This is a genomic window from Pantoea sp. 18059, from assembly GCF_902706165.1.
Classification (GTDB): domain Bacteria; phylum Pseudomonadota; class Gammaproteobacteria; order Enterobacterales; family Enterobacteriaceae; genus Pantoea; species Pantoea agglomerans.
On the sequence record NZ_CACSJS010000003.1, the window covers coordinates 1 to 230,686 of the forward strand.

204 protein-coding genes and 1 riboswitch (1 of these 205 cut by a window edge) are annotated in these 230,686 nt (G+C 54.7%); of the genes, 110 read left to right on the top strand and 94 right to left on the bottom strand.

The features are described 5' to 3' along the window. Positions 1-866, top strand: an 866-nt coding sequence (locus GVJ63_RS09510) for a HesA/MoeB/ThiF family protein (RefSeq protein ID WP_159226753.1), incomplete at its 5' end; no start/stop codon positions are given. 9 nt (positions 867-875) lie between these two features. Here GVJ63_RS09510 and GVJ63_RS09515 read toward each other — a convergent pair. Both GVJ63_RS09515 and GVJ63_RS09520 read right to left on the bottom strand, forming a co-directional pair. Then, positions 876-1,289 (bottom strand): ASCH domain-containing protein, encoded by a 414-nt coding sequence (locus tag GVJ63_RS09515; protein ID WP_033768582.1) that lies wholly within the window; start codon positions 1,287-1,289, stop codon positions 876-878. Positions 1,290-1,541: 252 nt separating this feature from the next. After that, the gene (locus tag GVJ63_RS09520) at positions 1,542-2,084 is read right to left on the bottom strand and encodes a thioredoxin domain-containing protein (RefSeq protein ID WP_010247473.1); all 543 of its coding nucleotides are present in this window, start codon (positions 2,082-2,084) and stop codon (positions 1,542-1,544) included. A gap of 317 nt (positions 2,085-2,401) precedes the next feature. Between GVJ63_RS09520 and GVJ63_RS09525 the strand changes: the two genes are divergently transcribed. The 6 genes from GVJ63_RS09525 (at position 2,402) to GVJ63_RS09550 (ending at position 8,863) form a co-directional block, all read left to right on the top strand. Continuing rightward, complete coding sequence (locus GVJ63_RS09525; protein ID WP_031593389.1) at positions 2,402-2,671, top strand: hypothetical protein; 270 nt, start codon at positions 2,402-2,404, stop codon at positions 2,669-2,671. Positions 2,672-3,117: 446 nt separating this feature from the next. Continuing rightward, a complete protein-coding gene (locus tag GVJ63_RS09530) occupies positions 3,118-3,708 on the top strand; it encodes a fimbrial protein (protein WP_033773802.1) in 591 nt (196 codons plus the stop codon). Between the two features lie 55 nt (positions 3,709-3,763). Further along, positions 3,764-4,432, top strand: a complete 669-nt coding sequence (locus GVJ63_RS09535; RefSeq protein WP_187496115.1) for a molecular chaperone — start codon at positions 3,764-3,766, stop codon at positions 4,430-4,432. A gap of 117 nt (positions 4,433-4,549) precedes the next feature. Beyond that, on the top strand, positions 4,550-7,000 hold the full coding sequence (locus tag GVJ63_RS09540; RefSeq protein WP_235038341.1) for a fimbria/pilus outer membrane usher protein: 2,451 nt from the start codon (positions 4,550-4,552) through the stop codon (positions 6,998-7,000). A 16-nt stretch (positions 7,001-7,016) separates the two neighbouring features. After that, on the top strand, positions 7,017-8,126 hold the full coding sequence (locus tag GVJ63_RS09545) for a fimbrial protein (protein WP_159226754.1): 1,110 nt from the start codon (positions 7,017-7,019) through the stop codon (positions 8,124-8,126). Between the two features lie 209 nt (positions 8,127-8,335). Further along, positions 8,336-8,863 carry a sterol desaturase family protein gene (locus GVJ63_RS09550; RefSeq protein WP_122889320.1) on the top strand — a complete coding sequence of 176 codons (528 nt, stop codon included), beginning with the start codon at positions 8,336-8,338 and terminating at the stop codon, positions 8,861-8,863. Here the strand turns inward: GVJ63_RS09550 and crtB are convergent. The 6 genes from crtB to GVJ63_RS09580 form a co-directional block, all read right to left on the bottom strand. After that, complete coding sequence (crtB, locus tag GVJ63_RS09555; protein WP_159226755.1) at positions 8,802-9,731, bottom strand: 15-cis-phytoene synthase CrtB; 930 nt, start codon at positions 9,729-9,731, stop codon at positions 8,802-8,804. The genes GVJ63_RS09550 and crtB overlap by 62 nt on opposite strands. After that, positions 9,728-11,206, bottom strand: coding sequence for a phytoene desaturase (locus tag GVJ63_RS09560; RefSeq protein WP_010670728.1), 1,479 nt, complete (start codon positions 11,204-11,206; stop codon positions 9,728-9,730). The genes crtB and GVJ63_RS09560 overlap by 4 nt, the downstream gene beginning before the upstream one ends. Next, positions 11,203-12,363: a lycopene beta-cyclase CrtY gene (gene crtY / locus GVJ63_RS09565; protein WP_154210281.1), complete on the bottom strand. Its 1,161-nt coding sequence runs from the start codon at positions 12,361-12,363 to the stop codon at positions 11,203-11,205. Before crtY ends, GVJ63_RS09560 begins: the two co-directional genes overlap by 4 nt. Then, positions 12,350-13,645 carry a glycosyltransferase gene (locus tag GVJ63_RS09570; RefSeq protein ID WP_159226756.1) on the bottom strand — a complete coding sequence of 432 codons (1,296 nt, stop codon included), beginning with the start codon at positions 13,643-13,645 and terminating at the stop codon, positions 12,350-12,352. Before GVJ63_RS09570 ends, crtY begins: the two co-directional genes overlap by 14 nt. A gap of 9 nt (positions 13,646-13,654) precedes the next feature. Beyond that, on the bottom strand, positions 13,655-14,563 hold the full coding sequence (locus tag GVJ63_RS09575; protein ID WP_010247444.1) for a polyprenyl synthetase family protein: 909 nt from the start codon (positions 14,561-14,563) through the stop codon (positions 13,655-13,657). 218 nt (positions 14,564-14,781) lie between these two features. Then, positions 14,782-15,312 (bottom strand): YtfJ family protein, encoded by a 531-nt coding sequence (locus GVJ63_RS09580; protein ID WP_022624711.1) that lies wholly within the window; start codon positions 15,310-15,312, stop codon positions 14,782-14,784. A gap of 172 nt (positions 15,313-15,484) precedes the next feature. On the opposite strand from GVJ63_RS09580, the gene GVJ63_RS09585 reads away from it, so the two are divergent. Next, a complete protein-coding gene (locus GVJ63_RS09585) occupies positions 15,485-15,712 on the top strand; it encodes a hypothetical protein (protein ID WP_010247439.1) in 228 nt (75 codons plus the stop codon). Between the two features lie 45 nt (positions 15,713-15,757). On the opposite strand, the gene GVJ63_RS09590 is transcribed toward GVJ63_RS09585, so the two are convergent. From GVJ63_RS09590 to GVJ63_RS09600, 3 genes are all read right to left on the bottom strand, one after another. After that, a complete protein-coding gene (locus tag GVJ63_RS09590; RefSeq protein ID WP_159226757.1) occupies positions 15,758-16,435 on the bottom strand; it encodes a pirin family protein in 678 nt (225 codons plus the stop codon). A 126-nt stretch (positions 16,436-16,561) separates the two neighbouring features. Further along, positions 16,562-18,292, bottom strand: coding sequence for a DUF2534 family protein (locus GVJ63_RS09595; RefSeq protein WP_122889325.1), 1,731 nt, complete (start codon positions 18,290-18,292; stop codon positions 16,562-16,564). Positions 18,293-18,337: 45 nt separating this feature from the next. Further along, a complete protein-coding gene (locus GVJ63_RS09600; RefSeq protein ID WP_033768568.1) occupies positions 18,338-18,757 on the bottom strand; it encodes a DUF2946 domain-containing protein in 420 nt (139 codons plus the stop codon). 221 nt (positions 18,758-18,978) lie between these two features. Here GVJ63_RS09600 and GVJ63_RS09605 point away from each other — a divergent pair, with 221 nt between their 5' ends. After that, entirely contained in the window at positions 18,979-19,917 is a 939-nt protein-coding gene (locus GVJ63_RS09605; RefSeq protein ID WP_159226758.1) for a D-2-hydroxyacid dehydrogenase, read from the top strand. A 214-nt stretch (positions 19,918-20,131) separates the two neighbouring features. Further along, entirely contained in the window at positions 20,132-21,049 is a 918-nt protein-coding gene (locus GVJ63_RS09610) for an Rpn family recombination-promoting nuclease/putative transposase (RefSeq protein WP_159226759.1), read from the top strand. 138 nt (positions 21,050-21,187) lie between these two features. On the opposite strand, the gene glsB is transcribed toward GVJ63_RS09610, so the two are convergent. From glsB to fucO, 5 genes are all read right to left on the bottom strand, one after another. Further along, positions 21,188-22,114, bottom strand: coding sequence for a glutaminase B (glsB, locus tag GVJ63_RS09615; protein WP_010247422.1), 927 nt, complete (start codon positions 22,112-22,114; stop codon positions 21,188-21,190). A gap of 82 nt (positions 22,115-22,196) precedes the next feature. Further along, a complete protein-coding gene (locus GVJ63_RS09620; RefSeq protein WP_159226760.1) occupies positions 22,197-23,396 on the bottom strand; it encodes an MFS transporter in 1,200 nt (399 codons plus the stop codon). A 175-nt stretch (positions 23,397-23,571) separates the two neighbouring features. Then, positions 23,572-23,742 (bottom strand): hypothetical protein, encoded by a 171-nt coding sequence (locus tag GVJ63_RS22230; protein WP_200843113.1) that lies wholly within the window; start codon positions 23,740-23,742, stop codon positions 23,572-23,574. Between the two features lie 104 nt (positions 23,743-23,846). Then, entirely contained in the window at positions 23,847-24,020 is a 174-nt protein-coding gene (locus tag GVJ63_RS09625; protein ID WP_010247416.1) for a GhoT/OrtT family toxin, read from the bottom strand. Between the two features lie 321 nt (positions 24,021-24,341). Beyond that, positions 24,342-25,490 carry a lactaldehyde reductase gene (gene fucO, locus GVJ63_RS09630; protein WP_052271619.1) on the bottom strand — a complete coding sequence of 383 codons (1,149 nt, stop codon included), beginning with the start codon at positions 25,488-25,490 and terminating at the stop codon, positions 24,342-24,344. Between the two features lie 258 nt (positions 25,491-25,748). On the opposite strand from fucO, the gene GVJ63_RS09635 reads away from it, so the two are divergent. After that, on the top strand, positions 25,749-27,386 hold the full coding sequence (locus GVJ63_RS09635) for a dihydroxyacetone kinase subunit DhaK (protein ID WP_159226761.1): 1,638 nt from the start codon (positions 25,749-25,751) through the stop codon (positions 27,384-27,386). Here the strand turns inward: GVJ63_RS09635 and GVJ63_RS09640 are convergent. Then, positions 27,383-28,270, bottom strand: coding sequence for a LysR family transcriptional regulator (locus tag GVJ63_RS09640; protein ID WP_159226762.1), 888 nt, complete (start codon positions 28,268-28,270; stop codon positions 27,383-27,385). The two genes, GVJ63_RS09635 and GVJ63_RS09640, sit on opposite strands and share 4 nt — an antisense overlap. A 257-nt stretch (positions 28,271-28,527) precedes the next feature. Here GVJ63_RS09640 and GVJ63_RS09645 point away from each other — a divergent pair, with 257 nt between their 5' ends. After that, complete coding sequence (locus GVJ63_RS09645) at positions 28,528-29,076, top strand: YbhB/YbcL family Raf kinase inhibitor-like protein (RefSeq protein WP_010247409.1); 549 nt, start codon at positions 28,528-28,530, stop codon at positions 29,074-29,076. A 52-nt stretch (positions 29,077-29,128) separates the two neighbouring features. On the opposite strand, the gene GVJ63_RS09650 is transcribed toward GVJ63_RS09645, so the two are convergent. Then, the gene (locus tag GVJ63_RS09650; RefSeq protein WP_111534365.1) at positions 29,129-29,995 is read right to left on the bottom strand and encodes an alpha/beta fold hydrolase; all 867 of its coding nucleotides are present in this window, start codon (positions 29,993-29,995) and stop codon (positions 29,129-29,131) included. A 176-nt stretch (positions 29,996-30,171) separates the two neighbouring features. Here GVJ63_RS09650 and GVJ63_RS09655 point away from each other — a divergent pair, with 176 nt between their 5' ends. Then, on the top strand, positions 30,172-30,759 hold the full coding sequence (locus GVJ63_RS09655) for an ABATE domain-containing protein (RefSeq protein ID WP_159226763.1): 588 nt from the start codon (positions 30,172-30,174) through the stop codon (positions 30,757-30,759). A gap of 53 nt (positions 30,760-30,812) precedes the next feature. Here GVJ63_RS09655 and proP read toward each other — a convergent pair whose 3' ends face one another. Further along, positions 30,813-32,279 carry a glycine betaine/L-proline transporter ProP gene (gene proP / locus GVJ63_RS09660; RefSeq protein WP_010670739.1) on the bottom strand — a complete coding sequence of 489 codons (1,467 nt, stop codon included), beginning with the start codon at positions 32,277-32,279 and terminating at the stop codon, positions 30,813-30,815. A 309-nt stretch (positions 32,280-32,588) separates the two neighbouring features. Continuing rightward, positions 32,589-33,767, bottom strand: coding sequence for an aminotransferase class I/II-fold pyridoxal phosphate-dependent enzyme (locus tag GVJ63_RS09665; protein ID WP_159226764.1), 1,179 nt, complete (start codon positions 33,765-33,767; stop codon positions 32,589-32,591). Positions 33,768-33,986: 219 nt separating this feature from the next. On the opposite strand from GVJ63_RS09665, the gene GVJ63_RS09670 reads away from it, so the two are divergent. The 11 genes from GVJ63_RS09670 (at position 33,987) to GVJ63_RS09720 (ending at position 44,593) form a co-directional block, all read left to right on the top strand. Beyond that, on the top strand, positions 33,987-34,799 hold the full coding sequence (locus tag GVJ63_RS09670) for a MetQ/NlpA family ABC transporter substrate-binding protein (protein WP_159226765.1): 813 nt from the start codon (positions 33,987-33,989) through the stop codon (positions 34,797-34,799). Further along, on the top strand, positions 34,796-35,830 hold the full coding sequence (locus tag GVJ63_RS09675) for a methionine ABC transporter ATP-binding protein (protein WP_010670742.1): 1,035 nt from the start codon (positions 34,796-34,798) through the stop codon (positions 35,828-35,830). The genes GVJ63_RS09670 and GVJ63_RS09675 overlap by 4 nt, the downstream gene beginning before the upstream one ends. After that, positions 35,814-36,482, top strand: coding sequence for a methionine ABC transporter permease (locus GVJ63_RS09680; RefSeq protein ID WP_159226766.1), 669 nt, complete (start codon positions 35,814-35,816; stop codon positions 36,480-36,482). The genes GVJ63_RS09675 and GVJ63_RS09680 overlap by 17 nt, the downstream gene beginning before the upstream one ends. A 3-nt stretch (positions 36,483-36,485) precedes the next feature. Continuing rightward, positions 36,486-38,801, top strand: coding sequence for a molybdopterin-dependent oxidoreductase (locus GVJ63_RS09685; RefSeq protein WP_159226767.1), 2,316 nt, complete (start codon positions 36,486-36,488; stop codon positions 38,799-38,801). Positions 38,802-38,932: 131 nt separating this feature from the next. Then, complete coding sequence (locus GVJ63_RS09690) at positions 38,933-39,952, top strand: isopenicillin N synthase family oxygenase (protein ID WP_159226768.1); 1,020 nt, start codon at positions 38,933-38,935, stop codon at positions 39,950-39,952. Between the two features lie 22 nt (positions 39,953-39,974). Further along, on the top strand, positions 39,975-40,778 hold the full coding sequence (locus tag GVJ63_RS09695) for a MetQ/NlpA family ABC transporter substrate-binding protein (RefSeq protein WP_033780393.1): 804 nt from the start codon (positions 39,975-39,977) through the stop codon (positions 40,776-40,778). Next, a complete protein-coding gene (locus GVJ63_RS09700; RefSeq protein WP_010670747.1) occupies positions 40,771-41,559 on the top strand; it encodes a methionine ABC transporter ATP-binding protein in 789 nt (262 codons plus the stop codon). The genes GVJ63_RS09695 and GVJ63_RS09700 overlap by 8 nt, the downstream gene beginning before the upstream one ends. Beyond that, the gene (locus tag GVJ63_RS09705; protein ID WP_022624728.1) at positions 41,547-42,215 is read left to right on the top strand and encodes a methionine ABC transporter permease; all 669 of its coding nucleotides are present in this window, start codon (positions 41,547-41,549) and stop codon (positions 42,213-42,215) included. Before GVJ63_RS09700 ends, GVJ63_RS09705 begins: the two co-directional genes overlap by 13 nt. A 9-nt stretch (positions 42,216-42,224) precedes the next feature. Further along, positions 42,225-43,295, top strand: coding sequence for an iron-containing alcohol dehydrogenase family protein (locus tag GVJ63_RS09710; RefSeq protein ID WP_159226769.1), 1,071 nt, complete (start codon positions 42,225-42,227; stop codon positions 43,293-43,295). A gap of 97 nt (positions 43,296-43,392) precedes the next feature. Then, a complete protein-coding gene (locus GVJ63_RS09715; RefSeq protein ID WP_159226770.1) occupies positions 43,393-43,995 on the top strand; it encodes an NAD(P)H-dependent oxidoreductase in 603 nt (200 codons plus the stop codon). Next, positions 43,985-44,593 carry a TetR/AcrR family transcriptional regulator gene (locus GVJ63_RS09720; protein WP_122889333.1) on the top strand — a complete coding sequence of 203 codons (609 nt, stop codon included), beginning with the start codon at positions 43,985-43,987 and terminating at the stop codon, positions 44,591-44,593. The genes GVJ63_RS09715 and GVJ63_RS09720 overlap by 11 nt, the downstream gene beginning before the upstream one ends. Positions 44,594-44,679: 86 nt before the next feature. Here the strand turns inward: GVJ63_RS09720 and malG are convergent, their stop codons facing one another. The 3 genes from malG to malE all read right to left on the bottom strand — a co-directional run bounded on the left by malG (position 44,680) and on the right by malE (position 48,492). After that, complete coding sequence (gene malG / locus GVJ63_RS09725; RefSeq protein ID WP_010247369.1) at positions 44,680-45,570, bottom strand: maltose ABC transporter permease MalG; 891 nt, start codon at positions 45,568-45,570, stop codon at positions 44,680-44,682. 150 nt (positions 45,571-45,720) lie between these two features. Then, positions 45,721-47,244, bottom strand: a complete 1,524-nt coding sequence (gene malF / locus GVJ63_RS09730; protein WP_159226771.1) for a maltose ABC transporter permease MalF — start codon at positions 47,242-47,244, stop codon at positions 45,721-45,723. Positions 47,245-47,301: 57 nt separating this feature from the next. Continuing rightward, positions 47,302-48,492: a maltose/maltodextrin ABC transporter substrate-binding protein MalE gene (malE, locus tag GVJ63_RS09735; RefSeq protein ID WP_200843114.1), complete on the bottom strand. Its 1,191-nt coding sequence runs from the start codon at positions 48,490-48,492 to the stop codon at positions 47,302-47,304. A 362-nt stretch (positions 48,493-48,854) separates the two neighbouring features. On the opposite strand from malE, the gene malK reads away from it, so the two are divergent. From malK to GVJ63_RS09765, 6 genes are all read left to right on the top strand, one after another. Further along, positions 48,855-49,964, top strand: coding sequence for a maltose/maltodextrin ABC transporter ATP-binding protein MalK (gene malK / locus GVJ63_RS09740; RefSeq protein ID WP_010247360.1), 1,110 nt, complete (start codon positions 48,855-48,857; stop codon positions 49,962-49,964). 43 nt (positions 49,965-50,007) lie between these two features. Continuing rightward, positions 50,008-51,309 (top strand): maltoporin, encoded by a 1,302-nt coding sequence (locus GVJ63_RS09745; protein WP_158132273.1) that lies wholly within the window; start codon positions 50,008-50,010, stop codon positions 51,307-51,309. A 102-nt stretch (positions 51,310-51,411) separates the two neighbouring features. Beyond that, complete coding sequence (gene malM / locus GVJ63_RS09750; protein WP_122889335.1) at positions 51,412-52,350, top strand: maltose operon protein MalM; 939 nt, start codon at positions 51,412-51,414, stop codon at positions 52,348-52,350. Between the two features lie 188 nt (positions 52,351-52,538). Next, a complete protein-coding gene (locus GVJ63_RS09755) occupies positions 52,539-52,754 on the top strand; it encodes a type II toxin-antitoxin system Phd/YefM family antitoxin (protein ID WP_033780170.1) in 216 nt (71 codons plus the stop codon). 99 nt (positions 52,755-52,853) lie between these two features. Beyond that, on the top strand, positions 52,854-53,198 hold the full coding sequence (locus tag GVJ63_RS09760) for a type II toxin-antitoxin system PrlF family antitoxin (protein WP_158132276.1): 345 nt from the start codon (positions 52,854-52,856) through the stop codon (positions 53,196-53,198). 6 nt (positions 53,199-53,204) lie between these two features. Further along, positions 53,205-53,675: a type II toxin-antitoxin system YhaV family toxin gene (locus tag GVJ63_RS09765; RefSeq protein ID WP_122889337.1), complete on the top strand. Its 471-nt coding sequence runs from the start codon at positions 53,205-53,207 to the stop codon at positions 53,673-53,675. A gap of 189 nt (positions 53,676-53,864) precedes the next feature. Here the strand turns inward: GVJ63_RS09765 and malQ are convergent, their stop codons facing one another. After that, a complete protein-coding gene (gene malQ, locus GVJ63_RS09770) occupies positions 53,865-55,940 on the bottom strand; it encodes a 4-alpha-glucanotransferase (protein WP_159226772.1) in 2,076 nt (691 codons plus the stop codon). Between the two features lie 8 nt (positions 55,941-55,948). Beyond that, on the bottom strand, positions 55,949-58,351 hold the full coding sequence (gene malP, locus GVJ63_RS09775) for a maltodextrin phosphorylase (protein WP_159226773.1): 2,403 nt from the start codon (positions 58,349-58,351) through the stop codon (positions 55,949-55,951). Positions 58,352-58,633: 282 nt separating this feature from the next. Between malP and malT the strand changes: the two genes are divergently transcribed. The 7 genes from malT to GVJ63_RS09805 all read left to right on the top strand — a co-directional run bounded on the left by malT (position 58,634) and on the right by GVJ63_RS09805 (position 65,512). Continuing rightward, positions 58,634-61,336 (top strand): HTH-type transcriptional regulator MalT, encoded by a 2,703-nt coding sequence (malT, locus tag GVJ63_RS09780; protein ID WP_159226774.1) that lies wholly within the window; start codon positions 58,634-58,636, stop codon positions 61,334-61,336. A 919-nt stretch (positions 61,337-62,255) separates the two neighbouring features. Then, positions 62,256-62,408 (top strand): hypothetical protein, encoded by a 153-nt coding sequence (locus GVJ63_RS22340; RefSeq protein ID WP_232526453.1) that lies wholly within the window; start codon positions 62,256-62,258, stop codon positions 62,406-62,408. Between the two features lie 48 nt (positions 62,409-62,456). Continuing rightward, positions 62,457-62,879, top strand: a complete 423-nt coding sequence (locus GVJ63_RS09790) for a hypothetical protein (RefSeq protein ID WP_010247334.1) — start codon at positions 62,457-62,459, stop codon at positions 62,877-62,879. Positions 62,880-62,995: 116 nt separating this feature from the next. Next, on the top strand, positions 62,996-63,244 hold the full coding sequence (locus GVJ63_RS09795; protein WP_052673506.1) for a hypothetical protein: 249 nt from the start codon (positions 62,996-62,998) through the stop codon (positions 63,242-63,244). 79 nt (positions 63,245-63,323) lie between these two features. Next, complete coding sequence (locus GVJ63_RS22235; RefSeq protein ID WP_235038342.1) at positions 63,324-63,656, top strand: hypothetical protein; 333 nt, start codon at positions 63,324-63,326, stop codon at positions 63,654-63,656. A 629-nt stretch (positions 63,657-64,285) separates the two neighbouring features. Beyond that, on the top strand, positions 64,286-64,642 hold the full coding sequence (locus tag GVJ63_RS09800) for a hypothetical protein (protein WP_132498999.1): 357 nt from the start codon (positions 64,286-64,288) through the stop codon (positions 64,640-64,642). A 384-nt stretch (positions 64,643-65,026) separates the two neighbouring features. After that, a complete protein-coding gene (locus GVJ63_RS09805; RefSeq protein WP_159226775.1) occupies positions 65,027-65,512 on the top strand; it encodes a GNAT family N-acetyltransferase in 486 nt (161 codons plus the stop codon). 187 nt (positions 65,513-65,699) lie between these two features. Here GVJ63_RS09805 and GVJ63_RS09810 read toward each other — a convergent pair whose 3' ends face one another. Continuing rightward, the gene (locus tag GVJ63_RS09810) at positions 65,700-66,650 is read right to left on the bottom strand and encodes an AraC family transcriptional regulator (RefSeq protein WP_031592446.1); all 951 of its coding nucleotides are present in this window, start codon (positions 66,648-66,650) and stop codon (positions 65,700-65,702) included. A gap of 108 nt (positions 66,651-66,758) precedes the next feature. Here GVJ63_RS09810 and GVJ63_RS09815 point away from each other — a divergent pair, with 108 nt between their 5' ends. Next, complete coding sequence (locus GVJ63_RS09815) at positions 66,759-67,982, top strand: MFS transporter (RefSeq protein WP_159226776.1); 1,224 nt, start codon at positions 66,759-66,761, stop codon at positions 67,980-67,982. A 335-nt stretch (positions 67,983-68,317) separates the two neighbouring features. After that, complete coding sequence (locus GVJ63_RS09820; protein ID WP_157353375.1) at positions 68,318-68,764, top strand: GNAT family N-acetyltransferase; 447 nt, start codon at positions 68,318-68,320, stop codon at positions 68,762-68,764. 176 nt (positions 68,765-68,940) lie between these two features. On the opposite strand, the gene GVJ63_RS09825 is transcribed toward GVJ63_RS09820, so the two are convergent. Beyond that, on the bottom strand, positions 68,941-70,482 hold the full coding sequence (locus GVJ63_RS09825; protein WP_200843115.1) for an MFS transporter: 1,542 nt from the start codon (positions 70,480-70,482) through the stop codon (positions 68,941-68,943). A 121-nt stretch (positions 70,483-70,603) separates the two neighbouring features. Here GVJ63_RS09825 and GVJ63_RS09830 point away from each other — a divergent pair, with 121 nt between their 5' ends. Both GVJ63_RS09830 and GVJ63_RS09835 read left to right on the top strand, forming a co-directional pair. Beyond that, the gene (locus GVJ63_RS09830) at positions 70,604-71,494 is read left to right on the top strand and encodes a LysR family transcriptional regulator (protein ID WP_159226778.1); all 891 of its coding nucleotides are present in this window, start codon (positions 70,604-70,606) and stop codon (positions 71,492-71,494) included. Positions 71,495-71,839: 345 nt separating this feature from the next. Then, positions 71,840-73,777, top strand: coding sequence for a methyl-accepting chemotaxis protein (locus GVJ63_RS09835; protein WP_010247311.1), 1,938 nt, complete (start codon positions 71,840-71,842; stop codon positions 73,775-73,777). 864 nt (positions 73,778-74,641) lie between these two features. Here GVJ63_RS09835 and GVJ63_RS09840 read toward each other — a convergent pair. Continuing rightward, positions 74,642-75,661 carry a LacI family DNA-binding transcriptional regulator gene (locus tag GVJ63_RS09840; protein WP_159226779.1) on the bottom strand — a complete coding sequence of 340 codons (1,020 nt, stop codon included), beginning with the start codon at positions 75,659-75,661 and terminating at the stop codon, positions 74,642-74,644. A 709-nt stretch (positions 75,662-76,370) separates the two neighbouring features. Beyond that, positions 76,371-77,438 (bottom strand): aldo/keto reductase, encoded by a 1,068-nt coding sequence (locus GVJ63_RS09845; protein WP_033760287.1) that lies wholly within the window; start codon positions 77,436-77,438, stop codon positions 76,371-76,373. 98 nt (positions 77,439-77,536) lie between these two features. Between GVJ63_RS09845 and GVJ63_RS09850 the strand changes: the two genes are divergently transcribed. Then, on the top strand, positions 77,537-78,454 hold the full coding sequence (locus GVJ63_RS09850) for an AraC family transcriptional regulator (protein WP_010670295.1): 918 nt from the start codon (positions 77,537-77,539) through the stop codon (positions 78,452-78,454). Positions 78,455-78,642: 188 nt separating this feature from the next. Here the strand turns inward: GVJ63_RS09850 and GVJ63_RS09855 are convergent, their stop codons facing one another. Together GVJ63_RS09855 and uraH are read right to left on the bottom strand one after the other, a co-directional pair. Beyond that, positions 78,643-79,134 (bottom strand): heme-binding protein, encoded by a 492-nt coding sequence (locus GVJ63_RS09855; RefSeq protein ID WP_010247306.1) that lies wholly within the window; start codon positions 79,132-79,134, stop codon positions 78,643-78,645. A gap of 5 nt (positions 79,135-79,139) precedes the next feature. After that, the gene (gene uraH, locus GVJ63_RS09860; protein WP_033760291.1) at positions 79,140-79,550 is read right to left on the bottom strand and encodes a hydroxyisourate hydrolase; all 411 of its coding nucleotides are present in this window, start codon (positions 79,548-79,550) and stop codon (positions 79,140-79,142) included. Positions 79,551-79,686: 136 nt separating this feature from the next. Between uraH and hprR the strand changes: the two genes are divergently transcribed. After that, entirely contained in the window at positions 79,687-80,367 is a 681-nt protein-coding gene (hprR, locus tag GVJ63_RS09865; protein ID WP_033773881.1) for a response regulator transcription factor HprR, read from the top strand. Continuing rightward, complete coding sequence (locus tag GVJ63_RS09870; protein ID WP_062759211.1) at positions 80,360-81,718, top strand: heavy metal sensor histidine kinase; 1,359 nt, start codon at positions 80,360-80,362, stop codon at positions 81,716-81,718. Before hprR ends, GVJ63_RS09870 begins: the two co-directional genes overlap by 8 nt. A gap of 263 nt (positions 81,719-81,981) precedes the next feature. On the opposite strand, the gene GVJ63_RS09875 is transcribed toward GVJ63_RS09870, so the two are convergent. Continuing rightward, the gene (locus tag GVJ63_RS09875; RefSeq protein WP_010670299.1) at positions 81,982-82,275 is read right to left on the bottom strand and encodes a DUF1330 domain-containing protein; all 294 of its coding nucleotides are present in this window, start codon (positions 82,273-82,275) and stop codon (positions 81,982-81,984) included. A gap of 400 nt (positions 82,276-82,675) precedes the next feature. On the opposite strand from GVJ63_RS09875, the gene GVJ63_RS09880 reads away from it, so the two are divergent. From GVJ63_RS09880 to GVJ63_RS09895, 4 genes are all read left to right on the top strand, one after another. Beyond that, the gene (locus GVJ63_RS09880; RefSeq protein WP_159226780.1) at positions 82,676-83,584 is read left to right on the top strand and encodes a LysR family transcriptional regulator; all 909 of its coding nucleotides are present in this window, start codon (positions 82,676-82,678) and stop codon (positions 83,582-83,584) included. Between the two features lie 144 nt (positions 83,585-83,728). Continuing rightward, a complete protein-coding gene (locus tag GVJ63_RS09885) occupies positions 83,729-84,289 on the top strand; it encodes a YfiR family protein (RefSeq protein WP_033768499.1) in 561 nt (186 codons plus the stop codon). 1 nt (position 84,290) lies between these two features. Then, positions 84,291-85,499 (top strand): diguanylate cyclase domain-containing protein, encoded by a 1,209-nt coding sequence (locus tag GVJ63_RS09890; protein WP_010670302.1) that lies wholly within the window; start codon positions 84,291-84,293, stop codon positions 85,497-85,499. 2 nt (positions 85,500-85,501) lie between these two features. After that, complete coding sequence (locus tag GVJ63_RS09895; RefSeq protein WP_061902215.1) at positions 85,502-85,975, top strand: OmpA family protein; 474 nt, start codon at positions 85,502-85,504, stop codon at positions 85,973-85,975. Between the two features lie 157 nt (positions 85,976-86,132). Here GVJ63_RS09895 and GVJ63_RS09900 read toward each other — a convergent pair whose 3' ends face one another. The 4 genes from GVJ63_RS09900 to GVJ63_RS09915 all read right to left on the bottom strand — a co-directional run bounded on the left by GVJ63_RS09900 (position 86,133) and on the right by GVJ63_RS09915 (position 90,751). Continuing rightward, on the bottom strand, positions 86,133-87,143 hold the full coding sequence (locus GVJ63_RS09900; RefSeq protein ID WP_010670304.1) for a Gfo/Idh/MocA family protein: 1,011 nt from the start codon (positions 87,141-87,143) through the stop codon (positions 86,133-86,135). A gap of 9 nt (positions 87,144-87,152) precedes the next feature. Further along, positions 87,153-87,980 (bottom strand): TIM barrel protein, encoded by an 828-nt coding sequence (locus tag GVJ63_RS09905; protein WP_022624757.1) that lies wholly within the window; start codon positions 87,978-87,980, stop codon positions 87,153-87,155. A 98-nt stretch (positions 87,981-88,078) separates the two neighbouring features. Continuing rightward, positions 88,079-89,527 carry a sugar porter family MFS transporter gene (locus tag GVJ63_RS09910; RefSeq protein WP_022624758.1) on the bottom strand — a complete coding sequence of 483 codons (1,449 nt, stop codon included), beginning with the start codon at positions 89,525-89,527 and terminating at the stop codon, positions 88,079-88,081. A gap of 321 nt (positions 89,528-89,848) precedes the next feature. Continuing rightward, positions 89,849-90,751, bottom strand: a complete 903-nt coding sequence (locus GVJ63_RS09915; protein ID WP_159226781.1) for a LysR family transcriptional regulator — start codon at positions 90,749-90,751, stop codon at positions 89,849-89,851. Positions 90,752-90,851: 100 nt separating this feature from the next. On the opposite strand from GVJ63_RS09915, the gene GVJ63_RS09920 reads away from it, so the two are divergent. The 5 genes from GVJ63_RS09920 (at position 90,852) to GVJ63_RS09940 (ending at position 94,960) form a co-directional block, all read left to right on the top strand. Beyond that, positions 90,852-91,919 (top strand): SDR family oxidoreductase, encoded by a 1,068-nt coding sequence (locus GVJ63_RS09920; protein WP_052271591.1) that lies wholly within the window; start codon positions 90,852-90,854, stop codon positions 91,917-91,919. Between the two features lie 88 nt (positions 91,920-92,007). After that, the gene (locus GVJ63_RS09925) at positions 92,008-92,664 is read left to right on the top strand and encodes an SDR family oxidoreductase (RefSeq protein WP_159226782.1); all 657 of its coding nucleotides are present in this window, start codon (positions 92,008-92,010) and stop codon (positions 92,662-92,664) included. A 997-nt stretch (positions 92,665-93,661) separates the two neighbouring features. Beyond that, positions 93,662-94,153, top strand: a complete 492-nt coding sequence (tssD, locus tag GVJ63_RS09930) for a type VI secretion system tube protein TssD (protein WP_159226783.1) — start codon at positions 93,662-93,664, stop codon at positions 94,151-94,153. A 10-nt stretch (positions 94,154-94,163) separates the two neighbouring features. Continuing rightward, positions 94,164-94,532, top strand: a complete 369-nt coding sequence (locus GVJ63_RS09935; protein ID WP_062759225.1) for a DUF2778 domain-containing protein — start codon at positions 94,164-94,166, stop codon at positions 94,530-94,532. Continuing rightward, entirely contained in the window at positions 94,529-94,960 is a 432-nt protein-coding gene (locus GVJ63_RS09940) for a Shiga toxin A subunit (RefSeq protein ID WP_235038343.1), read from the top strand. Before GVJ63_RS09935 ends, GVJ63_RS09940 begins: the two co-directional genes overlap by 4 nt. Before the next feature lie 154 nt (positions 94,961-95,114). Here the strand turns inward: GVJ63_RS09940 and fumA are convergent, their stop codons facing one another. Together fumA and GVJ63_RS09950 are read right to left on the bottom strand one after the other, a co-directional pair. Beyond that, complete coding sequence (fumA, locus tag GVJ63_RS09945) at positions 95,115-96,761, bottom strand: class I fumarate hydratase FumA (protein ID WP_010670309.1); 1,647 nt, start codon at positions 96,759-96,761, stop codon at positions 95,115-95,117. Between the two features lie 156 nt (positions 96,762-96,917). Continuing rightward, positions 96,918-98,426, bottom strand: coding sequence for an anion permease (locus GVJ63_RS09950; protein ID WP_010247273.1), 1,509 nt, complete (start codon positions 98,424-98,426; stop codon positions 96,918-96,920). A 588-nt stretch (positions 98,427-99,014) separates the two neighbouring features. On the opposite strand from GVJ63_RS09950, the gene GVJ63_RS09955 reads away from it, so the two are divergent. Both GVJ63_RS09955 and GVJ63_RS09960 read left to right on the top strand, forming a co-directional pair. Then, complete coding sequence (locus GVJ63_RS09955) at positions 99,015-101,795, top strand: flavocytochrome c (protein ID WP_031592419.1); 2,781 nt, start codon at positions 99,015-99,017, stop codon at positions 101,793-101,795. Positions 101,796-101,858: 63 nt separating this feature from the next. Then, the gene (locus tag GVJ63_RS09960) at positions 101,859-102,821 is read left to right on the top strand and encodes an FAD:protein FMN transferase (protein ID WP_159226784.1); all 963 of its coding nucleotides are present in this window, start codon (positions 101,859-101,861) and stop codon (positions 102,819-102,821) included. Here GVJ63_RS09960 and dcuR read toward each other — a convergent pair. Next, the gene (gene dcuR / locus GVJ63_RS09965) at positions 102,815-103,534 is read right to left on the bottom strand and encodes a two-component system response regulator DcuR (protein WP_009093030.1); all 720 of its coding nucleotides are present in this window, start codon (positions 103,532-103,534) and stop codon (positions 102,815-102,817) included. The two genes, GVJ63_RS09960 and dcuR, sit on opposite strands and share 7 nt — an antisense overlap. After that, the gene (locus GVJ63_RS09970) at positions 103,531-105,120 is read right to left on the bottom strand and encodes a sensor histidine kinase (RefSeq protein WP_033768480.1); all 1,590 of its coding nucleotides are present in this window, start codon (positions 105,118-105,120) and stop codon (positions 103,531-103,533) included. Before GVJ63_RS09970 ends, dcuR begins: the two co-directional genes overlap by 4 nt. A 351-nt stretch (positions 105,121-105,471) precedes the next feature. On the opposite strand from GVJ63_RS09970, the gene mqo reads away from it, so the two are divergent. After that, complete coding sequence (gene mqo / locus GVJ63_RS09975; RefSeq protein ID WP_159226785.1) at positions 105,472-107,121, top strand: malate dehydrogenase (quinone); 1,650 nt, start codon at positions 105,472-105,474, stop codon at positions 107,119-107,121. A gap of 74 nt (positions 107,122-107,195) precedes the next feature. Here the strand turns inward: mqo and GVJ63_RS09980 are convergent, their stop codons facing one another. Continuing rightward, on the bottom strand, positions 107,196-107,507 hold the full coding sequence (locus GVJ63_RS09980) for a VF530 family DNA-binding protein (protein WP_010670314.1): 312 nt from the start codon (positions 107,505-107,507) through the stop codon (positions 107,196-107,198). A 207-nt stretch (positions 107,508-107,714) separates the two neighbouring features. On the opposite strand from GVJ63_RS09980, the gene GVJ63_RS09985 reads away from it, so the two are divergent. Then, positions 107,715-109,028 carry an MFS transporter gene (locus GVJ63_RS09985; RefSeq protein ID WP_159226786.1) on the top strand — a complete coding sequence of 438 codons (1,314 nt, stop codon included), beginning with the start codon at positions 107,715-107,717 and terminating at the stop codon, positions 109,026-109,028. A 279-nt stretch (positions 109,029-109,307) separates the two neighbouring features. On the opposite strand, the gene GVJ63_RS22485 is transcribed toward GVJ63_RS09985, so the two are convergent. Together GVJ63_RS22485 and GVJ63_RS09990 are read right to left on the bottom strand one after the other, a co-directional pair. Further along, the gene (locus tag GVJ63_RS22485) at positions 109,308-109,442 is read right to left on the bottom strand and encodes a hypothetical protein (RefSeq protein ID WP_254920067.1); all 135 of its coding nucleotides are present in this window, start codon (positions 109,440-109,442) and stop codon (positions 109,308-109,310) included. A 386-nt stretch (positions 109,443-109,828) separates the two neighbouring features. Next, complete coding sequence (locus tag GVJ63_RS09990) at positions 109,829-110,833, bottom strand: nitronate monooxygenase family protein (RefSeq protein WP_159226787.1); 1,005 nt, start codon at positions 110,831-110,833, stop codon at positions 109,829-109,831. A gap of 169 nt (positions 110,834-111,002) precedes the next feature. Here GVJ63_RS09990 and GVJ63_RS09995 point away from each other — a divergent pair, with 169 nt between their 5' ends. Further along, positions 111,003-111,878, top strand: coding sequence for a LysR family transcriptional regulator (locus tag GVJ63_RS09995; protein WP_159226788.1), 876 nt, complete (start codon positions 111,003-111,005; stop codon positions 111,876-111,878). A gap of 143 nt (positions 111,879-112,021) precedes the next feature. Here the strand turns inward: GVJ63_RS09995 and GVJ63_RS10000 are convergent, their stop codons facing one another. From GVJ63_RS10000 to GVJ63_RS10010, 3 genes are all read right to left on the bottom strand, one after another. Next, positions 112,022-113,488, bottom strand: a complete 1,467-nt coding sequence (locus GVJ63_RS10000) for an aspartate aminotransferase family protein (RefSeq protein WP_010247242.1) — start codon at positions 113,486-113,488, stop codon at positions 112,022-112,024. 14 nt (positions 113,489-113,502) lie between these two features. After that, the gene (locus GVJ63_RS10005; protein ID WP_022624771.1) at positions 113,503-114,888 is read right to left on the bottom strand and encodes a diaminobutyrate--2-oxoglutarate transaminase; all 1,386 of its coding nucleotides are present in this window, start codon (positions 114,886-114,888) and stop codon (positions 113,503-113,505) included. A 472-nt stretch (positions 114,889-115,360) separates the two neighbouring features. After that, positions 115,361-115,936 carry a TetR/AcrR family transcriptional regulator gene (locus tag GVJ63_RS10010; protein WP_159226789.1) on the bottom strand — a complete coding sequence of 192 codons (576 nt, stop codon included), beginning with the start codon at positions 115,934-115,936 and terminating at the stop codon, positions 115,361-115,363. 104 nt (positions 115,937-116,040) lie between these two features. On the opposite strand from GVJ63_RS10010, the gene GVJ63_RS10015 reads away from it, so the two are divergent. Next, positions 116,041-116,934 (top strand): ABC transporter six-transmembrane domain-containing protein, encoded by an 894-nt coding sequence (locus GVJ63_RS10015; RefSeq protein WP_010670321.1) that lies wholly within the window; start codon positions 116,041-116,043, stop codon positions 116,932-116,934. A 140-nt stretch (positions 116,935-117,074) separates the two neighbouring features. On the opposite strand, the gene GVJ63_RS10020 is transcribed toward GVJ63_RS10015, so the two are convergent. Next, on the bottom strand, positions 117,075-117,824 hold the full coding sequence (locus GVJ63_RS10020) for an NAD(P)-dependent oxidoreductase (RefSeq protein WP_052271581.1): 750 nt from the start codon (positions 117,822-117,824) through the stop codon (positions 117,075-117,077). 293 nt (positions 117,825-118,117) lie between these two features. Here GVJ63_RS10020 and GVJ63_RS10025 point away from each other — a divergent pair, with 293 nt between their 5' ends. Further along, positions 118,118-119,314, top strand: a complete 1,197-nt coding sequence (locus GVJ63_RS10025) for an MFS transporter (RefSeq protein ID WP_033760352.1) — start codon at positions 118,118-118,120, stop codon at positions 119,312-119,314. 424 nt (positions 119,315-119,738) lie between these two features. Then, positions 119,739-119,951 (top strand): RNA chaperone/antiterminator CspA, encoded by a 213-nt coding sequence (cspA, locus tag GVJ63_RS10030; RefSeq protein ID WP_003855207.1) that lies wholly within the window; start codon positions 119,739-119,741, stop codon positions 119,949-119,951. Between the two features lie 179 nt (positions 119,952-120,130). On the opposite strand, the gene GVJ63_RS10035 is transcribed toward cspA, so the two are convergent. Then, a complete protein-coding gene (locus GVJ63_RS10035; protein WP_159226790.1) occupies positions 120,131-121,147 on the bottom strand; it encodes a lipoate--protein ligase A in 1,017 nt (338 codons plus the stop codon). Positions 121,148-121,378: 231 nt separating this feature from the next. On the opposite strand from GVJ63_RS10035, the gene GVJ63_RS10040 reads away from it, so the two are divergent. The 5 genes from GVJ63_RS10040 to GVJ63_RS10060 all read left to right on the top strand — a co-directional run bounded on the left by GVJ63_RS10040 (position 121,379) and on the right by GVJ63_RS10060 (position 126,678). Beyond that, positions 121,379-122,290 (top strand): DMT family transporter, encoded by a 912-nt coding sequence (locus tag GVJ63_RS10040; protein ID WP_010247205.1) that lies wholly within the window; start codon positions 121,379-121,381, stop codon positions 122,288-122,290. Positions 122,291-122,434: 144 nt separating this feature from the next. After that, positions 122,435-123,664 carry an MFS transporter gene (locus tag GVJ63_RS10045; protein WP_045140125.1) on the top strand — a complete coding sequence of 410 codons (1,230 nt, stop codon included), beginning with the start codon at positions 122,435-122,437 and terminating at the stop codon, positions 123,662-123,664. Between the two features lie 26 nt (positions 123,665-123,690). Continuing rightward, a complete protein-coding gene (locus tag GVJ63_RS10050) occupies positions 123,691-124,752 on the top strand; it encodes a sugar phosphate isomerase/epimerase (protein WP_045140124.1) in 1,062 nt (353 codons plus the stop codon). A gap of 55 nt (positions 124,753-124,807) precedes the next feature. Next, positions 124,808-125,788: a LacI family DNA-binding transcriptional regulator gene (locus GVJ63_RS10055; RefSeq protein WP_159226791.1), complete on the top strand. Its 981-nt coding sequence runs from the start codon at positions 124,808-124,810 to the stop codon at positions 125,786-125,788. Positions 125,789-125,952: 164 nt separating this feature from the next. Beyond that, the gene (locus GVJ63_RS10060; protein WP_045140122.1) at positions 125,953-126,678 is read left to right on the top strand and encodes a pirin family protein; all 726 of its coding nucleotides are present in this window, start codon (positions 125,953-125,955) and stop codon (positions 126,676-126,678) included. 260 nt (positions 126,679-126,938) lie between these two features. Here GVJ63_RS10060 and GVJ63_RS10065 read toward each other — a convergent pair whose 3' ends face one another. From GVJ63_RS10065 to GVJ63_RS10080, 4 genes are read right to left on the bottom strand one after another with little or no spacing between them, the layout of a single operon-like run. Continuing rightward, on the bottom strand, positions 126,939-127,760 hold the full coding sequence (locus tag GVJ63_RS10065; protein ID WP_010247190.1) for an alpha/beta fold hydrolase: 822 nt from the start codon (positions 127,758-127,760) through the stop codon (positions 126,939-126,941). A 47-nt stretch (positions 127,761-127,807) separates the two neighbouring features. Further along, on the bottom strand, positions 127,808-129,436 hold the full coding sequence (locus GVJ63_RS10070; protein ID WP_045140121.1) for an MFS transporter: 1,629 nt from the start codon (positions 129,434-129,436) through the stop codon (positions 127,808-127,810). Beyond that, on the bottom strand, positions 129,423-129,845 hold the full coding sequence (locus GVJ63_RS10075) for a DoxX family protein (RefSeq protein ID WP_033769030.1): 423 nt from the start codon (positions 129,843-129,845) through the stop codon (positions 129,423-129,425). Before GVJ63_RS10075 ends, GVJ63_RS10070 begins: the two co-directional genes overlap by 14 nt. Before the next feature lie 2 nt (positions 129,846-129,847). Continuing rightward, positions 129,848-131,725 (bottom strand): amidohydrolase, encoded by a 1,878-nt coding sequence (locus tag GVJ63_RS10080; protein ID WP_022624300.1) that lies wholly within the window; start codon positions 131,723-131,725, stop codon positions 129,848-129,850. Between the two features lie 287 nt (positions 131,726-132,012). Between GVJ63_RS10080 and GVJ63_RS10085 the strand changes: the two genes are divergently transcribed. Genes GVJ63_RS10085 through GVJ63_RS10105 form a run of 5 tightly spaced genes read left to right on the top strand, consistent with a single transcriptional unit; the run spans position 132,013 to position 139,210 of the window. Beyond that, entirely contained in the window at positions 132,013-132,705 is a 693-nt protein-coding gene (locus GVJ63_RS10085) for a hydrolase (protein ID WP_045140120.1), read from the top strand. Between the two features lie 59 nt (positions 132,706-132,764). Beyond that, positions 132,765-132,986, top strand: a complete 222-nt coding sequence (locus GVJ63_RS10090; RefSeq protein WP_033773924.1) for a XapX domain-containing protein — start codon at positions 132,765-132,767, stop codon at positions 132,984-132,986. Between the two features lie 2 nt (positions 132,987-132,988). Next, complete coding sequence (locus tag GVJ63_RS10095) at positions 132,989-133,243, top strand: XapX domain-containing protein (RefSeq protein WP_159226792.1); 255 nt, start codon at positions 132,989-132,991, stop codon at positions 133,241-133,243. 43 nt (positions 133,244-133,286) lie between these two features. Beyond that, positions 133,287-133,670 carry a response regulator transcription factor gene (locus GVJ63_RS10100; RefSeq protein ID WP_010670332.1) on the top strand — a complete coding sequence of 128 codons (384 nt, stop codon included), beginning with the start codon at positions 133,287-133,289 and terminating at the stop codon, positions 133,668-133,670. Then, entirely contained in the window at positions 133,670-139,210 is a 5,541-nt protein-coding gene (locus GVJ63_RS10105; protein WP_159226793.1) for an AAA family ATPase, read from the top strand. Before GVJ63_RS10100 ends, GVJ63_RS10105 begins: the two co-directional genes overlap by 1 nt. A 29-nt stretch (positions 139,211-139,239) precedes the next feature. Here the strand turns inward: GVJ63_RS10105 and GVJ63_RS10110 are convergent, their stop codons facing one another. Beyond that, positions 139,240-139,860, bottom strand: coding sequence for a response regulator transcription factor (locus GVJ63_RS10110; protein WP_033760375.1), 621 nt, complete (start codon positions 139,858-139,860; stop codon positions 139,240-139,242). Positions 139,861-140,681: 821 nt separating this feature from the next. Between GVJ63_RS10110 and fdhF the strand changes: the two genes are divergently transcribed. Further along, positions 140,682-143,654: a formate dehydrogenase subunit alpha gene (gene fdhF / locus GVJ63_RS10115; protein WP_159226794.1), complete on the top strand. Its 2,973-nt coding sequence runs from the start codon at positions 140,682-140,684 to the stop codon at positions 143,652-143,654. Next, a complete protein-coding gene (locus GVJ63_RS10120) occupies positions 143,654-144,139 on the top strand; it encodes a DUF1641 domain-containing protein (protein WP_159226795.1) in 486 nt (161 codons plus the stop codon). Before fdhF ends, GVJ63_RS10120 begins: the two co-directional genes overlap by 1 nt. Before the next feature lie 16 nt (positions 144,140-144,155). Here the strand turns inward: GVJ63_RS10120 and GVJ63_RS10125 are convergent, their stop codons facing one another. Continuing rightward, positions 144,156-144,566, bottom strand: a complete 411-nt coding sequence (locus GVJ63_RS10125; RefSeq protein ID WP_010670336.1) for a GFA family protein — start codon at positions 144,564-144,566, stop codon at positions 144,156-144,158. A 156-nt stretch (positions 144,567-144,722) separates the two neighbouring features. Further along, a complete protein-coding gene (locus GVJ63_RS10130) occupies positions 144,723-145,493 on the bottom strand; it encodes a DeoR/GlpR family DNA-binding transcription regulator (protein WP_159226796.1) in 771 nt (256 codons plus the stop codon). Between the two features lie 120 nt (positions 145,494-145,613). Here GVJ63_RS10130 and GVJ63_RS10135 point away from each other — a divergent pair, with 120 nt between their 5' ends. Then, complete coding sequence (locus tag GVJ63_RS10135; protein ID WP_159226797.1) at positions 145,614-146,765, top strand: MFS transporter; 1,152 nt, start codon at positions 145,614-145,616, stop codon at positions 146,763-146,765. Between the two features lie 82 nt (positions 146,766-146,847). On the opposite strand, the gene GVJ63_RS10140 is transcribed toward GVJ63_RS10135, so the two are convergent. The 4 genes from GVJ63_RS10140 to GVJ63_RS10155 all read right to left on the bottom strand — a co-directional run bounded on the left by GVJ63_RS10140 (position 146,848) and on the right by GVJ63_RS10155 (position 149,925). Continuing rightward, the gene (locus tag GVJ63_RS10140) at positions 146,848-147,489 is read right to left on the bottom strand and encodes an NrsF family protein (protein WP_010247152.1); all 642 of its coding nucleotides are present in this window, start codon (positions 147,487-147,489) and stop codon (positions 146,848-146,850) included. Beyond that, the gene (locus GVJ63_RS10145; RefSeq protein ID WP_010247151.1) at positions 147,476-148,030 is read right to left on the bottom strand and encodes a sigma-70 family RNA polymerase sigma factor; all 555 of its coding nucleotides are present in this window, start codon (positions 148,028-148,030) and stop codon (positions 147,476-147,478) included. The genes GVJ63_RS10140 and GVJ63_RS10145 overlap by 14 nt, the downstream gene beginning before the upstream one ends. Before the next feature lie 71 nt (positions 148,031-148,101). Beyond that, the gene (locus tag GVJ63_RS10150) at positions 148,102-149,343 is read right to left on the bottom strand and encodes a protein-disulfide reductase DsbD (protein ID WP_010247150.1); all 1,242 of its coding nucleotides are present in this window, start codon (positions 149,341-149,343) and stop codon (positions 148,102-148,104) included. Between the two features lie 24 nt (positions 149,344-149,367). After that, complete coding sequence (locus GVJ63_RS10155) at positions 149,368-149,925, bottom strand: peroxiredoxin (protein WP_010247149.1); 558 nt, start codon at positions 149,923-149,925, stop codon at positions 149,368-149,370. Between the two features lie 366 nt (positions 149,926-150,291). Between GVJ63_RS10155 and GVJ63_RS10160 the strand changes: the two genes are divergently transcribed. After that, complete coding sequence (locus tag GVJ63_RS10160; protein ID WP_052271566.1) at positions 150,292-151,500, top strand: aldose 1-epimerase family protein; 1,209 nt, start codon at positions 150,292-150,294, stop codon at positions 151,498-151,500. 272 nt (positions 151,501-151,772) lie between these two features. Beyond that, the gene (locus GVJ63_RS10165) at positions 151,773-152,033 is read left to right on the top strand and encodes a type II toxin-antitoxin system ParD family antitoxin (protein ID WP_132499047.1); all 261 of its coding nucleotides are present in this window, start codon (positions 151,773-151,775) and stop codon (positions 152,031-152,033) included. Between the two features lie 319 nt (positions 152,034-152,352). Here GVJ63_RS10165 and GVJ63_RS10170 read toward each other — a convergent pair whose 3' ends face one another. Beyond that, positions 152,353-152,745, bottom strand: a complete 393-nt coding sequence (locus GVJ63_RS10170; RefSeq protein ID WP_159226798.1) for a DUF4440 domain-containing protein — start codon at positions 152,743-152,745, stop codon at positions 152,353-152,355. After that, the gene (locus GVJ63_RS10175) at positions 152,742-154,121 is read right to left on the bottom strand and encodes an MFS transporter (protein WP_159226799.1); all 1,380 of its coding nucleotides are present in this window, start codon (positions 154,119-154,121) and stop codon (positions 152,742-152,744) included. The genes GVJ63_RS10170 and GVJ63_RS10175 overlap by 4 nt, the downstream gene beginning before the upstream one ends. A 126-nt stretch (positions 154,122-154,247) precedes the next feature. Between GVJ63_RS10175 and GVJ63_RS10180 the strand changes: the two genes are divergently transcribed. From GVJ63_RS10180 to GVJ63_RS10190, 3 genes are all read left to right on the top strand, one after another. Further along, complete coding sequence (locus GVJ63_RS10180; protein WP_159226800.1) at positions 154,248-155,159, top strand: LysR family transcriptional regulator; 912 nt, start codon at positions 154,248-154,250, stop codon at positions 155,157-155,159. A gap of 452 nt (positions 155,160-155,611) precedes the next feature. Next, the gene (locus GVJ63_RS10185) at positions 155,612-156,382 is read left to right on the top strand and encodes a transporter substrate-binding domain-containing protein (RefSeq protein ID WP_033780226.1); all 771 of its coding nucleotides are present in this window, start codon (positions 155,612-155,614) and stop codon (positions 156,380-156,382) included. 37 nt (positions 156,383-156,419) lie between these two features. After that, positions 156,420-157,493: a DUF2817 domain-containing protein gene (locus GVJ63_RS10190; protein ID WP_159226801.1), complete on the top strand. Its 1,074-nt coding sequence runs from the start codon at positions 156,420-156,422 to the stop codon at positions 157,491-157,493. Between the two features lie 2 nt (positions 157,494-157,495). On the opposite strand, the gene GVJ63_RS10195 is transcribed toward GVJ63_RS10190, so the two are convergent. Continuing rightward, complete coding sequence (locus tag GVJ63_RS10195) at positions 157,496-158,269, bottom strand: 2OG-Fe(II) oxygenase family protein (protein WP_033780229.1); 774 nt, start codon at positions 158,267-158,269, stop codon at positions 157,496-157,498. A 99-nt stretch (positions 158,270-158,368) separates the two neighbouring features. Here GVJ63_RS10195 and GVJ63_RS10200 point away from each other — a divergent pair, with 99 nt between their 5' ends. Further along, a complete protein-coding gene (locus GVJ63_RS10200; protein WP_010670351.1) occupies positions 158,369-159,277 on the top strand; it encodes a LysR substrate-binding domain-containing protein in 909 nt (302 codons plus the stop codon). A 98-nt stretch (positions 159,278-159,375) separates the two neighbouring features. On the opposite strand, the gene uca is transcribed toward GVJ63_RS10200, so the two are convergent. The 8 genes from uca to GVJ63_RS10240 all read right to left on the bottom strand — a co-directional run bounded on the left by uca (position 159,376) and on the right by GVJ63_RS10240 (position 170,593). Continuing rightward, entirely contained in the window at positions 159,376-162,987 is a 3,612-nt protein-coding gene (gene uca / locus GVJ63_RS10205; RefSeq protein WP_159226802.1) for an urea carboxylase, read from the bottom strand. 164 nt (positions 162,988-163,151) lie between these two features. Beyond that, positions 163,152-163,787: an urea amidolyase associated protein UAAP2 gene (locus tag GVJ63_RS10210; RefSeq protein ID WP_010670353.1), complete on the bottom strand. Its 636-nt coding sequence runs from the start codon at positions 163,785-163,787 to the stop codon at positions 163,152-163,154. A gap of 10 nt (positions 163,788-163,797) precedes the next feature. Continuing rightward, positions 163,798-164,526 carry an urea amidolyase associated protein UAAP1 gene (locus GVJ63_RS10215; protein WP_022624323.1) on the bottom strand — a complete coding sequence of 243 codons (729 nt, stop codon included), beginning with the start codon at positions 164,524-164,526 and terminating at the stop codon, positions 163,798-163,800. Next, positions 164,523-165,308, bottom strand: coding sequence for an ABC transporter ATP-binding protein (locus tag GVJ63_RS10220; protein ID WP_129063356.1), 786 nt, complete (start codon positions 165,306-165,308; stop codon positions 164,523-164,525). Before GVJ63_RS10220 ends, GVJ63_RS10215 begins: the two co-directional genes overlap by 4 nt. Next, complete coding sequence (locus GVJ63_RS10225) at positions 165,305-166,120, bottom strand: ABC transporter permease (RefSeq protein ID WP_010247123.1); 816 nt, start codon at positions 166,118-166,120, stop codon at positions 165,305-165,307. Before GVJ63_RS10225 ends, GVJ63_RS10220 begins: the two co-directional genes overlap by 4 nt. A gap of 24 nt (positions 166,121-166,144) precedes the next feature. Next, positions 166,145-167,200 carry a putative urea ABC transporter substrate-binding protein gene (locus tag GVJ63_RS10230; protein WP_159226803.1) on the bottom strand — a complete coding sequence of 352 codons (1,056 nt, stop codon included), beginning with the start codon at positions 167,198-167,200 and terminating at the stop codon, positions 166,145-166,147. 60 nt (positions 167,201-167,260) lie between these two features. Then, a riboswitch (guanidine-I (ykkC/yxkD leader) is annotated at positions 167,261-167,359 on the bottom strand. Positions 167,360-167,681: 322 nt separating this feature from the next. Next, positions 167,682-168,350, bottom strand: a complete 669-nt coding sequence (locus GVJ63_RS10235) for a hypothetical protein (protein WP_033760429.1) — start codon at positions 168,348-168,350, stop codon at positions 167,682-167,684. Next, on the bottom strand, positions 168,350-170,593 hold the full coding sequence (locus tag GVJ63_RS10240) for a M23 family metallopeptidase (RefSeq protein WP_200843116.1): 2,244 nt from the start codon (positions 170,591-170,593) through the stop codon (positions 168,350-168,352). The genes GVJ63_RS10235 and GVJ63_RS10240 overlap by 1 nt, the downstream gene beginning before the upstream one ends. Positions 170,594-170,867: 274 nt before the next feature. On the opposite strand from GVJ63_RS10240, the gene GVJ63_RS10245 reads away from it, so the two are divergent. Together GVJ63_RS10245 and GVJ63_RS10250 are read left to right on the top strand one after the other, a co-directional pair. Further along, a complete protein-coding gene (locus GVJ63_RS10245) occupies positions 170,868-171,917 on the top strand; it encodes an ABC transporter substrate-binding protein (protein ID WP_033768993.1) in 1,050 nt (349 codons plus the stop codon). Next, the gene (locus GVJ63_RS10250; protein WP_159226804.1) at positions 171,917-172,603 is read left to right on the top strand and encodes a molybdate ABC transporter substrate-binding protein; all 687 of its coding nucleotides are present in this window, start codon (positions 171,917-171,919) and stop codon (positions 172,601-172,603) included. The genes GVJ63_RS10245 and GVJ63_RS10250 overlap by 1 nt, the downstream gene beginning before the upstream one ends. A gap of 70 nt (positions 172,604-172,673) precedes the next feature. Here GVJ63_RS10250 and GVJ63_RS10255 read toward each other — a convergent pair whose 3' ends face one another. Together GVJ63_RS10255 and GVJ63_RS10260 are read right to left on the bottom strand one after the other, a co-directional pair. After that, complete coding sequence (locus GVJ63_RS10255; protein ID WP_159226805.1) at positions 172,674-173,255, bottom strand: DJ-1/PfpI family protein; 582 nt, start codon at positions 173,253-173,255, stop codon at positions 172,674-172,676. A gap of 151 nt (positions 173,256-173,406) precedes the next feature. After that, complete coding sequence (locus GVJ63_RS10260) at positions 173,407-173,790, bottom strand: cupin domain-containing protein (RefSeq protein WP_010670360.1); 384 nt, start codon at positions 173,788-173,790, stop codon at positions 173,407-173,409. Positions 173,791-174,074: 284 nt separating this feature from the next. Between GVJ63_RS10260 and GVJ63_RS10265 the strand changes: the two genes are divergently transcribed. Next, complete coding sequence (locus GVJ63_RS10265; RefSeq protein WP_010247110.1) at positions 174,075-174,872, top strand: MetQ/NlpA family ABC transporter substrate-binding protein; 798 nt, start codon at positions 174,075-174,077, stop codon at positions 174,870-174,872. A 132-nt stretch (positions 174,873-175,004) separates the two neighbouring features. On the opposite strand, the gene GVJ63_RS10270 is transcribed toward GVJ63_RS10265, so the two are convergent. Continuing rightward, positions 175,005-175,712: a phage antirepressor KilAC domain-containing protein gene (locus tag GVJ63_RS10270; protein ID WP_010247108.1), complete on the bottom strand. Its 708-nt coding sequence runs from the start codon at positions 175,710-175,712 to the stop codon at positions 175,005-175,007. Positions 175,713-176,100: 388 nt separating this feature from the next. Here GVJ63_RS10270 and GVJ63_RS10275 point away from each other — a divergent pair, with 388 nt between their 5' ends. Continuing rightward, positions 176,101-176,535, top strand: a complete 435-nt coding sequence (locus GVJ63_RS10275; protein WP_010247107.1) for a 6,7-dimethyl-8-ribityllumazine synthase — start codon at positions 176,101-176,103, stop codon at positions 176,533-176,535. Between the two features lie 55 nt (positions 176,536-176,590). Continuing rightward, positions 176,591-177,064 (top strand): nuclear transport factor 2 family protein, encoded by a 474-nt coding sequence (locus tag GVJ63_RS10280; RefSeq protein WP_010247104.1) that lies wholly within the window; start codon positions 176,591-176,593, stop codon positions 177,062-177,064. Between the two features lie 45 nt (positions 177,065-177,109). Here the strand turns inward: GVJ63_RS10280 and GVJ63_RS10285 are convergent, their stop codons facing one another. Beyond that, entirely contained in the window at positions 177,110-177,505 is a 396-nt protein-coding gene (locus tag GVJ63_RS10285; RefSeq protein WP_010247102.1) for a hypothetical protein, read from the bottom strand. A 361-nt stretch (positions 177,506-177,866) separates the two neighbouring features. Between GVJ63_RS10285 and GVJ63_RS10290 the strand changes: the two genes are divergently transcribed. The 3 genes from GVJ63_RS10290 (at position 177,867) to GVJ63_RS10300 (ending at position 180,889) form a co-directional block, all read left to right on the top strand. Continuing rightward, complete coding sequence (locus GVJ63_RS10290) at positions 177,867-178,637, top strand: MerR family transcriptional regulator (protein ID WP_089414773.1); 771 nt, start codon at positions 177,867-177,869, stop codon at positions 178,635-178,637. A 122-nt stretch (positions 178,638-178,759) separates the two neighbouring features. Further along, on the top strand, positions 178,760-179,149 hold the full coding sequence (locus tag GVJ63_RS10295) for a DUF1090 domain-containing protein (RefSeq protein ID WP_010247098.1): 390 nt from the start codon (positions 178,760-178,762) through the stop codon (positions 179,147-179,149). 465 nt (positions 179,150-179,614) lie between these two features. Then, positions 179,615-180,889: a Glu/Leu/Phe/Val dehydrogenase gene (locus GVJ63_RS10300; RefSeq protein ID WP_010247095.1), complete on the top strand. Its 1,275-nt coding sequence runs from the start codon at positions 179,615-179,617 to the stop codon at positions 180,887-180,889. A 42-nt stretch (positions 180,890-180,931) separates the two neighbouring features. Here GVJ63_RS10300 and GVJ63_RS10305 read toward each other — a convergent pair whose 3' ends face one another. After that, positions 180,932-182,101, bottom strand: coding sequence for an ROK family transcriptional regulator (locus tag GVJ63_RS10305; protein ID WP_010247093.1), 1,170 nt, complete (start codon positions 182,099-182,101; stop codon positions 180,932-180,934). A 297-nt stretch (positions 182,102-182,398) separates the two neighbouring features. Here GVJ63_RS10305 and GVJ63_RS10310 point away from each other — a divergent pair, with 297 nt between their 5' ends. Genes GVJ63_RS10310 through GVJ63_RS10330 form a run of 5 tightly spaced genes read left to right on the top strand, consistent with a single transcriptional unit; the run spans position 182,399 to position 187,428 of the window. Continuing rightward, a complete protein-coding gene (locus tag GVJ63_RS10310) occupies positions 182,399-183,646 on the top strand; it encodes an extracellular solute-binding protein (RefSeq protein WP_010247091.1) in 1,248 nt (415 codons plus the stop codon). A gap of 9 nt (positions 183,647-183,655) precedes the next feature. Next, on the top strand, positions 183,656-184,564 hold the full coding sequence (locus GVJ63_RS10315) for a carbohydrate ABC transporter permease (protein ID WP_022624334.1): 909 nt from the start codon (positions 183,656-183,658) through the stop codon (positions 184,562-184,564). Beyond that, positions 184,554-185,393 carry a carbohydrate ABC transporter permease gene (locus GVJ63_RS10320; RefSeq protein WP_010670366.1) on the top strand — a complete coding sequence of 280 codons (840 nt, stop codon included), beginning with the start codon at positions 184,554-184,556 and terminating at the stop codon, positions 185,391-185,393. Before GVJ63_RS10315 ends, GVJ63_RS10320 begins: the two co-directional genes overlap by 11 nt. Before the next feature lie 2 nt (positions 185,394-185,395). Further along, positions 185,396-186,343: a carbohydrate kinase family protein gene (locus GVJ63_RS10325; RefSeq protein WP_010247086.1), complete on the top strand. Its 948-nt coding sequence runs from the start codon at positions 185,396-185,398 to the stop codon at positions 186,341-186,343. A gap of 2 nt (positions 186,344-186,345) precedes the next feature. Next, the gene (locus tag GVJ63_RS10330) at positions 186,346-187,428 is read left to right on the top strand and encodes an ABC transporter ATP-binding protein (protein ID WP_159226806.1); all 1,083 of its coding nucleotides are present in this window, start codon (positions 186,346-186,348) and stop codon (positions 187,426-187,428) included. Between the two features lie 468 nt (positions 187,429-187,896). On the opposite strand, the gene GVJ63_RS10335 is transcribed toward GVJ63_RS10330, so the two are convergent. After that, positions 187,897-189,837, bottom strand: coding sequence for a methyl-accepting chemotaxis protein (locus GVJ63_RS10335; RefSeq protein WP_159226807.1), 1,941 nt, complete (start codon positions 189,835-189,837; stop codon positions 187,897-187,899). Positions 189,838-190,359: 522 nt separating this feature from the next. Here GVJ63_RS10335 and GVJ63_RS10340 point away from each other — a divergent pair. Continuing rightward, on the top strand, positions 190,360-191,487 hold the full coding sequence (locus GVJ63_RS10340; RefSeq protein WP_159226808.1) for a Fic family protein: 1,128 nt from the start codon (positions 190,360-190,362) through the stop codon (positions 191,485-191,487). A 68-nt stretch (positions 191,488-191,555) separates the two neighbouring features. Here the strand turns inward: GVJ63_RS10340 and GVJ63_RS10345 are convergent, their stop codons facing one another. The 15 genes from GVJ63_RS10345 to GVJ63_RS10415 all read right to left on the bottom strand — a co-directional run bounded on the left by GVJ63_RS10345 (position 191,556) and on the right by GVJ63_RS10415 (position 207,372). Further along, the gene (locus GVJ63_RS10345; RefSeq protein WP_159226809.1) at positions 191,556-192,950 is read right to left on the bottom strand and encodes a glycoside hydrolase family 1 protein; all 1,395 of its coding nucleotides are present in this window, start codon (positions 192,948-192,950) and stop codon (positions 191,556-191,558) included. Positions 192,951-192,962: 12 nt separating this feature from the next. Next, entirely contained in the window at positions 192,963-194,825 is a 1,863-nt protein-coding gene (gene bglF / locus GVJ63_RS10350; protein ID WP_159226810.1) for a PTS beta-glucoside transporter subunit IIABC, read from the bottom strand. 137 nt (positions 194,826-194,962) lie between these two features. Then, a complete protein-coding gene (licT, locus tag GVJ63_RS10355; RefSeq protein WP_033768963.1) occupies positions 194,963-195,796 on the bottom strand; it encodes a BglG family transcription antiterminator LicT in 834 nt (277 codons plus the stop codon). A 615-nt stretch (positions 195,797-196,411) separates the two neighbouring features. Continuing rightward, positions 196,412-196,756, bottom strand: a complete 345-nt coding sequence (locus GVJ63_RS10360; RefSeq protein WP_060679191.1) for a YebG family protein — start codon at positions 196,754-196,756, stop codon at positions 196,412-196,414. Between the two features lie 158 nt (positions 196,757-196,914). Next, positions 196,915-197,709, bottom strand: a complete 795-nt coding sequence (locus GVJ63_RS10365) for an SIR2 family protein (protein WP_010247078.1) — start codon at positions 197,707-197,709, stop codon at positions 196,915-196,917. Next, positions 197,706-198,266 (bottom strand): non-canonical purine NTP pyrophosphatase, encoded by a 561-nt coding sequence (locus GVJ63_RS10370; protein ID WP_010247077.1) that lies wholly within the window; start codon positions 198,264-198,266, stop codon positions 197,706-197,708. Before GVJ63_RS10370 ends, GVJ63_RS10365 begins: the two co-directional genes overlap by 4 nt. 156 nt (positions 198,267-198,422) lie before the next feature. Beyond that, on the bottom strand, positions 198,423-199,322 hold the full coding sequence (locus GVJ63_RS10375; RefSeq protein ID WP_010670374.1) for an ABC transporter substrate-binding protein: 900 nt from the start codon (positions 199,320-199,322) through the stop codon (positions 198,423-198,425). Beyond that, entirely contained in the window at positions 199,319-200,113 is a 795-nt protein-coding gene (locus tag GVJ63_RS10380; protein ID WP_022624346.1) for an amino acid ABC transporter ATP-binding protein, read from the bottom strand. The genes GVJ63_RS10375 and GVJ63_RS10380 overlap by 4 nt, the downstream gene beginning before the upstream one ends. Then, a complete protein-coding gene (locus GVJ63_RS10385) occupies positions 200,097-201,023 on the bottom strand; it encodes an amino acid ABC transporter permease (protein ID WP_010247074.1) in 927 nt (308 codons plus the stop codon). The genes GVJ63_RS10380 and GVJ63_RS10385 overlap by 17 nt, the downstream gene beginning before the upstream one ends. 9 nt (positions 201,024-201,032) lie before the next feature. Next, positions 201,033-201,551, bottom strand: a complete 519-nt coding sequence (locus GVJ63_RS10390) for a GNAT family N-acetyltransferase (RefSeq protein ID WP_010247073.1) — start codon at positions 201,549-201,551, stop codon at positions 201,033-201,035. A 10-nt stretch (positions 201,552-201,561) separates the two neighbouring features. Beyond that, positions 201,562-202,503: an ABC transporter substrate-binding protein gene (locus GVJ63_RS10395; protein WP_159226811.1), complete on the bottom strand. Its 942-nt coding sequence runs from the start codon at positions 202,501-202,503 to the stop codon at positions 201,562-201,564. A gap of 11 nt (positions 202,504-202,514) precedes the next feature. Further along, positions 202,515-203,828, bottom strand: coding sequence for an LLM class flavin-dependent oxidoreductase (locus GVJ63_RS10400; RefSeq protein WP_159226812.1), 1,314 nt, complete (start codon positions 203,826-203,828; stop codon positions 202,515-202,517). Between the two features lie 80 nt (positions 203,829-203,908). Continuing rightward, positions 203,909-205,060 carry an amidohydrolase gene (locus GVJ63_RS10405; protein ID WP_159226813.1) on the bottom strand — a complete coding sequence of 384 codons (1,152 nt, stop codon included), beginning with the start codon at positions 205,058-205,060 and terminating at the stop codon, positions 203,909-203,911. Positions 205,061-205,083: 23 nt separating this feature from the next. Next, positions 205,084-206,082 carry an MsnO8 family LLM class oxidoreductase gene (locus tag GVJ63_RS10410; protein ID WP_033780263.1) on the bottom strand — a complete coding sequence of 333 codons (999 nt, stop codon included), beginning with the start codon at positions 206,080-206,082 and terminating at the stop codon, positions 205,084-205,086. 555 nt (positions 206,083-206,637) lie between these two features. Continuing rightward, complete coding sequence (locus GVJ63_RS10415; RefSeq protein ID WP_010247068.1) at positions 206,638-207,372, bottom strand: GntR family transcriptional regulator; 735 nt, start codon at positions 207,370-207,372, stop codon at positions 206,638-206,640. 576 nt (positions 207,373-207,948) lie between these two features. Between GVJ63_RS10415 and GVJ63_RS10420 the strand changes: the two genes are divergently transcribed. The 15 genes from GVJ63_RS10420 to GVJ63_RS10490 all read left to right on the top strand — a co-directional run bounded on the left by GVJ63_RS10420 (position 207,949) and on the right by GVJ63_RS10490 (position 226,586). Next, positions 207,949-208,398, top strand: a complete 450-nt coding sequence (locus tag GVJ63_RS10420; RefSeq protein WP_010247067.1) for a PTS sugar transporter subunit IIA — start codon at positions 207,949-207,951, stop codon at positions 208,396-208,398. A gap of 48 nt (positions 208,399-208,446) precedes the next feature. Further along, entirely contained in the window at positions 208,447-208,719 is a 273-nt protein-coding gene (locus tag GVJ63_RS10425; protein ID WP_010247066.1) for a PTS sugar transporter subunit IIB, read from the top strand. Positions 208,720-208,758: 39 nt separating this feature from the next. Beyond that, positions 208,759-210,132, top strand: a complete 1,374-nt coding sequence (locus GVJ63_RS10430; protein WP_022624351.1) for a PTS ascorbate transporter subunit IIC — start codon at positions 208,759-208,761, stop codon at positions 210,130-210,132. 552 nt (positions 210,133-210,684) lie between these two features. Beyond that, positions 210,685-212,238 (top strand): aspartate aminotransferase family protein, encoded by a 1,554-nt coding sequence (locus GVJ63_RS10435; protein ID WP_159226814.1) that lies wholly within the window; start codon positions 210,685-210,687, stop codon positions 212,236-212,238. 10 nt (positions 212,239-212,248) lie between these two features. After that, entirely contained in the window at positions 212,249-213,541 is a 1,293-nt protein-coding gene (locus tag GVJ63_RS10440) for a lysine N(6)-hydroxylase/L-ornithine N(5)-oxygenase family protein (RefSeq protein WP_124890595.1), read from the top strand. 1 nt (position 213,542) lies between these two features. Next, positions 213,543-215,897: a GNAT family N-acetyltransferase gene (locus tag GVJ63_RS10445; RefSeq protein WP_159226815.1), complete on the top strand. Its 2,355-nt coding sequence runs from the start codon at positions 213,543-213,545 to the stop codon at positions 215,895-215,897. Positions 215,898-215,974: 77 nt separating this feature from the next. Further along, the gene (locus tag GVJ63_RS10450; RefSeq protein ID WP_159226816.1) at positions 215,975-217,201 is read left to right on the top strand and encodes an MFS transporter; all 1,227 of its coding nucleotides are present in this window, start codon (positions 215,975-215,977) and stop codon (positions 217,199-217,201) included. Positions 217,202-217,424: 223 nt separating this feature from the next. After that, a complete protein-coding gene (locus tag GVJ63_RS10455) occupies positions 217,425-219,059 on the top strand; it encodes a TIGR04028 family ABC transporter substrate-binding protein (protein ID WP_159226817.1) in 1,635 nt (544 codons plus the stop codon). Between the two features lie 12 nt (positions 219,060-219,071). After that, positions 219,072-220,013, top strand: coding sequence for an ABC transporter permease (locus GVJ63_RS10460; RefSeq protein ID WP_159226818.1), 942 nt, complete (start codon positions 219,072-219,074; stop codon positions 220,011-220,013). Beyond that, positions 220,010-220,861: an ABC transporter permease gene (locus GVJ63_RS10465; RefSeq protein WP_159226819.1), complete on the top strand. Its 852-nt coding sequence runs from the start codon at positions 220,010-220,012 to the stop codon at positions 220,859-220,861. Before GVJ63_RS10460 ends, GVJ63_RS10465 begins: the two co-directional genes overlap by 4 nt. Then, a complete protein-coding gene (locus GVJ63_RS10470; protein WP_159226820.1) occupies positions 220,858-222,477 on the top strand; it encodes an ABC transporter ATP-binding protein in 1,620 nt (539 codons plus the stop codon). The genes GVJ63_RS10465 and GVJ63_RS10470 overlap by 4 nt, the downstream gene beginning before the upstream one ends. After that, positions 222,474-223,481: a putative FMN-dependent luciferase-like monooxygenase gene (locus GVJ63_RS10475; RefSeq protein WP_159226821.1), complete on the top strand. Its 1,008-nt coding sequence runs from the start codon at positions 222,474-222,476 to the stop codon at positions 223,479-223,481. The genes GVJ63_RS10470 and GVJ63_RS10475 overlap by 4 nt, the downstream gene beginning before the upstream one ends. Next, complete coding sequence (locus GVJ63_RS10480) at positions 223,478-224,578, top strand: alkylhydroperoxidase domain protein (RefSeq protein WP_159226822.1); 1,101 nt, start codon at positions 223,478-223,480, stop codon at positions 224,576-224,578. Before GVJ63_RS10475 ends, GVJ63_RS10480 begins: the two co-directional genes overlap by 4 nt. A gap of 2 nt (positions 224,579-224,580) precedes the next feature. Next, entirely contained in the window at positions 224,581-225,720 is a 1,140-nt protein-coding gene (locus GVJ63_RS10485) for an amidohydrolase (protein ID WP_022624362.1), read from the top strand. A gap of 20 nt (positions 225,721-225,740) precedes the next feature. Further along, a complete protein-coding gene (locus tag GVJ63_RS10490; RefSeq protein WP_159226823.1) occupies positions 225,741-226,586 on the top strand; it encodes a VOC family protein in 846 nt (281 codons plus the stop codon). A gap of 114 nt (positions 226,587-226,700) precedes the next feature. Here the strand turns inward: GVJ63_RS10490 and GVJ63_RS10495 are convergent, their stop codons facing one another. The 3 genes from GVJ63_RS10495 to fhuE all read right to left on the bottom strand — a co-directional run bounded on the left by GVJ63_RS10495 (position 226,701) and on the right by fhuE (position 229,999). Next, positions 226,701-227,111: a type II toxin-antitoxin system HigA family antitoxin gene (locus GVJ63_RS10495; protein WP_159226824.1), complete on the bottom strand. Its 411-nt coding sequence runs from the start codon at positions 227,109-227,111 to the stop codon at positions 226,701-226,703. After that, entirely contained in the window at positions 227,108-227,419 is a 312-nt protein-coding gene (locus GVJ63_RS10500) for a type II toxin-antitoxin system HigB family toxin (protein ID WP_157353127.1), read from the bottom strand. The genes GVJ63_RS10495 and GVJ63_RS10500 overlap by 4 nt, the downstream gene beginning before the upstream one ends. A 357-nt stretch (positions 227,420-227,776) precedes the next feature. Next, positions 227,777-229,999: a ferric-rhodotorulic acid/ferric-coprogen receptor FhuE gene (gene fhuE / locus GVJ63_RS10505; RefSeq protein WP_159226825.1), complete on the bottom strand. Its 2,223-nt coding sequence runs from the start codon at positions 229,997-229,999 to the stop codon at positions 227,777-227,779. Positions 230,000-230,443: 444 nt separating this feature from the next. On the opposite strand from fhuE, the gene pagP reads away from it, so the two are divergent. Next, on the top strand, positions 230,444-230,686 hold the 5' portion of the coding sequence (gene pagP, locus GVJ63_RS10510) for a lipid IV(A) palmitoyltransferase PagP (protein ID WP_159226826.1). 327 nt of this gene lie beyond the right edge of the window; the window shows 243 of its 570 coding nt (coding positions 1-243); its start codon is at positions 230,444-230,446; the stop codon falls past the right edge of the window.

A 230,686-nucleotide genomic window follows, 5' to 3' on the forward strand; every position in this document is an offset into this window, starting at 1 on the left:
GTGCAACGCTGCTGCCGTTACTGGCAGGCGCGGGTGTGGGATTTATCCGTCTTTACGATGGCGATCGGGTTGAACTGCACAACCTCCACCGGCAGACGCTGTTTGGCATCGACGATGTGGGTCAGCAGAAAGTATTTTGCGCTCAGCGTGCGCTGGCGCAGCGCAATCCTGACTGTCGCGTTGAGGCGCATCCACACGCGCTAAGCGCCAGTCAACTGCCGCAGGCGCTGGAGGGAATCGATCTGGTGGTGGATGCGGCGGATAACTTCGCCATTACTTATCAGCTCTCCGATGTCTGTTATCCGGCAGGCCTGCCGCTGATCTGCGCCTCGGTGCTGGGACGCAAAGGCTATGTTGGCGGATTCTGTGGCGGTGCGCCTGGCTATCGCGCGCTGTTCCCGCAGCTGCCCACGGCCTCGGGTAACTGCAATACGGCAGGCGTAATGGGACCGGCGGTAGCGACGCTGGGCGCAATGCAGGCACAGATGGCGCTGAGCGTATTGTTAAAACTGACGCCATCGCCGCTCGGCTGCATGATCCACTGTGACTTTGTTGACTGGCATATCAGGCAGTTTCGTTTTGATGACGCACCTGAACCTGACGCGCCCGGCACGCCCTTTATCGATCGGGCCATGCTGATGGAGGATGATTGCATAGTGGAGTTGCGCAGCCTGGAAGAGGCACCGGTCAGTGTGGCCGAGCGGGTGGTGCGAATTCTGCCGCAGCAGATAGCGGCCTGGCAACCGCCGGTCAATCAGCGTGTGGTACTGGTGTGTGCCAGTGGCATGCGCGCAGCCCAGGCGGCTGATAACCTTGCCGCGCGGGGGATTGCGCGGCTTGCGCTGATGGCGGCAAACACGCTTTAACGTGCCGGTTTAGACTACCTCGACCAGCTGGAACGTCTCGAAGATCAGCTCCATTTCGCTGTGAAAATAGCCCTCACGCTCGAAGTAGCGCTGATGTTCCTGACGCCAGTGGTCGAGGCTCAGATCGCCTTCACCCTCCAGCATCGCCATCTCTGGCGTGACGCGATCAAAGCGCGTCAGAAACAATCCGGTGGTGCGGATCACGCAGACGGGCTGCTGTTCGCCGTTGAGAACAATGCTGTAACCGCCCGGTTGAGGCAATACTTCCTGATCCTGCCAGCTCCGCAACGACCCGCAGGTGGCCACTTTCTTACCGGCAATAATCAGCGTTGCGAGCTCGCTGGCTAATTCCGGGGAGTCACCAAATGCATCTGTGAAGGCACCCGGATATTTGTCCTGCAGTTGTTGCAGCGTCATCGTCATCAGCAAATCCTCAATGAATTAGGCGTGCGGGCCCGGCGTAACGTCAGGTTATCGCCATGCAGGCCAGCGGTGCCGTTAAGATGAACAGCAGCAGCGGCTTTATTCCCACCGTCTGCTGCTGATAGCGGTACAGCTTACCCGGCCTCCACATGGGAAAACAGGCTTAATTATCAGGATATTGAGTTTGAGCGTGAGTGGGGTCGCAAAGGAGAGACTCAGTCTGGCGCGGCCAGGCACAGCCGCGCACTAAGATTAACGAATCAGAAAGCTTGCCCAGTGCGCTATATCGTCACCGCTGCTGATTTCGGGCTGTACCAGACCGTTAACCATAAAGGTCGGTGAAACGTGAATGCCGTTCTGACGGGCATACTTGCAGTGCCATTTAATGGCGTTCTGCAGGTCGGGCTGATCAAACGCGGCGCTGGCATCTACGCCGCTGACCTCTTTCAGGCGGGCGAGGATTTGATTCGGCGTGGCATCGCGGTTCGGACCGGTACAGTGATCGGTGAACTCAAACTCTTCACGGTGATCGGCCACCGCCTGCATCACCTTTTTCGCGGCCTCTTTACTTTCGCAGGCGGCGGCAAGGATATAGCGCACTATCAGCCCGGAATAGAGGTGCCACGGCTGTGATTGCAGACGGATCTTCAGGGTGATGTTCTCTTCACCCGCGTGCGCCAGTAGCGCGTCGAATTTATTGAAGGCGCGCACCGAAAAAGGACAGGTGGGTTCCAGAAAGACTTCAAATATCTCAGGGCCGTGGCCCCATACCAGTACATCAGCGTGCTGACTCATCGACAACTCCTTGAACATTAACGAGACGGGAAACCTGTTTACCCTGGCAAATCCCTCTGACATCAGCCAGTTAAGAATCAGCTGCAATTGTTACAAAAAACAGCAATCAGCTGATGAGTCGCGTGTAATACGCGACAGGCAGGTCCATTAGTCGTTAGAATTGCCAACTTTGGCATTTTCAACTGCTGGCACGGCGTAGCCGCCCACGAACAGCTATAGTTGTCAGCAGTGTGCAATCTTTTGCAGGATGCAGCCATTTAAGCTGCTTCACTGCTGTTTGTTTGCCCGGAGCTGATAAGCGTTAGAAGAGGTTAATTTTGCATACCGATCTCACCTGGAAAACTCTCCATCACGTCATCAATCAGACGATCTCTGACATGCTTGACGAGCAGCAGACCATTGATGTGTTATCACTGCGCGCCCGCCTGCATGAACTGGCTGAAAAAGAGGAGGATGAGGTTATGCTGCTCTGTTACTGGCAGGCGAGCAAAATTCTGATGCGCTTACCCACGACCGTCACCGCCAGTCAGTTAATGACCGCGGCACGCCACGCTTTTCGCACTCCCATAGGTCACGATTTGCTTTGAGCTGACTGGCTCGCGGCATCAGTAAAAATCACGCAAGTCGAAAACCTGGTGTGGCTAATGATGTAAAACCCGAGGTGAGCCGCTGCTAATCACCGCTGAGAATTTCCGGCACTGCATAATTTTCACGGCGGCCGACTTATATATTCGCATTCTGGAATGAATATATATTTAAGGTTTATATTAAGTGCCGTCTTAGTAAAAATAGTTTTTCAATAAATAATCTTTTTACCTTCTTAAAGTGATGTAGATCAAGGAAGGCTACCAATGTATCTCTTCTGTGTAAGAACCTGAACGTCTCGTTTAATTTTTATATAGCCGAGAGAGGCTAATATAGCAGCAACATAATAAACCTCAGGTTGTTATGTTGGCGCATTTCTGTAAATGCATATTTATCCATCAGGTGACTCATTGCAGCCACTTTGCATGTATTAAAAGAGACAGGTTTGATGAATATCAGAAAACATATTCTGCCCGTGGCACTGGCTGGCCTTATGGTGTCCGGATCAGCATTAGCAACGCCTGCTGATGGCCCATCACCGATTACTCCTAATCCGGGAGCAGCAGCCGGTACACAGGGTGCCGGTGGTGAAGTGAAATTTACCGGCGAAATTACCGATGTTTCCTGTGACGTTTCTACCGCCAGTAAAAACCAGAGCGTTGATTTAGGTAAATGGGCGAAATCGTATTTCGAAAGCCGTAACGAAACTACAGAAACGCCATTCACTATCTCTGTTAAGGATTGTCCTTCATCAGTTAAAACCGTGGCTGTGCTGTTTGATGGCGATAAAGATAGCGGTGACAACTCCCTGCTGAAAGTCACCAGCGGTGGTGCGTCCGGCGTAGGAATTAAACTTTATGAAGCTGACCGCAGCACACCGATTGCTATCGGATCCGTCTCCAAAGCGGTCAGCCTGGTAACGGCTGACGAGGGCGGTTCTGCGGACTTAAATTTCTTTGCCGATTATAAAAGTGATGGTGCGCCGATTGCTGTCGGTGCTGCCAACTCAGTCTCTAACTTTGTGATGATTTATAACTGATTAATAGCAGGGGTAACCCTGCTTCCCCTCCGAAATATCGATGGCACAAATATCTATGTTTAAGGTAACAAGACTTATTTCACTCTTTTCTGCGTGCATGCTGGGCATGGCTGCCCATGCGGGTGTGGTAATGGGAGGGACGCGTGTTATTTTTGTGGAAGGCAAAAAGGAGGCAACACTTTCGGTTACCAATCAGGATAAAAATACGCCGTATCTGGTTGAATCCTGGATAGAGAACTTTGATCAAAATAATCATTCCCGGGTACCATTTATTGTTACGCCACCGCTATTCCGGCTTGATGCGGAAAAAGAGAATCTGTTAAGGATTAATTATCTGGGGATGCCCCTGCCGAAAGATCGTGAATCGGTATTCTGGCTGAATGTGAAATCTATTTCACCGACGCCGCGCGATAAAAGTAACCAGCTTCAGGTCAATATTAAATCGAAATTTAAGCTTTTTTATCGGCCAAAAGATTTGCCGGGTAATCCGGCTGATGCCTGGCAGCAACTCTCATTCCGCCAAGAAGGCAATCAGCTGATTGCGCATAACCCAACGCCTTACTTTGTCTCATTTTATTCGCTCAGCGTTAATCATCACGAGATACAGGATCCTGGCATGATTGGCCCTGGAGAAGATCGGCACTGGCGCGTCGCTGATTCCGGCGCAGTGAGCTGGTCTGCAATCAACGACTATGGCGGCATTACCGAACAACGTACGCGCTAGTTGTTATTTGTAATTTATTTTGTTTTAAACCCGGGGCCATCATCAGTGAAAGTTAATCAGCACGCTCAGAGAGGAAAGAGAAGGTACGCAAAGCCGCTTTACGCCTCTCCCTGGTTAATGCTGATTTTGTTCTGCCCGCTGCGTGGTGCTCGTGCGGATGACTATTTTGACCCGGCGGCACTGGAGTTCTCATCCGATCAACATCACGCCACCGATCTCCACTATTTTGCTTGTGAGGGCGGACAGCAACCCGGCACTTATCATGTCACGCTGTTGCTCAACAACAGAGTTATTGATAGCCGCGATGTCAGCTTCGTACAGGGCAGAGCCGGGCTGGTTCCGCAACTGACGGTGGCAGAGCTGGCCGCGATGGGGGTGAACGTCAACGGTTTTTCCGCGCTCACTAATCTGAAGAAAGATGAGGCCATCGAAGAGTTAGGCGATTTCATTCCCGATGCATCGACCCACTTTGATTTCGCGCATCAGCAGTTAAACCTTTCAATTCCACAGATCGCGCTGATGGTGAAAGATCGCGATTATGTCAATCCAGCACGCTGGGATGAGGGGGTATCGGCTGCTTTTGTGAACTATACCTTGTCTGGCAGCAGTAGCCGCAATCACAGTGACCGCTGGAACTCGACGTTACTCAGCCTGCGCAGCGGGGCCAATCTTGGTGCATGGCGGCTGCGTAACACGTCCACATGGCGCTACGATCTGGCCAGTCAATGGCAGTCTCAGACCTCATTTCTGGAGCGGGATCTTAAGGCGCTGAAAAGCCAGTTTCGGGTAGGGGATACCTATACGTCCGGCGATATTTTTGACAGCGTGCAGTTTCGCGGTATGCAGATCATGTCTGATGACACCATGCTTCCGGAAAGCCAGCGCGGCTTCGCCCCGATGATCCAAGGCATCGCCCATAGCAATGCGCGGGTAACGGTGAGCCAGCACGGCTATATGATTTATGAAACCGTGGTCGCACCCGGTGCGTTCGAAATCAAAGATCTCTATCCCACGTCCCAGAGCGGTGACCTTGAGATTATCATTCATGAAAGTGATGGCTCGGTGCGCACCTTCACTCAGCCTTACTCTGCCGTGCCTTATATGTTGCGTCAGGGCCATCTGAAATACAGTGTCAGTGGCGGTCGTTATCACTACTCAGGCAGCAGCAACCTGCGTTCGCCTGAGTTTGTGCAATCCACGCTGTTCTACGGACTGCCGCATGACTTTACCGCCTTTGGTGGCGTGCAACTCGCGCAAAACTATCACGCTGTGGCGGCGGGCCTGGGTAAAAGCCTGGGCGATTTTGGCTCGCTGGGAACCGATATGACTCTGGCAAAAACCCGTATGCCGGAAGGACAAAGCCGGAGTGGTCAGTCGGTGCGTGTGCAATATCAGAAAAATTTCTCCTCCACCAATACGACCTTCAGCATGGCAAGCTATCGCTACTCTTCCAGCGGTTTTTACGCCTTCAGCGAGGCCAATGCGATGACCAGTCCGGCAAGCTATGTGGCTAACAAACGCAGTCGCTCGGAGATTTCAGTCTCTCAGGGTATCGGTGATTATGGCAGCCTTAGTGCCTCCGCGTATGTGCAGCGCTACTGGCGATCAGACAATGAAGATCGCACATTACATCTGGGCTTCTACAGCAATTACAACGCCATTTCGTGGGGCATTGCCTGGTTTTACAACGACTCGACCAGTGCCCGTAAAGCTGACCGTGCGGTCTCTTTCAATGTCTCCATCCCCTTCAGCGCACTGCTGCCAGAGAGCTCCGTCAGCTACAGCATGAATGCCACTAATGATGGCGATATGTCTCAGCAGGTCAGCCTGTCGGGCAGCGCGTTGCAGGACGATAACCTGCACTACAACCTGCAACAGGGCCATGACAGTCAGGGACAGAACGTGAACAGCAACGGCTCGCTGGACTATCGCGGCAGTCGTGGCAGCGTCAGTGTCGGGGTCAGTCACGATCGGCACAGCAGCCAGTTTAACTATGGCCTGTCGGGCGGGATCGTCGCGCATGAACACGGTATTACGTTGAGCCAGCCGCTGGGTGAAACTTTCGCGATTGTCCGGGTACCGGATACGGCAGATGTGGGCATCCAGAGCGGCAGCAAGGTGGTCACTGATGGCCGTGGTTATGCGATTGTGCCTTCCCTCTCGCCCTACCAGGAAAACGCTATCGAGCTGGAAACGGATACGCTGCCCGACAACGTTGACGTCGAACTTGATGGGCAAAAGGCTATACCTACGCGTGGAGCGATTGTGATGGCCGATTATGCCACTCACGTAGGTAACAGGGTGTTGTTCACCCTTACCTGGCACAACACTTTTCCGCCCTTCGGTGCAGCTGGCCAGGTCGCACTTGCCGCCGCGGGTAAAGAGAGCAGTACCAGCGGCATCGTGGCCGAAAAAGGGGAACTTTATCTGAGCGGTGTACCGGCTCAGGGCCTCATCGAAGTGAACTGGCAGGATGAGGGAGGGCAGAAAAGCTGTCGCGCACCGTTCCGCCTGCCAGCCGCCACTGGCTCTAACCCGGTCAGGCTGGTCTCTGCGGTTTGTCAGTAATCCACAGGAATTTAAGATGAAATCAGTTCAGCGATTAATGACAGGGATCATACTGATGCTCCCGTCGCTGTTTTGTTTGCAGGCGCTGGGGCAGGAGTCCTGTCAGGGTATCAGTCAGGTTGTGGTACAGGTGCAAAACGTCAACTATGTGCCGGGCGCAGCCGATGGCACACCCATCTCGGCGCAGATGCCTCTGCAAAGCAGTAATGCCTTCACCTGTAATAAAAACAGCGGTGAGCAGGGCTATAACTACAAGGATCTGGGGTTTGAGATTAACGCCGAAGAGTCCGGCTTACAGACGAATATTGCGGGCGGTCATAATACGCCAATATATCGTGTGCCGGGAGTAGACAGCATCGGATTCGCTATTGGTTTCAGGGAACCCTCCTGGTGTGCCGGTACCTTCTCTGATACCAGCGGCAAGGGCAAAATCAGCTCGATCTGTAATTCCCAGACCAGCCCACAGTTGAATTCTGCACATGACATTACACTTCAGTCCTATGTGGTCTTCTATAAAATCCCGGGCCAGCAATCGCCGCTTAATCCAGGCAATCAACCGGCCAATGTCGGTGAGGTGAATATTGGCAATGCCAGCTTAAAGGTGGGGGATAGTGCAGCCAGTAGTCAGCCGATCAATGATAAGCCGCAGATCTTCCTCTCCAGCTTTACCGTGCAATATGGCAGCTGTGCCGTTGTCACCTCCCAGTCCGTGATTAATGTGGAGATGGGAAAAGTGAGTAAGGCAGAGTTTAGCGGTATCGGTAGCCGGGCGGGAAGTGAAAAAGGTTTTCAGATTCAGGTGATGTGTGAACACAGTGCAGCGGTTAAAGTGGGCTTCTTCGGTATGACTACCGCGGGTGATAAGGATGCCCTTAGCCTGACGCCACAGAGCAACTCTGCTTCAGGTGTGGGCATTGCCCTGACCTATGGGTCGGGCCTGCAGGTTCCTGAAGGCCAGCGGGTCCCTCTGAATGTGCCGACCGATCAACTGCCGGTGCTGACGACGATCTCCTCACCCAATCAGACGAAGTCGATGGCGTTTAACGCGCAATATATTCAGACCGACGGGCAGGTTATGGCGGGCAAAGCGGACAGCACGGTGACCTTTAACCTGGTTTATAACTAGGTTGTTCAGACGGTGCATTACAGGTGGGGACGGTGTAATGCATGCTGAATGCGCCACATGTTTCTACCCTGAGCGCTGACACAATCATTATCCGGGCCATCTCCTGCAGCAATCGTTAAAACCGGCACAACCCGACCCGCTGTTTTCCCCAATCTCTGTTAAAATTGAACCTCTGCGCCACTTTGCAGGATGCATGTTCGGGAGAAACTATGTTGTGGATTTGGAATGCCCTGATTGTTCTGGTCACTGTTATCGGAATGGAGATAACGGCTGCACTGGCGCACAGATACATTATGCATGGCTGGGGTTGGGGCTGGCATCTGTCACATCATGAACCGCATAAAGGCTGGTTTGAGGTTAATGACCTCTATGCCGTAGTGTTCGCCGCTCTGTCGATCTTGTTCATTTATCTGGGCAGCACGGGTGTCTGGCCGTTGCAGTGGATCGGCGCGGGTATGACGCTCTACGGCCTGCTCTATTTTATTGTGCATGACGGCCTGGTGCACCAGCGCTGGCCATTCCGCTATGTTCCGCGCCGGGGTTATTTACGCAGACTTTATATGGCGCACCGCATGCATCATGCGGTGCGTGGTAAAGAGGGCTGTGTCTCGTTTGGCTTTCTCTACGCGCCGCCGCTGTCAAAACTGCAGGCGACGCTGCGAGAACGTCATGGCGTTAAACGGGGCGCTGCCAGAGATCAGCGGAGCGTGGAGCGTGACGCGCCACCCGGGAAGTAACCGCCTGACCCGATGCCGCCACCAGCAGTGCCAGTTTCTCTGGCGTGCTGGTGGACTGGCGTTGCTCCCACGCCTGTGAACCCGCCTGAACCACCTTCATACCTATTTTACGATAGACCTGCTGCGCGGTAGCAATCGCCCACGCTGAACGCAGCGGTAAACCCGGCAGGCCAGCCGACGCCGATCGATAATAGGGCTCCGCCGTTTCCACCAGCCGACGGGCGACGTGGCTTAATGCCTGGCGATTTTGCGGTTCGGCCAGATTCTCTCGGGTCAGCCCCTCTTCAGCCAGCCACGTAGCGGGCAGATAGCAGCGTCCCGCTTCAGCATCTTCAACGATATCGCGCGCAATATTGGTCAGCTGAAACGCCAGACCGAGATCGCAGGCGCGATCCAGCGTGGCGTTGTCGCGTACGCCCATAATCTGCGCCATCATCAGGCCAACCACGCCCGCAACGTGGTAACAGTAACGCAGCGTATCATCCAGCGTCTGATAGCGTGTCTCATGCACGTCCATCGCAAAGCCCGCCAGATGATCAAAAGCGTAAGCAGGCAGAATATCGTGTGCCATTGCCACCTCCTGAAAGGCCGCAAAGGCGGGCTCATGCATCTGGGATCCGGCATAGGCCTGACGCGTTTTCATCTCCAGCTGCGCCAGGCGCTGTTCGGCAGATTGCAGCGATGGCGTATCGTTGCTGAATCCCAGTACCTGATCGTCAATCACATCATCACAGTGACGGCACCAGGCGTAGAGCATCAGCACGCTGCGTCGGGTTTTGGCATCAAACAGTTTTGACGCGGTGGCAAAGCTTTTCGATCCCACCTCCATGGTGTCTACGGCATGATCAAGCAGTGACGGACTATTCAAGCCAGATCCTCCAGCATCAATCCTGCGGTAGCCTTGGCCGAGCCAATCACCCCTGGAATACCCGCGCCAGGATGCGTGCCTGCACCGACCAGATAGAGATTATTAATATTTTTATCGCGGTTGTGAGGCCGGAACCAGGCGCTTTGCGTCAGGATCGGCTCCACCGAGAAGGCCGAGCCCTGATACGCATTCAGCTCATCGCGGAAATCAAACGGCGTGAAGATGCGATGCGTGACCAACTGGCTACGCAGGCCCGGCATGTAATGCTGTTCCAGATAGTCGAAAATGCGATCGCGCAGGCGCGGACCTTCAACGGCCCAGTCGATATCGGCGGTGCCGAGGTGCGGTACCGGCGCCAGCACGTAGTAGCTGCCGCAGCCTTCCGGTGCCAGTGAGGGATCGGTCACGCAGGGCGCATGCAGATAGAGCGAGAAGTCCTCTGCCAGGCCATCTTTGTTAAAGATTTCATCAATCAACTCACGATAGCGCGGACCAAAGCAGACCGTGTGGTGCGCCAGCTGATCGTGATGATGATTCAGGCCAAAATAGATCACAAACAGCGAGTTGCTCATGCGTTTGTTCTGCAGTGACCGTCCCTGCGCCTGCGAAGCGGGGTGCTGGCTCAGCAGTTCGCGGTAGGTGTGAACCACATCTGCGTTGGAGGCAACCGCGCGGGTCGGGAAGACCCGGCCATCTTTCAGGTGCACCGCGGTAATCCTGTTTTCCTGGGTCTCCAGCCGGGCAACGCTGGCATTGAGCTCCACTTCGCCGCCCAGATCTTCAAACAGTTTCACCATGCCCTGCACCAGCGCGCCCGTGCCACCGCGCGGGAACCAGACGCCCCATTCACGTTCCAGCGCATGAATCAGGGTATAGATTGAGGAAGTGGCAAACGGATTTCCGCCCACCAGCAGTGAGTGGAAAGAGAAGGCCTGACGCAGATGCTCATCTTCAATGTAGCTCGCCACTTTGCTGTAAACGCTGCGCCATGCCTGAAGTTTTGCCAGCTGAGGCGCGGCCCGCAGCATGTCGCGGAATGACAGAAACGGCACGGTGCCAAGCTTCAGATAGCCTTCAGCAAACACCGCTCGGGAATAGGCCAGAAAGCGCCGATATCCTTCAACGTCACGCGGATTAAACGCGGCAATCTGCGCTTCCAGCGCGGGCTGATCGTTGTCATAACTGAACACCTTGCCGGACTCCCAGCAGAGGCGATAAAACGGCTTCACCGGCATCAGCTCGACATAGTCAGAGAGCTTTTTACCCGCGAGGGTGAACAGCTCTTCAATGGCGCTGGGATCGGTGATTACCGTGGGGCCGGCATCAAACGTGAAGCCCTGATCCTGATAGACATAAGCCCGGCCGCCCGGCTTGTCACGCTGCTCCAGCAGTCGGGTGGGAACGCCTGACGCCTGAAGGCGAATGGCCAGGGCCAGACCACCAAAGCCTGCGCCAATTACTGTAGTTCTATTCATTGCATCGCCTGTTGACGGTGAGGAGTCATAATAGCCTGTAACGCCGCCAGAACGGGGACCGGGGGCTTGCCGCTTAAGATGCGCAGCCGATCAGGCAAAGTGAGTTTTCCCGCATAAAAACGGGCGATCAGACCTTCGGGAAGGCCGTAAAAACGTTGCATAACCTGCCAGCGCTGGTCAGCCGGACCCGCCAGAAACAGCATACGGTTCAGCATGCGGAAGAAGCGCTGTTGCTGCCAGGCCTGACTGGCGAATTGCTGAATGGTGGCGTGCAGGGTCTCAGAGGTAAACGTCTGCATCTGCGCCAGCCGGTCAGCCAGCGCGACCGCCAGCGGCAGAGAATAGCCGGTAGTCGGATGGAATAACCCGGCACGCAAACCGCTGCAGGGCAAATCGCGGTTCTGCCAGAAGGCGGCCACGTCGCCAGTCAGCGTAATGGGTAACGCGCCTTGCTCTTCGCGTAGCAAGCGGTCTAATTGCCACCCCTGCTGCGCGGCATAGTCGCGGATATTCTGACGGGCGCGATCGCCTTCCAGCGTGGCGTTATCAATGTAGTGGGTATCTTCAATCAGCAGGGTGTCTGCAGAAAAGGGCAGGCTGTAGACAAAGCGATAGCCTGCCTGCTGATCTACCGTGGCATCCATGATGATTGGCGCAGTCAGGCCATGTGGCTCGCTGAGCTGCCACTCCTGTCCGACAAACGACTGGAAGCCCATGCGCAGCGCGGCATCGGGCTGGTAGCCACGGCCATCAATCACTGCATCACTCTCCAGCACCCGGCCATCGTCCAGCGTGACCGCGCGTGAAGCGATGCTCGCAACCCGGGTATTCAGCAGCAGATCCGGCGCAAACCTGTCGCGGATGACCTGCGCGAAGCGCTCCGCAGTCACGCAAAAATAGCCACTGTTCAGACTGCGACTGCGTTGGGGAAAGCGGACCTCATAACCGGACCAGTGATGTACTACCAGCGGAGCGATCCAGCGATGCTGCGTTTCGGTGAGATCTTCCGCATGAAACGACCAAGTGTGATTGGCACCCGGTTCACGTTCGGCGTCAATCAGCAGAATGCGCAGGGAGGGCCGCTGCTGTCTCAGGCGCAGGGCGATCAGCCCGTTGGCCAGCCCCGCGCCCACCAGAATCAGATCATACCGCGGCATAGTCTCTCCTGGTGAGCACCGGCTGGCGGGTCAGCATCGCCTGTTCGACAATGTCCGCCGCCAGGGTGGTTCCGCCCGCCTGACGAAGTGCGCTACGCAGCGTTTTCATCTGCTGAACGTAGCTTTCATCAGCCAGTAAGGTCTGGAGCTGACGCGCCATGGAGTGGCTGGTGGTGAAGCGTGAGGCGCGACGTCCGATACCGTGCCAGACCACTCTGGCAGCCACACCCGGCTGATCAAAGGCCAGCGGGATCGTCAGCAGCGGCGTCAGGTGGTTAATCCCATCCAGCACCGTATTCATGCCGCCGTGCGTAATGGCAAGATCGGCCTGCGCCAGTGCAGCTGCCTGGTCGGCAAAATCGACCACCTGAACATGGCTGGCCTGCGCCAGTTTCTCCGCCTGGAAAGGTGACAACCGACCGCAATGCGCCAGCAATAACTGAGCATCGATCTCTTGGCAGGCGCGGACGATGGTTTTAAACAGGCCGTAGCGATGTCCCTGCAGCGTGCCGAGTGAAGCAAAAATGCGCGGTCTGTCGCCATGCGGGAAGTAGCGAGGCTGAGATGCGGCGGGTGCCGGTTCAGTGGTACGCAGCGGGCCAACCGAATGGAAATGATCGGGCAGCGTCTGGCGGGGAAAATCCAGTTCCGGGATCAGCTGGCTGATCTGCGCCAGCGGTGAAAAACAGTGATGCAGTTTTTCCCGTGGCGCTATTCCCATCGCATGAGCGTTGCGGGCGATCACCCGATCGTGACGTCGCATCAGCCAGTCATAGATTTTTTCACTGGTGCGATAGCGTTCGCGTGCCTGATCGGTCCTGGCATAGTCAAACGGCATCACGGCCAGCGGGAAATCCGCTTCACGGTTAAGTGGCAGCGCACAGGCAACCGAAACATAAGGCAGGTTCAGCGCTTCTGCCGCCAGTGCACCGGCAGGCTCCATCTGATCGACGATCACGCCATCAATCGCCAGGGTGCTCAGCACCACGGGCAGTTCACGACAGAGCATATCGGTGCTGCGGGCCATCTCATTGATCAGTTTCAGCATTGAGGGGCCGAGAGGATGCGCCGCCAGTTGCAGGGTGTGTGCCAGACTGCCCGCCGGATGCGAGGCTAAACCCAGCGGGAAAAAGCCGATCCGGCTATCGGTGAGTAGCGCGCTAACGTCCGTCTGCTGGATGAAAGTGATCTGGTGTCCGCGTGCGATTAAGGCCTGGCTAAGGTGCTGAAGCGCCTGCACATGGCTATAGAAGGGCGGTGCAATGACCGCAAAGTGGCTCATGCAGCATCCTTAACTGACGGCAGCGAGTTTTTTCTCAAACCAGGCCTGAACAAAATGGTGTGTTGCATAACCGTCCTGGCAGGCCGATAACAGATGCTCGCTGGCGCAGCGCAGATGATCGCGCAGTCGCGTTTCAACCGCCTGTGGTCCCAGCAGATTCACCAGCGTTGATTTCCCGTCATCCTGATGGGCATCTTTACCGGTGTCGGCCATGCCGTCAGTGAGATCGTCCAGTAGCTGGAAAGCCTGACCAAGATTAAGAGAAAAACGGTGCAGCTGTTCGCGGGCTTCACCTGAGGCTTCAGCCACGATAGAGGCCATCTGCATGGAGGCGCAGAACAGGGTGCTGGTTTTATAGTGATTGGTCATCAGAATGGCGTCAGCACTGCGTGGCTTGTCACCTTCGGAGAGATCCTTAAACTGCCCCTGTACCAGCCCCTGCATGCCGACTGCGTGGGATAATTCTGCCACAGCGTCGGCTCTGGCGGTTGCCGTTAAGCCTTCTGCCGCAGCGACCACGCCGAATGCCTTACTCAGCAGGGCCACCGCGGCCAGAATCGCGACATGTTCACCATACTGGCAATGAATGGTCGGACGTCCGCGACGCAGTTGCGCATCATCCATGCAGGGCATGTCATCCAGAATCAGTGATGCGGCATGCACCATCTCTACCGCGCAGGCGAGATCAAGCAGGCCGGCAGGCGTGGCGTTGCAGCCCAGATCGCGCGCTGCCAGCAACAACAGCAGTGGACGGATACGCTTTCCTGGTGCCAGTGCACCGTCGCGCATGGCAGCGCCCACTAAGTCACGTTCGCTTTCAACCGGTAAAAGCTGATCAAGCCGTTGCTCAATGTCGTTCAACAGGCTGGCTGCATCGCTGTGTATGAAATTGACGTGTTGTTCTGCACAGACCGTCATCATGGCTGTCCTTATCTACAGAGGAAGTCACAGCAGGTCGAATGATTCGATGCCATCTTCAATAATCGTCCCCGACTGCCATAGCATAGTTGGCAGGTTTTCAAAGAACGGCGGGTTAATCCATTACAACTAAGAGTAGTTCACGATAATAAAAATGTCGGAGAATTCAGCAGCCTTCCGCGTTTTGCGGCGATAGCCGGACGGACATTATGCGTGAATTAACCCAGTAATGCGCGCAGCTGTTTCATCACGCTGGCGACATCCTCCGCAGATAATGCGCCATCTTTAGCAAAGCGCACAATGCCTGCCGGATCAATCACCACCACGGACGCGCTTTCCGGCTTAAGATGCCAGCTGTGCGCGGTTACGCCACTGCTGTCGATAATGAATTGCTGCCACGGTGCCGCTTTTTTACTGGAAGCGATGCTGCGCACCACAAAAATGGCACTGCCAGGCAGCGCATCGTCAGTATTCACGATGGTGGTGGTCTGAAAACGGTCACGCGGCAGGCTGGCCTGCTGAATGGCTTCGATTAATCGTGCACTCTGATCCTTCGCTGAGAGACGACCCGCCACATGAATCACCAGACGCACTTTTCCGGTCAGAGTCTGACTGTTCCAGCGCTGATAATTTATGTCGCCCTGATTCAGCACCATTTCGCCTTTATCGGCAATGAAGACAGGTGGTACAGGCTGACCAGAGGTCAGGGTGTGGGCGGTGGCAAAGCCGGAAAACAGCAGGGCAATCATCAATCCATAATGGCGCACGGGTTCCTCACTTCTTTCTCGGTTTGCGACAGACGCGGTGAACGCTCTCATTAGCAGGCAGAAGATTAGTACCACATCTATGTTTCAGATCAATAAAAGCATTCAGGATTTGGCCTGAAAATGCAGGGGAGATTGTGTTTACAGGAGGTGGGAAATGAGTACAGCATTGATGACATTACCTGAATTTGCCCGTTATATCGGCATTGCCACCCCAACGCTGGCGCGCGCCTTTTGCTGCCGGGGATCGCTGGCGGGTGTGCCGCTGCCGCAGGCGCTGGATGATGCTCCGCTGACGCAACGCCACTGGCTTCGCGATGATGTACGTCAGTTCGATCATGCCTATAAACGGGTTCAGGCGATGCAGCAACGTAGCACGCTTTAATCTGCGTTAAACAAGACGTGAGCGCGGGAAAGTTCCCGCGCTTTTTTATGCAAAATTATCGGGCTTTACCAGGAAGCAGACCAGATTGGCATCCCGATCGCCCACGATCTCAATGCTGGAATCCAGCCCGCTGACGGCATCACCGCGACTCAGTCGCTGATCGCCGACGCGAATAATCCCTTCAAGTACGGTAAGATAAGCGACAAAGCCCGGCATCGACGGCACGTCCAGCGTATGGTTGCGCTCCAGCAGCGTGTCGAAGATGTAGACTTCCTGGCGCAGTTCCAGCGGCGCATCAGACTCTTCCGGCCCGGCCAGTTCGGTCCAGCCATTGGTCATAATGCCCTGATCGCGCTCCAGCACCTGGGTCATCGCTTCACCGCCCTGCTGTGAAGGCCGAATAACCGCCTGTAACAGCTCCGCTTCATATAACGGCACCGACTCTTCGTATTGAACGCCATCACCCGCGTTCACCACCATCACGCGTTTTGCAGAGAGCTGGGTACGTTCGCCGTTACTGTCCTGATGCTGCATCGAACCACGCCACAGGTAGGTGAAAACTTCTTCATCCTGATGCTGCTGCATCGGAATCCGGGCATCGAGTTTTAGCGACATCAGATCAACACTGACCAGCGGGCTTAACGCCTCGCCAGGACGCTGGCGACGGACGGTAAAAGGACCGTACTCAAACAGTTGTTCAGGATTAGCTCGCACAATGTTCATGATTTGCTCTCAAATAAAGTGACTCATAACAACGATCATAGACCTCAGGCGGAGAATGAGAAGCCGGGAGTTTTGCCCGGCTTCGTCAGTTATTTTGAATAACAGAGTTTAGGGTGTCTTGCCAGCTTACTTGCCCTGTTCGTCGCTCTCACCGAGGAAGAAATACCAGAGTGGAATCGACAACAGCCCGGTGAAGACCGTGGAGTAGAGCAGGATCATCATCGCCTGGGTGATATACATGGTCAGCGACCAGTGACTGAAGGGGATCTGATACTGATCAATCACTCCGCCAATCATCGCATTCGCCATCACCGTAATGACAATCAGCGCCAGCACCGTCACGCTGCGCAGAAAATAGCGCATCTCTTTGCGCTTCCCGGCAAAACGCGACTGGACGATGGCCAGCGGCGACTGCTTGTCCGGAGCGACATCCACGCGGACGACCGCGGCGCGCTGTGCGCTGCGCCAGCGCTGAATATCCAGCAGCACCAGCACCAGCAGGCTGATACCCATAACGGGCAGGGCATATCCCAGCGCCAGCATCACTATCAGACTGGTGCCCTGCGCATAGCGCGGCAGCGCCAGCCAGGCGGATAACAGCGTCTGCGAGGGGTTGAGCTGCGGAACAGCCGGGCGACGAATCCACCACATGCGGTAGCCCAGCACAATCATTGTGCAGAGTCCAAAGCCAGATAGCGCCAGAATTAGCTGATTAGGCAGGCCAAACAGCACGCCCATATGCGCATCCACGCCCCAGCGGGTCAGTTTCGCCACCAGCGGGAAGCTGGCAAACTCAACGCGGTCGACCACGCTAAAATCAGTCGGATTAATTGAAACCGCATCGACCTGGCTTGGCCAGCTGCGGTCAATCTCCGAAACCGTCCACGCCTGTTCAGCGTTCTTAGGCTGACGTAGTTCCAGTTTCGCCGCGTGCAGTCCGGCCTGACGCGCCGCTGCCAGCGCCTGATCCCAGCTGGCATTCGGCTGATTGAGAATCACCGGCGCAGCGGTTTTGGCCGGCATGGTCATTCCGGACATCGTCATCCCTTCCATCGCACCGCGATGGTCAGCATGGGGATCGGCGGCTTCAGCGGGCGCGTTACCGTTTAGCGCGGTATTAACCTGCGGCGTTTTCCAGCCAAAGTCGCTGCGCATCTTTTCAATATTATTGCCCGCCCACTGTGACCAGGTCAGTCCGGTTACTGAAAAGAACACCAGTCCGATTGTCAGCAGCAGCCCCAGCGTGACATGCCAGTGACGGGTTGCCGCGAAGCCGCTCCGTGCTTTACTGCGGGTGCGCGGTGGCCGGGTGCCAGACCATAAGACGATCCCACCCAGCGCGGCGACCCACAGCCAGGAGGCTGCCAGTTCACTGTAGTTTCGGCCAAAATCACCCAGCAACAGGCCGCGATGCAGCTGATCCAGCCACATGCGCAGCGGCAGCACACCGCTGGTGCCATACACCGTCATATCGCCTTTCACCTGCAGGGTGTAGGGGTCAATAAACAGCGATCGTGATTCCGATGGGCCAAGCTGTGGCTCGGCAAACTGCACGCGGGTTGTATCCTGCGGGCCGGGTGCCGGACGCACAGCGTAAATGCGAGCTGATTCACCGGCACGGGCTCGCGCAGCGGCAATCTGGGCGGACAGCGGTTGTGCCATACCCTGCGCATCGGTGGTCAGGGCATCATGGTAGATAGCCTGTTCCAGTTGCGGCGTCAGAACGTAGAGCGTGCCGGTGAGTGCCGCGACAAAAATAAACGGCGCAATAAACAGGCCGATATAAAAATGCAGGCGGCGAAAGAGATTAAACACCGTGCCGCGCGGTGCAGGGGACATTTCCTGAGAAGAGGACATAGCATTCCACACTTTTCAAAAGACAAAGACGATCAGGTGACGTTGTCACGCAATCGGATTAGTAAGCAGTGAGTGTGACGCGATAAAGGGTGGCGCGCGCGGTCGATGAAGACGCAACAGCCGTCGCCATTGAGGTGGATTGATAGCCGCTGGCGGCGGGGCGCGGCTGATCAGGCACATCCACCAGATAAACGGGATAAAAACCCAGAGCATCAGCGGAACATGCACCAGCAGATCGCAGTAGCCACAGGCAAAGCCCGGGCCCATCATCATCCCGTGATCAGCCATCGACATCTCGCTGTGATGATCCATCATCGGCATCTCTGCGCTCATGATCGAAGCGCCTTGCATCCTGGCATGATGTTCAGCGAGATTCTTTGAGATCATCGGTGCAACAAACAACAGCAGCACGGCCAGTATCGCAATACCGGCGGTGAGTCGTTGTCTGAGTGAAGATCCCGGCATGATTTCAACGGTCGTATGAGGTCAGAATTCAGGGCGGCAGTGTAACGCGAAGGGAATAAAAGGGTTAAATAAAGTGGCATCTGTTCCGAAAAAATTCGCACTCTTTGAACATTTTCACTTTAATTTCAGCATCATTTAACTTAGTTGTAACTCGCGGTGCACATACAAATAACATTAATCATTCGCCTGCGGTTTAACAAAACCTGATGAAGGAATAAAAAATGAAAATTGTAATGCTGGATGGTGACACGCTGCCGGTACCCCTGCCGACCGGTCAACAGCAGGCTGACTGGGAGATGCGCGCGCAGACTCCGGCTGAAGGCATTGTGTCTTCGCTGGCGGGCGCAACGGTCGCTATAACCAATAAGGTGCCGTTGCGGGCTGACACACTGCAACAACTGCCTGAACTGCGTTTTATCTGTGTCGCAGCGACGGGCTATGACTGTATCGATCTTGATGCCTGCCGCGCACGCGGCATCGTGGTCAGTAATGTTCCAGGCTATTCAACTCAGAGCGTTTCAGAGGCGGTGATAGCCGCGATTTTTGCCCTGCGCAGTCAGCTGATGGCTTATGCCAGCAATACCCGCATCGACTGGCCCCAGGCTAAGCACTTTTGTGTGCATCATCAGCCGATAGGGGATATTGGCGGTGCCACGCTGGGCATCGCGGGCAAAGGCGACATCGGCCAGGCGGTCGGCAGGCTGGCCCAGGCGCTGGGAATGCAGGTGCAGTACGCCGAGCGCAAAGGCAGTGAAAGGGTGCGTGACGGTTATGTCAGCTTTGAGCAGATGCTGGCGACCAGCGACATCATTTCGCTGCACTGCCCGCTGAGTGACAGCACCCGCCAGATGATTGATCGCGAGGCGCTGGATAAAATGAAGCCACAGGCGCTGCTGATAAACACGGCACGTGGCGGACTGATTAACGAAGCCGATCTTGCTGCCGCGTTAAAGCAGGGGCTGATTGGTGGTGCGGCGCTGGATGTGCTGAGCAGCGAGCCGCCCGCTCCGGATAATCCGCTGCTGGCGGATCTGCCAACTCTGCTGCTGACACCGCACATCGCCTGGGCAAGTCGCAGCGGCGTGGAGAATCTGGTGGCTGGCGTGATGACCAATATCGTGGCCTTTATTCAGGGCGAGCCAATTAATGTGGTGAGCTGAGTCAGATGGAATAGTTTTTAATGCCCGACATGGGTTGATATTCAGAGCAACCTCGTAGATTTCAGGAAAAGCGTTTTACGCGGTTTAGTCATCAGGGTATTAATTTCGTTATTTCCATCAGGACTTTAAACGTTCGTGCGCTACAGGAATTAGCGCCTTTTACTGGCTGAATCAGCCAATGTAAGCGCTTCAGGAACAGAAAGGATTCTGGCCAGTGAAAAAGAAGAACAGCACGCCTGTGCCTCATGATGCCACATTCCGGCAATTTCTGACTCAGCCGGATATTGCCCGGGATTTCATGGAGCTGCATTTGCCGCCAGAGCTGCGCATATGCTGTGATCTCAGCACGCTGAAACTGGAGCCGGGGTCGTTTGTCGAGGATGACCTCCGTCAGTACTTTAGCGACGTGCTTTACAGTCTTAAAACAACCGCTGGCGATGGATATATCCATGTACTCATTGAGCATCAATCTATGCCAGACAAACATATGGCATTTCGGCTGATGCGTTATGCAGTGGCTGCCATGCAACGCCATCTTGAAGCAGGGCATAAGCGGTTGCCGCTGGTGATTCCCGTCCTGTTTTACACTGGCAGACGCACTCCCTATCCCTATTCGACCCGGTGGCTGGATGAGTTCGACGCCCCGGCGCTGGCGGACAGGCTTTACAGCCGTAGTTTTCCGCTGGTCGATGTCACGGTGATTCCTGACGATGAGATCATGCAACATCGCAGCATGGCGGCTCTGACCCTGTTGCAGAAGCATATCCGGCAGCGTGATCTGGCTGAAATGATGGACAGGCTGGTAACCATTTTGCAGGCTGGCTATCACTCTTCATCACAGGTGATAACGCTGGTACACTACATTGTACAGGCGGGCGAAACATCGGACGCCAAAGCCTTTGTACGGGAGCTGGCACAGCGTGTGCCCCAACACGAGAACGCACTTATGACTATCGCACAACAGCTTGAGCAGATAGGGCTTGAAAAAGGTATTGAACAGGGACGGACAGAAGGTAGTCGTGGAGCAAGCCTCAGAATTGCCCGAACCATGCTAGAGAGTGGAATGGATCGCAATACCGTTATGCAGATGACTGGTCTGAGTGAAGACGATCTGGCGCAGATTTCGCACTAATTAGTTTTTTGAGTTCTGATTATCGCTGACGACTCAAATCGCCAGCGGACTACACGGAAAATGCAAAATCAGCTTCCCGAAATCATGGGAATCCCGCCGCATTTCATCACGGCGAGCCTGTGACTTGCGCGCTCAGACTCAGAATATCGATCGCCCCAGCTTCTCGGTCAGCAATTCCAGCACAGCGGTACCGGCCAGAGAATTGCCCGCGCTATCCAGCCCAGGCGACCAGACGGCAATGCTCATCTCACCTGGGATGATGGCAATAATCCCGCCACCCACGCCCGATTTTGCGGGCATCCCGACTCTCCACGCGAATTCGCCAGCGCCGTCGTACATCCCGCTGGTGATCATCAGTGCGTTAATCTGCCGCGCCTGACGTGGAGTAATCATCTGGCTGCCATCCAGCGTTTTGCCCTGATTCGCCAGATAGATAAACGTGCGGGCCAGCTCAACGCAGTTCATCGACAGCGAACAGTAGTGGAAATAGGTCTGCATCACGCTGGTGACATCGTTATCGAAATTTCCAAACGACTTCATCAGCCAGGCGATCGCTGCATTGCGGGCCGAGTGTTCGAACTCAGAGCGGGCAACGTGGCGATCATAATTGATATCGGACTGCTGACTCAGCTGGCGCACAATTTCCAGCATTCGCTGACGCGGGGCGGTCAGTCGGGTTTCCAGCAGATCGCAAATCACCAGCGCACCGGCATTAATAAACGGATTACGCGGCTTGCCCTGTTCCAGCTCCAGCTGAACCAATGAATTAAATGGCTGGCCAGAAGGCTCTTTGCCGACCCGCTGCCAGATTTCGCTGTCCTCATAGCGGGTCAGTGCTACGGTCAGAGAAAGCGCCTTGGAGATCGACTGAATCGAAAAGCGCGTCTCAGCATCGCCCGCCTGAAAGAGGGTGCCATCACGCAGGCAAACCGCTATTGCCAGATGATCGGCAGCCACATCCGCCAGCGCAGGGATATAGTCAGCCACCTTTCCCTGATGGATCAGCGGACGCACCTGATCCAGGATCTCCTGCAGCAGAGCATTATTCAGTTCAGACACGCACATTCTCCCGTCGATTCCCGCCGACCCGTGATGCTAAGCATCCGCGATCGGCGAGTCATTTATTGTTAACGGCTCCGCCGCATTTTCAGCTAATGGGTTTTGACTGCGCTGCCAGCGGAGCCAGCAGCATCTGTAACAGGCTCAGCATTGCCAGCACGCTGAAGGGCAGCGTCCAGTTACCGCTCTGCTCATGGAGCACGCCAAAGAACAAAGGGCCGAGTGCCGCCAGCGCATATCCGACACACTGTGCCATGCCCGACAGCTGTGACGCCTGACGGTGATGGGTGGCTCGCAGATTAAACAGTGAGAGGCAGAGCACCAGTGATGCGCCTGCGCCCAGTCCGGCCAGTGTCAGCCAGATGACGGCCCACTGCGGATTGAACAATAGGCCCAGCATGCCGAGGAAAATGCCTGATGAAGCAATGAACGCGGTAAGCCGGGCATCTTTTACGCGCTTCAGCGCCACCATGCAGCCCAGGTTAGCGACGATCGCAATTGCCTGATACCAGAACAGCAGCCAGCCTGCGTGGGCCTGACTGAAGCCATTATCCTGGGCAAACAGCGTAAACCAGTCAATCAGGGTATAAAACGCCAGCGATTGCAGCGCCATAAACAGTGCAATTTGCCAGCCGCCTGCCGTTCGCCACGGATGGCGATATGCAACGGGCGCATCTGCGGGCGCTACGGTTGAACGCCGTTGACGTAACAGCGGCAGCCAGACGAGTAGCGCAATCAGCCCCGGTAGCGCCCAGACAACCAGCGAGAGTCGCCAGCCTGCCGCTGAAAGCTGGCTCAGCGGAACGGCAATGCCAGATGCCAGGCTGGCAGTAATCGACATGGTGGCGGCATAAAGGCCAATATATTTAGCGGTGTGGGCGGTGAAATCGCGTTTAATCAGTGGCGGCAGCAGCACGTTGGCGGCGGCAATACCTGCGCTGAGCAACAGCGTTCCGCTCCACAACGCCGCTTCAGCAGGCTGCCAGCGCAACAGCGAACCGGCAGTGATCAGGCATAGCGCGCCCCATAAACTGCGCTCAAGCCCGACGCGATTTCCCAGCCAGGCGGCCAGTGGGGCGAGCAGGGCAAACAGCATCAGTGGAATAAAGTTAAACAGGCCCGCTTCACCGACACTCAGGCCAAAGGTCTGGCGGATATCCTGTAGTACCGGGCCGATGACAGTAATGGGCGCACGAAGATTAGCCGCGGTCAGCAGCAGGACGAACAAAAAAAATGTGGCGCTGGAATACGCAGCGAGAGGTTTAGCTGGGTGTTGTACAGGCATCATGGCAGGGATCATCACATGCAGCAGTGCTGCGGGGGCGTTGGTTGACGTTAACGCTTACGCATCAGAATTGATGTCTGGGCGCTACTTTACTGACCGGTTAGCAGCGTGTAAAGCCTTGTTATGCGATGAAATAGCGTAATTGAGATCTCACAGCAGCGATCGCCTTGTGACAGGATCAATGGAATTCAGGTTCAGGGAAATGACCGCAGTCGTTCTGGCTGGGATTGGAGCCTGGCTGGCAGGTCTGCTGGCGGGTTTCGGCCGCCGGAACCGGTTTTTCAGCGTGCCATGGGGCACTACAGGCACTGAGAAGAGAAACCAGAATCATCACACTGATAACGCACATATCCGCTCCTTATTAACCGTCATGAACAAGGCCACGTCGGTGATCGGCGGTTTGCAGGTCAGGGACGTCTTACCTGAGTGTGGTATCTAAGGGGATAATGTCAATTAAAACAGAGCAAACATCAGCGCGACAGGAAAACTCATCGGCCAGGTGGCCCCCACCAGAAAGGCGCTCAGCAGTTTGATGCTCAGCTTATCTTTGGCGATGAAGAACGTGATCAGCGTAGCGATCAATGCAACAACGGCATAGAAAATTAGCATACCCTGGTACAGTGTCATTGATATCTCCGCAGCGTCATTAAGTTTTTCGCTGCGCATGATGCGGATTTTTGTGATCCAGATCAAGTGAATCAGGGTTTAGCATCTAAAGAAATCATGGGTAAGGGCAGTTGGTTCGCTCGCTGAACTTCATCGTAACAGCGGGCGATTTCAGGCTGAAACCAGGCAGGATAAACGCGGCTAAAACCTTGGCTGATGCCGTAAGTCAGACTGAACAACCTCTGGCGAAGGCTCCCGGATTAAGCGTTGCCATGACGTAAAAAAAGCCCGCCAGCGAGGACGGGCCTGTTATCGGCACTGCATCACTACAGGATATGCGCTTTAACTCTGGCGGTATAACGCCATCACGTCCTCCAGGTCCGGCGTACGTGGGTTGCCGCCGGTGCAGACATCATCCAGCGCGGCCTGTGCCAGTGCAGGGATATCCGCCTCTTTTAAACCCACTTCACGCAGCGAGCGGGGAATACCCACATCGCGACAGAGCTGACGCACCGCGGCGACCGCCGCTTCCCGCGCCTGATCCAGCGACAATGACTCAACCTGTTTCACACCCATTGCACGGGCAATGTCGCGATATTTTTCGCCAGTGCTTGAGGCATTCCACGCCATCACCTGTGGCAGCAAAATGGCATTGGCTACGCCGTGCGGGACATTGTAAAAGGCGCCCAGCGGGTGTGCCATGCCATGCACCAGACCAAGGCCGACATTAGAGAAACCCATACCGGCCACATATTGTCCCAGCGCCATCTGCTCAACCGCCTCAATATTTCCTGCCACCGATTCGCGCAGTGACTGGCTGATAATCTCAATGGCTTTGAGGTGCAGCATATCGGTCAGGGTCCAGGCACCGCGTGTGATGTAGCCTTCAATGGCATGGGTTAGGGCATCAATACCGGTCGCAGCCTTCAGCGACGCGGGCATGCTCGCCATCATCTCCGCATCAATGATCGCCACTTTCGGTATGTCATGGGGATCGACACAGACAAACTTACGGCGATTCTCTTCATCGGTAATGACGTAATTAATCGTCACTTCTGCGGCGGTGCCTGCCGTGGTCGGGATGGCGATGATCGGCACGCACGGATGACGGGTGGGGCTGACGCCTTCCAGGCTGCGCACATCTTCAAACTCAGGGTTATTAATAATAATGCCGATCGCCTTGCTGGTATCCTGTGGTGAGCCGCCGCCAATGGCGATCAGGTAGTCGGCACCTGACTCTCTGAACACCGCAACACCCTGCTGCACAACCCGAATGGTAGGATTCGGCACCACCTCATCATACACCGCCCAGTCAAGCTGATGTTGCGCCAGCAGATCGGTCACCCGCTTCAGCGCACCCGCCGCGACCAGCGCTTTGTCAGTGACGATCAGTGCTTTTCGCATCCCGCGACGTTGTACCTCTTCCGGCAAATGGCGCAAAGCACCAGCACCAAACCAGGCGGTTTCATTGAGAATCATACGTTGGGTCATTAAAACATCCTCTGTTAACAAATGAATTTTTACCATCCGTGATCCCCGGTTCATGTTCTGCGCAGAACCTCTCACTTTCAGGTAAAGACATTTGATAAAAATCAATCAATTAGTAAAAATCACTGCGCCTGTGTCAGCTGGTTTCCGTGCGGTATGTCTGAAATCAGGCTACTGACCTGTTGATGGATTTCTCACTGTCGTCAGTGGTATGTAACACTGGGTCATCAGCAAACCTTCATGCCTATGAGGAAAGAAGACATGACCCGATTCGTAATGAATAAAAAGGATGATCTCGTCGACAGCGCGTTAGATGGCATGATTTACGCCAGCCCGTGGCGCAATCTGGTCCGGTTGCAGGTCGATCCGCGCATTCGCATCGTGATGCGTAATGACTGGCAAAAACAGCAGGTCGCGCTGATTTCCGGTGGTGGTTCAGGCCATGAACCGGCCCATGTCGGCTTTATCGGCAAAGGGATGCTGACGGCTGCCGTCTGTGGCGATGTTTTTGCTTCCCCCAGCGTTGACGCGGTTTACAACGCCATCATCAATATTACCGGTGAGGCGGGATGTCTGCTGATTGTGAAAAACTACACCGGGGATCGCCTCAACTTCGGTCTGGCGGCAGAAAAAGCGCGCAAAGCGGGATTCAGCGTCAATATGGTGATTGTCGGTGATGATGTTGCGTTGCCCGATAACCCTCAGCCACGCGGCGTCGCGGGCACGTTGCTGGTGCATAAAGTGGCGGGCTTCGTCGCAGAGCGGGGTGATGACCTGACGGCGGTGACCGAGGCAGCAGAGGCAGCCAGTCGTGCTATCGCCACCATGGGCGTTGCGCTCTCAAGCTGCCATCTGCCGGATGAACAGACCGGCCAGCGGGTGCCAGACGGAAGCGTTGAAATGGGGCTGGGGATTCACGGCGAACCGGGTGTTGACTTCATGCAGACGCAAAACAGTCAGCAGATTGTGCAGCACCTGCTGGAGAAAGTGATGCCGGACAACGATCAGCCACGCGCGCTGTTAATCAATAATCTTGGCGGCATGTCCGCGCTGGAGATGAGTCTGGTCACGCGTGACCTGATTGAGTCGCCGCTCAGCCGGGGCAGTGATTATCTGATTGGCCCGGCTCCGCTGATGACCGCGCTGGACATGAAGGGCTTTTCCGTCACCTCCATGACGCTGACGCCGTTGTTCGAGGAGGCGATTTGCGCGCCGGTTGAGGTCACCGGCTGGGTTCAGGCGGTTAAAGTCGCGCCGCTGCAGCCGGTTAACGCGACAAAAGAGGCAACAGCGCATCCGGCGCAACCCTCAGATAACCCGACCGTCGCTGCGTTTGTTAACAGCATCTGTGAAACCCTGATCGCCAGCGAAAGCGAGCTGAACAAACTGGATGCGCAGGTCGGTGATGGCGATACCGGTTCGACCTTTGCTGCTGGCGCACGCCAGATCCAGCGCGAATGTGCAGATAATCAGCTGCCGTTAAATGCCTTGCCCGATCTGCTCGCGGTGACGGGTGAGCGACTGGCTACGGTGATGGGCGGCTCCAGCGGCGTACTGATGGCGATCTTTTTCACTGCTGCTGCGCAGCAGCTGGCCGAAGGCGATGCGCTGCCCGCGGCCCTGCAACAGGGTCTGGAGAAGATGAAGCAGTATGGCGGGGCACAACCAGGAGATCGCACGCTGATTGATGCGCTGCAACCGGCAATCGAGGCGTTGGTGGCGGGTAAATCGCTGGCAGAGGCGGCTGATGCGGCACAGCAGGGCAGTGATGCAACCGCCAGCATGGGGAAAGCAAAAGCGGGCCGATCATCTTATCTTAACAGTGCTAACCTCAACGGCGTGTCTGATCCGGGTGCCGTCGCTGTCGCCAGGGTCTTTGCGGCATTAAAAAAACTTTAGTGCTGTCTCGACGCTAAACGCGTTTGGAGAAAGGCCAGTAACTGGCGGTTTACTTCGCTGCGCTGACGGTGCTGCGGGTAAACCGCATTCAGGGAGAGCGGGGGCGGCAGATAGTCGTCCAGCACGGTCACCAGCTCACCGCGTTGCAGGGCTGTCTCAACGATAAAGGCGGGTAACAATACCAGTCCTAAGCCTGCCAGTGCGGCATCACGCAGGACCTCGCCATTGTTACTCACCATCGGTCCCTGAACCGCCAGCCACTTCGGTTTACCATTGACCTGCAGTTCCCAGCCATTCTGACCTTCACGTCCGTAGCGCAGACAGGCATGTTGCAGCAAGGCTTCTGGCTGCTGCGGCACGCCTGCCCGTTCCAGATAGCGGGGGCTGCAGCAGATAACCCGCTTCAGCTCGCCGAGCGGACGGGCAATCAGCGTGGAATCAGCCAGCGTACCGATGCGAATCGCCATATCAACGCCTTCGCCAATCACATCGGCATAGCGGTCAGCCAGCTCAATATGAAACTGCAATGACGGATGGTGGTTTAGAAACTCGGCAATCAGGGGGGAGAGGTGGCTCATGCCAAAGGACATCGGCAGATTGATTCGGAAGGTGCCGCGCAGCGCCTGCTGCTGCTCTGACACCGCCAGTTGCGCTTCCTGAATCTCATCCAGAATGCGCTGAGCATGTTGCGCGAACAGTAAACCTGCATCCGTTACAGACAGCTTACGGGTGTTACGGATCAGCAGTCGTACCCCTAATGATGCCTCCAGCGCAGCCATACGGCGGCTGACATACTGTTTCGATAGCATCAGATGCTCAGCTGCTGCAGTAAAGTTGCCAGCATGCATTACGGCAACGTAAATCCGGAGATCTTCAATCTGCATAGTGTCCACTTATCGGTGACAGTGACGATGATTCAGGCGTAACTTCAGCCAGACGCGTTAACTTATATCGGGTAATGCGTCACAGGGCAATGCGTCAGCTCTCTCAGCCAGCGCGACGGAGATCATAGATTTGCCGTTTCCTTACCCCTGAACAGGCGGTCAGTCGGGTCAATCGCGTTAAAGCCGTTATAGTAATCAGGCAGTGAAGCAATCCATACGGAACATAATCTCTTGAGTAATCTGATAAGGAGTGGCTGGTGAAAAAATTACTCTGCGCGACGGTGCTGGCCGTTTTGCCAATGACCACGCTGGCGGCGTCGGTATTTACTCTGCAATCACAGGACTTCAGCGATAATGCGCTACTGGATAAAAAGTTTGCCGGTGCCAATAAAAGTAATCCTTCCTGTACCGGTGAGAATATCTCTCCCGAATTGAACTGGTCTGCGATTCCGGCGGGCACCCGCAGTCTGGCTCTTCTGATGACCGACCCGGTCGGGGCCAAAGGGCTCGGCGTTACCCACATGGTGGCCTATAACATTCCCGCCAGCCGCTCGTCATTTGCGCAGGGGGCTCTGACAAAGGGCAAGGACTACACCGGCGGAAAAAATACCCCAGGGACGCTGCACTATTATGGCCCTTGTCCGCCTGCAGGCAGTGGGCTGCATCACTATAACTTTGTGCTGATCGCCACCGATTTGCCGGTGGGTCAGTTGAAAGCGGGGTTAACCCAGGCAGAGCTGGTTGCACAGCTGAAAGGCCATGCGCTGGGCGCGGCCAGCACCGTTGGCCGCTTTAGCAATGAATGACCTGCACGTTTGCAGAGGCAGCGCTGAATAGCCTGCCTCTGCGCGCAGCGGATTAGTCGCCACTGAACATCTCGCGGATGCGCGACGCAATGTGATGCGTGTGCGTCTCCAGCGCGAAGTGGCCGCTATCCAGCATCTCGACCACCGCCTGTGGATTATCCCGCTGCCAGGCCACTGCGCCCGGTGGAATAAAGAACGGATCGTGCTTGCCCCAGATCACCAGCGTTGGCACCTGCTGCTGGCGAAAGAACGCCTGAAATTCCGGATAACGTTTCAGATTACTGGCGTAATTGAGAAACAGGGCCTGCTGAATATCTTTGTTACCGGGGCGCTCCATCAGCAGAGTATCCAGGGTATAGGTTTCCGGGGCGATCTGCAGCGGATCGCTCACCCCATGCAGATACTGCCACTTCACCCCTTCCAGCGTCAGGATGGCGTCACGGATCACCTGACCATTTGCTTCGCTGGGATCGTCCCAGTAGGCGCGGACCGGCGCCCAGGCCTCTCCTAATCCCTCCAGATAGGCGTTACCGTTTTGTGATATCAGTCCACTGACGCGATCGGGGTAAGCCAGTGCCAGTCGCAGACCGGCAGGTGCGCCATAGTCGAAAACATACATCGCATAACGTTCCAGCCCCAGTGCATCGACAAAGGCGGTCAGCGTCTGGCCCAGCGCGTCGAAGGTCCAGGAGTAGTTGCGCTCAGCAGGCACTTCAGTGAAGCCAAAGCCCGGCATATCGGGTGCGATGAGATGAAATTTATCGGCCAGAAGCGGGATCAGATTGCGGAACTGATGTGAAGAGGTGGGAAAGCCATGCAACAGCAGCAGTACCGGCAGGGAAGGATCGCCTGCTTCGCGATAGAAAATATTGACGCCATCGGCCTGCTGGTAACGGTACGAAATGGATTGATCACGCATGCTGAACTCCTGTAACTGGTTAAATGATTTTTATAGGGTTACTAAGAGTCATTATGCAGCCAGAATGTAACCTGTCAAATCAATTTATAATGGTTACAAAAGATGCGGTGTAACTGTTCAGATAATCCTTTGTCGGTTACAGTGGCCTCAGCAGAGTTAACAAGGGAGGCAATATCATGGCGGAAACGCAATCACACACCGCCCAGGGACCGTGGTTTCTGGCCGATCATCCGGCGCTGGATTTCATCAATACCCTGGCCATCGTGGAAGGCCAGCCGCACGACTTCTGGCAAACCGATCAGGATGTTGAAGCCTGGCTACACCAGGCCGGACTGGCACCAGATGCCCCGGCTCCGCAGCATGAACCGGGTGCGCTGTTGGAAGCAGCGCGTCAGTTACGTCAGATCATTCGTGATAACGTGCAGCAGCACAAAGCGGGAGAGGGCGTTGATATTCAGGCGCTGAACGCCTGGCTGGGTGAAGCGACCAGCCATCTGCAAATGACCGGGGAGCCGGGCGCCTTAAAAATCAGGCGGGTCTATGCGGGCCAGAGTGTGATGCAACGGCTGGGACAGGTTGCAGAACAGGCCGCGATGTTGCTGGCGCAGGAGGATTTCAGCAGAGTCCGTGGCTGTGAACATCCCGCCTGCACACTGTGGTTTTACGATCGCACCAAAGCGCATCGCCGTCGCTGGTGCAGCATGGCGCTGTGTGGCAATCGGGCGAAAGTGGCGCGTTTCAGGGCAGTTAAATCAGCTGGGTAAACAGATTGGATGGCAGATAAAAAAACACCCTGCAGAGCAGGGTGTCAGAACAGTTATTTCGCGGTGGTCGCTGATGGCTTGTGCCGCTTGCGCAGCTTGTCGATCAGGCGATGCGCTTCCGCTTTGGTCGCTACCGCAGGGGATGAACCGGTCAGCGGTTGACGGGCTGTTTCACGTACCGTCAGAATGGTGAGCAGGCCAATCACGCCCGCGCCCATCATGTAGTAAGCCGGCATCATATTGTTTTTAGTGGTATCCACCAGCCACGCGGTAATCAGCGGTGTCGTACCCCCAAACAGCGAAACCGACAGGTTGAAGCCGATGGCCAGCGCACTGTAACGGATATCGGTAGTAAACAGCGCAGGCAGCGTCGAAGGCATAGTGCCGCTGAAGCAGGTGTGCAGTACACCCAGAATCATCAGGCCGCCAAATACCGCCCACATATTACCGGACCCGATCAGCATAAAGCTCGGGATGGCGAGCAGGATCAGACCCACCGCACCAAAGGCAATCACCGGACGACGACCGATGCGGTCAGTCCAGCGACCCCACAGCAGCGTCAGCGGCATCATCACGAACATCGCCACCATCACCAGCAGCAGGCCACTTAACTCTGGCAGACCCAGCACGCCGGTCAGATAGCTCGGCATGTACGAGGTCAGCATGTAGTTAGAGACGTTAAACAGCAGCACCAGACCGATACATTTCATCATCGGTGCGCGGTATTTGCTCAGCATCTGCATCAGCGTCAGACGCGGCTTGCTTTGCTCCAGTGCTTCCTGTTTTTCCATGTGCTGCTGGAAAGCCGGAGTCTCTTCCAGCTTCAGTCGCACATAGAGACCAAACAGGCCCAGCGGCGCGGCGATAAAGAACGGCACGCGCCAGCCCCAGGACATCATCGCCTCATTCGACATCACGGTGGTCATCACCGTGACCAGGCTGGCACCCAGCAGGTAACCACCGATGGTGCCGAATTCCAGGAAGCTGCCCATAAAGCCCCGGCGTTTATCGGTAGAGTACTCCGCGATAAAGGTCGCTGCGCCACCATATTCACCACCGGTTGAGAAGCCCTGGATCAGACGTGCCACCAGCAGCAGAATCGGTGCCATGATGCCTATTGAAGAGTAAGCCGGGATCAGACCGATACAGAACGTACCAATCGACATCATGATCATCGTCATCGCCAGCACTTTCTGCCGTCCGATGCGGTCACCCAGCGGGCCAAATACCAGGCCGCCAATCGGACGTACCAGGAAGGCCGCGGCAAACGTACCAAAGGTGGCGATTAGCTGCACCGCGTTGTTGGCATCCGGGAAGAAGACTTTGCCGATGATCACGGCGAGATAGCTGTATACGCCAAAGTCGAACCATTCCATCGCATTACCTAACGCAGCTGCGCCAACTGCACGCTTCAGCATGTCGTTGTCGATTACGGTAATGTCGTCAACAGTCAGCTCTTTTGGCTTCCTGTTCCAGAAATGTTTCTTTGGGTGTTCAGACGATGAGTTTCTGGTGTCCATATTCTCCTCAGGTGCATCAATGAAGGAGTCTTATAGCTTTCGCAGCCGCAAACAATGTTCAGAAGAAACCGTGGAAATGAAAGCTATAAGAAGCCGAATAATTTTTAAGTGAAGCGGCAGAAACCGCAGCCGGTAAACTCTAGACTACGATTGTAAGTTTTTGCAAGTTTTCAGCCGAAATAACTGCATTTACTGACAAACCCAGCATAGTGAACTTATTCACGCCTGCTTACTGGTCTGAACATTTGGTAATAACTTGCGGCTGGTGCTCTGGTTATATCTGGAACTGATTTTCCCGGTACTAATGCGCTACTTAAACAGTTTCAGTTCGTCGATGCGATCCAGCGCCTGCAGTATTTGCTCCGTCCCGGTTGTCAGGCTGATGCGAATATAATCACGACCCGCTGCGCCAAACCCGTTACCCGGTGCCACCAGCAGATGACACCGGGCCAGTAGCAGGGCGGCGAATTGCTCCCCGGTGAAACCAGCTGGCGCTGCCAGCCAGAGGAAAAAGGTGCCCTGACGGGCGCGAACCGGCCAGTGCATTGCTGCCAGCCTGGCTAAAATCACTCTGCGCCGCTGATGGTAATGCTCTGCCAGCAAGCTGAGTTGTTCAGCGGGCAGCGACAACGCGGTGATGGCGGCATCCTGCACCGCGCCATACACCGTGCTGTAGCTATGAGTATGAAGTTTTTTAAATGCTGCAATCATCGAGGCGTTTCCCACCGCAAATCCCACCCGCCAGCCTGCCATGAGTGCGCTTTTTGACAGCGTGTAGATTTCCACGCCCCAGGCTTTGCCATCGGGCTGTGCCAGCAGACTCAGCGGCTGTTCGCCCGACTCACTGCCCAGCGTGGCATAGGCGAAGTCATGAATCAGCGGAACATGATGCTGGCGGGCGAAGGCCAGCGCGTCGGCGAACAGCGCGGCTGTCGCCAGTGCGCCAGTGGGATTATGGGGATAATTGAGCAGCAGCAGACCGGCACGCGCCGCGATCTCGTCCGGCACCTGGGTGAAATCGGGCAGGAAATCATTGCACGCCTCCAGCGGAATGCCATAAAAATCGGCACCTGCCTGACGGGCCGCTGAGCGGTAGAGCGGATAGCAGGGATCGGTAGAGATCAACACCTGCCCCGGATTGAGCAGGGCGCGGGGAAAACCGTTGACGCCAATGTGCGCGCCCTGGAACAGCGCCACTTCAGTTTCAGGATCGAGCGTGACGCCGTAGTGACGCTGGTAGAAGGCTGCGATAGCACGTCGCAGCGCGGGTTTGCCCCAGAACGAGGGATACTCATGGTTCTCCGGTTTCGCTGCCGCAGCCTGTAATGAAGCGATTACCGCGGGCGGCGTTGGCTGACGCGGACTGCCGGAAGAGAGATCGATCAGCGGTAACAGCGCATCATCCAGTTGTGCTGCCTGCTTTTCCAGCATGCTGAAGAGGTTCTCTTCGAGCCCTGCGACCATCTCTGATGCTGCAAACTCCGCCATATCTCTCCCGCAATAAACAGTGTTAAGCGGGGAAGAATGACACAGCTGACATTAAAATCTTTAGCAGAAATAACGCTGTTCTTTGCAAGGATTCGAATATCCAGCATGTGACTATCGTTAGCATAAATTAGCCAAAGTCGGGGCTGGGTTTTGCCTGTTCCTCTCCGCGATGGCTGTGATTAAATCGATCGCTCTCACAATAATGAATCAGGGCAAACAATGCAGATCACATCCCGGGGAATTATTCTGGCGCTGACCACCGCCAGCCTTTTTATTTCTGCCGCTCAGGCAGCCGACCAGAAGAAAATACGGATTGGATTTAATCCAGGGCCTTATAAAGAGCAATTTGAAAAAGGCGTCGCGCCCTTATTAATCAGGCAGGGGTATACTCTGGAGTATAAAGATTTCAGTGATGGAATTCAGGTTAATGATGCTGTTCATCGCGGGACGATTGACGCCAATATCATGCAGCACCCCGTCTATCTTAAGTCGGTTAATGACCGGCTTGGCATTGATAACGTTGGGATTGTGCAGGTGCCGACCCCGCCAATGGGGCTCTACTCTGGGCGCGTGAAAACGCTGACTCAACCCGCGCCAGGCAGCACGGTCTCTGTGCCCAATCAGCCCTCAAATGAGTACCGGGCGGCGCTGTTACTCCAGAGCATCGGCTGGCTCAAAATCAGCCCCGATAGCGATGCTGCCACTTTTTCGCAGAAAAATATCACGGAAAATCCCTACAAAATCGTGCTCAAAGAGATGGATAACGCTCAGCAGGTGCGTGCACTTCCCGACGTTGACTATGGAGTCATTCAGGGCAACTTCGCGGTATCCAGTGGCATGAAACTCAATTCGGCACTGAAACTGGAAGCGGCAACCAGCCAGTTTATTAACGTGGTGACGGTTGCCGTTAAAAATAAGCAGGCTCAGTTTGCCCGTGACATTATTGCCGGCTACCACTCAGCAGAATTTAAAAGCTATATCACCGGTAATGCGCAGTATGCGGGCTATCTGCTGCCAGATTATTTCAAATGAGTCAGGTAGCCATTGCGTTTCGCCATGTCAGCAAAACGTTTGCGCGAAACGGTGCAGAAGTGCAGGCGCTGAAGGAGATTAATCTGCGCATCAACCAGGGTGACATCTTTGGCGTCATCGGCACCAGTGGAGCCGGAAAAAGTACGCTGCTGCGCCTGATTAATCACCTGGAGACTCCCACAACCGGCTCGGTTGAGGTGCAGGGTGAAGCGTTACAAGGGATCAGCAAAAAGCGCTTAATTCAGGTCAAAAAGCAGATTGGCATGATCTTCCAGCACTTCAATTTGCTCAATGCCCGAACGGTGTTTCACAACGTCGCCATCCCACTGATTTTACAGGGCCGGGATAAAGATTTTATCGCCACGCGTGTAGCGGAGCTGCTGGCGTTTGTTAACCTCAGCGACAAAGCCCACAGCTACCCGGATGAACTCTCCGGCGGACAAAAACAGCGCGTCGGAATTGCCCGCGCGCTGGCAACCAATCCCGCGATTCTGTTGTGTGATGAGGCAACCTCCGCGCTGGATCCCCAGACCACGGTACAGATTCTGCTGCTGTTACAGGAGATTAATCAGCGTTACGGCATCACCATTGTCCTGATCACCCATGAGATGTCGGTGGTCCAGAAGATCTGCAACCGGATGGCGGTGATGGAGCAGGGCCGTATCGTTGAACAGGGCGATGTCCTGTCGCTGTTTGCTGAACCGCAACAGTCGGTGAGCGCCAGCTTTGTGCAGTCCGTCATCCACGATCGTCTGCCACAGCAGACCCTTGCGCTGTTAAGCCAGCATCCGGCTGTCGACGTGTTGCGGCTGGAGTTTGTCGGCAGCACGGCACAACAGCCGATCATCAATCGCCTGATCCGTGAACATGAGGTTGAAGTGAATATCCTGTTCGCCAGCATGACGGAAGTACAGCGTACCATTCTGGGTTTCATGATTGTGCAGATCAAAGGCGAGCCCGCAAGACGCGAGGCGGCCATCCAGTTTCTCATCGCGACCGGAGTGAAAATCAGTGATGTCAGAACTCTTTGAAACCGCCGTTACCGGCGATCAGTTCCTGACGGCGATGCAGGACACGCTGATCATGGTGGCGTTGTCGCTGGGCTTTGGTTCGCTGCTGGGCCTGCCGCTTGGCATTGTGCTGGTGATCTGTCGTCCGGGTGGTATACAGCCGAATCGACTGGTACATCAGTTGCTGAACCCGATCGTGAATATCATCCGTTCACTGCCGTTTATTATTCTGCTGATCACGATTCTGCCGCTGACGCGCCTGCTGGTGAACACCACCATCGGTACGGCGGGAGCCATTGTGCCACTGGTGATATTTATCGCGCCCTATATTTCACGGCTGGTGGAGAATGCCCTGCTGGAGGTGGATGAGGGCATTCTGGAGTCAGCTAATGCGATGGGTGCCACCACGCTGCAGACCATCTGGTATTTCATGATACCGGAAGCCGCCTCGTCGCTGGTGTTAGCCCTGACCACCGCCACTATCGGCCTGCTGGGTGCGACGGCGATGGCGGGCACGGTGGGCGGCGGCGGCATTGGCGACCTCGCCATCACTTACGGCTATCAGCGCTTTGATGCCTTTGCCACGTTTTCGACTGCGCTGGTGCTGATTGTCATTGTCCAGCTACTGCAAACCCTGGGTACGCGTCTCTCGCGCCGTATCCGACGCGAGTGAGCCATGAAAAAGAATGATTTAGCCGTTATGCACTGGGGCACGTATCACGTCACCACCGATGGGGACACACTGACGTCGGTCAGGCCGGTGGCGTGGGACCGTAATCCCTCTGCGATCGGGCAGTCGTTACCGGGCGCGGTGCAAAGCGAAACCCGGGTCAAAAATCCGGCCGTCAGGCTCGGTTATCTCCAGAACAGAAGCGCATCCCGCAACGGGCGCGGCAAAGAGCCGTTTGTGGAAGTGAGCTGGGATGTTGCGTTGCAGCTGGTGGCGGAGGAGCTGGAGCGTGTCAAAACAGAGCACGGCAATCAGGCGATCTACGCCGGCTCTTACGGCTGGTCGAGTGCCGGACGTTTCCATCATGCCCAGAGCCAGCTTCATCGTTTCTTTAACCACTATGGCGGCTACACCGCCAGCATCAACACCTACAGCATTGCGGCCGGTGAACGCACGCTGCCGCACATCATCGGTAACCTCGATGACTTACAACGTCACCATACCCACTGGCCGGTTCTGGCAGAGCATTGCGAACTGTTTGTGGCTATCGGGGGTTTGCCGCTGCGCAATGCGCAGGTCAATGGCGGCGGGGCTAATGACCATGCGCTTTCTCATTGGTTAACCACGCTGCGGCAGAATGGCACCCGGTTTATCAACATCAGTCCGGTCAGAAACGATCTTGCTGGGGTGGTGGATGCAGAGTGGCTGGCGATACAGCCCGGCTCCGATACGGCGCTGTTACTGGCAATCGGGCAGGTATTAATTACTGAATCTCTTTACGATGCGTCATTCACAGAACGTTACACGGTGGGCTTTGACCACTATGCCGCCTACCTGCTGGGTGAACGCGACGGGATAGCTAAAACGCCAGAATGGGCCGCTCCGCTGACCGGGCTGGCGGCCGCGGAGATCCGTGCGTTGGCACGGCAGATGGCGGCGCATAAAACGATGGTGAATATTGCCTGGTCAGTGCAGCGGGCGCGGCAGGGCGAGCAGGCTTTCTGGGCCACCGTTGCGACTACTGCTCTGCTGGGTCAGATAGGCACACCCGGCGGCGGGCTGGGCTTTGGTTACGCCTCAACCAATCTGGCCGGTGCCGCCCGGCGACAGTTTTCCGGGCCTCGTCTGCCCGCCGGTCATAATCCGGTGCAGGAGACGATTCCGGTGGCACGCATTGCCGACATGTTGCTCAATCCCGGAGGGCACTATGAGTTTGATGGGCAACAGCGGGTCTATCCCGACATCCAGCTGGTCTACTGGGCGGGCGGCAATGTCTTTCATCATCATCAGGATATCAACAAGCTGATACGCGCCTGGCAGCGGCCGGACACTGTAATTGTGCATGAGCAGTTCTGGACGGCGCAGGCAAAATTTGCCGACATCGTGCTGCCTGCGACCACGTCGCTGGAGCGTGAAGATATTGGCAGCGCCAGCAACGACGGTTTTATCATCGCCATGCCGCAGCATCTGCCGCCGTTTGCAGTTGCAAAATCGGATTACGCAATTTTTGCCGCTCTGTCGCAGCGGCTCGGTTTTGCTGACGCCTTTACGCAGGAGCGTGATGAGCGCCAGTGGCTTCAGTCACTCTATGAAGATTCCCGGCCACGCGCGGCAGCGCAGGGCATCGAACTGCCGCCCTTTGAGGCGTTCTGGTCACAGGGAGTGGTGGAGTATCCCGCGCCAGAGACGCCGCAGATCCTGCTAAAAGCGTTTCGCGATAACCCGGAGTCAGCCCCGCTCAGCACGCCGTCGGGGAAAATCGAGCTTTTTTCTCAGCAGGTGGCCGATTTCGGGTATGACGAAGCGCCCGGATTTGCCTGCTGGTATGCGCCGGAATACCAGGCGCAACAGCAGGAAAAGCAGCAGTGGCCGTTGCATCTGCTCTCCAGCCAGCCACGGACCCGGTTGCATAGTCAGTACGATCATGGACGGGTCAGCCGGGCCACCAAAATTGCCGGGCGTGAGCCACTCTGGATGCATCCTGAAGATGCTGCTGCGCGCGGCATTGAGGAGAACAGCATCGTAAAAGTCTTTAACGGACGCGGCGCGCTGCTGGCGGGTGTGCATCTGACGCAGGATATCCTGCCGGGTGTCGTACAGATGTCGACCGGCGCCTGGTATGACCCGCTCGATCAGCAGGAGGGCCAGCCGCTGGATAAACACGGCAATCCCAATGTGCTGACCCAGGATAGCGGCAGTTCACGACTCGGCCAGGGGTGCAGTGCGCAGACCTGTTTTGTCGAGATTGCGCTTTATCAACAGCCTTTGCCTGAGATTACGGCATGGTTACCGCCGGCATTCGTGGCGTGGAGCGCAGAGTAATCTGCGGGTTTAAAGCCCGCGGCGTGGTGGGATATTCCCATCCGTCGCATATACATAGCAGGATTAGTTGGTAGTTAACGCATAAATGAAATGGCAGTGTAAAGCGATTCCATGCCAACAGAGTGTCAATCATGAGCGCGTTAACCACAGCAGAATTGCCGGTAATTGATTTCGCATTATTGTCAGGTAATCAACAGCAGCAGCAACAGGTCCTGGAAAAATTAAGCCAGGCCGCGCGTGATGTCGGTTTCTTCTATTTAATCAATCACGGCATCGACCGTGAACTATTAGATGAGGTTCAGCACGTCGCGCGGAAATTTTTTGCCCTGCCACAGGCGGATAAATCCGCAGTGGCGATGGCGAACTCGCCGCATTTTCGCGGCTATAACCTGGCGGGGGTTGAAATAACCCGCAGCCAGCCTGACTATCGCGAGCAGTTTGATATTGGTGCGGAACGGGAAGCGCTGCCCGTTACCGCCGATTCACCCACCTGGCAACGGATGCAGGGGCCGAATCAGTGGCCTGAAGCTTTACCTGAACTGCAAACGGTGGTCACCCGCTGGCAGCAGCAGATGACAGCGATGGCGCTGGAGCTGCTGCGCGCCTTTGCCGGGGCACTGAATCTGCCGCGCAACGCCTTCGATAACCTCTATGGCGACTATCCCAACGAACATATCAAACTGATCCGTTATCCGGGCCGCACGGAGGGCGAATCACGCCAGGGTGTTGGCGCGCACAAAGATTCAGGCTTCCTGACGATGTTACTGCAGGACGATCAGCCGGGCTTACAGGTGGAAGTGACGCCGGACAACTGGATCGATGCCTCACCACTGCCGGGCGCGTTTGTGGTGAACATTGGCGAGCTGCTGGAGCTGGCAACCAACGGTTATCTTCGCGCAACGGTGCACCGTGTGGTGTCGCCACCGCAGAGCAGCGAGCGCTTATCCATCGCCTTTTTCCTTGGCGCGCAACTCGACGCCGTGGTGCCGATCTATCAACTGCCTCCTCAGCTGGCTGAACTGGCACAGGGACCGAGCAGCGATCCGCTTAATCCGCTGCTGCGCGAAGTGGGCTGGAACTACCTTAAAGGCCGGCTGCGTTCGCATCCGGAAGTTGCCCAGCGTTTCTACCCCGAACACAACACCCACTGATAACGATAAGAGATAAATGATGATGATTAAAAAGCGCTTTCTGGCCCTTGCCGGTCTTTCACTGCTGATTGCCCAGAGTTTACAGGCCGCGCCGCTGCGCGTAGCGGCCGATCCGCTGCCACATGCGGAAATCCTGGAGTATGTCAAAACCCTGGATCCGAAACTGGATCTCAAAATTGTTGAGCTGAGCGGGGGCGTGAATGCCAATGAGCTGCTGGCCGCCGGGGATGTGGATGCCAACTACTTCCAGCATCTGCCTTACCTGAAAGATCAGGAGAAGGCGCTGGGGAAAACCTTTGCCGTGGCCGCCAGTGTTCACATCGAGCCGCTGGGTATCTATTCGCGGAAAGTGAAAAGTTTAGCGGCGCTACCTGAAGGGGCCAGCATTGCGGTACCGAATAATACCACTAACCTGAGCCGCGCACTCTGGCTGTTGCAGGACAAAGGGGTGATCAAACTCAACGCGCAGGGTGAAACGGGTTCGACGCTGGTGACGCCGAAAGATATCAGTGATAACCCGAAGAAAATTAAGATCGTTGAGATTGAGTCGCCGCAACTGCCACGCTCGCTGGATGATGTGGATGCCGCAATTATCAACGGCAACTACGCGCTGGAAGCAGGTCTGACCCCATCGAAAGATGCGCTGGGACTGGAGTCTGCAGCACATAATCCCTACGCCAACCTGCTGGTAACGACGCCAGAACTGGCGAAAGATCCCCGCGTGTTACAGCTGGCGAAAGATCTGCGCTCGCCGCAGGTAGCGGAGTTTATCCGTAAAAATTATCAGGGCTCAGTGATTCCGGTTGCGGACCAGCAGCATGATTAAACTCAGTCATCTCAGCAAACAGTATCCTGGCGCATCTGCGCCAGCGTTAGACGACATCTCACTCACCATCGAAGAAGGGACCATCTTTGGCATCCTCGGTCGGAGCGGAGCGGGCAAAAGTACACTATTGCGCTGCCTCAATCGACTGGAGAGTCCCACCAGCGGCCTGATTGAAATTGACGGGCAGGATCTCGCTGCGATGAGCCTGGCGCAACTGCGTCAGCAGCGACAGCAGATGGGGATGATCTTCCAGCACTTCAATCTGCTGCATTCGCGCAACGTGCAGGACAACGTCGATCTGGCGCTGGAGATTGCCGGTGTGCCTGCGGCTGAACGTCGCGAGCGGGTCGCATCGCTGCTGAAACTGGTGGGGCTGGCCTCCTTTGCTGCGGCCTGGCCGTCGCAGCTCTCCGGTGGACAGAAACAGCGCGTCGGCATCGCCCGCGCGCTGGCCGCCCGACCCCGTTATCTGCTGTGCGATGAGGCGACCAGCGCGCTGGATCCCGAAACCACCACTTCGATTCTCGATCTGCTGGCCGATATTCAGCAGCAGCTCAATATCACCATTGTATTGATCACCCATGAAATGGCGGTGGTGAAGCGGATTTGTGACGGGGCGGCGCTACTTGAGAATGGCCAGCTGGTTGAGAGCGGCAGCCTGAGCCAGATCATGGGACGTGAAGAGGGACGCCTGCGCAAAATGCTGCTGAAGGATGGCGAAGCAGACCGGGCGTTTATCGAAAAATATCAGCGTGAGGCGTTAACCCGATGCGTAGCATGAGTAGTGAGCGGTTTCAGGAACTGCTGCTGAACGCCACTGGCGAAACACTGTATATGGTGTTGCTGGCGGCCCTGTTCACGGTCGCGATAGGGCTGCCGGTAGGCGTGCTGCTGTTTCTGACCCGGCCAAAAGGCATTCTGCCCAATCGCGCGATTTCACTGCTGCTGAATACGCTGGTAAATACCGGACGCGCCTTGCCGTTTGTGGTGCTGCTGATTGCGCTGATCCCCTTTACCCGTCTGCTGGTCGGCACCACGCTGGGCAGCACTGCCGCTATTGTGCCGATTACGCTGGGGGCATTTCCCTTTTTTGCCCGCATCGTGGAGAACGCGCTGGATGAGGTCGACCGCGGCCGTATAGAAGCGGTGGTATCAATGGGCGGTACCCTGTGGCATATCGTCAGCCGTGTGCTGCTGCCGGAAGCGCTTCCCGCGCTGGTGGCGGGCGTTACCCTGACGATTGTGATGTTGATTGGCTTCTCGGCGATGGCGGGCGTGGTTGGCGGTGGCGGGCTGGGCGATCTGGCGATTCGCTACGGTTATCAGCGTTTCGATAACCAAATCATGGCGGCCACCATTGTGGTGCTGCTGGCGCTGGTGATGCTGATTCAGAAACTCGGCGACCGGCTGGTGCGCTCGCTGGCTTATCGTCGATAAGGGGGAACGATGTTTCGCGTGATGTCGCCGAAAGGCTATCTGCAACAGCCAGGGCTGCGGGCCGGGGTGGGAGAAATTATCCGGCCGCTTGCCTCGCATATTCACATCTTCACCTCCCCGCGGGCCTGGCAGGCGGTGAATCCTGACATGAGCATAAGTCTGGAACGGGCGGGGATCCGCTGGCAGCTCGACACGCTGACCGGTGAGTGTACCGATGCGGCGATTGCTGCGCTGCAACAGCAGGTGCAGACGCACGGCGCTACCCTGATTCTGGCTGTGGGTGGCGGGCGGGTGCTGGACTGTGCCAAAGCAGTCAACGACGCGCTGCCGGATATCCGGCTGGTTAACTTCGCCACGCTGGCCGCCACCTGTGCCGCCTGGTCTCCGCTGGCGATTATCTATGATGAGCGCGGCGGCCATCTGCGCAGCCAGCCGCTTAATGCCATGCCGGAGCGGATTCTGGTGGACAGCGAGGTCATCGCCCGCAGCGAGGTACGCTATCTGCGGGCCGGGATCGTGGATGCGCTGGCCAAATGGTTTGAATTTGAGCCTTATCAGCGACAGACGCCGCACCAGCTGGCGCTGGATCTTAAAGTCGCAGCCGCCTGGCAGGCGGTAACGGTGCTGAAACGCTGGGGAGACACGGCGGTGGCCGATAACATCAGGCAGCAGGTCACCCCGGCGCTGGAGAAAGTGATTGAAGCCAACATTGTGCTGGCGGGGCTGGCTAACAGTATTCAGGATGAGATGGCAACCCCCGGTTTTGCCCATATCATCCACGATCGCCTGACTCACCAGCCAGAGCTGCATAACTGGCTGCATGGTGAAAAGGTCGGCTTTAGCTTGCTGGTACAATCCTGGATTGAACAGCAGGGTAAGCAGGTGGAGCCTGAACTGCTGGCGCTGCTGCGCCGTTTCCACTCGCCCCTGACGCTGCCTGCGGCGATTAACGCGGACAGGATGAGACAGATTGCGCAGCAGATCCATTTCCCCTCCGCCAGCCTGGCGCACCTTCCCTTTACGTTCGATCACCCTCTGCTGGAGCAGGCCTTGCTGGCGACTTCTGCGTTTAAACAGTAAGTGCGGTCAGCGAATCGATCAGTGGTCGCCGCTTGCTAACCTACCAATAGTAACTTACCTTTAGTAGATTAATGACTAATCAGGTAAGGTGACGACGATGCATGCATTAATAGTGACTTCCCATCCCAATCAGGACGCTCACACCCACCGCGTGGCGGGCCAGCTGGCGCAGGGCATTATCGCGACAGGCCATCATACGGCTGAAAAGACCGATCTGGCGGCAGAAGGGTTTGATCCACGTTTTACGCTCAGCGATCACAGACATTTCAACGGTCTGGCGCCGACGCCGCCCGACGTGCTGGCAGAACAGCAGCGGCTGGATCGTGCCGATGCACTGGTGCTGGTCTATCCGGTCTACTGGTGGTCATTTCCGGCACAGCTTAAAGGCTGGATAGACCGCGTCTTCATCGCGGGCTGGGCCTTTGATGAGCAGGATGGCCATATCGTAAAACGCCTCGGCCATCTTCCCGTGCATCTGGTTGCGATTGGCGCGGCTGATACCCGAACCTTTCTGCGGCGCGGCTATTTCGCCAGCATGCGGAATCAGATTGATCACGGCATCTTTGACTATTGCGGTGCGCCGGTGGTGACCAGTGAACTGTTGCTTAGCGGCGATGAAGGTTATCCTGAGTCACACTATCAGCTGGCGCATCAACTGGGCCAGCGTCTGTTCGCCCATCAGGAAAAACATGACCGTTGAAAAAACACCCCGTAAGCGTCTGACACGCGAGGCACGACGCAGGCAGTTGTCAGACGTCGCGTGGCAGATAATGCAAACCGAAGGCAGCGAGGCACTGACGCTGGCCAGAGTCGGCGACGCGGCGGGGGTCAGTAAACCGGTGGTTTATGACCACTTCACCACCCGTCATGGATTGCTGGCGGCGTTGTATGACGATTTTGATCGTCGCCAGACCGAAAAGATGGAAGCGGCGATGAATGCCGCACCGATGGTGATGCAACAAAAAGCGGAAGTGCTTGCGGCCTGTTATGTGGATTGTGTGATGACGGAGGGGCGTGAGATTCCGGAGTTGCTGTCAGCGCTCAGCACCTCACCGGAACTGGCTGCCGTCAAACGCCACTATCAGCTCGACTTTATCGCCCGCTGTCAGCGCTGGTTTGCCCCTCTGGCAGGCAGCAGCGGTATTCCGGAAGCAGGCATGTGGGGCTTGCTGGGGGGCGCGGATGCCATCGCAGGCGCGGTGGCACGCGGCGATGTCAGCAAACCGGAAGGAGAGCAGGCGATCACTGCCATGGTCGTGGCGCTGGTGGCAGGCAGCCGTGCGTCGGAATCGGATTAGCATAAAAAAGGCGGCCCGCAGGCCGCCGAATCCTTCAACCACAACAGGCGTTGTGTAAGTAGTGGCAACGTACAATGATGATCGTTTTAGCCTTTCACCCCGCCCGCGGTTAAACCGCTCACCAGCCAGCGCTGCGCCAGCAGGAAAACCAGGGTGATCGGAATCGCGGAGAGCACCGCCGCAGCGGCGAAATCGCCCCACAGATAGTTCTGCGGATTGAGGTACTGCTGCATCCCGACCGCCAGGGTGTAGCTGTTTACATCTCGCAGCAGCAGCGAGGCGACCGGCACTTCAGTCACCGCGGCGATAAACGCCAGAATAAACACCACCGCCAGAATCGGCACCGACAGCGGCAGCAGCACCAGCCGGAACGCCTGCCACGGCGTTGCGCCATCCAGCGCGGCGGCCTCTTCCAGTGACCCGTCGATAGTTTCGAAATAGCCTTTGATAGTCCAGACATGCAGCGCGATACCGCCCAGATAGGCGAATATCACCCCACCGTGGGTATTCAGCCCGATAAAAGGCAGATACTGACCGAGACGATCAAACAGGGCATAGAGCGCCACCAGCGACAGCACCGCCGGGAACATCTGGAAAATCAGCATTCCTTTTAGCAGGCTTGCACGGCCGGTAAAGCGCATACGGGCAAAGGCATAGGCGCAGGTGGTAGAGAGCGCCACGATGCCCAGCGCACTGATTGCCGCAATCTTGATCGAGTTCCATAACCAGAGCAGCACCGGGAAGGGCGGCGGTGTCACCCGGCCATCCGCATGTTCCACGCTGAAACCCAGCGCCAGACGCCAGTGCTCCCACGAGATCTGCTCCGGGATCAGGCTGCCGGTGGCGAAGTTCCCGGCACGCAGCGAAATCGCAATCACCATCAGCAGGGGAAAGAGAATCGCCGCGATAAATAACAGCAGCAGCAGATGCGTGGTGAACAGACGCAGCCGTTGCGATTTCGGTTGTACCATAGCCATAACAACTCCTCTGAGCCTGGTCCATCAGGCTATTTTATTTGTCAGTCTGAACCCGGGCAGTGCTCACAATCCTCACCTCCCAGGTTGCGGTTGTTCCACGCTCTTCGCGTCCGGACTGCCTGCAACCATGACGCCTGTCGGGCCAGGCGCTTAGTCGAATTTCATCCGCGAGGCTTTCAGGTTAATCACCGCCAGCGCACCCACCAGCAGGAAGATCAGCGTGGCGATAGCGGCGGCCAGCCCAAAGTCCTGCCCGCCGCCGCCTTCAAAGGCGATACGCCAGGTGTAGTTCACCAGCAAATCGGTGTAACCGGCTGGCGTGGTGGTGCCGAGGCGATCCGGCCCGCCGTTGGTGAGTAACTGCACCAGCACAAAGTTATTAAAGTTAAAGGCAAAGCTGGCGATCATCAGCGGCATCAGTGGTTTCAGCAGCAGCGGCAAGGTAATCAGGAAGAAGTTCTGCAGCGGTCCTGCACCGTCCATCGCCGAGGCTTCATAGAGATCGTCCGGAATCGCCTTCAGCAGGCCCATGCAGAGGATCATCATGTAGGGGTAGCCGAGCCAGGTATTGACGATAATCAGCATGGTGCGCGCCAGCGTCGGGTCGCTGAACCAGGCCGGCTTCACGCCAAACAGCGCGCTGAGCATCACGTTGATTTCACCAAAGCTCTGGTTGAACAGTCCTTTGAAAATCAGGATCGAGATAAACGCCGGCACGGCATAGGGCAGAATCAGCATTACCCGATAGACCGCTTTGCCGCGCAACGCCTCCCACTGCACCAGACAGGCCAGCACCATGCCCACCGCGACGGTCAGTACCACGGTGATCAGCGAGAAGAGTAGCGTCCAGCCAAATATCGCCAGGAACGGCTTCTGAATCCCTTCGTCAGTAAACACCCGCACGAAGTTTTTCCAGCCGGTATTCACGGTAAAGCCGGGACTCAGGGTTTCGTTCGCCCAACTGCCGTCGGCGTTAATCGCCTGGTAGAAACCAGTCTGCGGATTAGCACGATAGCGCGCGTTGCTCTGCTGGTTGATCAGCTCATCCTGCGCATCCATCCGATAGAGTGGCTGGGTGCCGGAGAACTGGCGCAGCGAACTCATCCGTAACTGACGACCATCCGGCATTTCCGCCCGGATCTGGCTCAGTGCCTGACGATGGGTCGTGATCGCTCTGAAGTTCGCCCGTTCACCTGACGGTGGTGCGGCAGGGGCCATTTTCAGCGTCTGTTCAGCGCCAAACTGAAACGGCGGCGAAACATAGTCTTTGCCATCATTCAGCACCAACTGCCAGCGATCGCCGGCCTGGAACAGAGAAAAACTGACTGCTTCACCCGACTGGAAGGTGCGTCCCAGCAAAACCTGTTGCGCCCGTTCAAAGGTGAGCTGGTTGCTGCTGCTGTAGTTGGTAAAGGCAATGGCAATTGTGCAGGCAAGGGGAAACAGTACAAACAGCGCCATTCCCGCCACGCCGGGATAGACATAACGCCACGCATAGGCGCGACGGTTAGCAAAAATCCACAGTCCGGTCGCACTGAGGATCAGCGTCAGCAGCGCAAACAGATATTCGCCCTGCGCGTACATCAGCACCAGCAGATAGCCGACCAGCAGACAGCAGATCCCGATGAGAACGCTTTTCAACAGCACACTGCGCGTTTTCGGTTTTCCTGACATGATGCGGTTTTCCTTAACGGTCACTCAAGCCGGGTTGCCCCGGCTGCAAGGGGAGAATTACTTCTTCAGACGGGCCTGAGCATCTTTCAGTGCGGCGTCGACGCTCTGACGACCGCTAAGCGCGTTCAGGGTAGCGGTGCGCATCGCATACCAGAATGCCGCCATCTGCGGGATATTCGGCATGATGTCACCCTGACGGGCGTTGTTCATGGTGGCGGCGATACGCGAATCTTTTTCCAGCGTCTGCTGGAAAGATTTCAGCGCCACAGCACCCAGCGGCTTATCTTTGTTGACCGCATCCAGACCGGTGTCAGTCAGCAGATAATTCTCCAGGAACTCTTTCGCCAGCTCTTTGTTAGGACTGGCGGCGTTGATCCCGGCACTCAGCACGCCGACAAAGGCTTTCGACGGTTTACCGTTCAGGGTTGGCAATTCGGTGACGCCATAGTCGATGCCGCTTTTGTCGAGGTTGCCCCACGCCCACGGACCATTAATGGTCATGGCGGTTTCGCCCTTGTTAAAGGCGGCCTCAGCAATCGAATAATCGGTGTCCGCATTCAGGGTTTTGGCTTTAACCTGATCGACCAGGAACTGCATGCCCGCTTTAGCTCCGGCGTTATCGACGCCGACATCCTTCACGTCATAATGTCCGTCGGTGAGCTTAAAGGCGTAAGCCCCGCCTGCGGCCAGCAGCGGCCAGGTGAAGTAGGGTTCCTGCAGGTTAAACATGATGGCGCTTTTGCCTTTGGCGCGCAGTTGCTTGTCGAGACCGGCGATCTCTTCCCAGGTTTTTGGCGGGGTCGGCAGCAGCTTTTTGTTGTAGATCAGTGACAGCGACTCAACGGAAATCGGGTAGCCAATCAGCTTGCCGTCAAAGCGCACCGCGTCCCAGGTGAACGGGAAAATCTTCTCGCGGAAGCTGGCATCCGGCGTGATCTCAGCCAGCAGGCCGGACTGCGCGTAGCCGCCGAAACGGTCATGTGCCCAGAAGATAATATCCGGGCCATCGCCGGTCGCTGCGACCTGCGGATACTTCTCTTCCATTTTGTCAGGATGTTCGACCGTGACTTTGATGCCGGTCTCCTGCTCAAATTTCTTACCCACTTCGGCAAGGCCGTTGTAGCCCTTGTCACCGTTGATCCAGATGACCAGTTTACCTTCCTCAATTTTTGCCATCGCGCTGGCCGAAAAGAGCACGGCAGAGAGGGCAGAAAGGGCCAGAATTCTTGCTCCGGTTTTCATCGTCATAAATCCATCCTGTTAGCGGAAGTGGTGAATGCTGTACCGGCATCATTGTGCTTATCCGCCACGGCTTCTCATCCTCCTCTGCTCTACGCCCCTCGGCCTGCCGCTGTGATCGCGCTGGCAAAAAGCCCCTCAAGCGGGCGCTTACGCGGCAAAAATTCCTGCGGGTCTGCGTTAGCGATCACAAAAAAGCGCGTCAGCGTGCGGGCCGCGGCGTCAGCCCGCGTTTCTCCTCCTCCCGCCTCCTCCCCCAGCGGAATGCATTGCGGTGGAGGATGTTACCGTCAGTTTCCTCTCGCATAGTGAGCCCCGGAACCCGTCTGCCGCTGGGCAGACACGACTATGCAGCTAAGAGGGAAGGGATCATGGCGAGCGTTGTGTTACGCAATGTCACGAAAGCCTGGGGCGATACGGTGGTGTCGAAAGATATCGATCTCACTATTCGTGAAGGGGAATTTGTTGTTTTCGTCGGCCCATCAGGCTGTGGCAAATCGACGCTGCTACGCATGATTGCCGGACTGGAGACCATCACCAGCGGCGAGCTGTTAATCGGCGACCGGCGCATGAATGAAGTGCCGCCCGCCGAACGCGGCATCGGCATGGTGTTTCAGTCCTATGCGCTCTATCCCCATCTGTCGGTGGCGGAGAACATGTCTTTTGGCCTCAAACTGGCCGGGGTGAAAAAAGCGGAGATCCAGCAGCGGGTTAATCAGGTGGCGGAGATTCTGCAACTGGCGCATCTGCTCGATCGCCGTCCTAAAGCCCTCTCTGGCGGGCAGCGTCAGCGCGTGGCGATTGGCCGCACGCTGGTGGCGGAACCGCGCGTCTTCCTGCTGGATGAACCACTGTCGAACCTTGACGCCGCGCTGCGCGTTCAGATGCGCATTGAGATCTCCCGTCTGCATAAGCGCCTCAAACGCACCATGATTTACGTGACCCACGATCAGATCGAAGCGATGACGCTGGCCGACAAAATCGTGGTGCTGGACGCCGGACGCATTGCGCAGGTCGGCAAGCCGCTTGAGCTGTACCACTATCCCGCCAACCGCTTTGTCGCAGGATTTATCGGCTCACCAAAAATGAATTTCCTGCCGGTCAAAGTGACCGCCACCGCCATCGATCAGGTTCAGGTGCGGCTGCCGAATCAGCAGCTGGTCTGGCTGCCGGTTGACAGCGCCGGTGTGCAGGTCGGCAGCAACATGTCACTGGGTATTCGCCCGGAACATCTGCTCTCCAGCGATATCGCCGACGTCACCCTGGAAGGGGAAGTGCAGGTGGTGGAACAGCTGGGGCATGAAACACAGATCCACATCGAGATTCCCGCTATCCGTCAGAACCTGGTTTACCGCCAGGAGGACGTCGTGCTGGTAAAAGAGGGCGCCATCCTCGGTATTGGCCTGCCGCCCGAGCGTTGTCACCTGTTCCGCGAGGACGGGAGCGCGTGCCGCAGGCTGTATCAGGAGCCGGGTGTATAGCCCTGCCAAAAACAATAAAAGCAATGACCTCAGGAGATAGAAAATGTTAACTCTGCGCAAACTTCCCATCGCCGTTGCCGTCGCGGTGGGAACCCTCTCCGCCCCGACGATGGCGGTTGATTTTACCGGTTACGCCCGTTCCGGCATTGGCTGGACCGGCAGCGGTGGTGAACAGCAATGTTTCCAGGCCACCGGTGCCCAAAGTAAATACCGTCTGGGCAACGAATGTGAAACCTACGCCGAACTGAAATTAGGCCAGGAAGTGTGGAAAGAGGGCGACAAAAGCTTCTATTTCGACACCAACGTGGCTTACTCCGTGGCACAGCAGAATGACTGGGAAGCCACATCGCCCGCCTTCCGTGAAGCCAACGTAAAAGGTAAAAACCTGATCGACGCGCTGCCAGGCTCTACCATCTGGGCCGGTAAGCGTTTCTATCAGCGTCATGACGTCCATATGATCGACTTCTACTACTGGGATATTTCCGGTCCGGGTGCCGGTCTGGAAGATGTCGATCTCGGCTTCGGTAAACTCTCTTTCGCCGCAACCCGTTCATCTGAAGCGGGCGGCTCTTACACCTTCTCCAGCGATCGTATCCGTGACTTCGCCTCCAGCACTGCCAACGACGTGTTTGATGTGCGTCTGGCCGGTCTGGAAACCAACACCAACGGCGTGCTGGAGCTGGGTGTCGACTACGGTCGTGCCAACGCCCGTGACGACTATCGTCTGGAAGAGGGTGCCTCTAAAGATGGCTGGATGTTCACTGCTGAACATACCCAGAGCATGCTGAAGGGCTACAACAAATTCGTGTTGCAGTATGCCACCGATGCGCTGACCTCTCAGGGCAAAGGCGTGCCGCAGGGCACCAGCCTCAATAACAATGGTGACATGTACCGCATCCTCGACCACGGTGCGATCTCGCTGGCCGAACGCTGGGATCTGATGTACGTCGCTATGTACCAGAACATCGATCTGGACAACAACCGCGGCACCGAGTGGTACACCGTGGGTGTGCGTCCGATGTACAAATGGACGCCGATTATGAGCACGTTGCTGGAACTGGGCTACGACAACGTCAAATCACAGCAGGCTAACGAGCGCAACGGCCAGTACAAAGTGACGCTGGCGCAGCAGTGGCAGGCGGGCGACAGCATCTGGTCACGTCCGGCTCTGCGTCTGTTCGCGACCTACGCCAAATGGGATGAAAAGTGGGGTTACAACAAAGATAACTCAGGCGATCTCACCACCTTCGCCTCTGCGGACACCAGCGGCAACGGCATCCTGACCAACAGCCGTGGTAAAGACGATGAAGTGACCTTCGGCGCGCAGATGGAAATCTGGTGGTAAGCCAGCACCTTTTCTGACAGGCGCGCCTGCGCCTGATGGATCTCTTTGGTCGCGGTGTGCCATTGCCTGGTTCACGCCGCGACCTGCAATAAGGTAGACATAATGAAAATGAAAAAACTGGCTGCACTCTGCCTGAGTGCGGCGTTGCTGACAGGACACGCGCTTCCCGCCCTGGCGGATGTCAATCTGGTGCCGCAGGATCTCTCGTCCGCACCGGTCGTGGCACCCGAGACACTGCAACGCCTGAGCTGGCAACCGCTGTCTGCTTCTCAGACACAGACCACAAAACTTGCTAACAGCGGACAGACGCTGAATGCGCCACACATTGCCGGTCCGGTCGCGGCCTACAGTCTGCCCGCCAATATCGGCGAACTGACGCTGACGCTGAGCAGTGAAGTGGCGAACGGTCAGGTTTTCGCACCGAACGTGCTGGTGCTGGATGAAAACCTGCGTCCTGCAGCCTGGTTCCCCAGCCGCTACTTTACCTATCAGAAGCCGGGCGTGATGGCGGCAGATCGGCTGGAAGGGGTGATGAAATTAACCCCGGCGCTGGGTCAGCAAAAAATCTACCTGCTGGTGTTCACCACCGACAGCGATCTGACGCAAACCACCACGCTGCTTGACCCGGCCAAGGCCTACGCCCAGGGCACCGGTCATGCGGTACCGGATATTCCCGATCCCGTCGCCCGCCACAGCCGGGAAGGGACAATCAAGCTGAAGATGCAGACCAGCTCCGGCTCATCCATTCTGGTCGGGCCGCTGTTTGGTTCATCCGGCCCGAGCGCGGTGACCGTCGGCAATACCGCACCGGCGTCCGCGTACAGCGCAGCACCGGCGCCTGCACCCTCAGCAGCGCCCGCGCCAAAAGCCCGTGCGGAACCGATCATGAGCGATACCGAGAGTTACTTTAACCAGAAGATCAGACAGGCGGTGAACAGCGGTAATATCGATAAGGCGCTGAAACTGCTGGATGAAGCCGAGCGGCTGGGTTCCACCTCTGCCCGGCAGACCTTTATCAGTAGTGTTAAAGGCAAGGGGTGAAACTGCCCCGACAATACTGATGTTGTTCCATCTGGTGCGCTGCGGCGCACCTTTTTTTGTTACAGAGCTCCTGATTGCATGATTTTTTTGCGTGGTTTTACGCATTGCGTAAGTCATGCTGTGGGCAATAGCGTTTGATGAATATAGGCTAACTAAGCTGTTTCAGGGATGACTTTTCTGGAGGCTATATGCGAAGTTACACGACAACACAGGCCCGAAAATATCTTGCTGAAATCATGGATATCGTGATGGCGGGTGAGCCTGTGATTATCACCCGCCGGGGCGGCTCTGCTGCTGTGCTTATTAGTCGCGAAGAGTTTGATATCTGGCAGGAAATAAAACAGGGCGCCAATTTTTCAGGCGATACGGAAAAGCATAATCAGAAACTTTTAATGAAGACTTAGTAACAAAACATTCGCTCTTATCGCGATCAATGCATTTGCATTACCAATGTTACTGCATCACTGCTGACTTATCCTGGTTAATAATAGTGAGAATCCACGATGGGAACTCTGACTCAGGCAAACATCTCTCTGCGTGCTTCATCAAAACTGACAGCCCGCGGACAGACCACCATCCCTGCCGCAGTTCGTGATGCGATGAATCTGCAACCTGGTGAGAATATCGAATACGCTGTTCTGCCGGGCGGCAAAGTCCTTATTACCCGTCAGGAAACGGTGGCTGATGATGCTCCAGTGAAGGCGAGCTTTCTGAGTTTTCTTCCTGCTGACAGGCGCAACACGGCTGCAAATATTAAAATGCTGGATCGAGGATTATTAACTCGCATTACATCGTTGACCGAAGGTATGGACGTTGATTTGGATGCTCCACTCATGGACGATGAGTAATTAAGTATGGAAGACAGCACGGTTATAAATGGATGGCACGTTTATGTTCATCCCTGTTTTGAATCGCAACTGATTGCGCTGACCAATGAAGTGGAGTTACTCAGGGCTAAATATCCTGAAAGTTACCAGCGAAAAGCGACGACGAAGCTTTTAGCCGCTGTGTTTAAAGTTATCAATAGTGAGATTTGCGCCGATCCACATCAGGCAAAATTTCGCCAGGGCGATACGCTGGGAGAACAAAATAAGCATTGGTTCCGTGCAAAGTTTTTGATGCAGTATCGTTTGTTCTTTAGATTCAGCGAGCAACATAAAACCATCATCCTTGCATGGATGAATGACGCTGAGATCAAATGTGCTTATGGCAGTAAGCGTGACGCCTATAAAGTATTTTCAGGAATGTTGCATAACGGCTATCCATCTGACGACTGGGCATTGCTGTTAAAGCAATCTCAGGATTGGGCGAAGATAAATTCTTAAGTTCATTAAATCCTGAACAGAATCCGGTGTGCTTTTTTCAGACGCTCGTGCTCAGGGTGATCTTATCACTGTTGAGAGGCGCTGATTACAGTAGCAGCGTGCGAGCCGTTGCCGTCCCGCACGCTGTAATAACTGAAAATTATATAAAACAGGCAGCGTCAGAGACGAGTGTGAGTCGCGCGTTAACCTTCAATTGCGCAGTAGTCGCTTCCGGCGTGCCGTCAGATCACGTAGCAGCGTGTCAGTGGCAGGATCGCTGAACAGCGTTTCCAGCGTGGCGCTGAGCTTGCGTCGCCAGTTCGGATATTCATCGCTGGTGCCCGGAATATTGACCGGCGCCGCCATATCCAGCCAGTCCTCCGGTTGCAGTCCCAGCAGGGCGCTGTGGCTATCAGCCAGATAGCGCTGCATCGCCCGGTTTAATGCCTTGCTCATGCCGGTGCGACGTGCATCGCGCCCGGCACGTTTCGGCAGGGCACCAACGCGATGCAGACTCTGCAGCAGCGCCTGCTTTGCCCGCAGCCGATCCTGATATAGCCCGGCCAGCACCACCTTGTCGGGATAGAGGCCGAGTTGTGCGCCGGTGGTCAAATCATCGCTCTGCCACCAGCCACGCAATGTCGGAAGATCGTGAGTGGTCGCGACCGCCATTGCCTGCTGTGGCCATTCGGCGGGCGGACGAAAACTGTGGGCTGACTCCTGCTCAAAATAGAGCACCTTATAGGAGTAGACCCCGCCATCACGCAGCTTATCGACAATCGCTTCCGGCACCGTACCGAGATCTTCGCCAATGACCATGCAGCGATGACGCTGACTTTCCAGCGCCAGAATCGCCAGCAGATCGTCGATGGGATAGTGCACGTAGGCACCGTGCATCGCGCTATCACCGGCCGGAATCCACCACAGCCGCATTAGCGCCATCACATGATCAATGCGCAGTGCGCCGCAGTGGCGCATGTTGGCGCGCAGCAGGGCGATCCATGGCTCCCAGGCGCGCTGACGCATCACCTGCGGATCCATGGGCGGCAATCCCCAGTCCTGGCCGCGCGGGCCGAGAATATCGGGCGGCGCACCGATGCTGGCATCCATGCAGTAGAGATCGCGCTCGCTCCAGGTCTCTGCACCACCCTGCGCAACACCCACCGCCAGATCGCGGTAAAGTCCAATCGGCATCTGCTGCTGCTGGCAGATGTCCCAGCAGTCGGCAAACTGCTTCGCGGCCAGCCACTGCAGCCAGAGCCAGAAGCGCACCTGATCGGCGTGCTGTTGCAGGAAGGCCTGCACGGCCGGACTGCCGGGATCCTGCAACGCCTCCGGCCACACCGGCCAGCCCCAGCGATCACTATCCTGTGCTATCTGATCGGCGTGCAGCGCATCAAACAGCGCCTGATGCTGAAGACTCTCGCCTCCTTCACGTATAAATCCATTAAACGCCTGCACCTCGGGATCGCTGGCGTCACGCTGAGTAAACTGCGGCCACGCCAGTCTCAGCGCGGCAATTTTCAGCCGGGTCACCGCCGCATAATCCACCCAATCAGCTGCGCGAGCCTGTTCCAGCGCCTGCTCTGTTTCCGGACGTTGCCACCAGGCCTGAGCGGCAGCGCTCTGCCGGAAGTCAGTGACTGCGCTCACATCGATGTAGAGCACATTAAGCCAGCGCCGGGACGAGGGGCTGTAAGGGCTGGCACTCTCCGGGCTGGAGGGAAACAGCGCATGGATAGGGTTAAGACCGATAAACGCGCCGCCGCGTGCGGCTACCTCTGGCAGCATCCGGCGCAGATCGCCAAAGTCGCCGATTCCCCAGTTCTCCGCCGAGCGCAGGGTATAGAGCTGCACGCAGGCGCCCCATATTGACTCACCTGCCAGCAGGGCCGGGGGTTCATAACAGCGGGCCGGGGCAATTATTATCCGGCACGACCACTGCTGCGCACCCTGTTGCAGCGTCAGCTCATTATAGCCTTCAGGCAGCGGCGGCAGATGCAGCGGCTGAGCGGGCTGGCAGCGACCTGAGCTGATTTCACCCGCTTCACTGGTGAGATGCCAGTGGGCATCGTCAGCGAGCTGTGGTGACAGGCTCAGAAGATCGCCGCTGCGAAAAATCACCACCGGTGGCAGCGGCGTGCTCAGCGGATGGGAAGGCTGCATCACCGCCAGCAAACGCTGGCGGGTCAGGGTCGGGATCGCCTGTGGCTTGCCGTGAGCATTGATATACTCAGCGGCGATGCCCGCCCGGGAGAAATCGTCCATAACCGGATCTGTTTTCATGGCGTTCCTTAGCGTTTCGCTTGCCAGATGCGCTGCTGGTAATCGCGGATAGCGCGATCGGAGCTGAACATGCCACAGCGTGCGGTATTGAGGATGGTGGCAGGTGTCCAGGCCTCCTGATCGCTCCACAGCGCTTCTACCTGCGCCTGTGCGTCAAGGTAGGGCTGGAAGTCAGCCAGTACCAGATAGGGATCACCGCCTTCCGGGCCGAGACTCTGCAACATCGCATCAAAGGCGTGGCAGTCGCCTTGGCTGAAGGTGCCATCTTCCAGCGCCAGTAAGACCTGATTGAGCTGCGAATCTTTCTTGCGCCACTGCGCCGGGGCATAACCGTCTGCTTTTAACGCCACCACCTGTTCCACGGTATGCCCGAAGATAAAGATGTTCTCGCTGCCAACCTGCTCAGCGATCTCGACGTTCGCTCCATCCAGTGTGCCGATGGTCAGTGCGCCATTCAGCGCCAGCTTCATATTACCGGTGCCGGACGCTTCTTTACCGGCGGTGGAGATCTGTTCGGAAAGGTCGGCGGCGGGAATCAGCCGCTCGGCGACGGAGACGTTGTAATCGGGAATAAACACGACTTTCAGACGGTCACCGATGCGGGGATCCTGATTGATCACCTCGGCCACTTTGTTGATGGCATAGATGATGTTTTTCGCCAGTGCATAGCCGGGCGCGGCTTTGGCACCAAACAGCACCACGCGCGGCGTCCGGTTAGCCTGCGGATCGGTGACCAGCGTCTGCCACAGTGCAATGATGTGCAGCAGGCTCAGATGCTGGCGTTTGTACTCATGCAGTCGTTTGATCTGTACGTCAAACAGCGCGGTGGGGTCAATCTCAATGCCGGTCCGCTGTTTCACCCAGTGCGCCAGCGAGACTTTGTTCTGCTGCTTGATGGCGCGATATTCCGCGCAGAAGGCGGCGTCATCCGCAAAGGCTTCCAGCCCCTGCAAGGCATCGAGATCGTTCAGCCAGGGTTTTTGCAATGTCCGGGTGATCAGGGCACTCAGCGCCGGGTTGCACTGATTGATCCAGCGGCGCGGCGTAATGCCGTTGGTCACGTTGTGAAATTTCTCTGGCCACATCTGGTGATATTCCGGGAAGAGATCCTGCACCACCAGTTTCGAGTGCAGCGCCGCCACACCGTTGACCGCGAACCCGCTGGTCACGCAGAGGTTCGCCATCCGCAGCTGGTTATTATGCACCAGTGCCAGTCTGGCCCACTTCGCTTCATCGTCCGGCCAGCGCGCGGTGACAGCCGTTTTTAGCTGCGCGTTCAGGGTATTGATGATCATCATATGGCGCGGCAGCAGACTGCGCACCAGACGCACATCCCAGCACTCCAGCGCTTCCGGCATCAGGGTGTGATTGGTGTAGGCAAAAGTGTGCTGTGTGATCTGCCAGGCGCGATCCCAGCTTAGCTGATGCTCATCCAGCAGCAGACGCATCAGCTCCGGGATGGCCAGCGTCGGATGGGTGTCATTAAGCTGGATCACTTCATGATCGGCCAGGGTTTCGATGCTGCGTCCGGCCCGATGATGGCGACGCAGAATGTCAGCCAGCGCACAGGCGCATTGAAAATATTGCTGCATCAGACGCAGTTTTTTACCGTTCTGATGATTGTCATTTGGGTAGAGGACCTTGGTCAGTTTTTCAGCATCAATACCCTGTTGCTCCGCGCGCAGAAAGTCGCCGTCGTTGAAGCGATCAAGGTTGAATGGATGGGCATGTTTCGCCTGCCATAGACGCAGTGGCTGGCTGATACCATTCTGATAACCCACCACCGGCAGATCCCAGGCTTCGCCGAGCAGTTCAAACGCCGGTTGCCACTGTGGCTGACCCGCAACCGTCACCACTTTACCGCCCAGTCCGACCCGCACGTTAAGCGCGGCGTTGTGGTTAAACCACGGATAGCGGTCGCGCTGCCAGTCATCGGGGCTTTCAATCTGCGCGCCCTGTTCGAAGCGCTGGCGGAACAGACCGTACTGATAGTTCAGACCGTAGCCCGTAGCGGGCTGACCCACATTCGCCATGGAATCCAGGAAACAGGCTGCCAGGCGACCCAGGCCGCCATTACCCAGCGCCGGATCTGTTTCGGTTTCCAGCACATCAGTGAGTGAGATATCCCAGGCGGCCAGGGCCTCGTTGACCGCGTCATACCAGCCCAGGTTCAGCAGGTTATTGCCGGTCAGGCGACCGATCAAAAACTCCATCGACAGATAGTTAACATGGCGCAGTTCCGTTGGGTCCGGAAGAGCAGGCTGCGCGGCCAGCATATCGGCCAGCGCACCGCTGAGTGCCTGCCACCACTGTGTCGTGGTCATCTCCTGCGCATCGCGCAGGCCAAAACGCTGCCACTGACGGGTCAGGGCAGCATTGAACTGAATCGGGTTGAAATCGGGCTGTGTCATGGTTGATGTCCTGTAAAAACGGAAAATGGATCAATGTGGCGACAGTCTGCCCGCGCGGAAACCCTCGCTCATCCTCCTGCAAAGAATTAGCGGAGGAGGATGGGGAGGGTGGAGAGGATGAGGCTAATCCGAAATCGTTGAAGGAGTGTGATTGCGCACGCTTTTGTAAAGTTTAATTAATGGGTTTGCTTGCATTCATCTGACGAAAAGCTGAACCTGTGTAAGGAATAATTACGAAGCGTAAAATAATGATGCGCTCGACAAATGGAGAAACGCGCGCCCATGTTAATACCCGCTAAACTCAGCCGCCCGGTGCGTCTTCAAGGCACTGTGATTCGGGAGAGATTGCTGCAAAAGCTCACCGCTGCCGGTAACTATCGGCTGGTGCTGGTCACCAGTCCGGCGGGCTATGGTAAAACCACACTGGTGTCGCAGTGGGCGGCAGGGAAAAGCGATCTGGGGTGGGTTTCTTTAGATGAGGGCGATAATCAGCCGGAGCGCTTTGCCGATTACCTGATCGCTGCACTGCAACAGGCCACCCACGGTGGCTGTCCGCGCAGTGAGCTGCTGGCCCAGAAACGGCAGTATGTCAATCTCAATGCCCTGTTTTCTCAACTCTTTATCGAGCTGGTGGAGTGGCAGCAGCCGCTGTGGCTGATCGTTGATGACTACCATCTGATCACCAATCCGGTGATCCACGACGCGATGCGCTTTTTCCTGCGCCATCAGCCTGAAAATCTGACGCTGATTCTGATGTCACGTAACCTGCCGCAACTCGGTATCGCCAACCTGCGGGTGCGTGAGCAACTGATTGAGCTGGGCAGCCAGCAGCTGGCTTTTACCCACCAGGAGGCGCGACAGTTTTTTGACTGCCGACTGGCGGCCCCGCTGGAAAGCGAAGAGAGCAGCCGACTCTGTGATGATGTAGCGGGCTGGGCTACGGCGCTGCAACTGATCGTGCTGTCGGCGCGACAGGGTGCCAGTTCGGCTCAGCACTCCGCGCGGCGTCTCTCTGGTATTAATGCCAGCCACCTCTCCGATTATCTGGTTGAGGAAGTTCTGGATAACGTCGATCTGCCTACCCGCCATTTCTTACTGAAAACCGCGCTGCTGCGTTCAATGAACGATGAACTGATCGCCTGTGTCACCCGCGAAGAGAACGGCCAGATGCGGCTGGAAGAGATTGAGCGTCAGGGTCTGTTTCTGCAGCGCATGGACGATTCCGGCTGCTGGTTCAGCTACCATCCGCTGTTTGGTAACTTCCTGCGTCAGCGCTGCCAGTGGGAACTGGCGGCGGAACTGCCTGCGCTGCATCGGGCTGCGGCTGAGAGCTGGATGGCGCAGGGCTTTCCCGGCGAGGCGATTCATCATGCGCTCGCCTCTGGCGACGCCACTATGCTGCGGGACGTGCTGCTGAAGCACGCCTGGACGCTGTTTAATCAGAGCGAGCTGCCGCTGCTGGAGAACTCCCTGAAAGCACTGCCGTGGGAGATGATGCTGGAAAATCCAATGCTGGTACTGCTGCAGGCGTGGCTGATGCAGAGTCAGCATCGCTTCTCCGAAGTCGACAGTCTGCTGGCGCGTTTTGAACAGGCCAGCCGCTGCGAGATCGATACAGCACTGCGCGGTGAATTTAATGCGTTGCGCGCCCAGGTGGCGATTAACGATGGTAATACCGATGAAGCGGAGCGGCTGGCGAAAGTGGCGCTCGACACCCTGCCAGCGAGCCGTCACTACAGCCGCATTGTGGCAACCTCAGTGCATGGTGAAGTGATGCACTGCAAAGGCGAGCTGGATGATTCACTCAAGCTGATGCGGCAGACCGAACAGATGGCGCGGCGCGATGAAGTGTGGCACTACGCCCTCTGGAGCCTGATTCAGCAGAGCGAGATTCTGTTTGCTCAGGGCTTTTTGCAGGCAGCCTATGAGATCCAGAGCCGCGCCTTTGTGCTGGTCGACGAGCAGCACCTGGCTCAGTTCCCGCTGCATGAGTTTCTGCTGCGCATCCGCGCTCAGTTGCTGTGGGCCTGGGGACGGCTGGAAGAGGCGGAGCAGGCGGCCCGGGAGGGCATCAAAGTATTGAACGGTTTTCAGCCGCAGCAGCAGATTCAGTGTCTGGGATTGCTGGTGCAGTGCTCACTGGCACGTGGCAATCTGGATAACGCCCGCAGCTACCTGAACCGGCTGGAAAACCTGCTGAACAATGGCAACTGGCACAGCGACTGGATAGCCAATGCCGACAAAGTCCGGGTCATTTACTGGCAGTTGACCGGCGACAGCCAGAACGCCCGCGACTGGATGCGGCAGACGCCTAAACCCGCCTTCGCCAATAACCATTTTCTGCAGGGACAATGGCGGAACATCGCCCGCGCGCAAATTCTGCTGGGTGATGTCAGCCAGGCGGAAGTGGTGCTGGAGGAACTGAATGAGAATGCCCGTGCCCTGCGCCTGATGAGCGATTTAAACCGTAATCTGCTGCTGCTAAATCAGATCTACTGGCAGACCGACCGCAAAGCGGAGGCGCAGCGTGTCCTGATAGAGGCGCTGAAACTGGCGCGCAGCACCGGTTTTATCAGCCATTTTGTGATTGAAGGCGAGATGATGGCGCAGCAGCTGCGGCAATTGATTCAGCTGAATACCCTGAATGAACTGGACAGCCACCGTGCCCGGCGCATCCTGCTGGAGATCAACAAATATCACCGTCACAAATTCGCCCATTTCGATGAAGGCTTTGTCAGCCGGTTGCTTAACCATCCTGACGTGCCGGAGCTGATCCGAACCAGTCCGCTGACGCAGCGTGAATGGCAGGTGCTGGGATTGATCTATTCTGGCTACAGCAACGATCAAATCGCCGGTGAGCTGGCGGTGGCCTCCACCACCATCAAAACCCACATCCGTAATCTCTATCAGAAGCTGGGCGTCACCCATCGCAGCGAAGCGATGAATCAGGTGCAGTCGCTGCTGAAAATGATGGGATATGTCTGACGACAGGCGTTTACAGGGGCGGGCTTCAGCCCGCTCTGCCGCATGTCAGCACACCATCGAAACAGGCGGTCTTTATCAATGGGAAGCGGGGCAGTTACTTTACTGCGCAACATGCAGCTCTGATTTGCCGGATTTCGGGCCCTGATTTCTTCCAGCCGGTGCATAAATATCGCATGCATCTGCGCGTTACGGGTTTCACCTTTATTCAGCCCCGCGAGGTCCCGCCTGCAGCAGTTAGGGTAGTGCTTCCTGAAATTACGGATTTCTGAGGTTCAGGAAAATTAATTCTGAGTGGTTAAACAGTGTCCCCTTACCATACCTCTTAAAAGTCAGATGAATTATAGAAAATGATATATGCTTTTGCTTTTTTTTGAGTTCAGGATTGTCATTCCCTGCTTATGAAAAAAGTGCCTTAATAAAAATGCAATATGTATTTTTTCATGAAAAGAGTAAATTGTTAGCAGGGTAATTATTAGCCTTTAATGTCATTAGCTATTAACTAGTTAGTTAAAAAATAGCATCCCCGAAAATTTTTTAAAATTAAACGAAAACATTCTAAAACAACGAAAAACGTTTCATTACACTCCATAGTTTTTATTTTTTAGATAATTTGCTTTTAATGAAATAGCTCATTAGCTATGGGGTGGGCCAGCGATTATCTCATGTATTTATTATCTTTAAGGATGGATTATGAGACATAAAAAATTAACGCTTGCTTTGGCTGTTTTTGTTCTCTCTGCGGCGCGACTTGCAGTCGCTGCACCGTTACATAACCAACCGTTTACGAATCACTCCCCACAGACCTTCTTACTTGTCGGCGATGCTAATGGAGGTGACGGCGGCAACGGGGGTTCTGGTTCTAATTCTCCTGGTGGCCCTGGCGGCGATGGAGGAAATAACAGCGCCAGCGGTAACGGGAATGGCAGCGGTAATGATAACGGCACTGGCAACGGCTCCGCTAACGGTAATGGTTCCGGAGACGGTGACGGCGGCGGTGATGGTGGTGATAGCGGTGGCGATGGTGGTGGTGGTGATGGCGGCGGTGCGTAATCAGGCTGCAGAATCTAACTAAAAATGGTCGCCTCATGAAGGCGGCCATTAATTAAAGGATGAAACTTCTATGTCAAAGCTACACAACACGCTGATTTTTTTTCCACTATCTGCAGGGCTGCTCCTTTCCCTGCCGGTATTCAGTCAGACACTCCCGCAGGACACTATTCAGCTGTCTGCCTGTGAGAGCCTGAACGGACAAGATGGGAACGGCAGTTCGCCTGATGGAGAAAGTGGTAAAGACGGCGTGCCCGGTACAGGCTGTCTGAACGGAGGTAACGGCGGTAACGGTTCTGCTACAGGTGGTAACGGCGGAAATGGGGGAAATGGGGCAGGCGCCGCGACTGAACCCTACCATAAACACCACAAACATCATAAAAATGGACAGGGTAGCGCCAATGGTGGCAACGGGGGTGATGGTGGTTCAACTGACAATGCGCCCGGAGGTGCTGGCGGTGATGGAGGTAACAATGACCAGTCAGAACATCTGTAAACGATACCGTACCCTACTAAGGTGCTCCACTCTGATACTGGTGATTTTTACACACTGCGGTTATGCCTCTCCGGCCTCCCCGATTCCTTTTCCTGATTCCTTATCACTGATTTCTGATGGTGGAAACGGCGGGGACGGTGGTCCGGGCGAAAACGGAGGGGATGGCGGTAACGGCGGTAATGCTGGTACAGGCTCCAACTCAAATGGCGGAGATGGCGGAAATGGCGGCACTAACGGAGCCGATGGAGGGGATGGTGGCAACGGAGGAAGCGGGAACAACTCATCCGGTGGTGATGGTGGTGATGGTGGTGATGGCGGTGATGGCGGTGATAGCGGTGATAGCGGCGGCGGCATATAAGTCATAGCGCAGAGGATGATATGAAAAACCTTCTCATGAAAGCTGTATATCTCATTATTCTCACCTCAGCATTACTGAGACCTTTCATGGTCGTACTCACGGTAACCTCTTCTCTGGCGGCCGGAATATTCAGCACTGCGGCATGGGCAGACGGCGACGGTGGCGACGGTGGTGACGGTGGCGGTGACGGAAACGGGGGAGACGGAGGGAATGCTGGTTCTGGCAGCAACGGAAATGGCGGCGACGGCGGTAATGGTGGTGAAAACGGAGGAAATGGAGTGAACGGCGGTAATGGTGACGGATCAGGTAATGGCGGAAACGGAGGCGATGCGGGTCCTGGCGGCGTCGGCGGGCAGGGTGGCAGTGGCGGGAATGAGGGAGGACATGATGGTTCTCCCGGGATGAGTGGAGCTAAATAGTTATCCCTATGCCGTTAACGTGGTCTGCCGGAGGTTAATTACCCCGGCGACTTCATGCATACAGACTAAGCAGACAGCAAGGCAATGCGGAGACACCGAGTTGCCAGGCCTGAACTGCGAAAGCCGGTAAAGTCATATCAGTCGTTTTTACCGGCACCAGTAAATCCCGATCTTCCTTAAAAGATATCGCATAGTGTCAGCCTGAGTGATGGCAGCTTATCCGGCACCACCCAACGATCCAGTTCCCGCCCGGCCTCAGACGACTCCTGTGACATAACCCCAGCCTCTTCTGCAGGGGAACGGGTTGAATCGCGGCATGCTGGTCACAGATGTTATGTTGCATTAGATCTGAAAGCCGTTCTTATCAGGCCAGGATATTAAGGATCGCAACATAAAAAGAAGATACAGGCGGTGAGTGTCCGCTATGAGCAAGGAGCGGACGTTCCGTTCTTAATGACTGACTGTTACCATTGCATCCAACATAGCACCCAGCTCATCCAACCTTACCCACAACAAAAATTAATATCCATAAATCAGCTCTATACACGTATGACATCACCAATTCCTCAAGTCACAAAATATTTTGCCGATAACGATTTTTTAACGATCCAAAGTCCTGGAAGACAGATATGAATAAATTTGTTTATTGTATGATTGCTTTGTGTTTTTCCGGTTTATGTTCCGCAGCTGAAGATTTAGGCTTGGGGACATATTTATGTGATGTCCGGATAACCAGCTCTCATACAGAGACGCAGCTTTTGCCAAAAGCTGCTGTCGTTGAAGACAATGGAAGTAACTACAAAGTGAAAATGCTGGGTAATGAGGTAGCATCCCCAGCGCTTGAAAGTGTCATGGGTGGTATTAAACAGCAGGCTACTGTTAACGGAATAACCTTCGTAAGACGTCCTAATTACGATGATCGTTTTATCATCGAAAATGCGCATTCCGGCTTCTTTTATAAAATGAGAAACTGCAAAAAAAACTAATATTTTTTCAGCTGATGCTTTAAGCATTAGTATAGGATGGCTTTTAAATTAATTGTGTTTTAAAAGTCCCTGTTTACTATATTATCTTGATTGTGAGCCTCATATCTTTGCAGCCATGTTATGATTAAAATGCTTCGACAAATTGCTGTCACCTATTCGGCCGATGAGCAATTTAAACTGCTATCATGTCCGTATGCCTTCCAGTTTAACGTTCAAGCTGTATTACCTTTGTATTAATTTCTGGCAACAGCAATGAGGCGGGCCAGACTAAGTTCAGATTTATGTCCGCTATGAGTGAGGAGCAGCCATGACCCCAGGGATGGTTTGAATAAGTGATATCCCTTTACCCGTTTTGAGCTGATGCTTTTCTTAGCAGGATGCTTTATGTTGGTCACACTCATCCTGCAGGGTATAACCATGATAAAAGTAGAAAAATCAGATCTATTCTCTTCAGAATCCCATCATTTAATCGAAATGCTATCAGCAGAACTTGCCGCTATTACTGGTGATAACGGCAAAAGCAATTTCACCACCCAAGCAATGGGTGATGACAAAGCTTTATGGGCATTAGCAAAGAATTCTCAAGGCAAAGCTGTGGGATGCGGTGCTATACGACCATTTACCCAAAATATAGCCGAGCTTAAAAGAATGTTTTCAGACCGAAGTGAGTCAGGGATTGGTGGTGCTTTACTCACTTTCCTTGAAAAATCAGCAAAAGAGATGGGATATATCGAAGTTAGGCTGGAAACCCGCCACATCAACTATCGTGCTGTAAATTTCTACATGAAAAATGGTTATGTCCCTATTGAGAATTACGGCCCATATATAGGCAGGACAGAAGCTATCTGTTTCTCAAAGGCATTGCGCTGACTATATTAATTGGAACTGACGTCTGCTCCTGTCACAAAGTAAACTGTCATCGGGCTGATGACCGGTATATGCCAAAAGCGGATACTGTTTTTAATGTGATTTATTTATTTGATGCTGCCTTTGCTGGAGCACAAAGGAAGTCAAACTACGTCGCGATTACTGCTAGCCCCGCCAGGGATAAAACCCATTAGCTAAGCAAACGAACCGCGCCTGGAGACTTGCCCGTTACACGCTTAAAAGCCCGGCTGAAAGCAGCCTGAGAGGAGTATCCTAACCGTTGCGATGCGGTGTCGACGGTAATGTTTTCTGACGACAGCCAGCGGACAGCGAGATGCATCTTTACTTCTGTTGCATACCGTAGCGGTGGGACGCCGATAGTGGTCTGAAACCTTTCGGCGAATGCGGAGCGGGATATATGCGATTCGGCGGCGAGTTCTGCCACGCTCCAGTCGCGGCCCGGTTCACGATGAATCGCCAGGATGGCCTGAGCCAGACGCGGATCGCGCAGTGCTGCAGCCAGGCCAGGGCTATTGCCGCAACCGTCTTCCACCCATCCTCTGATAAACATCGCTCCAGCCACATCGGCAAGCCTGGCGAGAATACCTGCATAGCCCACGCGTCCGGAGCATATCTCACGCTTCATCGCATCAAGGATATGCATGAGTCCCGGCCACTGAATCCCCTTTGCATCGGCATGCATAATTTCAGGCAGCACATCCGCCAGCCGCTGCATGCTTCCCAGATCGATTTTCATACAACCAAAAAACAGCACAGCACCTGGCGTTTCCTGAGTACTCGGGCAGGTATCAATCCCACTCACTTTTTCATCGAGTGGTGCCGTTTCAATATTGTCGATATCCAGCACGTCGGCGGCTGTTGCCGACAAAAGCTGATGCCGTTCGCCGTGGGGAAGAAATACAGCCTCTCCGGCTGAAAGCGTAAGAACTTCGCCGTTTGCACTATGAAGCACCATCTCCCCTACAGCGACGTAGTGCAGATAAGCATGACCGGGCCTGCTTGCGAAGTTCAGGCCAAACGTATCTCCCGTCTGGATACGCTGATATCGCACGCCGTAAAGCCGTAGACCGGAAAGCAGCTCGCTGATGAGTTCTGATGACAGAGCGAAGGATGAAGTCATATGCCTTTTCGGGTTTTGGGTAAAAAAGTGAGGGTTTTAGAGCATAGATCATCCAGCTGCGCCTGAATAGACTTCTTCTCCTGAAACGACTTTCCAGGAGACTTAGAAATGACGGATGAAACTTCTATCAGGGTTCACAAAGAAAGAGTGCAAAGAGATGAGAAAATCCAGCCAGCCTGGCTTGCGGTTTTTTCGTTAACCATGGGTGTTTTTGGCCTGCTCACCGCAGAGTACCTGCCTGCCAGCTTATTAACGCCTATTGCCCGGGATTTGGGTGTGTCAGAGTCTCTTGCAGGACAGGCCGTAACAGTGACGGCGGTGATTGCGTTATTTGCCGGATTACTGATACCGCGATTAACGCGTGCGCTGGACCGGCGCATCGTGTTGTTGAGCTTTACTGCCCTTATGATCTTCTCAAATCTGCTCGTGGCGCTCTCTTCAGGTATTGTCATGCTGCTGGCAATGCGCATCCTGCTGGGTATCGCGTTGGGTGGATTCTGGAGTATGGCAGCGGCGGTTGCGATGAGGCTAGTGCCGGAGAGGCTGGTACCGCGGGCGCTGTCGATCATTTTTAGTGGAATCGCGGTAGGTACTGTTGTTGCCGTACCGCTGGGAAGTTATCTGGGCGAGATGTCTGGCTGGCGTAGCGCGTTTATTGCCGCTGCTGCGGTTGGCGCACTCTCTTTCATTTTTCAGTGGCTGACGCTGCCCGGAATGCCGCCGGTAGTCAGGACCAGGACGGCATCCGTATTTTCTCTGCTCCGGAGGCCGGGCGTGAGCGTGGGCATGCTGGGGTGCGTGCTTGCACACACCGGCCAGTATGCGCTGTTTACCTATATACGGCCTGCGCTGGAAGGACTCGCACACATAGATGCAAAAGGGCTGGCGTTAATACTTCTGGTGTTTGGCGTTGCTAACTTTATCGGGACACTGTCGGCAGGGTGGCTGATGGAACGCAGCCTGCGTTTTACGCTGATTATTATGCCTGCTCTGGTGGGAGCTGCGGCACTGGGTATGATCACTCTGCCGTTATCAATCGCCGGGCTTACGGCGCTGGTCATGCTGTGGGGGCTGGCATTTGGTGGCATACCGGTGGCATGGTCAGGTTGGGTCGCCCGGACTCTTCCCGATGAGGCCGAGAGCGCAGGGGGTATGGTGGTCGCCGCCGTTCAATCCTCCATTGCCGCGGGTGCAGCAATAGGTGGTCTGATATATGGCCTCAACGGGGTGACGGGGGTATTCATTACAGCTGCCTGTATCATGCTTACTGCCGCGCTGGTTATTGCATTCCGGGTCAGAGTCTCGTCATCAGCTGAAGGAACGCAAAACTGACCATTTCAGTGACATTTAATATGTTGGGACACCTCAATCGAACAGCGTAACATCCCCGGACCGCACAGCGTTCCGGGCCTGCTGGCTGAGTCTGTTGGCAAAGGGGCGGTTTAACTGCTGAAGCTGGTTAACATGCGTTTTGAGCGAGGAGCGGAGCTTAGCAATAATCAGTAAGTGCCGTTTACTCGCTATTCTGAAATATCACCATTCTCAGTGGTGATTCAAACGTGCAGAGAAAACATTCCTTAACAGAGACGCTTGAAAAACAGTTTCCAGGTGATATCTTCAACACATAACTACCTCATCAGGAAGACAGTGTGATTACTCTCAGGAATATGAATGAAGAAGAATTCGTAAATTATCGTTCTCTTTTCATCCATGAATATTCGCAGGATCTGCAAAACAATCGCGGATATCTTTCCGAAAAAGCACGAATCAAAGCCATAGAATCTATTGATACAGTGTTAACAAAGGGAGTTGTGACCCCGGCTAATCAGCTGTGGTGTATCCAACAGCCTGATGAACCAGAGGACGTTATTGGCATCCTCTGGCTGTCGATCACCGGGTCATCAGCCTGGATAAGTGATTTCTACATTTATCCTGACTGGCGCGGCCGTGGATTCGGTGGTCTGGCCTTATGCGAAATGAAAAGATTGCTAAAAATAATGAACATCGATGAAGTCGGACTTAGGGTAGCTCCGAATAATGCCTCAGCCAAAGCACTGTATCAGAAGAATGGCTTTCATATTACCGGCATCAATATGTCTCAAAATTTAAAATAAATAATTTAATAAAGCGTTCTTACCAGTAGCCAAAGAGAATATCTTTTTTAAAGACCCCGCCGTGCAGCGCCTCATAATACACATTTGAGGAAATATTTTTTACGACACACTGCATTATTCTCCATAACCCGCTGAGCAAAGAACGGCCCCCTTAATCACAACGGGTTTAGGATTTTTCACTCATCTCTGGCCAGCGTATTGCCTGCAGCACAGCCTTGCCTCTGCCGACCCAGCGTGATCCAGACCATCATCGCGCAAATCAGCGTGACAGCAGCCAGAACTCTAAAAAGAAACGTATACGCAGTGTCATAACTGTCCTGAAGCAATAATCGTGAAATACCGGGTAACATCGCAGCGGGCTGCTCAGTACTGCCGCCCCCCAGCCATGCGGCAGCCTGGTGAATGACCTCTGGCGCATACCCGTGAACGGTGTTTTTCAGATTCAAATCATTCATTTCTGTTAAAAATGCTGACGCCATCGCCAGAGCGATCCCTTCTCCGGCAACGCGAACGGTATTAAAGAGGCCTGCGGCCATGCCCGCTTTCTCCACAGATACAGCTGAAAGTGCCAGACCATCCATCAGTCCCCATGGAAGCGCAGCGCCGGTACCCGTCATAATCAGTGAAAGCACAAGAAAATTACTGCTGTTACGCGGTAGTGCGTATCCGAGGAAAAGCAGCCCGACTGATGCGATAATAAGTCCTGCAGCTGAAACGGTTCCTGGAGAAAACCACCTTGTCAGCAGTGCGGCAATGGACGGGAAAACCAGCATTGGAGACGTCAGCGCCATAAGATAAAAAGCGCTCCGGGACTCACTCATCCCATCACCGCCCATAAAATGCAGCGGAATAATAATCAGCAGCACAACATAGCAATAGCATGTTGCTATCGGCAGTAGCAGAACGCCAGCAAAGCGCGGGCGCAGCAGCAGAGAGATATCCAGAACAGGATTTTCAACCTCCAGGCAACGCACTACAAACCCGCTGAAAAGCAGCATGGCGGAAATGAAAAGGGCGAGTGTGGGAAACGATAAAAACCCCAAGGCAGGTATAAGCATCACCGCTGATGTAAATAACATCAGGGCTGCAGTAAAGATGATTAATCCTGTGCCGTCTGGTTTCTGATGTCCGCTCTCCTCTGATGCTGGCAGAAACGCAGCACCGGCCAAAATTACAATGCCTGAAAGCAGAGCTAACATGGCATACAACCATCTCCAGCCCAAAGCATCCGTAATGAAACCCATTAACACAGGGCCGAACGCCAGGCCCACGCCAAACATAGTGCCAAGTATGCTGAAGGCCCGGGTCCTGTCCGGACCTTCATAGAGACGGGCCAGTGCGGCGCTGCCGCTGGCCAATATCAAGGCCGCCGCAAGACCCTGCAGTGACCTGAACAACCCAGCCATAAAGATATCCTGTGTCAGGCAGATCATAACGCTGCTCAGGCAAAACAGGGCTGAGCCTGCGGTAAAAATGCGCTTTCTGCCAGTAACATCCGCAGTAACACCGGCTGACAACAAAAAACTGCCGAAAGTCAGCATAAATCCATTCGTCAGCCATGACAGCGCGGCAGGCGAGCCGCCAAGCGCCTGTTGTATTGCCGGCGTGGAGATTACACCACCGGTAAAGCTTAACGGCAGCAATATAGCTGCCAGATAGACAGAAAAGGCTGCCATATTCCTGGCATATGGACTGGGTGTTCTGGCTGAAGTTGCCATTGGGTGACCTTATGTTTCCGAAAAGCGGATGGGTTAACAAACTTCAGCAATGTTATTGCAGACATCAGAGTGAATAAATACACTAAAAATCTCTTCTTAACGGACATTAAGTTTATAATCAATGGACAGTCTGACCTCTCTTACTTCGTTTGTCCGGACAGCGGAGACGCTGAGTTTTGTACAGGCCGCAAGGCTGCTTGGGATTTCTGCCTCAGCGGTCGGGAAGAATGTCGCCAGACTTGAGCATAAACTGGGCGTACGTCTCTTAAACCGCAGCACCAGAAACGTGAGTCTGACAGCGGAAGGGGCTGCTTTATTAATCCGGTGCCAGCATATCCTTGAGCAATTACAGGAGGCGGAGTCAGAACTGACGAACAGCTTAGCGCAGCCTGCCGGGAAGCTCAGGGTTTCACTTCCTGTCATTGGCTACAGGTTGATCCTTCCTCTTCTGCCGGACTTTTCCCGCCGTTATCCTCATGTAGAACTCGATCTCGATTTCAGCGACCGGCTGGTAAACATCATTGATGAAGGATTTGATGTAGCCATACGAAGCGGTGAACTGACGGACTCCCGACTGAAATCTAAAAAGGTTGGTGATTTTCGTTTTGTGCTCTGCGCCAGCCCTTCCTATTTGAATGAATATGGCGTACCCGGCTCGCCAGCGGATTTAACGATGCACAGGTGCATTTCTTTTCGTTTTCCCTCAACGGGGCTGCTCCAGCCCTGGGAACTGCGCGGTATGTGCCCGGGTGCTGATTTGAGGACAGCCTCTGTTCTGACCGTAAATAATATAGAGGCTTCTGTTCGCCTGAGCCTGTCAGGTATGGGGATTTGCTATGTGCCCGGTTTTGTCGTTCGCGAATCTTTGAACACGGGGCAACTGAAAGAGGTATTGCCAGGTAGCTGTACCAGGCAGGGGGTTTTCTCGGCACTCTGGCCAGCCAGCCGGTATCTCTCACCGAGAATACGCTGCTTTGTCGATTTTATTGGTGAGTCCGGCCTGTCTCTGTAATCTGTACCAGGCAGTTAATGCTTTCTGAAATCGTATGCACTTTTATGCTTATCTTAAAATCATGAACGTCCGCTCCTGGCATAAAGTGGACATGAATCATGTATAAAATTCGTTAAGAGAGAAGTTGATATTAACAATCTTTCCTACCTCTTATGAGGTAATTGTTAACATCAGTATTGTCTAATTACTGGGTAACAGGTTAGACCTTGTTGCGATTCAACCTAAATATTCTCTTTCTTATGCCTGCTATAAAGTTAATGAATAGTTAACCGATAATGATGATTAAGATGCTTTTAATCTGCATTATTTGTGTTCTTATAAAAATTAATTCAGCAGGGTGTAAAAATGAGTAATATTCTTAACAATATTAATCTTACCGCTAAGTTTGCAATTCTGGGCTTGTTTTGCCTTGTTCTTTTTTCAGTTCCTACCGTGCTTTTTGTGTCAGAAGGTAATAAATATATTCAGGACAAGCGGAAAGAAGTAACAGGAGTGCCTGCTGAAAACAAAATCCTTGCCCTGTTGAATCTGATACAGCGCCATCGCGCTGAAACAGCCCTCGCTATTGCGCAAAAAAATCCTGCCACCTCATCGCGTCTAAGTGTTAGAGATGACATTGTTACTATCACCGATGCCATCAAGAAAGAGATGGCGCAGACAGAAGGCAGTGCGGGTTTAATCGAAAAAATCAATGGGGTGCGTGCACAGTGGGACGCGCTGCAGCAGGACATTGATGCTTCGAAACTGAATCAAACGACCAGTCTTGACGCACATGCGCAACTCATCCGCAAACTTCTTAACACAAACCGCGACGTGCTGGATTTTTACGGTTTGTCGCTTGATTCAGATATCAGTACGTACCGCCTGATTATCAGCAATTTCTCATCATTGCCTGAGCTTACCGAAAGTCTGGGTAAAATTCGTGCGTTCGGGACTTCACTGCTTGCCAGGAAAGAAGCCGTTAGTGAGGCTGACTCTGTCCGTATGGAATCATTAATCAGCACGGGTGCCTATAATCTGGATATGTTTGCTCAGGACTCAGAGAAGCTTTTTTCGTCTGATACAGGGCTGAAGCAGAAATTCAGTGCCGATGCAGACGCGGCCGTGCAGGAAGCCCAAAATGCCCTGAAAACTGCAGGGGCGTTATTTATTAGCCGCAGTATGACGAATCAGAATCCTCAGGACTATGCCGCAATTTTTACCAGCGCGATTAACAGATTCAGCACCTACGCGATTGCGGGCGGTAATGAACTGAATGACATGCTGAACCAGCAGATTACGGACCACCGGAATGCACAGTATGGTTTGCTGAGCGTTCTTCTCTTTATGGTCCTGCTTTCTGTCTTTTTCGCATTGATCATTATCCGTTCTGTTACACGACCTATCGGTGCCGCGTCAAAGCTTGCGCTTGAAGTAGCAGAAGGCGATCTGACAGCATCTTTTTCCGTGACAGGACGCAATGAAACAGCCGGTCTGCTTAAGGCATTACTGCAGATGAGTCAGCGCCTGACGGTGACGGTAGAAAACATTAAATCTAATGCCGTCACCATTGCCACCTCATCTGAGGAGATTGCCCGCGGTAACGGCGATCTTTCTGCGAGGACGGAAGAACAGGCTGCATCACTGGCTGAAACAGCCGCCAGTATGGAACAGCTCTCTTCGATCATCGGCAACAATGCTGAAAACACCCGCCATGCTGCAGAAATGGCCAGCTCGGCTACCAGCGCGGCATTGCGTGGCGGTCAGGCAATGGAATCAGTGCTGGGTTCCATGGAGAAAATCAGCAGCAGTGCAGGGCAGATTAAGGAAATCATTTCTGTCATTGATGGGATTGCGTTTCAGACGAATATTCTCGCGTTAAACGCGGCTGTTGAAGCTGCCCGGGCCGGTGAGCACGGTAAAGGCTTTGCCGTTGTTGCGGCGGAAGTCAGGTCGCTGGCACAGCGCTCGGCTGGCGCGGCGAAAGAAATTAAAGGACTGATCGAAAAGTCTGTGGAGAATGCTGAGCAGGGCATTTCGATGGCCCGGGATGCAGGTGAAAAAGTGAAGGAGAGTATGGATGCGATTGAACAGACAGCACAGCTGGTGAGAGAAATTTCATCTTCTTCAGAAGAGCAAAGTGCAGGGGTATCGCAGATAAATATTGCCGTTACTCAGATGGATCAGGTCACACAGCAGAATGCCGTGCTCGTTGAAGAGTCAGCATCGTCTGCTGATGAACTTGCAAGTCGAGCCGCTAATCTGAGGGACGCTGTTAGCGTGTTCCGCACAAACGCTGGTTAAAATTTCCGTTAAGTGCTTCTTTTATATGTCTGTAAACGGCGTGCTGTCGGCGCATTTCTGAGGTCTGTCATCTCAGTAACAGTATCTCATAAGCCATCCTACGGGATGGCTTAATTCCTTCCTTACGTAACTTTGGCACAAAGCGGACATACGTGCTGCAAGGTCCGCTTTGAGCGAAAAGCGGCCGTCAAATGTACGATGACAGTGTAGTTTTGCCAAAATAGACATAACATACCTATCGCACATGCAGGCGACAGGCAAAAAACCGCCATCTGAGTGGGTCAGCTGCGGAAGCAGCCGGGGAGAAAAGGTTATGCATCCCGGAAAATCCGGCGTTCAGCGAACGCTGTCACCTGTAAGCCTTGCTAAAAAAAAGCGAACGGCACAAACCATGTGCTGCCGATCACGTAACGCCGAGAGAAGAATAAAAAAACCGCCGTGCAGGCGGTTCAAAGAGGTATTCAGTGGCTTTTGCTCTTATCGTGGCCGGTCGGAGCAGCCGCCGTTTGAGCTTAATGATAAAAGGCATCGGCAAGATAGCAAGCGTATCTCGGGCCGCGTTCCGGACGGATCCCACGGTATCTGCAGGATAAATAACCCGCTTTAGGCAAAAAAAAACCGCAGGGGGCCGAAGACGTGCAGTGGCTGAAAACTCCTGAATCCCTGGCCTGGTGTTGGCTTGCCGCTTATCTTGAATCTACTATGTGTAGTATCGATAGTAGCTTAGAAAACTACAACATATTGTATCTGCGACAGCTCGTTGCGGTCCGACATTCAGAGTTATAGGGGTTTTACCAACCAGCGGAAGATTAAGAGTACTAATGAGGGGGCCATTATTCTGAATCAATCGTAACCAATTTTATATCACCTATAATTTTCAGGAGTGTACAGCATAAAATCAACCTTTCCTGACTTATATTCATCAGGCTGCTCATCCATTTCAAGATAATGTAGCGCCAGTGTTATTGCCAGCTGAGCATGCCTCAACGTATTTTGATCTATGGTCAATGTCAGCACTCGTTGTTCGAGTAATTGCCGTGTTGTATTGTAAAGTTCATGAGTGACGTAAACTACTTTACCTCTAAGATTATAATCATTCAAAATCTCACTAACCTGAGTGTTACCCATGCCTGTATTATAAATTCCGACAATATCTTTATCAGATGCAAGGGTTCGGTTTAATAAAAGACTGATAAGCTCCCGTTCATCCTGACTGTAAATAGGTTCGCGCACATTGATTTTAGGATAAAATTTCTGCATTACTGAAATAAAGCCATCGACACGCTGACGATGGACTGCGTATTGCGTACGGCCGCTAATTATCACCACGTCCCCATGTGATGGTAGCATACCACCAAGTACAAAGCCTGATGTACGGCCTGCGCTATATTGATCAATTCCTACGTGGCACAATCTATCAGATCCTGGTAAATCTGCCACAAGGGTTATTACCGGGACACCGCGAGATTTACACAGGGTCAGCATTTCATAAATAAGTGGGCTCTCATGTGCAAATATAATCAAAGCGTCCATTTTTTTACTGCTGGCTTCAATGTGTTTTGCCATTTTTTCCGGAGAAGCTTCAGAGAATAAAGTTTTATGAAGTGTTATTCTGCGATAGCCTAAGTTATCAGCCAGCATGGAAAAATCTTTAGCAAGCTGTTCGAAAAAAAAAGATTTATTACTGCTCAACAGGACCTCAAGCTGCCAGGAGGGTCTATGCTTTTCCGGCAGAATACGCTTAAGTCCCGCATCACGGGCGGCCTTGAGTATTAGATTCTCCATGGCCGGCGATACTCCACCCCGATCATTAAGCACCCGATCAACTGTTGCAACACCTACACCTATTTTCTTTGCAAACTCAGTAATAGTTAATTTTTTCATATTTTATCGTATTTACTTTAACAGGTTTCGTCACTATCAAACTATAGTAAGTAATCTATAACACTGACAGCGTTACAATCTTAACTTCAATTTATATTCTTTTCACATAAAAGACAAATAAATTTCACTTAAAATTAAGAGTAACACTCCAACAAAACTCTACTTTAAGAAATACATAAAACTTACTCGCATAAAAATTAACTTGAACTTATAGAACTTTTTCAAAAGCAACGCTGCGAGACATCGCATTCCTTACGAACAAATCAGCCGACTCTAAGTTTGACCAAAATGGCATTTAATTTTTAACAGAATCATATCATTAAACAATGAGTAGAATTATTTGCCACAATAAATAATGGCAATATTTAAAGTATTATTTACTCTGGATTTTTGACGCGATTTAAATATAGACCCTTTTTTCATGCAACAAATAGATGCATATGAAAAACATTAATATTCAGCCTTACCATGTCAATCAGCTTTTATATTAGATTATACTTAATAATAGTTTGATAGGATAAAATTTTACTCTCTACGAAAGTTTTCAGCCGGCGTAAGGAACTAACAGCATGAGTGAGTTAAATTGAAGATGTTAACAGCAATAGATGCTAACCATAATGTTCACTGCCTGAGTCAGCAGAGCCCGTCAGGAACCCGGACTCAGCAAAGTTATTAAAAGCTTAGTTATTTTTATAGCTCTGAGCCCGTGTTAAACAGGGGATTCACCTAATATCCAGTTAGGCCCGGTATCAGGAAAGCCTGCCGGATAGCGGCTCGCGGCATTATATGACTGAATCCATCCGGGATAACGTGTACCCGGATGACTGACCTTGTCCAGCATTTCTTTTTCCTCCTCGCTGAGATTAACAGACAGCGCGCTAAGGTTATCTCTGAGCTGATGCACATTGCGCACACCCGCTATGACGCTCGTCACCTGCTTAGAAGACAGCAGCCAGGCTATTGCGATGCTGGCAGGAGTAGTGCGGTGTTTTTCAGAAATTGTTTTGAGAACATCCACGATGTCCCATGCCAGGCTTTTATCAACGGGTGGAAATTCAATTTTTGCGCGTCTTGCAGAGGCCTCATGACTACCACTGCGGTCAAATTTGCCTGAAAGCAGGCCTCCTGCAAGAGGGCTCCAGCATAACAGTCCGGTTTGGCTATCCTTAATTGCCGGAAGGAGTTCATGTTCAATGTCGCGGCAGGCCAGTGAATAAAAAGACTGTACGCTGGCAAATTTCTCCAGCTTATGTTCACCTGAAATACCCAAAGCTTTGGCAATCTGCCAGCCGGCATAATTCGAACAGCCTATATAGCGAACCTTGCCCTGACGCACCATGTCGTCCAGTGTCCGCAGAACCTCTTCAATCGGTGTTACGGTATCAAAATTGTGGACCTGATAAAGGTCAATGTGATCGGTCTTAAGCCTTTTAAGGCTGGCTTCCAGCGCCTGCATAAGGTGATAGCGCGACTGCCCTGCATCGTTTGCGCCCGCATTCATTCTGCTGTGCGCTTTTGTTGCAAGAAAAACCTGACTGCGTCGCTGTGCCAGCACTTCGCCCAGCACGCTTTCAGAGCCCCCCATACCGTAGATATCCGCGGTATCAATAAAATTGATGCCGGCGTCCAGCGCCTCACCAACGATAATGTCCGCCTCTTTGCCCGTCAGGCGGCCGATGGCATTACCGGCGGCATTATCCGCCCCGCCAAATGTCATCGTCCCGAGACAAATGCGTGAAACATAAATCCCAGTTTTACCCAGTTCTGCGTATTTCATTTTGTTTTCTCCGTTAAGCTTCAAATGATAATGACGCAGACAAACGCTTTCTTTTATTATAGAAATCCCTTTTTTATTATTCATTCGTCCAGGAAGTTATGGATCCGTTGTCTGATATTCTTTCACTTCTGAAGGCAGAGGCCATCCTTACGGCCCGTATGGAAGCACGTGGCCCCTGGGCAATGCGGTTTCCCTCTTATAAACACATTAAGTTCGGCACTGTGCTTGAGGGGAAATTCTGGCTTTGGATGGACGGAATGCAGCCTCTGCTGCTTGAAAAAGGGGACTTCTATCTTCTGACTTCGGGTGACGCTTACTGCTGTGGCTCAAGTCCGGCATTGATGGTAAGTGACGGACGGCAGATTTTCTCTTCTCACCGTGAAGCGGATGGTGTGGTCCGCTACGGACAGGGAGAACTTATCAGTGAGGGGATTGGGGGGAGATTCGTATTTGAGGAGGCTTCCAGCCCGCTGCTTTTAAAACATCTGCCTCAGGTGCTGGTTTCACGACGAGAGGAAAGTTCTTCTCCTGCACTCACCGCCCTTATCACTTTGCTTTCGCATGAAACATCAGCGCTTCGTCCCGGACACGACATTGTGGCCAGTAGCATGGCAATACTTGTTCTGGTGCAGATGCTGAGGGAATACTTAGAGATTAATCAGAAAGGGACATCCTGGCTGAATGCCCTCGGTGACAGGAAAATAGGACCCGCACTGACACTGATACATTCTTCTCCATCTGCAGACTGGACGCTGGCAAGTCTGTCTGCAAAATCGGCTATGTCCCGCAGTGCGTTCGCCAGTAGGTTTCATCAGCTTACCGGTTCAACGCCCGGGAATTATCTGACGTCATGGCGAATGGAGCTGGCATGCGCTGAACTCAGAAAGCATCACTTAAGTATTACTGAGATAGCCAGATTAACCGGATATAAATCTGTTCCCTCTTTTTCTCTGGCCTTCAAACGTCATACCGGAAGAACGCCAGGAGGCTATCGTAATCTGCATAAGAACTGTTAACAGGCCACTCCGATAATTGTCTTTTTAATGCATATGCATAATTATCAAAAATTTATCGCAGTATTCAAATATACAATGTTCGCTTCTGGCACAAAGCAGCCGTTCTTTCGGCGACTTATTTAAACAACATGGGGAACAGTTTATTCCCCATGTATGGCAGGAATATACCCGCCGCGCGTTCATCATGATTACGGTTGCTTGCTGTTACCCAGCACTTTGTTAATCGCTTCGGTCCCACATTGATCGTCGGATTCCGCGCCGCCGGTGCCCGCCATGCCGATAGCGCCGATCCACTGGCCGCGATATTGCACCGGCACGCCGCCGCCAAGCAGCAATAGCTCATTAACCGTATTCAGGTTGACGCTTTCCGGTGAGGATTGCGCCTTTATGGTCAGTTGTCTGGTTGGCGTTTTGGTGGAGAGCGCAGTAAACGCTTTACGCCATGCCGCCTGAGTGTTGTGCGGCCCCACGTTGTCATCCCGCATCAGCGTGACCAGATTTCCACCCCGATCCACCACGGCGACTACGCCTTGACGATTCATATTATGGCAGGCGGACAAGGCCTCCGTTGCCAGTTGATTACTCAGCGCCTGCGTCATGTCATAGACGGAGGCTGGCTCAGCAGCGAGCGCCACGGCAGGTCCGGTAGTCAGCATCAATGCCAGCAGTAAACGTTTCATTTATTTCAGCTCCCGCGATAGGTGGAATATCCGTACTGGCTCAGCAGCAACGGAATGTGATAGGTGGTCGTGGTATTGGTGATATGGAACTCCACCGGGATTTCGGGGAAGAAACTCTGCTGTTGATGTGCCGCAAAATAGTGACCGGTTTTAAAAATCACCCGATAGTCTCCCGCCTCAAAGGGCTTTGCTGGCCAAAGGGCATCAATCCGACCCTGCTGATTAGTATTGGCGGTATTCAGTACTTCCCAGCTTTCTCCCTGTTTCTGCTCAAGCATTACCTCAACCTCTGAGGCCGGCAGCCCGGTCTGCTGGTTCAGCACGTGAACGCTCAGCGGATTTTTACTGGCCGCGAAGGTGACCGCGGGAACGGCAAGCAGCGTAGTGAGGGCCAGGGCAGTGAGACTCTTTTTCATTTTTTAATACTCCGGTGTTAATCACCCCGCTGTTATACCTGTACGGTTGTTCGTTCTGCCTGTCAGAAAGATGACCATATTGTCATCTGTTGCTGAAACACTGTGGCGGTCATAAATTTCATGGCAAACTGCGCCGATGAAACTATTACTGATTGAAGATAACCAGAAGGCGAGCGCCTGGGTGCGTAAGGGGCTGGAAGAAGCGGGCTATATCGTGGATTACGCCGCAGACGGCCGGGATGGCCTGCATCTGGGGCTGTCACATCCCTACAGCCTGGTGATACTGGATATTATGCTGCCGGGGATGGATGGGTGGCAGGTGCTGAAAACCCTGCGTACCGCCAGTCAGATTCCGGTAATTTGCCTGACTGCCAGAGACTCGGTGGATGATCGGGTGAAAGGGCTGGAACTGGGGGCCAATGATTACCTGGTTAAGCCGTTCTCTTTTGCGGAGTTGCTGGCTCGGGTAAGAAATCAGCTCCGGCAGCAGCAGCCGCACAGTAGCGTACTACGGGTGGGCGATCTGGTGCTGGACTCAGCGCGCTTTCAGGTTCTGCGTGACGGTGTCACTCTTGCACTGACGCGCAAAGAGTTCATGCTGTTATGGCTGCTCGCCAGCCGTCACGGTGAGATTCTGCCGCGGACGCTGCTGGCCAGCGAAATATGGGGCGTTAATTTCGACAGTGAAACCAATATCGTCGATGTTGCTATCCGCCGCCTGCGCCGTAAAGTCGACGATCCCTTTCCTCAAAAGCTCATCACTACGGTAAGGGGCATGGGATATTGCCTGTCAGAAAAAGGAGGCGAGGGTGACTAGCCCTTCTCTGACGCTGCGGCTGACCGCGATTTTTACGCTGATCATGGCGATGGCCTGTGGCGGCATCAGCCTGATTCTGTATAAAGCGTTACGCAGCGAACTGGTCTGGCGGGACGATCAAACATTGATTAACCGGGCGGCGCAGTTAAGACAACTGCTTGAAGATGGTGCCCATCCCAGCTCGCTGCCGCTCTACTTCAATCGGATGGTCGATATCCATCAGGACATTCTCAGCATCCGCTCGCAGCATGAGCAAAACGTCAGTATTAATCATACCGGGATAACGTTGCCCGCGATCTCGCCCACGTCGGTCAGCACGCCACCCAGTGAGAAACAGCTGCACCGCTGGATCAATGCGGATAAGACGGAAGCGTCGGCGCTAAGCCTGCAGGCAAACTCCTCGCTCGGGCCGGTAACTATTACGCTTGCCCGGGTCGCGCGGGAGCGAGCACTGATGCTGGAGCGTTATCGCCAGCAAAGCATTCTGGTTTCACTGGCGGCCATATTGCTGTGCGCCGCAGTCAGTCCGCTGTTGATTCGCAGAGGGCTAAGGGCGATCGGCCGGTTAAGTAAGATCGTGGCAGAAACGGCCAGTGACCGGTTAAATCAGCCCGTGCCGCTTCAGGCTATCCCGCAGGAGCTGCTACCGATTGGCAATGCGCTTAACGCTATGCGTCAGCGCTTATCCACGGACTTTATCCGTCTGACCCAATTTGCCGACGATCTGGCCCACGAAATCCGCACGCCCATTAATGTGTTACTGGGCCAGAATCAGGTCGCGCTGGGTCATGAACGCTCTGCCGCTGAATATCAGACGCTGCTCGAAGGCAACATTGAAGAGCTGGAGAGTCTGTCGCGTCTCACTGAAAACATTCTCTTCCTGGCTCGCGCCACGCACCACAATATCAGACTCAATAAACAGGACTTCCTGCTGCAGGACGCGCTGGAATCGCTGATCGACTTTCTTGAACCGGTTGCGGAAGAGCAGGAGAAGGCCATTGAGCTGAGCGCCGCAGGCAGCCTCACCGCGGATAAAATGCTGTTCCAGCGTGCGATGAGTAACCTGCTGATCAACGCCATTCGTTATTCGCCAGAAAAAGGCACGATTCAGGTCAGTACCTGTCATCACGCTGACTACGTTGAGATTGAGGTGTTGAACGCGGGCGAAGCGCTGGAGGAGCCTGAAAAATTATTTGAACGCTTCTGGCGGGGCGATAACGTCCGTCATACGGCCGGAAGCGGGCTGGGACTGTCGCTGGTACGCGCCATCGCCGCTTTACATGGCGGAAGTGCTTACTACCGGCATGAGAACGGGCACAATATCTTTGGCCTGCGCCTGCCCCGAAAGTGAGCGTCTGTAAGAAAAACCTCATCCGTGCTGCTTTAATGAAAGCAGAAGGGGATGGAAGCGATCTGCGGAAGTCATAAAGTCAGACACAGCCACCCCCTTGCCTGTTACACGCTACCTAACCGGCACGGTGGTCAGGTAGCGTCAATTACCAGAATATCCCTTGTCACTTTCTCGGGTAAATCCCGGCACCACTGAGCATACTGGTGACATCCTGCGGGCCCCAGGTTCGCTGGAGTCTGCAGCGGCACATGACGGTGAAGTGTTTAAAGGCTGGCCCCTTCAACCAGCACAAACGTCCCGTGCGCAGCCCCTGCACGCAACAGCCTGGCAGCCTGATACGCAGGGCTTTCATAAAAACCTTTGGCTTCGGCAAAAGATTCGAACTCAAATACCACATGCCGTTCATGCGCCTCTCCCTCCAGATTTTCATACTGCCCTGACCAGGCAACGATCTTCGGATTAAACGCCTGCATGGCTTCGCCTGCAGCTCTGGCATAGTCAGCGTATGCGACAGGGTCCGATACGGTCACGTGAGCGATTAAATAACCTTTGTTCATTTCTCTTTTCCTTCCTGACAGGGGGGTGAAATCCAGCGTAAGGCAGCGCGACTGGCGTTAACCAAATCCGGAATGGGGGCTAAGTTTTCAAATCTTCCTTCGGGTCAACGGATTGAGTGGTGAGTAACAACCTTTTCACTGAGTGCTTCCCGATACCCTGAGCCATGTTTGCCGCGAACCAACAGTGCTCTGAATGATGCGGGGATCTGAACCAGTGCTTATGTACACAAACCTGCATGGCAGTTCGCAACGGCGTTGAGCCTTCCGAGAGACGATTCACCCTCATAACGTTCAGATCGCGTTCTGTAATATCCGCGGTGTGAAAGCAGTCTATTACCCATTAATATGGTGATAAATAACGTAAGAAATAACGCACTGTTACTCTGAAGGGGAACAATGAATGAAAAACCTTGAGGCGCTGATTATTTTTGCACGCGTGGCGGAAATGAAGAGTTTTACTCAGGCAGCTGAAAGCCTGGGAATTCAGAAAGGACGCGCCTCACTAGTGGTGCGCGAACTCGAAAGGGAGACAGGCGCGACGCTTCTGCATCGCACCACGCGAACAGTGCAGTTAACGGAAGATGGACGGGCTTTTTACTCACGCGCCCGCGATCTGTTATCGGAAGCCGAAGAATTACAGTCTATGTTCTCTCACGAGGGGATGTCATTGCGGGGCCGGATACGCGTTGATATGCCTGCCGTGCTGGCACAATGCGTGGTGATCCCCGCGCTGCCTCAGTTGCTGGAGGCACACCCTGAACTGGAGATCGAGCTTTCAAGTACCGATCGGCGCGTTGATTTAGTTCATGAAGGGTTTGATTGTGTTATCCGTCTGGGGCCAATCGTTGATGACACGCTTATTGCTCGCCCGCTGGGGCAGCTGCGCATGATCAATGCCGCCAGCCCCAGCTATCTGGCGCGCTTCGGGGTACCGCACACGATTGATGATCTGCTCAATCAGGGCCATCAGATGGTTCATTACCAGCGGAGCTTTGGTTCGAAGCCAGATGGCTGGGAGTATCCGGCGGATGACGGCTATCAATTGCTGATGTTACCCGGCGCAATAAGGGTCAACAGCGTACCAGCCTATCATGAGGCGGGACTGGCCGGGCTGGGCTTGATCCAGGGCGGCTACTCCACACTCGCGCCCTATATTGAGCGCGGTGCGCTGGTTGAAGTCCTTACCGATCTGTGTCCTGAGCCGCTCAGTGCCTCTTTTGTTGTCGCACACCGACGAAATCTGTCGCGGCGTGTCAGAGCCTTTATGCACTGGACAGAAGAAATTTTAAAACCTTATTTTGACAGATAGCACAGTGATTCTTACGCCAGATAAAAGTACACCAACAGGGTATGTGGCGAACCAAACCAGAAGTACAAATTTAATCACCGCTATGCTAATATTTCCGCGCTTATTAAGGCGTCCTGCCATGCGTAGAATTTTTGGGAACGCAGTATGATCGATAAATATCAAATTCATCATGACGTCGATGTGCTGCTTTTCATACGCCACATCTGCAAACTCGTTTATACGGGACTTATTTTGCTGCTGCTTATTCCTCATATTGCCAGTGCCGAAATAAAAGATGGCAAAGCCAATGATATCGTCAGTGGTATTATCAGCTTCACCCAGTGGACGGGCTTAAAACAACCGCCTCAATTATGTATTTTTTCTTCAGCCCGGCATCTCTCCTTGCCGGACTCTGCCTCCTCGGCGGCAGCCACATTCACCGTTGTTTATCTTGCCAGCGCAGGCGACCTGCCGTCGCACAGATGCGACGCCGTCTATTTCGGCGATCAGACGTCACAACAGCAGGTGGACCTTATTCAGCAGTTTAAGGGCAGAGCCGTTCTTACCCTCGCGGAGAACAATGCGGATTGCACGCGGGGCGCCGCGTTTTGCCTGATTTTTCATCCGGGCCACACGCTTTTTTCCGTTAACCTTGATTCGCTTGCCAGAAGCGGTGTCAGGGTGAGTCCGGACGTGCTTTTGCTGTCCCGCGAGAGAAGCGAATAAAATGAAATTCGATAAATTAAGAAATGACAAATCATCGATACGCAATAAACTGCGAAAAATAAGCACCATCAACGCTGCGGTGATATTACTGTTGTGCTGGCTGTTGCTCTCTTCGACGTCGCTGCTATTCATTAAAAATTACGAGAAGCGAAACCTTGAATTAATCGGCGCAACCCTCAGCACCACGCTAACCGCTGCGACCGTTTTTTCCGACAGTTACGATGCGCACAATAAAATTGCACGGCTCGGCAATGAAGGGATGTACGCATCTGCGAAACTGGTCACTAAAGATCAAATTGTTCTGGTCAACTGGCATGCTCAGCAGGAGCAGACGGGCTGGTATTCGCGGTTATTACGTGAGTGGATTTATCTTAAACCGCTTAACGTCAGTATCATTCACTCTGACGTTGCTGTCGGTACATTAACGCTGGAAGGCACCGTGACCGGCGCGGTGAGTTTCATTCGATACTCCTTCATGATTCTGACCAGCGGTATGCTATGTGTCCTGATTATCTCCCTTTTGCTGAGTGAATTTCTGCATCGGGGTATGCTCGCTACACTGCGCAACATTACCAGCTCGATTCACTATGTGATTCATTCCGGTGATTTTTCCTTGCGTATACCGGAGAGCACGACGAGTGAGTTTCAGCTATTTTCAGATGATCTCAATTCGTTGCTGAGGGAAATGCAATCGCTGAAGGCTTCGCTTATGCGGGATAATCGCTCGCTGGCAGCCAAAGCGCTGGAGGACCCGTTAACCGGTCTTGCAAACCGCAGCGCGTTTGCTGCTCACCTTTCGCGGCTTCTCGACCAGCAATATGCTGAGGAGCGTTTTGCCTTACTCTTTCTTGATGGCGATCGCTTTAAAAGCATCAACGATAACTGGGGCCATGCCGCCGGGGATGAGGTATTAAAAGCGATAGCAGCACGGCTGTTATCACTGGCATCTGAACAGGATCTAGTCGCCCGGTTAGGTGGGGATGAATTTGCCATGCTGGTGAGCAGTCAGGTCAGTGAGGAGCAATTACAGCAACTCATGCAGGACATCCATGACCTCATCATGGAAAAAATCATCCTTGCAGAAGGTACGCCGATAAATACCTCGGTTACCATTGGCTACGCCTGGTCACAACACGGCGATACGGTTGAGTCTATTCTCGAACGCGCTGACATGAATATGTATAAAAATAAGCGAACAAATAAGGCTTAAAGATGAAAAAAAATATTTCCCTGATGCTGCTTATTTTGGCGCTGGTCGGTTGTCAGTCTAAAGAACGTTTTACTGAGGCGCAGATCGCAGCGATGAAGCGTGCGGGATTCACCCAAAATAGGGAAGGCTGGGGATTAGGCTTATCAGATAAGATCCTGTTTGGTGTAAACGAATCAGAACTTACACCCTCCAGCAAAAGTAACATTCAGGGGATGGCAAAAAACCTGGCGTCGACCGGTATTAAGCATGTGCGAATTGACGGGCACACCGATAATTACGGCAAACCAGATTATAACCAACAGCTGTCGCTAAAAAGAGCTAACGCAGTCGCGGCACAGTGGTCGGAAGGGGCTGCTATACCGCGTGAAAATATTATCACACGTGGATTAGGCATGAGTGCACCGGTTACCAGCAACAATAGCGCGCAGGGACGCGCGCAAAATCGGCGTGTGGCAATTGTGATTACTGCGCCGTGATAATGAGTTAACAGTGGGCTGTGCTGCGCGCTCAGGCCGGCATGACTCCATGTCCTGCTGGCGGCTTTATCCTGTTACCGATGATGCGTGAAGCGCCGCTGGAAAAGATGAAACGGAGGGGGAAATGCACGGCGGAACCCGCCGTGCAGCGTTGCTATCAGCGATAAAAAGCCGGTCTTGCTGGCATAGTGACCGGCACAATCTCACCGGAAGTCTGGGCCGCGACGCAGGCATCAGCGGCCACCGCGGCGGCGTAACCATCCCAGGCGGAGGGACCGGTCATCTCACCGCTGATGACGTTGTTGATAAATGCCTGCAACTCCACGTCATACGCATCGATAAAGCGCTTTTTCCAGTCAGTCAGAATGGTGGTGGAGAGCTTAGCCGCGCTGCGAAGCTGCACAGAGACCGGCTCCGGCAGACGAGCAATGCCGCTTTCACCCACCACTTCACACTGAATGTCGTAACCATATTCACAGTTCACGAAGATTTCGACATCAATGCGCGCCCCTTTGGTGGTCTCAAGCAGCACGATTTGCGGATCGCGCAGATGTGACGACGCCTTACGGGTTTTACGCGGGAAGATCACCTGCACGCTGGCATAATCATCATCCAGCAGCCAGCGCAGCACATCGAGTTCGTGGATCAGCGTGTCGGTGATCGCCATGTCGGTGGTGTAGCTGTCGCCCACTTCCGGGTTACGGTGCGCACAGTGCAGCATCAAAGGCTCGCCAATTTCGCCGCTGTCGATCACCGCTTTTAGTGCACGATAGCCGCTGTCATAAGGGCGCATAAACCCGACCTGCACCAGCTGACGTCCTGCCTTAATTTCTGCTTCCACAATGTTCATGCAGCCCTGCGCGGTGACCGCCAGCGGTTTTTCGCAGAATACTGCTTTACCCGCCTCAATGCAGGCCAGCACAAAGGCTTCATGCGTCGGGCCCCAGGAGGTGACCAGCACCGCATTGACCTGCGGATCGTTAATCAGATCAATCGCATTGTCATAAATGCGCGCTTCCGGCGTCAGCTCATTAACGATTTGCTGGCAGTTTTCACGGTTGATATCGTTAAGCGCCACCACGCGCGCATTCTGTAACACGGTGCTGCAACGGCGGATGTGTTCGCGACCGATTGCGCCGGTGCCGATGACGCCAATATTAATAGTCATGATAATTCCTTAAGCTGAGTGGTTTAACAGCTGGATGCTGTCGCGGATTTCGCGGGCAATGTCCGCTTCCTGCCAGCTGTTCATCACTGAGGAGAACGGCTCAAAGGCGTAAAGGCCGGTGTAACCCATCTTCTCCAGTCGCTCGACCTGCTGCTTACTGCGCAAGCGGTCTTCCGCGCTGAGCATGATGCGCTCTTCGTCGGTTAGCTGATTAACCGGGCGCGGGTCGGTGACGCCGGAAAGGTGAACCAGACCGATCTGCTGAATATCGATCTCCTGTTCGAAAGTCTGTTCCGCATCTTCAAACAGATGATGATGGAAGGTATCGATCAGCAATCTGAATGGCACACCCGCTTCATGGATCAGCGTCTGAGCCTGAGTAGCCGAACGCAGCGAGCTTTGCGGAAAGCCCAGCGGCTCCACCAGCCCCTGAATACCTGCCTCAGCGAACAGCGGGGCCAGGGTTTTCAGCGCAGTAACAGTGTCGGCAGCGCTGATCGGCGTGCCGTCATTAAGCGGGCAGAGCACCAGCGATTCAGCGCCGACCGCCTGCGCATCACTTAACAGCTGGCGGGTGCGTTGCAGCACCTCTTCATTCAACTGATTAAAGGGATAAAGCGCATTAATGGTGACAATCCGGATGCCTGACTCACGCGCCAGGGCTTTTACCTCGTCGCCGCTGAGATCGTCGGTGACGCGGCCGCTTGGCATATCATTACGCAGTTCGACATTATGGATACCGAGCTGGCTGACCAGTTTAAAAAACTGCGGAAGGGTGAGGCTGGGCGCAATTTTACGGTTGATGCAAAAGCGCGCGTTGGGAATATTCAGGCTCATAACAATTTCCTTGAATGTAGGGGTACAGTGTTAATAGCAATCGGGTAGTCAGCGTAATGACGCGGGCCGTGAGTTATTCAATACGGACCTTTCAGGCACTATTTTTTGCCATTGCCGTTATAAAGCGCATAGAAATAGTGCTCGACCTGCTCAAGACTTCTTCCCCGGGTCTCGGGAATAAACTTCACAACAAAAACGGAACCGCCGATGCCGATAGCCGCGAATATAAAGAAGGCTCCGGCCAGACCAAATGCGGCTAATAACAGCGGGAAGGCCATGGAGATGGCGAAGTTAGCAATCCACAGTGAGAAGACAGCGCCACCCATACAGATGCCACGCATCCGGGCGGGGAAGATTTCCGACAGCAGCAGCCAGGTAACGGGTGACAATGCGCCCTGCTGGAAGCAGAGAAACATCAGCATCCCCGCCAGCACCAGATAAGCCCGCAGCAGGTTGACCGTGCCGTTGAGGTATTCCGGCATCAGCCAGCAGACCAGCCCGATAAAGAACAGGCAGCAGGTGCAGCCCATCTGTCCGATTAACACCAGCGGACGGCGTCCCACTTTGCCGATTAGCCAGATACCCGCCAGCGTCATCACCACGGAGATCACGCCATTGGCGATGGTGGCGAACAGCGCGGCATCGTTGCTCAGTCCGGCGGCGGTCAGCATGGTGGGGGCGTAATACATAATGGTATTCACCCCGGTCAGCTGCTGGATGGCGGCAATACCCACGCCCAGCAGGAAGATTTTCATCAGCCAGGGTGTGGCGAGATCGCGCAGGCGGCCTTTGCCACGCTGACGGTTCTCTTCAATGGTTTCCTCAATCTCTTCCAGTTCCCACTCGACATCGTCGGCGGCGCGGGTTTTTTCCAGTACCTCACGCGCTGCCTGACTGCGGCCTTTCATTACGTGCCAGCGCGGGGTTTCAGGCATAAAAATCATGCCGATCCAGAGCAGAACAGCGGGGACAATCGACAGCGCCAGCATCCAGCGCCAGGTATTTTCGCCGCCCCAGATATCGTTAAAGGTGGCGTTGGAGATGTACGCCAGCAGCTGACCGCTGACGATCATCAGCTCCTGCAGGGTGACCAGCTGGCCACGTTTATTGGCGGGGGCGATTTCTGCGATGTAGACCGGCACGGTCGCGGCAGCACCCCCCACGGCAAAGCCCAGGAACAGGCGAGAAGCGATCATCCAGGTGACATCAGGCGCCAGCGCCGAGCCGACAGCGCCAAAAGCGAAGATAAGCGCCAGCGCAATGATAATGCGTCGTCTGCCGAGGCCATCAGCCAGATGACCGGCTGCCAGCGCGCCGAAGGCTGCACCAAACAGCAGGGAACTGGTGACCAGCCCGGTAGTAAAGGGGGTGAGATGCAGATCGCCGCGCATAAACAGCAACGCGCCTGAGACCACACCGGTGTCATAACCAAACAGCAATCCACCCAGGGTGGCGACCAGCGCAATAATCTTCACAAAAGGCTCGGTGCGGGTGGTGCTATTTGGACCGGATGCCGGGTTCGACGAGATATAAAGTTCTTTTTCCATGAATACTCCTGGTAATAACGGCAAAGACAAAACGTCAGAACATGAAGAAGACATCACCCTACTGATATTTTTATTTCGGGTTAAATTATATTTGAAACTTAGTTTTCATTATGTGAGCTCAACCCTTCCGCCATTTTTATTTTGATGGGATTCCATCAGGGCGAAAATAAAAACATTAAATTTAAGCGGGTTATAGGGGAGATCGATAAGTTACCGGCGGTTAAGGTAGGGCAGAACAGGGGAAAATCAGCGTCTGGAAAGAGTAAATGATCGCAGTCAGGATGAAACATCCCAACCGCGATAATCAGATAGCAGGGCGGGTTAGCGGATTTTCAGCGCGGTGAGCGCCGATAACAGTGCATCGACCTTAGGCAGGAACTGTTTACGGCGTGGCCACACCACGCTCAGCGTCAGCCCCTCGGGCTGCAACTGCGGCAAAATTATCTCCAGGTCGCCCTGTTTCACGGCATGCTGAATCAGCCACGAGGGCATTTGTGCCACACCCAGCCCGGCGATGACAGCCTGCAGCTGGGCATCGACGTCGCCCAGTGCCAGCCGGTACGGCACCTCGCGCCAGTGCGGCTGACCATCTTCGGTGGTGAACAGCCAGGGTTTGGTGCTGCCATCTACACGCTCATAAAGGATGGCGCGGTGGTTCAGCAGCGCCGCCTCATCTTCAGGTCGTCCTTCACGTGCCAGATAAGCGGGTGAGGCACAGAACTGCATCTGCTCGCGGCCCATATTACGCCAGCCAAGCGAAGCAGGCAGGTCGGGCGCGCCGCCGATCCGTACCGCCACATCCACGCCCTCTTCAAACAGGTCAACAAAGCGGTCAGAGAAACTCAGGCTCAGAGCCAGTTCCGGGTGTTGCTGACAAAAGGGCATCAGCAGCGGCATCACATTGAGGCGGCCATAGGTGGTGGGCACCGCCAGGCGCAGGCGACCTGAAGGAATCGTTCGCTGTGCCGCCAGCACCGCTTCGGCTTCGGCCAGATCCTCCAGAATGCGCAGGCAGGTCTGGTAATAGGCGCTGCCCGCGTCGGTGAGGTGCAGGCTCCGTGTGGTGCGCTCCAGCAGTCGCGAGCCTAATCGTGTCTCCAGGCGGCTGACGCTTTTACTGATCGCCGATCCGGTCACGTGCAGACGCTCCGCAGCGGCGGTAAAACTGCCACACTCTACGCTGGCAACAAACGGCAGAATATCTTTGAGGCGATGATCGTGCATCGATTAATGAACTCAGGTTGAGAATGCTGTGAATAAATGCCAGAGATAAGAACTGAATTCTCTATTAGGCTTAGCATTACGCAAAACGAGGAGAAATCAAATGAAAAAGCATGCTTTGATTGTGGGCATCAGTGGCGTTATTGGTCGCGGACTGGCAGATAAATTACAGAAAGAAGGCTGGCAGGTCAGCGGTCTGTCACGCGGACGTGGCGCGGTACCTGAAGGTGTCACCAGCCTGACGGCCGATCTGACCGATGCGGATGCCGTCCGGGACGCGCTGAAAACAGTGAAACCGGATGCGCTGTTCTTTAGCGTCTGGGCGCGTCAGGAAAATGAAAAAGAGAATATCCGCGTTAACGGCGGCATGGTGCGGAATGTGATTGAAGCACTCGGTGACCGCTTACAGGGTTCGCACGTGGCACTGGTAACCGGACTGAAGCACTACCTGGGGCCGTTTGAAGCTTACGGCAAAGGCGCTGTGCCTGTCACGCCGTTCCGTGAAGAGCAGGGCCGTCAGCCTGTTGATAACTTCTACTATGCGCAGGAAGATGAAGTGTTCGCTGGTGCAGAGAAGTATGACTACCGCTGGAGTGTGCATCGCCCACACACCATCATCGGTTATGCCGTAGGCAATGCGATGAATATGGGGCAGACACTGGCGGTCTACGCAACGCTGTGTAAAGAGAAAGGCTGGCCGTTTATCTTCCCTGGCTCACCTGAGCAGTGGAACGGTGTCGTTGATATGACCGATGCGGGCCTGCTGGCTGAGCAGCTACACTGGGCGGCGACCTCACCTAATGCCGCTAATCAGGATTTCAATGCGGTAAACGGCGATGTGTTCCGCTGGAACTGGATGTGGCCAAAACTGGCTGACTATTTCGGCATTGAAGCAGCGGAATACCCGGCGCAGATGATGCCGCTGGAAGATCGCATGCAGGAAGCCGCCAGTGCATGGCAGGCGATTGCAGAGCAGCATCAGTTGCGTGAATCGGATGTCACCAGACTGGCTTCCTGGTGGCATACCGATGCCGACCTGGGACGTCCGATGGAAGCCTTTACTGATATGAGTAAGAGCCGCAAAGCGGGCTTCACCGGTTATCGCAGCACGCTCGACTCCTTTATTCAGCTGTTTGATAAGCTGAAAGCGGAAAAAGTGATCCCGCAATAACCCAGCAGGCGCCGCATCAGGCGCCTGTTTTGTTTCTGACTGATAGCTATACTCTGGCACTCAATCAGTAAATGGAGGATTGGATCCTATGGCGACATGTTTCATTATCGGCGCAGCGGGCAAAGTGGGCCAAAAGCTGACTCGTCAACTGAGCAGTAAAGGCCATACAGTGACGGCGCTGCACCGCAAACCGGAGCAGGCAGAGACGCTGCAGGCCGCTGGTGCTAAACCGGTGGCTGGCGATATTCAGCAGCTGAGCGTGACGGCACTGGCAGATCTGATGACCGGTCACGATGTGGCTGTCTTCACGGCGGGTGCGGGCGGTGCCGGGATCGAGCTGACCAATGCCATTGACGGAGAAGGGCTGAAGCTGGCGGTTGCCGCAGCAGAACAGGCGGGGGTATCACGCTTTATGCTGGTTTCCGCTTTCCCGGATGCGGGCCGCGGTAAAACTCCCTCAGAGGGATTTGAGAATTACATGCGGGTGAAGCGTCTGGCAGATGTGGAGCTGGTAGCGAGTAAGCTGGAGTGGGTGATCCTGCGACCGGGTACGCTGACCGATGAAGCCGGTACCGGTCGGGTTCATGCCGATCTGGCGATTCCGTATGGTGAGATCCCGCGCGAAGATGTGGCGGCGACACTGGTCGGCCTGATTGAAAATCCGGAAATTAAGTATCAGATCATCGAACTCACCAAAGGTGATGTGCAGATTGATGTGGCGTTGCAGCGGCTGCAGCGAGGCTAAAAAACTGCCTCAAAAAGTTGGAAACTCAACTTATTCAGATGCAGTTCAGGGAAGAGTCCAGGCTCTTTTCCTGAATAACGTTTTACGGTAGTCAGACATTACCAGGAATAAGAGGGATGGCTACCGTGAAGCTGCTGCCCGTCATGTCGTTGGCGTAAGGTTGTTGGTCGCCGAATCTCTGCTCATTATTAGACTGTTAATCCCACGCCGTTACTCATCAATTATTTATCTGAAAAACAGCCAAATGCCAAATTGAAGGCTGAACGCCGATGATATGCCATATAGTTATCCCGTCTGAAAATATCGCTCATGGAAATGGCCGGTCGTAGGCATTTTACAGCGTGACTGCACCGGTGGCAGCGTTAATCAAAAGAAGGCAATGAGGTAGCTGAATTTTATGTTAGCGGCGAAAAGCGTTAACTCTCTCCGATAATTTACCCCTTCAGTACTGAAGTCATGTCCGAAAGTCGTTCAGAAATTCCCGCCACGGCGCGAGTTAATAAATGTCAGTCAAGGCATTTACGCGGCTATCAGCGGCTGATTCACCTGTGCTTCATATCAATCTGCGGTTGCAGATCCAGATGACAACTTATCATTAAAAGCTTCGGTCAGCATATGTGGTGCAGATTCCTTCGTGTAAGTGAAACTGCTTTAATAACGCTATAGCTGAAAGCTTTTTCGTCACGCTTTAATCCCTGGACTTCATTCTGGAGGAGTCAGATAGTATTAGTTGTGCAGAGGAAGGTCATAGACACTGGGCTCCCCACTATAACTCTGAACGCATCAGTCTGCGTCTCAATAGCTTCAGCCCGGTTAAGTTCAGATTACAATAAAAGAGGGTGTCCTGAGGGCAAAGATAGGATGCGTGAGCAGACCGAAAATGGAGGAATATATGCGTTTTTATTGATTGCCATTAATTAAATGTCATTCAGCATTTCATAATGGGAGCGCAGGCGGAGGATACTATCACTCTTCATATGACAAAGGAGTGTGTTAAATGGCTATACCAGTATATCTGTGGCTTTACGATGAAGAAGGGAAATTAATAAAAGGCTCTGTCGATGTCACTGAACGCGAAGGAAGCATTGAGGTAACTGGGATGCAGCATAATTTATTTATTTCCACGGACGACACAACAGGTGCAGTGACAGGCGCGCGGCAACATGAGGCTTATACTTTTGAAAAAACTATTGATAGCGCATCGCCGCAATTGTATAAAGCGCTAACAACAGGGGAAACGCTAGCAAAAGCGGTGTTCAGCTTCTACCGCATCAATTACAACGGTCAGGAAGAGGAGTATTTCGTAACGAAACTCGAGTGTGTGAAGGTTTGTCACGTCGTGACGGTTATGTTCGATACCAAAGACCCGGATTTTGAAAGGCACGGTCACGTAGAGCATGTCGGGCTGCGTTATGAACAAATAGCTTGGCATTATACAGATGGCAATATTAAACACACCGATAGCCTGGAAGAGCAGAAAACAGCATAAGGAAATCACAATGGCTAAATGGATTTATAAACAAAGTACGGGTGAGTTATATCGCGATGGCAAGTTAATTGAAACAGGCTACTCTGGTATTCTTACAAACAAAAATAATCCTGATCGCGAGCAGGTTCGTGGTATGGGTCCAATCCCGCGAGGAACCTGGAGAATCGGCAGTACCGGAACCAGCAAAGGCCCGCTCACAATTACCCTGGTTCCGCTCAGCGTCAACGCTTATGAGCGTGATATGGGTACATTCAGGATGCACGGAGACAAACGCCACGGCATCAGAGGTTTTGCCTCTGCTGGCTGCATAATTATGGGACCATCAACACGCTTACTGGTTAGTAAAGATTACGGCGCAATTCTGGAGGTGGTGCGGTGATTAATCATTATGTGCTGAGTCTGGCCCTGGCCCTGTTACCGTTCGCTGGTTACACAGCAGATACACCTGGCAGTGAATGCGCCGCTCGGGGTCATTATGCGGAGGAGATGCTCTTATCTGCTATAACCAAAGAAGGTGTTAATGGGATTGAGCGAGATAAAACAACAGTTGAAGTGCTAAATCTTTCCCTCGTTTCCGATGCGTTAGCGCATCAGTTTGCGCAGAAAGACGCTAAAACAGGTAAAGGTCTCTTGCTCAAAGATTACTTCGATATTTACCACAATAACGGCGCAATGAACCTGACGGTTAAATACACCTATACCAACGTGAAAGGCGCAAAAAATGTATATATTGTCTCCAGTATACTAAATAACGATGAGTGCTCTGTCCGATTCAACGGATATTTGACACTTTCCCGTGAGTTCTGAAGGGGGGTTAGCTATCCCGGGAAAAGTTGTCAGATAAAAGAGTTGCGAATTTATGTTGAGTTCCCCGGCCAACCTGAAATTGATTAGCCGGGGAAATTTTTAAAATCTCCTGCGTCCTGCCTTTCGGAGGCTGTTCGATTAAAGGTCTTTTTCGTTACTTAACGCATTTCGCGCAGTGCGCGCGCTCAATGTGCTGGAAGAAGTCGTTACCTTTGTCATCAACCAGGATAAAGGCAGGGAAGTTCTCCACCTCGATTTTCCAGATCGCTTCCATTCCCAGCTCGGGATACTCCACGCATTCCAGACTTTTAATGCTCTGCTGCGCCAGCACCGCTGCCGGACCACCAATGCTGCCGAGATAGAAGCCGCCATGTTTATGACAGGCATCCGTCACCTGCTGGCTGCGATTGCCCTTGGCCAGCATGATCTTACTTCCGCCGTGTGCCTGAAGCAGATCCACGTAGGAATCCATACGACCGGCAGTGGTCGGGCCGAGTGAACCAGAAGCATAACCGTCAGGCGTCTTCGCCGGGCCAGCGTAATAGACCGGATGATCTTTGATGTACTGCGGTAATCCTTCGCCGTTATCGATGCGCTCTTTGAGTTTTGCATGTGCAATATCGCGCGCCACAATAATAGTGCCGGTCAGTGACAGGCGGGTTGAAACCGGATAAGCGGACAGTTGCGCCAGAATCTCTTCCATTGGGCGGTTGAGATCAACCTGCAACGCTTCACCTTCGCCCTGCTGACGCAGTGCTTCGGGGATCAGGCGGCCTGGGTTGGCTTCCAGTTTCTCAATCCAGATACCTTCACGGTTAATCTTCGCTTTGATGTTACGGTCAGCCGAGCAGGAGACGCCCATACCGATCGGGCAGGAGGCGCCGTGACGTGGCAGACGCACCACGCGGATATCGTGTGCAAAATATTTGCCGCCAAACTGCGCACCCAGACCGAGCTGCTGCGCCGCTTCCAGCAGTTCCTGCTCCAGCTGAACGTCGCGGAACGCCTGACCGTGCTCGTTGCCTTCAGTGGGCAGCCCGTCGTAATAGTGAGTTGAGGCGAGCTTCACGGTTTTCAGGGTGCTTTCTGCCGAGGTGCCGCCGATGACAAACGCAATATGGTAGGGCGGACAGGCTGCGGTGCCGAGGGTACGCATCTTATCTACCAGGTAATTTTTCAGCTTGCCCGGGCTCAGCAGCGCTTTGGTTTCCTGATAGAGATAGGTTTTATTGGCGGAACCACCACCTTTAGCGATACAGAGGAACTTATACTCATCGCCATCCACGCTGTAGAGGTCGATCTGCGCTGGCAGGTTAGTGCCGGTATTCACCTCTTTATACATATCCAGAGCGGCATTCTGCGAATAGCGCAGGTTATCTTCGATATAGGTGTTGTAGATACCCTGTGACAGCGCAGCTTCATCACCGCCGCCGGTCCAGACGCGCTGGCCCTTTTTGCCCATGATGATCGCGGTGCCGGTATCCTGACAGGTTGGCAGCACGCCTTTGGCGGCAATTTCAGAGTTCCTTAAAAACTGCAGGGCGACATATTTATCATTGTCGCTGGCTTCCGGGTCATCAAGGATGGAGGCGACCTGCTGCTGGTGGGCCGGACGCAGCATAAAAGAGGCGTCGTGGAACGCCTGCTGGCTGAGTAACGTCAGCGCCTGCGGATCGACTTTAAGGATCTCCTGACCCTCAAACTCGGAGACGGAGACATGCTCACGACTCAGCAGATAGTATTCGGTATCTTCGTGGGACAGCGGGAAAGGGTTCTGATAGACAAAAGGCTTGTTCGACATTTTTTCTCACTTAATGACCGGCTGAACCTCCGCGGACAGGCTGCGGGGCGCAACATCATAGGCGAATTAATTGTTTATTATGCTTCCCCACCGCGGGTGCGGTGGGGAAGTGCAGGAATGGTATCTTATAACGCGTTGATCTGCATGTTGTATCCGTCAGAACAACCACACCATCCACGGATAGGCAATCAGCATCATGGAGCCTAAGAAGATGGCACCGAAGATGGTTCCCAGACGCCAGTAGTCTTTGGTAGGCAGATAACCGCTGCCGTAGTAAATCGGGCTTGGACCAGTACCGTATGGCGTGATGATGCCCATCACACCCAGAGAGGTACACAACATCAGGCAGAAGACCGGCATATTGATGCCCGGAATGGAGGCTGCAATGGTCAGCATGGCCGGTAACAGCGCGGTGGTGTGTGCGGTGGTACTGGCAAACAGGTAGTGCAGCAGGAAGAAGGCGATTAACAGCACCACGGCCGAAACCTGTGGGTCATAACCCTGCAGCAGCATGCCACCCTCTTTACCTAACCAGGTAATAAAGCCAACGCGGGCCAGACCATCGGCCAGTGCCACCAGGGTGGCGAACCAGGCAAAGGTGTTCCAGGCCGGTTTATTACTGGTGATGTCATTCCAGGTCAGTACGCCGGTCCACAACATCAGAACGACCACCAACAGCGCCGCCATGGCAGGTTCGATCCACGAGGTGGCGAAAATCCACATCAGCAGTGCACAGACTACAAACACCAGCAGCAGGATTTCATTGCGGGTCAGTCTGCCCAGTTTTTCCAGTTCAGCGATGGCCCATTTCGGCACTTCATCATTGATTTTAACTTCAGGTGGGTAGAACCAGTAAGCCAGCAGCGGCATGGTCAGAATCAGCAGCACACCCAGCGGCAGGAAGGCCAGGAACCACATGCCCCATGAGATATCAAAACCGACGATGCTTTTTACCAGTGCCAGTGCCAGCAGGTTGGGTGCCAGCGCAGAGAGGAACATGGAGCTGGTAATACAGGCCGCGGTAATCGCTACCCACATCAGATAGGAACCGATTTTACGGGCGCTCGGGTCGTTAGGTTTAGAGCCGTAAAGCGGCGGAAGGTTGGCAATAATCGGGTAGATGGTACCGCCACTGCGCGCGGTGTTTGACGGCGTAAAGGGCGCAAGAAGCAGGTCAGCAAAGGTAATGGCATAACCCAGCGTCAGACTGCGGCGACCCAGATACTTCACCAGAATCAGGGCCAGGCGGCGACCAAACTGCGTTTTGTCATAACCTGCGGCGAACATAAAGGCACCGAAGATCAGCCAGACCGTGGAGTTGCCGAACCCGCTGACCGCCCATTTGAACGACTCACTGGCGACTTTGAATTTCGGGTTAGCCAGTTCAGCCGGGCTGAAGAGCAGAAACTGGCTGAACAGCGCGATGACTACCACGCCGGTCAGGCCGATCACCGCGCCTGGCAGGGGTTCAAAGATCAATCCGACAATCACGCCGACGAAGATGGCGAAGAAGTGCCAGGCGTAGGGTTCGAGTCCGGCTGGTGTGGGCACCAGCAACAGCAACACGGCAACGAGCACCGGCAGAGCAAGCATGATAGCTTTCTTTTTACCCGGCGCCGCAGGTGCGACTTTTGGGGGTTCAGTTACAGCTGAGAGTGGTTTCATAGTATTTTATCTGCAAGTTAAGAAGAATGCGATTTGCGCCCCGGACCTTCACTGATGACTTTCTTTCTTATTCTTAATAGTGTGAATAAACCGCGATGCACTGATTTTTTAATCGACTGCTTAGCTATTGAGCTGCATTTTTAAATCCATGTAAATATGATGCGATTTTTGCAAATATAGATTTTGATCCAGATCAAAGAAATTAATTCATTATTCCCCATTTTTAACATTTATTTTTTATTTATATTTACGGCATCGACATTTTGACGATTCTGTGAAGCTGGTCGACAAATCATCAGCTAACGCAAACTGAATGCCCTGCTTTAACTTCTTGATGATAAACGATTTATTTTTTATGTAAACGAATGGTTGATTTTTGGTTACCCATGATTAACAATTAATATAACTTCACTTTATGCATTCGGCAAATAAAAACTCTAAATCATTTAAAAGTTAAAAAAGTAAATTTATCGCTTATGAAAGCAAAGAAAAGGGTATATTAGTCTCATGACATCGGACCACTTAATTAAGCGATAATTTGCGTCCGCTAAAAAATTTCCAGACTTTTAAATCTTGGAGTTTATCGCAATGAAATCTCTCACCCCCATCCTTAATCCATTGACTCTGCCTAACGGCGCTGTGTTGAAAAACCGACTGGTAATGGCGCCGATGACCACCTGTACCGGTTTTTATGACGGTACGGTCACCAGTGAGCTGGTCGAGTACTACCGCGCACGTGCAGGCAGCATCGGAACCGTAATCGTTGAATGCTGCTTTATTGACAACCGTGGCCCGGCATTTCCGGGTGCCATTGCTATCGACAGCGACAACAAAATTCCTGGTCTGAAACGCATCGCGGACGCGATTAAATCTGAAGGCTCTACGGCCATTTTGCAGATCTATCACGGCGGCCGTATGGTCGAACCGGAGCTGATTGGCGGCAAAACGCCGGTTGCGCCAAGCGCCATCGCGGCACCGCGTGAAGGGGCAACCAAACCCCTGGCGCTGAGCGCCGAAGAAGTCGAAACCATGATCACCAAATTTGGTGATGCGGTGAACCGCGCCATCAAGGCCGGTTTCGATGGCGTCGAAATTCATGGTGCTAACACCTACCTGATTCAGCAGTTCTATTCGCCGAACTCTAACCAGCGCGATGACAAGTGGGGCGGCAGCCGCGATAACCGCGCACGCTTCCCGCTGGAAGTGCTGGAAATCACCCACAAGATGGCTGAGCGCTTCGCCCATAACTCTTTCATCATCGGCTATCGCTTCTCGCCGGAAGAGATCGAAGTGCCCGGCATTCGTTTTGACGACACGCTCTATCTGCTGGAAAAACTGGCGGCGCGCGGACTCGATTACGTCCACTTCTCGGTAGGCCAGCTGCTGCGTCCGTCCATTGTCGATACCCAGGACCCGACGCCGCTGATTGAGAAATTCGTCGCGATGCGTTCGCCTGTGCTGGCAAAAGTGCCGGTGATTGGTGTTGGCGGCGTCGTCAATAAAGCCGATGCCGAACTGGCGCTGGAGAAAGGCTACGATCTGGTGGCGATTGGTAAAGCCTGCATCGCTTACCCGAACTGGGCTGACCGCATCATCAATAACGAACACCTCGATCTCTACATCGACAGCAACAAACGCGAAGAGCTGCAGATCCCGGAACCGCTGTGGCGCTTCTCCCTGGTCGATGCGATGATCCGCGACATGAGTGAATCGGGCCGTAAATACAAAGCGGGCGTCTATCAGGAAAAAGTCGAAGCCGAAGCGCTGAAACTGAAAATCAACGTCACGCTGGATACTGACCGTATCACCGACATCTCGCTGGTGCCGGATGACACCCTGGATGTGGACTTCACCACCACCTTTGAAAGCCTGCGTAGCCGCATCCTGGTGGCTAACAGCCCGCACGTCGATGCGATTACCGGTGCGACTACCCAGAGTGAGGCGCTGAAAAAAGCGGTTTCACGCGCGCTGACCACCTCCAGCAAAGAGCATGTGATTGAAGAGGGCGGCAACCCTAACGCACCGCAGAATTACGATGTGGTGATTGTGGGCAGCGGCGGCGCCGGTCTTGCGGCGGCGATTCAGGCGCACGATGAAGGGGCGCGCGTGGTCATCATCGAGAAGATGCCGACCATCGGCGGTAACACCATTAAAGCCTCAGTGGGCATGAACGCCGCGGAAACCCGTTTCCAGAAACTCAAAGGCATCGAAGACAGCAAAGAGCTGTTCTACGAGGAGACGCTGAAAGGCGGTCAGTTCAAAAATAATCCGGTGCTGCTGCGTGAGTTTGTAGAGCTGGCGCCGGAGGCGATTGAGTGGCTGGCGAATCACGGCATTGAGCTTAACGACATCACCATTACCGGCGGGATGAGCATCGATCGTACCCACCGTCCGGCGGATCGTTCAGCGGTGGGTGGCTTCCTGATCAGCGGTCTGGTTAAAAACATCAACAGCCGCAACATCGAAGTCCTGCTTGAAACCTCAGTCTCAGAAATCCTCTATGAGAACGGCGCGGTAGCGGGTGTGAGAGTGGTCGATGAGTACAACGACAGCCGTATCCTGAACGCGAAAAGCGTGATTGTGGCGACTGGTGGATTCAGTGCGAACCGTGAACTGGTAGTGAAATATCGCCCTGAACTCGATGGCTTTGTCACCACCAACCACAAAGGTGCCACCGGCAGCGGTATTGCCATGCTGGAAAAAATTGGTGCCGGTACCGTGGATATGGGCGAAATCCAGATTCACCCAACGGTTGAACAGACCACCTCTTATCTGGTCTCCGAATCCATTCGTGGCGGCGGTGCTATCCTGGTCAGTCAGGCGGGTGAGCGCTTCTACAACGAAATGGAAACCCGCGATAAAGTCTCGGCGCAGATTATCGCCTTGCCAGAGAAGAGTGCCTGGATTGTGTTTGACGAGCAGGTGCGGATGAATAACAAAGCGGCTGACGAATATATCGCCAAAGGCTTTGTGGTCAGCGCGCCAACCGTGGCAGAACTGGCGGTGAAACTCAACATGAGTGAGCATCATACGCTGGAAGCCACGCTGGCCCGTTACAACAACTTCGTTATCATGCAGAAAGATGAAGACTTCGGTCGTCAGACCGCGCTGCGTCATCCTCTGAGTGAAGCACCGTTCTACGCGATTCGTGTTGCACCGGGCGTACACCACACCATGGGCGGCGTCACCATCGACACCACCACCGCGGTGCTGGACAGCCAGAAACAGGTGATTAACGGCGCCTGGGCCTGTGGCGAGGTGGTTGGCGGCATCCACGGCGCGAACCGCATCGGCGGTAACGCAGTCGCCGATATCATTATCTTCGGCATTCTGGCCGGTGGTAACGCCGCCGCTTACGCCCGACGTTAAGGGTCGTCTCCGGCATCCGCGCTCTGCGGATGCCGTTCTATTCTCTTTAAAGCAGAGTCGCCTATGTTAACTGATGCGCGTGTCTATGCTTACTCCGCTGTCTTAATGGGTTCACCCATCCTGCTCAAACTCTTCGACGATAATCAGACCCTGGCCAGACAGGTCTTCCGCCTGATTAAACAGCAGGAGAATCTCTTCACGGTTAACCGCGCGGCGTCGGAAGTGATGGCGATTAATCACGCGGCAGGGCAGCATCCGGTGGTCGTCAGTCAGCCGGTGTTTGACCTGATCGCCTGCGCGCATGCGGTGAGCCTGCTGCCCGACAGCCTGTTTAATCTGGCTATCGGCCCGCTGGTGAAGTGCTGGAAAATCGGCTTTCAGGGCCACCGTGTTCCATCAGAGACAGAACTTCAGGCGCGCATGGCGCTGACGAATCCGCATGACGTTATTCTTGATGACACAAGCCGCAGTGTCATGCTGGCCCGGCCGGGGATGGAGATTGACCTGGGCGCGATCGCCAAAGGCTATATCGCCGATGTTGTGCAGGCTTTTTTGCGCCAGCAGCAGGTCAGCAGTGCGCTGATTAATCTGGGCGGAAATGTGCAGACAGTGGGTGCGCCGCCAGAAGAGGCGGGCTGGGCAATCGGCCTGAAAAAACCGTTTGGTGAGGCCGAAGAGCTGATCGGGGTGATCAGCGTGAATAATCGCTCGGTGGTGACATCCGGTATCTATGAGCGTTATTTTGAGCTGGATGGCGTCTGTTATCACCATATCCTCGACCCGCGTAGCGGTCATCCGCTGGATAACGACCTGCTGAGCGTCACCGTGATTTCTGACCGTTCACTGGATGGCGACATCTACACCACGCTGCTTTACGGCCTCGGCGTTGAACAGGGCATTGCCTGCCTGGATGAGCAACCGGGCATTGAAGCGATATTTGTGACCCGTGACAGGCAGGTGATCTGCTCGTCACAACGTCACTTTTCTTTTCAGTTACTGGACACCGATTACCGACTGGTTCACTGACAATATTGTTTGAGTAAGGTGTGATACTCCGGCTGCAGGCGATAGCGATAAACCGGACGGCCCGTAACCCCATAATGAATGCTGGTGAACAGGATATTAATCTGCGCCAGCCAGATCAGGTACTTGCGGCAGGAAACGCGGGAGATATTCACCTCGGTTGCCAGTTCGTCGGTGGAGAACTCGGTACCCGGATGGGCGTCGATCCACAGACACAGGGTGCGCAGCGTCTGCGGTGTTAATCCTTTCGGCAGTCGCTTCTGCTCGCTGGCCCCCGGCGGATTGCCATGCAACAACTGATCAACGTCTGACTGCTGATAGAACTGATGATTATCCATCAGCGATTTTTTCTGTCGCCAGCCAGTCAGCGCCTCTTCAAAGCGGGCAAACTGGAAAGGCTTGATCAGATAATCCACCACACCATAGTTGAGTGAGGTTTTGATGGTGGCGGCATCGGCTGCTGACGAGATAATGATTACGTCAACCGGACGTCCTGCGCTGCGCAGTTCCGGCAACAGGTCGAGACCGTTCTCCTGCTGCATATAGATATCCAGCAGGATCAGATCAACCTGAGGTTCGGCCTGCGCCAGCCGCTCTTTGGCCTGCTGTAAGGTTGAGGCGGTGCCGCAGCAGGTAAAGCCTGGGATCTGCCCGATATAACAGCGATTCAGCTCGGCTACCATGGCGTCATCATCGACAACTAACACATTGATCATTGGGTAATCATTCCTCTCTCCCACGGAAGTTGTACTAAGAATTGGGTGAATACACCCGGTTCCGACTCGACACTGACACTGCCGCCCAGGCTTTCGGTCTGCTGTTTAACCAGAAACAATCCGACACCGCGATCTTCGCCTTTTGACGAGACGCCACGCTCAAAAATGGCGCTGAGCTGCGTACCGTCGATCCCGGGTCCGTCATCACTCACTTCACAGGCTAACCAGCCATTCTGATAATGCAGCATGAGGTGGATTTCCCCTTCGGTTTCCGGATCCAGCGCCTCAAGCGCATTTTCGATTAAATTGCCCAGCACCGTAATCAATACCGCGCTCTGCTCCTCGCTGCCGCAGTCGGGCAGAAAACTCGCCTCATCGATAATCAGCTGATGGCCTTCATCGGTCACCCGGTTGATTTTGCTGAGCAGGAAACCCGCAATGATGGGCGATTTGATCTTTTGCAGCAGCGAACCAATCTCCGTCTGATAGGCGTTGGCGGTTTTCAGGATGTACTCTTCCATCTGCGCATAGTTTTTCATATGCAGCAGGCCCAGAATGACATGCAGCTTGTTCATGAACTCATGGGACCGTTCACGTAACGCGTCTACATAGTTTACCATGCCGTCCAGACGCTGCATCAGCTGGCTGATCTCGGTCTTGTCCCTGAAGGTGGTTACCGCTCCGATAATGCGGTCACGACTGCGAACCGGCACGGTATTGCTGATCAGGATGCGATTACCCAGCGTCAGCTCCTGATCGTGCCAGGCTTTGCCCGCATGCAGCGCATCCTGCTGATGGCGGTGCATCACGCTCTCTTCAGCAATCAGATCGCCGCTTAATGGCATCTTGCGGGTGGTCTCATGCAGCAGCTGCTGCGCCGCGTGGTTAATCAGGCTGACGCGTGACTCATCATCGACCGCAATCACACCCTCTTTAATAGAATTGAGGATCGCCTGACGCTGCTCGAACAGGCTGGAAATTTCGTGCGGCTCCAGCCCGAGCAATATGCTCTTCAGGCGCCTGACCAGAATAAGAATTCCCAGCAGACCCACCAGGCCGCCAAATAAGACAGTCCAGACAATGTTCCAGCGGCTTTTGGCAATCTGCGCCGCCACATCATTCAGCGCAATGCCGATCGCCACCACACCAATCTGCTGATGATCTGCGTTATAGACCGGGGTAAATACCCGCAGTGCCTCTACCAGCACGCCGTGATTTACCGCCACATTTTCCCGCCCGCTGAGGGCCGGATAGATATCGTTGCCGACAAAATGTTTGCCAATCACCGCCGCGTTCGGGTGTGAAAAGCGAATGCCACGCATATCCGTCACCACCACAAACAGCAGGCCGTTGCGTTTGCGCGCGGCTTCAGCCAGTGGCTGAATCTGGCTGCTGCCATCCGGTAACAGTAACCCACGCTGGACTTCAGGGCTGTCTGCCAGAGTGCGTGCCACCGCCATCGCCTTATCTTTAAGATGCGACTGAGCAAAGTTATCGATCTGCACAAAATAGAGCAGATGGACAGCGAGCAGCACGGTGACGATAACCGCGGTCATCATCAGGGTGGTCAGGGTACTGAGTTTCATGGGTCGTTTAGTCACGGCATGTCGGTTCTGTGGTTGGCTTGTCATTGGCGTTCAGCACGGGTGGGAGATCGCCCGGAAACATACGCTAACTGACCGCATCAGTACAGTTTTAGCGGTCTGCGCGCGGGCAATCGCCTGAGAACAATATTTGTGTTAGGGGATTGTATAATTCAAAGGACACCCTTAATGTGTGGTTAAAATATGTGAGTAATTCGGTAAGCCTTTTGTAATTAAATTAAGGCTAAATTGCTATTTTTAATTTTATAACTATTTTCACATTAACTCACAAATAACATTATTTTAAACTTTAAGGACTTTTTTTAACCAGTACCGTCTGAGCTGTAGATTAAAATGATGAATTCAAAGAAAGTTATTCCCACTCTTTCCCTCGCGGCCTTGTTAGTTTCTTCAGCACTGCATGCTGAAACTTCACCAGAAAAAACCGACGTCCTGTTAATTGGTGGCGGCATCATGAGCGCCTCAATGGGCACCATTCTGGAAGAGCTGCAGCCTGGCTGGAAACAGATCATGGTTGAGAAGCTGGATGGTGTGGCACTGGAATCCTCTAACGGCTGGAACAACGCCGGTACCGGTCACTCTGCCAATATGGAGCTGAACTATACGCCTGAGCGTAAAGACGGCTCGATCGACGTGACGAAAGCGCTGGAAATCAACGAAGCTTTCATGGTTTCACGCCAGTTCTGGAGTTCGCAGGTCAAAGAGGGCGTGATGCACGATCCGCGCTCTTTCATCAACTCAACGCCACACATGAGCTTCGTCTGGGGCGACAACGTCGACTTCCTGACTAAACGCTATGCGGCGTTACAGAAAACCGCGCTGTTCCAGGGCATGAAGTTCTCTACCGATCACAAGCAGATCGAGCAGTGGGCACCGCTGGTGATGGAAGGTCGTGATCCACAGCAGAAAGTGGCCGCAACCTGGACGCCAGTTGGCACCGACGTAAACTACGGTGAAATTACCCGTCAGCTAATCGGCAGCCTGAAGAAGAATGACAACTTCCGTCTGGAAACCTCGTCTGAAGTCACCGATTTCAAACGTAACGGTGATAACTCATGGCACGTCACCATTAAAGATGCCAAAAACGGCAACGAGCGTGCAGTTGACGCGAAATATGTCTTTATTGGTGCTGGCGGCGGCGCGCTGAAATTACTGCAGAAAACCGGCATTCCGGAAGCGGAAAACTATGCAGGCTTCCCGGTCGGCGGTTCATTCCTGGTAACCGAAAACAAGGCGATTGCCGATCGTCACCTGGCGAAAGTCTACGGTCAGGCGTCTACCGGTGCACCACCGATGTCCGTTCCGCATCTGGATACCCGTTATCTGGATGGCAAACGCGTCGTGCTGTTTGGACCGTTCGCGACCTTCTCAACCAAGTTCCTGAAAAATGGTTCACTGTTTGACCTGCTGAGCACCACCACTACTCATAACATCGTGCCAATGACCGACGTGGGTATGGATAACTTCGACCTGGTGAAATACCTGGTTGGCCAGGTGATGCTGACAGAAGAAGATCGCTTCGAAGCGCTGAAAGAGTACTACCCGGACGCGAAGAAAGAGGACTGGAAACTGATTCAGGCCGGTCAGCGCGTACAGATCATCAAGAAAGATGCTGACAAAGGTGGCGTGCTGAAACTGGGTACAGAAATTGTGACCGATCAGCAGAAAACCGTGGCGGCACTGCTGGGTGCTTCTCCTGGTGCATCGACCGCTGCGCCTATCGCGTTAAGCGTGATGCAGAAACTGTTCCCGGAAGAGTTTAAATCAGCGGAATGGCAGGCCAAAATCCACAAGATGATCCCAGGCTACGGTCAGAAACTGAATGACAATGTGCCGATGCTGCAGCAGGTATGGAATGACACCGCTGCGACTCTGCAGCTGACCACGCCGCCGGTTATCAACATGGATGGCAAAGCAGCCGAGGCGCCAGCAGCACAGCCTGAGCAGGCAGCGCCTTCAGCGAAGCACGACATGGCGCTGTAACAGCGACCTGACGTAAAAAAAAGCCCGCACAGGTTATCCTGCGCGGGCTTTTTTATTGCTGCGTTTTCTGCCCGTTACTCCGGCTGGTTACCGCGCCAGTTGCCCCAGGGATCTTCTGCGGGTGCTTGATCCGCCTCTTCAGACGCTTCTTCGCGGGAGGCCGGTTCCTCTTTTAACGAGGCGAGATAAAGCGCTTCGACTTCAGCCCGCGCCCAGGGCGTGCGCCGCAAAAACTTCAGGCTTGATTTAACACTCGGATCGCTTTTAAAGCAGTTAATGTTGATCCGTTTTCCCAGCTCCGCCCAGCCATACTGCGCGACTAAACTGTTTATCTGCATCTCCAGCGTTACGCCATGCAGAGGATCTTTTGAGGTTTGTGCGTTCATCATCTATCCGCCTGATTCATTCAATGCCGCACATCCTGACAATCGTAAAGCCGTTGTGCAAGGCGTGAAGGTGAAAAAGGGCGTGCCGTGGCGCGTTAAGCGCAGATTTCTGTGTCTGAGTTAACGTGACAGGCAGAAGAGTGCGCAGGCGTGCGGCGATTGTGCTAATCATAAGCGACTGATGATGCTCAAAAAGGATCTCCTGCCATGTCTGTGCCCGTCGATAATCTGCTCAGCTCCGCCAGCCGTAAACGTGCTCTGATAGCCGGTTCGGTAGGTAATTTCATTGAATGGTATGAGTTTGCCGTCTATGGCTTTCTAGCCACCGTGATAGCGCAGAACTTTTTCCGGCTGGATGGGGAGTCAGCGCTGACCGGGCTTCTGCTGACCTATGCGTCATTTGCCATCGCCTTTTTCTTTCGTCCACTCGGAGCAATCATTTTCGGCCGGATGGGTGATCGCATCGGGCGCAAACCCACGCTGATTTTTGTGTTAATCATGATGACGCTGGCGACGGCGGCTATCGGCCTGGTACCCACCTATGCCCATCTGGGCATCCTGGCGCCGCTGATCGTGACCGGTCTGCGTATTCTGCAGGGCCTGTTCGCGGGGGGTGAGTATGGCGGGGCGGTATCGTTGATGACCGAGTTTGCACCGCGCGGTAAGCGGGGCCTTTACGGGGCGTGGCAATCTTTTACTGTGGCGCTGGGATTGCTGGCAGGCGCGGGCATCGTAGCGCTGCTCTCGCTGCTGCTGTCGCCGGAGCAGATGCTGAACTGGGGCTGGCGCATCCCGTTCTTCCTTGCCCTGCCGCTGGGTATTATCGCGCTCTGGCTGCGGGTTCAGATGGAGGAGACCCCGGCATTTATTCAGCAGCAGGCAAAACCCGTTGCAAAAGTTGACGCCAGCCTTGGCGATACGCTGAAAACGATCCTGCTCGGTATCTGTCGGCTGATGGTCTGGTCCGCTGCCGGTTACACCTGGCTGGTGATTATGCCGACGTACCTGCAGGCATCGCTGCACACCGGCTTTAACCAGGCGTTGCTGATTGCGGTGATATCGAACCTGGGCTTTGCTGCCACCATCATCCCGGCCGGGATGCTGAGTGACAGGATTGGCCGCCGTGCGGTGATGGTGACGGCGGCGGTATTGCTGCTGGTGCTCTCTCTGCCGCTGCTTAACATACTTCAGGCAGAGAGCACCGGACTGCTGCTGAAAGCGCTGGTGGTGTTTATCGCGGGCGGAGTAGTCGGGTTGCTGGCCGGACCGGGGCCTGCAATGCTGTCAGAGATGTTCCCGACGCGGGTGCGTTATACCGGACTGGGTCTGGCCTATTCGCTTTCTAACGCGGTGTTTTCAGGCTGTGCCGGATTGATCATCACCGGGTTGATTAAACAGACCGGTAATCCCGATATCCCCGCCTGGTATGTGATGGCGACTGCGCTGGTCAGTATTGTTGCGTTGATGACCCTGAACAAAGATGATCATCTGCGGCTACTGGATGAGCCACCGTCGCGCTAAGTGTCGGCAAGCAAGCTGAGCGGGAAATTCAGGCTGCATAAGTGTTATGCAGCCTTTTTTACTGACAGGTCTGCCGGGAAGGGCAACAAACAAGCCTGCTTATCAGAAATGCAGCTGTAATATCACTGGCGTAACGTGCCGCTCTGTTCAGGCCGATGTAACAGGGTTTTATTCCGTAAGCGATTCAGCCGGATCAACGTCACTGACCTTCTCGCGTCATCAACACCGCCAACAGGTCTGAAGCCAAAGAGGATGCTGGAGAGAAGGATTCAGACAAGGTCATTCACTTTGCGATGATGGCAAACTGAAAACCTGATCACGGCAATTAACTTTATGAGCATGGTTGTCGGCAATAATGATGACAGCAGCCATAATCATACCGAGAAGAATGATAACTATTTTACGCAGGAGCATAAGCGTTAATTCCTGTGAAATTAAACTATTATTATCTGTAATATGTTATTCACTTTTATCAGTGACTTAACGTGAGTGTTGATTAATTATGGCTGAAGTGAAATCTTTATATATTGATCGCGATGCGGTTTTCCAGACTCTGCTGAAATAAAGGCGTCATGCAAATTATAAAATAAACGAAATCTAAATGAGGGAATAAAAGCTGTTAATTTATCTTGTGTCTGTTTGACTGAAAAGGGTTGAACCTGTATGGCTTCAGGCTGTGAAGAGGAAAAGCTGAATAACGGCCCACAGTTGAACACTGCGGGCAGCACGCTGGACCCGGTCGGGACTCATCCGACAACCGGATCCCGCTGGTGGCGGTCACATCACTAACTTTAAACAGATTACAGACTGAGAACGGTGTCGTCAGATTTCTGTTTCTCCGGCTGAGTGATGAAATCTTGTGCCAGATCGGCGACGATGGCTGCAACGGTTCGCACCGATTTGATCATCGAGATGCCGGTGCCTGTCGAAACGACGCCTTTGTCAAAATTGCCCAGTCGCATCGCCTGCCATAAAGAGTGGTAGCCATTCATTGCAGTGAACAGCGTTTCACGGTCAGCGCCGTGCGCATCAAGTTCTGCCAGCCTGGGACTGAGCGGCGTTGGCAATGTCCGGTAATAAGCGGGCAGGGTGCGGAAAAGTAGCAGATCTTCTGCGCTCGATGAAACAATCAGCTGCTTGACCTTCTCATCCGCCGGGTTCTCCTGCGCGGTTAAAAACAGGCTGCCTATCCAGACGCCTTCTGCACCTAACGCCATGGCTGCACGCACGCCCCGCACATCCCCAATGCCGCCTGCCGCCAGCACCGGAATTTTCACACTGTCAGCGATCATAGGCACGATGCTGAACGTTCCGATAATGCGTGATGGCACGGTGCCGCCTTCATCAAATCCGGTTGCGACAATGATATCGGCGCCAAGCTTTTCAGCCTGCTGAGAATTCGCTACGTCAGGCGTCAGCGCACGAAAAAGGATTTTGATGCGATGTTGTTTCAGAAAATCGAATATTTCGGCATCAAGCACTTCATTAACTAAAACGACCTCCACCTTCTCTTCAACAAACATTTCAGCGGTGGGTCGCCAGAAACTCATATCCGGCCCATTGATCAGAGTTGCTCCAAAAGGTTTATCGGTCAGCTGTTTGGTTTTTCTGATTTGCTCACGCATGCGCTCCAGCGCCATGAAACGAGAGTCCGGCAATGTATCCTGCCCGGCGTTGGGGCCAATTATGCCTAATCCGCCTGCGTTGGATACTGCGGCAACAAACGTTGCATTGGTCAGAAAGTACATGGGTGCCTGAATAATGGGATAGCGAATATTCAGAATTTCTGTCACACGGTTTTTCATCGCTTTTTCCTTATCCGGATACGGTGTAGCCAGACTTATTCGTTAGAAATAAGAATTTTTTACGGGCCGTTTTATTTTTATTCTCTTAGCCAAAACAGGGAGTTTAATAGTTGAAAATAAGAAGTAAATGGTCAGAATTGGGTACATGTTTGCCAGATATGGAAAGATAATGGATCTCAACGCGACAAAACTCTTTATTGCAGTCGTTCAGGCAGGCAGCTTTTCAGCGGCAAGCGAGAGAACAGCTATCCCCATCTCTACGCTGGTGCGGAAAGTGAACGAGCTGGAGCGGGCACTGGGTGTGCAGTTACTGGAGCGATCAAAGAAAGGGGTCAGGCCGACCTACAAAGGACAACAGTTCTTTGAGCAATCGCGACCTGGCCTGGAATTGCTGGAAGAGGCCACCAAAACGGTCAGGTCTGCGCACAAACTGGCGGGCAAGCTGCGAATATCGGTGCCGCCTGACTTCACCATCTGGTGGGAGTTGCTGCATGTATTTCAGCAACGCTATCCTGATATCAAAGTGTTTTGCCACTCAGGGGAAAGAGTGGTGGATCTGTTTGAAGATGGCATTGACGTGGCACTCAGGCTGGGCGAGTTGCATACCGAGGATGTAATTGCGAAACCGGTTATGAATGTCGAGGCATGGTTTGTTGCCACACCTGAACTGGCTGAACGCTTTGGACATCCGCAGACGCTGGCGGCGCTGGCGACGTGTCCGATAGCCAGCTGGGAAGGGCTTAACAGTGGTTCCTTTGAGTGGGTATCCGGAGACGAGAAGGTAAAGTTTGAGCCGTTTTTTTCCTCTAACAACACGCAGGGCCTGCGCCACTATGCACTGAGCGGTGCCGGGGTATCGCTGTTGTTTGATTTTTTAGTTAAACCTGATGTGGAGAGTGGGAAGCTGATGCGACTGCTGCCCGATTATCCGACTCACTCGATGCCTTTACATCTGGTCTATGTCCGGCACAAACATCCTTCAGCAATCACACTCGCGTATCTGGATTTTTGTGCTGAATGGGTAAGTCAATACAAGATCGGCTAGGGGCTACGCAAAAGGGGCAGAGGCGGAGGTGTCCGGCAAACCAGCGCACAGGCGCTGTGGCCTCACCGATGAATGAAAGGGATAAACACAGAAAAAGAAAAGGCGCCCTGAGGCGCCTCTGATAGTGACCCTGACGCCACTATTTACACCAGCTGCTGTGCCGTGGTTTCCACCAATGTCAGCAACACTTTGATATCTTCCAGCGTCACTGTCGGATTCAGCAGGGTCATCTTCAGGCAGGTCACGCCATCGAACTCGGTCACACCAACGTTGGCGCGGCCCGATTCCAGCAGGGCATCACCGATACGCTGATTCAGCAACGCAATATCCGCACTGCTGAAGTGCGCCAGATGCGCCGGACGATAGCGGAACAGTACGCTGGCCAGCTGCGGTTTCATCACCAGCTCCAGCGCAGGCTGCTCATCAACGTACTGTGCAACCTGCTGCGCCAGTGTCACACCGTGATCGATGATTTCGGCATACTGTTTCTGACCCAGCGCTTCCAGACCCATCCACAGTTTCAGTGCATCAAAACGGCGGGTGGTCTGAAGGGATTTGGATACCAGATTCGGCACACCCTGCGCTTCATCAAACTCAGAGTTCAGATAGGCCGCCTGGTAGCGCATCAGCTCATAGTGGCGCGCTTCCTTCAGCAGGAAAGCACCACAGCTGATGGTCTGGAAGAACTGCTTGTGGAAGTCCAGGGTAATGGAATCGACCAGCTCAATGCCATCCAGATAGTCACGATACTTTTCTGAGAGCAGCAGCGCGCCGCCCCAGGCCGCATCGACGTGCACCCAGATGTTCTCTTCGGCCGCCAGCGCCGCGATTTCACGCAGGGGATCGATCGCACCGGCATCGGTAGTACCCGCCGTGGCAACAATCGCCAGAATGTTTTCACCGTTGGCTTTGGAGGCTGCCAGTTTGTGACGCAGGTCATCCATATCCATGCGTGCAAAGCGATCGCATTTCACCTGCGTCACGGATTGATAGCCCAGACCCAGCAGCGCCATGTTCTTCTGAACCGAGAAGTGCGCATTCTCTGAACAGAAGACTTTAATCTTCTTCAGATCGCCGGTTAAACCATCCTGCTGAACAGAATGACCCTGGCGGGCAAACCAGGCATCACGCGCCAGCATCAGACCCATCAGGTTGCTCTGGGTGCCGCCGCTGGTGAAGACACCCGCGTCGCCGGACTGATAACCGACCTGGGAACGCAGCCACTCAATCAGCTTCATCTCAATCAGAGTGGCTGAAGGTGCCTGGTCCCACGAATCCATACTCTGGTTGGTGGCGTTAATCAGCACTTCCGCTGCCTGGCTGATAACCAGGCTCGGGCAGTGCAGATGCGCCACACACTGCGGGTGATGAACCGACAGGCTGTCTTTGAGGAAGTACTCAATGGCGCGTTCAATCGCGGCCTGGTTGCCCAGGCCCTGAGGATTGAAGTCCAGCTTAATGCGCTCGCGCAGCTCTGCGACGGTTTTTCCCTGATACATCTCAGGTTGTTCCAGCCACTTCACGACGGCCGCGCTACTCTGGGCAATCGCCTGCTGGTAGGCCTCGGTACTTTGTGCTGAGGCCGCCAGAATCGGGTTTAACCGGGACATTGCATTCACTCCACTCAAACTGGTTTCACGCCAGCTGACAGCAGGGCGTTTTCAAATTTATCCATAAACACGTCCAGTTCTGCATCTGTGATCAGCAGGGACGGCAGCAGACGTAATACGCTGCCGTGACGTCCGCCACGCTCCAGAATCAGGCCGTTCTCAAAACATTTTTTCTGTACCAGCGCGGAGAGCTCGCCGTCTGCCGGGAAGCTGCCCATGTGATCAGCGGCTTCGTCAGGTTTCACCAGCTCAATGCCGATCATCAGACCCAGACCACGCACGTTGCCGATTACCGGGTAGCGCTGCTGCAGCTCGCCCAGTTTGCCTTTCAGCCATTCGCCCTGTGCAGCAACTTTGTCAGCGATGTTGTTATCTTTCAGCAGTTTCAGCGTAGTCAGGCCGGTCGCCATTGCGAGCTGGTTGCCACGGAAGGTGCCGGTGTGGTGGCCAGGAGACCAGGCGTCGAACTCTTTCTTAATGCCCAGTACCGCCAGTGGCAGACCGCCGCCGACCGCTTTTGACATCACGATGATGTCCGGCTCAATACCGGCGTGCTCAAAGGCGAAGAATTTACCGGTACGGGCAATGCCCGCCTGCACTTCGTCGATGATCAGCAGAATGCCATGCTCTTTGGTCACTTTACGGATGCGCTGCAGCCACTCAGCCGGAGCCGGGTTAACACCGCCTTCGCCCTGAACTGCTTCCAGAATGACGGCTGCCGGTTTACGAACGCCGCTCTCAACGTCGTTGATCAGGTTTTCGAAGTAGTAGGTCAGCGCTTTCACGCCCGCTTCACCGCCAATGCCCAGCGGGCAGCGGTAGAGGTGCGGATAAGGCATGAACTGCACTTCCGGCATCAAGCCGTCGACGGCTTCTTTCGGTGACAGGTTGCCGGTGACCGACAGCGCGCCGTGGGTCATGCCGTGATACGCACCAGAGAAGCTGATGATGCCGGAACGACCGGTGTGTTTTTTCGCCAGTTTCAGCGCCGCTTCAACGGCATCCGCGCCCGACGGGCCGGTAAACTGCAGGCAGTACTCTTTGCCCTGACCCGGTAATAACGAGAGCAGATACTCAGAGAACGCATCTTTTAACGGCGTGGTTAAATCAAGAGTATGTAACGGCAAGCCGCTGGTAATGACATTTTGAATGCTCTGCAGAACGTCTGGATGGTTATGACCCAATGCCAGCGTTCCGGCACCTGCAAGACAGTCGAGATACTGATTATTCTCGACGTCTGTGATCCAGACACCCTGTGCTTTCGCAATCGCGAACGGCAATTTGCGAGGATAACTTCGAACGTTTGATTCAAATTCAGCCTGACGGGCTAAATAGGTTTCATTGGTTGCGTTTAAGTTCTGTGCATTCAAACTATCAATACGGACTTTATCCGTCATCATATCTCTCCTACAACCGGGACGGGCGTAGCGTCGCAGTTGAATAAATGTATTTAAATGGGGGTATGTGTTTTAAGCGCGGCCAATATAGGTGTTTTTAAGGTCCGACTCAACGTTTAATTTTATCGGCAGATAACAGATTCTTTGCTATAGGAATCAATCATTTGGTGAGTTTGTGAACGTATACATTATTGCCGCTTCGCTAGTCCGTTGTTAATAAGTGGCGTAAAAACACCAGCTTACCCGGCGCGGAGCGTGCTAAGTCAATGATAATAATCTGTGTAAATAGCTGTTTCCGGGGCAAAACGCTATCAAAAAGGGGCCTTTTCAGATGGAAAAAGCATAAGTCAGTTTGACTGAAGAAGCTGCATTTATAGCGGGTTAAAAGCGCAGACTAATTAAAATAATAAACCTTTTATTAACATTTAATTAAAATCTGGCGTTGTTAAAGCCTTTATAACGCGTCAGATCCACGTTACGACAGGAGATGATCAATAAACTGCGTTAAGTCAGCCATCCCTTCGCTTGCCTTTTTCTCCGACGGATTGATGGTCAGCAAATCGGCATAGCCGTTAAGCATCGCACTGATTTGCCGGGCGGTGCGCGGTATATCGGCACAACGCAGCGTTCCATCTGTGACGCCGTCACTAATTATCTCCTCCACCAGCGCCTGCCACGCTGCCGTCATTTGTTCTGCCAGCGCGGCATAGGCTTCGTGATGCGCAGCCATCTGCCAGAATGAAGCATAAAGTTGCCAGGTTGCATCCGGTGCGCTCGGCAGATGACTTTCGAACAGCGTCAGCAACCTCTGGCGGGGTGTGAGTAGAGTCAGGGAGTCAGCAAAATTTTCTAAATCCACGTGCATAAAGCGTTCAAGCGCTGCCAGGCAGAGCGTCTGCCAGTTGCTGAAATAGTGATAAATATGACTGCGTGAAATGCCCACCGACTCAGTGAGTTCCCGAGTGGTCACTTTTTCGATCCCTTTCTCGATAAATAACACTATCGCGGCATCCAGGATTTTGGTTCTCAGTGCTTCAGCTGACTCTTTCATCTCTCTCTCAATGAGTGTCACGTTGACTTTGAGCAACTGCTCAAATAGACTGCTTTTCGTTCTTGAGCAACCGCTCAAGACTCATGATATCAGAAACAGAAACTATGCATTCCTCAAAAACGATCCTGCCGGTAGCAAAACCCCGCAGCGCTATTCTGACATTAAAAATGCTCGGCCGTCGCCATAGCCGCAAGCTGTTCCTCACGCTGCTGCTGGTGGTGGCGGAAAATGTCATGTATCTCCTCTATCCGCTGCTGGCGGGCTTCGCTATTAATGCGATTCTCTCCGGCAGGACCTGGCATGCGGTGCTCTATGCGGTGATGGTGTTTACCATGTGGGCCATCGGAGCGGCACGACGCAGCGTCGATACCCGCACCTTTGCCCGTATTTACGCCGGGCTGGCCGTGCCGGTGATTGTGGCACAGCGTAGCGAAAACCAGAGCGCATCCACCATTGCCGCGCGGGTGGCCTTGTCACGCGAGTTTGTCGACTTTTTTGAGAAACATCTGCCGGTGCTGATTACCTCGCTGGCCTCTATGACCGGCGCCGCGGTGATGCTGCTGGCTATCGAGTTCTGGACCGGCGCGGGCTGTCTGGCGATCCTGTTGTTCTTCGCCTGTTTCCTGCCGGGATTTACCCGCAAAAACGATGTGCTGTTTGGTCGTCTGAATAACCGGCTGGAGAAAGAGGTGAGCTTTGTCAGCAACGCTAACGCTGCGTCACTGGACCGTCATTATGGCGTGCTGGCCAGCCTGCGGATCCGTCTCTCCGATCGGGAAGCTTGGGGTTATCTGGCCATCGGTAGCGTGGCAGCGCTGCTATTTGCTGTCACCATTGCGGTAATGTCGAACCGTGGCGGGACCAATGCGGGTCACATCTATTCGGTGATGACCTATATGTGGATGTTTGCCATGAGCCTGGATGATGGCCCACAGCTGCTGGAAAAATATTCCCAGCTGAAAGACATAGGTCGCCGGGTGAATACCGGCACACACTGATTTGGCCGATTCAGCCGCTGCCTTCTTTTCGGCGTTGTCTCAGTTGAGGGCTGAAGCAGCCGCCGGACCAGCCGGCGGCAAGGGAGGTGAAGAATAACGAGCCGACTCGGGACTGGAAGCGGTTAAGGCTCAGGGAGGGGCTAATAATCCAGCTCACCTGGCGCAAATGCTCTGAAAGCGTTATCAGACGGCGTATAGCCCAGCACTTCTCGCGTCTGTGTCAGGTCAAAGCGTTTAAAACGGTTATCGGAAATGCCGTAGCCAATAAAGAAGGTGATCTTCTCTGCCTCTACCGCGCCAGTCAGCAATCTGACGGCATCTTCCGGACTCAGCCATGCGCTGTAATCCCGTGCATTATGCAGGCTGTTATCCAGTGCAGGTTCAAACGCCCCGATTCTTAATGCCACACAGCTCAACCCGTGCTGGCTGGCATAGAAGGCGCAAAGTGCTTCACCATAACATTTGGTGACGCCATACAGATTCGCGGGAGAGACGGCCATGCCGGGATGTATCTGGACATCCGCCGGGTAGCCCTCAATGGTCTGCGCACTGCTGGCAAAGACCAGACGACGACAGCGGTGCTCAGCTGCTGCCTTGAGTATCCAGGTCGTAGAGAGAATATTGGCGGGCAGCAGATCGTCGAAACTGGCCTGCGCATCCGGGATACCGGCGAGGTGGATGACGGTATCGACAGGCTCTTCAGCCAGTAATTTCTCCGCCGCACCAGGTTGTGACAGATCCGCCACAATAAAACGATGGGGTGCGGGTATCGTGTAATCCGGCTCACGTAAATCGGTCAGGATAAAACGGTAGTTGTTCTGGCTGGCCGCAAAGAAAGTGCGCCCGATGCGCCCGCTGGCACCGGTAAGAAGGATAACTCTGGTCGTCATCTGCTGATCCTGTTATGCAAAAGAAGCGCTGAGAGGTCAGTTAAACAGAGATTCACGACTCAGGCCTGCGTAGCTTTCCGGATTGTGATCTTAAACAGGTCGCTATGCGCCAGAGTGGCACGGATAAATGCACACGTTACCGCAGCCTTCACTGTGCGCCAGATCACATAAATGGGTTGCTAAGCGCAGCCTGACTTTTTATAGTCTGCCCGCTTCACCCGGACGGGAACACGCTCTGCTTTCTCTCTCCGGCTCACTTCAGTTTTTTCAGTTCTGGCCATTGGGAATCAATTTTGTTAAGAAAAAATCATAAAACCGACGATGCCGGTTTTGTCCGCTGGGCATTACTGGCCCTCGCGCTGGGCGGCTTTGGCATCGGTACCGGTGAGTTCATCATGATGGGCCTGCTGCCAGATGTTTCACGCTCCCTTGCGATTACCGAGCCGCAGGCGGGCAACGCCATCGCCAGTTACGCACTGGGCGTGGTGGTCGGTGCGCCGTTTATTGCGGTGCTGGCGGCGCGAATGGCACGTAAATCGCTGCTGCTGATCCTGATGGCGCTGTTCAGTATCGGTAATGTTGCCAGCGCGATGGCTGACAGCTATCACGGCCTGCTCGTGGCGCGTTTTCTGACCGGGCTGCCTCACGGCGCCTACTTTGGTGTGGCGTCGCTGGTAGCCGCCTCGCTGGTGCCGATTGAACGTCGTGGCCGCGCGCTGGCGTCACTGATGCTGGGACTGACGGTGGCGACCCTGATTGGTGTGCCGCTGGGCTCCTGGATAGGTCAATTATTTAGCTGGCACGTGGTGTTCACCTTTGTGGGCGCAATTGGTCTGCTGACCTGCCTGCTGATTGGCCGCTATGTCCCTTACACGCCTGGCGATGTGGATGCGCATCCGCTGCGGGAACTGGGCGCGCTGAAAAACGCGCAGGTGTTGCTGACCCTGCTGGTGGGGGCGGTAGGATTTGGCGGGATGTTCGCTATCTTCAGTTATATCGCGCCGACGCTAATTAACATTGCTGGCATCTCCCCCTCGCTGATCCCCTGGGCGATGGTGGCGTTTGGGCTGGGAATGATCATCGGTAATCTGGTGGGGGGCCGTCTGGCTGATGGCCCGGTGCTGAATATTATTGGCTGGACGCTGTTATGGAACGTGCTGGTGATGCTGGCCTTCCCGGTGCTGGTTCAGCATGTGGCAACCGGCCTGCTGGCCACATTCCTGATCGGCACCTGCTCAGTGTTGCTGCCGTCATTGCAGATTCGCCTGATGGATGTCGCCAATGAGTCGCAAACCCTGGCGGCTGCGATGAACCACTCGGCGCTGAACATTGCCAATGCGATGGGCGCGTATCTTGGGGGCCTGACGGTGTCGCTGGGCTATGGCTGGATCTCCACCGCGTGGGTGGGTGTTGCGCTGGGCGTGGCCGGTCTGATGGTCTTTGTGCTCACGGCGCGACATGCTGCCCGTCAGCAGACTCAACTGGCCTGATATGAGTAAAGCAGGGCGCAGCGATACTGTTTATCGCTGCGCTTTATTAGTACAGGGCCGCCGTATTATTTTTCAGCAATAATTAACCGCACTATTATTGACTCTCTGACCGTTCAGCGAAAATTATCATTCTGTCAGCCCTGATATTTCAAAATGCTCGGAAAATCAACAAGGGCGCTCCGGACGTCTGGATGTTAAAAGTAAATTAAAATAATGTTTGCTAATGTCGGTGAGGCGTGGCTTAATAGCGTCATCGGTTTGGAACACAGACCTTATCAAAGCAGTTTTAGTAAAGCAGTCCTCAGTGCAAGCGATATCACAAGATACCCTTATTCATGAGTCTCCTCCTAAAAGCCTGGTAAGTTACCTTCTGAAAGACAGGCCATCTTCGCCACTTTGTGGCTCATAAATTAAGGAATTATCGATGTCTAATAAAATGACTGGTTTAGTAAAATGGTTTGACGCTGGTAAAGGTTTCGGTTTTATCTCTCCTCAGGATGGCAGCAAAGATGTATTCGTACATTTCTCTGCAATTCAGAGCAACGATTATAAAACTCTGGACGAAGGTCAGCAGGTCGAATTCACTATTGAAAACGGCGCTAAAGGTCCTTCAGCGGCAAACGTTGTCCCTATGTAAGCCTTAATTATCAATAGTGCATTATCAATGCGTGATGGCAATAGCCTCAGCAGATAAGCCTGATATTGATAATTAATTAAAACCCGCCTTGTGCGGGTTTTTTGCGTTTATGATTTGCCTGATGCTTACGCGATGTTTTTTGCCCGCGCCAGAAATCCGCGCGGGCCAGTAAAAAATGTTCAGCGCACGCTGGCGATCAGCCACTGCTGCAACTCTGTCAGCTCCGCGCGTTGCTCCGGGAAATCCGCAATAAGCTGAATCAGCACCGGTTCAAGGGCATCGGGCCGATAGGTCACACCCTGCAACCGCTGCGCCAGCGCTTCCAGCGGCGCAGGGTTGAGGCTGTCGCTGAAAATCTGACAGCGGCTGATCACGCCGCGTTCTACATCGAAATGAATCTCCACACCACCCCAGACAAAACGCTGGTCCAGCAGATGCGAGAAATCGGGTGCCTGACCGAAATTCCACTCCCAGCTACTCTGCTTTGCGAACTGCTCTCTGAAACCCGGCAGATCGGGCAGGGCGTCGGGAGAGATCCTCTCTGGCTCACAGCGCTCACCGTAATAGTTGAAAAATGCGTCCGTCACCGCGGAGCAGATCGCCTGATAGCTGATACCCGGCGTTAACTCCGCCAGATTGGTCACTCTGGCGCGCACTGAGGTAATCCCCTTCGCCTGCAATTTCTTCACATCCGGATTAAGGTAATCCGCCAGGCGGGAGAGGTCGGCATCCATCAGAATAGTGCCGTGATGGAAACCGCGATCCGGCGTTTCACGGTAGGCTGAACCGGATATTTTGCGCAGCCCGTCAGCGGTGTTCACCACTAAGTCATTACGGCCAGAAGCCTCCGCGGGTACGCCAAGCGAAGTCAGTGCGCGTAGGATGATCTCAGTCGAGACGCTTTTATTATACTCCGGCTTGCCGGCCATAAAGGTAAAACAGCAATTGCCGAGATCGTGAAACACCGCGCCACCGCCGCTGCTGCGACGTGCCAGCCGGATGCCATCTTCCGCCATTCGTCGGGTATTGCACTCTTTCCACGGATTCTGTGCCCGCCCGATCACCACCGTTTCCGCATTACGCCACAAAAACAGCACCCGCTGGGTGGCCGGCATCTGGCGGAAAATGCACTCTTCTACCGCCAGGTTAAACCAGGGATCGTTGGATTCAGATAACAGTAAACGCAGCGTGGACATCGGTGACTCCCGTTCCTTAAGAGAAGAGGCCCATAAAGCAGGGCAGAAGGCAGAGTGTACCAGCCGGGAAACGGGACTACATGCCTCTTCATGCCGTGATGCTGCGGCAAAAAAAGATAAAATGCCGTCTGCAGAGTAATCGCGGCAGATTGGTGTACGACATTATGACAATATGGATAAGGAGTGTGCTGATTCCCCTGCTTATTTTCCCTTTGAGAGAACAAAAACCGTATGAACGCTTCCGCTGGCATAGCGATGAAGATCACCGCTGCTTTAAGTAGCACGCTGATGCTGGCCTGTGTAAAAGAACTCGATGGGGCGATACCGGTCGGCGAAGTGATATTTTTCCGCTCGCTGCTGGCACTGGTACCGCTGTTAATCTGGTTGCGCTTGCAGGGTAGCGTGCTGGATGGCATTCGCACCCGCAATATCCGCGGGCATTTTGTGCGCGGGCTGGCCGGAACCGGTGGTCTCTATTTCAGTTATCTGTCGCTGCTCTACATTTCTCTGACCGACGCCACGGCTATCAACTATGCCGCGCCGCTGTTTACCGTGCTGCTGGCGGCGCTATTTCTGCGCGAAAAGGTGCGTCACCATCGCTGGGTCGCGGTCTTTACCGGTTTCAGTGGCATTCTGGTGATGTTCTCCGGGCATCTCACACTGACACGTCAGGCAACATTTTCCCTTTCTGCATCGGCGGGTATTCTGCTGGCGTTGATGGCGGCCTTCTGTACCGCCTGTGCGCTGGTGCAGATCCGCTTTCTTAACGGCAAAGAGAAGCCGGGCGCCATCGCTTTCTGGTTCGCTATCACCACGGCCTTAACGTCGCTGGTCACGCTGCCAGGCGGCTGGAAAGTGCCGCATGGCAATCAACTGGCATTACTGGTGGGATGTGGGCTGCTGGGCGGTATTACTCAGATTCTGATGACTCTGAGCCTGCGCTATGCTGAAGCGTCGTTACTGGCCCCGTTCGACTACACCACCTTAATCTGGTCAGTGGCGGTGGGTTATCTGCTGCTCGGCAATCTGCCAACCTCCACCACGGTGATGGGTGCGATTCTGGTGGTAGCAGGCGGCCTTTACTCGGTGCTGTATGAGCGTTACCGCTTCCGTAAAGCGCGGATAGTTAATGCCAGTCGCTGATCGGCCCGCCCGGCATCGCCTTGTTATTTCCAGAGTGATAACGCAGAGTTAATAATTTGTGATCGCGGCGAAGGAACCGAGGGCTGCATTCGTTTACGTTGTGAGCAATCAGAATGTAATCGATTACTTATTCGTGAGGTTCCCATGATTGCAACAGTGCAGGAGAGAGCAGGCCAGCAGATGCAGCATAAGCTGCTGGTGCCGCGCCTCTCTCTGATGATGTTTATGCAGTTCTTTATCTGGGGCAGCTGGTCGGTGACGCTGGGGCTGGTAATGACTCGTCACAACATGCCGTTGCTGATTGGGGATGCGTTTTCGGCCGGACCCATCGCCTCGATTCTCTCGCCGTTTGTGCTCGGTATGCTGGTGGATCGCTTTTTTCCCTCGCAGAAAGTAATGGCGGTGATGAACCTGGCGGGCGCAGCGATTCTCTGGTTCGTGCCCCAGGCGCTAATCGCGGAGAACGGGGCGCAGCTGATCGCACTGTTATTTGGCTATACGCTCTGCTTTATGCCGACGCTGGCGCTCTCAAATAACATCGCCTTTCACAGCCTCGCCAGCAGCGAGAAAAGCTTTCCCATCGTCAGAGTCTTCGGCACCATCGGCTGGATCGTGGCGGGGATCTTTATCGGTGTAACGGGCATTGCTGACAGCGTGGCAGTGTTCCAGCTGGCGGCGCTCTGTTCGGTACTGCTGGCGATCTACAGCCTGACGCTGCCACATACGCCGGCTCCGGCCAAAGGATTGCCGTTAAAAGTTCGCGATCTCTTCTGCGCCGATGCCTTCGCACTGCTGCGACTGCGTCATTTCCTGGTCTTCGCTATATGTGCCACCCTGATCTCTATTCCGCTCGGCACCTACTACGCCTTTACCGCCTCCTGGCTGGCGGATGCCGGAATCCGGGAAGTGAGCACCCTGATGTCACTGGGTCAGATGTCTGAAATTGTTTTCATGCTGATCATTCCACTGCTGTTCCGCCGTCTTGGCGTGAAAGTCATGCTGCTGATTGGGATGACAGCGTGGTTTGTCCGCTATGCACTGTTTGCGCTGGGCATGAGTGATGAGACGCGCACGCTGATTTACCTTGGCATTCTGCTGCATGGCGTCTGCTATGACTTCTTCTTTGTGGTGGGATTCATCTACACCGATCGGATCGCCGGTGAAAAGGTCAAGGGGCAGGCGCAGAGCATGGTGGTGATGTTCACCTACGGCATCGGCATGCTGCTGGGATCGCAAATCTCAGGTGCGCTCTACAATCAGCTGGTGGCGGGTAACGCCAGCGCAGAGAGCTGGGCGATATTCTGGTGGATCCCTGCCGTGGCGGCTGCGGTGATTGCGATTATTTTCTTCTTCTTATTCAAATACCGTGATTAAGCGGTAACTGAACTCAGGAGTCACAGATGAAAACAGTTAAGGGACCCGGCATCTTCCTGTCTCAGTTCATTGCCACCCAGCCGCCTTTTAACTCACTGGCGGGGCTGGCGGAGTGGGCCGCCGGGCTGGGATACCGGGCACTGCAGATCCCCTGCCACCAGCCCGCTATTTTCGACCTTGAGCAGGCAGCGGTCAGCCAGACTTACTGCGACGAGGTGCGGGGAACACTGGCCGGTTTCGGGCTGGAGATCAGTGAGCTTTCAACGCATCTGGAAGGGCAACTGGTTGCCGTGAACCCCGCATACGATCACTCTTTTGATAATTTTGCGCCTGCCGCGCTGCGAGGCGATCCCGCCCGGCGCACCGACTGGGCCATCGCTACGCTAAAGCATGCGGCTGCTGCTTCTGAAAAACTCGGCCTGCGCGCACATGCCACCTTTTCCGGCTCGCTCGCCTGGCCCTGGTTCTATCCCTGGCCGCCACACCATGAAGCCTTGTTTAATGAGGCGTTTGCTGAGCTGGCGCGCCGCTGGCTGCCGGTGCTGGACAGCTTTGACCATCACGGTGTGGACCTCTGCTATGAAATACATCCCGGCGAAGACCTGCATGACGGTGTCACGTTTGAGCGCTTTTTGTCAGAGGTGAATCACCACCCGCGCTGCAATATCCTGTTCGATCCCAGCCATCTTCTTCTGCAACACATCGACTATCTGCAGTTCATCGACCTCTATCATCCGCGTATCAAAGCCTTTCACGTTAAGGATGCGGAGTACCAGTTAAATGGACGCAGCGGAGTATATGGCGGTTATCAGCCGTGGCTGGCGCGCGCCGGACGCTTCCGCTCGCCGGGCGATGGCCAGATCGACTTCAGCCGCATTTTCAGCAAACTTGCCCAGTACGACTATGACGGCTGGGCGGTGCTGGAGTGGGAGTGCTGTCTGAAGGATGGCGAGAACGGGGCGCGTGAAGGGGCGGAATTTATCCGCCGGCATATCATCCCGGTGGCTGACCGCGCTTTTGATGATTTTGCTTTAGCAGAGAACGCCCCTTCGGTGCGCCATCAGCTGGGTCTGGATCGCGACGTCTGAGGCGGCATTGATTCAAAGGTTTTCTGTGGGTGAGTTTTAAAACAGAGGGATCGCTATGTCTATTCAGAAAATCGCCCGGATGGCGGGTGTGTCGGTCGCCACCGTTTCCCGTGTGTTGAATAACAGCGACAGCGTAAAACCGGCTAACCGGCAGAAAGTCCTTGAGGCAATCGAAGAGAGCAACTATCAGCCTAATCTGCTGGCGCGCCAGCTGCGTACGGCGCGCAGCTCGATGATTCTGGTACTGGTTTCCGATATCTCTAACCCGTTTTGCGCAGAGGTGGTCAAAGGCATTGAGGAGCAGGCGGAGAGAAATGGCTATCGCATCCTGTTGTGTAACTCGGGCGCGGATATTGCCCGTTCGCGATCCAGCCTGCAACTGCTCTCCGGCAAGATGGTGGATGGCATTATCACCATGGATGCATTCAGCAAGCTGCCGGAGCTGAGCCAGCTGATAGGCACGGCACCCTGGGTTCAGTGCGCCGAACATGATGATAATGGCCAGATCTCCTGCGTCGGGATTGATGATGACGTCGCTGCGCAGTCAGTGGTGCACTATCTGGCCGGACAGGGACGTCAGCGCATTGCGCTGATCAATCACGACCTCCGCTACCGATATGCCCGCCTGCGTCAGCAGGGCTACGCACATCAACTCAAAGAGCAACAACTGGCATGGCAGGCCATCGCTTACGCCAGTGAGTTAAGCTTCAGCGCCGGAAAAGCCGCGATGAATGAGCTGCTGGCGGGCGAGACACGACCTGACGCCGTGTTTGCGGTTTCCGATACGCTAGCAGCGGGTGCCATGGCGGCGATACAGCAGGCGGGTCTGCGGATACCTCAGGAGATTGCCGTGGTGGGTTTTGACGGCAGTGAACTGGCTGACATGGTATCGCCGCCGCTGACGACTCTGGCTCAGCCCTCCAGGGAGATTGGCCGTCGTGCCTGTGAGCTGGTGCTGCAAAAAATCATCCGGCCAGACTCTCCGCCACAATGTGTGATCATGCAGGGTGAGCTGGTGGTACGAGCCAGTAGCTGAAGGATTAATCCGCAAAACCTGGCCCCGCCATAACCTCGTCTTTATTGTCTACTAAAACGCGACAGTCATTGCCAGTTCACGCCATTGTGTGACTACCTGGTTTACTTATATGCTGTTTCCATCGAAGGGCATTCGCACTTCCCGAATCAACGAAGGGGCAGAATATGATTGAGCAAAGATTGTCAGAGCAACGCGGCGTGGGCGATCACGGCTGGCTGAATTCACGTCACACCTTCTCTTTTGCAAACTACTGGGATCCAAAGCAGGCGGGCTTTTCAGATCTGCTGGTGATCAATGATGATCGGGTAGCCAAAGGTCGCGGTTTTGGCGCCCATCCTCACAGCAACATGGAGATTATCTCCTATGTCCTGGAGGGCGCGCTGGAGCATAAAGACTCCATGGGCACCGGCTCTGTGATTGTTCCCGGGGATGTGCAGCTGATGAGTGCCGGTAGCGGTGTGACTCACAGTGAGTTCAACCACTCGGGCACCGAGGGTGTTCACTTTCTGCAAATCTGGGTGGTGCCGGCAGAGAAAAATAGCCCGCCAGTCTACCAGCAGGTCTCCGTCAGCGAAGCGGATAAACGCGGTAATCTGCGACTGATTATTTCGCCGGAAGGTGAAAACGGGGCATTGCGGGTGCGCCAGGATATTCGCATCTATGCGGGACTGTTCCAGGGGGATGAGCAGCAGACAATCACTCTGCCGGACGACCGCTATGCGTATATTCATGTGGCGCGCGGCAGTGTCAGGGTAAATGGCCTGCAATTTAGTGCCGGAGACGGTGCGCGGGTTCGCAATGAGAAAACGCTGTCGTTCAGTCACGGTGAAGGAGCGGAGGTGTTGTTATTCGATCTGCGTCCCAACGAAGTGAATCATCCAACCCGTTAAAATGAAAACTGCGCGGCTGTCACCGCGCAGTTTAAGATTGTTGACTAAATCTGCCAATGCCAGCTTTGAGATCGAGTCTGCGCAGAAAACACGGCCAGATCGGAAAGACGCAAAAGCTGTCATCCATGACTGCTCGACCCGCGCCGTCCCTGGCGCGGGACGCTTTCCTCTTCTGGCCGTGTTATCTGCGCGTTGAGCTTATTTGTTGCGGTCAGATGCAGTCTGAAACTGCGCGGCTTCCACCGCGCAGTTTTTTTGCATCACTGCGCGTTAAGAAACGCCAGCAGATCCTGATTCAGTTGATCCTGATGCGTCACCGCAAAACCGTGCGGCGCATTGTCATAAACCTTGAGTTCAGCACCCTCAATCATCTCCGCCGCCACTTTGCCGGTGGATTCAAACGGAACGATCTGGTCGTTGCTGCCATGAATCACCAGCGTCGGCACATTCACTTTCGCTACGTCAGCACGGAAATCGGTCTCAGCAAAAGCGGTGACGCAATCAACGGTGCTCTTCAGCGAAGCGAGCAGCGCGATGTTCAGCGTCTGCGTCATGACGCCATCAGAAACGGTCTGTCCGGCATTGGTACCATAAAACGGCGTAGCGAACTCTTTGATAAACTGCGCGCGATCCTTAAGCAGGCCATCACGAATCCCTTCAAACACCGACATATCGACACCCTGCGGGTAGTCTGCCGTTTTGCCAAAGATTGGCGTGACGGCACCGAGAAGCACCAGTGCCGCGACGCGATCGCTGCCATAGCTGCCGATATAGCGTGTGACGTCGCCGCCACCCATTGAGAAACCCACCAGCGTCACATTCTGCAGGTCAAGATGGGTGATCAAATCGTTGATGTCAGAAGCAAAGGTATCGTAGTTATTACCGGTCCAGGGCTGATCAGAACGACCAAAACCACGACGGTCAAAGGCGATAACCCGATAACCGTGTTCCGCCAGGAAGTTCATCTGGCTGTCCCACATATCGGCATCCAGCGGCCAGCCGTGGCTGAACAGAACCGGCTTACCGGTGCCCCAGTCTTTAAAGTAGATCTGTGTGCCGTCGGTCGTTTTAAAGGTGCTCATGGTATTGCCCTCTGTATGACGTGATGGATGAAAAGATGGTGTGCCAGTCACGCTGGCGCCACCAGATAGCGAACCTCGGGTGAATGTTCACCCTGATGAAAAGCGAAAACCCGCCGCTCTATCTTTTTGTCGTTGATGGTGTAGCGCTCTTTCTGACGCAGATGCTCGACCCAGGAGCCGACGACAAAGGTCTCAACGAAAATGCCGGGCTGCAGAATATCTTCATACAGTGACCAGTTGATGGCGCCACCGCGACGCCTGACCCGCCGCATATCCTGCATGCAGACGGTAAAGGCATGTGCATCATTAATAGTAATCCGGTATTCGTAATTCACCATCACCGGGCCGCGTTCGTGACGAATATCCAGTGCGGGCGCGTTAACGCCATCACCAATCATATCGAGATTGAGGTCGGGATCCTGGTCGAGCCGCCACCGCCAGACGGTGCTGCTGGCCAGCACCATGCCCAGTGCGGCGATGCAGAGCGACAGCGGAATGCTGAAGTGCGAGGCGAGCTGGCCCCAGAGTGCGCTGCCAGCGGTCATGGAGCCGAAGAACACCGTCAGATAGACCGCCAGCGCGCGAGCTTTTACCCATTTCGCGGCGCTGCGCTGTGCGCCGAGATTCAGCGTCGAGAGCACGGCAATCCAGGCAAATCCGGTAAAAAATTCAAACGCATTCAGTAGCCAGAAGTGGCGTACAAAAGCCAGCGCCAGCATGGTCAGGGCGAAAACAAGACTGGCGAGTACCATCAGGCGATCGGAGCTCAGGTGACGACGCAGGCGCGGCAGCAGCACCGCGCCGGTAATCGCGCCAACACCGATACAGGCCAGCATGATGCCGTAGCCGCCAGGGCCAAGGCCGAGTTCACGACGCGCCACCAGCGGCAGTAATGCCCAGCCCGCGCTGCCAAACAGGAAGAAGGCAAAGGTTCGCACCAGCACATTACGCAACACCGGTGCCGCGTGAACGTAGCGGAGTCCGGCACGCACCGCCGGAAAGAAGTGCTCGGGCGGGAGGCGCTGCACGCTTGGCTCCGCCTTCCAGCGCCAGAGCACCCAGGCGACGCCCAGCACTGAGAGCGCATTCAGCAGGAAGACCATCCAGGGACCAGTGAACGAGAGGATCAGGCCACCCAGCGCCGGGCCGATGGCACGACTGATATTAATACCGAGTGAGTTAAGGGCAATGGCCGCACCCAGCTCCGGTTTCGACACCAGATCCGGCACTACCGCCTGAAATGGCGGTGAACTCATGGCGGCACCGGCGCTCAGCAAGAAGGCTGCCACCAGCAGCACCTCGGGAGTGACATGGCCGGTCCAGGCGAGCACCGTCAGTCCACAGGCGGCGATAAAGGTCCATAGCTGGGAAAACAGCAGATATTTGCGGCGGTCAACGATATCCGCCATCACGCCTGATGGCAGCGCGAACAGGAACATCGGCAGGCTGCTGGCTGCCTGCACCAGCGCCACGGCCAGCGGATCGGCACTCAGCGTCAGCATGCTCCAGTTCACACCCACATCATTCATCCATGAACCGATGTTGGAGACGACGGTGGCGATCCACAGCATGCGGAACACCGGCCTGCGTAGCGGCTGTAACGGCGAAATCTCGCCAGCGGCCTGGACCTCTGGCTGCTCCTGCTCCAGCTGGTGGATATCATTAACCTGCGCCATGACGAACCCCCTGATGTTTCACCGCGCCGATTCGCCAGCCGCCAGGCCCGGTCAGCGCCAGCGTGGTAAAGATAATCAGCAGCAGCCAGCCGAACTGGCCTTCCGCCAGTGACCAGCCAGGGTGTACCACCAGCATCGCGACCAGCAGCACCGCGATGATCGGCAGGCAGGCAATCCGGGTACCCCAGCCGAGAATAATAAAGATCGGGCAGATGACTTCTGCCACTATCGCTGGCAGCAGGCTCATCATCGGTCCCAGACCAAACGGGTCTTCTATACGCGTCAGTTCTTCGCTGAAATGCAGAATTTTCGGCAGTCCATGCACCTGTAACAGCAGCAGGCTGCCGGTCAGGCGCAGGAAGAACAGCCCCGCGTTGATGCGGGGCGATTGAGTGATAGCGTTATTCATGATTAAAACGCGAAGCAGCTGCAGCCGAGCGCGCCCCAGAAGGCGTTATCTTCGGCAACCGGAACGCTGGAACCACGGGCGATCTCATGCGAGTGGCGATGAACACCGCAGGGGCCGCTGCAGTGGTGCACAGCGGGCATCATACCCGCACGGCTCTGCGCAACCGGCGGAGCGCTGCGATAGTGACCAGGCACATTCACCACCGGTGACCACTCAGGCAGAACCGGAATAGCGGGCGGCGCATCCGCGCTGAACGATCCGGCGGCATAGACAATATTGCCATCCACCACCGTCAGCACTGACTCAATGCCTTTAATTTCCTCTTCCGGCACGCTGAAGAAGTCTTTGCTCAGCACGGCCAGATCCGCCAGAAGACCTACCTGAATCCGACCTTTTTTATTTTGTTCGCTGGAGAACCAGGCGCTGCCCTGCGTCCAGAGCATCAGTGCCGTTTCACGGTCAAGGCGGGCATTGACGTCATACATCTGCATCCCACCCACGGTGCGGCCGGAAACCAGCCAGTAGAGCGCGGTCCAGGGGTTATAACTGGCGACGCGGGTTGCATCGGTGCCGAGTCCGACCGGGACGCCGGTTTCCAGCATTTTCTGAACCGGTGGAGTATGGCGGGTGGCTTCAATGCCGTAGCGCTCAGCAAAGTATTCGCCCTGGAATGCCATGCGATGCTGCACCGCAATGCCACCGCCCAGCTCTTTGATACGATCGATATTGCGCTGAGTAACGGTTTCCGCGTGGTCAAAGAACCAGTGCAGACCATTGAACGGGATATCGCGGTTGACCTTCTCAAAGACATCCAGCATCCGGCTGATCGACTCGTCATAGGTCGCATGCAGACGGAAAGGCCAGCGATGTTCCACCAGATGACGCACCACGCGCTCCAGCTCATCCTCCATGCCAGGCGCTAAGTCCGGACGTGGCTCCAGAAAATCTTCGAAGTCGGCGGCCGAGAACACCAGCATTTCGCCTGCGCCGTTGTGACGGAAATAGTCGCTGCCCTGGCCTGGCGTCAGCATATCCGTCCACTTCTCAAAATCTTCCAGTTCATGCCCCGGACGCTGAGTGAAGAGGTTGTAGGCGATACGCAGCGTCATCTGCTTTTTCTGATGCAGTTCAGCGATCACTTCGTAATCTTCGGGATAGTTCTGGAAGCCGCCGCCCGCATCAATGGCGCTGGTCAGACCCAGTCGATTCAGCTCGCGCATAAACTGACGGGTCGAGTTGATCTGCTGTTCCAGCGGCAGTTTCGGTCCTTTGGCCAGGGTGGCGTAGAGGATCATCGCATTGGGACGGGCGATCAGCAGGCCGGTGGGATTGCCGTTGCTGTCGCGCTGGATTTCGCCACCCGGCGGGTTCGGTGTCTCTTTGGTGTAGCCGACGACTTTCAGCGCTGCGCGGTTGAGCAGGGCGCGGTCATAAAGATGCAGCACGAAGACCGGCGTGTCGGGGGCAGCTTCGTTGATCTCATCCAGCGTGGGCATCCGTCGCTCGGCAAACTGGAACTCGGTCCAGCCGCCTACCACACGCACCCACTGCGGTGACGGCGTGCGCAGCGCCTGCTCTTTCAGCATTCGCAGCGCATCGGCAACCGACGGAACCCCTTCCCAGCGCAGCTCAAGGTTGTAGTTCAGACCACCACGTATCAGGTGCAGGTGGGAATCGTTCAGGCCCGGTACGGCGGTGTGACCTTTAAGATCGATCACTTTGGTGCCGTCGCAGTGATACTCCATCGCCTCTGCCAGTGTGCCTACCGCAACGAATTTGCCATCACGAATCGCAACCGCTTCTGCCACCGGATTGCTGCGGTCAACAGTATGAAATTTGCCATGGGTCAGTATCAGTTCTGCTTTACCCAGCGTAACCATAGATCCTCCTCAACGGGGTTGTCCGACGTAGTGCGGGACAGGAAGTGCCGCAGATAACAGGGCACGAATAAGCCGGATTATGGTGAGCGGGTTAATGCGTCGTCTAGTTATACAGAGGGATACCTATACCTTCGTATAGTTATACGCAGAGATAATAGTTTGCCGTCGCCCGTCGCCCTACACTGCGACCAGACAGCCAGCAGCAGGACGTTAAACCTGCACTGATCGTCCTTTTGTTCCGCGCCAATTGGCGAAAATTCCGTTACATAACCTCTATGGGTGAACGCATGTCCAACGCTAAGCTTGAAGTCCTCACGCCACATAACAGCCAGATTATTTTCATCGACCAGCAGCCGCAGATGGCCTTTGGCGTGCAGTCGATTGACCGCCAGGTGCTGAAAAACAACACCGTTGCGCTGGCGAAGGCGGCGAAAATCTTCAATATCCCCACCATCATTACCACCGTCGAAACCGAAAGCTTCTCGGGCCACACCTATCCTGAACTGCTGGATGTGTTTCCGGGTCAGGACATTCTGGAGCGCAGCTCAATGAACTCCTGGGATGACCAGAAAGTGCGTGATGCGCTGGCCGCGAACGGCAAGAAAAAAGTGGTGGTGTCCGGTCTCTGGACGGAAGTGTGTAACAACAGCTTTGCGCTGTGCGCAATGCTGGAAGGGGATTACGAGATCTATATGGTGGCGGATGCGTCAGGCGGCACCACCAAAGAAGCGCACGACTACGCGATGCAGCGCATGATTCAGGCGGGTGTGGTGCCGGTCACCTGGCAGCAGGTGATGCTGGAGTGGCAGCGTGACTGGGCCAACCGGGACACTTACGATGCGGTGATGAACATCGCCAAAGAGCATTCAGGTGCCTATGGCATTGGTGTGGATTATGCCTACACCATGGTACACAAAGCGCCGTCACGTCAGAAAAGTGAACACCGTACCCTGGCACCGGTTCACGCACCGGTCCGCTAAGGGACGTCCTGCTGATCGGCTTTCTTCTGCCGGTCAGCAGGCATAACAGGAGTCCGGTTATGAATCCTTTACTGCTTTCTCTGGCTGCAGGGGTATTGATTGGCCTGCTTTACGGCCTGCTAAAGGTGCGTTCACCGGCTCCGCCCGCGATTGCGCTGGTGGGGCTGCTGGGGATGTTGCTGGGTGGGGCGCTGGTGCACGCAGTCTTGCCCGCAGAGCATACGACCACACTGCAGCGATCGGATGCGCCGTTTGTTACACCTGTTTCGCGGGTAAGCTGAACATGTTGAAATCCTACATTATTTCTCTCACGGTGGGGCTGCTTGCCGGGGTAATCTATGCCCTGATCAACGTGAACTCTCCGGCACCTCCGGTTATTGCTTTAGTGGGGCTGTTTGGCATGCTGGTGGGTGAGCAGTTGATTCTGCTGGGTACGCGTCTGTTCCGCCGTCAGCCGGTGACGCTGAAGTGGTTTCGCCATGAGTGTGTGCCAAAAATCAGTGGGACACCGCCACCCGATGGCGATGACCACCCTTAAGTCCTCGCGTGCCGTACGATGAGGCGTTTCAGAGGATAACTGCATGGCGCTTTCACAGCGTATTGTCATTGTGGACGATGAACGCGCGGTCCGCAGTGGACTCAGCAATCTGTTGCATTCAGACGGCTATTCGACCCGACTATTTGAGTCAGGTGAGGCGCTGCTGAGCGATGACGATGCGCTTTCAGAGGTGGGCATGCTGATCATTGATGTCGGACTCAAGGGCATGTCCGGCTTTGAGCTATTCACTATTTTGAAACAGCGGGCAGGTCTGCCACCGGTGATTTTTATCTCAGCAGATCTGGAAGAGACCACCCTGTGGTATGCCATTGCCTTAGGTGCCGTGACTTTTTTGCGAAAGCCGATTGATGTTGATACGCTGCTGACACTGATCCGTTGCGAGTTATCTCAGGGAAAGGTGCGCTGATGAGCATGCTTTCGGTTAATTTTCAGGAGAGTGACGACGCAGGTAACGCGATTGAAGATTTCGACACGCTGACGCCGCTGGCGCAGGATGGCTGTCTGCTCTGGATGCTGGCGCGCCGTCACTCAGGTGAGTCACTGATAATCGCCACCGGACAGAGTGACGACGTCACGTTTCAGGCGACGCAGCGGTTGAAAAATGAACGAGCGCTGGCCGCTTATCTTTCGCCCCGCTGGGCCATCACCGCGACGGGCACCACCCGTTACCTCAACCGCTATGCGCTGATCTACCCCACATTTCCGTTTCGCAGCCTGGCGAATAACCTCGCGACCCCTCCCGATAAAATCGCTGACTTCCTGCAGGTTGCATTGCAGCTTTGCTACACGCTCGGCCAGGCGCATCATCAGGGCATCGTGCATGGGGATATCAAGCCGGGCCATTTTTTTATTAGTGACGATGGCCGGTTCCGGCTGGGCGGATTTGGCCTCTCCTCGCTGGCGGCACAGTCGGCGGAAAAAAACAGCCTGCGCGTCTCAGGCGGTACGCTGGCCTATATGTCACCTGAACATACCGGCCGCACGCCGCATCCGGTCAGCAGCCTCAGCGATCTCTACAGTCTGGGTGTCGTGCTGTATGAGTATCTCACCGGTAAGTTGCCGTTTGGCTCACCAGATGCGGGGGAGGCGGAGTGGATTCATCATCACATCGCCAGCGCACCCCGGCCAGCCGGACAGGTCAGAGAGGATGTGCCGCCGATGCTCTCTGTGATTCTGCTGCGTCTGCTGGCAAAGTCACCTGCTGACGGGTATCAGACCGTGCAGGGGCTGATGGCTGATTTACGCCGCTGTCAGGCTACGCTGACCGCAGAAAACACCATTGCGCCGTTCACGCCCGGTCTGCAGGAGCGGTTCAGCACCAGTTTCCGGCCCGAGACACTGTTCACGCAACATTCGCAGGCTCGCGTGCTGCTGACGACGCTGGATGCGGTCAACCGTACCGGCACGCAGAGCCTGGTGATGCTGAGCGGTGCGCCCGGCTCGGGTAAGTCCGCCATTATCGCTTCCGCCCTGAAAACCCTGCAGCACCGACAGATTCTGCTGGCCGCCAGCAAGGCCGATCAACATTCGCCTGCCGTACCTTATGCCGCAGTCGCCTCAGCGTTTCGCACAGTCACGCTTTATCTGCTGGGATTGTCAGCCCTGGAGCTAAGCAAATGGCGGGTTCGCCTGTTGCGCTTGCTGGGTGGCTATACCGATTTAGCCATTGAACTGGTGCCTGAACTAAAACAGCTGCTGAATATCCGGACAGTGCAGCCGGTGGTGCGCCATGCCCCGGACGCCCGCGAGCAGTTTAATCAGATGGCGTCTGCGCTTATCCAGGCCTTTGCCACGCCGGGCCGTCCGCTGGTGATGCTGATTGATGATGTTCACTGGGCAGACAATGCCACGCTGCAACTGCTGGAAAATCTGATTACCCGTAATGAGCATCTGCCTTTTATGCTGGTGCTCGCCTTCCGGGAGGGTGAGTCGATGCCCTGTCCGATGATTGCCGGGTTTCTGCTGCGCCTCAGAGCATCAGCGGCACGTGTCGTGGCGCTGACGCCGCAGCCGCTCAGTGTTAAAAGCATCACCCGCTGGCTGGCGGGAATGCTGCATACCCGTCCCGGCGGCAATCGTGAGCTGGCACAGATTATCTTTGAGAAAACCGGCGGTAATCCGCTCTCGATGCAGGAGTTCTTCCGTCAGGCGGTGGATGATGGGGTGATTGTCTATCGTCAGAACCCGCTGAAGTGGCATTACGACAGCCAGGCGCTGATTGCGCGTCAGTACACCGACAATGTGGCGACGCTGGTATTAAATCAGCTGGCGCGGATGCCGGAGGCTACACGCCAGCTGCTGGGTTCGCTGGCCTGTCTGGGGGCCAGCGGTGAACTGTCGCTGTTAAGTCATATCAACGCGACGTCCGTATCGCGGATTCAGCAGCAGCTTGAGCCTGCCGTCAGCGGCCGTTTTATAACCCTGACTGGCGGGAACTACGCCTTTACCCACGACCGCGTGCATAACGCAGCGTTTTTACTGCTCGACCTCCTGCAGCAACACTCTCTTCATCAGCAGGCGGCGGCATGGCTGTCGGCCGCGGTTGTAAATGCCGATTACAGTGAGACGCTGTTCCGCGCGGCTTATCACATCGGCATGATTGCTGAACTGCCGCTTAGTGTCGCAGATCGTGAACGCTATTATCCCCTCTGTTTACATGCTGCGCAGGGAGCAAAACGTGCCGGGGATTATCTCTCGGCGCTGCGCTATCTGCGCAGCGCCCAGCAACTCAGCCAGCGGATGGTGACCGGCAATGACTTTATGCTGGGCATTGATGAGGCTGAGTGCGAATTTCTGCACGGTAATCTGACGACCGCGCAAAAGCTCTGTACCCGACTGCTGAGTGAGCCAGGCACGCTCAGTGAAAAATCGATGGCAGCCTGTCTCTCTGCTGAAATTCATATGCGTCAGTCCGACAACCATCTGGCGCTGGAAACTGCGCTCGCCTGGCTGGCTGTCTTTGGTGTGCATCTCAGGCGTGATCCGGACGACGCGGAGATTGACGCCGCCTGGCAGGCGATCAGGGCGCGGATTGGCGATTCCCCGCAAGCGGCTTTTTCCCGACTGCCACGCAACACCGATCAGGAAACTGAGTCGGTGCTGAACCTGATGGCCAGCACCATCTTTGTCTCCGCCTACGACTGCCCGCAGCTGCATCTGTTGCTGGTCTGCCGGATGCTGGAGATGACGCTGGATCACGGCGTGACCGGTGCTTCTGCGTTTGGTCTCGCCTGGTTCAGCGTGCTGATCAGCGAACGCTATCAGGCCTGGCATTTTGGCTATGCCTGCGGCCGGGTGGCCCGTGAGCTGGTGGAGCAGCATGACTTTACCCGCTATAAAGCCCGCACGCTGCTGCCTCTGGATCAGCTGGGGATCTGGACGCAGCCGCTGGATGTGGCCGTAGAGAGTGCCCGTGATAGTTTTCGCGTCGCGGTGATGCACGGTGACCGATCCTTTGCCTGCCTCTCGTTGCGTCATCAGATCATGAACACGCTGACACGCGGCGATCACCTGGAGTCGGTCATGACCTCCATTGAGCGCGGACTCGCTTTTACCCGCAAAACCTTTTATCCCGATGTTGAGAACGTGCTGGTCATGCAGAAGCAGCTGGTGATGCAACTGCGGAACAGCAACGGGTTCAGGGCAGGCGATCGCGATGGCGCTTTGCCGATGGTGGCGGGCAGCGAGCCGGGCGTGATCTCTGGCCCAAAAGCGATGGTGCTGTTCTGGGCGGGGTTGTATCGGGGAATGGCGCATTTCTTTGCGGCAGAATACCGGGAGGCGCTGCGCTGTTTTGCAGAAATTCGTCCGCTGACCAGTGCAGTGCCCGCTTACATCTACCTGATGGATATGCATTTTTACAGTGCACTATCGCTGAGCCTTCAGCCCGGTGCGGCTGACAGCAACACGCTGCGTTGCGATCTGGACAAATTTGCGGGCTGGGCCGACCTCAATCCCGGACTCTTTGCTGATAAATATGCCCTGCTCAGGGCAGAGTGTGCCCGTCTTGCGGGCAACACGGGCGAGGCGCTGAAACAGTATGAAAATGCGATCTGTCTCTCCCGCCAGGGGGGATATCTGCACATTCATGCGCTGGCGAATCAGCTGGCTGGCCGCTACTGCAAATCATTACAGCTAGATACCGCCGCCGATGCCTACGTTAAAGCGTCGATGAGAAGCTGGGAGAGCTGGGGCGCGCTGGCGATGGTGCGCCAGCTTGAGCAGCACTATCCGCATCTGACCACGCCGATGCAAAACAGTGCAGTGGCGACCATTCCCTTTACGCAGGATGCCTCGTTCTACGACCTGGAGAGTGTGCTGACCGCCGTGCGCGCCCTGACGGAGGAGATCAACCTTGATCGGTTGATTCATACCCTGATGCGCATCCTGCTGGAGCGGGCCGGTGCCCAGCGCTGTCGGCTTATCCGGATTCTGGATGGTACGCTTCCGGAAACCCAGGCCTGGGCAGAAAGCACGGCTGATGGCGTGCGGGTGCAGATTGTCAAAGAGCGCCCCGTCGCAACTGACCTGCCGCTATCGGTACTGGCCGCGGTCATCCGTACCGGTCAGGAGATACGTACTGGCAAGCCGGAAGAGTTCAGTCCGTTCAGTCAGGATCCTTACCTGGTGGCCTCGGGCGCTGCGGTGTTATGTGTTCCGATGTTCAGGCAGGCCAATATGGTTGGGGTGCTCTATCTGGAGAATCGCCTGATGCCCGATGCGTTCACGGCTGAACACTCCCACATCGTGAAAACGTTGAGTGCTCAGGCGGCGGTTTCGCTGGAGACGGCACGACTCTACGCTGAGCTACTGGAGGAGAACAACCATCGGCGACGGGTTGAGAAGCAACTGCGCGCCAGCAAAACCTCGCTGATGCTCGGCGAGAAGATCAGTCATACCGGCACCTGGCGCTGGGAAGTGGCAGAGGACATGATGATGGTGTCTGAAGAGTATGGCCGTATTCTGGGCCTGCCAGCCCATCAAAAAGGGTTGTCGATGGCAGATTTTCTGACCCGCGTTCATCCCGATGATTATGAGTGCATCAGCGAACTGGTGACGCACAGCGTCAGTCAGGGACGTAGTATGCAGGCTGAGTTCCGTGTGATCAGGCCGGATGGTGAATGCCGTTATATCAAAGGCATCGGAGAGCCGGTAGAAAACTTCCCCGAGGTGAAAGAGTACTTCGGCACCATTTCCGATATCACATCGCAGCGCCAGGCAGAAGATGCCGCGCGCATGGCACAGGCGGATCTGGCCCGTGTAACCCGCGCCACCACAGTCGGGCAACTGACAGCCTCAATCGCGCACGAAATTAACCAGCCACTGATGTCGATCGTGGCCAATGCTGGTGCCAGCCTGCGCTGGTTAAAGCGTGAACCAGTGATGCTGGAGAATGCCAGCAGCAGTCTGGATGAAATTATCAAAGAGGGAAAACGTGCCGGAGAGATAATTCGTGGCCTGCAGGCGCTGACCCGCAATCATGAATCGAGCTTTGCCTCGGAAAACCTCCATCTGATCGCTCGCGATATTCTGGCGCTCTCCCGGGTGGAGCTGGAGCGACGCGGAATTTCGCTGGAGCTGAAACTGAAGGCCGAAAAGGCGGATATCTATTGCGACCGCGTTCAGATTCAGCAGGTGCTGCTGAATCTGGTGATCAATGCCATTGATGCCATGTCCGACGATTTACCGCGCGCGGCGCTTTTGCGGCTGACGTCAGAGAACCCGACGCCGGACACGCTGCGTTTTGAGGTGCTGGACAGTGGTTGCGGCTTGCCGGATGGCGTGCGTGAACGGATTTTTGAGTCGTTTTACACCACGAAGAAAAGTGGCATGGGTATGGGATTAACCATCAGCAAAGGGATTATCAAAAAGCATTGTGGTGAGTTAGGCGCAGAGAACCGGGCGGAAGGCGGCAGCCGTTTCTGGTTCACTCTGCCACTTGGATAATCGTATTGAGGCCAGGTGTCTGCCTGGCCTTAGCGGCGTCGGGTATGATCAATATTGAGCCGCTCTGCCGCCCGCACCAGATCGGTGAGCGACCGCGCCTTCATCTTCTCCATCACCCGCCGCTTGTGAACTTTAGCTGTGATCTCACTGACGCCCATTTCGGCGGCGATCTGCTTATTCAGCAGGCCGCTAATCGCCAGCAGCATGACCTCGCTTTCACGCGGTGTCAGGGTCTGATGTCGCTCCAGTATCTCCCTTCGCTCCTCGGAAGAGGCCATATTCTGCCCGGCGATTTGTAAGGCTTCTGCAACCGCCTGCAAAATACGATCGGGATCGACAGGTTTAGTCAGAAACTCATAAGCACCGGTTTTCATCGCCCGCACTGTGACCGGAATAGTCCCGAAGCCGGTTAAGAAGATAGTGGGAATGGCGTAGCCACGATCGATCAATGCCTGTGCGACATCAAATCCATCTGCACCAGGCAGATTAATATCCAGAATCAGGCAACAGGGAAGGGGAGTAAAAGCGTGAGCCAGGAAATCATCAGCCGATGAAAAAGAGATAACCGTGTAATCGTCGGCAGTGAGCAGATTACGCAGTGCAGCAGTCACAGCAGCGTCGTCGTCAACGATATAAACGATGGGATTCATAGGGACCTCGTTTCAGCCAGGTATTTACTGATAATTTAATTAAGCATGACGCGTAAAGAGGCCCTGATGAGAAAGCGTCGGGCAGGGTTAACAGGATATTACCATAACAGTTATCATTATCATCTTATAATTATCAGCTTGTTAAAATTAAGATAAATGGCTGATAGGTATGACTAAAATGTGAGCGTCAACTCTGGGGTGGAGCGCCACTGTTCTGGGCGTAAATGCTGATAACTGTCATTTGATCGACATAGCTATGCCATAAATTGTTCGCTCACTCACGGGCAGGAGAATAGTCCCGTTTAATAGCTAAAATAATCCATAAACCCGTTATCCAGATTAAATCGTTTCAGCCTGATATGTACCGGAATAAGTTAGTGGCGGTACGTAATTAATTCGGAAGTAGTCTGTTAACTCGCGGCGGTCCTGATAATTAATTTGCCTGAGGGCAAAACGACGGATTGATAAGCGTACCGATCTTTACCCTGCGTCTTATAGCGAAAGAATATAGTTGATTATATAGTTACAACATACATTATGCTTGGTTATTAACCCTCAACTTCACCATTGTGCGGCCAGTGCTTATCAACGCGAAGCCTCTGTGCCAGATTCTGACGATCAGCCGGGTAAAACCTGACCCGTATTTAGCCGGTAAGAAGTCATTACATTTAAAAAAGCCTTATCTGTCAGCAAGTAACCTTGATAAGCGTAGCGGTATTCATGGCGTGGCTGCTAATCCTCACTAAGCTTGTGAAGCAACCCTTTAAATAGAGGGAGATTTTCCATTCGGTAGCTCGTCGCAATGTCGTCATGAGGCTTATATGAGTCAAAATTACTGCACCATTATCTACAATGGTGAACGGTTAAAAGGGTTAGCTGATCAACCGCTAATCGATTTTCTGGATGCTCAAGGGAAAAAACTACCTCATGTCTGTTACCACCCGGCGTTGCCACCGCTGCAAAGTTGTGATGTCTGCTGGGTAGATGCCAACGGCGAGCGGGTTCGCGGCTGCACGCTCCGCACTGAAGAGGGGCTGGAGGTGCAGAGTGAAGGCAGTGCGCTTAAGGCCGCGCAGCAGGAGGGAATGGATCGGCTTCTCAATCGTCATGAGCTTTACTGTACCGTCTGTGAGCACAACACCGGCGACTGCACGCTACATAATGCCGTGGCTGATATGCACATTCCGATTCAGTACTATCCTCATGAGCCCAAGCCCTACGCGAAAGATCATTCCAATCCTTTTTACACCTACGATCCTGACCAGTGCATCTTATGCGGTCGCTGTGTCGAAGCGTGTCAGAATGTCGAGGTCAATGAGACGCTGTCGATTGACTACACCCAGGCGCATCCTCGCGTGCTCTGGGATGGCGGAACGGAAATCGCCGGTTCCAGCTGCGTTAGCTGCGGACATTGCGTCACAGTTTGCCCATGCAATGCGCTGCTGGAAAAAACCATGCAGCCAGACGCAGGCCCCTTTACCGCGATGGATGAAGGGCTGAAGCGTCCGCTGATCGACTTTGTTAAAACGCTGGAAAATAGTATCGGCATGGAGCCGATTACCGGCGTTTCGAAAATCGATGTGGCGCTGCGCCAGTCTGAGATCAAACGCACCAAAACCGTTTGCACCTATTGCGGTGTAGGCTGCAGCTTTGAAATCTGGACCCGCGACCGCCATATCCTGAAAGTTCAGCCGGTTGCTGAAGCCCCGGCCAACGGCATCTCGACCTGCGTTAAAGGTAAGTTCGGCTGGGACTTCGTCAACAGCCCGGAGCGCCTGACTACGCCGTTGATCCGCGAGAATGGCCACTTCCGGCTTGCCAGCTGGGATGAAGCTTTGCAGCGGGTAGCCGAAGGCTTACAGGGTATCGCTCAGAATTATGGAGGCGATGCGATTGGCTTTATCGGCTCCAGCAAGGCCAGCAATGAAGAAGCCTATCTGACCCAAAAAATCGCCCGTTTAATTTTTGGCACCAACAACGTTGATAACTCCTCGCGCTATTGTCAGAACCCGGCCACAGAAGGGCTGTTCCGCACGGTGGGCTACGGCGGAGATGCCGGGACGATTGAGGATCTGCAGCAGACCGATTTGATTGTGCTGGTCGGCAGCAACCTTGCTGAGAACCATCCGGTCATTGCTTCTCACATCAAACAAAGCCACAAACATCGCGGTCAGAAACTTCTGGTCGTTGATCCGCGCCGTCATGAAATGGCGGAACGTGCTGACTGCTATCTGCGCATCCGACCGGGTACTGACCTGGTCTGGGCCTCGGCGATGGCAAAATATATGTTCGATCACGGTTATGCGGATGACGCTTTTCTGGCCCAGCGGGTCAACCAGGTTGATGAGTACCGCGCGTCACTCGCTCCCTTTACGCTGGCCTTTGCCAGTGAGACATGTGGACTGAGTGAATCAGAACTGATTGAAGCAGCGGAAATGATCGGCCAGGCGGGCAGCGCCTGTGTGTTGTGGGCGATGGGAATTACCCAGCACAGCCACGGGGCAGACACCAGTACGGCGCTGTCGAACCTGCTGCTGGTCACCGGCAACTATGGCCGGCCTGGCACCGGCGGTTATCCGATGCGCGGACACAACAACGTACAGGGCGCCAGCGACTTTGGCTGCCTCAGTAATCTCTATCCCGGCTATGAAAAAGTCACTGACCCAGCGGTGCGCGAAAAATGGGCGCACGCCTGGGGCGTCTCGCCTGAAGCGCTTTCCGATCAGCCTGGTGCTGATAATTTCAAAATGGTGCAGCAGGCCGGTGAAGGCAAAATTCGTGCGATGTATATCACCGGTGAAGAGACGGCGTTTGCGGATGCCGATGCCACTTCGGTGCATGCCGCCTTCAGCAAGCTGGAATTTATGGTCGTACAGGACATTTTCATGTCACGCACTGCCGAATTTGCCGATGTGGTGCTGCCCGGTGCGCCCAGCGTGGAGAAGGAGGGCACCTTTGTGAACACCGAGCGGCGGATCCAGCACTTTTCACCCGCCATGAAGCCGCTGGGTGATTGTCGGCCCGACTGGGAGATCTTTTCCGATCTCGCCGCCCGTCTCGGTCATCCGTGGCATTACCCGAACCCAGGCGCGATTATGGCGGAAGCGGCAGGCATCGCAGAGATTTTCGCGGGTGTCAGCTATGAGCAACTGGTCGGCTGGCAGTCCCAGCTCTGGCCCGTCAGCGCTGCAGGCGAAAGCACGCCGCGACTCTACACGGAACGGTTTAATTTCCCGGATGGCAAAGCGCGACTCTATCCGCTGAACTGGCAGCCGCCCGCCGAGCAGGAGGATTCACAGTATAATCTGCTGCTGAATAATGGCCGGATGCTGGAGCATTTCCAGTCGATGAATCAGACCGGGCAGTGTGGCCGCATGATGTCGCTGTCGCCCAATGCCTTTGTTGAGATCTCACCGGAGCTGGCCGCCGAGCGCGCGCTGAACGAAGGAGAGTGGGTACGCATTACCTCGCGGCGCGGATCGCTGGATGTGCCTGTCGTGATCACTGAGCGTGTGGCAGGCAACGTGCTGTTTATGCCGATTCATCATGGCAAAGATGGCGTCAACGCCCTGACTGGCGAACATCACGATCCCGACGTCAACACACCGGCTTATAAAGAGATTGCCGTAAATATGAAGCGTGTCGATCGCCGGTCGCAGCCTAATCCGGTGCCACTACACAATTTCCGTCACGGCAGTCGTACGCCACTGGATCACCTGCCGATAGAGCAAAAATGGCAGCAGGCAGGCTATCGGGAACCGCCTGAACATGTCGAAAAACCGGAGAAATTCTAATGGCAGAACGGATGAAATATCAGGTCCCGCCAACACGCACTGAGCCGACCGCCCGGGAGGCGATGGATGAGCTAATCGAAAATCTTCACCAGCACGGTTTTCTGCGGCTGGCGAACGACCTGGTTAAATCAAATAGCGAGGTGGGGAAAATCCTGGTCTCGGGCCTTAATCAGCCGGGTACGCAGAACGCGCTGCAGAATCTCTCGCTACTGATGATGACGCTGGGCAGCGTGCCGCCAGAACGGTTTAATCATCTGCTGTTGGCCGTTCGCGATGCCGCGATGGCCGTTAAACCAGCGCGCGATGAGGCCCGTCAGGATAAAGCCGCGCCGGGCATCCGCGGCATTATCCGGTTACTCAATGATGAGGATCTGTGGCGCGGACTGCGCCCCATCTTCTCGGCGCTTGAAGTCTTCTCACAACAGATCGACCGTGAAGAGCAAAAGCCGATTACCCGCTTCAGTGGCAAGCCCACACGGGAGTAGTTCAGCCTGCGATCGTTCAGGATTGCGTGGGGGTGTAGATCAGATGACCGGCTACACCGCCCGCGCCGCCATCTTTTGGATGATTGATACCATCGGAGACCGGGACATCGGTGAAATCAAACGGCGAAACCCCCTCAAGGCAGGCGACATTTATCCCGAACTGATCGGGCTGTGAGCGGCTCTGATGAAAGGTGTAAATGCCGCAAACGGAACAGAAGTAGTGGCCCACCTCTTTGCTGTTGAAACGATATTCGGTGAGCTGCGCTTCACCCCGGGTCAGCTCCACTTTTGTCGCAAAGACCACCACCGCGCCGCGCATCCGGCAAAACGAGCAGTTGCAGCGGCGCACCGTATTAAATCCATCCTTCAGCGTCACCCGGTACGCCACGGCGCCACAGTGGCATTGTGCTGTCATTTCATTTTGCATCGTGATCTCCTGTGTTGTTAAACCAACCAGCTTTCAGCCTACGCCAAAGCCTGGGATTTGGCAGCATCGGGTGCGGATTTGTCGACCATTAGCACAGCCAGGGCAGGGTGCATTTATCGGGTTCGTCTGCGACACGATTTATTTCATCACCCCGTATCAGACAGTAATAAGCGTCATCTCTTCCGCTTCAAACGCCTCAAGCAGTTCTTTATCGAGCTTCTCTTCCACGACGAGCGTTGAGATTTCACGGCATTTCGCCACGCTGAATCGCGCTACGGCAGGGATTTTATCCGCTGTCAGCCCGACAATGACCTGATTGCTTTGCGCCATTGCGACTTTCTTGAATTCGCAATCCGCATAGTTAAAACCGGTCAGACCGGCCTCCGGACTCATGGCACAGCCGCCAATAAACGCCTGATCAAACAGAATCCCCTGGATCTGGTTGATCGCGGTTTGCCCGACCGCACCGCCGGTGCTCTTCTGTATCTGCCCGCCCAGCATAATCACCTCCGCAGCAGGATGGTTGATCAGTAGCGCAGCAATATCGGGTGCATTGGTGACGACGGTGATATTCAAATCTGGTGATAGCGCCTGTGCCAGCGCAAGATTGGTCGTACCGGCATCAATAAAAATGCAGCTATTGGTTTTCACCAGGCTGGCACAGCGCTGCGCGATCAGGGCTTTTGCTGCGTGATCGTGAGCTTTCCGGCTGACAAAGCTGCCCGCCTCCTGAAGCTGTAACACCGCACCGCCATAGACCTTTTTACATAAACCCTCTTTACTGAGTTCATGGAGATCGCGGCGGATAGTGTGCTCTGACACGGCCAATTGCCTTGCAAGGTCAGTGCAAACCACCCGTCCTTTGTCCTGCAATATCTCACGAATCAGCGCTTGTCGCTGCTGCGGGAAAGCTGCATAATCGAGCATATAAACCTCAAAATATTCACAATCGAGCTATAGTGAGCATAATCGTTCACTGCCGGGCAGGGAGTCAATAGCGATCTCTCGGTCCTGTCAGCTCTCCCCGACATCCCTCAAAGGAATGCAATGGCTAATAACGTCTCTTCCACGCTGGCAACACGCATCATCTTTTTTATAGCCGGATTTATAACCGCGACCTGGGCGGTGATTGTGCCTTTCGCCCGCGGCAATACCGGCGTTAATGAGGCGCAACTCGGCACCTTGCTGCTTTGTCTTGGCGTCGGCGCGCTGATTGCGATGCCGGTGACGGGCTGGCTGACCAGCCGCTTTGGCTGCCGCCGGGTGATTCTGGTCGCTGTCGCGCTGGTCATCATCAGTACGCCATGGCTGTCGGTGCTCAGCGACCCGCTGTTACTGGCGCTGGCGTTGCTGGTTTTTGGCGTCGGCATCGGAGTAACCGACTGCGCCATGAACATCCAGGCGATCCTGGTGGAGAAGCAGGCGGCGAAGCCAGTCATGTCAGGCTTTCACGGCATGTATAGCGTGGGCGGCATTGCCGGGGCGGGCTTTATGACGCTGCTGCTGGCGATGGGATTTAGCGTGCTGACCGGCTGTTTGCTGGCGGTCGCGGCGGTGATTATCATGACGCTGGTCAGCGCATCGGGCTTACTGACCTACGCGAACCCCGCTGAAGGCCCGGTATTTGCTGTTCCGCGCGGCAGCGTACTGATTATCGGCATCATCTGCTTTGCCGTCTTCCTGACCGAAGGCACCGTGCTGGACTGGAGTGCTGTCTATCTGACCGACATCCGGGCCATTCCGGCGTCACTGGGCGGACTGGGCTATACCTGCTTTGCCATTGCGATGACCGTGGCGCGTCTGACCGGGGATCGGATTATCTCATCGCTGGGACGTTTACCGGTTGTGCTGGGCGGCGCACTGATTGCCGCCGCTGGCATGGCGATGGTGACCTTTATCGCCTCCTGGCCGCTGGCGTTGCTGGGCTACACCCTGGTCGGCGCAGGCTGCGCCAATATCGTGCCGGTAATGTTCTCCGCCGCTGGGCGTCAGACGGTGATGCCGCAGGCGGTCGCCGTGCCTGCCATTACTACTCTGGGCTATCTGGGGGTCCTGAGCGGGCCAGCCGTGATTGGCTACGTGGCGCATTACACGCATCTCGCTTTCTCGTTTTCACTGATTATGGCGCTGATGCTGGTTGTCGGTGCGGTCTCTCTGACCCTGGATCTGGGCCGTAGCCGCGCGGGGGAAAATGCATAAAATTACCCAGTCCGCGCTCCTGACAGAATTTCATTGAACGGGGCGCGGAGTCATCTTCAGGAGGAACGGAAGCGGCGTGCCATTACTCTCCCAGCCTGACCCAGCGGCGGCCTGCCAGCACCGTCAGCGCCACGATGGTGATGCCCGCAGCCAGATGCATAGAAAAATCGATGGCGTGCAGATGGGTATCGTGGCACAACGACAGCAGCATCGATGAGGTAAACGCACTGCCGCAGCCGCTCAGCGCCAGACTGCGCGCCGGATAGAGGGATCGGGTGCGCTGCAGGGCGAACACGGACATCAGCATCATCGGGACACTGGCCGACAGCATAAACAGATAGCAGTGCATCCCTTCACCCAACCGGTTCGCGCCCGATGGCGGTGCTGAAGATGACATATTGATCAGATTCAGAACCAGCCACATCATCGCCATCAGCAGCGGCCAGCGCAGGCTGATCGGTTTTCTGCCTGCAATACTCAGCGTAAAGGCTGCCGCCAGCGTGCTGCCCGCGATGATGAGTGACAGCAGCAGGGCAACCAGCGCGAAAAACGCGCCAGGCTGCGACCAGTCAGTGAAACGGCTGTGAAATGCCCAGCTGGTCAGCGCGCCACAGGGCAGGGCAAGGGCAATCCAGCCCGCAACGCGCCAGGCGGTGGGCCAGACGCGCTGCACCGGCTGGGCAGACGCGCTGAGCTGATTAATTAACTGGTCATGATTTCTCATGATGACCCCGTCCATATTTACGAAGGTTGACCATTGCGCGATGCAACAGGGATTTAACCGCAGAGAGCGACTGATTGGTTTCAGCTGCTGCCTGCGCCAGGCTCTGCTCGCGCAGATGCACAGATTCGACGATCTCCCGCTGGCGCAGCGGAAGGTTATCCAGATAACCGGAGAGGATATCCGTATCGGCTGAGGACTCTGCACTTGCAGCGGGTTGTCGTTGCAGCTCTTCCTCATCCTGTACTTCCTGGCGACGGCCGCGATGGCGCAGCGCATCTATGGCGCGGGCAGAGGCGATGGCAGCAACCCAGGGGAGTATCGGACGCTGCGGATCGTAGGTATGCCGCACCCGATGGATCGCCAGCAATGTCTCCTGAATGACATCCTCAACCAGTCCCTCATCACGGATTTTTTTGCATACCAGTGCCCGGATGGCCGGAACCATCGCTTTCAGTAACTGGTTATAGGCAGCTCTGTCACCCGCCTGCGCCCGGGCCATTAATGCTGGCCACTGCTGTGCGCGTTGATCAGTTTCTGGCATCGATCATCAGCAGTTCAGCACGCTGTCGCCGCGCCCTGGCCACGCGCCAGGCAATCGTTTCATCAGTAATCTCAGGATTTATTTCCTTTTTCTGTTGCCTGATTTAGCGCTGAAATCACAATGCCAGGCGTCAGCACCTGTGGCAGCACCTCAGGTTTACCGCCGTCAGCCGGATAAACCACGTAGAGCGGTAATCCACCGCGCCCGAAATCGCTCAGCGCCTGTTCAACATCGGGATTGTATTTGGTGGAATCCGCGACCATATAAATGGTGTTGGTTCGCGCCATCGCCGCTTTTACCGCCTGCGTCGAAAGCGAAGTACGATCGTTAACCTGGCAGGTAATACACCATGATGCGGTAAAGTTCACCAGTATTGGTTTGCCCTGACCTTTGATGGCATCAACGTTCTGGGGCGACCAGGCCACAGCGGCGGCAGCCTGTGAGGCGGTTGCCGTTTCAGCCGGAGCTTCGGCAAACCTGTTCAGGTTCAGTAACGGCACTACGACCAGCGCCAGGAAGAATGCGGTCGCCACATGCAGCACCCAATGACGCTGTCCCATCATACGGCGTTTCTGCGCCATGCCATACAGCCAGGCGGCGAAACTAAACAGTAAACAGCAGGCCAGAATGGCAGCCAGCGCCGCCGATCCCGCCTGACGTTCAAGTACCCAGATCAGCCAGCCCACCGCGCCCAGCATGGGAAACGCCAGCCCCTGCTTTAAGGTGATCATCCAGGCACCCGGTTTTGGCAAAATTCGCGCCAGCACCGGGAAGAATGAGATGAGGGTGAAGGGCGCAGCAAAGCCCAGCGCCAGTGAAATAAAGATCACCAGACTGATCAGTGGAGGCTGGGTAAGCGCATAGCCTACCGCGCTGGCCATGAAGGGCGCGCTGCAGGGAGTCGCGACAATGATGGCCAGCGCGCCAGTCAGTGCTGAACCGACTAAACCACCGCGATCGCCTCCCACTTCGCCAACCCGCTGTACCGATAATCCTACTTCAAACAGACCGAGCAGGTTCAGTGCCGACCCAAGCATCACCAGAATCAGCGCGGCGATGACCAGCGGCGATTGCAGCTGGAATCCCCAGCCCACCGATGCACCGCCCGCCCTGGCCAGCAACAGAACCGCGGTCAGAGCGACCATCGTCACGACTACGCCCAGCAGAAAGGCCAGCCCTTCGGCTCTGGCGTGGGAAGGTGATTCGTGATGGCGGATCAGGCTCAGTGCTTTCAGCGAGATCACCGGAAACACGCAGGGCATGAGGTTCAGAATAATGCCGCCCAGGAAGGCGGCTGCAATCGCAGTCAGCATGATGTACCTGCTCTGAAGATTAAGTTATGCCGGATTGGCCTGACGGTATTTTTTAACGGCATCCATCGCTTTCTGGATATGCGTATCAGGATTTTTATCGGTGAAGCTCAGCAGGATTTTGCCATCGGGCGCAATCACGTAAGAGGTACGGTCTGAAAGCTTCTGACCTTTCATCTCCATAGTGCTCTTATATTCTGCCGCCACTTTGGCACCGGGATCGGCTGCGACGGTAAATTTGTCACGGCATTCAAGCTGCGAGAATTTCGCAATCTGATCGGTATTGCCCGCGGTCACGCCAATGACGGTCGCACCCTGCTTTTTAAATTCATCGGTCGCTTCAGCAAAATCGTGTGCTTCCAGCGTACAGCCTGCACTGAAAGCAGCAGGGAAGAAGTAGAGAACAACCGGGCCTTTCTGCAGCGCCTGTTGCAATGAGAAGGTGGTCGATTTACCGGCAAGCGCGGCTTCCAGTTTAAAGTCCGGCGCTTTTTCACCGACCTGTAACGCTGCAAAAGCAGATGTTGCCGGAACACTCAGTGCCAGCAGCGTAGCGACGGCCAGGTTTTTCAGGGTGTTTTTCATTGGCTTTACTCTCTCCATTGACGAACAGACGGAGTTGTCTGACGTCCCTGATAACAGGTTCGTTCAAAAATGGAAAAAGTTGCGCGGTTGAGGAATTTTTTTCGTGTTTTTTTTATGGTGCTTCACCAGCCGTCCTTTATCAGATCCCTCATTTTGAGCTGAATCGTATAAAGCTAATGTCAGCAAATTTCACCTGATTCGATGTACTTATTCCTCTCTGGCCGTAATCACTGTGATTTGGCCCACAATAATAGGTCTGAGTCGCTGCCTTTTCCCAACAGGTGAGCATCATCACGTTTATCTTCAGTCCCATTAAGTAAATTTCCCTTACGGAATGAAAAAACGATTCAGCTAATGGGGTGAAGGATGAAGATTAAACTGGCGTTAACGGTACTGGCAGTGCTGGTTTCAGGCTCTGCAGCGGCGAAAACCTGGGTGCTGACGAGTGCTGAACAGGGCACCGAGCAGGGAAACTGGAAGATTTCCAGCAGTGAGCTGAAGTCTCAGGGCAAACCGTTCAGCATCGAACAGAAAGTCCTGCATGGCGGCAAGCAGGAAGGCAGTAAAATACTGACGATCCGCAGCGAGGACGGCCTGACGATTACGCTAAGCCCGACCCGTGGCATGAACTTACTGCGTGTTGAAGGCTTTGGCACCCGCATGGGCTGGGATTCACCGGTTAAAGAGGTCGTCAATCCTGCCTACATCAATCTTGAGAGCCGCAACGGTCTGGGCTGGCTGGATGGTTTCAACGAGATGATGGTGCGTTGCGGCTACGAATGGACCGGCCATCCGATCACCGATGAAGGCCGAATCTATACTCTGCACGGTAAAGCAGGGAATACGCCGGTTTCTCAGCTGGAAGTTGAAGTGGCTGATGCGGCACCACACGAAATTCGTATTCGCGGCCTGATTAAAGAGAGCACCTTTAAGAAAGCTGATTTGCAGACCATGACCGAACTGCGTTATGTGCCAGGCAGCAACAGTTTCAGCCTGCATGATGTGTTAACCAACCATGCCGACTATCCGCACGATTACCAGATCATCTATCACAGCAACTTCGGCAAACCGATTCTGGAAGAGGGCGCACGCTTCCTGGCGCCGATGTCCGGCATCAGCCCGTTCAATGACTACGCGAAAGCCGGGTTAAAAGAGTGGCAGACCTATAAAGGTCCGACCAAAGACTTCGATGAGATGGTGTTCAACATCAAGCCACTTTCAGACAGCAATCATCAGACCGTCGCTGCGGTGATAAATAAAGCGGGCAACAGCGGCGCATCCATTCAGTTCGATACGCGTCAACTCCCGATGCTGACCTTATGGAAAAATACCGACACCCTGAAACAGGGCTACGTGACCGGCATCGAGCCTGGTACCAGTTACGCCTATCCGGTCACCATTGAACGTGAACAAAAACGTGTGAAGCAACTGCAACCGGGTGCCAGTACGGCATTTGATCTGACGTACACCTTGCTGCACAGCAGCGAGCAGGTTAATGACGTTGAGAAACGCATTAAGGGCATTCAGGGTGAAACGAAGATTGATGTGAGCGAGACGCCAATAGCGAAAGAGTAACGACCCATCATAACCCCAGCTAAATTGTTGGGGTTTTTACTTTACAGGTCAGCGTTCCGTCACGGGATGACAACACAAATGCGGGAAAGAGGCAAAGATCTGCGCAGGATACTGGCGATGCTATAAGGTCGCGGGGTTGGTCAACGCAAAGTTACACGCAGGTAAACATCCGGCAAACCTGTGGAAGGGTGTTAAGCCGAAAGTTGATAGAGAAGAGTAACTCTGAAATACTAACAGTTAATAACTGATAGTAATTCAGCGGGAGAGGAATCATGCCAACCAGCGTAGCACTCAGTCCTTATTTCGAAGCGTTCATCCGCGAACAGATTGAAAGCGGGCGATATAACAACACCAGTGAAGTGATCCGTGCGGGCCTCAGGGCACTGGAAGAACGGGAGCAGCAGATGAAACTTGATGCTCTGCAAACAGCGGTCAGCGCAGGTATAAACAGCGGCGAAATCAAAAACGCGGAAGAGGTATTTGGTCGCCTGTCGCAAAAATATCGGCGGCAGGCCGAAGGTGGTAAAGGGTAATGAAGTACATGTGCGATATGTTGTTTAACATAAGATAGATTATGCGCACTTAGGGCAAGGCGGTAACATAGAGGCTAAAGCTCTAATCTAACCTTATCCGTGGACTTCAGACAACCTGCTGAAGCCCCTTGTATAACGGCCTCTGGTGCGGAATTTTCACAATCAAAAAAGTTGTCGCCTCACCACCACTGTATCTCTCACGGCGATTGGTTCCGGATAGATAGCGGCGATCATCGCTGGTTTAAGAAACGCGGTTCAGCCTGCACGCTGTTGCTCTCAACCCGTCGCGCCCTGACAAACTGCGAATCGACAGCCTCTATCACTGCGGCAATGAAGTCTCGTGCAGATGTCGCCACAAAACCTTGCCAGCATCATTTACCTCGAACACAACCGTAGAAAACCGCAGTGTGACCTCCTGACCCGGAAGCTGCTGCAACTCCTTATATACCACAGTGGCGTTTCCTTCACTCTCAGCAACCATCTGCATGTCGCAGATATCAATCGCTAAACCCGGACGTGCACCGCGCTGAGTGCGGAAAAACCCATTTAGTGTCGTGAAATCCAGTAAGGCACCGCCCGGTGTCACCATGGAATATGCAGGACTAAAACGCGCTAAAAGTTCCTCACAAACCTCATCATGTGCTTCTTTGTTACCCAGCCAGTTGCGAATCAATTCGTGGGCGTCCAGTACTTCCTTAAAATAACGGTTCATTTTTGGTCCCTTTTAAGCATAGAAATAACCTTCTGATTTGAAATGCGTAAACAGCACAGAAGCGGAATCACAGCGCTGAATGCCGCTATAACAAAACAGAGGTGATAAGCGTGTTCTTCAGGCATGCCGCTATTCGCAATCAGATTGAACAGCAGGCTGACCAGCGTAACGCCGAGACAAAAACTGAGCTGGCGATTGATATTCCAGAGTGCGCTGGCATCAGCAAGTTCGCTGTCGGTGATGTGAATAAAAGCAGAACTCTGGGCCGTGCTGCTGCACAGGCTGCCGCCAAATCCCATCAAGGCGAAAGCAAGTACAAAGACTAAGGTGTCCGATGTCTGGCCAGTCAGCGCCAGCAGGCCAATACCCAGCGCCTGAAACAGACAGCCGGTGATAAATAGCGGGCGTGGTCCCCAGAGGTTGAACGTCTTACCTGTCAGACTAATTGCCGCAAAGGAAGCCAGAGACCATGGCAGCATGAGCGCGCCGACAATGCTGGCATGCATACCTAATTGATTTTGCAGGTATAGCATAGTGATCATACTGACGCCGGTGAACACGCCTGGTATAAACTGATAGATCAGCATTGCGGTGTGTAAGAGCGGATCCTTTATCAGATGCAGGTTAATGAGTGGATGGCTTTTTCGAAGTGCGTCCCACACATAGCCCGCCAGAGTAAGGACGCCAGCAAGCAGCATCATCGCCCCCTGATAAAGCCTCTCAGCATCGCCCAGGTATGTCAGTCCGAGAAGGATCAGCGTGAGCGCGGCACAACCACTGACTAAACCCACCAGGTCCAGCGGTTCAGATGAGTTCGCCGGTTTGTCTGCTTTGAGCCAGCATCCCGCCAGCAGCAATGCCGCAACCGCGAGCGGCAGGCTCACAAGAAAAACCCAGCGCCAGCTAAGGCTCTCAACCACTATTCCACCAACAGCTGGCGACAAGGCGGGTGCCAGCAATGCAATCAACATCACGACTGACGATAACTTCGCACGTTCATTGCTTCTGTATAACGCATAGGTCATCGTCTGACCGATGGGGATCAACAGTCCGCCGCCGATGCCCTGTATCCATCGGAAGGCGATGAGCTGAGAAACTGACGTTGATGCCCCCACACCACAGGTGCCCGCAATGAAAATAAGCAGTGAGAGCATAAACAGACGTTTTGCGCCCATGCGCCGTACCAGCCAGCTACTGAACGGTATGACCAGCGTCAGGCCTAAGATGTAGCCATTACTGATCCATGCGAGCTGGCTAACGGAGGCATCAAAATGTCTGCCAATCTCTGGATAAGCAACATTGGCGATAAACATGTTGACCAGATCAATAAAAAATCCCAGCAAATAGACACTGGCTACGCGCACACGATAGCTCATTTTTTTCCCAGACAGATCAGCGTAAGGCGCGCAGTATAGGTGCTTAAATTATCGGGATAAATTCACTTTCTGTTGTTACACTGTCAAAGATATTTTGACAATGAGATGTCGTTAACGGAGTTCACGATGATCAATATGCAACGGCTGGGGATCTTTGTCGCAGTTGTCGAGGCAGGCAGTTTTACAGGTGCAGCTCAGACACTCGGGTTAACTAAAGCCGTTGTGAGTTTCAATATTAAACATCTCGAAGAGGAGCTGGGTGTCTCGCTCCTTATCAGGAGCACCAGACGCGTTTCAGCCACGGATACGGGTGAAAGATTTTATCATCGTTGCCTTCAGCTTCTTCAGGATGCGGAAAGCGCATTAGAGGATGTGAGAAGTGATCACACTGGATTAAGCGGGACAATCCGGATCACAACCACTCTGGAATATGGCGCTCGTGTTATCGTCCCTGCCCTTGCTGACTTTGCAGCCCAACACCCGCAGTTACGCATACATCACGTCTCTTCATCAAAAAATGACGACCTGATTGCCGGCCGCTTCGATGTGGCGATACGACTTGGGCATCTTGCCGATTCCAGTCATCACGCCCGCCTTATCGATCAGTTTGATATCCTGGCGGTCGCTGCACCTTGTTATCTCAACAGCCTGAATGAAGCGTCTATCCGGGATCTTTCACATCTCGCGTCAGCAAAATGGATTGCGCATAGCCGTTTATCGACGCCACTCAGCTGGCAGGTGATCACGCCCGAAGGCGAGTCTGTGCTGATGAGCGCATTTCAGCCTGCCATGATCACGGCTGACAGTGCCTCTTCTTTACTCGCTTTTGCTTTAGCCGGTGCTGGCGTGGCGATTCTGCCCGCCTGGCTGGTGCAGGATGAGATTGATAAAGGTGGATTAGTACGGCTACTGCCCGATCATCAATTCCCCCGTCAGGGAATTTACGCGCTCTACCCTAATACTCGTCATGTGCCAGAAAAAGTACGCGCGTTTATAGATTTCCTGCATGAACGTTTAGCGCTGTACAGCAGAAAATAAGCGCATCCATCACATTATTCTGATGGGCTAAGCGTTAATTTATCTCAACTGATTTAAATCCCATAAACTTTATTTTATGCAGGGCGGGAAGGTAAATATTTACTGTCTGGCTAATGACAATTCAGTTTAACGCAGGCGCATTACTTAATTCCCTGTCATGATAAATCACTGCTGCGCGATAGTCTAAAAACTGGCGCTGGGGCTTGTCTTGTTATCCCATCCCCAGCGCCTGCGGCTTCAGGCCCGGACCTGCGCCACACCCTGGTATGGCTCAGTCATTTGATGCACAGTATTAAGTAAAAATTAACGCCGTATAAATAATTCGCACAGTACCTTAATAACATAAGATTTTAATCTGGATGATTGCGGTTTATTCGCTGGCAGGAAAACAGGTCGCATGTTATTAAATTTGAATGTCGCGCTTAAATTCATTTGCATCCGGGAATTAAAACATGAAAAAGAGCTTATCCCTCGCATTACTGTTTTCGCTCACAACAGTTAGTCACGCGGCACTGGCGCAGCAGACCCTGCGCTTTGGCGTTGACCCTACGTTCCCACCGTTTGAATTCAAGGCGGCTGATGGATCATTGCAGGGCTTTGATGTTGATCTGGGCAATGCCATCTGCGTTCAGGCAAAGGTGAAGTGCCAGTGGGTGCAAATGGGTTTTGATAGCAGCATCCCTGCCCTTCAGGCGAAGAAATTTGATGCCATCCTGTCAGCGATGTCGATGACCGATAAGCGTCGTCAGCAGGTGGCTTTCAGCGATATGTTGTACAACACGCCCAGTGCTTTACTGGCACCAGCTGCCAGCACGCTGACGACCGATGTTGCCTCATTGCGCGGTAAGACGATCGGTGTGGCACAGGGCACCATCCAGGAAACCTATGCCAAAACCAAATGGGAGCCGGAGGGCGTTAAAGTCATCTCCTATCCTAACCAGATGGAAGTTTATCCGGATCTGGTCGCCGGGCGTCTTGATGGCAGCCTGGCCAATGCGGTCTCTGCTGAACAGGGATTCCTGACCTCAGCCGAAGGCAAGCCGTACGCCATCAAAGGGACCCTGGTGGATAAAGTGATTTTTGGTGATGGCGTGGGTATCGCGCTACGCAAAGGAGATGAGGCAAACCTGAAGATGATTAACGCGGCACTGGCGGAGATGCATAAAAACGGGACTTATGACCAGCTCACCAAAAAATATTTTAAATTCAATGTTTATCCCTGATCCGCACAACGTGAAGAATCGCAGGAGTATGAAGACTATGGCGTTGCCCGAATACCACGTTCAGCGCGCGCGCTTTATGGCAGCGACGCAGAGCAAAGGTGCTGAGACGACCTCTTATCCGCATCCTCTGCCTGGTCCTCTGGGAGAAGCTCTGTATACAGACGTGGCACGGATAGGACCGGCCAGCGCATCACGTCTGATGCTGGTCGTTTCCGGCACTCACGGCGTTGAAGGCTATTATGGTTCCGATTGCCAGATAGCCTGGCTCGAGACCCTGGATGAAAAAGCGTTGCCCGCTGATACCGCGCTGTTGCTGATTCATCTGCTCAATCCATGGGGCGCGGCGCATTTACGGCGCGTGAACGAAGACAATATTGATCTGAACCGTAACTTTATCGATTTCAGTCAGCCGCCTCCTGCTAACCCGGATTATGCACAGTGGCACGGTATTTATCATGGCGACCGTGCAAGCGCCGATCGGCAACTGGCCGACGCACTCGAGGGCGCGGGCTGGCAGGCGGTTAAACGTGTCACAGAAGCCGGACAGTATAGTTTTGCTGACGGCTTTTTTTTCGGCGGTGAGAAGCCCTGCTGGTCACACCTTACGATGGCGGCAATCGTTGAACAGCATCTCTCTGTGGCGAAAACCATCATCAGCTTTGACCTTCATACCGGGGCTGGCGCATGGGGGCATCCGATGCTGCTCTCTATTGCGGAGCAGCGTTATACGGCGCATGACTGGGGCAAAGCCATTTACGGTGAGTGGCTGACCTTATTGTTTACTGGTGCCGGACGTGACAGTGTAACTGGTGTAACAGCAACGGCAACCGGCTATCTGTCGCACTATCTGCTGACGTCACTGGCTGACACCCGGATTTTGCCTCTGGTGGTGGAATGCGGGACTTACGAGGGTCAGGATATGCATCAGCGGGTGCGTGAAGATCACTGGCTGCACCTCTATGGCGATCCTGCCAGTGAGGGCGGCCATGTGATAAAGCAGCAACTGGTCGAGGGGTTCTGGCCAGAAGATGCGGACTGGCGTGCATTGGTGGCTTTCCGCACGCAGCAAATCTTTCTGCGCGGCTGGCGTGCCCTTGCAGACACGCCATGATGTCATAGTCTGCCGTAAAAGGTCATACGCGCGGTTTCTGACAACGCAATATCCGGCTGCGTATTGTAAGCCAGCACGGCCAGCATACGGGTGACCTCGCCTTCAGTTGGGGTCACACGGTGCAGGGAATTACGGCCACGAAACAGCACCAGATCCCCGGCATCTATCTCCAGCGCGTCAACGGTCTGGCGTTCTTCCAGCACTGCGTCGACACCGGCAAAGTTCATCTCACCGGCATCAGCATCCCGCAGATCTTTCACATACTGAAACACGCCGCCCGCCAGCGGTTTCTGTACCAGTAAGGTGATGGCAAATGAGGAGTTGTCGAAGTGCCAGCCCAGCTCCTGACCGTGTGATGCATAGTGCAGGTTGATCGAGGAAAGCGGGTCAGCATAGGGATAGAGCGCTTTTTCACCCAGTACATCGCACAGGAAATGTTTGAACAACTCATCATTATAAAGCTGACGCAGCGGCGAGTCAGCAGCGATAACATCATCAGTGATGCAGCCTTTGGTGCTGATCACATCCCTGTTACGCGGATGCTCAGCACTGAAAGCGTCATCAGGTTTCATCAGATAGACATTGTGCATGCTGCGGGTGTGATAAGCCTGGTGACGTTGTGCATTGCCCTCTTCGATGATCGCCTCTAAAGCGTGTGGTTTTAAAAACTGACGCAGTACCAGCGCGCCGGACTGGTTTAACTGCTCACGACAACGTTGACGCCAGCCATGATCGGCCAGTGGATGAAGATCGAGACGGACAAGGGAACCAGACATAGCAACAATTCTCATGATGAGCAGGTGTGATGTTACTCTACCGGTCGCCTGCAACGCTGCGTAACGATAAAAACTTAATGCCCTGATAAGGAAGAGTTAATGCCTGCCCAATTGCCAAGGTTGCCAAAGATCAGCGTCATACAGTCATTTAAAGTGGCTGCCGAACTGGGCAGCCTGGCAAAAGCGGCCGCTCAACTGGCCTTAACCCCGGCGGCAGTCAGTCAGCAGATTCGCCAGCTGGAGGAGCAACTCGGCAGTGCCCTGTTTTTACGTACGCAGAGCGGCGTGATGCTGACCGAAACCGGAAAAGAGTATCTGCGCTATGTCACTGAGGCGTTTGATATTCTGCATCTCGGTCAGCAAAACATCCGCCATGCGGCCAGCGCGCCAAAACTCACGGTTTACACATTGCCGGCGCTGGCGTCCAAATGGCTGTTGCCCCAGCTGGCGAGCTGGCGCGACCATTGCCCGAATATCGATCTCTCGTTACACGGTACGCATTCTCAGGTCGATTTCACCGCGATGCCCGCCGATTTTGTGATCTGCTTTGGTGAGGATCGTTACCCGCAGTCAGATAAGCTGAAGTTGTTTCATGATGACGTGCTGCCGGTGGCCAGTCCTGCTCTGTTACATCGCTTTACGCCGGAAACGATCTTAAGCCAGGCGCCGCTGATCCACCTCGACTGGGGTAATGAAGGCCGCTTTCTGCCGGACTGGCGAAGCTGGTTTCAGGCTAAAGGCATGGACGAACCTCTGCCGCAGCCCGCGTTCAGCTTTAATCTGACCTCGCTGGCGATTGATGCGGCCGTCGCGGGAGCTGGTGTGCTGCTGGGGCAGCGACGCCTTATCGCGGCGGAACTGGCGCGGGGCGATCTGGTGGTAGTGGATGATCTTTGCCTGCCGCTGAGCAAACCCTATTACCTTGTCTGGCCGCAACGCACCCTGAGCCAGCCAGGCAGTGAGGCGATGATCAGCTGGTTAAGCCAACTGGGCGCGAGCTGCGAATAGCCCTTCGCCGTGATCGGACTCGCCTGCGCCCGCCAGTCTGGAACCATCAGCAGGCGCAGGGTCAGATTATTACTGCGCCACCAGGCGACCAGTTGTCATCATCCTTCCGCATTATCCTCAACAATCACCGCCACGCGTTGCCCTGCACGTACAGCGCTGCCTGGCTGCACACTGACCTGCTGAACAATGCCGTCGCACGGCGCCAGAAGCGGGATCTCCATCTTCATCGACTCCAGCACCACCAGTGTATCGCCTTCCCGCACCCGGCTGCCCGCCGTCGCCTGCACCTGCCATAAATTGCCGGAAACCGGGCTTTCAACCCCCTGCTCGCCTGGCTGCAGCGGCGCGTCGCCGCCTTCATCGGCCACACTTTCCTGACTGTCAAAATGGGCCTGACCGCTGGCGATCCAGCGGTCACGTTCCGCATTGAACGCGGCTTGCTGGTGATCGCGAAACAGACCGATGCTCTGCGCTTCACGGGCGAGGAAATCCTGATATTCCGCCAGCCGCAGCGTGCTGTGCTCAATGCGCAGCGGATAGCGACCGAGGGGAAAATCGCGGCGAATCTGCAACAGCTCACTGGCTGAAACCGGATAAAAACGGATCTGATCGAAAAAGCGCAGCAGCCAGGGTTTACCGCCAAAATCGGCGACTTCATGATACCGGTTCCACATCTGCAGCGTGCGGCCGACAAACTGATAGCCGCCTGGCCCCTCCATGCCATACACACACAGATAGGCACCGCCGATGCCAACCGAGTTTTCCGCCGTCCAGGTGCGGGCCGGGTTATATTTTGTCGTCACCAGCCGATGCCGGGGATCCAGCGGTGTGGCGACCGGCGCGCCGAGGTAGACATCGCCCAGCCCCATCACCAGATAGCTGGCTTCAAAGACCGTGTTCCAGACAGCCTGATCATCCGGCAGATCGTTTATCCGGCGGATAAATTCCAGATTACTCGGGCACCACGGCGCATCCTGCCGCACGGTGGTCATATATTTTTCGATGGCCTTCTGACAGGCCGGATCGTCCCAGGAGAGCGGCAGATGCACCACGCGTGTGGGAACCTGAAGGTCATCACTCATGCAGACCCTCTCCCACTCACCGCGCACCCACATCAGCAGCACGTCGGGCGTCAGCGTCTCCGGCTGAAAGTGGATTTGCAGCGAGCGGATCCCCGGCGTGATATCAATAATGCCGTTGCGGGATTGCGCTTCCAGCGCCTGCATCAACGCATGAATGCGAAAACGTAACACCAGATCCAGTTCCGGCTCGCCAGCCTCCAGCAGCAGATGCGTATCACCAGAGAGGCGCGCCACCAGGCGTTTATCCGCTGCGCCGCAGGTCATCACGATGGGCGAAATCAGCGGCGCAGGCTGCCAGTCTGTTTCCTGTGGCTGGAGCGTGGTCAGCTCGGTGCGTCGGCCCTCTGCCAGTCGGCGGGCGGTAGGAATATCCACCGCGACAAACTGCACTTTGTCACCGGCTTTGAGCTGTCCCAGTTGCCAGAGGTCCGCCTCGATTACCGTCACCGGGCAGACGAACCCGCCAAGGCTCGGGCCATCCGGCCCCAGGATCACCGGCATATCACCGGTAAAATCGACCGCGCCGATCGCGTACGGGTTGTCATGGATGTTTGAGGGGTGCAGCCCTGCTTCACCGCCGCTGTCGCGGGTCCAGATTGGCTTTGGCCCGATCAGGCGAACGCCGGTGCGGCTGGAGTTAAAATGCACTTCCCATTCTGTGGCAAAAAACGTCTCGATATACTCCGGCGCAAAAAACTCAGGCGCACCGTGCGGACCATAAATGACGCGCAGCGTGCGCACCGTGGCAAGCTCTGTTTGCAGTCCGACGGGCAGTTCCGATCCGGTTGCGCTTGCAGAACGCGGAGCGAGATGCAGCACGTCACCGCTACGCAGTGCCCGTCCGGCATGTCCGCCAAACTGACCAAGGGTAAAGGTGCTTTTGCTGCCTAAATAGTCCGGCACCTGAATGCCGCCGCTCAGACAGAGATAACTTCTGACGCCCGCGCCACTTATCGCGCCCAGCTTCAGCGTTGCCCCGGCCGGAATGGTAAAAACAGAATTCATTGACTGTCCGACGCCATCCAATGTGACAGTGAGCGGCGCGCCAGAGATCACCGCCTGAATCTCAGTGTTAAATTTCAGGGTGGGTCCATTCAGGGTGATTTCCAGCGCGGCGTCACCCTCCTCATTGCCCAGCAGACGGTTGCCCAGACGCAGTGCGCGATCGTCCATCGGCCCCGATGGCGGCACGCCTACCGCCCAGTATCCCAGACGTCCGGGATAGTCCTGAACGCTGGTCTGGGTTCCGGCACTCACCACTTCAACCGTTGCCGCCTGATAGGCGAGCTGCTCCAGACAGCGGGTCCAGGGTTCGCCAGCCGTGAAGGCCGAGAAGGCCAGAATCTGCAACAGATAGAGGCGATTGGTTTCTACGCCATAGAAACGGGTCTCAGCCAGCGCCTGTGCCAGGGTGGCGATGGCTTCCTCGCGAGTGGGGCGCCAGGTGATAACTTTTGCCAGCATCGGGTCGAAGAATGGCGGGACTTCACAGCCGGCTTCCACCCAGCGGTCAATGCGCAGGGTTTTACCGTCGGCTGCCGGAAAGAGGACCTGGGTTAACTGCCCGGGCGAAGGCTGGAACTGCCGCCCCGGATCTTCCGCATAAATTCGCGCCTGCACGGCATGGCCCTGAGGATTCAGCGCGGCGGCTAACGCATGAAGCGGAGGAAGATCGCCTGCTGCCAGCTCAATCATCCACTGCACCAGGTCAACACCCCACACCTGCTCCGTGACGCCATGTTCAACCTGCAGCCGGGTATTCACTTCAAGAAAATAGAACTGCTGCGCTACGCTGTCATAGACAAACTCAACTGTCCCGGCGCTGCGATAGTTCACCGCTTTTCCCAGCGCGATAGCCGCCGCGCATAAAGCCTCCGCCATACCTTCGGGCAGATTCGGCGCTGGCGTCTCTTCGATCACTTTCTGGTTACGCCGCTGTACCGAGCAGTCGCGTACGCCCAGCGCGATTACCTCGCCCTTGCCGTCACCGAAAATCTGCACTTCAAGATGACGGGCGCGTTCGATATATTTTTCGAGAAATACCCCGGCATCGCTGAAGTTGTTCTGGCCGAGGCGCTGGACCGTTTCAAACGCCTCTGACAGCGCATTCGCATCACGACAGACCCGCATACCGATGCCACCACCGCCCGCGGTGCTTTTGAGCATTACCGGATAGCCGACCCTCTCTGCGGCGCGGCGGGCTTCGCTGATATCCGCCAGCAGTTCACTGCCTTCCAGCAACGGCACCCCTTCGGCTTCCGCCAGCGCGCGGGCCGTGTGTTTCAGGCCAAAAGTCCGCAACTGCTGCGGTGTGGGGCCGACAAAAATCAGACCAGCAGCCTCGCACGCCTCAGCAAAGGCGGCGTTTTCCGAAAGGAAACCGTAGCCAGGATGAATCGCTTTCGCCCCGCTCTGCTGCGCGGCGGCGATGATCTTTTCCGTTACCAGATAGGTTTGTGCGGCCGGGCCTTCGCCAAGACTTAGCGCCACATCCGCCTCGCGGATATGTAAACTGCTCAGATCGGCTTCGGAGTAAACGGCGACCCCTTTCACCTGCATGGCACGCAGCGTGCGCAGGATGCGACTGGCGATAGCACCGCGATTTGCAATCAGTAAGGTATCAAACATAAGCGAACTCTCAGGGATGCGGGTCGTCCCGCAAAATTCGATATTCCCTGGGGCCGTCCCCGGGGCTGACCGGCACGTAACAGGCGTACGCCGGTGGTGTGTTGAGAGGTCTGGCGCAAAAGGCTGAGAAACTCAGTCCCGCTTGTCGCCATGGCAACGCTGACTCAGTTCCACACCAGCACTTCGGCGGGCGTCGGGTTCCAGCCGTTACAGGGGTTATTCAGCTGCGGACAGTTGGAGATCAGCACCATCACATTGCATTCGGCTACCAGCTCAACGTATTTGCCGGGTGCCGATAGCCCATCTTCAAAGGTCAGACCGCCTTCCGGCGTAACCGGAACGTTCATGAAAAAGTTGATGTTGGCACCGATATCACGTTTGTGAAGGCGGCCATCGTGCAGGCAGGCGCAGAGAAAGTTATCCCGACAGCTGTGCATGTAGCGCTTATCCTGGGCATAGCGCACGGTGTTGCTCTCCTGCGAGCAGGCTCCGCCCAGGGTATCGTGACGACCGCAGGTGTCGGCGACGATAGTCAGCAGCGGATTGCCGAGATTCGAATAGAGCACGCTGCCGGTGGTCAGATAGACGTTTCCCTGACGACGCAGCGTGCGCTGAGGATCGTAGCGTTCCCGCGGGTTATCGCTGTTATAGAACAGGGTATCAATTGCCTGATTCCCTTCGAGGTCGAGCAGGCGAAGCGTCTGCCCTTTTTTCACTTCGAACAGCCAGGGTTCGCCTGCCGGTATCACGTGGCGATAGACGGCATCTTCAGGACGACGATCAGAGTTGATAAGGGTCATCGCAGCCTCCTTACAGGGCAAAAAGTTGGGTGTTCTGAAGCGCGCGCTGGTTTTCACCGCGCGTGACCATCGTTTCACTGACGGCCTGCATATCGTCGGCCTGATACCAGCTCAGCTGAACCGGTCGCGGGAGATAGTCAGTGGCGGGATCCTGCGGATGTGGCAGCGCGGTCAGCACCATCAGCACGTCCATGGGTGCGAACAGTTCAGTGAAATCGCCGGCGCGGCTGTTGCCCGCGCTGAACCGGAAGCGGCCCTTCTCATCAACCGTGACCTTGCTGAAAAAATTGACGACCATCAGCAGATCCTCCAGGCCCAGATCCCATTTGCCCATCTCAACCAGCAGATTATCTGTGCCGTTGCGGTAGAAGCCGTTGCGCAGCTCCTGATAGCGTCCGGCTCCATACTTATCGTGCGCTTCCGCCGCGTTGAGTACGCCGCCAAACGGGTCGTGCCAGCCGCAGCTGTCCGCCACGATCGCGGCCAGTACGCGTCCCATGTCGGAATAGAAACAGTGCCCGGTGGTCAGGCGAGCCGTATGCTGGCCTTTCAGGGTGTCCGGCAGATTCAGGCGTTCACTTTTCTCGTGGGGATTGAGCATCATCATGCTGACGTTAGCGCCACCCTCGATGTCGGTCAGGCGCAGGATCTGCCCTTTCCGCAGAATCAGCGAGGTGTGCCCTCCGCCAGGCAGCTGCTCTTCGCGCAGGCTCGGAGCTGAATGAAAAAGTGCGGTCATTGAGCGGTCTCCTTGAGGGGATAAATGTTGTTTTTGTTGCGGGTTGCCAGCTGCGACAGCCGCGTTTCATTAAGCGGGATGTCGTAAGTGATACGCGCGCCCCAGGCATTGGGGGCCTGAGGATCGATGCGCACTTTGTCGAAAACCAGCAGCCGGGTGCCAAGATTGAAGCCTTCGGCAAGGTCGTGAGTGACCATAAACACCGTCATGCGGGTTTCGCTCCAGAGCTGGAGCAGCAGCGCATGCATATCTTTGCGGATGCCGGGGTCCAGCGCGCCGAAGGGCTCATCCAGCAGCAGTACGCGCGGCTGCATGACAAAAGCCTGCGCAATCGCCAGCCGCTGCTGCATCCCGCCCGAAAGCTGCGCCGGATATTTATCGAGAGAATGGCCCAGCCCGACTTTCTCCAGCATCTGTTTTGCCTGCTCACGGGCATGGCGTTTTCGGGTGCCAAACAGCCGGCCAGTAAACGGTGAAGCCGGAAGTTCGAGGCCAATGGCGACGTTATCCAGCACGTTGAGATGGGGAAAAACCGAATAACGCTGAAACACCACGCCACGGCTGCGATCGGGTTCCGCGCGCAGCTGTTCGCCATCCAGTGTGATCGATCCCCGTGTCGGCTTTTCCTGACCCAGCAGCAGGCGTAAAAACGTCGACTTACCACAGCCGGACGCCCCCACCAGCGAGCAGAACTCGCCCTCTTTCACCTGCAGATTGATGCGTTCCAGCACCACGTGGTCGCCATACTCCTGCCAGATATTTTTGATATCGATAAAACTCATTCCCGGCCTCCTTCCGCCCAGGGGAAACAGGCTTTGTGCAATTGACGCAGCGCGAGATCCATCAGCCACGCCAGCAGCGTGATCCAGATGACATAGGGAATGATCACATCCATCGCCATATAGCGACGAACCAGGAAAATGCGATAGCCCAGTCCGGCGGTTGCGGAAATGGCTTCGGCGGAGATCAGAAAGAGCCATGCGGATCCCAGCAACAGGCGCAGCGAGGTGATCAGCCGCGACAAGAGCTGCGGCAGCACAACCCGCAGCACCACCGTCCAGCTGTTCGCCCCCAGAGTTTGTGCTTTGATAAACAGCTCTGCGGGGATTTCCCGCGCCCGATGTTCAAGGTCGCGCGCCAGCATCGGCGTAATCCCGATAACAATCAGCATCACTTTTGACAGCTCATCCAGCCCGAAGACGATAAACAGCATCGGCAGGAGCGCCAGCGGTGGGATCATCGACACCACGGTCATAAAGGGTGACAGCGCCGCGCGACTCATCGGGAAGACGCCCGCAGCAACACCGATGCAGAGACCAATCAGTGAAGAGATCGCCAGGCCGGTCAGCAGACGGCTTAAGCTAATCCACGTATCCGCCCACAGCAGATATTCGCCGCTGCGCTTGTCCGGCGTGAAGGCCATCCGATCAATAGCGGCGATCATCTGTGACAGTCCGGGCAGCAGCTTGTCGTGTGGGTTGGCTTCAAGACGCACCGCCGAACTGATAAACCAGACGGCGATCAGCAGCACAAAAGGTAATAGCATCAGCGTCAGGCGCATTCCCTGCCGGGGATAGCGGTTGATGTGGCGCATGGCAAATACTCCTGAGATCGGTGATTACAGCTTGCCCGCAGCGGCCATCTTCAGATAGCTGTCGTCAAAGCGCAGTTTGATGTTCGCTGTATCACCGACGGTGATGTTGCCAGGGAAGCTCATGCCGATGAAGTCAGCGCTTTGTGCACCCTCGCCCAGTAATCCCTTATCAAAGGAGAACGCGGCGACGCGCTGCATGGTTTTCGCCAGATCGGGGGAAGAAACAAATGTCTGGGTTTCGGCTGGGGTCCAGAACAGATGGGTGGTTTTCAGCTGCGCCTTGTATCCGGCGAGGTCAGTACCGGAATCGGCAGCCATTGCGCTCAGCGCCTGCGCATCTCCGGCCTGCATTTTCGCCATCATCTCAAACCAGGCCCCGGTCAGTGCCTTACCCAGCGCGGGGTTATCTTTCAGGGTCTCTGTATTCACCACCATCATGTCAATCAGTTCGCCCGGTACGGCCGAAGAGCTGAACACCTCTGTGGTTTGTGGGGTCTTCTTGATAACTGAAAGCTGCGGATTCCAGGCAACCGCCGCCTGCACGCCGCTGGTACCAAAGGCGGAGACGATATCGGCATCGGAGGTGTTCACGACCTTAACGTCTTTTTCCTGTAAACCGGCCTTCTCCAGACCGCGAACCAGCAGGTAGTGCGAAACCGACAGCGCAGGAAGATAGACAGACATCCCCTTCAGGTCGCTAAGTGTTTTATTTGCGCCTTTCAGCACCACACCGTCATTGCCATCAGAGAAGCTGCCGGTGATCAGCGCCGTGGAATCAATTCCGCCCGCCGCAGGTATGGTCAGCGCATCCATGTTGGTCATGGTGCAGCCGTCGAACTGACCCGCGGTGTACTGGTTGATCGACTCGATATAGTCATTGAGCTGGGTGATATGAATTTTGATGCCGTATTTGCTGGCCCATTTATCGATGATTTTCTCGTTGCTGATGGTGCCCCAGGGCATCCAGCCCGCATAGATGGTCCAGCAGATATTGAACTCTTTTTTGACCGCGGCGAAAGATGGCGCGCTGACCAGCAGCGTCAGCGACAGAATAAGCGTCAGGAGGGGTGATTTCTTCATAGTTGACCTCTGGTTGGCACAAAAAAACGGGAGCAGCGCAAGACACCATTTGGTGCCGCTGTCTCCCGGGCTTTTGTCCCGCCGTGTAACCTCACAGAGGTCGCCAGCTCTCGGACCAGACATTCACCTGCGTGAACCGGAACCCTAGCCAGCTATTTGCTATCAATTGTGTCGAACGCTGCTTACTGTTCAGACTTCAGCAAATGGCGTGCCAGAAATTAACTTAAGTAAAATCAGAGAAATAGAGAGAGCGGAATCCAGAAGGCACCGGGATGGTGAGTCAGTAACGGGCGTTGCACATTATCAGTGCTGTGCGGGTGTAAGCTATGAGGGCGGCTGACACTTTGTGGAATGTAAACTTAGAGTAAGAATTCAGGATAGGCCTGGACAAGCAAAAGAATCCTTATCAGATCCTTTTGCTTGTGAGCATCTTAGCTGTTTATATGAATTTGAATCAGGCATATGGCGAATTTAATCACTGTCAATTATTTGATTTTTTCGGTACGCCCATTTCGACGGTCTCAAGAGATTTGAGCATATAGGGGGTGAAATCGACTTCCTTACCGTCGACGAGGTTTATCATTGAGCCTGAACCACAAAATGCAGCTTCATCACGTATCAGGCAGAATGACAGGTTTTTTTTGACCCCTTTTTGTTTTTCTTGCAGGGGTATATTGTTGTCGATAACCGCATAGCCACGGGCATTGACTGACTGGATATTATAGAGTTTTACAGGCTGCAACTCACTCAGGTTTTTAATATCATAAACGTTTAGCGAACGCTGGCTACTTTCTTTGCTTAATGTGTAATTTTTCTTTTTCCATAATCCTTCATTTGTATCAAAGTAGACTTTTTCAGGTAATACTCTTCCCGGTCCGTACCCATTATGTAGGACATCGGCAGAATACAGGCAAAACCAAGTATTAAATGGAGGTCGTTTTATTTTTAATGTTGCGTATTCGGGCGGGTAGAAATTTTTAAATGAAATGTTATCGCATGAACTATTTCCGCTGTTACTGGATATGCCTTTGTAATAATTAATAAACCTGTCTTTGTTGAAAGTAGAGGGTATATATATATCTGGAGTAATAGAGCCCACAGATTTTTGTGATAACAATGCCAGAGTTAGAAAAATTAAAAACCTTTCCATTATCCTCTCCTTAACTGATCTGATTCGGGTTTTTCGTTGGTCGGGTTGTTATTGCTGTCCGGGAATTTCTGCTCAGTGAGAACAGCTATTGCACTGCCGTAGACACAACATCGGGCTTCAAAACCATTCAGCCCCTGATAGTGTTCGTTATTGACCTGGTTTGGCAGATTAACGGCGGCGCTGGCCTGCCAGAAGGCCTGGCTGCGATAGTAAACTTTTATTCCGCTCCCACGAGCGTTAACGCTGCATCGCTCCAGTAAATGTGGGTTGTCGGCGTAAAGTGCCATACCCCTTGCCACCCAGTAAAATCCTGCGCTACTGGCCGCCTCATACAGATCGCTGCTGATGTTATTCCGCCAGCGGATAATGTTTTCAGGGACGTGGTTTTCGGTGTCAGACAGGTGATTGTCGGTATAGCGAATGCCGCGGTGTAAATACAGACGACTGTATTCATTTATCAGGGTGTTCCTGATATTTTCCGGGCAGGTCCGTCCCCGGAAGCCGAAATAATCTAAGTAGTTTTCAGGATTAGTAAGCTGTAACAGGCCGCGCCCGTACCACGGGTAGTACCAGATGTTGTAGCGCCGGATAACCTGACGCGTACGCGGGTCTGCTTCCGTATAGCGGTGCCCTTCCTCCATCGATCCCAGCCAGCCCGTTTCCTGAATGCCGTTCCCCAGGAAGCAGGCGATGCGCAGCGGGGTAGTTATCAGGTATTTCTGCATCGTCCTGTTTATGTGCGTACGGATAGTGTCCGGGATGCTACCAGCAGCATCCCGGTAATTTATGGCCTCCCAGCGGTAATCATTTCGCCCGGCCGCTCTTAATGCGTTCCGTGGAACAAGCTGCTTCAGCTCTGATTTGCTCAGCCAGCAGCATTTGCGAAAGTGGGTAATGAAGGCCAATGGATGGAAATGCCACAGCCTGCCGGTGCCATGTTCACCGGTCTCAAAGCACAGCGCTGAGGCATGACTTTTCAGCCGTTCATAGTCTTCTTCTGACATGGCCGGAACATCGTCAGAGCCGGTTCTGAGCCAGACATAGCGCTGGTCAAAGGTGGCAACATTCCACTCCAGCGGAAAATGGCAGACCAGACGGCTGCTCAGGTCGCTGATATGCCCGCTGTCCTGCAATCCGGCGATAAGGGGAGAATTACACTGACTGTTGTTGTCCGTGTCATCGTCCACCATCCGCCACCCTGTCCAGTGCTGGAAATCAGCATCGCTGAATTTTTTGATGTCAGGTGAAGCCAGGTTAACCATGCCCGTTCCGCCGGGGAAGCTGACAGTACGCCATAAGGGCGCATCAGCAGGCGTCAGGGTTTCATGTTCAGTGCTGATGACCCGCCCGAAATGGAGCAGTTCGAGCCCGGCAGACGGATTCTGCGGGTACAGGCGCTTAGCCGTCCAATACATGTTGTATTCATACTTCGCTGTATCGTCGTTTTGATCAACGTCAGTATTCACCAGCGGATCCCCCACCGTGTCGAAACGTGCCGCCGTGGTGGTGTTCTGCCTGCGGGTGAGCATCGTGCAGTCGCCTTTTTCGAAGGTCATGCTGACGAATAACGGTTCCGTGGTGGTATGAACGGTATTCAGGTGGTCCGTGCCTGGTGAGGTAGTGTCAGACACCGATTTGTAAAAGCGTGTACCGGGCGGCAGATAAAAATGGATATCGCCATAAACCGTGTCGGTTCTGCCGTCACGGGTGATATCGAGTTCAGGTGTGGTGCGTCCGGTCAGCTTCAGCATGTTCTCGTTGTCACAGAATACCTCAAAGTGAAAGGCATTGGTTTCGCTAACCATACCACTCTGCCCGATACGGTCCTTGCGCCAGACTTTTGCTCCGGCTCTGATTACCGGGTCCAGCCGGTCCATGAGATGCATGTACAGGGAGTAATAAACGACACGGCAGTTTTCACCGATATCGGTCTGATGCTTTAGCAGGACATACCCATCATCGGTTCTGCCATCATAATTCAGCGGGAAAGCATCGCGTTTGTTTGTGGAAGACGGAGCCCGAAAAGAAACAACTTCCCCATCAGCAATCGCGCGGACAAACTCAATACGTTCGTAGCCTTCCTCAGTGCGGTCGGTGTGGAGGACGTGCACGCCCCCGTGCCATGATGCGTGCCGGTTGAGCGGGAAATCCCGGTTGATATCCACGGGCATCATTCTGCTGACCCATGACGGGTCATTTTCTCCGGTGTTCCGGGGACGGACAAACGGCGGGCTGATTATCATGCAGTTGACTTCCTGTCAGGTCTGAAATCTTAGAGGTCGCAGAGTAACGCACTTTTATTTATACGAACGTTGATCACAGACAGGGAAAGCGGCAAATCATTATGAGTCGCTCAGGACTTTATTGACCGTGGAGTTGAAATGCTGAACTACCTTGAGTCTTATCGGTAACAATATGTTTTACCTTCGTCCTGCTTTCCCAAAATAATGCCCCGGACCGTGACGCCCATCACTTATCGCTATATAATCCAATGCATAACGTATTTGAGGATAGTTAATGAAGCGCTTCTGGCAGGCATGCACACTCGGTTTACTGATACTCCTTCCGCTCTCTTCCCAGGCATCGCGCCAGATAACCGATCAGACAGGCCGCCAGGTCACGATTCCTGATCGTGTTGATCGTATTGTGGTGCTTCAGCATCAGACGCTGAACCTGCTGGTGCAGATGAACGCGACCGATAAAATCGTCGGTGTGATGGCGAACTGGAAGCAGCAACTTGGCGACAGCTATGCCCGCCTGGCTCCTGAGCTGAACCAGAAAGCGACACTGGGGGATCTGACGCATGTTGATCCCGAAAAACTGGTGGCGCTGCATCCGCAGGTGGTGTTTGTGACCAACTACGCACCGCATGAGATGATCGACAGCATTACCGCGCTGGGCATTCCGGTGGTGGCTATCTCACTGCGTCATGACGAGCCGGGTGAAAAGGCAAAAATGAACCCCTCTATCCGCGACGAGGAAATGGCCTATGACAAAGGACTGCGTGAAGGGATTACGCTTATCGGCGAGATCATCAATAAACCGGCAGAAGCAAAAGCGCTGATTACGGCCACCGATGAGGGCCGCAAAATCGTCAGCGATCGCCTGAAGGATGTTCCGGCGGAAAAACGCATTCGCGCCTATATGGCGAACCCGGAACTGACCACCTACGGTTCAGGGAAATATACCGGCCTGATGATGCTGCATGCGGGCGCGGTCAATGTCGCCGCAGCGACCGTAAAGGGATTTAAAACCGTGTCGATGGAGCAGGTCATCGCCTGGGATCCACAGGTGATTTTTGTGCAGGACCGTTATCCCTCAGTCGTGAATGAAATCAACAGTTCACCACAGTGGCAGGCTATCGACGCGGTAAAAAATCATCGCGTCTGGCTGATGCCGGACTACGCCAAAGCCTGGGGTTATCCAATGCCGGAAGCGATGGGGATTGGCGAATTGTGGATGGCGAAAAAACTCTATCCGCAGAAATTTCAGGATGTGGACATGAATAAGCTGGCCAATAAGTGGTATCAGCGCTTCTATCGCACCGCTTATCAGGGAACAGAGTGATGCGCGTACTGGCGGCGGGCAGCCTGAAAGCCGTCTGGCCCGCGCTGATGGCATACTTTCCTGAGCCAGTTGAAACCCGGTTTGGCCCCGCCGGTCTGCTTCGCGAACGGATTGAAGCCGGTGAGCCCTGCGATCTCTTTGCTTCAGCCAGTGAGGAGCATCCGCAAAAATTGCTGAACGCTGGGCGAGCGCTGGCAGTCATCCCGTTCACAATTAATAAACTCTGCATCACGGTTCGCAGCGATCGGCTACAGGCGGGAGACGACTGGTATCAGCTAGTGACCCGCGACACACTGCGGATCGCGACCTCTACGCCCACAGCCGATCCCTCTGGCGACTACGCGCAGGCCCTTTTCACCCGGATGGGCAAAGCCGGTGAAGCGGTGCGCCAGCGCGCAAAGGCACTGGTGGGTGGGCGCGACTCTGCACCCATTCCCGCAGGCAAGCTGGCGGCAGAATGGATTATCCTGGAGGATCAGGCGGATCTGTTTATCGGTTATGCCAGCCATCGGGCTGCCCTGAGCCAGATTGCCGGGCTGACAGTCGTTGATATCCCTGCGGCTTTCAATTCTGTTGCGCGCTACGCCTGTGCAGTCATTACCCCAGAGGCGCGTCGGCTGGCGGATTTTTTAGAATCGGAGCAGGCAAAAAAGGTACTGCGGGAAGCGGGATTTGGCGGGAAGTAAATGCCTTTTCTGTCGCGGATGACTTTGCGCCCTGTCAGCATGTCGCTTTAAGGGCGCGAAACACCGATCATTAAAGCTTAGCGAAATCCACCTTAAGCTTGTGACTGATATGTTCAGCCTGCCCGGTGGCACTATCTGCCTCGCCAGTCAGGATAAAAGCGATCGCGAAGGCGAAATCAAACGCCGCGCCCAGATCCTGTCCACTCAGCAGATTGCCATCTTTCACTACCGAGGCATTAACGTAAACGCCATCGGTGACACCTTCTGATGACGTCCCAGAACTGACATAGCGACGCCCCCTTAAAAGACCCTGTGGCGCCAGCACTCTGGCCGCTGCGGAGCAAATTGGGCAGACCAGGCGGCCCGCCTCATCATGGCGGCGAATAAAATCTATCACTGCCGCATTTGCCGCCAGATTTTTGCTGCCGTCAGGACCACCCGGCACAATCACCGCATCAAATAATCGCTCCCGATTCGCCTCCAGCAGCTCATCGGCGACAACCTTCACATGATGATAACTGTTCACTTCGCGATAGGGCTGACAGGCCAGGGTTGTAACCTGAACGCCCAGGCGTGAGAGGATGTCGAGAGTGATAATAGCCTCAGCTTCTTCAAAGCCTGGGGCAAGCAGCAGAGCAACATTCTTATCCATGAAAATTCCTTTTTAATTGGTGTGGATGAAGCAGAGAGCGTTTAATCCTGGTCTGTGCAGGCGCACCCTTTACTGATCCGAATCAAGTCTGAGCAGGGTTTTTAAACGGCAGCGGGCGACACTACCGTGGTGCGTCATGAAGTAAGTGCGTTTAAAACTCTTCCGGCTCGCCCGGCAGTGGCTCGGTCAGTTCCTGCCCTTTAACACCGGCATAGGTAATCACCAGTTCGGCTGGCTCATCCAGGGTGTAACCGCGATGCGCGCTGTTGACCGTCTCATTGAGGGCTTCACCCGCATGGAAGGTGCGCTGTTCGCCGCTCTCTTTATCCTCAACAATCAGGGTGCCGGAAAGAATAAACGCCGCATTCGGCATTGGATGGGTATGCCAGGGCAATGACGTATGGGCAGGTAGCGATAGCCGCATAACGGTCAGCTCAGGTTCGCCGGTGGGATAGGCCTCAAGAACGTCACCGTTCCAGGCCTGGCTGCTGCGCATCACTTCAACCGCGTTAATTTCGTTATCTTGCTTCGACATGGTTAATCCCTGTTAATAATCAATAGAATGCCAGTAGTGACCGATAAGTAAGCTTAGAAGAAAACTGTGTTGATGCCCGCCTGCGTTTTAATAAGCCTGTTAACAGGAATTTTCCGCCAGCGAATACTGGGATGAAAACCTTCCATTAGCGGGCTGGCTGAATTACTGATTAATTAATGTTCAATATTTGCGTTGTGGTTATAAGATATATTCCTCAGTCAGTACGCAACCTGTGAGTTCTGTATTATCTTTGAAGCCATCAACCACCTGAGGGATTTCTGATAATGAAAGGTCTGTTTACGGCATTACTCGCCAGTTCTGTTCTACTATTATCCGCCTGCTCAAAAGATGACGATAACAAAGTTAAAGTTGCGATTAATACCGGGCCTGATGAAGCAATCTGGCAGGTGGTAAAGCAGGTGGCGAAGGATAAATACAAGCTGGATGTCGAAGTACTTAACTTCAATGACTATGTGCTGCCAAATGAAGCGCTGAATAACAAAGAAGTTGATGCTAACGCCTTCCAGAGCCTGCCTTATCTGGAATCACAGTCTAAAGAGCGCGGCTATAAGTTTGCGGTAGTGGGTAAAACGTTCGTTTTCCCGATTGCTGCCTATTCGCACAAAATCAAGAACATCAGTGAGCTGCAGAATGGTGCCACTATCACCATCTCTAACGAAGCCACCACGCTGGGACGCAGCCTGCTGCTGCTGCAGGCGCAGGGTCTGATTAAACTCAAACCGGATGTGGGGTATTTACCGACCTCACTGGATATCATCGAAAATCCAAAAAACCTGAAGCTGGTTGAAGTGGACACCCCACAGCTGACCCGCACCTTAGACGATCCCAACGTGACCCTGTCGATCATTAATACTAATTTCTCGGCTCAGGCTGGATTATCAGCGCACCGCGATGGCTTATTTATGGAAAGTGCCTCATCGCCTTACGTCAATGCGCTGGTATCACGTGAAGATAATAAAGACAGCGATAAAATTCAGAAGCTGAAGTCAGCGCTGCAGTCACCGGAGGTGGCGGCCAAAGCCGAAGAAGTTTACAAGGGTGATGCGATTAAAGGCTGGTGAGTTGCCCGATAATCGATCATTAACGATCAAAAAAGGCCGCACTCTGTTGCGGCCTTTTTTATATCTGCACTTTTACAGGCACATCTGCCAGCACTTATACATCCGCGCCAGCCCGCAAGATCACAGGAACGGTTACGCAGCTGCGCCTTTTGGCTGAGCAGAGAGATGCCCTGCCCACAGACTGGCGACCCATTTCACCCCTTTAGACGTAAAGCGTGCCTGAGAGAAAGCGTGCTGATTTTCACCCGTGCCGGTATGCAGCGTAAAGTAGCCGGCCTGCATATGGTAGTGCTGCGGCGTCAGGGTGCCTTTTGCGCGATACATGATGTTGCGCTCCAGCAGAAACTGGCGAAACTCCGGTTCTTTCACTTTCAGCATTTTGCAGAGCTGCCGAAAGCCCAGCGAGTCATCAACCTCAACGAAGTTATCAAAGAACGCCGCCTTGGGTGCCGAGAGAGCCAGTTGCTGCTCCGCCGCCTGACGCTGTTCAAACTGCTCAGCCCAGGCGCGAGCGGCTTCAGCCGGATTGGTAAAGTCAGGCAGATGGGTCGTCTTCTCGCGGTCCTGCCAGCGATCCAGCACTTCTGCAGTGAAGCCTGGCGACAGGCGTGCCACGGCCAGCAGCGAGTCACGCTTGCACAGACGGTACTCCTGACGCACTTCCCCTTCCCGCTCATACTCATTCACGCTGAGCGGCTGGGAGAGACGCTGAGCCGTCTCCAGACTTTTGATTAACCGCTTCACTTCTCCGTGTGTAATACCGGTCATCTGAGCCAGTTCACGACTGCTCATTGTGACCGATTGTTCCAGAGATTTGAGGCTTTCAGTTGAAATCATCATGGGTTCACCCCTCGCTAACGCTACCAATACCCGGCGGGCAGTCGATTAATTATACAAACACCTGTTCAAATATCCAGTATTTTATTTAAGCAATAACGTAACTGGAAGCTGTTACGCAAACAGCGGGGTGTGAGGCGGTTTTCGGGCTGGAGAGTGCGTGTGGAATGCCTTGCAGGAGACGTTGCGGGCTTTTGCGGCAGCATAAGCGGGTAATCCATCGCTAAGTTATTTACATATAATCACAATGATGGACACAGACTCTTTACATTACAGTATAGTGAAGGCTGTCAGCAGGTTACTGGCCTGTCGGGCTCACTATTTTGATTCGGGGTGCAGGGGCGAAATCTGGCCCGTTACCACTGAATGTCACCTTTTACTGGAGTAAGTCATGCAGCCGTTGAAAGTCGCCTTTATTAAAGCTAACTGGCACAGCGAAATCGTTTCTCAGGTTCTGACAGGATTCGAACAGGAACTGGAAAGCCGCGGTACCTCATATGAGATTAAGACATGGGATGTTCCGGGCGCTTTTGAAATGCCGCTGCTGGCGCAACGCCTGGCGCAGACCGGCAACTACGATGCGATTGTCTGTGCAGCACTGGTGGTGGATGGCGGCATCTATCGCCATGATTTCGTCGCGCAGGCTGTGGTAAGTGGTCTGATGCAGGCACAGCTGGCAACCAATGTGCCCGTCTTCTCGGTGTCACTCACGCCGCATAATTTCCAGCCATCGGCCGAGTTTATCGACTTCTATACTCAGCATTTCGTGAAAAAAGGTCAGGAAGCGGCGCGTGCCGTCTGCCAGATTCACGCCCTGGAACTCTGATACGACTGTAACGAATGCTGACAATGCGTTTGCCTGCGCTGTTAAGGAGAGAAAGTTGGAAAATACACGTCCGCCTCTACCGCCATTTACCCTGGCTGCACAGGCGATTGAAAAAGTCCGGCTGGCTGAGGATGGCTGGAACAGCCGGGATGCGGAGCGGGTCGCTCTGGCCTATTCAGCGGACAGCAAATGGCGCAATCGCGATACCTTTCTGACCGGCCGGGCAGAAATTATCGCCTTCCTGCAGCAAAAATGGCAGCGGGAGCAGCAGTATCGGCTGATTAAAGAGTTGTGGAGTTTTGACCAGAACCGGATTGCGGTGCGGTTCGCCTATGAATGGCATGACGAGCAACGGCAGTGGTATCGCTCATATGGCAACGAGAACTGGGCCTTTGATGAGCAGGGTTTAATGCAGCAGCGTTATGCCAGCATCAACGATCTGAAAATCAGTGAAGAACAGCGGCTGTTTCACTGGCCGCAGGGCCGACGCCCTGACGACCATCCTTCACTGAGCGAACTGGGCTTATAGCGCCAGCCCTTCCAGCGGAGAGCGCAGCTCTCCGCCGTCATCCACTCAGCCCTGCTCGTCCTTGTTCTCAACAAAGGTCGCTTTGTTGCGTGTGACCGTATAAGCCACTTTTTTTACATCTTCCGGTGACGTGGTCACTTCTACCGGTGCAATGGTCACCCGACCCATGCCAAACAGAGTGGGTACATAGCCACCGACCTGGTGTTTTCCGGCCGGAACATGCAGCAGCATGCTTTCGCCGTTAGGCAATCTGCCGGCGTCTTTACCATCTACAGTCAGGAATACACTGGAGCCATCATCTGCGCGGGTCTTGATGTGTGAGACATCAATCTGCGTCGGGCCAGCAGCAAATTCATCTGGCGCATCGCTGGCGGCATGTTTTGCACAGCCAGTCAGTACAGCAGCAACCGTTACAACGGCGAGACTAAAACGATAACGCATTGGGCACTCTTTCTCCTGATCATCAGAACCCGCTATTTTAGCGATTTAGCGGGAGGATGTAAGGGGGATAAGAGTCGGCATGCTCTTAAAAGAGGCTTAAAAGTACCGATTTCCCGGTATATTTGCGTAAAGAATATTTACTGAATAAATACACAGTATTTTTATTGCCTGATCGCAGCGCTTTTAACCTGCTGATCAGCATAAATTTAATCGGAGAATAACAACGAATAAGCGTAGCGTCACAGGCACATAGCGCCGATTTGCCTTAACTCTGCCTCTGTTAATTGGCTGTTATAAGGTTCATAGTGGTGGTTCATCCCCGGTTAATCCCGGCGGCCTTCCCCTCTACAGAGGGCACGATATGCATTCTTATACCACCGATACTGTTTGCGCCATAACCGGCACCCATCCCGCTAACCTGAAGAGCTGGATGAAGCAGGGATTACTGACGCCGCAGCAGTATCAGGAACGCTGGAGTGATCATCACCTCAGTGAAATCCAGACCCTGGTTGGCTTAACAGCCACTGGCGCGACGCTCGACGAAATCTGGCAAGGTCAGCAGGCTGCTTCGACGGTCACCACCTATGGCTGGGCGGCGCGCAAAGGCGACCTGCTCTGGCAACTGGAATTTGGCACACCGCTGTCGCTTTCACGCCAGATGCACACGATGTCCAGCCATTATAGCGGTGATGATTTCGTCATTAATCTGCTGCGGCCGCTGAGCGCCTGGCTTTACGCCGATCTCCGTCGGGGAGCGTCACGTCGCCTCAACCGTTTTGAGCAAACCGTGCAGCAGCAGGCGGATAAAGTCATGCGCGCCTCATCGCGCAACGAATCTTCTATTCCTCTGTTTCTGGAAGCGGTGAGCGTACTTGATAAAACCGAAATCTGGCTTGAAGCCATTCGTCTTACTGCGATGGGCTTTAATGTCGAGGTTGACTCGCGTGCAACCGGGCTGCCAGCCGTTAAAACCGACCTTCATCAGCATCATGTGATGTGGTGTGGTGCCGGCATCAGCCAGCAGATGCAGGACTATTTTGAACAGCAGAGTCTGGATGGCCATCCGGTAATGCTCAGTGGACCTGATTGTAACCTGCAATTTACCCAATCCAACGCCTCCAGCGCTGCCTGACAGCAGGCAGCGCCTTCTTTACCCCTGTTTTTCCGCGCCAGTAAATAATTTTTTTCGTTAAGAATCTCTTAAGGTGGTTCCGTATACTGGTGCCACAACCCTGACTCATTGACGAGACTAAGATGAAAAAGACCTTACTGACCTTCAGCCTTCTCCTGTTACCACTCACTTTTACTGCTGCTCACGCGGCCTCTGGCCTGACCGGTTGTGCAGCCAAAAAGCAGGAGATTGAGACCCAGCTCTCTTTTGCCCGCCAGCACAATAATACCCATCAGGTTGCCGGCCTTGAAAAAGCGCTTAGCGAAGTAAATCAGAACTGTACCGAAAGCAGTCTGCTAAAGCAGCGTCAGGAAAAAGTGGCAGAGAAAAAGTTGAAGGTACAGGAACGCGAACAGGAACTGGCTAAAGCGAAAGCAGAAGGCCGCAGCGCCAGCAAGATCCAGAAGCGCGAAGATAAACTGGCTGACGCTCGCCAGGAACTGAAAGAAGCCGAGCAGGCTCTGCATCAGTAAAACTCATTCTGGCCAGCCACTGCGCTGGCCCGTTATTCTCCCTTCCCCAGCCCTGACCCTCTCTCCTTTCTAAATACCTGATTAGCCTGCGCTATTAACGTCCAATCCATTACTTTATGTAATCCTTTGATTACTTATTCTCATGCACTTAATTGGTGCAGTAAAGTCAACATGGTTACGATCAATTATTTAACTTTTTGAACGCCCTCAAAGATTTGAAAGATAGCGATATTTCCTGTCCTATGCAGAAATTACGCACTCCACGCGCATCTTTATTCGTCTGTAAGGGGCCAGCAATACTAATCTATTCACTTACCCTGCCCCAAAACAGGGCATTACTGCGTTGTGTCATGGCTGATGCCACATCTTATTTGTTTCAGTAGTGTTAGATTATGTCGGCGCAATGCAATGCGCTCTCCATCCACGGCTCCACACAATAAATAACTTCATTAAGAAAGGTTTTTTATGGATAAGTTATCTTATGCGTCTGAAAGCAGCACATCTGCCTGGTCCACCTATTTACAGCAAATCGACCGGGTTGCGCCCTATCTGGGCGATCTTTCACGTTGGATAGATACTTTGCGTCATCCAAAACGTGCGTTGATTGTTGATATTCCTCTCCAGATGGATGATGGCTCAATTCGCCATTTCGAAGGCTATCGCGTTCAGCACAACCTTTCGCGCGGCCCAGGAAAAGGCGGTATTCGCTACCATCCGGATGTAGACCTTAATGAAGTGATGGCGCTCTCCGCATGGATGACCATCAAATGCGCGGCGGTTAACCTGCCTTATGGCGGCGCTAAGGGCGGCATCCGCGTTGATCCGTTCAAACTGTCCGACGGTGAACTTGAGCGACTGACCCGCCGTTACACCAGCGAGATCGGCATCATCATCGGGCCGCAAAAAGATATTCCTGCGCCAGACGTCGGGACCAACAGCAAAGTGATGGCGTGGATGATGGATACCTACTCCATGAACCACGGCACAACGATTACCGGCGTTGTCACGGGCAAACCGATTCATCTGGGCGGTTCACTGGGGCGTGAAAAAGCCACCGGTCGCGGCGTGTTTATTACCGGACGCGAAGTGGCACGCCGTGCAGGTATTGAAATTGAAGGCGCACGCGTTGCGGTCCAGGGTTTCGGTAACGTCGGCAGCGAAGCGGCACGCCTGTTTGATGAGGCGGGTGCTCGTGTGGTAGTGATTCAGGATCACACCGCGACGCTGTTTAATGCCGATGGCATCAATATGGCTGCCCTGACCGAATGGCAGATCGCCAATAAGCAGATTGCCGGTTTCCCTGGTGCGCAGAGCATTGATAAAGAGGCGTTCTGGACCACAGGGATGGATATTCTGATCCCGGCGGCACTGGAAGGTCAGATTACCCGTGAGCGTGCTGAAGTCCTGAGTTGCAAAATCGTGCTGGAAGGCGCAAACGGCCCGACCTATCCGGATGCCGATGACATGCTGGCCACCCGCGGCATTATCGTGGTGCCGGACGTGGTCTGTAATGCCGGTGGCGTGACCGTCAGCTACTTCGAGTGGGTTCAGGACATGGCCAGCTTCTTCTGGAGCGAAGATGAGATCAATCGTCGCTCAGACAAGATCATGACGGAAGCGATGGTACACGTCTGGGAAAAGTCGAAGGAGAAAGATTGCTCGCTGCGTACCGCGGCCTATATCGTGGCCTGTGAGCGTATTCTGATGGCGCGTAAAGATCGCGGTATCTACCCGGGTTAATGCCTGTGGCGCTGTTGCCTGCAGCAGCGCCCTTTTCCCTGACTACTTCATCAGCACCTGAAACTTCGGATTAAATTCATCGAAAATCGGTAAAGCGGCGGCGCCGAGAGCGGCTGTATCGCTGCCGGTCATGCCAATTTTTAGTCGCATATCGTTAAGATAGCGTCCGCGCACCGACTGATAAAGCGGCGGCAATCGCTGCACCATCTGCTCCAGCAACGGCGCAGGCATCATCCCGCCAATAATTACCGCCTCAGCATCAAACACCGACTCCAGAATATTGATTGCCTGACGTAACGGCGTCGTCACATTCTCAATCCATGCGGTAAAACGCGCGGGTTCAATCTGCAACAGATCTTCGGGCAGCGCCCGCATTGGATCGAGACCGCAGAATTCATAAGCGGCCTGCAGCGAGACGTAACGCTCGAGGCAGCCCTGATTTCCGCAGTAACAGTCGCGACCGCCCGGCTCGACCACAATGTGTCCGATTTCGCCCGCATTATGGGCGTGGCCGGTATAGATATGACCATCGGTGAAGATCCCCGCGCCCAGGCCGGTGCCGATATAGAGATAGATAAAGGAGTTCAGGTGGCGCGCTGTGCCGTGAAAGCGTTCGCCTATGGCGGCGACCGTAGCATCATTTTCCAGCGTCACCGGCAGACCGCTAATGGTGGCGAGTTCAGCCTCGATATCGACCTGCTCCCAGCCGTTCAGCGTGGTCGGCCCCACTGATGAAATGCCCTCCACACCAAAAGGCCCTGGCATCACCACGCCAATCCCCAGCACTTTCTGCCACTGAGTACCCAGGAAGGCGCGCATCTCCTCCAGCACGCTGGCAATGCACGCCAGGGTGGCAGCAGGCTGAGGCTTTTGCACCAGAACGAGGCGGCGGAAACGCACTTCGCCGCTGAGATCGACCAGAACCAGCAGCAGCGTCTGGTGATCAAGATGGATGCCGATCGACCAGGCACTGGTGGGATTGAGCGTAACCGGAATTGAGGGCTGACCACGCCCGCTGCGGCGCGGCTGGCGGCTGGTCAGCAGTTCGGCCTGCTCCAGTTCCGCCACGATATTCGAGACGGTCTGCGGCGTCAGCGCCGTCATGCGGGCCAGTTCGGCACGGGTCAGTTCACCGTGCAGGCGAATGGCTTCAATCACCACACGTCGGTTGTGCGCCCGCGCATGTTCAAGGTTGGTACCCGAGGTTTTCATGTTGTTTTCCATTTCAGCGGGACCCGACAGTATTGGTCTCCGAATGCATTCGGGCAAACAATATCTTTGATGCTGCACGCAATTCTCGCGCATCAGGATAGGCAATTTTGCCATAAAAGCGCAGTCTGAGTTTCAGCGTTGTTACGGCTTTGTTGCTATGCCCTCCGGCACTGTGGCACGCCGTTTGCTTAGATTCAGACAGGTCAGTTCACCCACTGACCAAAATTACGCCCCCGATTAAATCAATCAAATTGATTTAATTAACCGACAGCCTGTTGCTGCACAGTGGAGAAGACCATGTCACAGCGTTACACACCCCAACTAAAAGCCGGTTTTGCCGCCTTACTGATGTTAAGCGCAGGCAGCGCGGCGGCGGCCAGCCAGATCAATGCCCTGTTTATGACCCAGGCGGCTTACAGCGAAAATGATATCCGCGCGATGACGCAAAATTTTCAGAAGCAGCACCCGGATGTCAGCGTCAATCTGGAGTTTGTTCCTTATGAGGCGCTGCACGACAAGATTGTGGCGGCGCGTGGCGCGGGCGGCAATGGCTATGATGTGGTGCTATTCGATGCCATCTGGCCAGCGGAATTCGCCCGTTTCGATCTGCTGCAGGATGTCAGCGCACGCATTACGCCAGAGGATAAAGAGAAGGTCTTCCCGGGCGCGATGAACACCGTGGTTTACAAAGGTAAAACGCTGGGTATGCCGTGGATCCTCGACACCAAATACCTTTACTACAACAAAGCGATGCTGGCTAAAGCGGGCATCACCACGCCGCCACAGACCTGGCAGCAGGTGCTGGATGACGCGAAGATCATCAAGGATAAAAAGATTGTCACCTGGCCGCTGGTCTGGAGCTGGTCCCAGGCTGAGGCGCTGGTGTGTGACTACACCACGCTTGTTTCAGGCTTTGGTGGTCAGTTCTATCAGAACGGCAAACTTAACTTCTCCAGCCCGGCTTCACTCAAGGCGCTTAACCTGATGAAAAGCTCGCTCGATGAGGGCCTGAGTAACCCGGCGTCGCGTGAATATCTGGAAGAGGATGTGCGTAAATCGTTTTCTAATGGCGATGCGGCTTTCGCGCTGAACTGGACCTACATGTACAACATGGCGAACGATCCGAAGCAGAGCAAAGTGGCGGGCGACGTTGGGATCATGCCTGCGCCCGGCGATGCGCCAGGAAAAGTGGGGGCGGTAAACGGCTCAATGGGGCTGGGGATCACCAAAGGCAGCACCCATGCCAACGAGGCGTGGCAGTACATTCAGTACATGACCTCACAGCCGGTACAGAATCAGTATGCGAAGCTCAGCCTGCCGATCTGGAAATCCTCTTATCAGGATGAAGCAGTGAAAAAGGATCAGGAGAGCCTGATTGCCGCGGCGGACAAATCGCTAAACGTGATGCTGTCACGTCCGGAGACCGCTGACTATTCCCGTCTGTCGAACCAGCTGCAACAGCAGTTACAGCAGGTGTTGCTGGGTAAAGCCCCGGCGCAGGACGCGATGGCGACGGTTGATAAAAGCGCCGCCCGGCTGCGTTAAGGAGTTATGATGCTGAGTTTGCGTCAACGCGAACAGCGTCAGGCATGGGTGCTGCTGGCACCCATGTTGCTGGTGATGCTGCTGTTAACCGCCTGGCCTCTGCTGCGTACCATCTGGCTCAGCTTTACCGATGCTGCGCTGATTGGCAGTGGTGAAACGCCTGCCTGGATTGGGCTGGAAAACTATCTCTATGCGCTTAGCGATCCCGACTTTCGGGCGTCGATCTGGCGCACACTCTATTTCACCCTTGTGTCTGTCACCGTTGAAGGGATTATCGGCGTGCTGGTGGCGCTGCTGCTGAATCAGAAATTCATCGGGCGCAACGTTTTGCGGGTGCTGGTGATTCTGCCGTGGGCGCTGCCGACCATCGTCAACGCCATGATGTGGCGGCTCAACTTCAACCCTGATTACGGCAGTATCAATGCCCTGCTCAGCCAGCTCGGTATCATTGACGGTTATCGCAGCTGGCTGGGATCGCCGGAGGCGGCGCTCAATGCAGTGATGTTTGCGGATATCTGGAAAAACTATCCGCTGGTCACCCTGCTGGTGCTGGCGGCGCTGCAGTCGATCCCCGAGGATCTGTTTGAAGCGGCACGACTGGACGGTGCCTCCGCCTGGCGGCGTTTCCGGGCGATTACCTTCCCGGCGATTGTTGCACCGCTCGGCGTCGCGCTGGTGTTACGCACCATCGATGCCTTCAAAATCTTCGACATCATCTACGTGATGACGCGCGGCGGCCCGGTGGACAGCACCAAGACCCTGAGCTTTTTCGTTTATCAGGAGTCGTTCAGCTATCTGCGTGCCGGCAGCGGTGCCGCCTACGCGATACTGATGACCCTGATGTGCGCCCTTCTGATCACGCTCTATCTGCTGATGTTATGGCATCAGCGCCGCCGGAGTACCGCTTATGAAAACTAAACTGCGACGGGTCCTGCGTTACGGGGCTGCGATGCTGGTCGCCGTCAGCATTCTGGCCCCGATGGGCTGGCTGTTTCTGATGAGTGTCAGTTCTGCCAGCGATCTCTCCCGCGTGCCGCTGGAGTGGCTGCCGCGTCAGTGGGATTTCAGTCGCTATCAGGGGCTGGTTTCGCTGGCACCGAATCAGCCCGGCAACGTTTTTCTGCACGCGCTGGGCAACAGTTTGCTGGTAGCGACGGTGGCCACAGCGATCTCGCTGCTGCTGGCGATACCCGCGGCGTTCAGCTTCTCACGCTACAGTGGTCGTGATGCCTGGCTTTCCGGCGCTCTGGCGATCTATATGGTGCCGCCCGTGGCGTTTGTGCTGCCGCTCTACTTTCTGCTGCAACAACTGGGGCTGCTCAACACCCGTCCCGGCCTGGTGATGGTCTACTGTTCGCTGATCCTGCCGTTTCTGACCTGGATGCTGAAGAACCAGTTCGACTCACTGCCACGTGATATCGAACAGGCAGCACGGCTTGATGGCCTGCGCTTCTGGCAGGTTCTGCTGCGCATTACGCTGCCGCTGGCAAAGCCGGTGCTGGGCGCTGCCGCGCTGTTCGGCTGGCTGCTCGCCTGGGATGAGTTTTTCTACGCGCTGCTGTTCACCAGCAATATTTCGGCACAGACCCTGCCGGTCGCCATTGCCGGTTTTACCGCAGGACGCGCGACCGATGACGGGCTGATCGCGGCAATCGGCATTCTGGCTTCGGTGCCGCCACTGTTTATTGCCATCTGGTTGCAGAAGACGCTGGTCAGCGGTCTCACCAGCGGCGGAAGTAAGGGATAATTATGGTCACTACCCTCACGCCCACCCTCTATGTGGTGGGCAATATAAATGTTGATTTAATCATGAGTACGCTCAGCGACTGGCCGCAGCGCGGCACGGAAGTGATGCTGCAGCACAGCGAGTTACGTCCCGGCGGGTCCGCAGGTAACTGTGCGCTGGCGCTGGAGGCGATGCAGGTGCCGCATCGGGCCATTGCCAATCAGGGCGACGATGGCTTCAGTCACTGGCTCGCCAGTCACTTTCCTCATAGCGCTGCATACTGGCCGCGCTATGCCTGTGAAACCTCGCTGACGGTAGGCGTGACCCATCCCGATAACGAACGCTCGTTTCTCAGCAATCACGGCCATATTACCGTGCTGACCGCGGACGATGTGCTGGCCCAGTTGCCGTCGCAGGCGACGCCGGGCGACATCGTGCTGCTGTGCGGCACCTTTCTCTGTCTGGAACTCTATGATCACTACCCGGCGCTGCTGGCCGCACTGCAACAGCGTGGCTTCTGTGTCGCCGTGGATACCGGCTGGCCGCCTGCGGGCTGGAGCGATGGGCTTCGCTTACAGATTGGCAACTGGTTAGCGGACTGTGACTGGCTGCTGCTGAATGAGGTGGAAGCGCTGGGCTTATCGGGCGCAGAACTGCTGGATCAAAGCGGTAAACAGCTGGCGGCCCGGCTCAGTGGTCGCGGCGGCTGTGTGATTAAGTGTGGCGCAGAGGGCGCACGTCTCTGGTCTGCCGCCTCTGTGCAGTATGCTGCTGCCCAGCCGGTGACGGTGGTAGATACCATTGGTGCCGGTGACAGTTTTAATGCCGGTTTTCTTACTGCACTGCTCTATCACCAGCCATCGCACACGGCGCTGCGCTGGGGCATTGAAGTGGCATCACAGGCGATAAGCAGCTCTCCGCGCCGCTATCCCAGCTGGCAACAACTCCAACTATCAAATGAGGTGCGCTGACCATGGCCAGTGTTGAACTTGTACAGGTGGCGAAGCGCTACGGTAAACAGAGCGTGCTGCACCCGCTGGATTTAACCATCCCTGATGGCAGTTTCACTGTGCTGGTTGGCCCCTCCGGCTGCGGCAAATCAACCCTGCTGCGGCTGCTTGCCGGTCTGGATACCGTCTCTGACGGGGCGATCATGCTGGATAAAAAACGCATTAACGATCTCGATCCTGCTGACCGGGATATCGCCATGGTGTTTCAGAGCTATGCGCTCTATCCGCATCTCACCGTCGCGGAGAATCTGGCGTTTCACATGCAGGTGAAAAAGGTGAAGCGCGAGGAGCAAAAAAGCAAAATCGCCCGCATTGCCGGCATTCTCGGCATCGATCAGCTGCTGCAGCGTTATCCAAGAGCGTTGTCGGGTGGACAGCGGCAGCGCGTGGCGATGGGCCGCGCCATGGTGCGCAATCCGCAGGTGTTTCTGTTTGATGAGCCGCTCTCTAATCTTGATGCGCAGTTACGCATGGAGCTGCGGGCCGAGATCAAGTCGCTGCATCAGCGTTTCAAAACCACCATGGTCTATGTTACCCACGATCAGGTCGAGGCGATGACGCTGGCGGATCAGATTGTAGTGATGAAAGAAGGGGTCATTGTGCAGCAGGGTGCACCGCTGGCGATTTATGACCGCCCGGTTAACACCTTCGTGGCGCGGTTTATCGGGTCACCGCCGATGAATCTGCTGGATGCCCGTTTCCAGACACGCGATGGGCTGCCTGGCGTCTGCTGTTGCGAGCAGTGGCTGCCGTTACCGCGTCGCTGGCACAGTGCGGCACAGCAGCAGGCCGATCAGCCGGTCACGCTTGGCGTACGACCCCACGATCTGATTTTTGATGCCAGCGGGCAACCGGCGGTGGTCAATATTGTTGAGATCACCGGCGAATCGACCCTGTTACATCTGAACTGGCAGGGTTTCCCGCTGCATATGCAACTGACCGGCCGCAGCGATGCCGTGCCTGGCGGCACGCTGCCGGTGACCGTTAACCCGGATAAAATGCACTTGTTTGATGCCAGCACCGGTGTGCGGCTGACGGAGCAGTGATAAAAATAAACCCGCCAGCGGTAATGTCAGTCAGTTAAGCGACAGGTGATAACGCAGTCTGGTGCCGGGCTGCTCTGAAACTTCAGTGTGTATTGTTAAAAAAGGGCACGAGAGTGGAGGCCTGAGCGCCTCTGCTGCTGAAAGGGCTATCCGCAGCGCTGAGGCGTGACGGTGGGCCAGAAGTCCACGCCGGGAAGCGTGGACAGGTCGGGGCCGGCCAGGGAGGGCCGATCCCCGAACGGTTCGTCGGCACGACGTCAAAGCCGAAGGTACCGCGTGAGCGGCGCGAGGACGGCCCGGCAGCAGCAGAGGTGCGCTGGCCCGTACTGCGGCTCGCTCGCCCAAAAAAAAGCTGCCACGTTTGACCGTGACAGCCTTTACAAATCTAATCTTAACTGAGCAGCATTGCGCCAGCGGCGGGTTTTTTATTTTGTGAAGCAGAGTCTGGATCAGGAAACATACGCCTGCTTACGCCAGATGAAACTGCTCTACCGTCTGTGACAGCTGCTGCGCCTGATCTTCCAGCGAACTGGCGGCAGCCGACATCTGCTGCACCAGCGCGGCGTTCTGCTGGGTGACGCCATCCATTTCATTGACGGCAATCGTTACCTGACTGATGCCACGCGCCTGTTCGCTTGATGCTGTAACAATCTCACCGATAATCCCCTGCACCGAATTCACCGCCTGCATCATCTCCTGCATGGTTTTACCGGCATCGTTTACCAGCCGGACGCCGCTCTCGACCCGCACGCTCGACTCTTCAATCAGTGCGCCGATCTCTTTCACCGCGTTCGCGCTGCGCTGGGCCAGATTACGCACTTCAGAAGCCACCACGGCAAAACCGCGTCCCTGCTCACCGGCGCGTGCAGCTTCTACAGCCGCGTTCAGCGCCAGAATATTGGTCTGGAAGGCGATACTGTTAATCATGGTGGTAATGTCGCCGATCTTTTTTGAACTGTCATCGATCTGCGCCATGGTCTGCACCACCTCACCCACCAGCGAGGCACCACGACTGGCGATGTGGGTAGCGTTTTCAGTCAGGCTGGTTGCCTGCTGCGCGTTATCGGCATTCAGGCGAATCGTGGCGCTGATCTGCTCCATGCTGGCTGCGGTCTGCTCCAGCGCGGCGGCCTGTTGTTCGGTGCGTGACGCCAGATTGAGGTTGCCGCTGGCAATTTCACCCGCTCCCTGGCGTACTGATTCACTGGAATCTTTAATCTGCCCGACAATCTGCCGGAGCTGGCTTTGCATGGTATCCAGGGCGAAAAAGAGGCTGCTGCGATCGCCGTTTTTCACCACAATCGCGTTATCCAGCTTGCCATCGGCGACGGCCAGCGCAATATGCGCCGCTTCAGCCGGCTCACCGCCAATCGGACGCAACACTTTACGGCTGAACAGCATGCCCAGCACCGTCCCGACCAGCAGAACGCTCACGACCATCAGGATCACCGCCCACATCAGCTGCCGGTTTGAGGCGGCCATCACCTGACTGACCGGTGCAACCACGCCGAGATACCAGGGTTTGTCGCTGTTACCAATCACCACCGGCTGCCAGGTGACCAAAGCGTCTTCACCCAGCACGGCATCAAATCGCTGGACGACTTTTGACGTAAAACCCTCTTTTTCGCCTTTCCAGGGCTTCCCGGCTTCATCTTTCACCGGCGAAGAGACCACATTCCCGCCGTTAGAAAGCAGCAGCGCATAGCCGCTTCCCTGCCAGGGTTTGATCTGATTCACTTTCTGTTGCAGTGATGCCAGTGAAATGTCAGAGGTAACGATCGCCTTTAAGGTGCCCTGATCGATAATCGCGGCGGCGACGGAGGTGAGCAACGTCGGTACGCCGTTATAGGCATAGCTATAGGGTTCGGTGAGCGTATCTTTTTGTGATTTTTGCGGGATCAGATAGTAATCGCCCTGACCCGGTGTCAGATAGGAGAGCAGCGGATGCATCGAGTAAGTACCTGATGCGTCACGATCGACAAAAAAGGCATAACGGCCCTGCGGTGCCTGACCTGGCTGTGAAGCAAAATCAGCATCCCGGCCATCAAATGCATTCTGTTCAAATATCACTGACATCGACAGATAGTCAGGGTTAGCACGCAGCGCATACTCCATCACCTTATCGGCCGCTTTGCGATCGGTAATGCCTACGTGGGGCAAGGCAATCAGACTTTGTCCAAGGTGACTCGCGACATCACGTGCATGGCTCAATTCCTGCTGCACCTGTAAGGCACGGCTCTGCGCAATCTGCTGCAGATATTGTTCGGCCAGCGCCTTCTGCTCTTTACCGGATTGCCAGCTGAGGACGCCAATCGTCACGGTAAATCCCAGCACTATCGTTAAACCACCCATGATCAGCATCTGGGCACGGGTACTCATTCTTTTCTTATGTGTTAACTGACTGACCATAGTGCTTCCCCTGAAATTTACCTGGCTCAATACCTCCTTGTAGTTATGGTGCTCCTGAGATCATCTATCGGCGGCGTTTTTTTGAACTTTAATGGCCATTTCCCCGCCGTGATGGGGGTCTCACAGCGCATGATTACGGGAAGTTGATCGCAAAGGGATTATGGCGCTGCGAATGAACGGCCTTTTTTTGATCTGCAACAATACTGGTGCCCGCCATTACTGTCAGTTTATGTCAACAGTTGCTGTAGCCCCCTTATCGCAGTGGAGATAGAACAATGATCGGTAAATCAGGATTAGCTGTCGGGATGGTTGTCTGGCTGGCGTATGTCGCCTGGATCGTTCACTATTATTCAGACACCTTTATGCAGTTCTCCCGCTAAGCAAACAGGACCTTCGGGTCCTTTTTTTTGCCCTCACTTCAGCCGGGTTGGCCTGTGAGCCAAATATTCGCTATTATCGACTCATTCTGTGAGCCGAATAACCTTCTTTATTCGGCTCATCCACCCTTAGCGTGAGCCGATTATGAGCGTTACCTGGATCTGGCAACAGCCGGACTGGCCCCATTTTCAATGGCAGGACGCCGTGCTGTTACCGCGCCTGCGCCATCTGCAGCAGCAGCGCGGATTGCTGCTGGGCCGTGCCAGCCTGCATTCAGACAGTGAAACCCAGACGCTGGATACCCTGCTCAGCAATATCCTCTCCTCTTCCGCGATTGAAGAGGAGCGGGTCAACGTGCAATCGGTCCGCTCATCGCTGGCGCGTCGGTTAGGCGTGACGGAAGAGCAGCCCTATCCGGTCTCCGATCGTTCAGAAGGCCTGGCTGCCATGATGCTCGATGCCATCAACAACCGCAGCCAGCCGCTGACGCCTGAGCGTCTCTGTCAGTGGCATCGCTGGCTTTTCCCGGCCGATGAGTGGACGGTGCAGCGCCTGAGCGTCGGCACACTGCGCGGCAGTGAGCCGATGCAGGTCATCTCAGGTCGCATCGATCGTCCCACGGTGCATTTTGAAGCGCCGCCGCGACAGGGACTGGAGCCGCAGCTGGCGCAGTTTATTGAGTGGTTCAACAGCAGTCAGCATGATGTGATGCTGGACCCGTTGCTGCGCGCCGCCATCTGCCACCTCTGGTTTGTCACCCTGCACCCTTTTGATGATGGTAATGGTCGTATCACGCGTGCCTTAACCGATCTGGCGCTGGCGCAGGCCGACAGTCAGAGCATCCGGCTGTATGCCATGTCACCCGCCATTCTGACGCAGCGTGCCGGTTATTACCGCATCCTTGAGCAGACGCAGAAAGGCGGCCTGGATATCACCCAATGGCTGGTTTGGTTTCTTGATATCCTGGATGAGAGTCTGCAACAGGCGATGAACGTCATCGATCGCACTCAGATGAAAGCGCGTTTCTGGCTGCGGCATCAGGGGATGGGATTGAGTCCGGAACAGGTGAAAGTGCTGAACCGGCTGCTGGATGGCGGCGAGCAGGGTTTCGAACTGGGGATCAGCGCCAGTCAGTACCAGAAGGTCGCCAAAGTGAGTAAAGCCACCGCGACCCGTCATCTGACCGATCTGGTTGAAAAAGGCTGCCTTTACCGGCTTGAAGGCGGAGGCAGGAGTACCCGCTATCAGGTTAACACCCACGAGACGCCCTGAGCCGGGCTGTTTTGACTGCTAACCGGGAGTACATCGCGATCGTTGTGATGTACTCCTGAGTGCGGGAATTACTCTTTAAGTGAAGCCCCGTTGGTCGCAATGACCTCTTTATACCAGTAAAAGCTTTTCTTACGGCTGCGGGCCAGCGAACCTTCCCCGGTATCATCGCGGTCAACATAAATAAAACCGTAACGCTTAGACAATTCGGCTTTTGATGCGCTGACAAGATCGATAGGTCCCCAGCTGGTATAACCCATGACCTCCACGCCATCGTCAATGGCCTCACGCACCTGAACCAGATGATCGTTGAGGTAGCTGATGCGATAATCATCCTGCACGACGCCCGTTGCATCCGGTATGTCTTTGGCGCCCAGTCCGTTCTCAACAATAAAAAGCGGCTTCTGATAACGATCCCACAGCAGATTCAGTAAGGTCCGCAAGCCCACCGGGTCAATCTGCCAGCCCCATTCAGAACTCTGCAGGTGAGGATTTGGCACCATGCTCAGAATGTTACCCCGCATCTGCTGATTCAGTGTCTCATCGGCGGTCACGCAGCCGGACATGTAATAGCTGAACGAGATAAAATCGACGGTCGACTGGAGTATCTGGCGATCGGTATCCGTGATATCCAGCTGAATATTATTCTCGCGAAAGAACCGCAACATATAGCCCGGATAAACACCACGGCACTGTACATCGCCAAAAAATTGCCATTTCCGGTTCTCCTGCAGCGCTTCCAGCACATCATCAGGCTTACAACTGAGTGGATAGACCAGCCCGCCCAGCAGCATATTGCCAATGCTGGCGTCCGGGTTAATCTCGCGGCAGGCTTTCACCGCCAGCGCACTGGCGACCAGTTGATGATGAATCGCCTGATACACCTCAGCTTTGCTGCTGGTTTCAGGCAGACCCACGCCGGTCATCGGCGCGTGAAGCGACATGTTAATTTCGTTAAAGGTCAGCCAGAGTCTGACTTTCTTCCTGTAGCGGGCAAACACCGTGCGGGCATAATGCTCAAAGAAGCCAATCACCTGACGGTTACCCCAGCCACCATACTGCTTCACGAGGTGCCAGGGCATCTCATAATGTGACAACGTAACAAGTGGGGTGATGTGATGTGCGGCCAGCTCATCAAATAACCGGTCATAAAAGGCCAGACCAGCCTCGTTGGGCTGTTGCTCGTCACCGTTCGGGAAGATGCGCGTCCATGCGATTGAAACCCGCAGACAGCTGAAACCCATCTCTGCAAACAGCCTGATATCGTCCGGATAGCGGTGGTAAAAGTCGATCGCGATGTCTTTGAGGCTTTGGCTGCCCTCAATGCGCTCCGATACCGGGCCAAAGATTCCCTGTGGCTGAACGTCTGAGGTTGAGAGGCCTTTGCCCTCTTCCCGCCATGCGCCTTCAACCTGATTAGCGGCAACAGCACCGCCCCATAAAAATGAATCCGGGAAAGTTTTCATCCTGTTCTCCTTTTATTGACGAGTGACGCTGAGTAAAGGCGTACCTGCAGTGACCGCGGTCCCTGCCACAGTCATCACCTCAGGATACTCATCGCTGTTAGTGATAATGATCGGTGTTGCCAGGTCATATCCGGCATCAAGAATGGCCTGACGATCAAACTCCAGCAGCAGATCGCCGGCCCTGAATGTGTCGCCCACTTTTACATGTGCCGTGAAAGGTTTGCCGTCGAGCCTGACGGTATCGATACCCACATGGATCAACAGCTCAATCCCGCTGTGACTCAGCAGCCCTATGGCGTGTCGGGTCTGAAACAGGGAGGCCACCTCACCCGCAAAAGGCGCAATGACTTTATTATCAGAAGGGATGATGGCCACACCCTGTCCCAGCAGGCCACTGGCGAAGGTTGGATCGGGAATCTGACCAAGCCCCAGAACGGTGCCCGTCATCGGTGACAGAATGTCATCTTCGCCAGGGGTAACCGGGAGCGCTGCGTCTGGCGCCGTGTTTCGGGGCATGCCCGCTACCAGCGTCATGCCGCAACCCAGTATCAGCGCGAGTAGCGTCCCGGCAATACCGCCCCATAACGTGGAATCCACACCGCCAGGTGGGATCATTTGTGCGATGGTAAAGATGTTGGCAAAACCAAATGAATAAACGTGGGTGCTGCTGAAGCCGACAATGGCACCGCCAATAGCGCCCGCCACACAGCCAAAGATAAAGGGACGGCGCAACGGCAGATTAACGCCATAGACAGCCGGTTCAGTGATACCAAAGATCCCTGCGGTCACGGATGAACCCGCCAGCATCTTCTGTCGTGCATCCCGACTGCGCAGAAACACCCCCAGCGCCGCGCCAACCTGGCCCATGACAGCAGGCAACAGCATGGGCAGCATTGAGTCATGCCCCAGTACGGCAAGATTGTTGATCATCAGTGGCACCAGTCCCCAGTGCAAACCAAAAATCACACAGACCTGCCACAACGCGCCCAGGGCGGCACCAGCCAGCCAGGGTGCCAGCGCATAAATCCACTGGTAACCGTTTGCCAGTATCTGACTTAAGCCTGTGGCCAGTGGGCCAATCACCAGGAAGGTCAGCGGCACGGTGACGCTCAGACAGATCAGTGGCGCAAAGAAGTTTTTCATGGAGGCGGGAAGTCGCCGGCTGCTCTGTTTTTCCAGCCAGCAACTAACCCATGCAGCGAGAATAATCGGGATAACCGACGCACTGTAATTAAACCAGGTTACAGGGATGCCGAGAAACGCGTCCGTCATTTCACCGGACTGCTGGCTGGCATTAAAAGCTGCAATCATCGTCGGGTGGGTCAGCGCCCCGCCAATCACCATGGTAATAAAGGGATTGCCGCCAAATTTCTTCCCGGCGGTGTAGCCCAGCACCAGAGGAAAGAAGAAAAACAGGGCATCACTGGCTGCAAACCAGATTTTATACGTTCCACTTTCAACAGAAAGCCAGCCACAGACCACGGCCAGCGCCAGTAAACCTTTTAGGATCCCGGAGGCGGCGAGAATGCCGATAAACGGGGTAAAAATGCCTGATACAATGTCGATCAGATGATTGAAAACATTACCCCCGGTCTTTTCCCCTTCTGTTGCTGCAGAAAGCTCATCAGCCAGCCCCGCTTCACTACGCACAGCCTGCCAGACATCATGAACGTGGTTGCCAATCACCACCTGAAACTGCCCGCCGCTTTCAACGACCATAATAACGCCCGGATTTTTCTTTAGCCCTTCAGCGTCGGCTTTATGGTTGTCTTTCAGTTTGAAGCGTAACCGGGTGGCACAATGAACCAGAGTTACGATGTTCTCCCGGCCACCAATATGGCTGAGGATATCTTGTGCCAGCGTGTGATATTCCATCTCGATTTCCTTACAACCGATGCCTGCGGACATCAGTTAACTGAGCCAAAAATGAAAAAAACCTGAGAACGTCCTCCTTTCAGAGTCCGCGCTCAGGTTTTGCCTGCGTTAAGCAGTAACAATCCGGTTTATAGAGCTTATTGCCCCTCTTTTCTCACCCGTTCGATGTTAATGGCGAGAAACATGATCTCTTCTGCAGTCAGATCACGCTGATAGCTTTGTTGCAGATGCTGCGCGATTTTCACCGCACATTTCCAGGCTTTGGGATAGTTATCTTTTACTGCTGTATGCAGCGATACATCGTCATCGTCCACCACGGTACGCGTCAGCATCCGCTGAGCAAAAAACTTCAGATGAGTGACAAAACGCTGGTAACTCAGCGACGATTCGATGTACTCCAGCTGCAGTTGATACTTCACCAGTTGCAGAATCTCCTGCATAACCCGGGTGACATGCATCACTTCCGGCATTTCATTATTGAGCTGCGCCGTCACCAGATGTAGCGCGATAAATCCGGCTTCATCCTCCGCCAGTTCGACATTCAGACGACGTGAAATGATAGCCCTGGCCTCCTGACCCAGTTCGAACTCTTTGGGGTAGAGGCGTTTGATATCCCACAGCAACACATTTTTAATTGCCAGACCTTTTTTCTGCCTTTCAATGGCAAAGTAGCAGTGGTCGGTCAACGTGATATACAGGCTCTCCTGCAATGTCCCCAGACGTTGTGTTGCCAGATCAATAATGCGGTCGCAGGTGGTCATCACTTCAGGAGGGATCTGGTATAACAACTCCTCCAGACGACGTACCAGCAGATCACTTTGCAGCGCAAATACCTTCTCAATGTGCGCAGCGTTGAGACTGTCACCGATGCGCTTCTGGAAAGCCAGTCCACGCCCCATCACGACCTGTTCGCGTCCCTGCTCATCCTGAACCATCACCACGTTGTTATTAAGAATTTTGGCGATTTTCATCGGAACCCCAGAAACAAAAAAACCTGACATCCGACAGAGGCCAGAAGTCAGGTTTTGCCTGCCTAAGCAGTAACAATCCAGTTCGGGAACTCTATCAGTTTTAGTCGTGACCTCAATCTGTCAGGGCAAAAAGCGTGACAGCGATCGAAATCCTCTTATTAACTTAAAAAGTGACTACCTTGTTGAGTTCAGTCACCCATGCATCCTGCGTGTGGCGATACCCGCCGGACGAGACCAGTATTAAAGCCGGGGGTGCGGTTCCGGGCAGCAAAAGGGGTATGACGCTCAGTGGAATGAAAACTCACGTTATGGAAGGAAAATGGTCATGCGAGGAAGGTCGTCTGAAAAATCGACTAATGGACTGCAGTGTTCATTAACTGCCATTTAGCGATTAAAAACACACCGCTTTGAACGCTTTTGTCACTGATCACAATGTTTTGATTTATCGGACGAAAAGCCCTTAATGTGTGAAATCGTTCTGTTGAGCGTCAGAGCCCGTTATGCAGGGTAAAAGAGTGGAAGGAAGACTATCTGTAAAGGATTTAGCAGGAGAACAGCTCAAACCGCTATTCAGAAACAGCAACGCCGGAAGGTTCGCTTCCGGCGCTGTTGAGATTACGCGGCTTTAACGGCGCGTACTTTCTTTGCAGCAGGCTCTTCCTGCGGCTCATCCGCGCTATCGTCTGAGACAGCTTCTGGCTGAGAGACGGCTGCTGCTGCCGTTTCTGGCAGTTTGCTGGTGCGCAGAATATGCTGAACGGCATCTTTCTGCTCTGCAATCAGCAGGCCCAGCGTTTCTGCCTGAGATTCATCCAGTGCAGGTTGATGCTGTAACAGCCAGTCGGTGAAGGCTTCGGCCATATCGAGCATTTTGTCGTAGGCATCGGCCTCTTTCTTATTGGCAAACGTCATCTTCTCTTCACCCTTTCTGACTACTACAAATTTTGTTTCAACAGCCATCTTCTCGCCCTCAGGTACTGTGTATGCATACAGTATATCATGCCGATCCTGCTTTGCCAGCAGAGAATAGAGTTTATCGGTTGTGCACGGGCTAACCTTAACCTGGCACAGGCTTTTTTCATTTTTCCTGACACATTCTCCGCCGCGAGGGCCGGCGGCTACACCAGCAGCTCTTCAAGAAACATCGCCAATGCCTTACGGGGATCGTCCTCTTCCGAGACGATCACCTCAATCCCCCACTGCCCCAGCACCTCTTTGGCCACCGGGTTGTTCCGGTTAGTGAACAGGTACGATTTTGGCCGGGCGGTTGCCAGCCCGGTGCGGCCCCACATCTTGGTCAGACGGTAAAACAGCAGGCGAATATTGAAATCACTGATGCTGTAGCCGACAAACAGTACTGAGTTGCCCATCACATCGTGAGTCAGTTTGATGTCGAGCGGCGAATCAAAATAGAGGCGTTCAAAATAGCTGCTCTCATCGAGCACGATTGAGGTGTCATCATCAAAATCACCGTGCAGCTTGATGATGTGACGCTTATCTTCAGTGAGAGAAACCAGGTCCGCGGCGTTTGCCACTTTATAATAGGGTACGCCGTGCGCTTCATGCGCCGCTTCCAGCCAGCGATCGTAATTGGTGGTGTAGATACGCGAAAAGTTACCCTGGGTAATCATGGTATGAATTTCAGAAGAGCGGACATCAATATCGGGGCGATGCCATTCGCGATCCATCCAGCTGCGCAGCGGGCCAAGCGAACCTTTTTTCTGTTTGTAATACTCCGCCAGCGACAGGTGCGTGCCATAGGTATTAAAGATTTTTGGATCGTAACCCAGCTCATTAGCAAGATGCGCAATCAGTTCATGCCACTCGGGCAGGCCAAAATTGCGCGAAATACCGGCACCGGCAAACAGAATCAGTTTGCCGGAATCATAGGCGCGTTTGAGTTCAGGTTTCATGCCATGCCCCGCGAGGTTTTTAAAAAGGTGGCGAAGCGATCCAGCGCGATGCGCCGCATCGAGATCTCATTCTTGAGTTCGCCCATTTCAGCAAACGTCTGCTCATAGCCTTCGGGAATAAAGACGCAGTCCCACTGAAAGCCACGCGTTCCGGCAGGTTTCGCGGCGATAGTGCCGCGCAGTTCACCCGAAAACTGGTACATTTTGCGGCCATCGCAGTAGCCCAGCACCGTTTTGGCCGTCACGGCCTGGCTGTCGAGCCCCTGCACCAGCGCGGTAAAGCGCTCAGCGTCCAGGCGGTTCCAGAAGATGCGGGTCAGACCGGCGGGCAGGCCATTGAGGCCATCCAGATAGAGGCCGGTATGCTCTACAAATAGCGGTCGCCCAATCAGCGAAAAGGCTTTGGTCAGTTTGTCGCGTACCAGGTCGAGTTCGTTTTCAGTCTGAATTTCTTCGATGCGACGGGCGATGGGCAGAACTTCGACCCCGACAGGTTCGAGTATTTTGCGCACCTCCGCCAGCTTTTGCTCATTGGCAGAAAGGAATCTGATTTTCATGGGGCTTCCAGGTCAATTACTCCGCCACGCAGTGAGGATTTTACGGAAACAGGCGGGCAGGATAAATCACTAACGCTGGAGAGTGTAGTTCAATTCTGTGCTCATCAGGTTGAAGTGCGCAGAACCGGCCGCAGCAGGCGAGCCGGTTCTGCAGACTCAGTAAACAATGCCGGGTGGATTCACCGTGGACTGAGTGATGGCCTCATCCTGTTCGCCCCAGCGTGCCAGCACCTGCTGATACTGCCCGCCTGCGATGGTGCCATCCAGCGCAGCCTGCAGCGCGGGTGCCAGGCCATTGCCCTTTTTGGTGGTCACGGCTACCCAGGCGCGAAACGGTCCGCTGCCAACCAGCTTTGTCTGTCCGCGTGACGCCACTTTCCAGGCCGCCATCGAGTGAGGGCCAAACATCGCATCTGCCCGTCCCGACAGTAGCGTCAGCGTCGCGGAGGCATCATCAGTCAGGTAAATCGGCGTTACCGCAGGCAAACCTTTAGCCCGGTTCTGCTCATCCCAGCTCAGTAAAATACGCTCCTGATTGGTGCCCGAGGCGACGATAATCCGCTTACCGGCAATATCCGCCGGACTATTAATCTTGCTGATATGACTGTCGCTTTTCACCGCAAAAGCGTGGTTGTCGGCGCGATACGTCGCAAAATCGAACTTCTTCTTGCGCTCTTCGGTCACGGCAATATTGAACATCGCAACATCATAGCGTCCGGCGCTGATGCCCAGCGGCCAGTCCTCCCAGGAAGCCGGAACCAGCCTGAGTTTCAGCCCCAGGCTATCAGCAAGGAGTCGGGCGATATCGGGATCGCTGCCGATCCGCGTGACGTTATCAGACGCCAGCAGCGACAGCGGCGGCGAGTTGGTCGCCGAGGTAGCGACCGTCAGGGTGCCCGGTTCAATAAAGCGGTAATTGTCCGGAATTTGAGCAATAGCCTGCGGATTGGCCGGGGCATGAATCGGCGTCTCGTTTTGCAGGACATCGAGCTTCTCTGCCGCAGAACAGGCCAGCGCCGGAAGCAGCGTCAGAACCGTTAACGTTAATGCCCTCATAACACGCGCGCCAGAAAACGGCGGGTGCGCTCATGACGCGGATTATTAAGCACCTGGGTGGTGCTGCCCTGTTCCACAATCCGGCCATCCACCATAAAGACCACGTTATCCGCCACTTCCCGGGCAAAGCCGATCTCATGCGTCACAATCACCAGCGTAGTGCCGGAACGCGCCAGCTTTTTAATTACATCCAGCACTTCGCCCACCAGTTCAGGATCCAGCGCCGAGGTCGGCTCATCGAACAACATGACCCGTGGATTGAGCATCAGCGCACGCGCAATCGCGATGCGCTGTTGCTGCCCGCCCGACAGGTGACGCGGCCACGCATCGGCTTTATGCCGCAGCCCTACAATATCCAGCAGTTCGCCCGCACGCTGTATCGCTTCCGGTTTCGTTAACTGACGATGGGCAATCGGCGCTTCAATCAGGTTATCCAGCACGCTGAGGTGTGGGAACAAATTGAAGTTCTGGAACACGTAGCCGACGTTGATGCGCTGGCGCAGAATCGCCTTCTCTTTCAGTTCATACAGCTTATTGCCGCGCTGCTGATAGCCGATGTAGTCGCCATCAATCTGAATAAATCCTTCGTCGACCCGTTCCAGATGATTGATGGTGCGCAGCAGCGTGGATTTACCGGAGCCGGACGGCCCGAGGATCACCGTGACGGACCCCGGTGCCAGTGACAGCGATACATCATCCAGCGCTTTATGTTTACCAAATCGTTTACTGACGCCGGTGATGCTGATGGCACCGGTAGTGTGTGAGTTGCGGTAATCAATGGCTTCGGACATGGCTGATCTCCTCGGTCGGATGAAGTGGCGTGACGCGGTTGCGCCATTGTCGCCAGCGCGACGGTTGCGGTTCACGGGTGACGCTGCGGGCCATCCAGCGTTCGGCGTTGTACTGAATCACGGACAACACGGTGGTGATAATCAGATACCATGCGGCACCGACCATCAGCAGCGGGATCACTTCCTGATTGCGGTTGTAGATCATCTGGATGGTGTAGAACAGCTCCGGCATCGCCAGCACATAAACCACGGATGTGCCTTTCGCCAGACTGATGATCTCGTTGAACGCGGTGGGGATAATGGCGCGCAGCGCCTGCGGCAGAATGATGCGGAAGGTGCGGCGTGTGGCAGAGAGACCCAGCGCGGACGCAGCTTCCACCTGACCGTGATCGACGCCGAGGATCCCGCCGCGAATAATTTCCGCGCTGTAGGCCGCCTGCACCAGCGTCAGACCGATAACGGCTGCCTGAAACTGCCCCAGCACGTTAATCGTCTGATACGCCCCCCAGGAGAGGCCGGTAAACGGAATGCCGACAGACAGGGTGTCGTAGAGATAGGAGAAGTTATAAAGAATGATCAGCACCACAATCAACGGCAGTGACCTGAACAGCCAGATATAACCCCATGCCAGCGTGCTCAGCAGCCACGATGAGGAGAGACGTGCCAGCGCCAGCAGACCGCCCAGAAACAGACTGAATATCGTACCCAGCAGCGTCAGCAGCAGCGTCTGACCCAGACCGTGCAGGATCACCGGGTCAAAGAACCAGCGGGCAAACACGCTCCATTCCCAGCGCGGATTAAAGGCCACTGACTGCACCACGCCTGCCAGAATAAACAGCGCAACGATAGCCCCTGCGGTGCGTGCCGGGTAGCGTGCCGGCACCACCTGCAGATGTTGATGTTTGCTCATGGTCACCTCTTAACTTGCCGCGGCGACGTTATAGACGCCGATCACTTTGATAAAACGCAGTCGTCCGTCGTGCGGCGGCTGGCCATAACGCTCCAGATCCCCGCTGAGATCGAACTGTGGCTGATAACCGTGACCGGTATAGAGCCGCACCGCCTCCGGCTGACGGAAGCCGGTGGTGAGAAACAGCCGCTGATATCCCGCCTGTAAGGCGCGACGCTCCAGCTCCTGTAACACCACCAGCGCCAGCCCCTGACGCCGCAGATCGCTGCGGGTCCAGATGCGCTTCAGCTCGGCGGTCTGCGGGTCATAGGGTTTATAAGCGCCCATCGCGATGATCTCGCCGTCACGCTCCAGCACGATAAACAGCCCCTGCGGCGGCAGATACCATTCGGTCAGCTCCTGTTCCAGCTCGTTACGACGGGAAAAATAGTCGCCATAGCGTGCGGAATATTCGCCAAACAGACCGCCCAGGATCGGTTGCAACTCCGGCGCGTCGGGTGAAACTTCGCGAAAAGTGGATTCACTCATGGTCAGCTCCTTAGTCGCCCAGCCCGGCGGGATTGATTTCAGAACGATCGATCTTCTCAACACCTTCACCCCAGCGGTTCAGCACCTTCTGATAGTCACCGTTGCCGATCACGCCGTTCAGCGCGGTGCTGATCGGTTCCGCCAGGCAGCTGCCTTTCTTCACGGTAACGGCAATGTGCGCCGCTTTGGGCCAGCCGCCATCGACGCTGCCGACCAGACGGGTTTTACCGGTCAGTGCCGCTTTCCAGGCACCAATCACATTGGGACCAAAGTAGGCATCAGCCCGGCCAGCCTGCAGCGCCAGCGTCTGTGCGGCATCATCTTTGGTATATACCGGCGTAAAGGCTTTCAGTCCCTTTGCCTGATTCTCTTTATCCCACGCCAGCAGAATCGCCTCCTGATTGGTGCCGGATCCCACAATGATCCTCAACCCGGCAATATCTTCTGCTTTGGTCAGTGACTTTATCGGGCTGCTGGTTTTGACATAAAAGCCCAGTGAATCTTTGCGGTAGGTGGCGAAGTCGAACTTCTCTTTACGATCTTTGGTCACGGTAATGTTGGAGATCGCCGCGTCATATTTGCCCGAGGCCACGCCCAGCGGCCAGTCTTCCCATGAAGCTGGTACCACGTTGAGTTTTAATCCCAGGCTGTCAGCCACCAGCCGGGCAATATCCACTTCGCTGCCAAGCAGGGTTTTGTTGTCATCGGAAAACACCGTTAACGGCGGGGAGTTCAGCGCTGCGACTGCCACGGTAAAGGAACCCGGCACCACAAAACGATGACCCGCAGGCAGTTGCGCGATCGCCTCCGGATTCTTCACGGTATTGATCGGCGCTTTGTTAGCTTCAAGGCTGACGCGCTGGCCGTTATAGGAGACGCTGGTATCTTCAGCCAGCGCATGGCTACTGGCCGCCAGAATAAGCAGGGCGATAAGACGCGATGTTTTGTTCATGGCTTGTGCTCTTATTGTGAGGTGAACTGATTAACGGGTTGTTTCAGGGCGAAGCTGTCACGAAGCGTGCTGCCCGGATAGTCGCGGCGCGTCAGGCCGCGAGCCTGCAAAATCGGCACCACGCGGTCGACAAAACGTTCAAAGGTATCGGGCGTGCCGCCATTAATGATGAAGCCGTCAGTAGCCTGGGTTTCAAACCAGAGCTGCAGGCCATCCGCCACCTCTTCCGGCGTGCCGTGAAACAGCGGGCGTGGTGTTGCCGCTTCCAGCGCGGCCTGGCGCAGGGTATGCCCATGCTGCTGTGCTTTGCGTTTGATCTCGTCGGTGGTGCTGCGGAAGCTGTTCTGACCGATGTCACCGATATCCGGGAACGGCTGATCCAGCGGATACTGTGAGAAGTCGTGATGGTCGAAGAAACGCCCGAGGTAGTTAAGCGCATCGGTAATCGACACCAACGCCGCCGTGGTCTGATACTGGCGTTCCACGTCCTGGGCATCATCGCCAACAATCACGCTGACACCCTGGAAGATGTGCAAATCGTCTGGCTGACGGCCATTCGCCACCAGTTGCTGTTTCACATCCTGATAAAATGACTGCGCCTCTTCACGCGTCGGCTGATGGGTGAAGATGGCGTCAGCATGACGCGCCGCCAGTTTTTTACCGTCGTCGGACGCGCCCGCCTGGAAGATAATCGGACGACCCTGCGGCGTGCGGGCGATGTTCAGCGGCCCCTGCACCTGGAAGAAATCACCGTGATGATCGAGCGTGTGCAGCTTCGCCGGATCGAAAAATTGTCCGCTGGCCTTATCACGCACAAAAGCATCCTGCTCCCACGAATCCCACAATCCTTTCACCACCTGCAGATACTCATCGGCAATGCGGTAACGCAATGCGTGCTCCGGGTGCTGCTGACGCGAGAAGTTTTTGGCCGAGCCTTCCAGCGGTGACGTCACCACGTTCCAGCCCGCACGCCCGCCGCTGAGATGATCAAGGCTGGCAAACTGACGCGCCACGGTGAACGGCTCGCTGTAAGAGGTCGATACCGTGCCAACCAGCCCCAGATGTTCAGTGACGCCCGCCAGCGCTGAGAGCAGCGTCAGCGGCTCAAAGCGATTCAGAAAGTGCGGGATCGACTTTTCGTTAATAAACAACCCGTCGGCGACAAACAGAAAATCGAGTTTGCCCTGCTCCGCCTTGCGGGCGATTTTTTTGGCGTAATCCAGATTAATACTGGCATCGGCCTGCGCCGCCGGATGGCGCCAGGCAGACATGTTTCCCGATGCGCCATGCAGAATGGTACCCAGCCGAAGTTGTCTTGTGGTCATGATGCTCTCTCTTTTTTAGTCGTAGCGATGCCCGACGACGGTGGTCAGAACCGTCGTGCTTTAGCGGGTTGCAGATGAATTCAGTTCAGAATGGCTTCCCGACATCGCGCGTTAAGATGTTGCAGCGCCTGGCGGGCCAGTCGGGCGAAGTAGTCGGCGGCGGGCGCAATCAGCGCCTCATCCGGGGTAAAGCTGGCATGGTGCAGACCAAAGTCACTGGCGCTGCCGATGCTGACAAACGCCCCCGGCACCTGTTGCAGATAAAAGGCAAAATCCTCCCCCAGCAGATGGAGATCGGCGGTCTGCACCCGATAGCCCGCCTGCTGCGCCACTTCGCTGCTGAAGGTCGCCCAGTGCGCATCGTTGATCAGCACTGGCGGGCCAGGATGCCAGCTCAGGGTTGCCTGCGCGCCATTGGCGTCGGCGAAGTGCTCAACCAGCGTGCGCACCCGCTGTTCCAGTTCGGCGCGCACCTGTAAATCGTGGGTTCGGGCCGTGCCGCCAAACTCAACGCCGCCGGGTAATACATTCCAGCTTTTGCCGCCGTCGATGCGGGTAATGCTCAGTACCAGACTGTCCAGGGCACTGAAGCTGCGGCTGGTGAGTCCCTGTAACGCCTGGATAATCTGGCTGGCCGTCACAATGCTGTCGACACCCTGCTCCGGATACGCGGCATGTGCGCCTTTGCCGGTGACGCGGATAATAAATTTGTCAGCATTCGCGTAGAACGCCCCGCTGCGGGTGGCAAAGGTGCCGACGGGCAGCGAAGGCTCGTTGTGCATTCCGAAGATAGCCTGCACCTCATCCAGTACCCCCGCCTCAATGAACTGACGCGCCCCGCGCGCTATCTCTTCAGCGGGCTGGAACAGGATGCGCACCCGGCCAGGTAATAGATCGGGCTGTGCGTTGAGCGTTAACGCCGCGCCCAGCATGACCGCACTATGCAGGTCATGACCGCAGGCGTGCATCACGCCAGGATGGCGGGAGTGAAAACGCACCCCGCTCGCCTCATGGATCGGCAGCGCATCGATGTCGGCGCGCAGCGCGATCACCGTCTCTCCGCTGCCAATTTCTGCCACCAGGCCGGTTTCCAGTGGATAGTCCAGCAGCCGGATGCCCGCCGCCTGCAACCAGCCCCGCAGTCGCGCGGTGGTGGCGAACTCCTGACCCGACAGCTCCGGCCAGGTGTGCAGTTCGCGTCGCCATTCAATCAGTTGTGACTCAGGGTTCATGATGACTCTCCACTGACGGGGATTCAGGCTGCGACCAGATGATGCGTGGCCAGCAGTTCAAGTGACTGCAGACGTGCAACCGGCTCGGTAATCGGCGTGTCGATAACAAACTCATCAATGTCAAAATTATGATGCAGCGCGTCAAGCTGGGCATGAACCTGCGCCGCCGTGCCTTTCAGAAGTGACGGCGTGCGCGGCTCAATCTGATAATCGCGGTATCCACCCTGACGCACATAGCGCTCCGCCTGCTCAAGGCTGGCGACGTTGACGCTCGGGCCATCTTTCACCGCTACATGGTAGTGACGAAGATTGGCTACCAGCAGGTCAGCCCCGGCGGGTGAGTCGGCTACCACCACCTGCACGGCCACCAGGGCGCGCTGACCCTGGCTCAGGCGGGAGTAGGTACTCAGCGCATGCTCCAGTAACTGGCGGTCGCCATTGAGGTGAGCGGCAAAGACAAACTGCCAGCCCAGACTGGCGGCCAGCCGGGCGCTCTCTTCACTGGCACCCAGCAGAAAACGGTTCGCCGGACGTGACGGCAGAGGCGTGGCGGCTAAACCCTCATCGTCAGGATCAGCCTGACCGGGCTTCAGCCAGCTATCCAGCAGCTGAAGCTGTTCGGCAAAGCTCCCTTTTTTAGCGGCATCAACACCCTGTTGCAGCGCATGGGTGGAGAGTGGAAGTCCGCCCGGCGCTTTGCCCACGCCGAGGTCAATACGACCCGGTGCCAGCGAAGCGAGCAGGTTAAAATTCTCTGCCACTTTATAAGGGCTGTAGTGCTGCAACATCACGCCGCCCGATCCGACGCGAATATGTCGTGTCTGGGCAATGATCCAGGCAATCAATACCTCAGGTGAAGGACTGGCCAGCTGCGCGGTGTTGTGATGTTCAGCCAGCCAGAAGCGGTGATAACCCCACTCCTCTGCCCGCTGCGCCATCTGCAGCGTGCGCTGCAGCGCCGCGGTGGGTGATTCACCCTGCAGCACGGGCGCTTTATCTAACAGACTTAATCGATATGCCATTCACCTGGTCCTTGTTTATTCCGGTTGCAGACCAGTGTGCTGCGCAGTCGATCATTGGTAAAACATCATATTGTTTTATGCATTATTGATTTCGTCATAATGGAGAACAGTGAGAAGTGAAAGAGGGAAAACGGGCTCTGAAACGGGAAATCAGGCAGATATTTTGCGTATAACGCTATTCGATGCCTGATATTAAGGTGAGTAAAATCGGTTTGATGGCAAAGGTTTGCAGAAAATCGTCTTACGTATGGAGAGATGACAGTTGTTGTTAGCCGCGACTTCAGGAATTTCAGACAGCCTGAATTCAGGGCATTGAAATACATTCTTTACAGGATGGTGAAGCACGGGTCGCCAGATAGATAAATAAGCATATAAAGAATGTAATTGAGTCAGAGATAACTCATTGCAACTGCCAGATGATTTACAGGACCTTATACATTTTCCGGAATTAAGACCCTCTACTGTAATGAGAGGTGAAAACCGGGCATGAGTCTGTCTGATAGGGTCATATCTGGGCACAGGAAAAGCATTGAGCCCAGAAACAAGATTATTTTTCTAAGGCCGTTGCGAATTTTGTTTCAATGGGAAGAATCGGGTGTTGATAAGCGCCACATTCACTTCACAGGGAACGCCGTCGTCGAGATAAACGGTTTCATTAAGCTGAATGACAGCATCCCCTTCAGCTAAATTAAGCAGAGTAAGCGACTGTGTATCCGTAAGATTGACGGCCGTTAGATGCTGGTCCCTTAGCTGCACTTTCTTACCGGTAACTTCTTCAATGTAGGCATATTTTGACAGTTCCAGCTTGCTGAACTCCATGCTGCTAAACATATTAACCGGCAGGTGAATATGTTCCAGAGCCACCGGGATGTCATCGAAACACATCAGGCGTAAAATTTTATAGATCTGATCGCTGTTTTTAATACGCAGCGCCTGAGCGATATCAGCAGAAGGAACCTTGATTATGCTGACCGATATGATTTTTCTTACACCTTTATGGCCATTTCTTTGCGCCTGGTAATCAAAAGGTGAAAGCACATGATATCGGTTCGCCTGGCTACTCATCTCCGTGGAACCGACAAAAATACCCGACCCTTTAACCCGGTAAATTCTCTGCTGCTCCACCAGAATGCGTGTGGCTTCACGCACCGTTGCGCGAGTAATGCCGATACTTTTGGCAATTGATATTTCGGTATCCAGTTTCTCTCCGGGTCGAAGGCCATCATCCTTAATTTTATTGAGGATGTAATCAACAACCTCTTTTTGTTTTTCAGTAATGCCATCAACCATTGGCTTTCTTCCCGTTTGAGTGAAGGACAGACTCCCTCTAATCCGTGTCAGTACAGTTCTGCCTGACATTGCCGGATGAGTACCACTTCCGCTAGCTGAATATGTGATCAACTTATCAAATTGGCACTGATGTTAAGCCTGATAAGCAATATTTTAACTTTACATGTTGTGTCCGTACACGTCGAAGGACATCATCAGGATGACTAGACACCTTTAACATGTACAGATGTGATGACCGTTGTGAAATATAACCCCATCTGAACAATGAGAAAATATTTTTTTAATAAATCCATGAAAATCATGACTTTTAAGGATGTTACCTCCTTTTACTACATTCGATTTTTGTGTCGCTCTGCTGACAGAAAGTTTATCTAAAAAAGTGATAACGGGGGTTTTGAGGGAAACTGACTGTACATACTCAGGAATTTATGAAAAATCGGAATGCATAACAGGCCCTGTTCCGGTTGAGAAAATTTTATATGAGATGGGTTATGCGTAACCGGGAGCAGGCAAACGCCACACGGTTTATGCGTTTAGTTAAATTTTATTGCGCATTTAAACAGGAGGAGTAAGACGATGTCACACCTGGCTAAGTGGTTAAATAACGAGAAAATCCAGTACGTCGAAAGCGTGACTGACTGGCAGGAAGCGTTAGTTATTGCGGGACGTCCTCTGCTCAGTGAGGGCGCAATATCGCAGGATTATATTGATGCGATTATTCAGCAAAAAGAGGAGATCGGCCCCTTTTTTGTCATCGCGCCCCAGATTGCCATGCCCCACGCACGCCCGGAACAAGGCGCACACAAACTGGGGTTGTCGATTGTGCTGCTGGGTACAGCAGTGAAATTTGACTCCGAAGAAAACGATCCGGTAAAGGCTATTTTCATGTTTGCCGCACCGGACAGTAATAGCCATATCGAAATGATCTCCCAGCTGGCGGAAGTGCTGTCCGATGAAGAGATCATGGCGCAGATATTCAATGCGAGCAGCAAAGAAGCGCTCATGACGATTTTATCAGGCGTTTAGTCTGCCCGTTGAAACGCGACTTTTAATCATTAGTTAATGAGGTTTGATATGAAAATTATGGCGGTGTGTGGTTCAGGTTTAGGCAGCAGCTTCATGATGGAAATGAACATCAAGAAAGTGCTTAAAACGATCGGTGTTGAAGCTGAAGTGGAACATTCGGATCTCGGCTCTGTCACCCCCGATGTGGCAGATGTTTTTGTTATGGCCAAAGACATTGCTTATAGCGCAAACCTTCCTGAACAGAAGGTCATCATCATTAATAACATCATTGACCTGAAAGAAGTGGAGCAGAAAATACGTGAGTATTTTGAGAAAAAGTGACGCTAATAATTAGATAAACACCTTACCCTCGAGGTTAATATGTTTACTCAAAATCTTTTGCAGTTCGTCGTCGACGTGCTGAAAGTGCCCTCTATATTAGTCGGACTGGTGGCATTTTTCGGACTGATTGCGCAGAAGAAGCCGTTTCCTGATGTTATCAAGGGCACGGTAAAAACTATTCTGGGCTTCCTGGTGCTGGCAGGCGGTGCGACCGTTCTGGTCGGTTCACTGACGCCACTGGGCGACATTTTCAAACATGCGTTTGATGTTCAGGGCATCATTCCTAATAACGAAGCGATGGTCTCTATCGCTCTGGCAAAATATGGTGCGCCTACCACGATGATCATGGCCTTCGGCATGGTCGCCAACATCGTTGTCGCCCGCTTCACCCGACTGAAATATATCTACCTCTCAGGGCATGTGACGTTTTATATGGCCTGTATGATCGCGATTATTTTATCGGTTGCCGGTTTTGAAGGTATTCAGCTTATTTACACCGGGTCACTGCTGTTGGGCATTCTGATGGCCACCTTCCCGGCAATCGCCCAGCCCTATATGCGTAAGATCATTGGTGGCGATCATGTCGCGCTGGCGCATACCGGGACAATTGGCTATGTCTTATCAGGCTGGATCGGCTCTTTGGTAGGTAAAGGATCTAAATCCACCGAAGAGATGAACATGCCAAAAAACCTCAGTTTTTTGCGCGACAGTACCATCTCAATATCTCTGACGATGATGATTATCTACTTAATCCTGTCGGTATCTGCCGGTAAAGACTATGTAGAGGCTAATTTCAGCAATGGTCAGAACTACCTGGTTTACTCCTTTATCCAGGCCATTACTTTCGCGGCGGGTGTCTTTATCATTCTGCAGGGTGTGCGCTTAATCCTGGCTGAAATTGTCCCTGCCTTTACCGGCTTTTCAGAAAAACTGGTTCCGGAAGCCAGACCGGCGCTGGATTGCCCGATTGTCTTCCCCTACGCCCCGAATGCGGTGCTGGTTGGCTTTATCTCCAGCTTTGTCGGTGGCCTGGTGGGGCTGTTTGTTCTCGGTCAGCTGCATTGGGTATTGATTCTGCCGGGTGTGGTTCCTCACTTCTTCTGTGGCGCTACGGCTGGCGTGTTTGGTAATGCGACCGGCGGCAAGCGTGGTGCGATTTGCGGTGCCTTTGCTCATGGCCTGTTAATCACCTTCCTGCCTGTCGCCCTGCTGCCGGTACTCGGACAGATAGGGCTGACCAACACCACCTTCTCGGATACCGACTTCGGCGTCACCGGCATCCTGCTGGGTAATATGGCTCACTTTATGGATAAGGGAACCATCACCATGATTATCACCGGCATTTTTGGCTTGTTAGTGATTTATAACTTTACGGCTAAAAAGAAGACACCTGTAGAAACAAATGCAGGGTAATCAGAACGCTTAATGGCAACCAGAAAGGGCAATGAGCGCTTTCTGGTTGTTTGTGTGTAACCTGCTTTACAGCTCCGCTTATGCCCCGCCTGAATACCAATCAGAATGAGCCTCATTTAGCGCCAACTAAAATTATTATTACCACTCGTTTTCGCCCACCCCTGACCAATAGCCACTAATCGCAATCCCAATTACCTGACATCTGATGGCGCTAAACCGCGTAAAAAAAGGATTATTCCGATCCAGAAAAGTGATCAACATCACACTTTCAACATTAGACATACTAATAAATAAAATTTAACAACAAAACATTTGAATGATAATGATTAACATTTACACTCTCATCCGCATATAACAAAGCGTTTAACGCTGCCAAATCCACAAATAATATGCGGTATTTACTCTTTTTAAGGTGAAAACACTAATCCATTTAATGGTCAGGGTTTTTATCTGGTTAGTTAGTTTTATGTTTACTGGAGTTGTTGAGCGGAAATCCAACGCTGCTGACCTTACGTCGGCAGGGTCACTGGTATTAACGCACAGGAACTGAACATGCTTTTACGCTCATCCACTCAGGCGGCACAGGATCTCGCGCCAGCATCCAATGCCAGCGGTGCCGAAACGGCTATTTTTAACGATCAGCAACTGGCGGCCTGGTCGCAGCAGACTCAGGAGGTGCTGGCGCTGATGACCCGTACCGTTACCGGCGTTGAGAAGCCTTTCAGCGGTATCCTGCCCCATGAACTGGCGGCGGAATTCAGTGAGGTCGATCTCGATCGTCCGCTGGGTAACAACGATGACGCCCTGACAGAGCTGAGCCAGCTCTATCTTCGTGACGCCGTCTGGTTTCACCACCCTAAATACCTGGCGCACCTGAACTGCCCGGTCGTGCTGCCCTCTCTGATGGCTGAGCAGATTATGGCGGCGGTGAATAGCTCGGTCGATACCTGGGATCAGAGCGCAGGCGGTACGCTGATTGAGCAGAAGGTGATCGACTGGACGCTTGGCCGCATCGGCCTGCCTGCCGGATCTGATGGGATCTTCACCAGCGGTGGCACCCAATCCAACCTGATGGCAATGCTGCTGGCGCGTGATAGCTGGTGCGCGGCACATCATCCGGGGCATCTGATTAAGCATCGCGGCCTGCCTGAGACCGCGTCGAAATGGCGAGTGTTTACCTCAAAACTCAGCCACTTCAGCATCCAGAAATCGATGGCGATTTTAGGGCTGGGCTATGACGCAGTTATCGCCGTTGATCACGACGCCCACTACCGTATGGACGCAGCGTGCCTGGCTAAGGAGATCGAGAAATGTCGCAGTGAAGGGCTGATCCCGATTGCTGTGGTTGCCACCAGCGGCACCACGGACTTTGGCAGCATCGATCCGCTGCCGGAGATTGCCCGTCTTTGTGACAATTATGGTTTGTGGATGCACGTTGACGCCGCTTACGGCTGTGGGCTGCTGGTCTCAGAGAATCATCGCTCACGCCTGAATGGCATTGAACGGGCTGATTCCGTCACCGTCGATTATCACAAATCTTTCTTCCAGACCGTCAGCTGCGGTGCGTTCTTTGTGCGGGACAGCCACAATCTCAAGCATGTCACGCACCATGCAGATTACCTGAATCCGCTCAGCGCCCAGCAGGAAGGCACACCGAATCTGGTCAACAAAAGCATTCAGACCACCCGCCGATTTGATGCGTTGAAAATGTGGCTGACCCTGCGCGTGATGGGTCCGGCGGCGCTGGGAGACGCTTTCGATACGCTGATAGAGCTGACACAGGCGGCTCATGAGCGGTTAACTGCGCATCCTGCTATCGAAGTGCTGCACGCGCCTGAGCTGACCACCCAGATTTTCCGCTACGTGCCCGGCAAAAACGCCAGCGACGCACAGATCGACGAAATCAACGCCGCTATCCGTAAAGCGCTCTTCCGCTCCGGCAACGCAGTGATTGCCGGAACCAAAGTCGATGGGCGTCAGTACCTGAAATTCACCCTGTTAAATCCCACCACGACCATCGCCGACATCGAAGATGTGCTGAGCCTGATCGCGCACTATGGCCGCGAGCAGGAACGTGCGTCTGCGCTGAACGCGGCGAAACAGTGAGAGCTCTGAAATGAATAATTCCGTTTACGATTTTATTGGTATCGGTATCGGCCCTTTCAACCTGAGTCTGGCCTGTCTGAGTGAGCCGGTTGAGGGACTGAACGGTCTTTTCCTGGATGAGAACCCGGGCTTTGACTGGCACACCGGCATGATGCTGGAAAATGCCCATCTGCAGACGCCGTTTATGGCCGATCTGGTGACACTCGCCGATCCGACCAGCCCTTACAGCCTGCTTAACTACATGAAGGAAAAGGGGAAATTATACTCTTTTTATATCCGTGAAGACTTCTTCCTGATGCGCAAAGAGTATAATCAGTACTGCCAGTGGGCCAGTTCGCGGCTCTCTAATCTGCGCTGGAACAGCCACGTTGAGTATGTCAGCTACGATGAGGCGGCTGGCGTCTATCAACTCCAGGTCACCGACACCCGGAATGGTCAGAAACAGAACTATCTGGCACGACATCTGATCCTCGGCACCGGGCCTAAAGCCTGGATGCCGGAGTGCAGCCAGCCGCACCGCCAGCGCCTGACGCACTCAAGCCACTATCTGGTCAACAAAGCGGAACTGCAGCAGAAGCGTTCCATCACCGTGCTGGGCAGCGGCCAGAGCGCGGCAGAAATCTACTACGACCTGCTGACCGATATCGACCGCTTTGGCTATCAGCTCAACTGGATCACCCGCGCGCCGCGCTTCTATCCGCTGGAGTACACTAAGCTCACGCTGGAGATGACCTCGCCGGAGTGGGTCGACTATTTCCACGCGCTGCCCGCCAGCACCCGCGACGAACTGAATGCGCGCCACAAGAATCTCTACAAAGGCATCAACAGCAGCCTGATTAACGACATTTATGACCTGATGTATGTCAAACAGCTCGACGGCGATCTGAACGTAAACCTGTTTACTCACTCGGCGCTGACCGCTATGCGCTGGCTGCCACAGGGAGAGTTCGAGCTGACGCTGTATCAGGAGGAGCAGGATTGCACCTTCACTCGTCGCACCGAAGGACTGGTGATGGCGACCGGCTATCACTACCAGCCACCGATGTTTTTAGAGGGCATCAACGCCCGCCTGCGCTGGGATGACAAAGGCCGCTACGACGTGCAGCGCAACTACAGCATCGATTATCACAATCAGATCTTCGTGCAGAACGCCGAGCTCCATACCCACGGTTTTGTCACACCGGATCTCGGCATGGCCTGCTACCGCAACTCGGTGCTGCTGCGCGAACTGACCGGACGCGAGGTCTACCCGATCGAGCGTCAGATTGCCTTCCAGACCTTCCCGGCTAAATCGGAGCACTGAGATGAGTTCACAAACACTGTTCAGCGCCGCCCGCCCCGCAGGCCAGTTCACCCTGAGGCCCATGCTCGCCAGCGATGCGCCGCTGATTCATAGCTGGGTCACCCGCGATTACGCCCGCTTCTGGGGCATGCAGCAGCAGAGCCTGAATCAGGTCGCTGAGTTCTACCAGACGCTGACTGCAGCCGATCCCCATGCTGCGCTGATTGGTTGCTGCAACGACCAGCCGGTCTGCCTGATTGAGTGCTATCGCGCCTGCGACGATGAGGTCGGCAAATTTTATCCTGCCGCACCCGATGATTACGGCATGCATATTCTGATAGCCCCCGCCAGCCAGCCGATCAGAGCCTTCAGCTGGCAGGTCTTCACGCTGGTGATGGACTACATGTTCAGCCGCCCCGAGGTGCGCCGCGTGGTGGTAGAGCCAGATGTGCGCAATGAGAAGATTCACGTGCTGAATAAGCGTGCCGGGTTCCGCTATCAGCACACCATCGACATGGGTCATAAAACCGCCTGGCTGGCCTTTTGCCAGCGGGAAGATTATCAACACGCGTTACTGCAGGAGTCGCAGACTATGAACACCCCCTCTTCGCTGATGAACGGTACACATCTGACGGGCGACCAATGGGCGCAGGCAAACCGCATGCTGATCCGTAAAGCGATTGCCGAGTTCGCGCATGAGAAAATCATTACGCCACAGGAGTCGGGCGACGGCAGCTATCAGCTTGCGGTGCCAGGCGGTGAAGCGAGCTACCATTTCCGGGCGTCGCGGCTGGCGCTGGATCACTGGGAAATTGACGCCGGCTCACTGCGCAAGCAGGAGAACGGTCGTGATCTGCCGCTGGATGCGCTGAAGTTTATCGTGGAGTTTAACGGGGAGATCGGTATTACACAGGCACTGCTGGCGACCTACATGGAAGAGATCAGCAGCACGCTGTGCAGTAGCGTTTATAAGCTGCAGAAGAATAATCCTGACAGCCAGGCGCTGGTCTCAGCCGATTTCCAGACGGTGGAAGCGGCGATGACCGAAGGCCATCCCTGCTTTGTTGCCAACAACGGGCGTATTGGCTTCGATGCCCATGATTATCTGGCGTATGCGCCCGAGGCCGCCGCGCCCGTTCACCTCATCTGGGTCGCGGTTCATCGCCGCAACGCCCATTTCTCCAGCCTCAGCGAGCTGAGCTATGAGCAGTTGATGCGCGATGAACTGGGCGACACCACCCTGGAGCAGTTTACTGCGCAGCTGGTGAATAAAGGGCTGGCGGTTGAGGAGTATATCCTGATGCCGGTGCATCCGTGGCAGTGGCAGAACAAGCTGCTGACCGTGTTTGCGGCGGACATCGCCAGTCACGATATTGTTTATCTCGGCACCGGAGACGATGCTTACCAGGCGCAGCAGTCGATCCGCACCTTCTTTAACCGCAGCCAGCCCGCGAAGCGCTACGTGAAAACCGCCCTGTCGGTGCTGAACATGGGCTTTATGCGCGGACTGTCCCCCTACTATATGGCGACAACGCCTGCGATAAACGGCTGGCTGGAACAACTGGTTGCTGGCGATGCGTGGCTGAATCGCTGTGATTTCCGCATCCTGCGCGAAGTCGCGGCGGTCGGCTATCACAACCGCTACTATGAGCAGGCGATCAAAGGCGACTCAGCCTATAAAAAGATGTTCGCAGCGCTGTGGCGGGATAATCCTGCGGCCAGCCTGCAGTCCGGCCAGCGTCTGATGACCATGGCCTCTTTCCTGCACGTCGATCACCATCAGCAGGCATTGCTGCCTGCGCTGATAGCGGATTCTGGTTTGCCCGCGAAGCAGTGGATAGAACGCTACCTGACCTGCTATCTCAGCCCGCTGCTGCACTGCTTCTATCAGCATGACCTGGTGTTTATGCCGCACGGTGAAAACCTCATCATGCTGCTGGAGAACAACGTGCCGGTCAGTGCATACATGAAGGATATCGGCGAAGAGATCGCCGTGATGAATCCGGATGCGGTGCTGCCGGAAGGCGTGCAGCGTCTGGCGGTGGATGTGCCGGAGAACCTGAAGCTGCTCTCGATCTTCACCGATGTGTTTGACTGCATCTTCCGCTTTATCAGCGCGATTCTGCATCAGTCAGGAACGCTGCCGGAGGAAGAGTTCTGGCAGGCGGTGGCGCAGTGCGTGAAGGATTACCAGCAGGCGCACCCGGAGCATGCCACTAAGTTCGCGCGCTATGACATGTTCGCGCCGGAGTTTACCCGCTCCTGTCTGAACCGCCTGCAGCTGGCGAATAACCAGCAGATGATAAACCTCGCCGATCCCGCTGAGAACCTCAAGTTCGCCGGAACGCTGAATAACCCGATCGCCCGCTGGCGATAAGCGTTACACCGTCACGCTGAAATTATGCGGTCACCCTGGTGGCCGCTTTTTTAATGGCTTTATCGCAGGTATCCGTAATGGTTTCTTTCGAACCGGTCGCGCAACTGACCCGACGACATCTGATCTTCCCGCTGTCGCTGGTGTTGTTTGAGTTCGCTACCTATATCGCTCACGACATGATCCAGCCCGGCATGCTGCTGGTGACTCAGGAATTTAAGGTCGGGCCGGAGTGGGTCTCTACTTCGCTCACCGCCTATCTGGCCGGTGGCATTATGCTGCAATGGCTGCTTGGCCCCCTTTCTGACCGTATCGGGCGGCGTCCGGTGCTACTTAGCGGCGTGGCCTTTTTTATGCTCTCGTGTGTGGCGACGCACTGGGTGCAAAGCATTGAGCAGTTCGTCCTGCTGCGTTTTCTGCAGGGCGTCAGCCTCTGTTTTATTGGCGCGGTAGGCTACGCGGCGGTGCAGGAGGCATTTACGGAATCGCTCAGTATCAAAATGATGGCGCTGATGGCCAACGTCGCCCTGCTGGCCCCGCTGGCCGGTCCGCTGGCGGGCGCGGCTTTTCTTACCGTAGGTGAATGGCGCACCCTGTTCTGGCTGATTGGCGCTATTGCGGCGCTGGCGCTGGCAGGTCTGTGGTATGCGATGCCCGAAACCGCAGGTGACCGGCAGAAACCGCTGTCGCTGCGATCGATTATCAGCGGTTACGCGGCGTTGCTGAAGGATCGTCAGGTGATGCGTGGCTCGCTGGCCATCGGACTTGTCACTGTGCCCTGCATCGCATGGGTCGCATTGTCGCCGGTGATTTTAATTCACGATGCGGGACTCAGCCGCATCAACTATGCGTTATTACAGCTGCCGGTATTCGCCGCCATGATTGCGGGCAACCTGACCCTGGGACGCTTATCCAGCCGTCTGCCCATTGAACAGCCGTTACGGCTCGGGGCCTGGCCGGTGGTCTGCGGGCTGGCAATCGCAGTAACCGCTACCGTGCTAAATCCGCAAAGCTATCTGTGGCTGACTGCCGGAATTAGCCTCTACGGCTTCGGTGCCGGGCTGGTCAGTGCCGGACTTTATCGCATGACGCTTTTTTCCAGCAGCGCCGGAAAAGGCAGCGTGGCAGCGATGCTCGGCATGGTGAGTATTCTGATCATCGCGCTGGGCATTGAAGCAGCCAAAACCGCGTATTTTAGTTACGGCACCGGCGGCTTCAGTGTGGTGAACCTGATCTGCGGTCTGCTGTGGCTGGTTCTGGTCAGCGCTTTTCTGCGTGCAGGCCAGCGGAAATTGTGCACGGAATAGCGGACCCTTATGAATCCGCTGTGTGCCGTTGATAAAATATAACCCAGCAGGATGGCAGAAATTTATTTGCCATCCTGCAACTGAAACAAAGAGATTACATCCCACCCAATCCCGCATTTATTTTTTTCAGATAAGCTTTGACCAAATCGTTACTTTATCTGTGTGTTGCGTCATTCGATGATGATTCCGCCTGCTGAGGCAATTGATAACAAAGGAATTCACCATGAAGACGTTATTTCCCCTTAAACCACGCGCACAAACGCTGGTTTTTACTTTACTTGCCGGGACTCTGACCTTTAACGCGGTGGCTGCACCGGTCAAAGGCGGTACGCTGATTTATCTTGAACAGCAGGCACATACCAACCTCTATCCGCCTGCCGGCGGCTTTTACCCTAATGGCGGCATTCTCAATCAGATCACCGATAAATTAACCTGGCAGAATCCCGAAACGCTGCAGGTTGAACCCTGGATTGCAGAAAGCTGGACTACCAACGCCGACAAAACCGAATACACCTTTAAATTACGGCCTGGCGTGACTTTTTCCGATGGCACACCATTAGATGCGAACGCGGTGGCGAAAAACTTTGATACCTACGGGCTGGGAAATAAAGCGCTGCGCCTGCCGGTATCGGAAGTGATTAATAACTATGAACGCAGCGAAGTGATCGACCCGCTGACGGTGAAATTCTATTTTAAAAAACCCTCGCCCGGATTTTTACAGGGCACCGCCACCATTGGCTCTGGCCTGGTCTCGCTGAGTACCCTGGCGCGCAGTTTCGATCAGCTGGGCGATGCGCGTCACATTGTCGGCTCCGGCCCGTTTGTGGTCAGTGATGAGAAGCTCGGTCGGGAGGTGGATCTGGTAGCGCGTAAAGATTATCAGTGGGGACCGAAAAACATTCAGCAGCAAGGTCCGGCCAATCTGGATGCGATAAAAGTGATCGTGACGCCGGAAGACAGCGTGCGTATCGGTGCACTGCTGGCGGGCCAGGCAGGCCTGATCCGTCAGGTGCAGGCCTACGACGAGAAGCAGGCTAAAGATCAGAACTTCCCGGTTTATGCCGCGCCTACCCGTGGCGTAAACGACAGCCTCAGCTTCCGTCCGGATAATCCGCTGGTCAGCGATATCCGGGTGCGTCAGGCGCTGCTGCACGCCACCAATGCCAAACAGGTGGTTGAGACGCTCTTCTCGCCGAACTATCCGCAGGCAACCTCGGTCGTGGCGACCACCGCCGCCGGCTACGTCAATCTGGCGGACAAACTCACTTTTGATCTGGCAAAAGCGAAGGCATTGCTGGACCAGGCGGGCTGGCAACCGGGTGCCGATGGCATCCGTGAAAAAGCTGGCCAGCGACTGGCGCTAACCGTCTATGAATCACTGCCGCAGCCGCAAAACAAAGAGGTGCTGCAACTGGTGGCGCAGCAGTGGCGCCAGGCGGGCGTCGCCCTCAGCGTTAAAGCGGGCGATGCCGGCAGCAAAACGCTGGATAACCTCGACCCCCTTAAGACCCCGCTGAACGTCACTGAAGTCGGCCGCGCCGATCCCGACGTGATCAAAAGCAGCTTCTACCCGGCTAACCGCGACAACCTGCTGCAGAAAGGCGGCTCCAGCGACAAAGTGAAAAACTTCCGCGATGACAAGCTGAACCAGCTGCTGGTCGCCATCTCCGCTGAAGTTGACCCGGCAAAACGTTTACAGCTGACCGGTGACGTTCAGCGTTATCTGCTGGACCAGGCCTATGTGATTCCGATCTTCGAAGAGCCGCAGGTCTATGCCGGTGCGCCCTGGCTGAAAGGGGTCAGTTTTGAAGCGGTGGGCCGTCCGGCACTCTATGGCGCCTGGCTGGAAAAACAGTAACCGGAGGTGAGGATGCGTCATTATCTGCTGCAACGCGCTGGCCTGGGGGTATTGGTCCTGTGGGCCGCGTTTACCCTGTCGTTTGTGCTGCTGCAGGTGCTGCCAGGCGATGCGGTCCTGATCAAATTTCAGAATCCGGATCTCGGCCTGAGTCCGCAGCAGATTGCTGAGATGCGTCAGGCCTATGGCGCGGACAGCCCGCTGTGGCAGCAATATCTGCACACGCTGGTGGCGATGCTGCACGGCGACTTCGGCTATTCGGTGCAGGCGGGCGTGCCGGTCAGTGAACTGCTGACCAGCAATCTGCCTGGCACGCTGCGACTGGCCCTGTGCGGCTTTTTGCTGGCGACACTGCTGGCATTCGTGCTGGCGACACTGTCGCGGCTGCCTGCCCTGCGCGGCCTGCGTAATCTGCTGCAGTCACTGCCCGCGCTGTTTATCTCAGTGCCGACCTTCTGGCTCGGCATAGCCCTGATTCAGCTCTTCTCATTCCAGCTGCGCTGGATCCCGGTAATCAATCCCTCACCGTGGCAGGGACTGGTTCTGCCCATTATTACGGTCGCCGTTCCGATCTCAGCGCCGCTGGCTCAGATTCTGTTGCGCAGCATCGATGAGGTCTCAACCCGGCCTTTTGTGGCGGTGGCGCGCGCCAAAGGGGCCAGCGAGCACTCTGTGCTGTGGCGGCACATCCTGCGCAACGCCATGCTGCCGGTGCTCACCGTGGCGGGCCTGCTGCTGGGAGAACTGATTGCCGGTGCGCTGATCACCGAAACGGTGTTTGGCCTGGGTGGTCTGGGACAGCTGACGCAGCAGGCGGTGAACAATCAGGATGTGGCGGTGTTGCAGGCGGTGGTGATGATCTCCGCGCTGGGTTTTGTGGTGATCAACCTGCTGGTGGATCTGCTGATGCCGCTCTTTGACCCGCGCTTACAGCTGTTACGAGGTGCAACATGAGTCTGGTTGATTACGCTGCTGCGCGGCAACCCGTGGCGGCAAAGATGCGCACTTTACAGTTCTCGCCGGGCCTGTGGCTCGCCGTTTCAGTCATGCTGCTGGCCGTACTGGCAGCCCTGTTCCCGGCCCTCTTTACCCAGGCCAGCCCGATTGAAGGAATTGCGGGTGCACAGCGACTCGCTCCGCAGGCCGGACACTGGCTCGGCACCGATCAGCTCGGCCGCGATCTTTTTGCCCGCATCGTTTACGGCGCGTCCCATTCGCTCTCCGCCGCCGTCATGGCGGTGGCGATCGGACTGCTGGCAGGTACCGCGCTGAGTCTGGTGGCAGGGGCTATCGGTGGCAAAACTGAATCAATTGTGATGCGCGCAGTGGATGTCCTGCTGGCGATTCCGGCGCTGCTGCTCTCTCTGAGCGTGCTGATTTTACTCGGCTTCGGCACCCTGAATGCCGCATTAGCGGTGGGCATCGCCTCCATCGCCAGCTTCGCCCGACTGGCACGCGCCGAAGTGGTACGCATCCGTCACAGCGAGTATGTCGAAGCGGCTTACGGCAGTGGCGGCCGCTTTTTCAGCGTGCTGTGGCGTCACATTCTGCCCAATGCGCTGACGCCGGTGATCGCCTATGCCGCCCTGCAATTTGGTCAGGCGATTCTGGCGCTGTCGACTCTGAGTTTCCTTGGCTACGGCACCCCGCCGCCGGTGCCGGAATGGGGTCTGTTAATCGCTGAAGGGCGTAATTATCTGGCTACCGCCTGGTGGCTGACCACTTTTCCTGGTGTGGTGGTGGTCGCTGTGGTGCTCGCAGCCAACCGCATCAGCCAGCAACTTTCAGGAGGACGCCGATGAGCGCTCAGCCGTTACTCGCGGTCAACAATCTGACGCTAAGCTATCGCAGCGGCAACCGTTGGCAGCCGGTGGTACATAATGTCAGCTTCGAGCTGCAGCCCGGTGAGATGGTGGCGCTGGTCGGGGAGTCCGGCTCCGGTAAAACCACTACCGCACAGGCGATAATGGGTCTGATGGCGGAAAATGGCCGCCGCGAAGGGGGCGAAATCCTGCTCAACGGCGTGGATATCAGTCAGTGGTCGCAAAAGCGCTTCGATACCCTGCGCGGGGCGCGCATCAGTCTGGTGCCGCAGGATCCCGGTAATTCACTGAACCCGGTGAAAACGGTCGGCGAACAGGTGGAAGAGATCCTGCGACTGCACCTGAAATTACCGTCAGCGCAGCGCCAGCAGCGGGTGGTTGACCTGCTGAATCGCGTCGGCCTTAGCCATCCGGAACAGCGGGTTAAGCAGTATCCGCATCAGCTGTCGGGTGGCATGAAGCAGCGGGTATTGATCGCCATTGCTCTCGCCCTGCAGCCGGAGATCATTATTGCGGATGAGCCGACCAGCGCGCTGGATGTCACGGTGCAAAAGCGCATTCTCGATCTGCTGGACAACCTGCGGCAGGAATCCCGCACCGCCGTGCTGTTTGTCACCCACGACCTGGCGCTGGCGGCGCAACGCGCAGATCGTATTATCGTGTTTCGTCACGGCGAGATTCAGGAATCGGGCCGCACTGAACAGGTTATCAGCGCGCCTGCTCATCCTTATACCCGTCAGTTACTGAATGATGCGGCACCACAGCGACCCGCCAGAGTTAAATCTGCAACCGCCCGTTTTTCTGCCCCCGCCATCCGGGCAACCGGCGTGATGAAAAGCTTTTCGCTGGGCAAACAGCAGCGTTTGCAGGCGCTGAACCAGGTCAGCTTTCAGGTGGCGCGCGGCACTACCCATGCACTGGTAGGCGAATCCGGCTCAGGCAAAACCACGCTGGCGCGCATCGTTATGGGTTTTGAAACCGCAGACAGCGGCGAGGTGACGCTGGATGGCATCGTGGTCAACGGATTACGCGGCGAGGCGCTGCGTCAGCTGCGGCGGAAGATCCAGTTTGTCTATCAGAACCCATTTGCCTCGCTCGATCCGCGTCAGACGCTATATGCAATTATTGAAGAGCCACTGCGTAATTTTGAGCGACTGAGCCGCAGTCAGCGCCGTGAGCGCGTAGAAGGGATGACCACGCGGGTGGCGCTGCCGCTCTCTCTTCTGTCACGTCAACCTCACGAACTTTCCGGCGGTCAGCGGCAGCGTGTGGCTCTTGCCCGGGCACTGATCTGCAAGCCGGAGATTCTGGTACTGGATGAGGCGACCTCGGCGCTGGATGTCACGGTGCAGGCGCAAATCCTCGACCTGTTGCAACAGCTCCAAGCCGAACTGGGTCTGACCTATCTGTTTATCACGCACGACCTGGCGACGGTGCGACAGATTGCCGACAGCGTCACGGTGTTAAAAGCGGGCGAAGTCGCAGAGCAAGGTGACGTTGTCACGATTTTCAGTGCGCCACAGCATCCTTATACCCGGGAATTAATGGCTGCCATTCCTCCGCTTATTCCCTTAACCCACAAGGAGTCAGCATGAGCCGACGTCTCGGATTTTTTACCCGGCTGCTGGATAAGGTGCCGGCGAAACAGCGCTATCAGCTGGCCACCGAACAGATCCAGCATGCCGAACGCTGCGGATTTGATAATGCGTGGATTGCTCAGCACCATTTTCATCAGGATGAGGGTGGTCTGCCGTCGCCGCTGCTCTTCCTGGCGCATGTCGCCGCGCAGACCCGCACCATCCGGCTCGGCACCGCCATCATCACCCTGCCAATGGAAAATGCGCTGCGGGTGGCTGAAGATGCCGCAGTACTGGATCTGCTGGCAGATGGGCGGCTGGAGATCGGGCTGGGCTCCGGTGGCACGCCGGATTCGTTTTTGCCGTTTGGTCTGACCTTTGCCGAGCGCGGTGCCGCTTTTGCCGACCATCTGCATACGCTGCTCAGTGCCTGGCGCGGGGATTCACTGGGGCATCCTGATAATCATCTCTATCCCGCCGCGCCGCAGCTTGCCGGACGGGTGTGGATCGCCACCTTCTCGGTTGAGGGCGCGATCCGTGCCGCTCAGGGCGGCCATGGCCTGATGCTGTCCCGCACCCAGCCGCGTCCGGCGGGCCAGCCTGAGCTGCCGCTGGATGCATTGCAGAATCCGCTGATCGATGCCTATCTTGCGGCACTTCCTGCGGGAACCACTCCGCGCATCCTCGCCTCCCGTACCGCATTCGTGGCCGATTCTGACCGCTATGCCCGTCAGGTAGCTGAACCGGGAATTCGTCAGCAGGCTGCGCAGTATCGTGGCGAATTACGCGGTGAACGCTTTGATGACCTGCTGGCGCAGTTTGATGCCCATGTTGGCGGCATCGATCAGGTGCAGCACTCGCTGGCGCAGGACAGCGCACTGGCGCGCGTCACTGACATCTCATTTCAGGTGCATTCGGTTGAGCCTTCGCATGCCGACACGCTGCGCTCGATTGAACTGATTGCCCAACATCTTGCGCCCGCGCTTCGTGCCGTTGGCGAACCTCACAGGAGAATTTCATGAATCAACCTGACGATTTGATTGCCACACTGGCAGATATCGATCCCGATTCCGAACTGGCCCATGCGCGCCAGACACGTCACGCCGCCACACAACATGCTCAGGGTAGCTACACCCTGTTGTTTAGCCAGGGTGATGAAGATTTTCCGCTGGCGGAGCGCCGTCTGCTGGCCGCTCAGGTTGCCGGCTGGCATGCACAACCCGGCCTGCAGGCGCACTACCAGCCACAGGAGAGTCTGGCCGGGAGTGATCGGATCAACGCGGCACAGGCTTTTGCCCATCGCCTGACCTTTGAGCCGGTTACTGCTGCTCCCGCGCATCTGGAGACTTTGAAACAGGCGGGCTGGAGCCTGCGCGGCATTGTCACACTGGCACAGCTGGTGGCGTTTGTCAGTTTTCAGAGCCGGTTGCTGGCGGGTCTGCGCAGCTTACAGGGCGATGAGGCGTCGGGTGAGGTTGCCCCGGTAGTCGCCGGTCACTGGCACGAGGCCTTACATACCGCCAGCGGCAAAACTGCCCTGACCGCGTTTACGCAACAGGAACTCGGCTGGGAGCCCTGGCTGCCGGCAAAACCGCTGTCGGAATTCAGCGAGGAAGAGCAGGCGACACTGGCAAAATTCGGTCACACCCACTCCGACTATTTTCGCCTGCTGGCGCGCAATCTGCCGTTGCTGGAGCAGCGCACCCTGACCGATAAAGGCATTTTTTATACCGCAGGAGGGCTGCCACGTGCCGAGCGCGAACTGGCTGCCACCGTGGTGAGTAAGGTCAACGGCTGCATTTACTGCGCCTCAGTCCATGCGCGTAAAGCCAGCCAGCTCTCAAAGCAGGATGAAGCGGTACAGAAGCTGCTGAATGTCGCACCCGGCGCGGTGTTATCTCACGGACACACCGCGCGCTGGCAGGCGATCATCGCATTCTCAGCAGCACTGTCGCTGACACCTGCCCAGCCGACACAGTCGCAGCTCTCTGCACTGCGTGAACAGGGTCTGGATACGCTCGCCCTGCTCGATCTGATTCAATCAACCGCCTTTTTTGCCTGGGCTAATCGCCTGATGCTGACGCTGGGCGAACCTTTTCTGCCGGAACAACAGGGATAATCATGACTTTGCCTTTAACCGACCAACTGGTGCAGTGGCGTCGCGAACTGCATCAGCATCCGGAACTTTCGAATCATGAATTTGCCACCACGGAACGTATTACCCGCTGGCTGGAGCAGGCCGGGATCCGGCTGTTGCCGCTGGGGCTGAAAACCGGCGTCGTGGCAGAAATCGGTCATGGCGAACCCCTGATCGCCCTGCGCGCGGATATCGATGCGTTACCGATTGAAGAAACCACCGAACGCCCGTGGCGATCACAGCAGCCGGGCGTTATGCACGCCTGTGGTCACGACGTTCACAGCGCCGTGATGCTCGGCGTGGCGTTGCAGCTGAAACAGCAGGAAGACACGCTGCAAGGCCGGGTACGGATTCTGTTTCAGCCCGCTGAAGAGACCTTTAATGGCGCACGTCAACTGATTGATGCCGGTGCGCTGGAAGGCGTTCAGGCGATATTCGGCCTGCACAACGCGCCCGACCTGCCGCTGGGCACGCTGCGTAGTCGGGCGGGTGCGTTTTATGCCAACGTAGACCGCTTTGTTATCCGCATTGAGGGCAAAGGCGCCCATGCCGCACGACCGCAGGAGGGCATCGATTCGATTGTGATTGCCAGCCATATCGTAACGGCTCTGCAGACCCTGCCGAGCCGGGTATTCAGCTCGCTGGAAACGGTGGTGCTGAGCGTGACGCGCTTTACCGCCGGAAATACCTGGAACGTGCTGCCACAAAGCGTTGAGCTGGAGGGCACCGTGCGCACCCACAACGGCGAAATTCGGGCGCAGATCCCGCACCGAATGCGATCCCTGATTCAGGGTATTGCCGCCGGGTTTGGTGCGACCGCCGAACTGGAGTGGACTGAAGGACCGCCGGCCCTGATTAACACGCCAGGCTGGGTGGATGTTGCTCTGGACGTTGCCCAACAGAGTGGCTATCTCGCGGAGCACGCTGAGTCGCCGCAGATGGGCGGAGAAGATTTTGCCTTCTATCTGCAGCAGGTGCCGGGGGCATTTGTCAGCATCGGCAGTGCCAGCGAATTTGGTCTGCATCACGCCGCCTTCGATCCTGATGAAGCGTTGATTGGCCCGGCGGTGGACTACTTCACGCAGCTGGTGCCGCGCGCGTTGCAGATTGTGGCGGCGCAATGACGAAAAAAAGGAGTGCTGCTATGTCAGTTCAGGTTCCACAACCGATTCTTGATCATGCTGTGATTAACGTGGCCGACCAGCTCGACAGCGCCAGCGCGCGCTTCCGAAGGCTCGGCTTTCAGCTCACTGAACGGGGTCATCACTCGCTGGGATCGAGTAATCACCTGGCTATTTTTGGTGAGAACTACCTGGAACTGCTGGGCTATGAGACGGGCAAAGGGAGCCAGCGCGCCGATCTCTGGCAGTCGCCGCTGGGATTGAGCGGTCTGGTGTGGAAAAGCAGCGATGCAGAGAGTGAGTTTCAGCATCTGCAACGGCAGGATCTGGATGGCGATCCGCCAGCGGCTTTTCATCGTCCGGTTACCCTGCCCGACGGTTCGGTAAGTGAAGCGCACTTTAGGACCGTACGGATTCGCACTTCGCTGGTACCCAATGGCCGCAGCTTTTTTTGCCAGCATCTGACGCCCGAAGCGGTATGGCAGCCGACATGGCAGCGTCACCCCAACGGCGTGCGTAATATCAGTGAGTTTGTGATTGTCGCGCAGGATCCGGCGCTTTCAGCCCTGGTCTATAGCCGCCTGTTTGGGGCTGCTAAGGTGCTCGCCTGTCCCGAAGGCGCCTTTGTCCTGCGCGCGGGTGCCGCCACGGTACGCTTTGCTTCGGCAGACTATGCGCAGCAGCGATTTGGCCCGCTGCCGGAAGACTATGATGGCAGAGCCCGGATGGTCGCGCTGGGTTTTGAGACGGAAGATCTCGACCTTGTGAAACGCGCGCTGGTGAAGGGTGAAATTGCCTTTCAGGAGCAGCCCGAGGCGATTGTGGTGGAGTCGGCAGAAGGTTTTAACCTGGCACTGCGTTTTACCTGAGTGCAGATTCAGGAGGTGATGAAAAACGCCTCAAGTGAGGCGTTTCTTCAGAGCACGGACCGATAAAATATAAAGACTTATCGAATCTTAATAGTCCATCGCAGCACGCTTAAATCAGAAAAACAGAGATGGCGACAGGCCAAACCGGGCGCATAATGCCCGGATATGCGACACAGTCAACTGACGTTCGCCGCTGAGGATTCGGCTAACCAGCGATTTTTTACCGATCTCATTTTCGAAGTCGCTCAGGCTAAGATTGTGTTGCTCAATAAGCACGCGCAGAATGCCGGGGCCTGTGCTGATTTCATTTTGACGTGCATTAAATTCGGCCAGCTCCGGATCTTTATCTTCATAGTCAGCAATGCGCGCGCAAAGCAGGTCAACCAGCGGATTATCCGGCTCATGTTCAATCAGATATTCGACCAGTTTCAGTGCTTCTTCATAATCCTCGCGCTGGCTGCTGCCAGCCAGCAGCGGTACCGCTTCAGCGAGCTCATTTGACAGCCTGATAGCTTCAGTATTCATCCGGTAACCTCCCGATATTTTTTAACAAGCTTGTCGTACTCAGCGTGCGTGCAGATATGCTTAATAAAGATTTTACTTCGCTCAAAATCCGCGAAGAACATCACGCGCAACTGGTTGCCACTCACGTCGATGACCCACCATTTAGCACGATATTTCATACGATCAAGGCTTGCATAAAGCGCTTTAAGATCGTCAGGACCACTGAAATCGCCTTGCCTGAGATGGCGATAAAGCAGATTAAGTGCGGCCGCTGCATTAGGATATTTTCTGGCCGCCTCATCAAACGGCACACGTGAAATAACATGCATTCCATTGGCTCCTGACTGTTTCCATTATGGAAACCATCCTGTCACAATCCAGCCATGTTGACAAGATGGAAACATGTTAAATTTGCGTACTCAGTAGAGAAAATACGGCAAAAACTAATGTAAAACGGTGATTAAGGCATAATCGGCACGTGGTTTGGATGACCGGTTATCTCTGGTAATAACCTAAATGTAAGAGCAATATTGTGATCTGATGTCTGCTAACAACACTGCCTATGCAATGAAGACTTATTCACCACAAGTTTCGCCAACTGAGGTGATATAAATAATTGCACTCTGATTTGAAATAAAAAAACGCCTCTACTGAGGCGTTTTTCACAGGCTTTACAACGACACAAATCAGAAAGTGTAGCTGGCGGTCACTGAGAAATTACGCGGTTCGCCGTAGACTACGGAGCTGGCCACGTTAGTGTCATACTCTTTGTCGAAGAGGTTATTGAGGTTGCCCTGCAGCGACAGATTTTTGTTCACCTGATAACGGGCGAAGAGATCAACCAGCGCATAGCTGCCCTGACGGGCACGCCAGGTGCCATTGCCTTCCGGGCCACCGACATCATTCCAGATATGTGTCTGCCAGTTCACACCGCCACCCAGCGTCAGCTGCTGCAATGTCGGCAGGCGATAACTGCTGAACAGGTTAAAGCTGGTCTGCGGCAGTTGCGGGTTAAAGGTGCTGCCATCGCGGTTTTCCGCAATGTAGCGCGTGCCGCCCAGGGTCATCTGCCAGTTGTCGGTCAATGCGCCGTTGACTTCAAACTCCACGCCACGACTCACCACGCCTTTACGGCCAATGTACGCGACATCACCTGACCCCTGAACCGTCTGAGTGGTTGCTTCACCGACATTATCCAGCTCGGTGCGGAACACCGAAATCGAGGTGGTGAAGCGACTATCCATCCAGTCAGATTTCAGGCCTGCCTCGTAGTTTTTGCCGATAACGGGCGACAGGAAAGCGCCGCTGGCATCGCGATAGTCCTGTGGCTGGAACACCGAGGTATAGCTGGCGTAAGCCGACCAGTTTTCAGCGAAGTCATAAATCAATCCGCCGTAAGGGGTGGTGTTATTTTCTTCCATTTCACCACCAGGCGTTTCACGGTTCCAGTTGGTGTAACGGGCACCGATAATCAAGTGCAGCGGATCGGCGAGCGACAGACGGGTCGCCATATAAGTCGATTTCTGGCGAACCAGTTGGGTATCGCTGGCAGGCAGACGCGGCGTCCAGGCCGATTCCGGATACTGACCGTTAAACTCGTTATAGTTGCCCAGCGACTCTGATGAGATATTCTCAAAGGTACTGAAGTACTTGTTATCCTGGCGGGTGTAATTGACGCCGACCATCAGCTCATGCTGACGACCCAGCAATTCATAAGGACCGCTGGCGAAGGCATCAACGGCATCCACTTTGCGTTTACCGGTGTTGTAACCGGTCCCGCCTACCACCGGATAGTTGGCATACGAAGAGACGCCCGCCCCGGTGTTACGATCGAAATAGCCATCAAGATAGATCTGCTTACTGTCGAGGCGCATCTCGTTGTGCGCGCCGTTCAGCGTGATGTTCCAGCCGTTATCGAAGTCCTGTTTCAGGTTCACAAAGACTTTACGGTTCTCTTTATCGTTGTAGGCCCAGTCAGGTGCGGTGTTGTAGCCGCGTCGGGTATGTATCTGCGTGCCGTCTGTGTACCAGCGCGGCGCGCCACCCCACATGGTGGAATCCGTATTGACCTGGCTGAATTCATAGCCGACCGAAAGCGTGGCAGAGTCGGTCAGGTCAGCGTCAACCACGCCATAGATGAACTCTTTTTTGGCGCCATAGCGCTCTATGAAGCTGTTGTTATCCTGCCATCCCGCGATCAGCCGGCCACGAACATTGCCTGAGTCACTGAGCGGAGCCGAGAGATCGGCCACATAACGCTGCTTATTCCAGCTGCCGTAACTGGCGGAGACGGTGCCGCCGAACTCTTTGCTGTCGGCGTGTTTGCGCACCATATTGATGGCAGCTGATGGATTGCCCGGTCCGGTTAACAGACCGGTCGCTCCGCGCACCACTTCAACGCGCTCATAGAGCGCCATATCGGTCTGCGCATCACCCAGGTTCCAGCGAGCGGCAAAGGCAGTAGGGATACCATCGACCATGTAGTTGTCGATCATAAAGCCGCGCGCATAGTAGTTGGTGCGATCCATATCACCACTGATACCGCGAATACCGGTGGTATTTGCGAGCACATCATTCAGTGACTGGAGTTGCTGATCGGCCATACGCTGCTTACTGACGATGCTGACTGACTGCGGGACATCACGTACGGTGCCCAGCATTTTAGTGCCCGCACGGGTAACCGGTACGCTGTAATCAGTGGCGGGCGAAGCGGCTACGGCATCATCGGCTGACGCGCTGACCGTCATAGTCTGGTTATCGCTGGCAGCGGGTGCGCCGGTCTCTGCGGCATGAGCAGCGTTATGCGCCAGCGACGAGGCGACGATGACAGCCAGCAAGGAGAAGCGGAATGGACGTTGCAGAGCAGAAGTGTCCGTTGCCCTGGGGTGTTGAAGATCGAAAGCGTTCATTAATTCCTCAATTATCTTTATGTTTTTATGCTGCCACTGTCACGACCATGCTTCCTGCGGACATCGCTGCCCTGCTTATGGTTTGAGGAACCAGAAACCTTTCCCTGAGCGCCTGCGCGCGGGTGTGATAAACTTCTAAAACAAATGAGAAATATACGCATTGCGATTATCATTGCAAGATTTTGTTAGCAAACAATACGAATTTTTTCAGGGAATTGTCTGCGTGTGAAAGACGGCTGGAAGATGATAAAGACAGGGAGGCGTTTATAGGGTCAGCACGCCTGCTGACTTGTCAGAGCAACAGGGCTGCTGCATCATTATTTGTTAAAGATAAAATCCTGTAATGGCCGTTCATTGAACTGTAGTTGTCACTCCTGATGCCACAATATCTGCCTTAAATCTTTTATCACCTTATTTAACACCAGATATTGCAGGAATTCGTACGTGCGCAAAATTTCAATGCTTAAAGCGCTGATAACGACCACCGTTTTCAGTGTTTTTTCAGCCCACTCCGCCACACTTGTGGAGAGCGTGAGTGCGGGCTGGGATAATTTCAGTGATAAAGTCGCCACAACCTGGCAGCAGCCTGAAGGTTACGACTTTTATCTGCCCGCGATTACCTGGCACAACCGTGCCACTTACGATCGTGAACATATCAATAAATATAATGAAAGACCCTGGGGCGCG

What these genes read in the sequence shown, in the direction of transcription:
- uca (WP_159226802.1), bottom strand. Translation starts at nt 162,987, where the DNA reads ATGTTTGATACCTTACTGATTGCAAATCGCGGTGCTATCGCCAGTCGC.
- GVJ63_RS10245 (WP_033768993.1), top strand. Translation starts at nt 170,868, where the DNA reads ATGAAGCGCTTCTGGCAGGCATGCACACTCGGTTTACTGATACTCCTT.
- GVJ63_RS10425 (WP_010247066.1), top strand. Translation starts at nt 208,447, where the DNA reads ATGAAAATTATGGCGGTGTGTGGTTCAGGTTTAGGCAGCAGCTTCATG.
- GVJ63_RS10065 (WP_010247190.1), bottom strand. Translation starts at nt 127,760, where the DNA reads ATGAGCACCTTTAAAACGACCGACGGCACACAGATCTACTTTAAAGAC.
- GVJ63_RS09515 (WP_033768582.1), bottom strand. Translation starts at nt 1,289, where the DNA reads ATGACGATGACGCTGCAACAACTGCAGGACAAATATCCGGGTGCCTTC.
- GVJ63_RS10365 (WP_010247078.1), bottom strand. Translation starts at nt 197,709, where the DNA reads ATGAAACCTGAACTCAAACGCGCCTATGATTCCGGCAAACTGATTCTG.
- GVJ63_RS09530 (WP_033773802.1), top strand. Translation starts at nt 3,118, where the DNA reads ATGAATATCAGAAAACATATTCTGCCCGTGGCACTGGCTGGCCTTATG.
- fhuE (WP_159226825.1), bottom strand. Translation starts at nt 229,999, where the DNA reads ATGAACGCTTTCGATCTTCAACACCCCAGGGCAACGGACACTTCTGCT.
- GVJ63_RS10460 (WP_159226818.1), top strand. Translation starts at nt 219,072, where the DNA reads ATGCGTCATTATCTGCTGCAACGCGCTGGCCTGGGGGTATTGGTCCTG.
- GVJ63_RS10220 (WP_129063356.1), bottom strand. Translation starts at nt 165,308, where the DNA reads ATGAGTTTTATCGATATCAAAAATATCTGGCAGGAGTATGGCGACCAC.
- malE (WP_200843114.1), bottom strand. Translation starts at nt 48,492, where the DNA reads ATGACGATGAAAACCGGAGCAAGAATTCTGGCCCTTTCTGCCCTCTCT.
- hprR (WP_033773881.1), top strand. Translation starts at nt 79,687, where the DNA reads ATGAAACTATTACTGATTGAAGATAACCAGAAGGCGAGCGCCTGGGTG.
- GVJ63_RS22230 (WP_200843113.1), bottom strand. Translation starts at nt 23,742, where the DNA reads ATGTGCGTTATCAGTGTGATGATTCTGGTTTCTCTTCTCAGTGCCTGT.
- mqo (WP_159226785.1), top strand. Translation starts at nt 105,472, where the DNA reads ATGATGAATTCAAAGAAAGTTATTCCCACTCTTTCCCTCGCGGCCTTG.
- GVJ63_RS09535 (WP_187496115.1), top strand. Translation starts at nt 3,764, where the DNA reads ATGTTTAAGGTAACAAGACTTATTTCACTCTTTTCTGCGTGCATGCTG.
- GVJ63_RS10400 (WP_159226812.1), bottom strand. Translation starts at nt 203,828, where the DNA reads ATGACCACAAGACAACTTCGGCTGGGTACCATTCTGCATGGCGCATCG.
- GVJ63_RS10045 (WP_045140125.1), top strand. Translation starts at nt 122,435, where the DNA reads ATGATTGCAACAGTGCAGGAGAGAGCAGGCCAGCAGATGCAGCATAAG.
- GVJ63_RS10100 (WP_010670332.1), top strand. Translation starts at nt 133,287, where the DNA reads ATGGCGCTTTCACAGCGTATTGTCATTGTGGACGATGAACGCGCGGTC.
- GVJ63_RS09695 (WP_033780393.1), top strand. Translation starts at nt 39,975, where the DNA reads ATGATTAAAAAGCGCTTTCTGGCCCTTGCCGGTCTTTCACTGCTGATT.
- GVJ63_RS10125 (WP_010670336.1), bottom strand. Translation starts at nt 144,566, where the DNA reads ATGCAAAATGAAATGACAGCACAATGCCACTGTGGCGCCGTGGCGTAC.
- GVJ63_RS10475 (WP_159226821.1), top strand. Translation starts at nt 222,474, where the DNA reads ATGAGCCGACGTCTCGGATTTTTTACCCGGCTGCTGGATAAGGTGCCG.
- GVJ63_RS09830 (WP_159226778.1), top strand. Translation starts at nt 70,604, where the DNA reads ATGGACAGTCTGACCTCTCTTACTTCGTTTGTCCGGACAGCGGAGACG.
- crtY (WP_154210281.1), bottom strand. Translation starts at nt 12,363, where the DNA reads ATGCCGCGGTATGATCTGATTCTGGTGGGCGCGGGGCTGGCCAACGGG.
- GVJ63_RS10235 (WP_033760429.1), bottom strand. Translation starts at nt 168,350, where the DNA reads ATGGAAAGGTTTTTAATTTTTCTAACTCTGGCATTGTTATCACAAAAA.
- GVJ63_RS10430 (WP_022624351.1), top strand. Translation starts at nt 208,759, where the DNA reads ATGTTTACTCAAAATCTTTTGCAGTTCGTCGTCGACGTGCTGAAAGTG.
- GVJ63_RS10085 (WP_045140120.1), top strand. Translation starts at nt 132,013, where the DNA reads ATGTCCAACGCTAAGCTTGAAGTCCTCACGCCACATAACAGCCAGATT.
- GVJ63_RS09825 (WP_200843115.1), bottom strand. Translation starts at nt 70,482, where the DNA reads ATGGCAACTTCAGCCAGAACACCCAGTCCATATGCCAGGAATATGGCA.
- malG (WP_010247369.1), bottom strand. Translation starts at nt 45,570, where the DNA reads ATGGCTATGGTACAACCGAAATCGCAACGGCTGCGTCTGTTCACCACG.
- GVJ63_RS09995 (WP_159226788.1), top strand. Translation starts at nt 111,003, where the DNA reads ATGGATCTCAACGCGACAAAACTCTTTATTGCAGTCGTTCAGGCAGGC.
- GVJ63_RS09700 (WP_010670747.1), top strand. Translation starts at nt 40,771, where the DNA reads ATGATTAAACTCAGTCATCTCAGCAAACAGTATCCTGGCGCATCTGCG.
- GVJ63_RS10145 (WP_010247151.1), bottom strand. Translation starts at nt 148,030, where the DNA reads ATGCCAGAAACTGATCAACGCGCACAGCAGTGGCCAGCATTAATGGCC.
- GVJ63_RS10330 (WP_159226806.1), top strand. Translation starts at nt 186,346, where the DNA reads ATGGCCAGTGTTGAACTTGTACAGGTGGCGAAGCGCTACGGTAAACAG.
- GVJ63_RS09915 (WP_159226781.1), bottom strand. Translation starts at nt 90,751, where the DNA reads ATGCACGATCATCGCCTCAAAGATATTCTGCCGTTTGTTGCCAGCGTA.
- GVJ63_RS09935 (WP_062759225.1), top strand. Translation starts at nt 94,164, where the DNA reads ATGGCTAAATGGATTTATAAACAAAGTACGGGTGAGTTATATCGCGAT.
- GVJ63_RS10360 (WP_060679191.1), bottom strand. Translation starts at nt 196,756, where the DNA reads ATGGCTGTTGAAACAAAATTTGTAGTAGTCAGAAAGGGTGAAGAGAAG.
- GVJ63_RS10015 (WP_010670321.1), top strand. Translation starts at nt 116,041, where the DNA reads ATGCATTCCTCAAAAACGATCCTGCCGGTAGCAAAACCCCGCAGCGCT.
- GVJ63_RS10485 (WP_022624362.1), top strand. Translation starts at nt 224,581, where the DNA reads ATGACTTTGCCTTTAACCGACCAACTGGTGCAGTGGCGTCGCGAACTG.
- GVJ63_RS10320 (WP_010670366.1), top strand. Translation starts at nt 184,554, where the DNA reads ATGAAAACTAAACTGCGACGGGTCCTGCGTTACGGGGCTGCGATGCTG.
- GVJ63_RS09835 (WP_010247311.1), top strand. Translation starts at nt 71,840, where the DNA reads ATGAGTAATATTCTTAACAATATTAATCTTACCGCTAAGTTTGCAATT.
- GVJ63_RS10010 (WP_159226789.1), bottom strand. Translation starts at nt 115,936, where the DNA reads ATGAAAGAGTCAGCTGAAGCACTGAGAACCAAAATCCTGGATGCCGCG.
- GVJ63_RS10165 (WP_132499047.1), top strand. Translation starts at nt 151,773, where the DNA reads ATGCCAACCAGCGTAGCACTCAGTCCTTATTTCGAAGCGTTCATCCGC.
- GVJ63_RS09980 (WP_010670314.1), bottom strand. Translation starts at nt 107,507, where the DNA reads ATGAACGCACAAACCTCAAAAGATCCTCTGCATGGCGTAACGCTGGAG.
- GVJ63_RS09920 (WP_052271591.1), top strand. Translation starts at nt 90,852, where the DNA reads ATGAAAAAGCATGCTTTGATTGTGGGCATCAGTGGCGTTATTGGTCGC.
- GVJ63_RS09580 (WP_022624711.1), bottom strand. Translation starts at nt 15,312, where the DNA reads ATGATTGCCCTGCTGTTTTCCGGCTTTGCCACCGCCCACACCCTGACC.
- GVJ63_RS09840 (WP_159226779.1), bottom strand. Translation starts at nt 75,661, where the DNA reads ATGAAAAAATTAACTATTACTGAGTTTGCAAAGAAAATAGGTGTAGGT.
- GVJ63_RS10150 (WP_010247150.1), bottom strand. Translation starts at nt 149,343, where the DNA reads ATGCTGACTGCGATTGCAGCCGCCTTCCTGGGCGGCATTATTCTGAAC.
- GVJ63_RS10395 (WP_159226811.1), bottom strand. Translation starts at nt 202,503, where the DNA reads ATGAACAAAACATCGCGTCTTATCGCCCTGCTTATTCTGGCGGCCAGT.
- GVJ63_RS10070 (WP_045140121.1), bottom strand. Translation starts at nt 129,436, where the DNA reads ATGGCGCAGGTTAATGATATCCACCAGCTGGAGCAGGAGCAGCCAGAG.
- GVJ63_RS09990 (WP_159226787.1), bottom strand. Translation starts at nt 110,833, where the DNA reads ATGAAAAACCGTGTGACAGAAATTCTGAATATTCGCTATCCCATTATT.
- GVJ63_RS09810 (WP_031592446.1), bottom strand. Translation starts at nt 66,650, where the DNA reads ATGACTTCATCCTTCGCTCTGTCATCAGAACTCATCAGCGAGCTGCTT.
- GVJ63_RS22485 (WP_254920067.1), bottom strand. Translation starts at nt 109,442, where the DNA reads ATGCTCCTGCGTAAAATAGTTATCATTCTTCTCGGTATGATTATGGCT.
- GVJ63_RS09560 (WP_010670728.1), bottom strand. Translation starts at nt 11,206, where the DNA reads ATGAATAGAACTACAGTAATTGGCGCAGGCTTTGGTGGTCTGGCCCTG.
- GVJ63_RS10315 (WP_022624334.1), top strand. Translation starts at nt 183,656, where the DNA reads ATGCTGAGTTTGCGTCAACGCGAACAGCGTCAGGCATGGGTGCTGCTG.
- GVJ63_RS09765 (WP_122889337.1), top strand. Translation starts at nt 53,205, where the DNA reads ATGGAAGACAGCACGGTTATAAATGGATGGCACGTTTATGTTCATCCC.
- GVJ63_RS09760 (WP_158132276.1), top strand. Translation starts at nt 52,854, where the DNA reads ATGGGAACTCTGACTCAGGCAAACATCTCTCTGCGTGCTTCATCAAAA.
- fucO (WP_052271619.1), bottom strand. Translation starts at nt 25,490, where the DNA reads ATGACCCAACGTATGATTCTCAATGAAACCGCCTGGTTTGGTGCTGGT.
- malF (WP_159226771.1), bottom strand. Translation starts at nt 47,244, where the DNA reads ATGTCAGGAAAACCGAAAACGCGCAGTGTGCTGTTGAAAAGCGTTCTC.
- GVJ63_RS10420 (WP_010247067.1), top strand. Translation starts at nt 207,949, where the DNA reads ATGTCACACCTGGCTAAGTGGTTAAATAACGAGAAAATCCAGTACGTC.
- GVJ63_RS10255 (WP_159226805.1), bottom strand. Translation starts at nt 173,255, where the DNA reads ATGGATAAGAATGTTGCTCTGCTGCTTGCCCCAGGCTTTGAAGAAGCT.
- GVJ63_RS10210 (WP_010670353.1), bottom strand. Translation starts at nt 163,787, where the DNA reads ATGACCCTTATCAACTCTGATCGTCGTCCTGAAGATGCCGTCTATCGC.
- GVJ63_RS10170 (WP_159226798.1), bottom strand. Translation starts at nt 152,745, where the DNA reads ATGAACCGTTATTTTAAGGAAGTACTGGACGCCCACGAATTGATTCGC.
- GVJ63_RS10005 (WP_022624771.1), bottom strand. Translation starts at nt 114,888, where the DNA reads ATGATGACGGATAAAGTCCGTATTGATAGTTTGAATGCACAGAACTTA.
- GVJ63_RS09685 (WP_159226767.1), top strand. Translation starts at nt 36,486, where the DNA reads ATGAAAAAGAATGATTTAGCCGTTATGCACTGGGGCACGTATCACGTC.
- GVJ63_RS09795 (WP_052673506.1), top strand. Translation starts at nt 62,996, where the DNA reads ATGGTGGAAACGGCGGGGACGGTGGTCCGGGCGAAAACGGAGGGGATG.
- GVJ63_RS10480 (WP_159226822.1), top strand. Translation starts at nt 223,478, where the DNA reads ATGAATCAACCTGACGATTTGATTGCCACACTGGCAGATATCGATCCC.
- tssD (WP_159226783.1), top strand. Translation starts at nt 93,662, where the DNA reads ATGGCTATACCAGTATATCTGTGGCTTTACGATGAAGAAGGGAAATTA.
- GVJ63_RS09600 (WP_033768568.1), bottom strand. Translation starts at nt 18,757, where the DNA reads ATGCCGGGATCTTCACTCAGACAACGACTCACCGCCGGTATTGCGATA.
- GVJ63_RS10075 (WP_033769030.1), bottom strand. Translation starts at nt 129,845, where the DNA reads ATGAATAACGCTATCACTCAATCGCCCCGCATCAACGCGGGGCTGTTC.
- GVJ63_RS10215 (WP_022624323.1), bottom strand. Translation starts at nt 164,526, where the DNA reads ATGACCGCACTTTTTCATTCAGCTCCGAGCCTGCGCGAAGAGCAGCTG.
- GVJ63_RS09650 (WP_111534365.1), bottom strand. Translation starts at nt 29,995, where the DNA reads ATGCGTGATCAATCCATTTCGTACCGTTACCAGCAGGCCGATGGCGTC.
- bglF (WP_159226810.1), bottom strand. Translation starts at nt 194,825, where the DNA reads ATGGAATATCACACGCTGGCACAAGATATCCTCAGCCATATTGGTGGC.
- GVJ63_RS10435 (WP_159226814.1), top strand. Translation starts at nt 210,685, where the DNA reads ATGCTTTTACGCTCATCCACTCAGGCGGCACAGGATCTCGCGCCAGCA.
- GVJ63_RS10120 (WP_159226795.1), top strand. Translation starts at nt 143,654, where the DNA reads ATGGCAGAACGGATGAAATATCAGGTCCCGCCAACACGCACTGAGCCG.
- GVJ63_RS09755 (WP_033780170.1), top strand. Translation starts at nt 52,539, where the DNA reads ATGCGAAGTTACACGACAACACAGGCCCGAAAATATCTTGCTGAAATC.
- GVJ63_RS10440 (WP_124890595.1), top strand. Translation starts at nt 212,249, where the DNA reads ATGAATAATTCCGTTTACGATTTTATTGGTATCGGTATCGGCCCTTTC.
- GVJ63_RS10130 (WP_159226796.1), bottom strand. Translation starts at nt 145,493, where the DNA reads ATGCTCGATTATGCAGCTTTCCCGCAGCAGCGACAAGCGCTGATTCGT.
- GVJ63_RS10390 (WP_010247073.1), bottom strand. Translation starts at nt 201,551, where the DNA reads ATGAGTGAATCCACTTTTCGCGAAGTTTCACCCGACGCGCCGGAGTTG.
- GVJ63_RS10500 (WP_157353127.1), bottom strand. Translation starts at nt 227,419, where the DNA reads ATGCATGTTATTTCACGTGTGCCGTTTGATGAGGCGGCCAGAAAATAT.
- GVJ63_RS10375 (WP_010670374.1), bottom strand. Translation starts at nt 199,322, where the DNA reads ATGAGGGCATTAACGTTAACGGTTCTGACGCTGCTTCCGGCGCTGGCC.
- GVJ63_RS09620 (WP_159226760.1), bottom strand. Translation starts at nt 23,396, where the DNA reads ATGATGCCTGTACAACACCCAGCTAAACCTCTCGCTGCGTATTCCAGC.
- GVJ63_RS10040 (WP_010247205.1), top strand. Translation starts at nt 121,379, where the DNA reads ATGAACGCTTCCGCTGGCATAGCGATGAAGATCACCGCTGCTTTAAGT.
- GVJ63_RS10345 (WP_159226809.1), bottom strand. Translation starts at nt 192,950, where the DNA reads ATGAAAACTTTCCCGGATTCATTTTTATGGGGCGGTGCTGTTGCCGCT.
- GVJ63_RS09585 (WP_010247439.1), top strand. Translation starts at nt 15,485, where the DNA reads ATGAGTACAGCATTGATGACATTACCTGAATTTGCCCGTTATATCGGC.
- GVJ63_RS09960 (WP_159226784.1), top strand. Translation starts at nt 101,859, where the DNA reads ATGTTAACTGATGCGCGTGTCTATGCTTACTCCGCTGTCTTAATGGGT.
- GVJ63_RS10270 (WP_010247108.1), bottom strand. Translation starts at nt 175,712, where the DNA reads ATGATGATTTCAACTGAAAGCCTCAAATCTCTGGAACAATCGGTCACA.
- GVJ63_RS09715 (WP_159226770.1), top strand. Translation starts at nt 43,393, where the DNA reads ATGCATGCATTAATAGTGACTTCCCATCCCAATCAGGACGCTCACACC.
- GVJ63_RS09815 (WP_159226776.1), top strand. Translation starts at nt 66,759, where the DNA reads ATGACGGATGAAACTTCTATCAGGGTTCACAAAGAAAGAGTGCAAAGA.
- GVJ63_RS09550 (WP_122889320.1), top strand. Translation starts at nt 8,336, where the DNA reads ATGTTGTGGATTTGGAATGCCCTGATTGTTCTGGTCACTGTTATCGGA.
- GVJ63_RS10195 (WP_033780229.1), bottom strand. Translation starts at nt 158,269, where the DNA reads ATGTCTGGTTCCCTTGTCCGTCTCGATCTTCATCCACTGGCCGATCAT.
- GVJ63_RS09690 (WP_159226768.1), top strand. Translation starts at nt 38,933, where the DNA reads ATGAGCGCGTTAACCACAGCAGAATTGCCGGTAATTGATTTCGCATTA.
- GVJ63_RS10300 (WP_010247095.1), top strand. Translation starts at nt 179,615, where the DNA reads ATGGATAAGTTATCTTATGCGTCTGAAAGCAGCACATCTGCCTGGTCC.
- GVJ63_RS09595 (WP_122889325.1), bottom strand. Translation starts at nt 18,292, where the DNA reads ATGTCCTCTTCTCAGGAAATGTCCCCTGCACCGCGCGGCACGGTGTTT.
- GVJ63_RS09880 (WP_159226780.1), top strand. Translation starts at nt 82,676, where the DNA reads ATGAAAAACCTTGAGGCGCTGATTATTTTTGCACGCGTGGCGGAAATG.
- GVJ63_RS09680 (WP_159226766.1), top strand. Translation starts at nt 35,814, where the DNA reads ATGTCAGAACTCTTTGAAACCGCCGTTACCGGCGATCAGTTCCTGACG.
- GVJ63_RS09605 (WP_159226758.1), top strand. Translation starts at nt 18,979, where the DNA reads ATGAAAATTGTAATGCTGGATGGTGACACGCTGCCGGTACCCCTGCCG.
- GVJ63_RS10060 (WP_045140122.1), top strand. Translation starts at nt 125,953, where the DNA reads ATGATTGAGCAAAGATTGTCAGAGCAACGCGGCGTGGGCGATCACGGC.
- GVJ63_RS09705 (WP_022624728.1), top strand. Translation starts at nt 41,547, where the DNA reads ATGCGTAGCATGAGTAGTGAGCGGTTTCAGGAACTGCTGCTGAACGCC.
- proP (WP_010670739.1), bottom strand. Translation starts at nt 32,279, where the DNA reads ATGGACACCAGAAACTCATCGTCTGAACACCCAAAGAAACATTTCTGG.
- GVJ63_RS09890 (WP_010670302.1), top strand. Translation starts at nt 84,291, where the DNA reads ATGAAATTCGATAAATTAAGAAATGACAAATCATCGATACGCAATAAA.
- GVJ63_RS10495 (WP_159226824.1), bottom strand. Translation starts at nt 227,111, where the DNA reads ATGAATACTGAAGCTATCAGGCTGTCAAATGAGCTCGCTGAAGCGGTA.
- malT (WP_159226774.1), top strand. Translation starts at nt 58,634, where the DNA reads ATGTTAATACCCGCTAAACTCAGCCGCCCGGTGCGTCTTCAAGGCACT.
- GVJ63_RS10175 (WP_159226799.1), bottom strand. Translation starts at nt 154,121, where the DNA reads ATGAGCTATCGTGTGCGCGTAGCCAGTGTCTATTTGCTGGGATTTTTT.
- GVJ63_RS09575 (WP_010247444.1), bottom strand. Translation starts at nt 14,563, where the DNA reads ATGACGGTCTGTGCAGAACAACACGTCAATTTCATACACAGCGATGCA.
- GVJ63_RS09950 (WP_010247273.1), bottom strand. Translation starts at nt 98,426, where the DNA reads ATGAAACCACTCTCAGCTGTAACTGAACCCCCAAAAGTCGCACCTGCG.
- GVJ63_RS10415 (WP_010247068.1), bottom strand. Translation starts at nt 207,372, where the DNA reads ATGGTTGATGGCATTACTGAAAAACAAAAAGAGGTTGTTGATTACATC.
- GVJ63_RS10020 (WP_052271581.1), bottom strand. Translation starts at nt 117,824, where the DNA reads ATGACGACCAGAGTTATCCTTCTTACCGGTGCCAGCGGGCGCATCGGG.
- GVJ63_RS10135 (WP_159226797.1), top strand. Translation starts at nt 145,614, where the DNA reads ATGGCTAATAACGTCTCTTCCACGCTGGCAACACGCATCATCTTTTTT.
- GVJ63_RS10055 (WP_159226791.1), top strand. Translation starts at nt 124,808, where the DNA reads ATGTCTATTCAGAAAATCGCCCGGATGGCGGGTGTGTCGGTCGCCACC.
- fdhF (WP_159226794.1), top strand. Translation starts at nt 140,682, where the DNA reads ATGAGTCAAAATTACTGCACCATTATCTACAATGGTGAACGGTTAAAA.
- GVJ63_RS09520 (WP_010247473.1), bottom strand. Translation starts at nt 2,084, where the DNA reads ATGAGTCAGCACGCTGATGTACTGGTATGGGGCCACGGCCCTGAGATA.
- GVJ63_RS10250 (WP_159226804.1), top strand. Translation starts at nt 171,917, where the DNA reads ATGCGCGTACTGGCGGCGGGCAGCCTGAAAGCCGTCTGGCCCGCGCTG.
- GVJ63_RS10465 (WP_159226819.1), top strand. Translation starts at nt 220,010, where the DNA reads ATGAGTCTGGTTGATTACGCTGCTGCGCGGCAACCCGTGGCGGCAAAG.
- GVJ63_RS10265 (WP_010247110.1), top strand. Translation starts at nt 174,075, where the DNA reads ATGAAAGGTCTGTTTACGGCATTACTCGCCAGTTCTGTTCTACTATTA.
- GVJ63_RS10380 (WP_022624346.1), bottom strand. Translation starts at nt 200,113, where the DNA reads ATGTCCGAAGCCATTGATTACCGCAACTCACACACTACCGGTGCCATC.
- dcuR (WP_009093030.1), bottom strand. Translation starts at nt 103,534, where the DNA reads ATGATCAATGTGTTAGTTGTCGATGATGACGCCATGGTAGCCGAGCTG.
- GVJ63_RS09665 (WP_159226764.1), bottom strand. Translation starts at nt 33,767, where the DNA reads ATGGCGGAGTTTGCAGCATCAGAGATGGTCGCAGGGCTCGAAGAGAAC.
- GVJ63_RS10450 (WP_159226816.1), top strand. Translation starts at nt 215,975, where the DNA reads ATGGTTTCTTTCGAACCGGTCGCGCAACTGACCCGACGACATCTGATC.
- GVJ63_RS10470 (WP_159226820.1), top strand. Translation starts at nt 220,858, where the DNA reads ATGAGCGCTCAGCCGTTACTCGCGGTCAACAATCTGACGCTAAGCTAT.
- GVJ63_RS10385 (WP_010247074.1), bottom strand. Translation starts at nt 201,023, where the DNA reads ATGAGCAAACATCAACATCTGCAGGTGGTGCCGGCACGCTACCCGGCA.
- cspA (WP_003855207.1), top strand. Translation starts at nt 119,739, where the DNA reads ATGTCTAATAAAATGACTGGTTTAGTAAAATGGTTTGACGCTGGTAAA.
- GVJ63_RS09545 (WP_159226754.1), top strand. Translation starts at nt 7,017, where the DNA reads ATGAAATCAGTTCAGCGATTAATGACAGGGATCATACTGATGCTCCCG.
- GVJ63_RS10155 (WP_010247149.1), bottom strand. Translation starts at nt 149,925, where the DNA reads ATGAAAAACACCCTGAAAAACCTGGCCGTCGCTACGCTGCTGGCACTG.
- malM (WP_122889335.1), top strand. Translation starts at nt 51,412, where the DNA reads ATGAAAATGAAAAAACTGGCTGCACTCTGCCTGAGTGCGGCGTTGCTG.
- GVJ63_RS09845 (WP_033760287.1), bottom strand. Translation starts at nt 77,438, where the DNA reads ATGAAATACGCAGAACTGGGTAAAACTGGGATTTATGTTTCACGCATT.
- GVJ63_RS10035 (WP_159226790.1), bottom strand. Translation starts at nt 121,147, where the DNA reads ATGTCCACGCTGCGTTTACTGTTATCTGAATCCAACGATCCCTGGTTT.
- GVJ63_RS10140 (WP_010247152.1), bottom strand. Translation starts at nt 147,489, where the DNA reads ATGAGAAATCATGACCAGTTAATTAATCAGCTCAGCGCGTCTGCCCAG.
- GVJ63_RS09655 (WP_159226763.1), top strand. Translation starts at nt 30,172, where the DNA reads ATGGCGGAAACGCAATCACACACCGCCCAGGGACCGTGGTTTCTGGCC.
- GVJ63_RS09850 (WP_010670295.1), top strand. Translation starts at nt 77,537, where the DNA reads ATGGATCCGTTGTCTGATATTCTTTCACTTCTGAAGGCAGAGGCCATC.
- GVJ63_RS09885 (WP_033768499.1), top strand. Translation starts at nt 83,729, where the DNA reads ATGATCGATAAATATCAAATTCATCATGACGTCGATGTGCTGCTTTTC.
- GVJ63_RS09590 (WP_159226757.1), bottom strand. Translation starts at nt 16,435, where the DNA reads ATGAACATTGTGCGAGCTAATCCTGAACAACTGTTTGAGTACGGTCCT.
- GVJ63_RS10370 (WP_010247077.1), bottom strand. Translation starts at nt 198,266, where the DNA reads ATGAAAATCAGATTCCTTTCTGCCAATGAGCAAAAGCTGGCGGAGGTG.
- GVJ63_RS09925 (WP_159226782.1), top strand. Translation starts at nt 92,008, where the DNA reads ATGGCGACATGTTTCATTATCGGCGCAGCGGGCAAAGTGGGCCAAAAG.
- uraH (WP_033760291.1), bottom strand. Translation starts at nt 79,550, where the DNA reads ATGAAAAAGAGTCTCACTGCCCTGGCCCTCACTACGCTGCTTGCCGTT.
- GVJ63_RS10000 (WP_010247242.1), bottom strand. Translation starts at nt 113,488, where the DNA reads ATGTCCCGGTTAAACCCGATTCTGGCGGCCTCAGCACAAAGTACCGAG.
- GVJ63_RS10240 (WP_200843116.1), bottom strand. Translation starts at nt 170,593, where the DNA reads ATGATAATCAGCCCGCCGTTTGTCCGTCCCCGGAACACCGGAGAAAAT.
- GVJ63_RS09970 (WP_033768480.1), bottom strand. Translation starts at nt 105,120, where the DNA reads ATGAAACTCAGTACCCTGACCACCCTGATGATGACCGCGGTTATCGTC.
- GVJ63_RS10310 (WP_010247091.1), top strand. Translation starts at nt 182,399, where the DNA reads ATGTCACAGCGTTACACACCCCAACTAAAAGCCGGTTTTGCCGCCTTA.
- GVJ63_RS09720 (WP_122889333.1), top strand. Translation starts at nt 43,985, where the DNA reads ATGACCGTTGAAAAAACACCCCGTAAGCGTCTGACACGCGAGGCACGA.
- GVJ63_RS09625 (WP_010247416.1), bottom strand. Translation starts at nt 24,020, where the DNA reads ATGACACTGTACCAGGGTATGCTAATTTTCTATGCCGTTGTTGCATTG.
- GVJ63_RS10190 (WP_159226801.1), top strand. Translation starts at nt 156,420, where the DNA reads ATGGCGTTGCCCGAATACCACGTTCAGCGCGCGCGCTTTATGGCAGCG.
- GVJ63_RS10295 (WP_010247098.1), top strand. Translation starts at nt 178,760, where the DNA reads ATGAAAAAGACCTTACTGACCTTCAGCCTTCTCCTGTTACCACTCACT.
- GVJ63_RS10325 (WP_010247086.1), top strand. Translation starts at nt 185,396, where the DNA reads ATGGTCACTACCCTCACGCCCACCCTCTATGTGGTGGGCAATATAAAT.
- licT (WP_033768963.1), bottom strand. Translation starts at nt 195,796, where the DNA reads ATGAAAATCGCCAAAATTCTTAATAACAACGTGGTGATGGTTCAGGAT.
- GVJ63_RS10230 (WP_159226803.1), bottom strand. Translation starts at nt 167,200, where the DNA reads ATGAAGAAATCACCCCTCCTGACGCTTATTCTGTCGCTGACGCTGCTG.
- GVJ63_RS22235 (WP_235038342.1), top strand. Translation starts at nt 63,324, where the DNA reads ATGGTCGTACTCACGGTAACCTCTTCTCTGGCGGCCGGAATATTCAGC.
- malQ (WP_159226772.1), bottom strand. Translation starts at nt 55,940, where the DNA reads ATGAAAACAGATCCGGTTATGGACGATTTCTCCCGGGCGGGCATCGCC.
- GVJ63_RS10110 (WP_033760375.1), bottom strand. Translation starts at nt 139,860, where the DNA reads ATGAATCCCATCGTTTATATCGTTGACGACGACGCTGCTGTGACTGCT.
- GVJ63_RS10455 (WP_159226817.1), top strand. Translation starts at nt 217,425, where the DNA reads ATGAAGACGTTATTTCCCCTTAAACCACGCGCACAAACGCTGGTTTTT.
- GVJ63_RS10335 (WP_159226807.1), bottom strand. Translation starts at nt 189,837, where the DNA reads ATGGTCAGTCAGTTAACACATAAGAAAAGAATGAGTACCCGTGCCCAG.
- GVJ63_RS09955 (WP_031592419.1), top strand. Translation starts at nt 99,015, where the DNA reads ATGAAATCTCTCACCCCCATCCTTAATCCATTGACTCTGCCTAACGGC.
- GVJ63_RS22340 (WP_232526453.1), top strand. Translation starts at nt 62,256, where the DNA reads ATGGCAGCGGTAATGATAACGGCACTGGCAACGGCTCCGCTAACGGTA.
- GVJ63_RS09745 (WP_158132273.1), top strand. Translation starts at nt 50,008, where the DNA reads ATGTTAACTCTGCGCAAACTTCCCATCGCCGTTGCCGTCGCGGTGGGA.
- GVJ63_RS09640 (WP_159226762.1), bottom strand. Translation starts at nt 28,270, where the DNA reads ATGCAGATTGAAGATCTCCGGATTTACGTTGCCGTAATGCATGCTGGC.
- GVJ63_RS09985 (WP_159226786.1), top strand. Translation starts at nt 107,715, where the DNA reads ATGTCTGTGCCCGTCGATAATCTGCTCAGCTCCGCCAGCCGTAAACGT.
- GVJ63_RS10340 (WP_159226808.1), top strand. Translation starts at nt 190,360, where the DNA reads ATGAGCGTTACCTGGATCTGGCAACAGCCGGACTGGCCCCATTTTCAA.
- GVJ63_RS09905 (WP_022624757.1), bottom strand. Translation starts at nt 87,980, where the DNA reads ATGAGCCTGAATATTCCCAACGCGCGCTTTTGCATCAACCGTAAAATT.
- GVJ63_RS09875 (WP_010670299.1), bottom strand. Translation starts at nt 82,275, where the DNA reads ATGAACAAAGGTTATTTAATCGCTCACGTGACCGTATCGGACCCTGTC.
- GVJ63_RS09570 (WP_159226756.1), bottom strand. Translation starts at nt 13,645, where the DNA reads ATGAGCCACTTTGCGGTCATTGCACCGCCCTTCTATAGCCATGTGCAG.
- GVJ63_RS10405 (WP_159226813.1), bottom strand. Translation starts at nt 205,060, where the DNA reads ATGAACCCTGAGTCACAACTGATTGAATGGCGACGCGAACTGCACACC.
- GVJ63_RS10285 (WP_010247102.1), bottom strand. Translation starts at nt 177,505, where the DNA reads ATGCGTTATCGTTTTAGTCTCGCCGTTGTAACGGTTGCTGCTGTACTG.
- GVJ63_RS10290 (WP_089414773.1), top strand. Translation starts at nt 177,867, where the DNA reads ATGCATTCTTATACCACCGATACTGTTTGCGCCATAACCGGCACCCAT.
- GVJ63_RS10445 (WP_159226815.1), top strand. Translation starts at nt 213,543, where the DNA reads ATGAGTTCACAAACACTGTTCAGCGCCGCCCGCCCCGCAGGCCAGTTC.
- GVJ63_RS10095 (WP_159226792.1), top strand. Translation starts at nt 132,989, where the DNA reads ATGTTGAAATCCTACATTATTTCTCTCACGGTGGGGCTGCTTGCCGGG.
- GVJ63_RS10305 (WP_010247093.1), bottom strand. Translation starts at nt 182,101, where the DNA reads ATGAAAACCTCGGGTACCAACCTTGAACATGCGCGGGCGCACAACCGA.
- glsB (WP_010247422.1), bottom strand. Translation starts at nt 22,114, where the DNA reads ATGTGCGTGTCTGAACTGAATAATGCTCTGCTGCAGGAGATCCTGGAT.
- GVJ63_RS10160 (WP_052271566.1), top strand. Translation starts at nt 150,292, where the DNA reads ATGAAGATTAAACTGGCGTTAACGGTACTGGCAGTGCTGGTTTCAGGC.
- GVJ63_RS09820 (WP_157353375.1), top strand. Translation starts at nt 68,318, where the DNA reads ATGAATGAAGAAGAATTCGTAAATTATCGTTCTCTTTTCATCCATGAA.
- GVJ63_RS10490 (WP_159226823.1), top strand. Translation starts at nt 225,741, where the DNA reads ATGTCAGTTCAGGTTCCACAACCGATTCTTGATCATGCTGTGATTAAC.
- GVJ63_RS09910 (WP_022624758.1), bottom strand. Translation starts at nt 89,527, where the DNA reads ATGGAAAAAGAACTTTATATCTCGTCGAACCCGGCATCCGGTCCAAAT.
- malP (WP_159226773.1), bottom strand. Translation starts at nt 58,351, where the DNA reads ATGACACAGCCCGATTTCAACCCGATTCAGTTCAATGCTGCCCTGACC.
- GVJ63_RS09900 (WP_010670304.1), bottom strand. Translation starts at nt 87,143, where the DNA reads ATGACTATTAATATTGGCGTCATCGGCACCGGCGCAATCGGTCGCGAA.
- GVJ63_RS10260 (WP_010670360.1), bottom strand. Translation starts at nt 173,790, where the DNA reads ATGTCGAAGCAAGATAACGAAATTAACGCGGTTGAAGTGATGCGCAGC.
- GVJ63_RS10200 (WP_010670351.1), top strand. Translation starts at nt 158,369, where the DNA reads ATGCCTGCCCAATTGCCAAGGTTGCCAAAGATCAGCGTCATACAGTCA.
- GVJ63_RS10050 (WP_045140124.1), top strand. Translation starts at nt 123,691, where the DNA reads ATGAAAACAGTTAAGGGACCCGGCATCTTCCTGTCTCAGTTCATTGCC.
- GVJ63_RS09805 (WP_159226775.1), top strand. Translation starts at nt 65,027, where the DNA reads ATGTTGGTCACACTCATCCTGCAGGGTATAACCATGATAAAAGTAGAA.
- GVJ63_RS09635 (WP_159226761.1), top strand. Translation starts at nt 25,749, where the DNA reads ATGACCCGATTCGTAATGAATAAAAAGGATGATCTCGTCGACAGCGCG.
- GVJ63_RS10105 (WP_159226793.1), top strand. Translation starts at nt 133,670, where the DNA reads ATGAGCATGCTTTCGGTTAATTTTCAGGAGAGTGACGACGCAGGTAAC.
- GVJ63_RS10275 (WP_010247107.1), top strand. Translation starts at nt 176,101, where the DNA reads ATGCAGCCGTTGAAAGTCGCCTTTATTAAAGCTAACTGGCACAGCGAA.
- GVJ63_RS09855 (WP_010247306.1), bottom strand. Translation starts at nt 79,134, where the DNA reads ATGAAACGTTTACTGCTGGCATTGATGCTGACTACCGGACCTGCCGTG.
- GVJ63_RS09540 (WP_235038341.1), top strand. Translation starts at nt 4,550, where the DNA reads ATGCTGATTTTGTTCTGCCCGCTGCGTGGTGCTCGTGCGGATGACTAT.
- GVJ63_RS10410 (WP_033780263.1), bottom strand. Translation starts at nt 206,082, where the DNA reads ATGGCATATCGATTAAGTCTGTTAGATAAAGCGCCCGTGCTGCAGGGT.
- GVJ63_RS09895 (WP_061902215.1), top strand. Translation starts at nt 85,502, where the DNA reads ATGAAAAAAAATATTTCCCTGATGCTGCTTATTTTGGCGCTGGTCGGT.
- GVJ63_RS09800 (WP_132498999.1), top strand. Translation starts at nt 64,286, where the DNA reads ATGAATAAATTTGTTTATTGTATGATTGCTTTGTGTTTTTCCGGTTTA.
- malK (WP_010247360.1), top strand. Translation starts at nt 48,855, where the DNA reads ATGGCGAGCGTTGTGTTACGCAATGTCACGAAAGCCTGGGGCGATACG.
- GVJ63_RS10080 (WP_022624300.1), bottom strand. Translation starts at nt 131,725, where the DNA reads ATGGTTACGCTGGGTAAAGCAGAACTGATACTGACCCATGGCAAATTT.
- GVJ63_RS09675 (WP_010670742.1), top strand. Translation starts at nt 34,796, where the DNA reads ATGAGTCAGGTAGCCATTGCGTTTCGCCATGTCAGCAAAACGTTTGCG.
- GVJ63_RS10180 (WP_159226800.1), top strand. Translation starts at nt 154,248, where the DNA reads ATGATCAATATGCAACGGCTGGGGATCTTTGTCGCAGTTGTCGAGGCA.
- GVJ63_RS10090 (WP_033773924.1), top strand. Translation starts at nt 132,765, where the DNA reads ATGAATCCTTTACTGCTTTCTCTGGCTGCAGGGGTATTGATTGGCCTG.
- GVJ63_RS09790 (WP_010247334.1), top strand. Translation starts at nt 62,457, where the DNA reads ATGTCAAAGCTACACAACACGCTGATTTTTTTTCCACTATCTGCAGGG.
- fumA (WP_010670309.1), bottom strand. Translation starts at nt 96,761, where the DNA reads ATGTCGAACAAGCCTTTTGTCTATCAGAACCCTTTCCCGCTGTCCCAC.
- GVJ63_RS09670 (WP_159226765.1), top strand. Translation starts at nt 33,987, where the DNA reads ATGCAGATCACATCCCGGGGAATTATTCTGGCGCTGACCACCGCCAGC.
- GVJ63_RS10185 (WP_033780226.1), top strand. Translation starts at nt 155,612, where the DNA reads ATGAAAAAGAGCTTATCCCTCGCATTACTGTTTTCGCTCACAACAGTT.
- GVJ63_RS10225 (WP_010247123.1), bottom strand. Translation starts at nt 166,120, where the DNA reads ATGCGCCACATCAACCGCTATCCCCGGCAGGGAATGCGCCTGACGCTG.
- GVJ63_RS09710 (WP_159226769.1), top strand. Translation starts at nt 42,225, where the DNA reads ATGTTTCGCGTGATGTCGCCGAAAGGCTATCTGCAACAGCCAGGGCTG.